Source organism: Aquabacterium parvum, assembly GCF_001447195.1.
Lineage (GTDB): Bacteria > Pseudomonadota > Gammaproteobacteria > Burkholderiales > Burkholderiaceae_C > Aquabacterium > Aquabacterium parvum.
This window is the reverse complement of record NZ_LFRI01000341.1, coordinates 1-228,271: the sequence shown is the minus strand read 5'-3', so window position 1 is coordinate 228,271 and position 228,271 is coordinate 1. Positions and strand designations below refer to the sequence as shown.

At 66.3% G+C, this 228,271-nt stretch carries 192 protein-coding genes, 10 tRNA genes, 1 pseudogene and 1 riboswitch (1 of these 204 cut by a window edge); of the genes and pseudogenes, 121 read left to right on the top strand and 82 right to left on the bottom strand.

Translation table 11 applies throughout. From position 1 onward, the window contains the following. From ABG80_RS12495 to ABG80_RS12470, 6 genes are all read left to right on the top strand, one after another. Window positions 1-9, top strand: partial view of a DesA family fatty acid desaturase gene (locus tag ABG80_RS12495; protein ID WP_058087951.1) — the end only. Its footprint begins 1,209 nt before the window's first position; the window shows 9 of its 1,218 coding nt (coding positions 1,210-1,218); the start codon falls outside the window, past its left edge; the stop codon is at window positions 7-9. 190 nt (window positions 10-199) lie between these two features. Continuing rightward, window positions 200-2,509 (top strand): Hpt domain-containing protein, encoded by a 2,310-nt coding sequence (locus ABG80_RS12490; RefSeq protein ID WP_058087950.1) that lies wholly within the window; start codon window positions 200-202, stop codon window positions 2,507-2,509. Window positions 2,510-2,593: 84 nt separating this feature from the next. Then, the gene (locus tag ABG80_RS12485) at window positions 2,594-3,319 is read left to right on the top strand and encodes a methyl-accepting chemotaxis protein (protein WP_083506057.1); all 726 of its coding nucleotides are present in this window, start codon (window positions 2,594-2,596) and stop codon (window positions 3,317-3,319) included. Window positions 3,320-3,324: 5 nt separating this feature from the next. Further along, entirely contained in the window at window positions 3,325-3,879 is a 555-nt protein-coding gene (locus ABG80_RS12480; protein ID WP_058087949.1) for a hypothetical protein, read from the top strand. Between the two features lie 28 nt (window positions 3,880-3,907). After that, window positions 3,908-4,879: a chemotaxis protein CheX gene (locus ABG80_RS12475; RefSeq protein WP_058087948.1), complete on the top strand. Its 972-nt coding sequence runs from the start codon at window positions 3,908-3,910 to the stop codon at window positions 4,877-4,879. A gap of 30 nt (window positions 4,880-4,909) precedes the next feature. Beyond that, window positions 4,910-5,278, top strand: a complete 369-nt coding sequence (locus ABG80_RS12470; protein WP_058087947.1) for a response regulator — start codon at window positions 4,910-4,912, stop codon at window positions 5,276-5,278. A 29-nt stretch (window positions 5,279-5,307) separates the two neighbouring features. Here ABG80_RS12470 and fabI read toward each other — a convergent pair whose 3' ends face one another. From fabI to trxB, 4 genes are all read right to left on the bottom strand, one after another. Next, a complete protein-coding gene (gene fabI / locus ABG80_RS12465; protein ID WP_058087946.1) occupies window positions 5,308-6,090 on the bottom strand; it encodes an enoyl-ACP reductase FabI in 783 nt (260 codons plus the stop codon). Window positions 6,091-6,200: 110 nt separating this feature from the next. Next, window positions 6,201-6,371: a 50S ribosomal protein L33 gene (gene rpmG, locus ABG80_RS12460; RefSeq protein ID WP_058087945.1), complete on the bottom strand. Its 171-nt coding sequence runs from the start codon at window positions 6,369-6,371 to the stop codon at window positions 6,201-6,203. 14 nt (window positions 6,372-6,385) lie between these two features. Continuing rightward, a complete protein-coding gene (rpmB, locus tag ABG80_RS12455) occupies window positions 6,386-6,619 on the bottom strand; it encodes a 50S ribosomal protein L28 (protein WP_058087944.1) in 234 nt (77 codons plus the stop codon). Window positions 6,620-6,878: 259 nt separating this feature from the next. Then, entirely contained in the window at window positions 6,879-7,835 is a 957-nt protein-coding gene (gene trxB / locus ABG80_RS12450; RefSeq protein WP_058087943.1) for a thioredoxin-disulfide reductase, read from the bottom strand. A 288-nt stretch (window positions 7,836-8,123) separates the two neighbouring features. On the opposite strand from trxB, the gene ABG80_RS12445 reads away from it, so the two are divergent. The 3 genes from ABG80_RS12445 to lolA all read left to right on the top strand — a co-directional run bounded on the left by ABG80_RS12445 (window position 8,124) and on the right by lolA (window position 12,208). After that, entirely contained in the window at window positions 8,124-8,795 is a 672-nt protein-coding gene (locus tag ABG80_RS12445; RefSeq protein WP_058087942.1) for a Crp/Fnr family transcriptional regulator, read from the top strand. A 289-nt stretch (window positions 8,796-9,084) separates the two neighbouring features. Then, on the top strand, window positions 9,085-11,370 hold the full coding sequence (locus ABG80_RS12440) for a DNA translocase FtsK (RefSeq protein WP_235513855.1): 2,286 nt from the start codon (window positions 9,085-9,087) through the stop codon (window positions 11,368-11,370). Between the two features lie 151 nt (window positions 11,371-11,521). Next, window positions 11,522-12,208 (top strand): outer membrane lipoprotein chaperone LolA, encoded by a 687-nt coding sequence (gene lolA / locus ABG80_RS12435; protein ID WP_058087940.1) that lies wholly within the window; start codon window positions 11,522-11,524, stop codon window positions 12,206-12,208. A 129-nt stretch (window positions 12,209-12,337) separates the two neighbouring features. On the opposite strand, the gene ABG80_RS12430 is transcribed toward lolA, so the two are convergent. Both ABG80_RS12430 and ABG80_RS23800 read right to left on the bottom strand, forming a co-directional pair. After that, window positions 12,338-14,302, bottom strand: coding sequence for a DEAD/DEAH box helicase (locus ABG80_RS12430; RefSeq protein ID WP_083506092.1), 1,965 nt, complete (start codon window positions 14,300-14,302; stop codon window positions 12,338-12,340). A 412-nt stretch (window positions 14,303-14,714) separates the two neighbouring features. Continuing rightward, complete coding sequence (locus tag ABG80_RS23800) at window positions 14,715-14,849, bottom strand: hypothetical protein (RefSeq protein ID WP_268760973.1); 135 nt, start codon at window positions 14,847-14,849, stop codon at window positions 14,715-14,717. 171 nt (window positions 14,850-15,020) lie between these two features. Here ABG80_RS23800 and ABG80_RS12425 point away from each other — a divergent pair, with 171 nt between their 5' ends. Beyond that, window positions 15,021-16,433 (top strand): replication-associated recombination protein A, encoded by a 1,413-nt coding sequence (locus ABG80_RS12425; RefSeq protein ID WP_083506055.1) that lies wholly within the window; start codon window positions 15,021-15,023, stop codon window positions 16,431-16,433. Here the strand turns inward: ABG80_RS12425 and icmH are convergent, their stop codons facing one another. Genes icmH through tssJ form a run of 3 tightly spaced genes read right to left on the bottom strand, consistent with a single transcriptional unit; the run spans window position 16,434 to window position 19,368 of the window. Continuing rightward, complete coding sequence (gene icmH / locus ABG80_RS12420) at window positions 16,434-17,240, bottom strand: type IVB secretion system protein IcmH/DotU (RefSeq protein WP_058087938.1); 807 nt, start codon at window positions 17,238-17,240, stop codon at window positions 16,434-16,436. Between the two features lie 10 nt (window positions 17,241-17,250). After that, window positions 17,251-18,606: a type VI secretion system baseplate subunit TssK gene (gene tssK, locus ABG80_RS12415; RefSeq protein ID WP_058087937.1), complete on the bottom strand. Its 1,356-nt coding sequence runs from the start codon at window positions 18,604-18,606 to the stop codon at window positions 17,251-17,253. A 51-nt stretch (window positions 18,607-18,657) separates the two neighbouring features. After that, window positions 18,658-19,368, bottom strand: a complete 711-nt coding sequence (tssJ, locus tag ABG80_RS12410) for a type VI secretion system lipoprotein TssJ (RefSeq protein WP_058087936.1) — start codon at window positions 19,366-19,368, stop codon at window positions 18,658-18,660. Window positions 19,369-19,691: 323 nt separating this feature from the next. Between tssJ and ABG80_RS23795 the strand changes: the two genes are divergently transcribed. The 8 genes from ABG80_RS23795 (at window position 19,692) to tssH (ending at window position 29,470) form a co-directional block, all read left to right on the top strand. Next, complete coding sequence (locus ABG80_RS23795) at window positions 19,692-20,390, top strand: tetratricopeptide repeat protein (RefSeq protein WP_058087935.1); 699 nt, start codon at window positions 19,692-19,694, stop codon at window positions 20,388-20,390. A 23-nt stretch (window positions 20,391-20,413) separates the two neighbouring features. Next, window positions 20,414-20,932, top strand: a complete 519-nt coding sequence (gene tssB / locus ABG80_RS12400) for a type VI secretion system contractile sheath small subunit (RefSeq protein ID WP_058087934.1) — start codon at window positions 20,414-20,416, stop codon at window positions 20,930-20,932. 4 nt (window positions 20,933-20,936) lie between these two features. Continuing rightward, window positions 20,937-22,424 (top strand): type VI secretion system contractile sheath large subunit, encoded by a 1,488-nt coding sequence (gene tssC, locus ABG80_RS12395; protein WP_058087933.1) that lies wholly within the window; start codon window positions 20,937-20,939, stop codon window positions 22,422-22,424. Between the two features lie 73 nt (window positions 22,425-22,497). Further along, window positions 22,498-23,034 carry an Hcp family type VI secretion system effector gene (locus tag ABG80_RS12390; protein WP_058087932.1) on the top strand — a complete coding sequence of 179 codons (537 nt, stop codon included), beginning with the start codon at window positions 22,498-22,500 and terminating at the stop codon, window positions 23,032-23,034. An 80-nt stretch (window positions 23,035-23,114) separates the two neighbouring features. Beyond that, the gene (gene tssE / locus ABG80_RS12385; protein ID WP_058087931.1) at window positions 23,115-23,624 is read left to right on the top strand and encodes a type VI secretion system baseplate subunit TssE; all 510 of its coding nucleotides are present in this window, start codon (window positions 23,115-23,117) and stop codon (window positions 23,622-23,624) included. 18 nt (window positions 23,625-23,642) lie between these two features. Further along, window positions 23,643-25,619 (top strand): type VI secretion system baseplate subunit TssF, encoded by a 1,977-nt coding sequence (gene tssF, locus ABG80_RS12380; protein WP_058087930.1) that lies wholly within the window; start codon window positions 23,643-23,645, stop codon window positions 25,617-25,619. 8 nt (window positions 25,620-25,627) lie between these two features. Then, window positions 25,628-26,737 carry a type VI secretion system baseplate subunit TssG gene (tssG, locus tag ABG80_RS12375; RefSeq protein ID WP_083506053.1) on the top strand — a complete coding sequence of 370 codons (1,110 nt, stop codon included), beginning with the start codon at window positions 25,628-25,630 and terminating at the stop codon, window positions 26,735-26,737. Window positions 26,738-26,776: 39 nt separating this feature from the next. Continuing rightward, window positions 26,777-29,470: a type VI secretion system ATPase TssH gene (gene tssH / locus ABG80_RS12370; RefSeq protein WP_058087929.1), complete on the top strand. Its 2,694-nt coding sequence runs from the start codon at window positions 26,777-26,779 to the stop codon at window positions 29,468-29,470. A 26-nt stretch (window positions 29,471-29,496) separates the two neighbouring features. Here the strand turns inward: tssH and ABG80_RS12365 are convergent, their stop codons facing one another. Next, a complete protein-coding gene (locus ABG80_RS12365) occupies window positions 29,497-29,730 on the bottom strand; it encodes an oxidoreductase-like domain-containing protein (RefSeq protein ID WP_058087928.1) in 234 nt (77 codons plus the stop codon). A 205-nt stretch (window positions 29,731-29,935) separates the two neighbouring features. On the opposite strand from ABG80_RS12365, the gene ABG80_RS12360 reads away from it, so the two are divergent. The 4 genes from ABG80_RS12360 (at window position 29,936) to ABG80_RS12345 (ending at window position 34,122) form a co-directional block, all read left to right on the top strand. Next, entirely contained in the window at window positions 29,936-30,667 is a 732-nt protein-coding gene (locus tag ABG80_RS12360; RefSeq protein WP_058087927.1) for a hypothetical protein, read from the top strand. Window positions 30,668-30,677: 10 nt separating this feature from the next. Further along, entirely contained in the window at window positions 30,678-31,400 is a 723-nt protein-coding gene (locus ABG80_RS12355) for a hypothetical protein (RefSeq protein WP_058087926.1), read from the top strand. A 191-nt stretch (window positions 31,401-31,591) separates the two neighbouring features. Further along, window positions 31,592-32,884 (top strand): GGDEF domain-containing protein, encoded by a 1,293-nt coding sequence (locus ABG80_RS12350; RefSeq protein WP_152987611.1) that lies wholly within the window; start codon window positions 31,592-31,594, stop codon window positions 32,882-32,884. A 26-nt stretch (window positions 32,885-32,910) separates the two neighbouring features. Further along, window positions 32,911-34,122, top strand: a complete 1,212-nt coding sequence (locus ABG80_RS12345) for a GGDEF domain-containing protein (protein WP_152987610.1) — start codon at window positions 32,911-32,913, stop codon at window positions 34,120-34,122. Window positions 34,123-34,178: 56 nt separating this feature from the next. Here the strand turns inward: ABG80_RS12345 and ABG80_RS12340 are convergent, their stop codons facing one another. Next, window positions 34,179-34,739 carry a PadR family transcriptional regulator gene (locus ABG80_RS12340; RefSeq protein ID WP_058087923.1) on the bottom strand — a complete coding sequence of 187 codons (561 nt, stop codon included), beginning with the start codon at window positions 34,737-34,739 and terminating at the stop codon, window positions 34,179-34,181. 166 nt (window positions 34,740-34,905) lie between these two features. Here ABG80_RS12340 and ABG80_RS12335 point away from each other — a divergent pair, with 166 nt between their 5' ends. The 3 genes from ABG80_RS12335 to ABG80_RS12325 all read left to right on the top strand — a co-directional run bounded on the left by ABG80_RS12335 (window position 34,906) and on the right by ABG80_RS12325 (window position 38,368). After that, window positions 34,906-36,930, top strand: coding sequence for an NADPH-dependent 2,4-dienoyl-CoA reductase (locus ABG80_RS12335; RefSeq protein WP_058087922.1), 2,025 nt, complete (start codon window positions 34,906-34,908; stop codon window positions 36,928-36,930). Between the two features lie 113 nt (window positions 36,931-37,043). Further along, window positions 37,044-37,481, top strand: a complete 438-nt coding sequence (locus tag ABG80_RS12330; RefSeq protein WP_058087921.1) for a nuclear transport factor 2 family protein — start codon at window positions 37,044-37,046, stop codon at window positions 37,479-37,481. Window positions 37,482-37,537: 56 nt separating this feature from the next. Beyond that, complete coding sequence (locus ABG80_RS12325; RefSeq protein WP_058088175.1) at window positions 37,538-38,368, top strand: crotonase/enoyl-CoA hydratase family protein; 831 nt, start codon at window positions 37,538-37,540, stop codon at window positions 38,366-38,368. On the opposite strand, the gene ABG80_RS12320 is transcribed toward ABG80_RS12325, so the two are convergent. Beyond that, entirely contained in the window at window positions 38,358-39,434 is a 1,077-nt protein-coding gene (locus ABG80_RS12320) for an AraC family transcriptional regulator (protein ID WP_160322534.1), read from the bottom strand. The two genes, ABG80_RS12325 and ABG80_RS12320, sit on opposite strands and share 11 nt — an antisense overlap. A 103-nt stretch (window positions 39,435-39,537) precedes the next feature. On the opposite strand from ABG80_RS12320, the gene ABG80_RS12315 reads away from it, so the two are divergent. After that, complete coding sequence (locus ABG80_RS12315; protein ID WP_058087919.1) at window positions 39,538-41,010, top strand: cytochrome P450; 1,473 nt, start codon at window positions 39,538-39,540, stop codon at window positions 41,008-41,010. Here ABG80_RS12315 and ABG80_RS12310 read toward each other — a convergent pair. Continuing rightward, complete coding sequence (locus ABG80_RS12310) at window positions 40,979-41,866, bottom strand: NAD(P)-dependent oxidoreductase (RefSeq protein ID WP_058087918.1); 888 nt, start codon at window positions 41,864-41,866, stop codon at window positions 40,979-40,981. The genes ABG80_RS12315 and ABG80_RS12310 overlap by 32 nt on opposite strands. A gap of 243 nt (window positions 41,867-42,109) precedes the next feature. On the opposite strand from ABG80_RS12310, the gene ABG80_RS12305 reads away from it, so the two are divergent. Beyond that, window positions 42,110-43,105: a sensor domain-containing diguanylate cyclase gene (locus ABG80_RS12305; RefSeq protein WP_058088174.1), complete on the top strand. Its 996-nt coding sequence runs from the start codon at window positions 42,110-42,112 to the stop codon at window positions 43,103-43,105. A 368-nt stretch (window positions 43,106-43,473) separates the two neighbouring features. On the opposite strand, the gene ABG80_RS12300 is transcribed toward ABG80_RS12305, so the two are convergent. Together ABG80_RS12300 and ABG80_RS12295 are read right to left on the bottom strand one after the other, a co-directional pair. Then, complete coding sequence (locus tag ABG80_RS12300) at window positions 43,474-43,821, bottom strand: cell division protein ZapA (RefSeq protein ID WP_058087917.1); 348 nt, start codon at window positions 43,819-43,821, stop codon at window positions 43,474-43,476. Beyond that, window positions 43,818-44,066, bottom strand: a complete 249-nt coding sequence (locus tag ABG80_RS12295) for a cell division protein ZapB (RefSeq protein WP_058087916.1) — start codon at window positions 44,064-44,066, stop codon at window positions 43,818-43,820. Before ABG80_RS12295 ends, ABG80_RS12300 begins: the two co-directional genes overlap by 4 nt. A gap of 50 nt (window positions 44,067-44,116) precedes the next feature. After that, window positions 44,117-44,365, top strand: a riboswitch (cobalamin riboswitch). A 68-nt stretch (window positions 44,366-44,433) separates the two neighbouring features. Between ABG80_RS12295 and ABG80_RS12290 the strand changes: the two genes are divergently transcribed. From ABG80_RS12290 to ABG80_RS12250, 9 genes are read left to right on the top strand one after another with little or no spacing between them, the layout of a single operon-like run. After that, window positions 44,434-46,290 carry a TonB-dependent receptor domain-containing protein gene (locus ABG80_RS12290; protein WP_152987608.1) on the top strand — a complete coding sequence of 619 codons (1,857 nt, stop codon included), beginning with the start codon at window positions 44,434-44,436 and terminating at the stop codon, window positions 46,288-46,290. A gap of 8 nt (window positions 46,291-46,298) precedes the next feature. Then, a complete protein-coding gene (locus tag ABG80_RS12285) occupies window positions 46,299-46,871 on the top strand; it encodes a bifunctional adenosylcobinamide kinase/adenosylcobinamide-phosphate guanylyltransferase (RefSeq protein ID WP_058087914.1) in 573 nt (190 codons plus the stop codon). Beyond that, the gene (locus ABG80_RS12280) at window positions 46,868-47,782 is read left to right on the top strand and encodes an ABC transporter substrate-binding protein (protein WP_235513841.1); all 915 of its coding nucleotides are present in this window, start codon (window positions 46,868-46,870) and stop codon (window positions 47,780-47,782) included. Before ABG80_RS12285 ends, ABG80_RS12280 begins: the two co-directional genes overlap by 4 nt. Continuing rightward, window positions 47,779-48,738 carry a FecCD family ABC transporter permease gene (locus tag ABG80_RS12275; RefSeq protein WP_058087913.1) on the top strand — a complete coding sequence of 320 codons (960 nt, stop codon included), beginning with the start codon at window positions 47,779-47,781 and terminating at the stop codon, window positions 48,736-48,738. The genes ABG80_RS12280 and ABG80_RS12275 overlap by 4 nt, the downstream gene beginning before the upstream one ends. Then, on the top strand, window positions 48,735-49,514 hold the full coding sequence (locus tag ABG80_RS12270; RefSeq protein WP_152987607.1) for an ABC transporter ATP-binding protein: 780 nt from the start codon (window positions 48,735-48,737) through the stop codon (window positions 49,512-49,514). The genes ABG80_RS12275 and ABG80_RS12270 overlap by 4 nt, the downstream gene beginning before the upstream one ends. Before the next feature lie 43 nt (window positions 49,515-49,557). Next, window positions 49,558-50,127, top strand: a complete 570-nt coding sequence (cobO, locus tag ABG80_RS12265; RefSeq protein WP_058087912.1) for a cob(I)yrinic acid a,c-diamide adenosyltransferase — start codon at window positions 49,558-49,560, stop codon at window positions 50,125-50,127. Between the two features lie 3 nt (window positions 50,128-50,130). Continuing rightward, on the top strand, window positions 50,131-51,186 hold the full coding sequence (cobT, locus tag ABG80_RS12260; RefSeq protein WP_058087911.1) for a nicotinate-nucleotide--dimethylbenzimidazole phosphoribosyltransferase: 1,056 nt from the start codon (window positions 50,131-50,133) through the stop codon (window positions 51,184-51,186). Between the two features lie 7 nt (window positions 51,187-51,193). Further along, window positions 51,194-52,108, top strand: a complete 915-nt coding sequence (locus tag ABG80_RS12255) for an adenosylcobinamide-GDP ribazoletransferase (protein WP_200964310.1) — start codon at window positions 51,194-51,196, stop codon at window positions 52,106-52,108. A 25-nt stretch (window positions 52,109-52,133) separates the two neighbouring features. Then, complete coding sequence (locus tag ABG80_RS12250; RefSeq protein WP_235513854.1) at window positions 52,134-52,691, top strand: histidine phosphatase family protein; 558 nt, start codon at window positions 52,134-52,136, stop codon at window positions 52,689-52,691. On the opposite strand, the gene clsB is transcribed toward ABG80_RS12250, so the two are convergent. The 10 genes from clsB to ABG80_RS12200 form a co-directional block, all read right to left on the bottom strand. Next, window positions 52,685-54,013: a cardiolipin synthase ClsB gene (clsB, locus tag ABG80_RS12245; RefSeq protein ID WP_083506050.1), complete on the bottom strand. Its 1,329-nt coding sequence runs from the start codon at window positions 54,011-54,013 to the stop codon at window positions 52,685-52,687. The genes ABG80_RS12250 and clsB overlap by 7 nt on opposite strands. 3 nt (window positions 54,014-54,016) lie before the next feature. After that, window positions 54,017-54,826 carry an endonuclease/exonuclease/phosphatase family protein gene (locus ABG80_RS12240; protein WP_058087910.1) on the bottom strand — a complete coding sequence of 270 codons (810 nt, stop codon included), beginning with the start codon at window positions 54,824-54,826 and terminating at the stop codon, window positions 54,017-54,019. Window positions 54,827-54,912: 86 nt separating this feature from the next. Beyond that, a complete protein-coding gene (gene nudB, locus ABG80_RS12235) occupies window positions 54,913-55,389 on the bottom strand; it encodes a dihydroneopterin triphosphate diphosphatase (RefSeq protein ID WP_058087909.1) in 477 nt (158 codons plus the stop codon). Then, the gene (locus tag ABG80_RS12230; protein WP_407638753.1) at window positions 55,386-56,210 is read right to left on the bottom strand and encodes a CsgG/HfaB family protein; all 825 of its coding nucleotides are present in this window, start codon (window positions 56,208-56,210) and stop codon (window positions 55,386-55,388) included. The genes nudB and ABG80_RS12230 overlap by 4 nt, the downstream gene beginning before the upstream one ends. A gap of 217 nt (window positions 56,211-56,427) precedes the next feature. Beyond that, window positions 56,428-58,239: an aspartate--tRNA ligase gene (gene aspS / locus ABG80_RS12225; RefSeq protein ID WP_058087908.1), complete on the bottom strand. Its 1,812-nt coding sequence runs from the start codon at window positions 58,237-58,239 to the stop codon at window positions 56,428-56,430. Between the two features lie 88 nt (window positions 58,240-58,327). Further along, on the bottom strand, window positions 58,328-59,005 hold the full coding sequence (locus ABG80_RS12220) for a DUF502 domain-containing protein (protein WP_058088167.1): 678 nt from the start codon (window positions 59,003-59,005) through the stop codon (window positions 58,328-58,330). 14 nt (window positions 59,006-59,019) lie between these two features. Beyond that, window positions 59,020-59,355 carry an FmdB family zinc ribbon protein gene (locus ABG80_RS12215; RefSeq protein ID WP_058087907.1) on the bottom strand — a complete coding sequence of 112 codons (336 nt, stop codon included), beginning with the start codon at window positions 59,353-59,355 and terminating at the stop codon, window positions 59,020-59,022. A 116-nt stretch (window positions 59,356-59,471) separates the two neighbouring features. Beyond that, complete coding sequence (locus tag ABG80_RS12210) at window positions 59,472-60,920, bottom strand: sodium:solute symporter family protein (RefSeq protein WP_058087906.1); 1,449 nt, start codon at window positions 60,918-60,920, stop codon at window positions 59,472-59,474. A gap of 126 nt (window positions 60,921-61,046) precedes the next feature. After that, a complete protein-coding gene (gene ubiB / locus ABG80_RS12205) occupies window positions 61,047-62,609 on the bottom strand; it encodes a ubiquinone biosynthesis regulatory protein kinase UbiB (protein ID WP_058087905.1) in 1,563 nt (520 codons plus the stop codon). Between the two features lie 17 nt (window positions 62,610-62,626). Further along, entirely contained in the window at window positions 62,627-63,190 is a 564-nt protein-coding gene (locus ABG80_RS12200; RefSeq protein ID WP_152987606.1) for a hypothetical protein, read from the bottom strand. Between the two features lie 233 nt (window positions 63,191-63,423). On the opposite strand from ABG80_RS12200, the gene ABG80_RS12195 reads away from it, so the two are divergent. The 4 genes from ABG80_RS12195 to ABG80_RS12180 are packed head-to-tail and all read left to right on the top strand — an operon-like array spanning window position 63,424 to window position 68,627. After that, window positions 63,424-64,818, top strand: a complete 1,395-nt coding sequence (locus ABG80_RS12195; RefSeq protein WP_058087903.1) for an undecaprenyl-phosphate glucose phosphotransferase — start codon at window positions 63,424-63,426, stop codon at window positions 64,816-64,818. A 24-nt stretch (window positions 64,819-64,842) separates the two neighbouring features. Beyond that, the gene (locus ABG80_RS12190) at window positions 64,843-66,108 is read left to right on the top strand and encodes a hypothetical protein (protein WP_152987605.1); all 1,266 of its coding nucleotides are present in this window, start codon (window positions 64,843-64,845) and stop codon (window positions 66,106-66,108) included. A gap of 18 nt (window positions 66,109-66,126) precedes the next feature. Next, window positions 66,127-67,158, top strand: coding sequence for a UDP-glucose 4-epimerase GalE (gene galE, locus ABG80_RS12185; RefSeq protein WP_058087901.1), 1,032 nt, complete (start codon window positions 66,127-66,129; stop codon window positions 67,156-67,158). A gap of 5 nt (window positions 67,159-67,163) precedes the next feature. Continuing rightward, entirely contained in the window at window positions 67,164-68,627 is a 1,464-nt protein-coding gene (locus ABG80_RS12180) for a mannose-1-phosphate guanylyltransferase/mannose-6-phosphate isomerase (RefSeq protein ID WP_235513840.1), read from the top strand. 116 nt (window positions 68,628-68,743) lie between these two features. On the opposite strand, the gene gph is transcribed toward ABG80_RS12180, so the two are convergent. The 3 genes from gph to ABG80_RS12165 form a co-directional block, all read right to left on the bottom strand. Then, window positions 68,744-69,427, bottom strand: coding sequence for a phosphoglycolate phosphatase (gene gph, locus ABG80_RS12175; RefSeq protein ID WP_058087900.1), 684 nt, complete (start codon window positions 69,425-69,427; stop codon window positions 68,744-68,746). Window positions 69,428-69,429: 2 nt separating this feature from the next. Beyond that, window positions 69,430-70,137, bottom strand: coding sequence for a bifunctional 2-polyprenyl-6-hydroxyphenol methylase/3-demethylubiquinol 3-O-methyltransferase UbiG (gene ubiG / locus ABG80_RS12170; RefSeq protein WP_058088165.1), 708 nt, complete (start codon window positions 70,135-70,137; stop codon window positions 69,430-69,432). Between the two features lie 91 nt (window positions 70,138-70,228). Continuing rightward, window positions 70,229-72,253: a sigma-54-dependent Fis family transcriptional regulator gene (locus ABG80_RS12165; protein ID WP_058087899.1), complete on the bottom strand. Its 2,025-nt coding sequence runs from the start codon at window positions 72,251-72,253 to the stop codon at window positions 70,229-70,231. A 307-nt stretch (window positions 72,254-72,560) separates the two neighbouring features. Here ABG80_RS12165 and adh point away from each other — a divergent pair, with 307 nt between their 5' ends. The 3 genes from adh to ABG80_RS12150 all read left to right on the top strand — a co-directional run bounded on the left by adh (window position 72,561) and on the right by ABG80_RS12150 (window position 74,951). Next, entirely contained in the window at window positions 72,561-74,081 is a 1,521-nt protein-coding gene (gene adh / locus ABG80_RS12160; RefSeq protein ID WP_058087898.1) for an aldehyde dehydrogenase, read from the top strand. Next, a complete protein-coding gene (locus tag ABG80_RS12155; protein WP_058087897.1) occupies window positions 74,081-74,458 on the top strand; it encodes a DUF779 domain-containing protein in 378 nt (125 codons plus the stop codon). The genes adh and ABG80_RS12155 overlap by 1 nt, the downstream gene beginning before the upstream one ends. A gap of 133 nt (window positions 74,459-74,591) precedes the next feature. Next, a complete protein-coding gene (locus tag ABG80_RS12150; RefSeq protein ID WP_058087896.1) occupies window positions 74,592-74,951 on the top strand; it encodes an ArsC family reductase in 360 nt (119 codons plus the stop codon). 76 nt (window positions 74,952-75,027) lie between these two features. Here ABG80_RS12150 and ABG80_RS12145 read toward each other — a convergent pair whose 3' ends face one another. From ABG80_RS12145 to acnA, 3 genes are all read right to left on the bottom strand, one after another. Further along, window positions 75,028-75,969 (bottom strand): esterase/lipase family protein, encoded by a 942-nt coding sequence (locus tag ABG80_RS12145; RefSeq protein WP_058087895.1) that lies wholly within the window; start codon window positions 75,967-75,969, stop codon window positions 75,028-75,030. 113 nt (window positions 75,970-76,082) lie between these two features. Further along, window positions 76,083-77,249, bottom strand: coding sequence for a DNA alkylation repair protein (locus tag ABG80_RS12140; protein WP_058087894.1), 1,167 nt, complete (start codon window positions 77,247-77,249; stop codon window positions 76,083-76,085). A 65-nt stretch (window positions 77,250-77,314) separates the two neighbouring features. Continuing rightward, window positions 77,315-80,050 (bottom strand): aconitate hydratase AcnA, encoded by a 2,736-nt coding sequence (acnA, locus tag ABG80_RS12135; RefSeq protein ID WP_058087893.1) that lies wholly within the window; start codon window positions 80,048-80,050, stop codon window positions 77,315-77,317. A 136-nt stretch (window positions 80,051-80,186) separates the two neighbouring features. Here acnA and ABG80_RS12130 point away from each other — a divergent pair, with 136 nt between their 5' ends. Both ABG80_RS12130 and ABG80_RS12125 read left to right on the top strand, forming a co-directional pair. Then, the gene (locus tag ABG80_RS12130) at window positions 80,187-81,230 is read left to right on the top strand and encodes a bile acid:sodium symporter family protein (RefSeq protein WP_058087892.1); all 1,044 of its coding nucleotides are present in this window, start codon (window positions 80,187-80,189) and stop codon (window positions 81,228-81,230) included. Window positions 81,231-81,245: 15 nt separating this feature from the next. Then, window positions 81,246-81,917 (top strand): RluA family pseudouridine synthase, encoded by a 672-nt coding sequence (locus ABG80_RS12125; RefSeq protein WP_058087891.1) that lies wholly within the window; start codon window positions 81,246-81,248, stop codon window positions 81,915-81,917. Between the two features lie 21 nt (window positions 81,918-81,938). On the opposite strand, the gene ABG80_RS12120 is transcribed toward ABG80_RS12125, so the two are convergent. Beyond that, a complete protein-coding gene (locus tag ABG80_RS12120; protein WP_058087890.1) occupies window positions 81,939-85,349 on the bottom strand; it encodes a response regulator in 3,411 nt (1,136 codons plus the stop codon). Window positions 85,350-85,578: 229 nt separating this feature from the next. On the opposite strand from ABG80_RS12120, the gene ABG80_RS12115 reads away from it, so the two are divergent. From ABG80_RS12115 to ABG80_RS12105, 3 genes are all read left to right on the top strand, one after another. Further along, window positions 85,579-86,700, top strand: coding sequence for a beta-ketoacyl-ACP synthase III (locus ABG80_RS12115; RefSeq protein WP_058087889.1), 1,122 nt, complete (start codon window positions 85,579-85,581; stop codon window positions 86,698-86,700). A 119-nt stretch (window positions 86,701-86,819) separates the two neighbouring features. Beyond that, on the top strand, window positions 86,820-88,280 hold the full coding sequence (gene sbcB / locus ABG80_RS12110) for an exodeoxyribonuclease I (protein ID WP_058087888.1): 1,461 nt from the start codon (window positions 86,820-86,822) through the stop codon (window positions 88,278-88,280). A 70-nt stretch (window positions 88,281-88,350) separates the two neighbouring features. Beyond that, window positions 88,351-88,860, top strand: a complete 510-nt coding sequence (locus ABG80_RS12105) for a YgjP-like metallopeptidase domain-containing protein (RefSeq protein WP_058088164.1) — start codon at window positions 88,351-88,353, stop codon at window positions 88,858-88,860. Here the strand turns inward: ABG80_RS12105 and ABG80_RS12100 are convergent. From ABG80_RS12100 to ABG80_RS12065, 8 genes are all read right to left on the bottom strand, one after another. Further along, window positions 88,846-91,203: a penicillin-binding protein 1A gene (locus ABG80_RS12100; protein WP_235513839.1), complete on the bottom strand. Its 2,358-nt coding sequence runs from the start codon at window positions 91,201-91,203 to the stop codon at window positions 88,846-88,848. The genes ABG80_RS12105 and ABG80_RS12100 overlap by 15 nt on opposite strands. 124 nt (window positions 91,204-91,327) lie before the next feature. After that, a complete protein-coding gene (locus ABG80_RS12095) occupies window positions 91,328-91,804 on the bottom strand; it encodes a DUF2269 family protein (protein ID WP_058087887.1) in 477 nt (158 codons plus the stop codon). Next, entirely contained in the window at window positions 91,801-92,175 is a 375-nt protein-coding gene (locus ABG80_RS12090) for a DoxX-like family protein (RefSeq protein WP_058087886.1), read from the bottom strand. Before ABG80_RS12090 ends, ABG80_RS12095 begins: the two co-directional genes overlap by 4 nt. Continuing rightward, entirely contained in the window at window positions 92,172-93,059 is an 888-nt protein-coding gene (locus ABG80_RS12085; RefSeq protein ID WP_058087885.1) for an NAD-dependent epimerase/dehydratase family protein, read from the bottom strand. The genes ABG80_RS12090 and ABG80_RS12085 overlap by 4 nt, the downstream gene beginning before the upstream one ends. Then, window positions 93,056-93,541, bottom strand: a complete 486-nt coding sequence (locus ABG80_RS12080; protein WP_058087884.1) for a thiol-disulfide oxidoreductase DCC family protein — start codon at window positions 93,539-93,541, stop codon at window positions 93,056-93,058. The genes ABG80_RS12085 and ABG80_RS12080 overlap by 4 nt, the downstream gene beginning before the upstream one ends. Before the next feature lie 61 nt (window positions 93,542-93,602). Next, the gene (locus ABG80_RS12075) at window positions 93,603-94,130 is read right to left on the bottom strand and encodes a GbsR/MarR family transcriptional regulator (RefSeq protein ID WP_058087883.1); all 528 of its coding nucleotides are present in this window, start codon (window positions 94,128-94,130) and stop codon (window positions 93,603-93,605) included. Between the two features lie 84 nt (window positions 94,131-94,214). Beyond that, complete coding sequence (locus ABG80_RS12070; protein WP_058087882.1) at window positions 94,215-94,778, bottom strand: hypothetical protein; 564 nt, start codon at window positions 94,776-94,778, stop codon at window positions 94,215-94,217. A gap of 84 nt (window positions 94,779-94,862) precedes the next feature. Beyond that, window positions 94,863-95,534 carry a TetR/AcrR family transcriptional regulator gene (locus tag ABG80_RS12065; protein ID WP_058087881.1) on the bottom strand — a complete coding sequence of 224 codons (672 nt, stop codon included), beginning with the start codon at window positions 95,532-95,534 and terminating at the stop codon, window positions 94,863-94,865. Between the two features lie 228 nt (window positions 95,535-95,762). Here ABG80_RS12065 and ABG80_RS12060 point away from each other — a divergent pair, with 228 nt between their 5' ends. Beyond that, window positions 95,763-96,365, top strand: a complete 603-nt coding sequence (locus ABG80_RS12060) for a 2-hydroxychromene-2-carboxylate isomerase (RefSeq protein ID WP_058087880.1) — start codon at window positions 95,763-95,765, stop codon at window positions 96,363-96,365. A 59-nt stretch (window positions 96,366-96,424) separates the two neighbouring features. Beyond that, entirely contained in the window at window positions 96,425-96,736 is a 312-nt protein-coding gene (locus ABG80_RS12055; protein ID WP_083506090.1) for a YkgJ family cysteine cluster protein, read from the top strand. A 126-nt stretch (window positions 96,737-96,862) separates the two neighbouring features. Here ABG80_RS12055 and acnB read toward each other — a convergent pair whose 3' ends face one another. From acnB to prpB, 8 genes are all read right to left on the bottom strand, one after another. Then, complete coding sequence (gene acnB / locus ABG80_RS12050) at window positions 96,863-99,457, bottom strand: bifunctional aconitate hydratase 2/2-methylisocitrate dehydratase (protein ID WP_058088162.1); 2,595 nt, start codon at window positions 99,455-99,457, stop codon at window positions 96,863-96,865. A 204-nt stretch (window positions 99,458-99,661) separates the two neighbouring features. Then, on the bottom strand, window positions 99,662-100,207 hold the full coding sequence (locus ABG80_RS12045) for a hypothetical protein (RefSeq protein WP_058087878.1): 546 nt from the start codon (window positions 100,205-100,207) through the stop codon (window positions 99,662-99,664). Window positions 100,208-100,372: 165 nt separating this feature from the next. After that, window positions 100,373-101,560: a 2-methylaconitate cis-trans isomerase PrpF gene (gene prpF, locus ABG80_RS12040; protein WP_058087877.1), complete on the bottom strand. Its 1,188-nt coding sequence runs from the start codon at window positions 101,558-101,560 to the stop codon at window positions 100,373-100,375. An 88-nt stretch (window positions 101,561-101,648) separates the two neighbouring features. Next, entirely contained in the window at window positions 101,649-103,211 is a 1,563-nt protein-coding gene (locus tag ABG80_RS12035; protein WP_058087876.1) for a GDYXXLXY domain-containing protein, read from the bottom strand. Next, window positions 103,208-104,101, bottom strand: a complete 894-nt coding sequence (locus ABG80_RS12030; RefSeq protein ID WP_058087875.1) for a DUF2157 domain-containing protein — start codon at window positions 104,099-104,101, stop codon at window positions 103,208-103,210. The genes ABG80_RS12035 and ABG80_RS12030 overlap by 4 nt, the downstream gene beginning before the upstream one ends. A gap of 144 nt (window positions 104,102-104,245) precedes the next feature. Then, the gene (gene acnD / locus ABG80_RS12025) at window positions 104,246-106,873 is read right to left on the bottom strand and encodes a Fe/S-dependent 2-methylisocitrate dehydratase AcnD (RefSeq protein ID WP_058087874.1); all 2,628 of its coding nucleotides are present in this window, start codon (window positions 106,871-106,873) and stop codon (window positions 104,246-104,248) included. Between the two features lie 118 nt (window positions 106,874-106,991). Further along, complete coding sequence (gene prpC / locus ABG80_RS12020) at window positions 106,992-108,158, bottom strand: bifunctional 2-methylcitrate synthase/citrate synthase (protein WP_058087873.1); 1,167 nt, start codon at window positions 108,156-108,158, stop codon at window positions 106,992-106,994. A 40-nt stretch (window positions 108,159-108,198) separates the two neighbouring features. Then, complete coding sequence (prpB, locus tag ABG80_RS12015; protein WP_058087872.1) at window positions 108,199-109,083, bottom strand: methylisocitrate lyase; 885 nt, start codon at window positions 109,081-109,083, stop codon at window positions 108,199-108,201. 258 nt (window positions 109,084-109,341) lie between these two features. On the opposite strand from prpB, the gene prpR reads away from it, so the two are divergent. Next, window positions 109,342-111,384 (top strand): propionate catabolism operon regulatory protein PrpR, encoded by a 2,043-nt coding sequence (gene prpR / locus ABG80_RS12010; RefSeq protein ID WP_083506047.1) that lies wholly within the window; start codon window positions 109,342-109,344, stop codon window positions 111,382-111,384. Window positions 111,385-111,421: 37 nt separating this feature from the next. Here the strand turns inward: prpR and ABG80_RS12005 are convergent, their stop codons facing one another. Continuing rightward, a complete protein-coding gene (locus ABG80_RS12005; protein ID WP_058087871.1) occupies window positions 111,422-112,081 on the bottom strand; it encodes a PEP-CTERM sorting domain-containing protein in 660 nt (219 codons plus the stop codon). 210 nt (window positions 112,082-112,291) lie between these two features. Here ABG80_RS12005 and ABG80_RS12000 point away from each other — a divergent pair, with 210 nt between their 5' ends. Then, entirely contained in the window at window positions 112,292-114,211 is a 1,920-nt protein-coding gene (locus ABG80_RS12000) for a B12-binding domain-containing radical SAM protein (protein WP_058088160.1), read from the top strand. 36 nt (window positions 114,212-114,247) lie between these two features. On the opposite strand, the gene ABG80_RS11995 is transcribed toward ABG80_RS12000, so the two are convergent. Then, window positions 114,248-115,267 (bottom strand): HpcH/HpaI aldolase/citrate lyase family protein, encoded by a 1,020-nt coding sequence (locus ABG80_RS11995; RefSeq protein ID WP_058087870.1) that lies wholly within the window; start codon window positions 115,265-115,267, stop codon window positions 114,248-114,250. Window positions 115,268-115,497: 230 nt separating this feature from the next. Here ABG80_RS11995 and ABG80_RS11990 point away from each other — a divergent pair, with 230 nt between their 5' ends. Continuing rightward, complete coding sequence (locus ABG80_RS11990) at window positions 115,498-117,042, top strand: methyl-accepting chemotaxis protein (RefSeq protein ID WP_058087869.1); 1,545 nt, start codon at window positions 115,498-115,500, stop codon at window positions 117,040-117,042. A gap of 125 nt (window positions 117,043-117,167) precedes the next feature. Here ABG80_RS11990 and ABG80_RS11985 read toward each other — a convergent pair whose 3' ends face one another. Continuing rightward, complete coding sequence (locus tag ABG80_RS11985; RefSeq protein ID WP_058087868.1) at window positions 117,168-118,154, bottom strand: malate dehydrogenase; 987 nt, start codon at window positions 118,152-118,154, stop codon at window positions 117,168-117,170. A 264-nt stretch (window positions 118,155-118,418) separates the two neighbouring features. On the opposite strand from ABG80_RS11985, the gene ABG80_RS11980 reads away from it, so the two are divergent. The 7 genes from ABG80_RS11980 (at window position 118,419) to gltA (ending at window position 124,501) form a co-directional block, all read left to right on the top strand. After that, window positions 118,419-119,225, top strand: a complete 807-nt coding sequence (locus ABG80_RS11980) for a GntR family transcriptional regulator (RefSeq protein WP_058087867.1) — start codon at window positions 118,419-118,421, stop codon at window positions 119,223-119,225. A 143-nt stretch (window positions 119,226-119,368) separates the two neighbouring features. After that, the gene (sdhC, locus tag ABG80_RS11975) at window positions 119,369-119,788 is read left to right on the top strand and encodes a succinate dehydrogenase, cytochrome b556 subunit (RefSeq protein ID WP_058087866.1); all 420 of its coding nucleotides are present in this window, start codon (window positions 119,369-119,371) and stop codon (window positions 119,786-119,788) included. A 53-nt stretch (window positions 119,789-119,841) separates the two neighbouring features. Beyond that, window positions 119,842-120,207, top strand: coding sequence for a succinate dehydrogenase, hydrophobic membrane anchor protein (gene sdhD, locus ABG80_RS11970; RefSeq protein WP_058087865.1), 366 nt, complete (start codon window positions 119,842-119,844; stop codon window positions 120,205-120,207). 3 nt (window positions 120,208-120,210) lie between these two features. Next, entirely contained in the window at window positions 120,211-121,989 is a 1,779-nt protein-coding gene (gene sdhA / locus ABG80_RS11965; RefSeq protein ID WP_058087864.1) for a succinate dehydrogenase flavoprotein subunit, read from the top strand. Between the two features lie 31 nt (window positions 121,990-122,020). Continuing rightward, window positions 122,021-122,731 (top strand): succinate dehydrogenase iron-sulfur subunit, encoded by a 711-nt coding sequence (locus tag ABG80_RS11960; RefSeq protein ID WP_058087863.1) that lies wholly within the window; start codon window positions 122,021-122,023, stop codon window positions 122,729-122,731. Window positions 122,732-122,758: 27 nt separating this feature from the next. Beyond that, the gene (locus ABG80_RS11955) at window positions 122,759-123,052 is read left to right on the top strand and encodes a succinate dehydrogenase assembly factor 2 (RefSeq protein ID WP_083506046.1); all 294 of its coding nucleotides are present in this window, start codon (window positions 122,759-122,761) and stop codon (window positions 123,050-123,052) included. 138 nt (window positions 123,053-123,190) lie between these two features. Further along, window positions 123,191-124,501, top strand: coding sequence for a citrate synthase (gene gltA, locus ABG80_RS11950; RefSeq protein ID WP_058087862.1), 1,311 nt, complete (start codon window positions 123,191-123,193; stop codon window positions 124,499-124,501). Window positions 124,502-124,586: 85 nt separating this feature from the next. Here gltA and ABG80_RS11945 read toward each other — a convergent pair whose 3' ends face one another. Further along, window positions 124,587-125,261, bottom strand: a complete 675-nt coding sequence (locus ABG80_RS11945; RefSeq protein ID WP_058087861.1) for a PEP-CTERM sorting domain-containing protein — start codon at window positions 125,259-125,261, stop codon at window positions 124,587-124,589. A 274-nt stretch (window positions 125,262-125,535) separates the two neighbouring features. On the opposite strand from ABG80_RS11945, the gene leuC reads away from it, so the two are divergent. The 28 genes from leuC (at window position 125,536) to ABG80_RS11805 (ending at window position 152,566) form a co-directional block, all read left to right on the top strand. Next, window positions 125,536-126,945 carry a 3-isopropylmalate dehydratase large subunit gene (leuC, locus tag ABG80_RS11940; protein ID WP_058088158.1) on the top strand — a complete coding sequence of 470 codons (1,410 nt, stop codon included), beginning with the start codon at window positions 125,536-125,538 and terminating at the stop codon, window positions 126,943-126,945. Between the two features lie 64 nt (window positions 126,946-127,009). Continuing rightward, the gene (locus ABG80_RS11935; RefSeq protein ID WP_058087860.1) at window positions 127,010-127,138 is read left to right on the top strand and encodes an entericidin A/B family lipoprotein; all 129 of its coding nucleotides are present in this window, start codon (window positions 127,010-127,012) and stop codon (window positions 127,136-127,138) included. A gap of 10 nt (window positions 127,139-127,148) precedes the next feature. Next, window positions 127,149-127,796, top strand: a complete 648-nt coding sequence (leuD, locus tag ABG80_RS11930) for a 3-isopropylmalate dehydratase small subunit (protein ID WP_058087859.1) — start codon at window positions 127,149-127,151, stop codon at window positions 127,794-127,796. Window positions 127,797-127,829: 33 nt separating this feature from the next. Further along, on the top strand, window positions 127,830-128,906 hold the full coding sequence (gene leuB, locus ABG80_RS11925; RefSeq protein WP_058088157.1) for a 3-isopropylmalate dehydrogenase: 1,077 nt from the start codon (window positions 127,830-127,832) through the stop codon (window positions 128,904-128,906). Window positions 128,907-128,952: 46 nt separating this feature from the next. Beyond that, a complete protein-coding gene (asd, locus tag ABG80_RS11920; RefSeq protein WP_058087858.1) occupies window positions 128,953-130,086 on the top strand; it encodes an aspartate-semialdehyde dehydrogenase in 1,134 nt (377 codons plus the stop codon). Window positions 130,087-130,502: 416 nt separating this feature from the next. Next, a complete protein-coding gene (locus tag ABG80_RS11915) occupies window positions 130,503-133,229 on the top strand; it encodes a FimV/HubP family polar landmark protein (protein WP_321166055.1) in 2,727 nt (908 codons plus the stop codon). Window positions 133,230-133,299: 70 nt separating this feature from the next. Next, a complete protein-coding gene (gene truA / locus ABG80_RS11910) occupies window positions 133,300-134,106 on the top strand; it encodes a tRNA pseudouridine(38-40) synthase TruA (RefSeq protein WP_058088156.1) in 807 nt (268 codons plus the stop codon). A gap of 141 nt (window positions 134,107-134,247) precedes the next feature. Continuing rightward, window positions 134,248-134,928 carry a phosphoribosylanthranilate isomerase gene (locus ABG80_RS11905; RefSeq protein WP_058087856.1) on the top strand — a complete coding sequence of 227 codons (681 nt, stop codon included), beginning with the start codon at window positions 134,248-134,250 and terminating at the stop codon, window positions 134,926-134,928. Window positions 134,929-134,955: 27 nt separating this feature from the next. After that, complete coding sequence (gene trpB, locus ABG80_RS11900; RefSeq protein ID WP_058087855.1) at window positions 134,956-136,200, top strand: tryptophan synthase subunit beta; 1,245 nt, start codon at window positions 134,956-134,958, stop codon at window positions 136,198-136,200. Window positions 136,201-136,220: 20 nt separating this feature from the next. Next, window positions 136,221-137,039 (top strand): tryptophan synthase subunit alpha, encoded by an 819-nt coding sequence (trpA, locus tag ABG80_RS11895; RefSeq protein WP_058088155.1) that lies wholly within the window; start codon window positions 136,221-136,223, stop codon window positions 137,037-137,039. A 2-nt stretch (window positions 137,040-137,041) separates the two neighbouring features. After that, on the top strand, window positions 137,042-137,917 hold the full coding sequence (gene accD / locus ABG80_RS11890) for an acetyl-CoA carboxylase, carboxyltransferase subunit beta (RefSeq protein WP_058088154.1): 876 nt from the start codon (window positions 137,042-137,044) through the stop codon (window positions 137,915-137,917). 159 nt (window positions 137,918-138,076) lie between these two features. Continuing rightward, a complete protein-coding gene (gene folC, locus ABG80_RS11885; RefSeq protein WP_058087854.1) occupies window positions 138,077-139,432 on the top strand; it encodes a bifunctional tetrahydrofolate synthase/dihydrofolate synthase in 1,356 nt (451 codons plus the stop codon). Between the two features lie 33 nt (window positions 139,433-139,465). Then, entirely contained in the window at window positions 139,466-140,314 is an 849-nt protein-coding gene (locus ABG80_RS11880; protein ID WP_058087853.1) for an SPOR domain-containing protein, read from the top strand. Window positions 140,315-140,336: 22 nt separating this feature from the next. After that, window positions 140,337-140,882 (top strand): CvpA family protein, encoded by a 546-nt coding sequence (locus ABG80_RS11875; protein WP_235513838.1) that lies wholly within the window; start codon window positions 140,337-140,339, stop codon window positions 140,880-140,882. A gap of 64 nt (window positions 140,883-140,946) precedes the next feature. Continuing rightward, complete coding sequence (purF, locus tag ABG80_RS11870) at window positions 140,947-142,476, top strand: amidophosphoribosyltransferase (protein WP_058087852.1); 1,530 nt, start codon at window positions 140,947-140,949, stop codon at window positions 142,474-142,476. A gap of 57 nt (window positions 142,477-142,533) precedes the next feature. Further along, the gene (locus tag ABG80_RS11865) at window positions 142,534-143,832 is read left to right on the top strand and encodes an O-succinylhomoserine sulfhydrylase (RefSeq protein ID WP_058087851.1); all 1,299 of its coding nucleotides are present in this window, start codon (window positions 142,534-142,536) and stop codon (window positions 143,830-143,832) included. Window positions 143,833-143,861: 29 nt separating this feature from the next. Beyond that, on the top strand, window positions 143,862-145,328 hold the full coding sequence (gltX, locus tag ABG80_RS11860) for a glutamate--tRNA ligase (protein WP_058087850.1): 1,467 nt from the start codon (window positions 143,862-143,864) through the stop codon (window positions 145,326-145,328). Window positions 145,329-145,454: 126 nt separating this feature from the next. Further along, window positions 145,455-145,530: transfer RNA gene (locus ABG80_RS11855), tRNA-Ala, on the top strand. 77 nt (window positions 145,531-145,607) lie between these two features. Next, a tRNA-Glu gene (locus ABG80_RS11850) sits at window positions 145,608-145,683 on the top strand. 49 nt (window positions 145,684-145,732) lie between these two features. Further along, window positions 145,733-145,809: transfer RNA gene (locus ABG80_RS11845), tRNA-Asp, on the top strand. Between the two features lie 85 nt (window positions 145,810-145,894). Continuing rightward, window positions 145,895-145,970: transfer RNA gene (locus tag ABG80_RS11840), tRNA-Ala, on the top strand. A gap of 60 nt (window positions 145,971-146,030) precedes the next feature. Next, window positions 146,031-146,106 (top strand) — tRNA-Glu (locus ABG80_RS11835). Window positions 146,107-146,158: 52 nt separating this feature from the next. Next, window positions 146,159-146,235, top strand: a tRNA-Asp gene (locus ABG80_RS11830). A 230-nt stretch (window positions 146,236-146,465) separates the two neighbouring features. Next, window positions 146,466-147,854 (top strand): phosphomannomutase/phosphoglucomutase, encoded by a 1,389-nt coding sequence (locus ABG80_RS11825; RefSeq protein WP_058087849.1) that lies wholly within the window; start codon window positions 146,466-146,468, stop codon window positions 147,852-147,854. A gap of 20 nt (window positions 147,855-147,874) precedes the next feature. Continuing rightward, on the top strand, window positions 147,875-149,230 hold the full coding sequence (locus tag ABG80_RS11820) for a 3-deoxy-D-manno-octulosonic acid transferase (RefSeq protein ID WP_235513837.1): 1,356 nt from the start codon (window positions 147,875-147,877) through the stop codon (window positions 149,228-149,230). A gap of 111 nt (window positions 149,231-149,341) precedes the next feature. After that, a complete protein-coding gene (locus tag ABG80_RS11815) occupies window positions 149,342-149,899 on the top strand; it encodes an FxDxF family PEP-CTERM protein (RefSeq protein ID WP_058087848.1) in 558 nt (185 codons plus the stop codon). A gap of 130 nt (window positions 149,900-150,029) precedes the next feature. Beyond that, complete coding sequence (locus ABG80_RS11810; RefSeq protein WP_058087847.1) at window positions 150,030-150,944, top strand: EpsD family peptidyl-prolyl cis-trans isomerase; 915 nt, start codon at window positions 150,030-150,032, stop codon at window positions 150,942-150,944. Between the two features lie 11 nt (window positions 150,945-150,955). After that, complete coding sequence (locus tag ABG80_RS11805; protein ID WP_058087846.1) at window positions 150,956-152,566, top strand: exosortase C-terminal domain/associated protein EpsI; 1,611 nt, start codon at window positions 150,956-150,958, stop codon at window positions 152,564-152,566. A 59-nt stretch (window positions 152,567-152,625) separates the two neighbouring features. On the opposite strand, the gene ABG80_RS11800 is transcribed toward ABG80_RS11805, so the two are convergent. From ABG80_RS11800 to ABG80_RS11780, 5 genes are all read right to left on the bottom strand, one after another. Continuing rightward, entirely contained in the window at window positions 152,626-152,910 is a 285-nt protein-coding gene (locus ABG80_RS11800) for a GNAT family N-acetyltransferase (RefSeq protein ID WP_058087845.1), read from the bottom strand. 46 nt (window positions 152,911-152,956) lie between these two features. Then, window positions 152,957-153,532, bottom strand: a complete 576-nt coding sequence (locus tag ABG80_RS11795; protein WP_058087844.1) for a chromate transporter — start codon at window positions 153,530-153,532, stop codon at window positions 152,957-152,959. Then, complete coding sequence (locus ABG80_RS11790) at window positions 153,529-154,206, bottom strand: chromate transporter (protein WP_235513836.1); 678 nt, start codon at window positions 154,204-154,206, stop codon at window positions 153,529-153,531. Before ABG80_RS11790 ends, ABG80_RS11795 begins: the two co-directional genes overlap by 4 nt. A gap of 14 nt (window positions 154,207-154,220) precedes the next feature. Beyond that, the gene (locus ABG80_RS11785; protein ID WP_160322533.1) at window positions 154,221-155,069 is read right to left on the bottom strand and encodes an acyl-CoA thioesterase; all 849 of its coding nucleotides are present in this window, start codon (window positions 155,067-155,069) and stop codon (window positions 154,221-154,223) included. Window positions 155,070-155,175: 106 nt separating this feature from the next. Further along, the gene (locus ABG80_RS11780; protein WP_058087842.1) at window positions 155,176-158,361 is read right to left on the bottom strand and encodes an EAL domain-containing protein; all 3,186 of its coding nucleotides are present in this window, start codon (window positions 158,359-158,361) and stop codon (window positions 155,176-155,178) included. Window positions 158,362-158,549: 188 nt separating this feature from the next. Here ABG80_RS11780 and ABG80_RS11775 point away from each other — a divergent pair, with 188 nt between their 5' ends. The 4 genes from ABG80_RS11775 (at window position 158,550) to ABG80_RS11760 (ending at window position 164,491) form a co-directional block, all read left to right on the top strand. Beyond that, a complete protein-coding gene (locus tag ABG80_RS11775) occupies window positions 158,550-159,497 on the top strand; it encodes an alpha/beta fold hydrolase (RefSeq protein WP_058087841.1) in 948 nt (315 codons plus the stop codon). Between the two features lie 129 nt (window positions 159,498-159,626). After that, window positions 159,627-160,731 (top strand): peptide chain release factor 2 gene (prfB, locus tag ABG80_RS11770; RefSeq protein WP_152987604.1). Its coding sequence is split into 2 segments (ribosomal slippage): window positions 159,627-159,707 and window positions 159,709-160,731, totalling 1,104 coding nucleotides; the frame shifts between segments, so codons are not numbered across the junction. A gap of 38 nt (window positions 160,732-160,769) precedes the next feature. Then, a complete protein-coding gene (pepN, locus tag ABG80_RS11765; RefSeq protein ID WP_058087839.1) occupies window positions 160,770-163,442 on the top strand; it encodes an aminopeptidase N in 2,673 nt (890 codons plus the stop codon). A 41-nt stretch (window positions 163,443-163,483) separates the two neighbouring features. Further along, window positions 163,484-164,491 (top strand): class 1 fructose-bisphosphatase, encoded by a 1,008-nt coding sequence (locus ABG80_RS11760; RefSeq protein WP_058087838.1) that lies wholly within the window; start codon window positions 163,484-163,486, stop codon window positions 164,489-164,491. 98 nt (window positions 164,492-164,589) lie between these two features. Here the strand turns inward: ABG80_RS11760 and ABG80_RS11755 are convergent, their stop codons facing one another. Further along, the gene (locus tag ABG80_RS11755) at window positions 164,590-165,330 is read right to left on the bottom strand and encodes a DUF6748 domain-containing protein (protein WP_058087837.1); all 741 of its coding nucleotides are present in this window, start codon (window positions 165,328-165,330) and stop codon (window positions 164,590-164,592) included. 229 nt (window positions 165,331-165,559) lie between these two features. On the opposite strand from ABG80_RS11755, the gene ABG80_RS11750 reads away from it, so the two are divergent. Continuing rightward, window positions 165,560-165,635, top strand: a tRNA-Thr gene (locus ABG80_RS11750). A gap of 52 nt (window positions 165,636-165,687) precedes the next feature. Here the strand turns inward: ABG80_RS11750 and ABG80_RS11745 are convergent. From ABG80_RS11745 to ABG80_RS11730, 4 genes are all read right to left on the bottom strand, one after another. After that, complete coding sequence (locus ABG80_RS11745) at window positions 165,688-166,530, bottom strand: hypothetical protein (protein ID WP_058087836.1); 843 nt, start codon at window positions 166,528-166,530, stop codon at window positions 165,688-165,690. A gap of 7 nt (window positions 166,531-166,537) precedes the next feature. Next, window positions 166,538-167,071: an NUDIX domain-containing protein gene (locus ABG80_RS11740; protein WP_083506089.1), complete on the bottom strand. Its 534-nt coding sequence runs from the start codon at window positions 167,069-167,071 to the stop codon at window positions 166,538-166,540. Window positions 167,072-167,216: 145 nt separating this feature from the next. Then, the gene (locus tag ABG80_RS11735) at window positions 167,217-167,759 is read right to left on the bottom strand and encodes a hypothetical protein (RefSeq protein WP_058087834.1); all 543 of its coding nucleotides are present in this window, start codon (window positions 167,757-167,759) and stop codon (window positions 167,217-167,219) included. A 106-nt stretch (window positions 167,760-167,865) separates the two neighbouring features. After that, complete coding sequence (locus ABG80_RS11730; RefSeq protein WP_058088151.1) at window positions 167,866-168,759, bottom strand: alpha/beta hydrolase; 894 nt, start codon at window positions 168,757-168,759, stop codon at window positions 167,866-167,868. A 94-nt stretch (window positions 168,760-168,853) separates the two neighbouring features. Between ABG80_RS11730 and ABG80_RS11725 the strand changes: the two genes are divergently transcribed. The 3 genes from ABG80_RS11725 to ABG80_RS11715 are packed head-to-tail and all read left to right on the top strand — an operon-like array spanning window position 168,854 to window position 173,877. Then, on the top strand, window positions 168,854-169,585 hold the full coding sequence (locus ABG80_RS11725; protein WP_058087833.1) for a CerR family C-terminal domain-containing protein: 732 nt from the start codon (window positions 168,854-168,856) through the stop codon (window positions 169,583-169,585). A 27-nt stretch (window positions 169,586-169,612) separates the two neighbouring features. After that, window positions 169,613-170,800 (top strand): efflux RND transporter periplasmic adaptor subunit, encoded by a 1,188-nt coding sequence (locus ABG80_RS11720; RefSeq protein ID WP_235513835.1) that lies wholly within the window; start codon window positions 169,613-169,615, stop codon window positions 170,798-170,800. Then, window positions 170,797-173,877, top strand: coding sequence for an efflux RND transporter permease subunit (locus ABG80_RS11715; RefSeq protein ID WP_058087831.1), 3,081 nt, complete (start codon window positions 170,797-170,799; stop codon window positions 173,875-173,877). Before ABG80_RS11720 ends, ABG80_RS11715 begins: the two co-directional genes overlap by 4 nt. A gap of 97 nt (window positions 173,878-173,974) precedes the next feature. Here ABG80_RS11715 and ABG80_RS11710 read toward each other — a convergent pair whose 3' ends face one another. Further along, window positions 173,975-175,159, bottom strand: coding sequence for an acetyl-CoA C-acyltransferase family protein (locus ABG80_RS11710; protein WP_058087830.1), 1,185 nt, complete (start codon window positions 175,157-175,159; stop codon window positions 173,975-173,977). A 159-nt stretch (window positions 175,160-175,318) separates the two neighbouring features. On the opposite strand from ABG80_RS11710, the gene pgl reads away from it, so the two are divergent. Then, window positions 175,319-176,071, top strand: a complete 753-nt coding sequence (gene pgl / locus ABG80_RS11705) for a 6-phosphogluconolactonase (RefSeq protein ID WP_083506088.1) — start codon at window positions 175,319-175,321, stop codon at window positions 176,069-176,071. A 3-nt stretch (window positions 176,072-176,074) separates the two neighbouring features. Here the strand turns inward: pgl and ABG80_RS11700 are convergent, their stop codons facing one another. From ABG80_RS11700 to ABG80_RS11690, 3 genes are all read right to left on the bottom strand, one after another. Next, window positions 176,075-176,530, bottom strand: coding sequence for an acyl-CoA thioesterase (locus tag ABG80_RS11700; protein ID WP_058087829.1), 456 nt, complete (start codon window positions 176,528-176,530; stop codon window positions 176,075-176,077). A 150-nt stretch (window positions 176,531-176,680) separates the two neighbouring features. Next, complete coding sequence (locus ABG80_RS11695) at window positions 176,681-177,796, bottom strand: fatty acid desaturase family protein (protein WP_058087828.1); 1,116 nt, start codon at window positions 177,794-177,796, stop codon at window positions 176,681-176,683. 22 nt (window positions 177,797-177,818) lie between these two features. Further along, window positions 177,819-178,943: a ferredoxin reductase gene (locus ABG80_RS11690; protein WP_200964309.1), complete on the bottom strand. Its 1,125-nt coding sequence runs from the start codon at window positions 178,941-178,943 to the stop codon at window positions 177,819-177,821. Window positions 178,944-179,106: 163 nt separating this feature from the next. On the opposite strand from ABG80_RS11690, the gene fabR reads away from it, so the two are divergent. Both fabR and ABG80_RS11680 read left to right on the top strand, forming a co-directional pair. Further along, window positions 179,107-179,817, top strand: a complete 711-nt coding sequence (gene fabR / locus ABG80_RS11685; protein WP_083506041.1) for an HTH-type transcriptional repressor FabR — start codon at window positions 179,107-179,109, stop codon at window positions 179,815-179,817. A gap of 134 nt (window positions 179,818-179,951) precedes the next feature. Further along, on the top strand, window positions 179,952-180,704 hold the full coding sequence (locus ABG80_RS11680) for an META domain-containing protein (RefSeq protein WP_160322532.1): 753 nt from the start codon (window positions 179,952-179,954) through the stop codon (window positions 180,702-180,704). Between the two features lie 150 nt (window positions 180,705-180,854). On the opposite strand, the gene ABG80_RS11675 is transcribed toward ABG80_RS11680, so the two are convergent. Continuing rightward, window positions 180,855-181,082 carry a helix-turn-helix domain-containing protein gene (locus ABG80_RS11675; protein ID WP_058087825.1) on the bottom strand — a complete coding sequence of 76 codons (228 nt, stop codon included), beginning with the start codon at window positions 181,080-181,082 and terminating at the stop codon, window positions 180,855-180,857. A 92-nt stretch (window positions 181,083-181,174) separates the two neighbouring features. Here ABG80_RS11675 and ABG80_RS11670 point away from each other — a divergent pair, with 92 nt between their 5' ends. From ABG80_RS11670 to ABG80_RS11640, 7 genes are all read left to right on the top strand, one after another. Beyond that, a complete protein-coding gene (locus ABG80_RS11670; RefSeq protein ID WP_058087824.1) occupies window positions 181,175-181,903 on the top strand; it encodes a hypothetical protein in 729 nt (242 codons plus the stop codon). A 96-nt stretch (window positions 181,904-181,999) separates the two neighbouring features. Beyond that, window positions 182,000-185,518: a transglutaminase family protein gene (locus tag ABG80_RS11665; RefSeq protein WP_058087823.1), complete on the top strand. Its 3,519-nt coding sequence runs from the start codon at window positions 182,000-182,002 to the stop codon at window positions 185,516-185,518. A gap of 63 nt (window positions 185,519-185,581) precedes the next feature. Next, a complete protein-coding gene (locus ABG80_RS11660) occupies window positions 185,582-188,134 on the top strand; it encodes a circularly permuted type 2 ATP-grasp protein (RefSeq protein ID WP_235513834.1) in 2,553 nt (850 codons plus the stop codon). Further along, window positions 188,131-189,078, top strand: coding sequence for a transglutaminase family protein (locus ABG80_RS11655; RefSeq protein WP_058087821.1), 948 nt, complete (start codon window positions 188,131-188,133; stop codon window positions 189,076-189,078). The genes ABG80_RS11660 and ABG80_RS11655 overlap by 4 nt, the downstream gene beginning before the upstream one ends. A gap of 127 nt (window positions 189,079-189,205) precedes the next feature. Beyond that, the gene (locus tag ABG80_RS11650; RefSeq protein ID WP_058087820.1) at window positions 189,206-189,790 is read left to right on the top strand and encodes a hypothetical protein; all 585 of its coding nucleotides are present in this window, start codon (window positions 189,206-189,208) and stop codon (window positions 189,788-189,790) included. A 324-nt stretch (window positions 189,791-190,114) separates the two neighbouring features. Further along, window positions 190,115-191,560, top strand: a complete 1,446-nt coding sequence (locus tag ABG80_RS11645; protein ID WP_058087819.1) for a circularly permuted type 2 ATP-grasp protein — start codon at window positions 190,115-190,117, stop codon at window positions 191,558-191,560. Between the two features lie 115 nt (window positions 191,561-191,675). Next, window positions 191,676-192,632, top strand: coding sequence for an alpha-E domain-containing protein (locus tag ABG80_RS11640; protein WP_058088148.1), 957 nt, complete (start codon window positions 191,676-191,678; stop codon window positions 192,630-192,632). Window positions 192,633-192,671: 39 nt separating this feature from the next. Here the strand turns inward: ABG80_RS11640 and ABG80_RS11635 are convergent, their stop codons facing one another. The 3 genes from ABG80_RS11635 to argA form a co-directional block, all read right to left on the bottom strand. Continuing rightward, window positions 192,672-193,610: a polysaccharide deacetylase family protein gene (locus ABG80_RS11635; protein WP_152987603.1), complete on the bottom strand. Its 939-nt coding sequence runs from the start codon at window positions 193,608-193,610 to the stop codon at window positions 192,672-192,674. Window positions 193,611-193,831: 221 nt separating this feature from the next. Beyond that, window positions 193,832-194,104, bottom strand: coding sequence for an oxidative damage protection protein (locus ABG80_RS11630; protein ID WP_058087817.1), 273 nt, complete (start codon window positions 194,102-194,104; stop codon window positions 193,832-193,834). Window positions 194,105-194,158: 54 nt separating this feature from the next. Beyond that, window positions 194,159-195,544, bottom strand: a complete 1,386-nt coding sequence (argA, locus tag ABG80_RS11625; RefSeq protein ID WP_058087816.1) for an amino-acid N-acetyltransferase — start codon at window positions 195,542-195,544, stop codon at window positions 194,159-194,161. A 296-nt stretch (window positions 195,545-195,840) separates the two neighbouring features. Here argA and ABG80_RS11620 point away from each other — a divergent pair, with 296 nt between their 5' ends. After that, window positions 195,841-196,359, top strand: coding sequence for a hypothetical protein (locus ABG80_RS11620; protein WP_058087815.1), 519 nt, complete (start codon window positions 195,841-195,843; stop codon window positions 196,357-196,359). 35 nt (window positions 196,360-196,394) lie between these two features. On the opposite strand, the gene ABG80_RS11615 is transcribed toward ABG80_RS11620, so the two are convergent. Then, the gene (locus tag ABG80_RS11615; RefSeq protein WP_058087814.1) at window positions 196,395-197,879 is read right to left on the bottom strand and encodes an amidase; all 1,485 of its coding nucleotides are present in this window, start codon (window positions 197,877-197,879) and stop codon (window positions 196,395-196,397) included. A gap of 96 nt (window positions 197,880-197,975) precedes the next feature. Between ABG80_RS11615 and hrpA the strand changes: the two genes are divergently transcribed. After that, complete coding sequence (hrpA, locus tag ABG80_RS11610; protein WP_058087813.1) at window positions 197,976-202,007, top strand: ATP-dependent RNA helicase HrpA; 4,032 nt, start codon at window positions 197,976-197,978, stop codon at window positions 202,005-202,007. 37 nt (window positions 202,008-202,044) lie between these two features. Here the strand turns inward: hrpA and ABG80_RS11605 are convergent, their stop codons facing one another. Beyond that, a complete protein-coding gene (locus ABG80_RS11605; protein WP_058087812.1) occupies window positions 202,045-203,229 on the bottom strand; it encodes a hypothetical protein in 1,185 nt (394 codons plus the stop codon). 101 nt (window positions 203,230-203,330) lie between these two features. Between ABG80_RS11605 and ABG80_RS11600 the strand changes: the two genes are divergently transcribed. Further along, a tRNA-Pro gene (locus ABG80_RS11600) sits at window positions 203,331-203,407 on the top strand. A 202-nt stretch (window positions 203,408-203,609) separates the two neighbouring features. Here the strand turns inward: ABG80_RS11600 and ABG80_RS11595 are convergent. The 3 genes and pseudogenes from ABG80_RS11595 to ABG80_RS11585 all read right to left on the bottom strand — a co-directional run. Beyond that, window positions 203,610-204,218, bottom strand: a pseudogene (locus tag ABG80_RS11595) (alpha/beta fold hydrolase); the annotation flags it as partial. Between the two features lie 196 nt (window positions 204,219-204,414). Beyond that, the gene (gene cueR / locus ABG80_RS11590) at window positions 204,415-204,834 is read right to left on the bottom strand and encodes a Cu(I)-responsive transcriptional regulator (protein WP_058087810.1); all 420 of its coding nucleotides are present in this window, start codon (window positions 204,832-204,834) and stop codon (window positions 204,415-204,417) included. Further along, entirely contained in the window at window positions 204,834-205,040 is a 207-nt protein-coding gene (locus tag ABG80_RS11585) for a heavy-metal-associated domain-containing protein (protein ID WP_058087809.1), read from the bottom strand. Before ABG80_RS11585 ends, cueR begins: the two co-directional genes overlap by 1 nt. Before the next feature lie 213 nt (window positions 205,041-205,253). On the opposite strand from ABG80_RS11585, the gene ABG80_RS11580 reads away from it, so the two are divergent. The 3 genes from ABG80_RS11580 to ABG80_RS11570 all read left to right on the top strand — a co-directional run bounded on the left by ABG80_RS11580 (window position 205,254) and on the right by ABG80_RS11570 (window position 208,457). Then, window positions 205,254-207,632 (top strand): heavy metal translocating P-type ATPase, encoded by a 2,379-nt coding sequence (locus ABG80_RS11580; RefSeq protein WP_058087808.1) that lies wholly within the window; start codon window positions 205,254-205,256, stop codon window positions 207,630-207,632. 15 nt (window positions 207,633-207,647) lie between these two features. Then, window positions 207,648-207,724 (top strand) — tRNA-Arg (locus tag ABG80_RS11575). A gap of 28 nt (window positions 207,725-207,752) precedes the next feature. Next, window positions 207,753-208,457, top strand: a complete 705-nt coding sequence (locus ABG80_RS11570) for a hypothetical protein (protein WP_058087807.1) — start codon at window positions 207,753-207,755, stop codon at window positions 208,455-208,457. On the opposite strand, the gene ABG80_RS11565 is transcribed toward ABG80_RS11570, so the two are convergent. Next, complete coding sequence (locus ABG80_RS11565; protein ID WP_058087806.1) at window positions 208,458-209,228, bottom strand: oxepin-CoA hydrolase, alternative type; 771 nt, start codon at window positions 209,226-209,228, stop codon at window positions 208,458-208,460. Between the two features lie 205 nt (window positions 209,229-209,433). On the opposite strand from ABG80_RS11565, the gene ABG80_RS11560 reads away from it, so the two are divergent. Further along, window positions 209,434-211,173 carry a type IV pilus assembly protein FimV gene (locus ABG80_RS11560; protein WP_058087805.1) on the top strand — a complete coding sequence of 580 codons (1,740 nt, stop codon included), beginning with the start codon at window positions 209,434-209,436 and terminating at the stop codon, window positions 211,171-211,173. A gap of 15 nt (window positions 211,174-211,188) precedes the next feature. Here the strand turns inward: ABG80_RS11560 and ABG80_RS11555 are convergent, their stop codons facing one another. The 4 genes from ABG80_RS11555 to lptF are packed head-to-tail and all read right to left on the bottom strand — an operon-like array spanning window position 211,189 to window position 214,923. Further along, window positions 211,189-212,166 (bottom strand): CysB family HTH-type transcriptional regulator, encoded by a 978-nt coding sequence (locus ABG80_RS11555; protein WP_058087804.1) that lies wholly within the window; start codon window positions 212,164-212,166, stop codon window positions 211,189-211,191. A 26-nt stretch (window positions 212,167-212,192) separates the two neighbouring features. Further along, complete coding sequence (locus ABG80_RS11550; RefSeq protein WP_058087803.1) at window positions 212,193-212,618, bottom strand: sirohydrochlorin chelatase; 426 nt, start codon at window positions 212,616-212,618, stop codon at window positions 212,193-212,195. Between the two features lie 20 nt (window positions 212,619-212,638). Next, window positions 212,639-213,805: an LPS export ABC transporter permease LptG gene (gene lptG / locus ABG80_RS11545; RefSeq protein ID WP_058087802.1), complete on the bottom strand. Its 1,167-nt coding sequence runs from the start codon at window positions 213,803-213,805 to the stop codon at window positions 212,639-212,641. Beyond that, complete coding sequence (lptF, locus tag ABG80_RS11540) at window positions 213,802-214,923, bottom strand: LPS export ABC transporter permease LptF (RefSeq protein ID WP_058087801.1); 1,122 nt, start codon at window positions 214,921-214,923, stop codon at window positions 213,802-213,804. The genes lptG and lptF overlap by 4 nt, the downstream gene beginning before the upstream one ends. A gap of 41 nt (window positions 214,924-214,964) precedes the next feature. On the opposite strand from lptF, the gene ABG80_RS11535 reads away from it, so the two are divergent. The 6 genes from ABG80_RS11535 (at window position 214,965) to ABG80_RS11510 (ending at window position 220,351) form a co-directional block, all read left to right on the top strand. Continuing rightward, complete coding sequence (locus tag ABG80_RS11535) at window positions 214,965-216,584, top strand: leucyl aminopeptidase (RefSeq protein ID WP_058088147.1); 1,620 nt, start codon at window positions 214,965-214,967, stop codon at window positions 216,582-216,584. Between the two features lie 33 nt (window positions 216,585-216,617). Then, on the top strand, window positions 216,618-217,058 hold the full coding sequence (locus tag ABG80_RS11530; RefSeq protein WP_058087800.1) for a DNA polymerase III subunit chi: 441 nt from the start codon (window positions 216,618-216,620) through the stop codon (window positions 217,056-217,058). Next, on the top strand, window positions 217,058-217,582 hold the full coding sequence (locus tag ABG80_RS11525; RefSeq protein WP_058087799.1) for a hypothetical protein: 525 nt from the start codon (window positions 217,058-217,060) through the stop codon (window positions 217,580-217,582). The genes ABG80_RS11530 and ABG80_RS11525 overlap by 1 nt, the downstream gene beginning before the upstream one ends. A gap of 55 nt (window positions 217,583-217,637) precedes the next feature. Next, complete coding sequence (locus ABG80_RS11520; protein WP_058087798.1) at window positions 217,638-218,783, top strand: branched-chain amino acid ABC transporter substrate-binding protein; 1,146 nt, start codon at window positions 217,638-217,640, stop codon at window positions 218,781-218,783. Between the two features lie 30 nt (window positions 218,784-218,813). Beyond that, a tRNA-Ser gene (locus ABG80_RS11515) sits at window positions 218,814-218,904 on the top strand. A gap of 127 nt (window positions 218,905-219,031) precedes the next feature. Continuing rightward, window positions 219,032-220,351, top strand: coding sequence for an alkaline phosphatase PhoX (locus ABG80_RS11510; protein ID WP_083506084.1), 1,320 nt, complete (start codon window positions 219,032-219,034; stop codon window positions 220,349-220,351). 69 nt (window positions 220,352-220,420) lie between these two features. Here ABG80_RS11510 and ABG80_RS11505 read toward each other — a convergent pair whose 3' ends face one another. Continuing rightward, on the bottom strand, window positions 220,421-222,277 hold the full coding sequence (locus ABG80_RS11505) for a TolC family outer membrane protein (RefSeq protein WP_083506036.1): 1,857 nt from the start codon (window positions 222,275-222,277) through the stop codon (window positions 220,421-220,423). Between the two features lie 189 nt (window positions 222,278-222,466). On the opposite strand from ABG80_RS11505, the gene ABG80_RS11500 reads away from it, so the two are divergent. Next, window positions 222,467-223,165 (top strand): transglutaminase-like cysteine peptidase, encoded by a 699-nt coding sequence (locus ABG80_RS11500; protein ID WP_235513833.1) that lies wholly within the window; start codon window positions 222,467-222,469, stop codon window positions 223,163-223,165. A 24-nt stretch (window positions 223,166-223,189) separates the two neighbouring features. Continuing rightward, window positions 223,190-225,109 carry a bifunctional diguanylate cyclase/phosphodiesterase gene (locus tag ABG80_RS11495; protein ID WP_058087796.1) on the top strand — a complete coding sequence of 640 codons (1,920 nt, stop codon included), beginning with the start codon at window positions 223,190-223,192 and terminating at the stop codon, window positions 225,107-225,109. 144 nt (window positions 225,110-225,253) lie between these two features. Here ABG80_RS11495 and ABG80_RS11490 read toward each other — a convergent pair. After that, the coding region (locus ABG80_RS11490; protein ID WP_152987601.1) for a tandem-95 repeat protein at window positions 225,254-228,271 on the bottom strand (3,018 nt) is incomplete at its 5' end.

Sequence of the window (228,271 nt, the reverse complement as noted above, 5' to 3'; positions counted from 1 at the left end):
GCCACCTGAGTCCGCCCCTTTTCGAGCTTCACGGTCACCGCCCGAGCCACCCGGTTCGGGCGGTTTTTTTTTTCACCTGTTTGGCTGATGGGGCATTTCGTGCAAAAGCCACGTTTCCCTGGCGCTGATCCGTTTCATTTTTTCGCGCAGCTTCCGTAATCTGAACTGACCCTTCGGTAATCAGGACACGGAGCCGCCAGTGCACACCGATACGCTAGACAACAAGACCCCCGCCGCCAACGATGGCCACGCCGACGCGCAAGCAGGCACCGGCCAGGACAGCAACCCCATGCGCAAGATCATCATGATCGTGGGGGTGGCGATCCTGGTGTTCCTGGGGGTGACCACGCTGTCGGTCCAGAAATCGTTCCGAAGCAGCGACCAGCTCACCAGCATCAAGGACCTGTACTTCCCGGTGCTGCAAAAAATCGAGGCCAACATCGTTCGCCTCGACAAGATGGAAGAGTTGTTCATGCGCGCGGTCATGATCGGCGAGACCGATCCGCTCGACGAGGCCGAAGGCTTCTACCAGCAGGCTGACCAGGCGTTGGTCGAGGTCGCCGAGCTCTACCCCGCGCGCAAGGCCGATGTGGAGAACCTGCGCAAGGAGTTCAAGGACTACAACACCCTGGCGAGCTCGACGGCCAAGGCCTTCCTGGACAAGGCCGACATCGACATGCCGACGCAGACCAAGAAGATGGGCGAAGCGCTCAAGCACCTGCGCATGTCCACACAGGTGTTCCGCGACTCCAGCTACGACAACTTCGTCAGCACCCTGGCCGACTCGCAGCAAACCGTCAAGGTCAACCTGTACATGGGCGTGGCCCTGGGTGTGATGAACCTGGCCTTCATGGCAGTGCTGGTCTTCTTTATCCGCAACAACCTGCAGATGATGGCCGTGATCGCAGAGCAGAACGCCAGCCTGGAGCGCCGCGTGGCCGAGCGCACCGCCCAGTTGCGCCAGAAAACCAACGACATCCAGGCCATGCTCGAGAACATGCCCCAGGGCGTGATGACGGTGATGCCCGGTGGTGTGATCCACCCCGAGTACTCCGCCTACATGGAGGCCATCTTCGAGACCCAGGACATCGCCGGTGCCAACGTGATGGAGCTGGTTTTCAGCCAGACCAACCTGGGCTCCAACGACCTGTCCCAGGTGGATGCCGCCGTCGGCTCGTGCATCGGCGAAGACATGATGAACTACGAGTTCAACTCGCACCTGCTGGTCACCGAGTTCGAAAAGACCATGCCCAATGGCGCTGTCAAGAGCCTGGAGCTGAGCTGGTCGCCGATCGCCGATGAGAGCGACACGGTCGAAAAACTCATGCTGTGCGTGCGCGATGTCACCGAACTCAAGCGACTGGCCAGCGAGGCGGGTGCGCAAAAGCGCGAGCTGGAAATCATCGGTGAGATCCTGGCGGTCACGCAGGAGAAGTTCCAGGAGTTCATCGAAGGCTCGCGCAAGTTCGTCGAAGAAAACGAGCAGCTCATCCGCCAGGCTCAGGGCAAGGACGCCGACACCATCGGCCTTCTGTTCCGCAACATGCACACCATCAAGGGCAATGCGCGCACCTACGGCCTGCAGCACATGACCAACACCGTGCACGAGACCGAGCAGGCCTACGACGAGCTGCGCAAGGACCCCGAAAAGGAATGGGACGCCCAAGCCCTGCTGGCACAGTTGGCCCAGGTGGGTGCCCTCGTCGAGGAATACCACAAGATCAACGACCACAAGCTGGGTCGCAAGGGACCAGGCCGCCGCGGCAGCGTGGAGCGCTTCCTGATGGTCGAGAAGGACCAGGTCTCCCATGCCATCGAGCTGCTGCGCAAGGCACACCAGGCCGACGCACAGGAGGTGCGCGCCACCCTGGAGAAGGTCAGCCACACCCTGCAGCTCATCGGCACCGAGAAGGTAGAGCACGTGCTCGCCGGCATCGTCGAGTCGCTGCCCTCGCTGGCGCGCGAGCTGGGCAAGGAGCCGCCCAAGGTGGCCATCCAGGACCACGGCATCATGGTTCGCAACCAGGTCACCGGTCTGCTCAAGAACGTGTTCACCCACCTGCTGCGCAACTCCATGGACCATGGCCTGGAGACCGCAGAGACCCGGGTTGCTGCCGGCAAGGCACCTGTTGGTCAGATCTCTCTGGAGTTGGCGGTTCAGGATGGCCAGATGCAGATGCGCCTGCACGATGATGGCCGAGGCCTGGCCGTCGCCAAGATCCGCGCCAAGGCCATCGAGAACGGCGTGCTGGATCCAGCCTCCAACGCGAGCCCAGAAGAGGTGGCCAACCTCATCTTCGCCTCTGGTTTCTCCACCGCCGAGCAGGTCACCGAAGTCTCCGGTCGTGGTGTGGGCATGGACGCCGTGCGTGGCTTCCTGCAGCGCGAGGGTGGTGACGTGGTCATCCGCTTCCGCGGGGGCCAGGACGGCGACGAATGGCGCCCCTTCGAACTGCTGATCTCCCTGCCCGACAAGCATGCTGCCACCGTGCAGCCTCTGGCGGCCTGACGGCGACGCGGTGCTTCAGGAAGCTGTTGCACCCGTCGATAAGACCTCAGGCATCAACATTCAGAAGAAAGAACGAGGCGTGACATGTGGTTGGATCTGGGCATTTCCGCGGTGAGCCTGATCGTTGGCGGCGGTGTGGCCACCTGGTGGTGGCAGCGACGCCAGTCTGCGATCGGCCCCTGCATTCCCGTGGCCGATGTGCAGGCGCGCGAGCAACTGCTGCAGGCCGAGATCAACAACCTGCGAGCCGAGCATGAGCGCCATCAACAGGCGCTCGAGAGCACGCAGGTCAGCTCCCAGCAGGAGCTTGGCCAGCTGCGTGCCAGCCTGGAAGACCAGTTGCACGACGTCAGGTCCGGTGCCGCCGACTCCCGCGAGCGCACCCTGGCCGCGTCCAACCAGTTGGCGGAGTCCATTGAGAAGCTGCTGGGCCTGATCAAGACCTTCGAGCGCTGGCACGAAGACATGAGCGTGCTGCTCACCCACAACCGCGAGATGCACGAGCGCAACGACGAGTTCGCAGCCATCGTGCGTCAGGTGGTGATCGTGGCGCTCAACGCCTCCATCGAGGCCGCGCGCGCGGGTGACATGGGCAAGGGCTTCGCCGTGGTGGCCAACGAGGTGCGCACCCTGGCCAATCGCGCGGAGGCCCTGTCCAAGGACTACCGCAACAACCTCTACAAGAACGACCTGATCACCACCACCACCTTTCAGGACATGCAGGCGGGCGGAAAGATGATCATCGGGGCAGTCACCGAGCTGCAGTTGATCAACAACAAGACCCGTGGCCTCCTCGCCGAGGTCGCCTGACAGCCATGATCAGTCCATCCGCCCGCGAAGCGTTCGAGTTCTTCGCCAAGCAGGCCATCAAAGGCGCGCTGCCGGCATCGCCCGAGGACACGTGCGAGGTCTCGGTGCTGGAGGATGTTTCCCGCATCCAGGGGCAGCGCATCGTCATCCTCACGGTGTCGTCCTACCTGTTCAGGGCGATGACGCTGGTGTACTTCACGCTCGATGCCAAGCTCAAGCAGCACCTGGCGGCCATCAACCGCCGGCCTGTGGACGAGCTCAGCGAAGAAGAGTTCCTGGACGTGTTGGGCGAGGTGGGCAACATCCTTTGCGGCGCGATCAACCGCGACCTGGCCCAGCACTTCCCTTACCTGGGCATGTCCACGCCCAATTTCCTCGATCGCCATTGCATTGACTTCATCGACGAGCTGGGCGCCGGCTTTGTGCGCCACTTCGAGATCGTGGTCAATGACTCCATGAAGCTGTATGCCACCTTGGCTGTCAGTGAATTCGCGGACATCGATTTCCGGGCCGACACCACCGTGGTTGAGGAAAGCCACGGCGAGCTCGAGATGTTCTGACCCCACCCCACCTTGACAGGAATCCCCCATGGTTGAACAAGCTGAACTCATCAGCAAGGTCCTTGTCCTCGATGACGACGACGACGCGCAGCAAAAGATCAGGCAGTTTTGTGATGAGAACAAGCTGGTGTGCGTCAAAGCGACGGCCGCCAACGTGCTCTCGGTGCTCAAGACCAACGTCGACTTGGGGGCCATCTTTCTGTCGGAGACCTACCGAGTGGAAGGCGACAGTGCGCTGGACTTTGCCGAAGAGATCCACGCCGTTCGCCCCGAGCTGCCCATCTTCCTGCGGCGCGAGGCCTTCTCGCACCTGGACGACCTGAGCGAGCGTCAGCAGCGGCTGTTTGCTGCCGCCTACACCTTGACGGACATCGCTCAGCTCAAGGATGTGATCGCGGCAACGATCTTCAGCCTGATGTATCCCAACGCCCTGGTGCGTGGCATCACCGAGATCACGAAGACGGCCCTGGAAAGCCAGTTCAAGAACGTCGAGGTGCTCACCGAGGCGCCTTACATCGTGCGCGATCGCATCATCTACGGCGAGTTGTTCACCCTCATCCCCCTGGAGAGCAACTGGTGCCGTGGCTACATGATGTTCCAGACCGAAGGCGAGCCTGTGGTTCGCCTGGTTGAAGGCGGGCGCACGCACATCGTTCCAGGTGACCACATCGACTTCCGTGACATCAACCACGTCATGGGCGAAGTGACCAACCTCGTGTGGGGCATGTTCAAGAACCGCTACATCTCCTTCGACCCGATCGATGGCCGCCAGTCTCAGGTGCCCATCATCGTCAACCACGCCCACCGCTACATCTCCTTCGGCTCCGAGGACCCCCAGCTGTGCTTCAAGTACCTGCTGGTCGATCCGGACGAGAAGATGCCGCCGCTGGTGCTGTACCAACGCTTCGTCTTCAACCTCAGCTGGACCCCGGAAAAATTCAAGGAAAACGAGGCAGTTGCCGAAGACCTCTTCGAATCCGGAGAGCTCGAACTCTTCTGATGGCTCTGACAAACCCAAAGGTGAACCAACATGGCACAAGTGCTCGTCGTCGATGACTCCGCAACCGTTCGCAACGAAGTCAGTGACTTCCTCAAGGCCAATGGCCTGGACGTGATCACGGCCGTTGATGGCCGGGATGGCCTGACCAAGCTCAAGGGCGACCCCCGCGTCAAGCTGGTGGTCAGCGACGTCAACATGCCCAACATGGACGGCCTGACCATGGCCGAGAAAATCCGTGGTGAGCTGGGCAATGCGGCGGTCAACATCGTGATGCTGACCACCGAGAACACCCCGATCATGAAAGAGCGGGGCAAGGCCGCCGGTGTGAAAGGCTGGATCGTCAAGCCCTTCAAGGGCGACGCCGTGTTGGCCACATTCAAGAAGCTGGCCACCGGCTGATGGACCGGTCGATGGCTGGCTGAACGGCCTCAGGCCATGATGTTCAGCCCGCCATCGATGTAATGCGTCGAGCCGGTGAGGTGTCGGGCCAGGGGACTGGCCAGGTGGGCGCACGTCATGCCCACATCCAAGGTGTCCACCGGCTGCCCCAGCGGGGCTTCGGCCACCGCGTGGGCCAGCAGCACGTCGAACTCCTTGAGCCCCGACGCCGCGCGCGTCGCAATGGGCCCCGGCGAGATGGCGTGCACCCGGATGCCGCGCGGCCCCAGTTCGTGGGCCAGGTAGCGGCAGGCTGACTCCAGCGCAGCCTTGACCGGTCCCATCAGGTTGTAGTTCGGCACCACCTTGTTCGCGCCGTGGTAGCTCATGGCGAACATCGTGCCGCCGTCGCGCATCAGCGGCACCGCACGTCGGGCCAGGCGCAGGAACGAGTGACACGAGATGTCCATGGCCTGCGCGAATCCGGCGGCCGAGCTGGTGAGCAGACCGCCTTGCAGATCGGCCTTCGGGGCGAAGGCGATGGAATGCACCAGCAGATCCAGCTTGCCCCAGCGCTGAGCGATGGCCTCGAAGACCGCGTCAAGCTGGGCCTCGTCGGTCACGTCCAGGGGCATCACGATGTCCGCGCCCACCGATTCGGCCACCGGCAGCACGTGCGTGCGGGCTTTCTCGTTCTGGTAGGTGATCGCGAGGTCGGCGCCGCATTGGCGAAACGCCCTGGCGCAACCGGTGGCGATCGAGGCTTCGTTGGCGACGCCGACCACCAGGGCCTTCTGGCCAAGCAGCAGCGACGAGGGCAGGGTGGGGTCCATGGGGCCTCCGTGTGTTCGAGGCTTCCCATGGTGCATGAAAAAAACCCGCCTGGCTGGATGCCCGGGCGGGTTTTTTGCGGGAGTGCCAGCCACCAGGGGCTGGCGCTGAATCACTTCAGCTTCACTTCCTTGTAGGCGACGTGCTTGCGCGCCTTGGGGTCGAACTTCATGAATTCCAGCTTTTCGGGCGTGGTCTTCTTGTTCTTGCTGGTCGTGTAGAAGTGGCCGGTGCCCGCAGTGGATTCCAGCTTGATCTTTTCGCGTCCGCCTTTTGCAGCCATGGTGTTCTCCTAGATTACAGTTCGCCGCGAGCGCGCAGGTCCGACAGGACCTGGTCGATGCCGACTTTGTCGATCAGGCGCAGAGCGGCGGTGCTGATGCGCAGGCGCACCCAGCGGTTCTCGCTCTCGACCCAGAAACGGCGGTACTGCAGGTTGGGCAGGAAACGACGCTTGGTCTTGTTGTTGGCGTGGGAAACATTGTTCCCGGACATCGGGCCCTTGCCCGTGACTTGACAGACGCGTGCCATGACGCTTCTCCGTTCGCTTGGTATGCACCACCGAGGTGATGCTGATGTTGCGGTGGCCAGTGTGCAGAGCAGGGGTTCGGTCTGTTGGGCCGGACCCTGGTTCACACCCTTCCGAAACGGGCCTGGTGCATCGACGAGATCGACGCCTCAAGCCATGGCTTCGGGACGAATTTTGCAAAAACCAAGATTATAGACAGATTCCGGCCGTTTGGCAAAGTCTGCGTGATCTCTGGTTCCGCGGGGCGCCGCCCCAAGGGGGTCAGCCGGCGTTTTGCTCCAGGAAGCGCTGGGCGTCGAGGGCGGCCATGCAGCCCGTGCCAGCGCTGGTGATGGCCTGGCGGTAGACGTGGTCCTGCACGTCGCCGGCGGCGAACACGCCCGGCACGCTGGTCATCGTGGCAAAGCCTTCGTGGCCGCCGCGGGTGATGATGTAGCCGTCCTTCATCTCCAGCTGGCCCTTGAAGATGTCGGTGTTGGGCGAGTGGCCGATGGCGATGAAACAGCCCTTGAGCTCGATGTCCTTGGTGCTGCCGTCGGTGGTGTTCTTCAGGCGCACACCCGTCACGCCGCTCTGGTCGCCCAGCACCTCGTCAAGCACGTTGAAGAGGTGCAGCTCGATCTTGCCGGCGGCGACCTTTTCCTGGACCTTGTCGATCATGATGGCTTCGGCGCGGAACTTGTCGCGGCGGTGAATCAGGTGCACCTTGCTGGCGATGTTCGACAGGTACAGCGCTTCTTCGACGGCGGTGTTGCCGCCGCCGACCACGCAGACCACCTGGTCGCGATAGAAAAAGCCGTCGCAGGTGGCGCAGCCGCTCACGCCGCGGCCCATGAAGGCTTCTTCAGAGGGCAGTCCCAGGTACTTGGCCGAGGCGCCGGTGGCGATCACCAGCGTGTCGGCGGTGTAGGTGCCGGCGTCGCCCTTGAGCGTGAAGGGGCGCTTGGACAGGTCGACTTCGTTGATGTGGTCGAACACCATGCTGGTCTTGAAGCGCTCGGCATGCTCCATGAAGCGCTGCATCAGCTCCGGGCCTTGCACGCCGTGCACATCGGCTGGCCAGTTGTCCACCTCGGTCGTGGTCATCAGCTGGCCGCCTTGGGCCATGCCGGTCACCAGGGTGGGCTGCAGGTTGGCGCGGGCGGCGTAGATGGCGGCCGTGTAGCCGGCGGGGCCGGAACCGAGGACGAGGACTTTGCTGTGGTTGTTGGTGCTCATGACGGGCTTTCGTGCGCTTTCAGGGCTCTGTCTGGGTGTTCAGGTGCGGATTCTCGCCCAGCCGGGTGGGACGGGCGCGAACTGTGCGGGATTCACGGCGCTGTTCGGTGCATGCCTCTTGGGCGGACCTCCATAAAGTGCTAAAAAATCCCGCGCCGCTGCCGAAAATTGTAGGGACAGGTTGTTTGTCACACCGTTGCAGGTGGCATTTGTCCACCTGATCACACCCGACACACTCGCATCAGATGGGGCCACAGCCCCTTCTCACAACCCGCTGAAGGAGCCGCCATGGCCATGTTGTCCAACCTCGACCTGATCCGTCGCGTGCCGCTGTTTTCGATGCTCACGCAGGCCCAGGCCGAAGCCATCGCCGAAGGAGTGGTCAAGCGCCGCTACCGCCGCGGCGAGCTGATCGTCGAACGCGGTCGCAAAACCAACGCCCTGTTCATCCTGCTGACCGGGCGTGCCCGCGTCGTGGCGTCTGATGAGCGTGGCCGCGAAGTCATCCTGGCCGTGCTCGAAGCAGGCGACTACCTGGGCGAGATGAGCCTGATCGACAACGAGCCCCATTCCGCCACCGTCCGCGCCGAGGTGCAGACCGATGTGCTGGTGCTGGGCCGTGCCGAATTCGCCCGCTGCCTGCCCGAAAACTCCTCGCTGTCGTACGCCATCCTGCGTGGCCTGGTTCAGCGCCTGCGCAACGCCGACCGCCAGATCGAATCGCTGGCCCTGCTGGATGTGTACGGCCGCGTGGCCCGCGCCCTGCTCGACATGGCCGACGAGGACGCCGGCGAGAAGATCATCCGCGGCAAGGTGTCGCGCCAGGACCTGGCCAAGCACGTGGGCGCGTCCCGCGAGATGGTCTCCCGGGTGATGAAGGACCTCGAGGAGCGGGGCCTGATCGAAACCCAGGACTCTGGCAGCGTGGTCCTCAAGGACCGGCTGGCCGCGACGGCCTGACCTTTTACCTGCTGTCAGTCGGTCGCCGGCTGCGGCGACCCCGGCAGTCTGCCAACGCCTCCCTCGTGGAGGCGTTGGCATGTCGGCAGGGCAAGGTGAGCTTTTGCCCCAAAATGGGCGCATGACATTTCCCCTGGGTTCCCTGCAGTCAGATGCCCCTGCCACCCCCCGTCCGTCAGGGCGGGGCGAGGCGCCTCCTGGTGGCCGCGTTGGCTCTCGCCTTTCCCGACCGGCGGTGCCGGAGCCGGTCGATGTGCCGGTGGCGCCAGAGCACACCTTGCGCTTCCAGATGGCTTTGTTGTTTGGCGGTGTGGTCTGGTTGTTGACCTTGCTGGCCCTGATCAGCCACCACCGGCTGGATGCCGCTTTCACCACCTCGGGCCAGCACCAGGAGGTGCGCAATTGGGTGGGCGCGCTGGGGGCTCATGCTTCTGATCTGGCCTACCTGCTGTTCGGCTTGTCGGCTTGGTGGTTGCTGGTGATCGGCGCCCGGGCCTGGCTGGGGGCCCTGGCCCGCTGGCTGCGTCGTGACGACGCCCTGGCCAGCGGAGGGTCCGAGCCTGCTGTGCCTGCCTGGCGGATCTGGCTGGGCCTGGTGATGCTGATGTCGGCGAGTTGCTCGCTGGAGTGGTCGCGCCTGTACAAGCAGGAAGCAGCCTTGGCTGGCGAGCACGCCGGCGGGGTGCTGGGCTACACGCTGGGCAAGCTGAGCACCACCTGGCTGGGATTCAATGGCTCGGGCGTGTTCTGGATCGCCGTGCTGGTGGCGGGGCTGTCGCTGGCGCTGCGCTTTTCCTGGCTGGACCTCGCCGAGCGCATCGGCGAGCGCGTCGATGCCCTGCGCGAGCGCCGCGAGGCCAAGCGCGAGGTCGAGCAAGACCTGCGCATCGGCGAGCAGGCCACCATCGAGCGCGAGCGCGTGTTCGAAGAGGTGCGCCACGATCTGCCCCTCGAGCCCATCCCACTGATCATCGAGCAGCCTGTGGTCGAGGTGCCCAAGTCCACGCGCGTGGTCAAGGAAAAGCAAAAGCCGCTGTTCGCCGACATGGGCGACAACAAGTTGCCGCAGATCGACCTGCTGGACGCCGCCCCGGGTCGCATGGAAACCGTGACGGCCGAGTCCCTGGAGATGACCTCTCGCATGATCGAGAAGAAGCTCAAGGACTTCGGCGTCGAGGTGCGCGTGGTCGCTGCCTCGCCGGGCCCGGTCATCACGCGCTACGAAATCGAGCCGGCCACCGGTGTGAAGGGCTCGCAGATCGTCAACCTGGCCAAGGACCTGGCGCGTTCGCTGTCGTTGGTGTCCATCCGCGTGGTCGAGACCATCCCGGGCAAGAACCTGATGGCGCTGGAGTTGCCCAACGCCAAGCGCCAGATGATCCGCCTGACCGAGATCCTGGGCTCTCAGGTCTACCACGATGCGCAGTCGATGCTGACCATCGGCCTGGGCAAGGACATCGTCGGCGCGCCCGTGGTGGCCGACCTGGCCAAGATGCCGCACTGCCTGGTGGCCGGCACCACCGGCTCGGGTAAATCGGTGGGCATCAACGCCACCATCCTGTCCTTGCTCTACAAGGCCGAGGCGCGCGACGTGCGCCTCATCCTGATCGACCCGAAGATGCTTGAAATGAGCGTCTACGAAGGCATCCCGCACCTGCTGTGCCCGGTCGTGACCGACATGAAGCTGGCCGGCAACGCGCTGAACTGGGCGGTGGGCGAGATGGAGCGCCGCTACAAGCTCATGAGCAAGATGGGCGTGCGCAACCTGGCGGGCTACAACAAGAAGATGGACGAGGCCAAGGCGCGTGGCGAGCTGGTGCCCAACCCCTTCAGCCTCACGCCTGATTCGCCCGAGCCGCTCGAGCGCCTGCCACACGTCGTCATCGTGATCGACGAACTCGCCGACCTGATGATGGTGGTGGGCAAGAAGATCGAAGAGCTGATCGCGCGCCTGGCGCAAAAAGCCCGTGCCGCCGGCATCCACCTGATTCTGGCGACGCAGCGGCCTTCGGTCGATGTCATCACCGGCCTGATCAAGGCGAACATCCCGACGCGCATTTCTTTCCAGGTCTCCAGCAAGATCGACAGCCGCACCATCCTCGATCAGATGGGCGCCGAGGCGCTGCTGGGGCAGGGCGACATGCTCTACATGGCCTCGGGCACCGGCCTGCCGATGCGCGTGCACGGCGCCTTCGTGTCCGACGAAGAAGTGCACCGCGTGGTCGAGTACCTCAAGACGCAGGGCGAGCCCAACTACATCGAAGGCATCCTCGAAGGCGGCAGCCTTTCAGATGAAGGCAGCAACCTCGACGGCTCGCCCATGGGCGGCGGCGATGGCGAGCAGGACCCGATGTACGACAACGCCGTGGCCGTGGTGCTGCAGCACCGCAAGGCCTCGATCTCGCTGGTGCAGCGCCACCTGCGAATCGGCTACAACCGCGCCGCGCGCCTGCTCGAGCAGATGGAGAAGTCCGGCCTGGTCTCCAGCATGGCGACCAACGGCAACCGCGAGCTCATCGTGCCGCAGCGCGGTGGCGATGGCGGTGCCACGTCGGCGCCCTGGGACGAGAGCTGAGCTAGCTTGTCTCAGTCGAGGGCTTGGCCCCTTTGCTTGGCCCCTTTGCTTGGCAGCGCCAGGCGACGTGAAACAATCGCCTCACCACCTTGAGAACAGACCGCATCCGATGCCGATGACCCAGACCAACGGATCCATTTTTCTGCCCCGGATGAGCGCCACCTCGCGCACCGCGGCCGTGGCAGTCTGCCTTTCGATCGCGTGCGTGGCGACCGCCAGGGCTGACGCCGTGGCGTCGCTGCGCGCTTTCGTCAAAGACGTGCAGAGCGGGCAGGGCAGTTTCGTGCAGACCGTCACCTCACCGGACGGCAAGCGCACACGCAAGTCCGAAGGCACGTTGGCTTTTCAGCGCCCTGACCGATTCCGGTTTGTCTACACGAAGCCGACCGAGCAGGTCATCGTGGGCGATGGCAAGAAGGTCTGGCTCTATGACGCAGACCTCAACCAGGTCACGGTTCGGCCCATGACGCAGGCTGTGGGCGCAACCCCTGCAGCCTTGCTGGCAGGTGGCGCCCTCGAGAGGGACTTTGTCCTCAGCAATGTGGCGACCATCGACGTGCCTGCGTCATCATCGGGTGCGGCGTCCGCGACCCCGACGGCTCAACAGGCAACGTCTGGTCTGAAATGGGTGGAGGCCCGTCCTCGCAACAAGGATGGGCAGTTCCAGTCGGTGCGTGTGGGGTTCCGGCAGGGTCAACTGGCCGAGCTGGAGATCCTCGACAGCTTCGGGCAGCGTTCGCGCCTGACGTTCACACAGCTCGATTCGCGCGCCAAGCTGGCGGCAGATCGCTTCCAGTTCACGCCGCCCAAAGGGGCGGATGTGCTGGAGCAGCCCTGACGATTGCGCTGGCGCAGCCCGTCAGGGCGCTGATTCAGAGGGGGTGATCGATGGGGCGCTGCGAACCGAGGCCGTGCGCACCATCGTGGGCGGTTTCAGTGTGTTCGCCGAAACCGCCGTGGCTGAGGATCAGCCTTCGCGCTTGCCGAAGCCAGGGCGCTTGCCGCCAGCGGGCTTGAAGCCGCCTTTGTTGCCGAAGGGCTTGTCGCCAAAAGGCTTGTCACCAAACGAGCGCTCGCCGAACGACTTTTCGCCAAAGGGCTTGCCACCGAAGGCCTTGCCACCCTTGCCGCCAAACGGCTTGTCACCGAAAGGCTTGTCACCGAACGACTTGCCGGCCGGCTTGTCGAAGGACTTTTTCTCGAAGGGACGGTCGCCGCCGAAGCTGCGCTCACCTTGCGGGCGGTCGCCAAACTGGCGGTCGCCGAAAGGCTTGTTGCCAAACGGCTTGCCGCCGAAAGGCTTGTCACCAAAGGGCTTGTGGCCGAAGTTGCCGCGGTCGTCGAAGCGCTTGCGCTCGCCGCCACCGAAGCCACCACGGTCGCCGCGGTCGTCACGCGGCGCAAAACCACGGTCTTCGGACGGGCCATTGAAGCGTTGGTCCGGACGTGGCTGGAAGCCACGGTCTTCGCGGGGTGCGAAACCACGGTCTTCACGTGGGGCAAAGCCACGCTCGCCACCGCGGTCGTTGCGATCGCCCCAGCCGCCTTCGCGCTTGCCACCGAAGCGGTCGCCACCACCGAAGCCGCCGCCAAAACCACCGCCACGGCGGCCATGGCCGGGCATCGGCTTGTCATGGCGCGGGCCCCGGTCGTTGAACAGCTTGGTTTGCGGCTCCATGCCTTCGATCACCGATTCGGCGATGCGATGGGTGGTGAAGCGCTCGATGCGGCGCAGCATGCCGATGTCGCGGCGCTCGACCAGGGTCACGGCCAGGCCCGAACGACCTGCGCGACCGGTGCGACCAATGCGGTGCACGTAGTCCTCTGCCTTCATGGGCATGCCGTAGTTGATCACGTGGGTGATGGTCGGCACGTCGATGCCGCGAGCGGCCACGTCGGTGGCGACCAGCACGCGCAGCTGGCGCATGCGCAGGCCTTGCAGCACGCGGTTGCGACGGCCTTGCGGCATGCCGCCGTGCAGGGCGGCCACGGCGTGACCCATGTCGGCCAGGCGGTCGGCCAGGATGTCGGCATCGCGCTGCGTGCTGGTGAAGATCACGGCCTGGTCAACGGCCTTGTCGGCCAGCAGGTGGTCCAGCAGCTTGTTCTTGTGCACCAGCGAGTCGGCCATGTGCAGGCGCTGCTCGATGTTGTCGTGGCTGTCCGTGTGCGAGGCCACTTCGATGCTCAAGGCATCGCGGGTCAGGCGCTGAGCCAGCTGGCCGACGTGACCGGCGAAGGTGGCCGAGAACATCAGGGTCTGGCGCTCGGCTGGGGTGGCGTCGGCAATGGCTTCGATGTCATCGATGAAGCCCATGTCCAGCATGCGGTCGGCTTCGTCGAGCACCAGCACTTCGAGGTTGGACAGCACGGCAGCGCCGGTGTTGAGGTGGTCCAGCAGGCGGCCGGGTGTGGCGATCAGCACGTCCAGCGGGCCTTTGAGGGCCTTGAGCTGGTAGCCATAAGGCACGCCGCCCACGATGGTGGCCACGCGCAGGCCTTGCATGTGCTTGCCGTAGGTGGATGCGGCCTTGGCAACCTGCATGGCGAGTTCGCGGGTGGGGGCGAGCACCAGCACGCGGGGGCCGTGCGTCTTGCCCTTGCCGCCCTGGTTGTCGCGGCGCTTGCTGTCGCCGCGGGCGGCGACGATGCGCTCCAGCGCGGGCAGCATGAAGGCGGCCGTCTTGCCGGAGCCGGTGGACGAGGCCACGCGCAGGTCGGCACCGTTCATGGCGGCCGGGATGGCCTTGATCTGAACGCCGGTGGGCTGGGTGTAGCCGGAGTCGGCCAGGGCCTTGCACAGCTCGGGGCTCAGGCCCAGCTCTGCGAAGTTGGGGCCGGTGGGTTCGGCAGCGGTTTCCTGGGTGATTTCGTTGGCCTCGTTGCCATGCGGCAGTTCGGCATCGATGAGGTCACGAGAAGCGTCGGTCATGTTGACATCCAAAGAGAGAGCAGCCCCGCGTCCGCGCAGTTGGCGCGGCAACAACAGGGCCTGCCTGCCGGGCGCAAATGCGCGGCAGGACATGGTGAGTCGCTGGGAACGTGTCCGGACTGCGTGGCGGCCGACGGTCTTGCCGTGGGGCCGGGGTCACGTTGAGTCGGTCAAAGCGACGGCATCGCCGCCAACCGAAACTCAAGACACGACAGGGGCGCTCTGGTGTGTCCTTGCGGATGAGAGAGCGCCGTCCTCGCTTCAGTTGACTGTGTTGCGCTGTGGGCGCAAGCCAACTGGCTTGAAAGAGGTCAGAGGGGATGAACGAACTGCCGAGCCAAGAAAAAATCAGGTCCCGGCTGTTGTTCCGGGCTCCTCGGGTTTCCCCGGTATCGGCAAGTCGCGGATCTTCTTACATCAAGGCCGATTTGTCAAGCGTCGCCGCAGAGCGCGCCATGGACAGCTCGATGGTCTGATGGCGGCCACGCAAGGCCAGGTCGATGGCGACGGGAACGGCCACCAGGGCCAGCAGGGTCAATGTCAACATGGGGCACCTCAGCATTGCTCGTTGTGGGTTCAGGTCCTGCCGACCTGAACGAGCGCCGGGAATGCCGAGCATGCGCCTGACGCACCCGGTCCAAATCGGTGTTTACCTTCATCAAACCGTCACATCTCTGCCTTTTGCCTGCGCTCGTGGTCACGCGCGACAATTGCGCTCATGCAAGACTCTTTGTCTCTGGACTTTCCCGAACCAACGCCGTCCTCGGTGGCTGAGAGCGCATTGGCGGGGCGTGGCCAGGCCTCCCCCCATGCCCCGCTGGCTGAGCGCCTGCGTCCTCGCTCGCTGGCCGACGTGATCGGGCAGGACCACCTGCTTGGCGAGGGGCAGCCCCTGCGGGTTGCCTTCGAGTCGGGTCAGCCTCACTCCATGATCCTCTGGGGCCCACCAGGTGTTGGCAAGACCACCTTGGCCCGGTTGATGGCGGGCACGGTCGAGGCCCAGTTCATCGCGATTTCGGCGGTGCTCGGAGGTGTCAAGGACATCCGCGAGGCGGTCGAGCAGGCTCAGGCCGCACTGCGAAGCGGGCGGCGAACCATCGTTTTTGTCGACGAGGTGCACCGATTCAACAAAGCTCAGCAAGATGCTTTCTTGCCGCATGTCGAGTCGGGGTTGTTCACCTTCATCGGTGCCACGACCGAGAACCCGTCTTTCGAGGTCAACGCCGCGCTGCTGTCCCGCGCCACCGTGCACGTGTTGCGCGCCATGGACCACGAAGCCATGGCGCAGCTGCTGGAGAAGGGGCGCGAGGCGCTGTCGGGTCCTTCGTTGACCGCAGCCGCGCGCGATCGCCTCATTGCTTACGCAGATGGTGACGCACGTCGCGTGCTCAACACCTATGAAGCCTTGTGCGGCATGCTCAAGGGGCGAGACGTGCTGGACGAGCCGGAACTGGAGCGAGCCCTGGGCGAACAGCTGCGTCGCTACGACAAGGGGGGGGATCAGTTCTACGACACCATCTCGGCGCTGCACAAATCGGTGCGGGGTTCGGACCCCGATGCAGCGCTGTACTGGTTCGTGCGCATGGTTGACGGTGGGGTGGACCCACGCTACATCGCTCGGCGCCTGGTGCGCATGGCCAGCGAAGACATTGGCCTGGCGGATCCGCGAGCCCTGCGCATGGCGTTGGATGCTTCGGAAACCTATGAGCGACTGGGCTCGCCCGAAGGTGAACTGACGCTGGCCCAATGCGTGATTTACCTGGCCGTTGCGCCCAAGAGCAACGCCGCCTACGTGGCCTACAAGGCGGTGCGTGCCTGGGTCAAGCAAGACACCACGCGGCCGGTGCCCATGCACCTGCGCAATGCCCCCACCAAGCTGATGAAGCAACTCGGCCATGGCGATGGATACCGCTACGCTCACGACGAGCCTGAGGCGGTGGCGGCAGGTGAGCGCTACTTCCCGGATGGCATGTCGCCGCAGGCTTTCTACCAGCCCGTGCCGCGTGGCCTGGAGATCAAAATCGGTGAGCGGGTCAGGCACCTGCGCCAGCTCGCCGGTGACGCACGCGCACCGGACGTTGCCAGCGAGCCGGGAGGCCCCGACGCACCGGGCCTGCCAGACGCAGACTGATCAGGGCAGGGTGATGGTGATGTGCGCCGACTGCGGGGCCAGTTGCACGATGTGATGGTGGGCGCCCAAGGTTGCCTGGGTGTGTTCCGAGAGCTGCCAGCGCAAGCCGATGAAAGCCAGGGCAGCCATCAGGCCGAACAGCGAGGCGATGGCCCAGAGAGGCACCTGGTGACGCAGTTGGTGTCGCACGCGATCGGGCGCGGCCCAATGGGGAGCGAACCCTGCCGAGTTGCCGCGCATGCGAGCGATCTCGTCACCCAGCCTGGCGGTCAGGTAGCCCAGCTTTTCGCTGCCTTCGATCAGGTACTTGCCTTGGAAGCCCAGCAGCAGGCACATCTGGTAGACCTCCATCACCTGCAGGCGTGCCGCGCCTTGCTGGCGCATGTCGTCCAGCTTGAGGAAGAACTGCTCACCCGCCAGTTGGTCGCCAAAGAACTGCACCTGCAGGGGCAAGCGTTGCCAACTTTCACGCACCTTGAACGAGGACATCAGCACGGCCTCATCCACCGTGGCGCAGAAAGCGTACTTGCAGGCGTAGATGTCTTCAGCAGAGGCGCCGAGTTTGCCCGCGCCCCGCTCGAACTGGGTCAGGAACTGCTTGATACGATCGCGGAAGAGCTCGGCGTCCGTCGGTGCGTGTTTGCCCTTGAGCAAAAACAGCAGGTAGAAGCCGTCGTACATCAGGTCGAGCAGGCGCGAGGACGCGGTCGCCGCCGAGGACTGCGCGCTGGCTGCACCCTGATTTGGCGTGCCTTGCGGCGGCTGGCTGCTGCCGAACAAGCTGGGCGGATGAACGGATGCACTCATGGGAAGGGGCTCAGGCGTTGATCGCCACCAGCTCCAGGGTCAGGTCCTGGATGCCAGTCGGCGTGTAGAGGGTCAGCGACTGGGCCTGCAGCATGCGCTCGTACAGCGCGCCACGAGGCTCCAGCGAAAAATAGTAGTTGCCAGGACGAACCGGCACCGCGGCGGGCACCTGTGGCACGTGGGTCAGGCGCACGCCGGGCATGGCCGACAGCACGAGCTTGTCCACGTCGTCCGGTGCGCCCACCTTGAAGCGCTGGGGCACGATCTCCACCAGCTCTGCCGGGGGCATCGATGCGCTGACACCCAGGTAGAACTGGGTGCCGGGGGTGATTTGCTCGGAATCCAGGCGGCCACGGTGAAAAGACGGTGCGGCCTCGTGCAGGGAGATGGCGAAACTGCGCGTGGAGATCACCGTTTCGAGCAACTCGCGGATGACTTGATCGAGTTTGACAAAGGCCTGGCCGGGCTGAGCGTGGTCGTAGGTTGGCAGGTCGGCCAGGGTGAAGCTGCGTGAGAACGTCATCAAGGAGCCCGCCAGCTCCAAGAGCCGCTCGAACAGGCGCTCGGGGTGAAAGCCCGGGTTGCGGGCGAGGTGGGTCAGGCCCGCGAGCGCGGTGCTGGCCGTGTGAAGCAGCCAGAACGAGGCGATGTCACCCGATCTGAACTCGATGACGTGTTTGCTGGGCTCGCGGTGCATGCCGTACAGGGCGTCGACCTTGGCTTGCAGCGCGTCCATGAGCCTGCGCAGGTGCAGGGTCAACATGGGCGATGCCTGGATGTGCAGCGAAGGTGGCATGAAGCGACCGTCGAGCTCGAAGCTGCCGGCGGACGTTCGACGCAGTCGCACCAGCGGCAGGCTCACCAGGTGGTCGCGAGCGCTGGTGTCCGGCAGCAACTTGGTCGAGCGACGCAGCGTCATCAACTCGGCGCTGACCGCGTCGGTGTAGCGGTCGGCGACTTGAACCGGTGCACGGTGGTAGCGAACGGCCGTGTCAGCTTCTTGCTGGGTGGCGGCCATGTTGCTGCCTTGGCTGCGCAGCGCTGCTGTGGCCAGGTGAAACGTCACGGTGCTGCCGTCCTGGGCCGATGGCAGCGAGCCCAGCACCACTGGGGGAGGCAATTCGTCCTCGGAGGGAGCATGGATCATGTCGCCGTCGGGCATCACAACCTGCAACTCCAGGACGCGCAGCACGCCCGTTTGCAGTGCATCCAAGTCGAGCTTGAGGTGGCGCACACCCCAGGCATGCGGGTGCAGGGAGCGGCTGGCCTGCGTCAGGCGCCACTCGTGGTAGGCGTCTTGCTGCTGGAAGTGTTGCGGCCTCAGGAACAGGCCTTCTCCCCACAGGACTTTGGGTGACTGGATCAAGTGCTTACCTCCGGAAATGGCATGTGTTGGCGGCAGGTTGGCTGGACGGCGTCATGCACCGGGGCACGCGACCGATGCAGACCGCACACGCTCGCTTGACACGCCAACGGCTTGGCCTGTGTGCACGGTCATGGCGCAGGCGTGCAAGCCCACTTCAATGCCTGTGATCTCGGCCTGGTTGGCTGGGAAGGCGTATCTCCAGCGGCCTGCCGCCGGTTGGCGATAAAGGGCCACGATGCCAACGTGAGCGATGTCGCGTGGCAGCTTGTCCGTGGCTTCGTGACGTTGCCCTGGCACCAGTTGCACTTCGCGCACGGACACCAGGTCGTCGCCCAGGCGCTCCTTTTCGAGAGCCGGGTCACCGAACGTGTCGGCTGGCGCCTGCAAGAAACTGTCGGGTGCTCGAAGTCGGTAGACGCGGACCAGCAATGACAGGGACTGTCCGTCTGGCAAGGTGTTGAGCGATGGGCTGGCGTGCAGGCGCCACGTGATGCGGCGGTCGGGCAGGGCGCTGTCCGGCACCTCGGGCTTTTTCAAGCCGGTCAACTCAAGTGCCTTGTCGCCCGCTTTCTCGAGCCAGCTGCTCACGCCTGACGCCTCGGTGGCCGATGGCGGCAAGCGCCCGGGCGCAGTGCCGCAAGCACCGAGCGATAGCAACAAGCAGGCCATGCAGACGCTGCGTGCGGTGGTGCTCAGAGCCAGTCGCTCATCGCGGCGAACCCCTGATCGGCATTGACGATGCTTGCGCTGCAGGTGGCGCATGGGGTCCTTCCCTTTTGATCCCTTGGATGTGTGCGGTCGATGTTGGCGCCGCTTTTGGGCGTGCAGTGTACGGATCAGGAAAGGTGTTCTGTGCCGCATCCCCCCAGCAGAGGGGAGGTGGACATGAAACCAGTTGAAAGAGTCTGTAAATCACCCCCGAAAGAGGGCTGGAGGCCTCCGCGAATTCGGCTCTAATCCGCCGCAATGACGGCCGATCGCCCCGATGGCACGGCGTCACAACACAGATCCAAACAGGGAGCATCAGATTGAGCAGGACGGGCCAAGGCCGTCGGCTTAGCGCCGCGGTTTTCATGGGTGTCAGTGTGGCTTTTTTGGCCACCTTGCAGGGTTGTGCCAGCGTGGGTTCGAAGGACCCTCAGGTCGAGAAGCGACTGGTTCAGGAGAAGCTGGACGAAAGCCTCAGCGCGGCCGACAAGGCCCAGAAGCAGGGTCAAACCGACCAGGCGCTGCAACTGCTGGACGAGGCCACTCGAATTGACCCGGCCGCCAAGCAACCCTGGTTGCGCAAGGCGCAGATCCACTTCGAGGCCCGGCAGTACGGTCCTGCCATCACGCAGGCGCACGAGGCCTTGCAACGCGACGTGAACGACCTCACCGCTCAGAGCATCCTGGCGGTCAGCGGCTTGCGCGTGAGTGCTTCGGCGCTGGATCAGCTTCGCAAAGCCAACGAGGTCACCGGCTCCACGCGCAGCGAGGCCGAAAGCGTGGCGCGCGTCATTCACCAAGCATTGGGTGAGCCCATCTTGCTGGCACCCACGGCTTCAGGGCCTGCCGCCTCGGCCGAGCCTGCCCCTCGGCGCAGCGGCCGGAGTGCTCCTCGGCCTCCGGTGAGCCCTGCTGCGCGCCCAACGAATGGCGCAGCGCCTGCAGTGGCACCCGCGCTGGCAGCGCCGGCAAAGGCGCCGGCAACGCAAGCTCCCACTGTTTCCAAGCCCGCTCCGGCGGCCCGTCCCGCGCCGGCGCCAGCCGGTCGGAACAACCCCTTTGGGGCACTGCAGTAAATCCACCTTCAAGGAGTCCGGCCATGGCCAAGAAAGACAGCGTTCAACAGCGACTCGGTCGCGTGCGTCCACCGCGTGTGCAACTCACTTACGACGTCGAGGTGGGTGATGCCATCGAGCAAAAGGAAATCCCTTTTGTGGTCGGCGTGATGGGTGACTTCACCGGCCAAGCTGATCCGGACAAGCCTTTGCCCAAGCTCAAGGACCGTGCCTTTGTCCAGGTGGACATGGACAACTTCGACGAGGTCATGGCCGGCATGTCGCCACGTGCCAGCTTCCGCGTGCCCAACAAGCTCGCGGGTGAAGGCGAGTTCGGTGTCAACCTGCAGTTCAACAGCATGGATGACTTCCGCCCCGAGTCGGTGGTCCAACAGGTTGACCCGCTTCGCAAACTGCTCGAAGCCCGCACCAAGCTCTCCGACCTGCGCAACAAGCTGGCTGGCAATGAAAAGCTCGAAGACGCGCTGGCCGAGGTCCTGAGCAACACCGAGCAACGTCAGCGCATCGAAGCCGAGGCCGCCCAAGGCCAGGACAAGGAGTGACCCCATGAGCGCCCAACTGCAACCCCAAGGCCAGCCGCAAGCCGCCTCCACCGAAGGCCTCGGCCTGCTCGATGACATCGTCGCTCGCAGCAAGGTCGCCAAGACCGATGTCGAGCACGCCCGTGCCAAGGACATCATTGGCGAGCTGGTGCGCGAGGTCATGGCCGGCACGGTCACCATCTCCGACAACCTGTCGGCCAGCATTGACGCCCGCATCGCCGAGATCGATCGCCTCATCTCGACGCAGCTCAGCGCCGTGATGCACGCGCCTGAGTTCCAGAAGCTCGAATCGACCTGGACGGGCTTGCAGTACCTGTGCAAGCAAACATCGACCGGCGAGCGCCTGAAGATCAAGCTGCTCAATGCCACCAAGAAGGACATGGTCAAGGACTTCAAGACCGCCATCGACTTCGACCAATCGGCGTTGTTCAAGAAGGTCTACGAAGAAGAGTTCGGCACCTTCGGCGGCGCACCCTTTGGTGCCCTCATCGGTGACTACGAAATCGGCCGTGGTGCCGAAGACATGTACTTCGTCGAACAGATGTCGCATGTGGCGGCCGCCGCCCATGCGCCCTTCATCTCTTCGGCCTCGTCTGAACTGTTCGGGCTTGAATCGTTCACCGAGTTGGGCCGCCCCCGCGACCTGGCCAAGGTGTTCGACACGGTTGACTATGCCAAGTGGAAGTCTTTCCGTGAGTCGGAAGACTCGCGTTATGTCGGCTTGACCGTGCCCCGTTTCCTGGGCCGTCTGCCCTATGACCCGAAGGAAGGCACCAGCACCGAAGGCTTCAACTTTGTCGAAGAGGTGGATGGCAGCGATCACAGCCGCTACCTGTGGGTCAACACGGCCTACGCCATGGGTGCTCGCCTGACCGATGCCTTCGAGCATTACGGCTGGTGCGCTGCCATCCGTGGTGTCGAAGGTGGCGGCCTGGTCGAGGACCTGCCGACCCACACCTTCAAGACCGACGACGGTGAGCTGGCCCTGAAGTGCCCGACCGAAGTGGCCATCACCGATCGCCGTGAGAAGGAGCTCAGCGACCTGGGCTTCATCCCCCTGGTCCATTGCAAGAACACCGACTACGCCGCCTTCTTTGGCGCGCAGTCCGCCCAGAAGGCGCGCAAGTACGACAGCGATGCTGCGAATGCCAACGCCACGCTGTCTGCTCAACTCCAGTACATGTTCGCGGTCTGCCGCATCGCGCACTACATGAAGGCCATGATGCGCGACAAGGTCGGCAGCTTTGCCAACACCCTGGACGTCGAGCGCTACCTGCACAACTGGCTGATGCAGTACGTGGTGGACGCGCAGGATGCCTCCCAGGAGATCCGCGCACAAAAACCCCTGCGTGAAGCCAGTGTCGAAGTCAGCGAAGTCCCTGGTCGTCCGGGTTCGTACCGCGCCGTTGCTTTCGTGCGGCCGCATTACCAACTTGACGAACTGTCGGTTTCGCTGCGGCTGGTCGCCGAGCTGCCGGAAGGCTCGAAGTGACCGGTTTCACCATGCCGTCTCGCGCGTCAATCTGACGCAGTGAGCCGGTTCATCAACTCAGGAGTGAGAAAAAATGAAAGACATCTACGTCAAGTTCGGCAAGCCTCTGAACGGCAAGGAAATCAAGGGCGAGTCCCGCGATGCCGGCGCCGGCACGCAGCACGCCGCGCCCTGGTTCGAAGCGATCAGCTGGAACCACGTCATTCGCCAACCCAAGTCGGCCACGGCTTCGACCGCTGGCGGCCACACCGCAGAGCGTTGCGAGCATGGCGAAATGATCTTCACCAAGGACCTGGACCTGGTCAGCCCCCAACTGTGGGAAGCTTGCTCGGCCGGTACCCTGTACGACGACGTGGAAATCCACTTCATGCGCGCCAACGGCACGAATGACCGCGTCCTGTACCTCAAGATCAAGCTCAAGAAGGTGCTGATCTCGCAAGTGCTGCCCCAGGTCGAATCCGAAGGCCTGCCGACCGAATCGTTCGGCCTGCGCTACTCCGCCGTCGAGTGGACCTACACCCAGCAAACCATGGACGGCAAGTCCAAGCCGGGTCAAGTCGCTGCCTGGAGCCTGGCCACCAACAAGGCTGCCTTCGACGCTCCGAACTGATGAGCGAACGCCGGCATCCTCAACGGATGCCTGCATCAGGCGGGGCCGAGCGCCCCGCCTTTTCTTGAGACCTGTGCACCATGTCCAGCGCGCTTCGCATTCGCCGCGGGCTCTTTGACCGCCTGCTGGCCACCGACCCGGAGGCTCCCGAAGGCCTGATCCAGACCTGTTCGGTTGAGCAGTTGCGTGACACCGTTGCGCGCGACCTGGAGCGCCTGCTCAATGCCCGATCCGCGTTGCTGTCGACCGACCCCCAGTGGCCGGCCCTGGGCCCCCAAGCCCGTGCGTCGGTGATGTGTTTTGGTGTGCCCGATTTCGCTGGCCGCGTTCTCGCCAGTTCAGAGGACCAGCGTTTCATCGCCGTCGGTCTGGCCAAGGCCATCGAAGCCCATGAGCCCCGCCTCAGGCAGGTCGCGGTCGACTTCCGGCAGGACGATGCCCCCGGCCGTGCCCTCCAGTTCACCATCCGCGCCACCCTGGTGGTGCGCCCGGCTCGCGAGAGCGTCAGCTTCGACGCGGTGCTGATGCCTTCGATGTCTCGCTACCAGGTCACGCAGGCGCGTTTTGCCTCAGCGGGCCAGCGCCTCTGAGTCGAAACCAGGCAGTTCATGGACGACCTCCTTCCCCATTACGAACGTGAGTTGGCCTTCCTGCGCACGCGCGCCGGTGACTTCGCGAAGCAGTACCCCAAGATCGCAGGGCGCCTTCAGCTCAGTGGCGACGTGGGCGATGACCCCCATGTCGAGCGACTCATCGAGGCATTCGCCTTCTTGTCGGCGCGCATCCACAAACGCCTGGATGACGATTTCCCGCTGTTCACCGAGGCCTTGCTGGAGGTCCTGTATCCGCATTACCTGAGGCCTTTCCCGTCCTGCGCCATCGCACGATTCGACCTGGGTGCGCAGGCGACGCAAATGAGCAAGGCCGTCTCTGTGCCACGCGGCACGAGCCTGAGCAGCCGCCCCGTCAAAGGCGTGACCTGCCGCTTTCGCACCACGGCCGATGTGCAGCTCTTGCCCCTGGAGGTCACGGAGGTCAGCCACCGCCACACGGTGCAGGCCCCGACGGGCACCAGCGTGCCACCAGGGGTCACGTCGGTGTTGTCCATCACCCTGCTCAAACGCTCGCCCCAGGTGAGCTGGGGGACGCTGCTCTGCAGGCCCTGGCGGGTGCACCTGGACGGCGAATCGTCCCAAGTCAGTGTCTTGCGCGAGGCCCTGTGTCGGCGCACGCGGGCCGTGCGATTTGCCTGGCAGCCTCACCAACCCTGGCAAGCACCTGCGTTGTCGACAGCCCTTCCACAGCCGGCGGGTTTCGGTGACGACGAAGCCTTGATCGATTGGGACGAGCGCGCACACCCGGCCTACCGACTGCTGGCGGAGTACTTTGGTTTTGCCGACAAGTTCAATTTCGTCGACATGCCGGCGCTGTGCTCGCCGCGCGGCGTGTCCGGGGTGAGTCACGCTGAGCCGGGGTGCGCGGCCGGCCACGCCCAGGCCCAGGCTCAGGGCATCGATTCTTTGGCTGGCGCAGGCGTTGACGCGGAGCCAGCTCAACTGGTGTGTCACCTGCTGATGGACGGTTTGCGCGCCGATTCCGACGAGGCCAGGCTGCTGGAAACGGTCAACGCGTCCAACATCGTTCTTGGCGCAGTGCCGGTGATCAACCTGTTTCCGCATGCGGCCGACCCGATACGGGTCACGCACAGGCAGGCCGAGTACCCCGTGGTCGTGGACGGGCGTCGCGCTCACGGACACGAGGTTCATTCCTTGCTGCGCGTGCATCGCGTCCGTCAAACGGCGCGCGGCGAGGTCATCGACGAGGTCCGTCCCTTCTTTTCGCTGCAGCACGACGAGCTGCTTGATGCGCTCGATGCGCAAGCTGACGATGTGGCGCAGCCGCACTGCCTGGCCTACTGGCAGATGCGCCGCGACGAGGACCTGGCCGAGCGCAGCCCGGGGCACGAGGTGTCCATCAGTTTTGTCGATGCGAGCCAGAACCCGATGACGCCTGCGGTGGACACCCTGTCGCTCGACGTGATGGCCACCAACCGCGATTTGCCGCACCTGTTGGCGCCCGGCACGGTGGGTGGCGACCTGTTCATGGAAGGTGGCGGCCCGGCGCGCAGCATCACCCTGTTGCGCAAACCCACGCGCAGCCATCGCATCGAGCGTGGCAAGGGCATGTTGTGGCGCCTGGTTTCTCAGCTCTCGCTGAACCACCTGTCCTTGACGGCGGGGGGCATTGACGCCTTGCGCGAGTTGCTGCGCCTCTACGACCTGCCGCACAGCGCCAGCAACCGCCGCCAGATCGATGGCCTGGTTGGCATCGAATTCCAGGCCGACACCGCCTGGATACCGGGCGAGCCGTTTGCCACATTCGTGCGTGGCACGTTGGTGAAGCTGACGGTTGACGAGGACAGTTTTGTGGGCAGCGGTTTGGGCCTGTTCGCCAGCGTCATGGATCGCTTCTTCGGCCTGTACGTGCATGTCAACAGCTACGCGAAGTTGCAGGTGCTGTCCGCACGCTCGGGCGAGGTGTTGCTGACCTGCGCGCCTCGGCACGGTGACCGACAGTTGCTGTGAATTGCGCCATGACTCGCGCCACGCACTCCTCCCGCGCCGCATCGCCGGCCGTGCCGGCCGCACGGTTCAGCGCCCCGATCGATTTGCTCATCGGTGAACCCCATGGCTTTGGCTTCTTTCAGGCCATCCGCCTGCTGGATCGTTGGCTTGGCGATGGGCAGGCTCCGGGCGCGGGGCTGCAGAAGCTGCAGTTTCGCAACTCGGTTTCGCTGAGCTTTCCAGCCAGCGAGATCGAGTCCATGCACGTGAGCTGGCGAGATCCTCAGGCGGTGCATTTGCCTGCCAACGTGGACAAGGTTGACCTGACGCCAGCCTGCATGGGCCTGCTGGGTGTCACGGGAGCCTTGCCACTGTTCTACACGGAGTGGTTGGGGCAGGTGGAGTTGCGGGGGCGTGACCCATCCGCGAGGGCGTTCCTGGACGTGTTCAGTCACCGTTCGGTGGTGTTGTTCTACCAGGCCTGGCGCAAGCACCGCCTGGCGCTTCAATACGAGGTCGACCGGCAGCGTGCGTTCTTGCCCCAGGTGTTGGCCCTGGCCGGCATCGGGCTCAAAGGCTTGCGACAGCGGCTGGAGCCGCAACGCGGCGGTGTTTCCGATGAAGGCCTGGCTTACTTTGCGGGCGCGCTGCAGCAACGCACGCTGCCCGCTCCACAGTTGCAGCGGCTGTTGCAGCGCTACCTTGGCGTGGCGGTAGAGGTTGAGCCCTTCGTGGGGCGCTGGTATCGCATCCCGGATGAGGGGCGAACCCACTTGGGCCTGGGGCTGGCGCACGGTGGCGGCTTGCTCGGGCGCAGCGCCGTGGTGGGCGAGCGCGTCTGGCAGCGCAACCTCCGTGTGCGCCTGACCCTGGGGCCACTGGACCATGCCAGGTTCCGGCGATTTTTGCCCGGTGGGCCCGGCGAGCGGGCCTTGCGTCATTGGCTGGGGCTGCTCCTGGGGCCGTCGCTGGAGTTCGAGGTGCGCTTGTGTTTGCGCCAGGACGACGTGCAGCCCATTTCCCTTTGCGCCGATCGGGCCGACAGCCTGGGGCGCCTGGGTTGGGACACATTCCTGATGAGCCGACCTGCGCATGCCGATCGCGACGACGTTCGCTACGACATCCAGGCAGCAGCCTGACCCCTGTTACCCCATCACATCACAAAAAAAGGCGAGACCATGTCACATCCCCTCGAACTGCTGATCACCAAGCTCAACGACTCGACCCGGCGTGCCGCCGAGCAAGCGGTGGTGCTGTGCAAGCAGCGCGGCCACCACGAGGTGGACATCGAGCACCTGATGCTGGCGCTGTTGGCCCAGCCGGCCAATGACCTGCTGTTGCTGTGCCGCCATGCCGATGTGTCCGTCGATGGCCTGGTGCACGACCTGGAGGCCGAGCTGTCACGCTTCGCCTCGGGCAGCAACCGCCCGCCGGTGTTCTCGGTGCACGTGCCGGTGCTGCTGGAGCAGGCCTGGCTGGTGGCCTCGCTGTCGGCCCCGTCGGCACGCATCCGCAGCGCGCACCTGCTGCTGGCTTGGCTGACCGAGCCCACTCTGTCGCAACTGGCTGTGCGCAGCTCGCGGCGCTTGGCGCAGTTCAACCTGACCGAGCTCAAGCATCGCCTGGCCGAGCTGACAGCTGACTCGCCCGAAGCACCGGTGGCCGCCTCCGCATCAGCCAGCGCCGACGGCGCATCGCCAGCTGACCTGGGTGCCGATGCAGCCCAGGGCCCGGGCCGCACCCCGGCGCTGGATCAGTTCACCACCAACCTCACCGAGCGCGCCCGTCAAGGCCAGCTCGACCCGGTCATCGGTCGGGACACCGAGATCCGCCAGGCCATCGACATCCTGCTGCGCCGCCGACAGAACAACCCCATCCTCACCGGCGAGGCGGGGGTGGGCAAGACGGCCGTGGTCGAAGGCCTGGCCTTGCGCGTGGCCTCGGGCGACGTGCCACCGGCCCTGCAGGGCGTGGCCATCCATGTGCTCGACATGGGGTTGCTGCAGGCAGGGGCGTCGGTCAAGGGCGAGTTCGAGAACCGCCTGAAAAACGTCATCGATGAGGTGCGCAAGAGCCCGCACCCCATCATTTTGTTCATCGACGAGGCGCACACGCTGATCGGTGCCGGTGGCCAGGCAGGCGGTGGTGACGCGGCCAACCTGCTCAAGCCCGCGCTGGCTCGTGGCGAGCTGCGCACCATCGCCGCGACCACCTGGAGCGAGTACAAGCAGTACGTCGAGAAGGACGCGGCCCTGGCGCGGCGTTTCCAGGTCATCAAGGTCGAGGAGCCGAGCGAGGACATCGCTGTAGCGATGCTGCGTGGCATGGCCCCGTTGATGGAAAAGCACTTCGGCGTGCGCCTGCTGGATGAGGCCATCACCGAGGCGGTGCGCCTGTCCTCGCGCTACATCAGTGGTCGCCAACTGCCGGACAAGGCGGTGAGCGTGCTCGACACGGCCTGCGCGCGCGTGGCCCTGGGCCAGAGCGCCACGCCCGCCCGCATCGAAGACACGCGCCGCCGCGTCGAGCAGATCGATGCCGAGGTGGCCGCGCTGCAGCGCGAGGTGGCGGCCCGCATCGAAGGCTCGCCGCAGCGCGGGGTGCGCCTGGATGAGCTGGGCATGGCTCGCCTGGACCTGCAGCACCAGTTGCAAGCCGACGAAGCCCGCTGGTCGCAGGAGCAGCAAGCGGTGCAGGCCATTCTGGCGCTGCGCCGAAAGGGGGAGCAGCAGGCCGGCGGCCTGAGCGAGGACGAAGCTGCCGAACTGAGCCAGCTGCAGGCCGACCTGCGTGCGCTTCAGGGTGAGGCCCCACTGGTGCCAGTGCAGGTCGATGGCCACGTGGTGGCCGACATCGTCAGCGGCTGGACGGGCATTCCGCTGGGCAAGATGGTGCTCAATGAGATCGAGACGGTGCGCCAGCTGCACACCACGCTGCAAGAGCGAGTCATCGGTCAGGACCACGCCCTGGGTGCCATCGCGCAGCGCGTGCGCACCGCCCGAGCAGGCCTGGAAGATCCGAACAAGCCGCGCGGTGTGTTCCTGTTCGTGGGCCCCAGCGGCGTCGGCAAGACCGAAACCGCGCTGGCCCTGGCCGACATCCTCTACGGTGGTGAGCGCAACCTCATCACCATCAACATGAGCGAGTACCAGGAGGCCCACAGCGTCAGCGGCCTCAAGGGCTCGCCCCCGGGCTACGTGGGTTACGGCCAGGGCGGCGTGCTGACCGAGGCCGTGCGCCGCAAGCCCTACAGCGTGGTGCTGCTCGACGAGGTCGAGAAAGCTCACCCGGACGTGCTGGAGATGTTCTTCCAGGTCTTCGACAAGGGCCGCATGGACGATGCCGAAGGCCGCGAAATCGATTTCCGCCAGACGCTCATCATCCTCACGTCCAACGCCGGCTCGCAGCAGATCATGCAGGCCTGCATGCAGCACGACGAGGAGGCCGGTGGCGTGGTGATGAAGTCACCCGAGGCGATGCCCGCCGCCGATGACCTGGCCGAGGGCCTGCGCCCCGTGCTCTACAAGACCTTCAAGCCGGCCTTCATCGGGCGCACCAAGGTGGTTCCGTACTACCCGCTGCACGACAACGTGCTGGCTGAGGTCATCCGCCTCAAGCTCGAACGCATCGCTGCGCGCGTGAAGGCGAATCACCAGGCTGACCTGACCTTCGATGAGTCGCTGATCGACACCGTGCTGGCACGCTGCACCGAGGTCGACACCGGCGCACGCGCGGTCGACCACATCCTCAACGGCAGCATGCTGCCCGAGGTGGCCGATGCGGTGCTGGCGGCGATGGCGGATGGGCGTGCGATCGAGCGCATCCGCGTGGGGGCGAACGAGCAAGGCGAGTTCACCTTCGAGGTGGCCTGATGCGCTTGGGCGATGAGCGTTGATCGTCAGCCCAGCTCGAGGATCAGGAGGGCCTCGTCGCGCCAGTAGGTGGCAGCGGCGTAAAAGCCTTCCCAGACGCAACCATTGCAGCCGCGGCCGCAGCAGGTCGTGGGTGCGGGAGGTGGCTCGCGAAGTGTCATGCTGCGGGCCTGGGCCTCGGCCTGCAGGGCCTGGAAAACCGCCTGGGCCGTGCTCAGTTCGTACAGGGGTTGCGTGAACAGGGGGGCGGGTGTGGCCATGGACGCGATCTTACCGTTCGTCGTCCCGGGTGAGTTCGCGCCAAGGCGGACCTGTCGCCATGGCATAGTCTGATGGCAGTCGTCGCCGTGCGCCGACCGTGCCCAGCTTCACGTGACCGAACCCAGCCCTTCTTCCCCATCCTCGGCGGTTGTTGCCGACTCGGCCTCCCATCCAGGGGGAGGGCTGGTCGAGCCTGCCCAACCCATGCTGGCCGTTTACGGCCATGTCGTGACCTGGCGTCACCTGGTCATCACGGCGGTGCTGCTGTTGTTGCTCATGGCCGTCCTGGCCGCCGGCGTGGCCTGGTGGGCCTGGCACAACCTGGCCGCGCGCGTGGTGCTGCGCGAGCAGCACGCCCTGGTGCGGCTGCCCGAAGAGCTGAGCGTGCAGGCTTCGATCAGCCGCAAAGTGGTGGTTCAGGTCGATCAGGTGCTGCCGGTTCGCGTGCCCATCCAGCAAGACATCAGCGTCCCGCTGCCTGACCCGATCCCGGTGCAGGTCAGCATCGACACCGTGGTGCCGGTGAACCTGTCGGTGCCAGTCAAGCACGTCTTCAAGCTCGACCAGGTCATCGAGGTGGACAGCACGGTGCGCACACGCGTGATGGGCATCTCGCTGAGCCTGCCGGTCAAGGGACAGGTGCCGGTTCGTGCCGACGTGCCCATCGACATCGTTGTGCCGGTCAAGCAGGACTTGCCGGTGGCCCTGACCACTCAGGCGCAGGTCCGCATCACCGAGCCCCTGCGCACGCGCATCGACACGGTGGTCGAGGCCAGGGTGCCCATCCGCGAGTCCTTGGCCCTGCCGATCAGCGAGCCGGTGAACGCGCGCCTGACCTTCCCGCAGAGGCAGGTCGAGGCGGGGCTGGACCTGATGTCGCTCACCGTGCCTTTCGAGTCGGTGTCGCTGGGCCTGCGCAGGCCTGCCAAGCCCTGAGCGCGAAGCGATGGCATCGACCCTGGCGCGTGGTGGCTGGCACCGACCGATCAGCCTGAAGTCCCTGCTGATCGTCGGCGGACTGGTGCTGCTGGTGTGGCTCGCGCTGATGCTGGGCGCGGTCTGGTTTGTCTACACCCAGCTCGATGCGCGCATGGACTTGCACGAGCAGCCGGTGACCTTGCAACTGCCCGCTGGTCTGCAGGCCCAGGCCAGCGTGCAGCGTCCTGTGAGCACCCGGATCGATTTGCGACCCCTGGTGAGCGTGCCCGTTCGCCAACGCTTGCGTGCCCAGATTGAGGATTCTTTGCTGACTCGCACAAGCCTTCAGACGCTGGTGCAGATCGACACCGTGGTGCAGGTCGATCAGGTGGTGCCTGTGCAGACCGAGTTGAGCATGCGGGTGCCCTTGTTCTCGTGGCTGCCCGCTTTCGATGTCAGCTTGCCCGTGACGCTGAACGTGCCATTCAAAGCCAGCGTGCCTGTGCGGGCGCAGGTGCCCGTGAGTTTGGACGCGCTGGTCAGTGGAGAGCTGAAGGCGCCTGTTGAGGTGCCTCTGGAGGCGGTCTTCCAGCTGCGTCCGCATGTGAAGGCAGACCTGCAGGCCCAACTCCACGGACAAATGGATTTCGTGGTGCGAGAAACCATGCCCGCCTTGCCTTTGACCATCGTGCGGGCGCGCCTGCTGGTGCCTTTTGACGTGCCCAGCATCCGCCAGCGGGAACGACCCTGAGCCGCAACCGGCAAGCCGTTGACGCGCTTGTGCCTTGCGTCACTTGCGCCTTGCGTGAAAAAGTGCAGGATGCTGGGGTGGGCTTGCCCCAGGGGCCGCGCAAACACTGGGGCGTTTTCTCATGGGCTGTCGCATGATCGCGTCCAGCCTGTGCCCGGTGTTGTGGGGCAGGGCCGCCGCAGGAGTCGGGTTTGTCGCAAGCAGGTGTCATTCAATCAGAGGGTGGTGTGACGGGGCAACAGCCTCCCGATCGCGCTGCGCTGGTCGAGCAGACCCTGGAGCGGGGTTTCCCGCTGATGGTCTTTCCGCCAGCGCTGGAAGCCTTCTTTCAGCAGGAGTGCGCAGCGGACAGGCTGCGACACGTGACCGCATCCGGTGTGGCGGCGGTGTTGTTGTTTGCCGGCATGCTGGTCAGCGACTGGTGGCTCACGCCGGAGACCCTGGGGCTTTCTGCCGCCCTGCGCCTGGGGGTGTTTGCCCCGGTGGTGCTGGCGGGGCTGTGGACCTTGCGCCTGATCAGGTCTGCTCAGTTGACCGAGTGGGGCATCGCCCTGGCCGGGATGCTGGCGATCTTGCTGACCGGGGTCATCCTTCTCCAGGCCGAGAGCCGATGGGCCCTCTCCAGGGTCGTCGAGCTCAACATCATCGTCGTCTACACCTGCACCTTGGCCCGGTTCTGGCCTGCGATGGCGATGGCCGGCTGGGTTGCGCTGGTCCAGGCCTTCCTGGTGTTCACGTTGCCGGACTTCACGGGTGTGGTCAACATCAACGCGACCTTGCTGGTGTTGGTGGTGATGTCTTTCACGCTGTTTGGCAACTACACGCTGGAGCGCCACGAGCGCTACGCCTTCCTGATGGCACAGCGAGAGCGCGCCCTTCAGGACGCGCTCGAGACCTCCCATGCGCAACTCGCTCACCTGGCCACCACCGATGCCCTGACCGATGTTGCCAACCGCCGTTCGGCCGAGTCGTTCCTGGCGCAGACCTGGGCGCATGCGCAAAAGCGTGACCTGTCGGTGGCGCTTGTTGCCATCGATGTGGACCATTTCAAACGCTACAACGACCACCACGGCCACCAGGCCGGGGACCGCTGCCTGCAGTCGGTGGCCCGGGCGCTGACCAGTTGCTCCCGCCGCGCTGGCGACCTGGTGGCGCGCATGGGCGGCGAGGAGTTCCTGCTGATCATGGTGGACGTGGACCAGCGCACGGCGATGTCGGTGGCCCAGCGGGTGCGCGATGTCGTGCGTGGCCTGGCCGTGCCGCATGGCGCCCCGGGTTGTGGCCCGGTGGTGACGGTCAGCGTGGGCGTGGCCACGGTCAGGCCTGCCCAGGAGGTCGGCCTGGCAGATACCCTGAAGCAGGCCGATGAGGCGCTTTACGCAGCCAAGGGCAGCGGCCGCAACCGCGTTTGCACCCGGCTGGCGGACGGTGAAATGCATTGCCTCGATGAGGCCGGCTTGCTGCCACAGGGGGTTGGATCGTGACGAGTCCTGTGCACCTCGGGTCTGTGTTGAGCGGACTTGGACTGAGCCGCTTTGGGCGTTTGCGGTTCGAGCCTGCCGAAGAGGCCCGTTTTGTTCAGGACAGCAAGGCTGCGCGTCAGACCCACTTCCTGATCAGTGGCATCTTTTCCCTGGTGGCCTTCAACCTGTTTTTGCTCTCGGACTGGATGATGGTGCCCGATCGCTTCGAGCTGGCCTTGCGCTTGCGTTTGGTGGTCTACACACCGGTTGCCTTGTTTTTCCTGGTGGTTTGCTGGCGGTTCCGTGAGTTCGTGCTGGGGCTGCCTGCCGCCGTCACCGAGTGGGTGGCGATGATCGGCGGTGTGTTCGCGGCCTTTTGCCTGGTGACGGTGCTGTTGCTCACCGACAGCCCTTACGCGGGCATGTACCGCTGCGGCTTGCTGCCCATCCTGGTTTTTGGCACCTTGGTGATGCGCTTTCGCTTTCAGCTGGCCGTGGTGTTTTGTGGCTGCATCATTGCCTTGCACCTGCTGACGGTTTGGGGGGCTCAGGGGGCTCCTTCGCCATACCCTGAGCTCGAAGTGCCCATGTTCCTGCTCTTGCTGATGGTCGCGTTCTACACCCTGGCGATGAACTTTCGCACCGAGGCCGAAGAGCGTTTGCGCTTTCAGCGCAAGGAGCGCGCGGCGGCTTTGCGGCGCGAACTCGAGGCCTCGCAAGCCAGGCTGGAGGCTTTGTCCCGCCAGGATGCGCTCACGGGCGTGCCCAACCGACGCCGCTTCGACGAGGTGGCCTGGCAATGCTGGCAGCGCCACCACCAAACGGGCGAGCAATTGGCCGTGATGCTGCTGGATGTCGACCACTTCAAGGCTTTCAACGACCACCATGGGCACCCCGCTGGCGATCAATGCCTGCGCCTGGTGGCCAAGGCCTTGCAGGACACGCTCGCGAGCGGCGACGGCACGCTGGCCCGATGGGGCGGCGAGGAGTTCATCGTGCTCTTGCCGCACACCGACGAGGTGGTCGCCCACCGGGTGGCCGATCGGTTGTTGCAGTCCGTGCGCGCGCTGCAGTTGCGCCACGAGGCCTCGCCCACGCGCGACGTCGTGACGATCAGCGCTGGCGTGTCTTTGGGGCGCCCAGCCATGGACGGGCGAGACCTGTCGACGATGGTGGCGCTCGCCGATCGGGCGCTCTACCAGGCCAAGCACGATGGGCGTGATCGCCTGGTGATGGACCACACGCCCTCGGGCGGCTGAGCGTCAGCTGACCTGGTTCTGCGGTGACATCGAGCGGGCGAGCCCCGCGTGCGCCGTCAACCGCCGACAGGGCGGACCACGGCATCTTCTTTCAGCACCGCCAAGGCTTCCTTGGACCAGGCCAGCCAGCCGGCCTCGTACATGATCCCGGTCTTGAGGATGAGGTGCTGAAGCCTGGCTTCGCGCGACAAGGGCTTGCCAGCCGGGAAGTCCCGGGCCTCGATGGCGCGGTAGGCCGCCAGCTTTTGGGCGTGCAACTGGCCCCGGCGCTCGATCTCGCCCTCCATGCCCAGCGGCCCGATGGCGGCGTCGGCACGCAGCCGGACCATGAGCTCATCGCGCATCTCGACGGGAGGGGCCGGCTCGCGCGCCCAGCGCTTGAGCTCCTCCAGGCCGGCTGGCTGGACCGTGTAGAGCTTCTTGCGGGTGCGTCCGCCGTCCGGGGCGGCCTCGGAGGCGATCCAGCCCGCCGTTTCCATGCGCGCCAGCTCGCGGTAGATCTGCTGGTGCGTGGCCCGCCAGAAGTAGCCGATGGACTTGTCAAAACGGCGGGCGAGGTCGTAGCCTGACGAGGCCTTCTCGGTCAGGGACGTCAGCAGTGCGTGGGCCAGGGACATGCAAACAGTTTAGACGCGACGCATCTAACCATGCAACCAGTTGCATAGCTGGTGCGATTGGTCTAAAGTTGCCCCGCATTCATGCAACTGGTTGCATAGCTGGCCCCATGCCGGCTGGCATCCCGACGTTTTCACCCACCGAAACAGACCGAGCGAGACCCCCACCATGAGCGCCTACCCGCACCTGCTTGCCCCCCTGGACCTGGGCTTCACCACCCTGAAGAACCGCGTGCTGATGGGCTCCATGCACGTTGGCCTGGAAGAGGCCAAGGACGGCTTCGAGCGCATGGCCGCCTTCTACGCCGAGCGCGCTCGCGGTGGCGTGGCCCTGATGGTGACCGGCGGCATCGCCCCCAACGACGACGGCCGTCCCTACCCCGGTGGCGCCCGCCTGGCCACGCTCGAAGAAGCCGAGCAGCACAAGGTGGTGACAAAAGCCGTGCACGACGCTGGCGGCAAGATCGCCCTGCAGATCCTGCACTTCGGCCGCTACGCCTACCACCCCGGCCTGGTCGGCCCCAGCCCCATCAAGGCCCCGATCGCCCCGATGGCCCCGCGTGAGCTGAGCACCGAAGAGGTCAAGCAAACCATCGCCGACTTCGCCAACTGCGCCAAGATGGCCCAGGTCGCCGGCTACGACGGCGTCGAGGTGATGGGCTCCGAGGGCTACCTGATCAACGAATTCATCGCTGCGCGCACCAACCTGCGCACCGATGAATACGGCGGCTCGTACGCCAACCGCATGCGTTTCCCGGTCGAGATCGTGCGCAAGGTGCGCGAGGCCGTGGGCCCGAACTTCATCGTCATCTACCGCCTGTCCATGCTGGACCTGGTCGATGGTGGCTCGTCGTTTGAAGAGGTGATCGAGCTGGCTCAGGCCATCGAGGCCGCCGGTGCGACCATCATCAACACCGGCATCGGCTGGCACGAAGCCCGCATCCCGACCATCGCCACCAGCGTGCCGCGTGCCGCTTTTGCCTGGGTCACCGAAAAGCTCAAGGGCAAGGTCAAGCTGCCGCTGATCACCACCAACCGCATCAACACGCCGGAAGTGGGCGAGCAGATCCTGGCTTCTGGCCAGGCCGACATGGTCTCGATGGCGCGCCCGCTGCTGGCCGACCCGGACTTCGTCAACAAGGCCGCCGCCGGCAAGGCCGACCAGATCAACACCTGCATCGGCTGCAACCAGGCCTGCCTGGACCACACCTTCAGCGGCAAGATCACCTCCTGCCTGGTCAACCCGCGTGCCTGCCACGAGACGATCCTGAAGATCGAGCCGGTGCAAGCTCAGAAGAAGCGCATCGCCGTCGTGGGCGCTGGCCCTGCCGGTCTGGCTTTCGCCACCACCGCCTCGCAGCGCGGCCACAGCGTGACCCTGTTCGACGCCGCCAGCGAGATCGGTGGCCAGTTCAACGTGGCCAAGCAAATCCCCGGCAAGGAAGAGTTCTACGAAACGCTGCGCTACTTCGGCAAGCAGATCGAGCTGACCGGGGTGCAGCTCAAGCTCAACACCCGCGTGGGCGTTGACGAGCTGGCCGCAGGTGGCTTCGACGAGGTCGTGCTGGCCACCGGCGTGAGCCCGCGCACGCCCGCCATCGAAGGCGTGGACCACCCCAAGGTGCTGAGCTACCTCGAAGTGCTGCGCGACAAGAAGCCCGTGGGCAAGCGCGTGGCCGTGATCGGCGCGGGTGGCATCGGCTTCGACGTCTCGGAGTTCCTGACGCACGAAGGCACCAGCCCCAGCATCGACGCCCAGAAGTTCTACGCCGAGTGGGGCATCGACACCAGCTACACCGAGCGCGGTGGCGTCAAGACCCCGCACCTCGACACCCCGCCGCGCCAGGTCTACCTGCTGCAGCGCAAGGCCAGCAAGGTCGGTGACGGCCTGGGCAAGACCACGGGCTGGATCCACCGCACCTCGCTGAAGAACCGCAACGTCGAGATGATCGCTGGCGCCACCTACCGCAAGATCGACGACCAGGGCCTGCACATCACCGTGGGCGCGCAGGAGATGGTGCTGCCGGTCGACAACGTGGTGCTGTGCGCGGGTCAGGAGCCGTTCCGTGAACTGCAGGCCGGCCTGGAGGCCAAGGGCTGCAAGGTGCACCTGATCGGTGGCGCCGACGTGGCCGCCGAGCTGGACGCCAAGCGCGCCATCAAGCAGGGCACCGAGCTGGCTGCGGCGCTCTGAGCGTCCTTGCGGCCTGGCCGCAATCGCTGTTTGCCACCGTCCAGAGGCCGTCCGGGAGACGACTGGGACGTGTGGCGGCAGCCTCCTTGAAACGCATCGAAGGAGCCCACCCGATGAGTGCCCAGATTCCCGCCACGCTCAAACCCGCCGTGCAGGCCTCGCTGCAAACGTGGCACGACATGGTCGCCGCGCGCGACCTGTCGAAGCTGCCCGGCATCCTGCACGACGACGCCTGCTTTCGCTCGCCCATGGCCTTCAAGCCCTACCAAAGCGCGGCCGCCGTCAACCTGATCCTGAGCACCGTGCTGACGGTGTTCCAGGACTTCACCTACCACCGCACCCTGGCCAGCGAAGACGGCCTGAACGTCGTGCTGGAGTTCAGCGCCAAGGTGGGCGACAAGTCGCTCAAGGGCATCGACATGATCGCCTTCGATGAACAGGGACGCATCGTCGACTTCGAAGTCATGGTGCGCCCCTTCAACGGCCTGCAGGCCCTGGGCGCCGAGATGGGCGCCCGCCTGGCCGCCTTCCTGCCGGCCTACAAGGGCTGAACCCCGTCGCATTGCACGCCAACACATCCCTCCCCCAAGGGCACACGGAGACCGCCATGTCCAACGCCACCCCCACGCTCGAAACCATCCGCTTGACCCTGGCCGACAAGGTGGCCACCGTCACGCTCAACCGGCCCGAGAAGGCCAACGCCATGAACTGGCAGGTGTGGCAGGACATCCGCTCGGCCATGCAGTGGGCCGACCGCACGCCCGAGGTGCGCGCCGTGGTGCTGCAAGGCGAAGGCAAGCACTTCACCTCCGGCATCGACCTGACGATGATGATGGGCCTGCAAGCCCAGATCAAGGACGACTGCGACGGCCGCATGCGCGAGAAACTGCGCGAGCTGATCCTCGAGCTGCAAGACACCCTGACCAGCCTGGAGCGCTGCCGCAAGCCGGTGCTGGCCGCCATCCACTCGGGTTGCGTTGGTGGCGGCGTGGACCTGATCAGCTGCGCCGACATGCGCTACTGCTCGGCCGACGCCTACTTCACCATCAAGGAAATCGACATCGGCATGGTGGCCGACGTCGGCACCCTGCAGCGCCTGCCCAAGATCATCGGCAGCCAGGGCCTGGTGCGCGAGCTGGCCTACACCGGTCGCAAGGTCGACGCCGAAGAGGCCCTGCGCATCGGGCTGGTCAACCGCGTGTACGAGTCGCGCGAGGCGCTGCATGCCGGCGTGCACGAGCTGGCCCTGCAGATCGCGGCCAAGTCGCCTCTGTCCATCCGTGGCACCAAGGAAATCCTCAACCACACGCGCGACCACAGCGTCGCCGATGGCCTGCAGTACATGGCCAGCTGGAACGCGGCCATGCTGATGTCGCAAGACCTGATGGCCGCCATGATGGCCTCGATGAGCAAGCAGACGCCGACGTTCAAGGACTGATGGCGTCGGGGCCCGGCTGCGTGTGTGGCGACAGCCCCTGGCGCACCACCAGCGGCGTGAGGCCTGTCCAGCGCCTGACGGCGCGGTGCATGGAGCTGGGCTCGGCGTAGGCGGCTCGCTGCGCGACCTCGCTGAGCGGCAAGTCGGTGTGCCGCAGCTCGTGCAGCACCTGGTCGCGCCGCACGCTTTCCACGAGCTCCGTGAAGCTCAGGGATTGATCGGCCAGCCTGCGCTGCAGCTGCCTGGGTGAAAAGCCCAGGTCGGCTTCGATCTCGGGCGCCACGTCTTCGAGCCTGGGCAGTTGCCCCGATTGCAGGCGGTGGGCGATGTGCTGGCGCAGCACGCTGGCCAGCCTGCTGCCGTCCTGCCCGAGCCTGGCCCACTGCTGGTTGGTGACCGCGCTCATCAAGCGGTGCAGCTGCGGGTCCGCGTGGGGGTTGGGCAGGTTCAACCAGGCCAGAGGCGCCTGCTCGCTGGCCACCGGTGCATCGAAATGCATCGGGCAGCCATACCAGGCCTGCAGCGGGCCGACGTCAGCCGGCGCAGGGCAGGGCAGCCAGACGCCGTCGAGCACCAGGTGCCGCCCTGACACCCAGCGCGCAAATGCCATGCGCGAGGCCATCGCGAACACCCACAGGGCCGTGTCCCTCGGCACTTCGCCCAAGGTGTCGAGCTGGCTGACCAGGCGGTCACCCTGGATGCGGTGCACCGCCCGCAGCTGCGTGCAGACCAGGCTTTGCAGGCGCTCGAACAGGGCCAGGCCGTTCTCGAACGCCTCGCAGCTGATCAGCGTGTAGCCCAGCGGACCCATGTTGGCCGGCCGCACCTGCTGGGCGATCCGCCACGGCGTTTGGGGGTCCTGGCACAACTCGGTGGCGAGGTTCAGGGCTTCGCTCAGGCGGGTGGCAGGCACCCACAACGGGGCTTCAGGCTCGGTGGTGGCCGACTCGGGCAGGCCAAGCGCTCGCAGCACCGGGCTGGCGTCCAGATCCCGGGCGCGCACGTGGTCGGCGACCAGGCGCGCGTAGCTGGCGGCAAAACCCAAGGGGACGGCATCGGCACTCACGGCTCGCATGGTAGTGCACCGCTCGGCTGGGGTGGCTCCTGAGGTCAATCGGATGGCGGCCGCTGCCAATGACGGTTCGCAGCGGACCAGGCACCATCTGCCCATGAGCACCGCTTCCCTCCAGCGTCCCGCCTTGCGTACCCTTCGCGACCTGCCTGGGCCCCGTCCATGGCCCTTGGTTGGCAACGTGTTCCAGGTCAACCTGCATCGCATGCACCAGAACCTGGCCGATTGGGCCAACGAGCACGGGCCCTTCTTCCGCGTGCAACTCGGTGGGTTCAAGATCCTGGTCGTCACCGACGCCGAGCTGATCGGTCAGCTCCTCAAGGACCGCCCCGACACCTTCCGCCGCCCCTCGCGCATGCAGGCCATCATGCGCGAGATGGGCATCCCCGATGGCGTGTTCATGGCCGAGGGCGAAACCTGGTCCCGGCAGCGCCGCATGGTGATGGCCAGCTTCGCGCCTCAGCAGGTCAGGGCGTACTTCCCGTCTTTGCTCAAGGTGGCCCACCGCTTGAGGCAACGCTGGCAGTTGGCTGCCCGCGAGCAGCAGCAGGGCGCGCCTGGCCTTGACCTCCAGGCCGAACTCATGCGCTTCACCGTGGACGCCATCGCGGGCCTGGCCTTTGGCACCGAGGTCGACACCCTGGGCTCGGACGACGACGTCATCCAGCGGCACCTCGACAAGATCTTCCCGGCGATCTGGCGCCGTGCGCACGCGGTCTTCCCATATTGGCAGCACGTCAGACTGCCCGCCGACCGCGCACTCGACGACAGCATGCGCGTGGTCAATGCCGCGATCCGCCGGTTCATCGACGAAGGCCGGGTGCGCCTGCAGGACCCATCGCGGCGTGCCTCGCCGCCCAACCTGCTGGAAGCCATGATCGTTGCCGCCGACGAGCCCGACAGCGGCATGACCGACGAAGACGTGGCCGGCAACGTGTTCACCATGCTGCTGGCTGGCGAAGACACCACCGCCACCAGCCTGTCGTGGATGCTTGACCTGCTGTGGCGTCACCCGACGGCGCTGGCGCGTGCGCGCGCTGAAGTCGATCGCGAATTGGGTGAGCTGGGCGACTGGGAGACCGACGACCTCGGTCGCCTGACTTGGCTCGAGGCGTGCATCCACGAAAGCATGCGCCTCAAGCCAGTGGGGCCGTTCAACGTCGTCGAGGCGCTCAAGGACACCGTGGTCGGCGATGTCGCCATCCGGGCTCGCACCCCCGTGCTGCTGCTCATGCGCCACGACACCCTGCGTGACGACATCTTTCCCCAGGCCGCCAGCTTCATGCCGGAGCGCTGGTTCACCGAGCACACCGAGCTGGCGCCGGCCAACGCCAAGCGGGTGTCCATGCCTTTTGGCAGCGGGCCTCGCATCTGCCCCGGACGCTTCCTGGCCTTGCTGGAGATCAAGCTTGCTGCGGCGATGATCCTCAAGCACTTCGACCTCGTCGGCATCGACACACCGGACGGCCTGCCGCCCGAAGAGCACATGGCCCTGACCATGGTGCCCGTGGGCCTGAGGTTGCGCTTGCAAGAACGCGTCAGCGCCCGTGAGGGCCTTGGCGCCGCTTGAGCTCGCAGTAAAGCCCCGACTGGTCGAGGTCGGCGAAGCCGTGATCGGCCGCCTGGGCGTATAACCCGGTCAGGGCGGCGGTGATGGGGGCGTCCATCTGCATGCCTGCGGCGGTGTGCATTGCATTGCGCAGGTCCTTGAGCTGGATGGACAGCGAGCCGCGCTTGGCGAAGTCGCCCTCGACCATGCGCTGGCCGTGCACCTCGAGGATGCGGCTTTCCGCGAAGCCTCCGCGCAAGGCTTCCCGCACTTTGGCTGGGTCGGCACCACCGCGTTCGGCCAGCAGCAGCGCCTCGGCCACCGCACCGATGGTGATGCCCACGATCATCTGATTGGCGAGCTTGGTCAATTGACCCGAGCCAGTGGGCCCCACGTGCACCGGCCGACCCAACACCGCCAGCACCTCGCGTGCGCGCTCGAACGCTTCCGCAGGGCCGCCGACCATGATCGCCAGCGTGCCGGCTTCGGCGCCCAGCGTGCCGCCCGACACGGGGGCATCCAGGGCGACGACGCCTGAAGCGCCCAGGCGGTCAGCGTGATCGCGGGCCTGCTCAGGCAGTATCGAGCCCATGTCGATGAACAAAGTGCCCGAGCGCATCGTGTGGATGGCTGAGCTCGGGCCCGCATCGAACAGCACCTCGCGCACCGCATCGCCGTCCTGCAACATGGCGATGACGATGTCGGCTTGGGCGACCGCCTCGGCTGGCGATGACGCCACCGTGGCGCCATCGGGCAACAGGGCGTCGGCCTTGGCTCGTGTTCGGTTCCAGGCGCTGAGGCGGTGGCCGGCGGCAAGCAGGCGGCGGGCCATGGGCTGGCCCATCAGGCCGCATCCGAGCAACGCGATGTGTGACATGCTGGCAAACTGTGGCGACCCCGGGGACGCCGCGGATGTGGGAAAGCGCGTATTGTCCCGCATGGCTGCTTCGTGGTTTCCTGCCAGCAATGTGTGACATATGTCCTGCATGGCAGGGAAATACAGGACCGATCCCTCGTTTGAAGGACAGTCACGCTGCGCAAATTCGGCGAACATTGACGCGGCAGTTCCTCCACGTCAGGGGCGCCTGGCGCTCAAGCCGATGACACAATTCCAATGACCATGGCCGAATCCCTCGCTCCAGGCTTGCTTGACGTTTCTGCGCTGCAAGGCGCCGTTCTGAATTCGCTCGACCATTTCTCTGTGGCCGTGACGGTCAAGGACCTGGCCAGCGGTCGCTACGAGCAAGCCAACGCATCTGCCGCCCGCATGCTGGGCCTGGAAGGCCGCGACCTGGTTGGCGCGCAAGACGCCGAGCTCTTCGATGCCACCCTCGTCATGGCCTTGCGTGCCGCCGAACAACAGGCCCGCGCCACGCCATCCGGCGTGATGGCCGAGCACAAGCTCGAGATCGGCGGCACCCGCCGCGATTTCCTGGCCTGGCGCCAGGTGGTGGGTCAGGCCGATGGTCAGGCTCGCATGGTCGCCATCTGGCAGGACGTCACCGATGCGCGCCGCCGCGAAGCCCAACTGCAAACCGCTCTGGCGCAACTCGAGCAACAGCAGAAAACCAACGAAACGCTCCGCCGCGACGTCGAAGGCAGTCAGGTGCGCGACGCGTTGTCCGGCCTCTATCACCGTGCCCACTTCGAAGAGCAGCTTTGCCGTGAGGCCGACCTCTCCAGCCGTGAGCAGCGCGAGTTCGCACTGGTTGCCATCGCCGTCGACAACCTCGACGAGATCCGGCAGAACCACGGCCTCGATGGCTGCGAGCGCGTCATCGAAGCCCTGGGGCGCCTGCTGCGTGCGGGCACCCGTGCGATGGACGCACCTTGCCGCCTGGGCGGCGACCGCTTTGTCGTGCTCTTGTCGGGCGTCGGCCTGGCGACCGCGCACTCGCGCATGGAGCAGCTGCGTCGCCAATGCGCGCAGCACATCGTGGCGCACAACGGCCAGCAGATCCCGTTCACGGTCAGCATGGGCGTGGCCAGCTTCCCGCACACCGCGGGGCTGGTCGATGAGCTCATGCGCAGCGCAGACCGCGCCTTGGCCAGCGCCCGCGACAAGGGCGGCAACCGCATCGTGTTGGCCAGCATCCAGTTCACGCCGGCCAACTGAGCGCGGCGGCGCAGGCCGCCAGGGCATGCCTGTCCACCCAACGATCGCCCAAAGAAATCGGCCAGACCCTTGCGGTGTCTGGCCGATGGAGACGAGGTCCGCCGAGAACTGGTTGCCGCATTCCTGAACCCAGGGGGATTCAGGTGGGCGAGGTCAGCAGCACTTCGGGTTCATCTGACGCGAGATGATCGCACCCGTGCGCAATGTTCCAAGCCCTGGCTCCAAGAGCATCGGTTCAAGGAAATAAAAACAACCACGAACCCGACGGACGAGCCCATTCTACGTGGACTCGCACCGATCAGGTCAAGCACTTGCCGCTGTTTTGCACGCTTGAATCGGTGCTGTTGTCACGATCGGCGGGGCGCAGATCAGATCAGGTGGCCGTCCTGGCCGAGCACCTGGTCGATGCGTGCGACGAGCTGATCCACGTACTCGGGCGAGGGCAGGGGGCCCAGAGGCGATGGCTCGTTCGTGGCCTCGGCCTCTCGGCTTGTCACCATGGGAGCGGGGGCAGCTGGGCGCTCGACCAGGATGTAGGCCAGGTTCAGCGCAGCCAGCACGGCGATGCGTTCGCGCGCTTTGAGCTTGCCGCTGTCTCGGATGGCGCACATCTCGCGGTCCACCTGCGAGACCGCTTCGCGCAGGCGCTCCTCACCGCCTTCCGGGCAGCCCAGGCGGTAACTCTGTCCCATGATCGAGACTTCGATTTGCTTCATTCTGGTCGGGTGTCGGTGGCGGTCTGATCGCCATCGGGGTGTTCGGTTTCGGCGACCGGCAGCGGCAGCTTGTCGAGCAGCGCATCGATGCGCGAGCGCGCTGCGGCCAGCCGCGCCTTCAGGGACTCGCGCTCTTGCGTGACGACGTGCACCTGTTGCGCCAGCAGCGCATTGGTGCGGCGCAGCTCCTCGTGGCGCAACAGCAGGCGCTCGATGCGATCGGTGAGTTCGTCGATGCGGGACATGGTGTGCCGAGGCGGGTGAAGGAGGGGCTCGCTGGCATTGTAGGCGCCCTTACAATTTGCCCGTTGGTGCTCGCGCCGGGGTTCTTGCTCGGCGCAGTTAAACGGGAAGCAAGCAGGGGGCGCGCCATCAGCGGCGTCCACCTGACTTGCGCTGCCCCCGCAACGGTCGGCGATCGAGCCCGAGCAACCCCCAGTTGCTCGCTCCGCCTGCGCTCCTCAGCCACTGGGCCCATGGGCCTGGGAAGGCCGCGCAGGTTGCATAGCCCAGCCCGGATACCGGCCAGCAAGGGGTGCGTGCGTTCGCGCGCGCCATGTCGCCCAGGGTCTGCGGGGAAGCTGGCCAGGGCCTTTGTCTTTGCCTTTTCCCGTGAAATCCATTCCTGTTGCGCGCTTGTCCCTGAGCGCCCTGTCTTGCCTTGTTCTGCTGGCCTGGTCGCCGTCCTCCCTGGCGGATGAGATCGTGCCAGAGGTCGTTGTCACCGCCACGCGCGCACCCGTTGACCGTGCCCGTGTCCTGGCCGATGTCTCGGTCATCACGCGTGAAGACATCGATCGCTCGGGGGCCATGGACCTGGCCGATTTGCTCGATCGTCAACCGGGGCTGACATTCAGCAACAACGGTGGCCCAGGCACCTACACCGACGTGTTCGTGCGGGGAGCCAACGCCCGCTTCACCGCTTTGCTGGTCGATGGTTTGCGCGTGGACTCTCAGAACTTGCAGGGCGGTGCGGTCTGGCAAGGCATCCCGTTGTCGCAGATCGATCGCATCGAGGTGGTGCGCGGCGCCGGCAGCGCCCTGTATGGCTCTGACGCCGTCGGCGGCGTGATCCAGGTGTTCACGCGCAAGCCGGTCGATGGCGTGGTGTCCTTGGCTGGTGGTTTGACTTTGGGCTCGCACGGCACTGTCAAGTCCGATGCCACGGTTTCCGGCCGCCAGTCCGGCTTTGACTATGGTTTGACCCTTGGGGCAGAGCGGGCCAATGGCCGTTCCGTGATCAACAACCCCAGCAGCCCGGATTGGCGCGTCGATCGTGACGGGTACGGGCAGTCTTCGGCTCAGGCTCGCCTGGGGTGGCAGTTGCTGGCTGGGCATCGGCTGGAAGCTTTGGCTGGGCGGCATCGCACGCGTGCCGACTTCGATGACCGCTACGCCAGCGCAGATCAGGACTCTGTTGCCACCACGGTGATCCGCACGTCGCAGGTTGCCTGGCTGGCCGATTGGGTGCCCGGGCTGAAGGCCCAGTATCGATTGGGCGAGAGCAGCACGGAGGTCCTGTCGGAGTCGAGTGGGTACCTGCGCGCCAAGACCCGCACCCGCACTGCCCTGGCGCAGCACGATTGGCAGCGTGGGCCGCATGGCGTGCAGGTGCTGCTTGAGAACCGGGTCGATCGCATGAGCGCGGCTTACGACGGCAGCTCCTCCTTCGAAGGCCCGGAGCCTCGGCGCGATCAGTTGGGGCTGGGACTGGGTTATGCCTGGGATCAGGACGGCTGGGTTTTTTCAGCGCGAGCTCGCCAGGATGACGACAGCGAATTCGGCGTGCACCACACGGGCACCGTGGCAGGCGGCTGGCGCTTTGCCCCGGGCTGGATGGCTCGTGTGAGTTACTCGGAGGGTTTCCGGGCGCCCACGCTGTACGAGCGCTTTGCCCAATACGACGGCAACCCGGATTTGAGGGCAGAAACATCGCATGGCAGCGAGGCCGCCATCAGCTGGCAACGAGGTGCCGATCTAGCATCGGTGACCGCCTATGACCAGCGCATCAACCAGCTCATCGAGTACTCGATGAGCCAGTTCCAGTACTTCAACGTGGGTCAGGCGCGCCTCAAGGGCTTGACCTTCGCTGCTCAAACGCGTTGGGCGGGCGCCAACTGGTCGGGGTCATGGGACTTGCAAGAGGCCCGCAACGAGCAGACGGGTGAACGCCTGATTCGTCGCCCGCGCTACCACGGCAACCTGTCGGCCGACACCGATCTGATGGGCTGGACCGTTGGTGCTCGCTCGAGATTCGTTGGCGGGCGCAGCGACATCGATGGCGATTCGCTGACCGTTCACAACGGGGGCTACGTGACCTGGGGAGTGTTCGCCTCGCGTCAGCTGGCACCGGGCTGGCAGCTGCTGACCCGCGTGGACAACGTGTTCAACAAGCGCTACGAGGTGGCTCGCGACTACGCGGTTCCTGGTGCGTTTGCCCAGGTGGCGTTGCGCTACCAGCCTCGCTGACACCTGCCATGTCGGCACCGCAACACCACCTCATCCTGGGCGGCCAGCGCAGCGGAAAGTCCCGTCATGCCGAGCGCCTGGCGCGTGCGTGGCTTGAAAAGGATGCTCGCCACGAGGTGGTGGTCGTGGCCACGGCCATGTCCAGCGATGACGAGATGCGCGAGCGCATCGAGCGGCATCGGCGTGACCGCGATGCGGCCTTTCGGGTTGTCGAGAGCCCTTTTCATCTCGGTCAGGCTGTTCGCGGCGAGGCGGCTCCTCATCGTTTGATCGTGGTCGATTGTTTGACCTTGTGGGTCAGCCAGGCGCTGATGCCAGACTGCCATGGCGAGCAGTCCGCTGCGTTGCCTCAGTGGCCGCACTTGCGCGAGGATTTGCTCGGCGCCATGCCCGGCCTGGCCTCACCGCTGGTGCTGGTGTCCAACGAGATCGGCGCAGGCGTGGTGCCGCTGGGAGCCGACGTTCGCCGAGTGGTCGATGAGTTGGGACGCCTGCATCAGGATGTTGCACAGCGCTGCGCTCGCTTGACCTGGATGGTGGCTGGCCAGCCCTTCACGCGCGACGTGGAGCGTTGGTCGTGAACGCGCTGTCCTGCGCCGGTCGAGTGCGCCGATGGAGGCGGGTCATCGCGTGCCTGGTGGGTTGGTCCATTTTTGGGGCTGCGCATGCCGCAAGCCATCGCCTGGCCATCGTGGACGATGGCGGCTCGGCCGTGAGCCTGCCTGCCCCGCCTGCTCGCATCGTTTCGCTGTTGCCTTCTTTGACCGAGGCGGTCTGTGTTCTTGGAGGCTGCGATCGCCTGATCGGCGTGGACCGTTGGTCCAACTGGCCTGATCAGGTCAAGAAGCTGCCGCAACTGGGCAGCCTGGACGAGGCCCCGCTCGAGCGCATCGTCGCGCTCAAGCCAGACCTGGTGCTGCTGGCGCCTTCGTCGCGCGTGGCGCCGCGCTTGCGGCAGTTGGGTTTGACGGTGGCCGAGCTCGATGCCCGCGACCTGCCGGGCGTGGAGGGGCTGCTTCACAAGGTGGCAGCTTTGTTGGGGCAACCTGAGGCCGCAACCCAGCGGTGGGCGGCCATGCAGCGAGAGCTGCAAGAGGCTGCTCGCTCGGTGCCTGCGCCCGCGCGAGGTCATGCGGTCTATGTCGAAATCAGCAGCGCCCCGCATGCGGCGGGCGAGTCCTCGTACATCGGGCAGATGCTGAGCCAGCAGGGTGCGCGGAACATCGTGCCGGCTTCGCTGGGGCCGTTCCCAAAGCTCAACCCGGAGTTCGTGGTGCGGGCCAGGCCAGCGCTGGTCATCGTGGGGGCCGGTGAGGTGGCGGCTTTGCGCCGTCGCCCTGGTTGGTCGGCGATCCCGGCCGTGCGAGATCAACGCATCTGTGCTTTGCAGCCGCTTGAGATGGATGCCTTGTCGCGCCCCGGACCTCGCCTGCCTGAGGCGGCCCGGGTGCTGGCCAATTGCCTGAACCGGGCCTGGAGCGTGAAGCCATGAAACCCGTCTGGTGGCTGGCGCTGGTGTTGATGGGGCTGTGTGGCCTGGGTGCGCTGGTGGGCGCCGATGGCTGGCGCTGGCCATCGGCCTTGTGGCGCGAGCCGGGCTTGCTTGAGCTGGCGATGGACATCCGCCTGCCGCGCTCGATCGGGGCTGCGGTGGTGGGCGCTTTGCTGGGTTTGTCGGGTGCCATCGCGCAGGGTTTGTTTCGCAACCCGCTGGCCGAGCCGCACCTGCTTGGCTCTGCCGCCGGTGCGGGGTTGTGCATGGCCGCGGCCATCGCGCTGGGTTGGGTGTCGGGCGAGGCCGGGGCTCGGCTGGGCCTGACAGGGCTGGCCTTTTTCGGTGCCATTGGCGGGGTGTTCCTCACGCTCACGCTGGCACGAGGGGCGGCGCAGACCTACCGCCTGCTGCTCGCGGGCGTGGTGGTGGGCGTGGTGCTGGGGGCGTTCACGCAGTGGATCATGCTTGGCTCGGCCGAGGCTTGGCGAGCGATGCAGGCCTTCATGCTGGGCAACACGGCCTTGCTGGGCTGGCCCGCTGTGTGGGCGATGGCTGGCGTGTGGCTGGTCGGGGTGCTGTTGGCGATGGGGCTTGCGCCGGTGCTGGATGCGCTGAGCCTGGGTGAAGACACCGCACGCAGCCTGGGTGTGCCTTTGGGTGGCTCGCGCGTGGCGCTCGTGGCGGTGCTGGCGGCCTGCACGGCGGCCGCCTCGGCACAGGCCGGTTTGATCGCTTTCATCGGCCTCGTGGCACCGCACCTGGTGCGGGGCTGGGATGGCGGGCGACACCGCGTGCGCCTGCTGGCGGCCAGCTTGATGGGTGGGGCGTTGTTGCTGTCGGCCGACCTGCTGTCTCGGGGCTTGTTGCCCCCTCAGGACGTGCCGGTGGGTGTGCTCACGGCGGTGCTGGGCGGGGGCTACCTGCTTTGGCGATTGCAGCGGAGTGCACCATGAGCCAGGGGCTGTTGTCTTTGCGTGCCGTCAGCGCCACCAGGGGGCATCGCACCGTGGTCGATCGGGTCGACCTGAGCCTCCATGCTGGCGAATGGGTGGCCCTGGTGGGCCCCAATGGCGCGGGCAAATCCACCTTGCTGCAGTTGGCGGCGGGGTTGCTGGTGCCGGCTGCGGGCGAAGTTTGGCTGGGTGAGCGCGCCCTGGCCGCCTGGCCCGACCGCGCGAGGGCGCGCCAACTGGCCTGGCTGGCGCAATCACCCGAGGCCGATGCCGACATGCTGGTGCGCGACGTCGTCGAGCTGGGCCGATTGGCGCACCGGGGCTGGCTGGGGTGGGGTGGCAAGGCCACAGTGACCGATCGGTCTGTGGTCGACGAGGCCATGGGTCATGCCGACGTTCGTGCGCTGGCTTCGCATCGGTTGGGGCGCTTGTCGGGCGGCGAGCGTCAGCGGGTGCACCTGGCCCGCGCCCTCGCGACCCAGGCCCCGGTGCTGTTGCTCGACGAGCCGCTGGCCCACCTGGACCCGCCCCATCAACGTCACCTTGCCCGGGTCATGCGGCAAGCGGCCAGGGCGGGGCATGCGCTGCTCAGCGTCATGCACGAGCTGCCCATCGCGCTGAGCGCGGACCGGCTCGCGGTGATGGGGGGCGGGCGCTTGTTGGCCTCGGGGCCTGCGTCCGACCCAGCGGTCCGCGCCGCCTTGTGCGAGGTGTTCGACCACGCCATCGAGCTGCTCGAAGTCGACGGGCGCTGGACCGCCTGGCCCCGGCTTTGACCTTCCTTTCACCTTGATTTGCGTCCAGCCGGACAATCCCACCATGGACATCCAGAACCCACCCACCGAAGCCCCCCAGCAACGCGAGAAGGCCGAGCGCCGAGGCCTGCTCATCGTCAACACCGGTGATGGCAAAGGCAAGAGCACGGCCGCCTTCGGCCTGGCCCTGCGCGCCCATGGCCGCGGCAAGCCGGTGCGCATCTTCCAGTTCATGAAGGTGCCCAGTGCGCGTTTTGGCGAGCACCGCGCCCTGGAGCAACTGGGCGTGCCCATCGAAGGCCTGGGCGATGGCTTCAGCTGGAAGAGCAAGGACCTGGAGCACTCGGCGCAACTCGCGCGCGATGGCTGGGCCCGTGCCCGCGCCGTGATCGAAGCGGGCGAGGCCTTCCTGGTGGTGCTCGATGAAATGACCTATCCGTTGATCTACGGCTGGGTGCCGCTGCAGGAGGTGGTCGATGCCTTGCGCTCGCGGCCCTCGCACGTGCACGTCGTGATCACCGGGCGAGATTGCCCGGCCGAGGTCATCGAGATCGCCGACACGGTCAGCGAGGTGCGCAAGGTCAAGCATGCCTACGAGGCAGGCATCCCGGCACAACGCGGCATCGAGGACTGAGGCATGGCAGAGCTCCGCTTGCCCGAGCTGGCCGATTTGCGCGATGGCGTGCTCGCCGCTCGCTTGCAGCGCCTCATCGACCACAAGACCAAGCCCTTGGGCTCGCTGGGTCGAATCGAGTCGCTGGCCGTGCAGATCGGGTTGACCTTGCGCAGCGAGCGCCCGGTGCTGGTTTCTCCCCAGGCGGTGGTGTTCGCGGGCGACCACGGCCTGGCGGCGCGCGGCGTGTCGGCCTTTCCGTCAGACGTGACCTGGCAGATGGTCGAGAACTTCCTGGCAGGAGGCGCAGCCATCAGCGTGCTCGCGCGCCAGCATGGCCTGGCGCTCACGGTGGTGGACGCGGGGGTTGCCAAGGAACTGGCGCCGCGCCCGATGCTGCAAAGCCGCAAGGTGGCCCTGGGTACAGCCGACTGCAGCCGGGGCCCGGCGATGACGGCGGCGCAATGTGCTCAGGCGATTGAACAAGGTGCCGAGGTCGTGCGCAGCCTGCCGGGCAACGCCGTGTTGTTCGGTGAGATGGGCATTGGCAACACGTCCATCGCCGCCTTGATCATGGCTCGCCTGACGGGCCTGCCCCTGGCGCAATGTGTGGGCCGGGGCACCGGGCTCGATGAGCCAGCCGTGCAACGCAAGCTCGCCATCCTGCAAGAGGCCCTGCTGGCCAACGCCGACGCGCACGAGCCCCTGGCTGTGTTGCGAGCCTTCGGTGGCTTCGAGGTGGCCATGATGTGTGGCGCCATGCTCGAAGCAGCGGCACAGGGCCGCGTCATCGTGGTCGATGGCTTCATCGCCACCAGCGCCTTGCTCGTGGCCCATGCGCTGCAGCCGCTGGTGCTGCAGCGCTGTGTGTTCTCGCACCAGTCCGACGAAAGTGGCCACGCCCGCATGCTGGCCCACCTGGGCGCCGAGCCCTTGATCAAGCTGGACCTGCGCCTGGGGGAGGGCTCGGGCGCGGCCCTCGCCTGGCCGCTGCTGGAGTCTGCCTGCCGCATCCTGCGCGAGATGGCGAGCTTCGAGTCGGCCGGTGTCAGCAGCGCTGGCACCGACCCGCAGGCCTGAGATCGACATGAGCCACGCGACACCACCACGCGGCCCGCTTGCAGCCCTGTCCTCGGCCCTGGTGCACGAGTTGCGCCTGTTCTGGCTGGCGCTGCAGTTCCTCACGCGCGTGCCGGTGCCGGCCTGGGTGGGCTGGCAGCCCGATTGGATGCCGGCGAGCATGCGCCACTTTCCTCTGGTCGGTGCGCTGGTGGGCTTGTTCGGTGCGGCGGTGCTGGCGCTGGCCTCTGCCTGGTGGCCGCCGAGCGTGGCCGTGGGCCTGAGCATGGCTGCCACCGTGTGGCTCACCGGCGGTTTTCACGAAGACGGCTGGGCCGACACCTGCGACGGCCTGGGCGGTGCTGTGAGCCGCGACAAGGCGCTGCTCATCATGAAGGACTCGCGCCTGGGCACCTATGGGGCGCTGGGCCTGATCCTTTTGCTGGGGCTCAAGGCCGCGGTGCTCGTCGAGTTGCTCACGCCCCGCGTGCACGAGCTCGACAGCGCCCGCACCAGCCAGATCCACCACGTGCTGCTGCTGTGGACGTCGATGGGCCTGATCTGGGCACATGCGCTCTCGCGCCTGGTGCCGGTCGTGCTGACCCGTTTGCTGCCCTATGCAGGCGATGCCGAACACGCCAAGGCCAAGCCCCTGGCGCTGGCCGTGGCCACACCGCACGTGTGGGCCACGGTGGCCAACACCGGGGTGGTGGCAGCGGCGATGGCCGTGTTCTTCGTGCTCGACGGCTGGCCTCTGCGCACCCTGGGTCAGGCTCTGGCCTGGGGCCTGCTGGGCGCCGCTTTGGTGTTGGCCTGGTGCCTGGTTTGGCTCAATCGTCGTTTGGGCGGCTTCACGGGCGACACCCTGGGCGCCAGCCAGCAACTCGCCGAGCTGGCCACCTTGCTGGCCTGGTTGCACGTGGTGCACCCTGTGGGCGGATGAGCCGGGTTGGCGTGGCTGCGTGAGCATGGTCGACATGCCGTTGGTTTTCACTGCCTGGCGCCACCCGCGCCCGATCGGCAACGAGGGGCGCTGCATCGGCCGCACCAACTTGCGCGTCGACCCGCGAAAGGCCCGGCGACTGGCGCGCCGCATCCATCGGCATGCGCTGCAGCACGGCCTGCCTCGCGTGGCTTGCACCTCGTCGCTCATGCGTTGCCATGCAGTAGGGCGTCACCTGCGCAGCCTGGGCTGGCGACACGTGGTTGATGACGCCTTGCTGGAGGCCGACTTCGGCACATGGGACGGAAAAGCCTGGGCACACATCGCACGCGATGACGTTGATGCCTGGGTCGCGGACTTCCTGCATCACCGCCCGGGCGGCGGCGAGAGCTTGCAGCAGGTGCTGCAACGGGCCGCAAGTTGGCATCCTCCCGAACCTGGTGTGAGCGTCGTCGGCCATGCTGGCTGGATGCTGGCGCGTCGCTGGTTGCAAACCCATGGACCAGGGCAGCCGCCCACTCAGGCATCGCAGTGGCCCAGGCCGCCGGCGCACGGGCAAGCCTGGTCGCTGATGGCTCAGTAGCGTCGCGTGGCGCCTGCCAGCCGCAGGTAGGTCCGCGCCAGCCAGCTGACCACGGCTCGCCGCGCTCGCGCCACCCAGCCAGGTTGGCTGTCGGAGGCGGGGGCGGGCACCTCGCGGCTGCGCGAGAAGTCCTCGTCCAGCGAGGTCGACAGGGTGCGCACGAAGGCCCGGTCCTTGATCACCAGGTTGCCTTCGAGGTTGAGCACCAGCGACAGCGGGTCGAGGTTGGACGAGCCCACCGTGGCCCATTCATCGTCCACCCTCAGCACCTTGGCGTGCAGGAAGGCGTCCTGGTACTCGAAGATGCGAACGCCGTGGCGCTGCAGCTCGTGGTAGAGCACCTGGGCCGCGACCCCGGCGATGCGGTAGTCAAGCTTGCCCTGCAGCAGCAGGCGCACCTGCACGCCCTTGGAGGCCGCGTGGCGCAGGGCCAGGCGGATGGCGCGGTGCGGGTAGAAGTAGGGCGTGACGATGTCGATGCGCTCGCGCGCCTGCCGAATGGCTTGCAGCGAGGCGAGCTCGATGGTGCGACGCTGGCGCAGGTTGTCGCGCATGACAAAAGCGCAGCGCGAGCCGTGCAACAGCTGCGCGGCTTGCTCGACGCGCCCTTGCTCGCGCGGAGACAGGCGCATGCGCGCCTGGTCGAGCAGTCGCTTGAAGCGGCGGAACTTCTGCAGGTCACTGGCTGCCTTGGGCAACTGAGGCAGCTCATCGCGCCAGTCCACACCGAACTGCGCACGCGTCCAGATGGCCCGCACCGCGTGCAACATGGGTGTGATGGCAGGGCCGCTCACGTCGACGGCGTAGTCCAGTCGAGGCTGCTGTGACCAGCCATGGTGCAGGTCGTGGCGGTCGTCGATCAGGTTGATGCCGCCAATGAAGGCCTGACTGCGATCGATGACCGCGATCTTCAGGTGCATGCGCCGCCATTGGCTGGTGTCGAACACGAGCGCACCCAGGCCCCGCGTGGGGCGGTAGGTGGCCAGCTTCACCCCGGCCAGCGTCAGGTCCTTCCACAGGCTGGCCGGTGCATCGCGAGAGCCCAGCCCATCGACCACCAGGTGCACCGAGACGCCGCGCCTGGCGGCCCGCATCAGGGCCTGCAGCACCCAGCTGCTTTGCCCCTGTGGCGAGACCATGTAGAACGCCATCCACACACTGTGCTGAGCAGCGTTGATGCGGTCGCGCAGCGCAGGAAAGAGCTGCTCTCCACCTTTGAGCAGGCGCACCTCGTTGCCGCCCGTGAACACAGGACGCCTCTGAACGTACCAGGCCAGGCCTTCGAGCGTGTCCAGGTCGGCATCGGCCGGCGACACCTGCATCGCTCAACCCAGCTCGAGTTCGACCACCAGGGGCAGGTGGTCCGACAGCCTGGCCCAGGTGCCACCGCGGGGCACCATCACCGAGGTGCAGCGCAGCCCGCGCGTGTAGACCCGGTCCAGCGACAGCACCGGCACGATCGACGGAAAAGTGGGCACGCGCGCCATGTCTGCGGTGCAAGCGCGAACCAGGCCGGCATCCGTGAAGACTGGGTCCAGCTTCTCGCTCCAGTCGTTGAAGTCACCCGCGATCACCACCGGCGCGTTCGCGGGCAGCGATTCGTGAACCAGGCGGGCCAGGCGCTCTGCCTGGCGCACGCGGCTGGCGTGGATCAGCCCCAGGTGCACCACCACCACGTGCACCTCGATGCCCCGCCACCGCACCGGCACGTGCAGCAGCCCGCGCTGCTCGAAGCGGTGGTCGGACACGTCGTGGTGCCCGATGTCTCCGATGGGCCAGCGCGCCAGCAGCGCGTTGCCATGTTCGCCACCGCGCGTGAAGGCGTTGGTGCGGTAGGCCACCTCGTAGCCTTCGGGGGCCAGGTAGTCGGCCTGCGGCTCGGCGGGCCAGGCCATCGGCCCGAACTGCGTTCGCGAAAACGTCCGCGCCTCTTGTTCGTTGAAGCGCCGGACCTCTTGCAGGCAGACGATGTCGGCGTCCATGGCCTCGACAGCCAGGCCCAGGTTGTGGATTTCCAGGCGCTTGGACGGACCCATGCCGCGCACGCCCTTGTGGATGTTGTAAGTCGCCACGCGCAGGCAGGAGGAGCCCTGGGTCGACGGCGGCAGCAGCGAAGACTGAAGCGGGTTGAGCACGGTCGTCAGCAGAGGTGCGGGGATTCAACCTTACCCGAAGTGGGGTGGTCCACGGCGCGCATCTGGGGGCGGGTTCCCCGTGGTTTTCATCGGTTCCGCAACTGCCGGGGCAGCATCAAGATGGCCTCCGCGTTGGAGGGCGAGAAGCAACGGTCGGCCGCCGCTTGCCAGGGCAGCCAGGCGTGCTGCGTGTGCTCGCGCGGCGCCAGCCTGATGGGGATCTCGCGCGGCACCTGCAGGCTGAAGACCCGCTCGGTGTTGTGTGTCACCCCCGGCGCGTAGCGGTGGCGCCAGACGGGGTAGATCTCGTAGATGTTCTCCAGCGCCCAGTCTCGCAAGGCCGAGGCGGGCACTTCGGGCGAGCCGACGGCGATGCCGGTTTCTTCGCCCACCTCGCGGATGGCGGTCAGCGCCCAGTCTTCGTCCAGGTGGTCTTTCGATCCGGTCACGCTCTGCCAGAAGCCAGGTTGTTTGGCTCGCTCGATGAGCAGCACCTCCAGCTCGGGTGAGTGGATCACCACCAGCACGGACTGCGGGATCTTGTGGGCGGGTTCCTGGCTCATTGAGGTCGGGTGTGGGTGGCCACAGGGGGGGGCAGTTGGCGAGCCTGCAAGGCCTGGACCTGGTTGACGAGCTTGTTGTGAGCGTCGTAGAAGGCCGCGGCGATCACCTTGCCTTCGTTGGTGTTGCTCCAGCCGATGCCGCCGAGCCCGCCTGCGCGACCTGCCACCAGGCCACCCAGGCCCAGGTCGGTGCTGCGCGCCGATCCGGTGGCCGCGGCCAGTTGCTCCGTGGTCTCGTTGTCGGTCAGCAGCAAGGCCACTTGCGCTTCCTTGAGCTTGACCTGCTCGAGCAGGCCCACCAGCCCGGCGATGTCGCGCAGCACCGGGATCGAGCCGACGATGCCAGCCAGGCCGCGGCCGGCGTCTTCTTCGCTGAAAGTCAGGCTGGGCGTGAGGGTGAACTGGGCTTCGTAGCCCTTGCCCTTGCTCACGGTGCTGTTGGAGCGGACGATGCCGGCTTCCTTGAGTTCGCTTTCCTGGATGGTGCTGCGCAGCCCGGCGGCGCGGTCCACCACGCGGAAACACCCGCTTTGCTGAGCGATCAGCTTGATCAGGGGAACGGGCGAGGGCGGCAGCTGGTAGCTGCTGCGCATCGTGTAGCCATCGGGGTTCTCGGCCAGGGCCAAGGTGGCCACGGGGGCCGCGCAGGTCACCAGCCCGCTGTCAGCGCCTTGTGCGCCTTTGGGGCCTGCCGAGCCCGTCACCACGGAGCTGCCCTGGCCCAGCTCGGTCGAAGCCTGAGGCGGTTTGGCGTCCTTGCAGGCGCTCAGCGCCAGCAGGCAAAGGGGCATCAGGCAGGTGGCAAAGCGGATGGTTGACATGGGGGGCTCCTGTGTGAATGTGTTGGGTCTGCTTGAGCACGCCACCGTGCGCGTGTGCGGCAGGTGCAAGGGTTCCAGTGGTCCGAGGTGACGACAAAGCGAAGCCGTAAAGTGCCGTTGCGGGCACCGCTGTGAGCACCGCTGCAGAGGGCCGTGCCACAAAGAAAAAGGGCCACCCTTGCACAGGATGGCCCCGAGAGTTTACCGAGCGGTCAGGTCAGGCGGCAGGGGCCTGGCCGGCTTGCGCGGCCTGTGCGTTGCGCAGGCGGATGTGCAGTTCGCGCAGCTGCTTTTCGTCCACGTTCGACGGGGCGCCGGTCAGCAGGCACTGCGCGCGCTGTGTCTTGGGGAAGGCAATCACGTCGCGGATGGACTCGGCCTTGGTCATCAGCGTGACCAGGCGGTCCAGGCCGAAGGCCAGGCCACCGTGCGGGGGGGCACCGTATTGCAGCGCATCCAGCAGGAAGCCGAACTTGACCTTGGCGTCCTCGTCGGTGATGTTCAGGGCCTTGAAGACCTTGGACTGCACCTCGGCGCGGTGGATGCGGATCGAGCCGCCGCCCAGCTCCCAGCCGTTGAGCACCATGTCGTAGGCCTTGGCAATGCACTTGCCCGGGTCCGTGTCCATGTAGTCCTCGTGACCGTCCTTCGGGGCGGTGAAGGGGTGGTGCACGGCGATCCAGCGCTCCGACTCGTCGTCGTACTCGAACATCGGGAAGTCGACCACCCACAGCGGGGCCCAGCGGTCTTCGAACAGGCCGGCCTTCTTGCCGAAGTCCGAGTGGCCGACCTTCAGGCGCAGCGCGCCGATGGCGTCGTTGACGACCTTTTCTTTGTCGGCACCGAAGAAGATCAGGTCGCCGTCCTTGGCACCCGTGCGCTCCAGGATCTTGGCGATCGCTGCGTCGTGCAGGTTCTTGACGATGGGCGACTGCAGGCCGTCACGGCCCTTCGCCACCTCGTTGACCTTGATCCAGGCCAGGCCCTTGGCGCCGTAGATCTTGACGAACTCGGTGTAGGCGTCGATCTCGCCGCGGCTCATGGTGCCGCCACCGGGCACGCACAGGGCCACCACGCGGCCGCCCTTGGTCGTGGCGGGCGTCGAGAAGACCTTGAAGTCCACGTCGGCCATCACGTCGGTCAGCTCGGTGAACTCCAGCTTGACGCGCAGGTCGGGCTTGTCCGAGCCAAAGCGGTGCATGGCGTCGGCGTACTTCATGACCGGGTAGGCGCCCAGGTCCACGTTCAACGCCTTCATGAAGACGTGACGGATCATGCCTTCGAACATGTCGCGGATTTCCTGCTCGGTCAGGAAGCTCGTTTCAATGTCGATCTGGGTGAATTCAGGCTGGCGGTCGGCACGCAGGTCTTCGTCGCGGAAGCACTTGGTGATCTGGTAGTAGCGATCGATGCCGGCCACCATCAGCAGCTGCTTGAACAACTGGGGCGACTGGGGCAGCGCGAAGAACTGGCCGTCGTGCACGCGTGAAGGCACCAGGTAGTCGCGGGCGCCTTCGGGCGTGGACTTGGTCAGCATCGGGGTCTCGATGTCGACGAAGCCGTTTTCGTCCAGGAACTTGCGCGCTTCCATCGCCACGCGGTAGCGCAGCATCAGGTTCTTCTGCATGTACGGGCGACGCAGGTCCAGCACGCGGTGCGTCAGGCGCGTCGTCTCCGACAGGTTCTCGTCGTCGATCTGGAACGGGGGCGTCACGGAAGCGTTCAGCACTTCCAGGGTGTGGCCCAGCACTTCGATCTTGCCGCTGGTCAGGCCTGCGTTCTCGGTGCCAGCGGGGCGGGCGCGCACGACGCCGGTGACCTTCAGGCAGAACTCGCCGCGCACGTCTTCGGCGATCTTGAACGAGTCGGCGCGATCGGGGTCGAACACGACCTGCACCAGGCCTTCGCGATCACGCAGGTCGATGAAGATCACGCCGCCGTGGTCGCGGCGACGGTGGGCCCAGCCCATCAGCGTCACGGTCTGGCCCATCAGCGCTTCGCTGACCAGACCACAGTAAGTGGTGCGCATTGTTGTTTGCTCCGAGAGGGGAGAAGGGAAAATCGGGTAGCGGTGTCCGCCGAGCGTCAGGCGAACACCGAGAACCCGTGATTGTCGTTCAGGATTGGGGTGCCGTCGGCGGGGGCGTGCCCTCAGCTGGCGAAGTGGGGGCGACAGGGGACACGTTGGGTGGCGCCACCACCCCCATGGAGATGATGTATTTCAGCGCCTCGTCCACCGACATCTTGAGCGGGTGAACCTCGGCGCGGGGCACCATCAGCATGAAACCGGAGGTCGGGTTGGGCGTCGTGGGCACGTAGAGCGTGACCATGTCGGCCGGCAAACGGGCCGCCACCTCGCCCGCAGGCTTGCCGGTCACGAATGCGATGGTCCAGGCGCCTTGCCTCGGGTACTGCACCAGAACCGCCTCCCGAAAAGCCTGCCCGCTGCTGGAGAACAGCGTGTCCGACACCTGCTTGACCGAGGTGTAGATGCTCTTGACGATGGGCGTGTTCGACAGCACCCGGTTGTACTGGTTCAGCAGCCACTGGCCGACCATGTTCGACACCGCCATGCCTGTGAGCAGCAGCGTGGCACCCACGACGATCACGCTCAGGCCGGGGACCTCGCGCAACTCCTGCAGGAAGGGGTGCAGGCTGACAGGCAGCACGGTGCGCGCAGCAGCCATGAACCAGCTGAAGACGCCATCGAGCGCGCCGACGACGTTCATCAGCACCCAGATCGTGATGGCCAGGGGCAGCCAGACGAGCAGGCCGGTGAGGATGTATTTTTTCACGCGAGGTGGGGCATTCAGTGGCAGGCGCAGGACGTGCCGCAACCGCCGGCCGCCGCAGCGCCGTCACCGCTGGATGACGCGCTGGCGTTGCCACCGTCGCTGGGGGCTGGCGCGCTGGCGGCCGCGCTGGCCGTGGCACCCGTTGCGGCGGCGCCAGTGCCGGCCGAGCCGCCACGGAAGTCGGTCGCGTACCAACCAGAGCCCTTGAGCTGGAAGCCGGCAGCGGTGACCTGCTTGCTGAAAGCTTCGGCGCCACAGGCTGGGCAGGTGGTCAAAGGGGCGTCGGACATCTTTTGCAGGACGTCCTTGGCGTGGCCGCAGGCGCCACAGCGGTAGGCATAAATTGGCATGGTGAAACCTCGGGTCAACCCTGTGCGGGATTGTAAATGGGGTGGCGCCACGCCACCTTCAAGGGGGTTCCGCGTCGAGGCATGAGGGGGATCTGGTGTGCGGTGCGCGGCATGTCTCAGGCGAGGCTGGCCTGGCGCGCCCGGTGATCGCCAACGAATTGGGGCATGAGCGAGCCCACGATCATGCCGCCCAGCGCCATGATCAGGCCGGCAAGCTGCCCCGGGAAGGCCTCACCCAGCGCGGCGTGGAAGGTGAACAGCGCCAACGTGCCAATGCCCAGCACGATCGACAAAATGGCGCCTTGCGTGGTGGCGCGCGACCAGTACAGCCCGAACAGCAGCGGCACGAATGCCCCGACCAGGGGAATCTGGTAGGCCGCCGAAACCAGGTCGTAGATGGCCGTGCCCTGCATCACGATGGCGTAGGTCAGCACCAGCGCCGTGAACACGAACAGCGTGATCCGCATGGACAGCAGCACCTGGCGGTCGCTCATGCCGGGGTGGATGTTTTTCAGGATGTTCTCGACGAAGCTGGTCGAGGGCGCCAAAAGCGTCGCAGACGAGGTCGATTTGATGGCCGAAACCAGCGCGCCGAAGAAGAAGATCTGCGCGATCAGGGGCATCTTGCTCAGGATGAGCGTGGGCAGCACCTTCTGCGGGTCGTTGGCCAGCATTTCCTTGGTTTCGGCCGGCATGATGATCAGCGCCGAGGCCACGATGAACATCGGCACGAAGGCAAACGCCAGGTAACTGAAGCCGCCGATGATGGCGCCCTTGCGCGCCGTGTCGCTGTCCTTGGCCGACATCACGCGCTGGAAGACGTCCTGCTGCGGGATCGAGCCGAACATCATGGTGATGGCCGCCGCGATGAACCAGACCCAGCCGTCAACCGTGTGCTCTGGCAGGATCTTGAACCAGTTCTGCTGTTCGGCCAGCGCGAAAACCTGGTCGGCGCCACCTGCCTGGTCAGCGGCCAGCCATGCGATGAAGGACAGGCCCACCACCAGCACCACCATCTGCACGAAGTCGGTCCAGGCCACGGCCAGCATGCCGCCCACCATCACGTAGACCAGCACCAGCGCCGTGCCGATGACCATGCCCAGCTCGGCGCTGATGGCGCCCCCGGAGAGCACCACGAACACCAGGCCCAGGGCGGTGATCTGGGCGGCCACCCAGCCCAGGTAGCTCAGGATGATGGCGATGGAGCAGAAAATCTCGACGCCCTTGCCGTAGCGGTGACGGTAGAAGTCACCGATGGTCAGCAGGCTCATTTTGTAGAGCCGGCTGGCAAAGAAGGCGCCCACCAGCACCAGGCACATCGAGGCCCCAAAGGGGTCCTCGATGACGGCGTTGAGCCCGCCTTCGACGAACTTGGCCGGGATGCCCATCACGGTTTCGGCGCCGAACCAGGTGGCGAAGGTGGTGGTGATGACCATGGCCAGCGGCAGGCTGCGCCCGGCAATGGCGAAGTCGGCGGTGCTCTTGATGCGCGTGCCCGCGTACATGCCCAGCGCCATGGTGGCGACCAGGTAGAGGATCACGAAAGCGAGCAGCGTGGTGTTCATGTTCGGCAGCACCTTTCCAACAATCAGGCCGAAGAACGCAAAAAATGACCCGGGGAGCGCAGAGTTGCGGGCTCACCCGGGCAGGGCATCAGGGGGCGGAGTTTAGTCGCTGGCGGGGCCTTCGCCTCACAGCACCCCGTGTTCGTGCAGGGCCAGCACGAGCCGTGCCACCAGCAACCCCAGGCCGAAACCGACACCCAGCCACACCATGGCAGACAGGATGCGGTTGGTGCGCCTTTGCTCCAGCAAGATGGCGTGCATGTCGCGGCGCAGGGCCTGATCGCCGTGCTCCAGCTGGTGGTGCAGCAGGCGCGGCAGCTCTGGCAGCAGCTTGGCGTAGCGGGGGGCCTCGCGTTTGAGGCGCGAGACCATGCCGCGCCAGCCCACCTGTTCGTGCATCCAGCGCTCCAGGAAGGGCTTGGCCGTGCTCCACAGGTCGAGGTCGGGGTCGAGTTCGCGCCCGAGGCCCTCGACGTTGAGCAGGGTCTTTTGCAGCAGCACCAGCTGTGGCTGGATCTCGACGTTGAAGCGCCGGGAAATCTGGAAAAGGCGCAGCAGCACCTGACCCAGGGAAATTTCTTTCAGTGGGCGGTCGAAATAGGGCTCGCAGACGGTGCGGATGGCACCTTCGAGCTCGTCCACGCGCGTGCTGGCCGGCACCCAGCCGCTCTCGATGTGCAGCTCGGCCACGCGCTTGTAGTCGCGGTGGAAAAAGGCGATGAAGTTTTGCGCCAGGTAATCTTTGTCAACTTCGGTGAGCGTGCCGATGATGCCGAAGTCCAGGGCGATGTAGCGCCCGAAGCTGCGCGCGTCCAGGCTGACCTGGATGTTGCCCGGGTGCATGTCGGCGTGGAAGAAACCGTCGCGGAACACCTGGGTGAAGAAGATGGTCACGCCGTCGCGGGCCAGCTTCTTGATGTCGACGCCGGCCTCGCGCAGGCGCGCCATCTGGCTGATCGGCACGCCCTTCATGCGCTCCATCACCATCACGGTGGGGGTGCAGAAGTCCCAGATCATCTCGGGCACCAGCACCAGGTCGAGCCCCTGCATGTTGCGGCGCAGCTGAGCGGCGTTGGCGGCTTCGCGGACCAGGTCGAGCTCGTCGTGCAGGTATTTGTCGAACTCGGCGACCACCTCGCGCGGCTTGAGGCGCTTGCCGTCGGACCACAGGCGCTCGACCCAGCCAGCCAGGGTGCGCATCAGGGCCAGGTCGTCGTCGATGATGTCGAGCATGCCCGGGCGCAACACCTTGACGGCCACTTCGCGGCCATCGTGCAGCACGGCGAAGTGCACCTGGGCGATGGAGGCGCTGGCGATCGGATCGGCGTCGAACTGGCGGAACACCGCCGACAGGGGCTTGCCCAGCGCCTTTTCAACCAGGCGAGCGGATTCGGCGCTGGAGAACGGGGGCACCCGGTCTTGCAGCTTGGCGAGCTCGTCGGCCACGTCGGGCGGCAGCAGGTCGCGCCGGGTGGACAGCATCTGGCCAAATTTGACGAAGATGGGGCCGAGCTTTTCAAGCGCCAGGCGCAGCCGCTCCCCGCGCGTGCCTTCGAGCCGCCGGCCCAGGCTCAGCAATTTGGCCAGGCGGTTCAGGCCTTTGTGGCGGATGCTGCCCAGCAGCAGGATGTCCAGCCCGTGTGTGAGTGAGATCAGGCCGATGTAGGCCGGGCGAAAGAGGCTGCGCATCGCTCAAACAGATGGCTTCAGCGGGGGGAGCCGTTGCCTGGGCGCCAACGCTGCAGGGCTTCACGGATGCCTTCCCCGACCTTGCGCAGCGCTTCCGCCGGGGTGTTGCCCAGGAAACGAGCGACGTCGTCCTGGATGTCCCAGCGCAGGTTTTTCATCATCCAGGAGGCCACTTCGGCCAGGTTGGCGTCGCCCTCGATGTTGACCTCGGGGCGCTCGCCACGGGTAGCGCGCTTGAGCAGGTCGATCGGGTCGCCAAGTTGAACCGTGAGCGTCAGGCCCTGCGGTGACGCGGGTGTGAGCGCAGAAGCGGGGGTGTTTTCCGCGACGGCTTCGAACAGCCCGGCCGGGGTGATCAGCAAGCGGATGGGCGGCAGCTTGGCTTCACCCTTGAGCACCTGGCCGAGGAAAGCGGGCAAGACGCCCGCGGTGCCTGTGGCCCAGCGGATGTCGATCACGCGACCCGCGTGAGGCTTGAGACGGGCCGACGCCTGGGGCTCGCTGGCGACCACGTGGTTGAGCAAGAGGACGAGGCGGGCCAGCACAGCTGGAGCCAGCCACTGAATCGGGGAAGGGAGCATGACGGGATTGTAGGGGGCGCCCGACACACCCCTGCATGCCAGGGGGGCGGGGGAAGTCGATGGGATTTCTGTCATCCATTTTGATCCACAATGCCCGATCAAGATGGTGCGGGCATGCCTGCGCCGTCGGCCTGTCCTGCACTGGCCGGGACGAGGTTGGTCGGGTGGCTGGTGGAGCGCCCGCTGCATGTCTCGCTCACCCGCTGGGTCCGGTCGTGCCTCCCGGGTTTTTCATGTTCAACAACCGCAACTACAACCGCACGTTCTTCAACGCGCCACAGTCGGTCACATCCTTCGTGGCGGCGTTCCTGGAGCCGTTCATCACGGTGCTGACGCTGGCTGGCGCCATGGCCTGGGCGGGTGAGCCCATGGGGCGTGCCGGCATGGCCCTGTGCCTGCTGGTTTTTGCGCTCACCTTTCCGGGGCGCAATCGCTTCATCGTCTCCAAACTCGAGGCGCTGATCGACATCCTGGGCTCCTGGGTGTCCATGCTCGCCATCCTGTGGCTGTGTGGCTACGCCACCAACAGCCTGATGTTTTTCGACTTCAACGCCATGATGGCCTGGGCGGCGGTGACCCCCATCGTCCAGTGGTTCGCGGTCCTGGCGGGCAAGGTGGTGCTGCGCCATCGTCGTTCCCAGCCGGGCGCTCGCCGACGCGCCATCGTGGTGGGCGCCGGGCCCCTGGGTGGCAAAATGGCGCGAGCCATCCAGAGCGGGTTCGATCAGAGCACCGAGTTCATCGGCTACTTCGACGACCGCATCGACAGCCGCGTCCTGCCGGAAGCGCGAAGCATGCGCCTGGGCGGTCTTCGCGACGTCGCCAATTACGTCTACGCCCATGGCGTGCACGAGGTCTACATCACCTTGCCGCTGGGCTCGCAACCCCGCCTTGTGGAGTTGATGGAGGCGCTGCAGGGAACGACGGCATCGCTGTACTTCGTGCCGGATGTGTTCGGCATCAGCATCATCCAGGGTCGCTTGCAGGACATGAACGGCGTGCCGGTTGTGGGCATTTGCGAGACGCCTTTCACGGGCACGAACGACCTCGTCAAGCGCGTCTCGGACGTCATCCTGGCCAGCATCATCCTGGTGCTGATCTCGCCCTTGTTGGCCGGCGTCGCGATCGGCGTGAAGCTCTCGTCGCCCGGGCCGGTGATTTTCAAGCAACGTCGCAACGGACTCGATGGCGAAGAAATCATCGTCTACAAGTTCCGCTCGATGCGCACCCAGGACAACGGCGCCGTGGTGCGTCAGGCCACCAAGGGCGATTCGCGGATCACCCCTTTTGGTGCCTTCATCCGCAAAACCTCGCTCGATGAATTGCCGCAGTTCATCAACGTGCTGCAAGGCCGCATGAGCATCGTGGGGCCGCGCCCCCATGCCGTGGCCCACAACGAAGAGTACCGGCGCCTGATCAAGGCCTACATGGTGCGCCACAAGGTGCGCCCGGGCATCACGGGCTGGGCCCAGGTGCACGGCTTCCGTGGAGAGACAGAAACCATTGACAAGATGCAGGCGCGGGTCGAGTACGACCTGGAGTACCTGCGCAATTGGTCGTTGGGCCTGGACATGCAGATCATCATCCGGACGATCCGGCTGATGCTGTTCGACCGCAACGCTTACTGAACAAGCTCATCGAAAGAGGTGATCGTGAAGGTGTCAGCCCTCATCCCCGCCCGCCGTTTCCCAGCCCTGTTGACCGCCGCTTCGGCTGCGCTCTGGATGGGCTGGTGCGGTTCGTGCTTGGCTCAGTCAGATGAAGATTTGCCGCTCTTCCTGACGACGTCCTTGACCCTGATGCATGACTCGAACCTCGCACGCACCCCTGAGCGGCAAAGCGACACCGTTCGGGCTGCGGCATTGGCGGCGGGGCTGAACAAGTCTTACGGGCGTCAGACCTATTTGTTGTACGGCCGTCTCACGAAGAACCAGTACAACCGTTTTGCGGAGTTGCTCGACAACGACGGCAAGAACCTGAACGGCACGGTCTCCTCGGAGTTCATGAGCAACTGGCTGGTCACGCTGGGTGGTCAATACGACGAGAACCTCAACTCCCTTCAGGACAACGCCATCGTAGGCAATACCGTTCAGAGCCAGGTTGTTCGCAACATCCGTCGCTACCGCGACACCAACTTGAGCGTTCAGTACGGCAAGTCCGGCCTGTGGTCTGTGGTGGGCAAACTGGACAAGAACGACCTGACCTATTCTGCGCAGCGTGATCAGAATGCCGATCAGACTTCGCAAAGCTTGCGGGTTTACTACAGCCCCAGTGACCTGCTGCGTTTTGGCGTCGGCCCTCGTTTCGTGAAAACCGAGTACCCCAATCGCACCACCAGCAAGACGGTCGAAGACAGCAACCTGGACTTCACGACCGATTGGCGGGTCAGCGGGCTGAGCTCGCTCAATGCCTTGCTGTCCCTGCGAGACACCAAGTACACCGATGCCAATGGGCAATCGACCAGCAAGGGCTCGACCACGGGCTCGCTGGGCTGGGTGTTCACGCCCCGTGGCTCCGTGAGCTATTCGGCCAACTTGAGCCGCCGCACCAGCTCGGACCGAGCGAACGGTGGCGCAGGCGGGCTGGCATCGATCACGACCGACTACATCACCAACTCGGTGGCGCTTGGTGCCAACTGGCAGGCGACAGCCAAGATCAAGGTGGGTGCCAACTACACCCGCAACATGTACGACAGCTCTCGCACGGTGAACTACAGCCCGGCTCAACTGGCTTTTCTCAACAGCGAAGACAGCACCGACAGCCACCGGGACACCTACTCCCTGGACGTGCAGTACCAGCTGATGCGCTCGGTTGAGCTGAGTTGCAACCTGGCCAAGTACAACCAGACGCGCGGCATCGGCCGCAACGAGTACGACGGCCACTCGACCAGCTGCTCGGCCAGCCTCACCCTGGATTGACATCTCTCAGCGACTGACATGCCTTGCATCCTTCTTACCGGAGCTTCCGGGTACATCGCGTCCCACATGTGGGTGGTGGCCCGCCAGGCTGGCTACCAGGTTGTGGGCGTCGACAGCCACGTCAACAGCTCGCCCCGGGTGTTGGATCGCCTGCGCACCCTGATCGGTGAAGAGCCCGTTTTCGTTCAAGGTGATGTGCGCGATGCCACCGTGATGGACCGTTGCTTCGACATCGGACGCGAGCGCTTCGGGGGCATCGAAGCGGTGGTTCATTTCGCGGCGCTCAAGGCCGTGGGCGAGTCGGTCGAGCGTCCGCTCGATTACTTCGAGAACAACCTGGGCGGCTTGCTGTCGGTGTGCCAGGCCATGAAACGCCATGGCGTCAACCAGTTGGTGTTCAGCTCGTCGGCAACGGTCTATGGCCAACCCGATCGCTTGCCCATCACAGAAGACTCGGCCTTGCGCTCGACCAACCCGTACGGGCAAACCAAGCTGGTGGGCGAAGAACTGCTGCGTGGCCTGGAGGCGTGCGACCCCAACTGGCGCATCGCTTACCTGCGCTATTTCAACCCGGTGGGCGCTCACGAAAGTGGCTTGATCGGCGAAGACCCCCGAGGCATCCCCAACAACCTCATGCCTTATGTGGCGCAGGTCGCGGTCGGCAAGCGTCCGCACCTCAATGTGTTCGGCAACGACTACGACACGCCGGATGGCACGGGGGTGCGCGACTACATCCATGTCATGGACCTGGCTGAAGGTCACGTCTCGGCACTGAAGTACCTGGCCGACAAGGGGCAATCGCTCACGGTCAACCTCGGCACGGGCCGGGGCTACAGCGTGCTGGAGCTCGCGCGAGCCTATGGCGAAGCCGCTGACCGCGAGGTGCCCGTGGTGTTCGCGCCGCGTCGCCCGGGCGACGTCGCGGCTTGTTATGCCGACCCCACTCTGGCCGAGCGCCTCATGGGCTGGAAGGCCAGCCGGGGCTTGAAAGAAATGTGCGTGGACTCCTGGAGATGGCAGTCCACCAATCCACAAGGTTTCGAAGGTTGAGGATCATGACCCAGTCCGCTTTGTCCGTCTTGCCGGTGATCATGGCCGGTGGCTCCGGCACCCGCCTGTGGCCGCTCTCGCGCGCCCTGTATCCCAAGCAGTTCCTCATCTTGTCGGGCAACCAGAGCCTGTTCCAGCAAGCCCACCTGCGCCTGCAGGCCTTGGCAGGCGAGGGTGTCGAGGTGGGCAGGCCCTGCATCGTCGGCAACGAGGAGCATCGCTTCCTGGTGCTCGATCAACTGCGTGAGGTCAAGGGTGAGCCGGCGTCCCTGTTGCTGGAGCCTGCGGGCCGCAACACCGCTCCGGCGGTGACCCTGGCGGCGTTGCAGGCCACGGCCGATGGCGCAGACCCGATCCTGGTGGTCACCCCGGCCGACCAGACGGTGGTTGATGCTGCGGCTTACACGGCGGCGCTGCGCAAGGCGGTTTCGGCTGCAGCCCTGGGCGACATCGTCATCCTGGGCATCACGCCGGACAAGCCCGAAACAGGCTTTGGCTACATCCGCACCTCGGGTGCCGATGCCCAAGGTGTCCGCGACGTGGCCGCCTTCGTTGAAAAACCCAACCTGGAAAAAGCGCAGGCCTACCTGGCTGACGGCGGCTACTTCTGGAACAGCGGCATGTTCGTGATGCGCGCTTCGCGATGGCTGGCCGCGCTCGGCCACTTCCGCCCGGACATCGCCGAGGCCACGAAAGCATCGTTTGCCGTTCGCACCACGGACGCGCAGTTCGTGCGCCCTGGCAAAGAAGAGTTCAAGGCAGTGCCTTCCGAGTCGGTGGACTATGCAGTGATGGAGCAGTGCCCGGCCAAGCCGGATGCCGGCTTCAAGGTGCGCATGGTGCCGCTGGATGCGGGCTGGTCTGACCTGGGCGCGTGGGACGCCGTCTGGCAGGTCAGCGAGCACGACGCCGCTGGCAACGCTTGCCAAGGCGACGCCCTGATCGAAGACAGCCGCAACACCCTGGTTCATGCCAACAGCCGCCTGGTGGCTGCCGTGGGCCTGGACAACGTGGTGGTGGTGGAGACGCCGGACGCCGTGCTGGTGGCCGATCGCAGTCGCAGCCAGGACGTCAAGAAGATCGTGGCCAGCCTGGACAAGGCTTCGCGCACCGAGGGCAGCCTGCACCGCCGTGTGCACCGCCCCTGGGGCTGGTACGACTCGATCGACATGGGGCCGCGCTTTCAGGTCAAGCGCATCATGGTCAAGCCCAAGGCTTCCTTGAGCCTGCAGATGCACCACCACCGTGCCGAGCACTGGATCGTGGTCAGCGGCACGGCCGAGGTCACCAATGGCGACCAGGTGCTGATGCTGAGTGAAAACCAGTCGACCTACATCCCGCTGGGCACGGTGCACCGCCTGGTGAACCCGGGTGCGATCCCGCTGGAGATCATCGAAGTGCAGTCGGGCAGTTACCTGGGGGAGGACGACATCGTTCGCTTCCAGGACAACTATGGCCGGTCAGCTTGATGTTGACGCGCTGACCTTTGGGGCTGCATGCCCGGAGGCAACAAAAATGGCCACCCTTGGGTGGCCATTTTGTTTGGCGGGGCAATGAGCCCCGGTGCTCCGCCTTTGGCGTTCGATCAAGCAAGCGTCAGCAACAAGTCCAGCGGGTGATCCGCGATCACATCCGCCCCCCAGCTGCCCACCTCGCCGTTGTGCCCGATGTAGCCCCAGTTGGCCGCTGCACTGGGCATGCCGGCGGCTTGCGCGGCCTGGATGTCACGCAGGTCATCGCCCACGTACAGCACGGAAGACGCTTCCACGCCCAGCTCCTGCGCAGCGGTGAGCAGCGGCAGGGGGTGTGGCTTCGGGTGGGCGGTGGTGTCGCCGCTGATGTTGGTGCCAGACCGCTCAAGCAGGCCCAATGCGCGCAGCACGGGCACGGTGAAACGGTGCGGCTTGTTGGTCACCACGCCCCACTTGAGGCCACGGGCCTCGATTTCATCGAGCATGGCGGACACGCCGTCGAACAAAGCGGTGGTCTCTGCCAGGCATTGGTCGTAGTGCGCCAGGAAGGCCGTGCGCAGGGCGTCGAACTCGGGGTGGCCGGGGTGGATGTCCAGGCCCACACCGATCAGGCCGCGTGCTCCCGCCGAGGCGTAGGGGCGCAGCATGTCCAGCGGCAGTGGTGCGAGCCCGCGGTCCAGACGCAAGCGGTTGAGTGCGCCACCCAGGTCGCCTGCCGTGTCGGCCAGGGTGCCGTCGAGGTCAAACAGGACGGCGGTGGCGGGGTGCGGCCAGGCGATGGAGCCGGTCAGTGCCATGCTCAGCCTTGCAGGGGCTTGCGGCAAGCCACCATGTAGTTGACGCTGGTGTCGCCCGAGAGCCAGTAGCGGCGGGTGATGGGGTTGTATTCCAGGCCCTTGAACTGCACCAGCTCCAGGCCGGCTTCGCGGATCCAGCGGGCCAGCTCGGCCGGGCGGATGAAGCGCGAGAATTCATGCGTGCCTTGGGGCAGCAGCTTGAGCACGTACTCGGCGCCCACGATGGCGAACAGGAAGGACTTGGGGTTGCGGTTGAGCGTCGAGAAGAACACCCAGCCGCCTGGGCGGGCCATGCCGGCGCAGGCACGGATGATGGACGACGGGTCGGGCACGTGCTCGAGCATCTCCATGCAGGTGACGACGTCGAAGGCGGCGGGTTGCTCGGCGGCCAGGTCTTCGGCGGCGATGCTGCGGTAGTCGAGGTTGGCGACGCCGCCTTCCATGGCGTGCAGCTGGGCCACCTTCAGGGGCTTGTCGGCCAGGTCCACGCCGAGCACGTTGGCACCACGGCGAGCCATGGATTCAGCCAGGATGCCACCACCGCAGCCCACGTCGACCACGTTCTTGCCCGAGATGGCCGCGAACTGGTCGATCCAGTCCAGGCGCAGGGGGTTGATCTGGTGCAGGGGACGGAATTCGCTCTCCGGATCCCACCACTTGTGGGCCAGGTCGGAAAACTTCGCGAGTTCTTGGGGGTCGGCGTTGATCATGGGCGACATGCTACCCAATGCCGGGCGGTTTGCGCGCGAGGTGGCTCAAGTCATGCCTGATTCAGCGGCAGGGCGTTTGCGCCGCAGGCGATCAGCCCAGGTCGTTGCGACCGGCTTTACGTTGCCAGCGGTAGAGGGTGTTGCGGCTGATGCCCAGGCGTCGCGCCGCCTCCGACATGTTGCCCTGCGTGGCCTCGATGACCTGGCGGATGGCCTGGCTGGACAGGCGACGAAGGTTGGTCTCGCCCGCGTTGGTGTCCGCTTGGACTGGTGGATTCGATGCCGCCCCGTGGGGTGGCTGTGGCGGCCTGGTGCCATCGGCAGCATGCAGCTCTTCGGCCATGTCCTCTGGCAGGTGAGACCAGTCGAGGTCCCTTGCATCGGAGGGCAGCAAGGCGCAGGCGGTTCGCAGCAGGGCGTGGAGCTGTCGCAGGTTGCCGGGCCAGGCGTGCTGGCGCAGGGCAGTGAGCAGGCCTGGGTGCACTCCCTCGATGGCCGGGCGACCCATTTCGCGAGCGATGCGGCTGAGCATCTCGTGCAGCAGTGCGTCGAAGTCCTGCCGCTCGCGCAACGGGGGCAGGGTCACGCTCAGGCCGTTGAGTCGGTAGTAGAGGTCCGCGCGGAAGGTGTTGCAGGCGATGGCGTCCTTGAGCCGTTGATGCGTGGCACTCACCAGCAGGAAGTCGACCGGCATGGCCTGACCGCCGCCCACAGGCACAACGGCCTTGTCCTGCAGCACGCGAAGCAGGCGAGCTTGCAGTGGCAGCGGCATGTCCCCGATTTCGTCGAGGAAGAGGGTGCCGCCGTGGGCCTCGCGGATGCGACCTGGTGAGCCCTCGCGGCGCGCGCCAGTGAAGGCGCCCCCGACGTAGCCGAAGAGTTCGGCCTCGATCAACTGCTCTGGCAGGGCGGCGCAGTTGACTGCCACGAAGGGCTTGCCTGCCCGGGGGCCTTCTTCGTGCAGGCGGCGTGCGAGCACCTCTTTGCCAGTGCCTGACTCGCCCTGGATCAGCAGCGCGATGCCTTGGGCCTGCACGCGCCGGGCGCGCGAGAAGGCGTCGGCAACGCGTGGGTCGAGGTCGGGTGGCGCGTCCCGCTTGGCGGGGTGCGTTGCTGTTGGCGTTTGCTCGCGGATCGGACGGGACGTGGTGCTGCTGCCTGGTGCGATGGGCGTTGGTGCCCGGGCCTGGATCACCACGCGCTCGGTGCTGTCCAGCCTCGCATGCAGGGCATGGCCGCCGTGTGAGCCCTGGAGCACCCGCACCCGCCCCGGCGGCCACAGACCCAGCCCGGTGCCCGTGAGCTGCTCCAGCGTGCAGGCACCGATTCGTTCTGCCGGCAAGGCCAGCCACTGTTGGGCCAGGGGGTTGGCGCCCACCACCCAGCCGTCCTCCGACAGCGCGACCAGGCCTTCTCCGACGCCACCCAGGCCCTCGGCGAGCGGGTGCAGGCGCAGGATGCGGTCGCCTGCGTGGCGGGCGTGGAAGAGCCGGTCTTCGATCATGCGCGCGGCCGATCGCACCAGCGCGAAGGTGTGCGGGTGGTGTCCTCGGTGGTCGCCTGAGATGTCGAGCACCCCGCTCAGCTGGCCGCGCGGGCCGAACACGGGGGCGGCAGAGCAGGTCAGGAAGCCGTTGCGCTCGAGGTAGTGCTCGGCGCCGTGGATGACGACGGCGCGGTTTTCCGCCAGGCAGGTGCCGATGGCGTTGGTGCCGCGGTCTCTCTCGTGCCACAGGGCACCGGGGCGCAGCGAGACGCGCTCGGCGCGACCGAGGAAGTCGGCGTCGCCCAGGCTGTGCAGGAGCAGGCCGCGCGCATTGGCCAGCACGACCAGGCTGCCAGAGTCGCGCATCTGGTCGAAGACGAAGTCCATCACCGGGCGCGCCTGGGCCAGGAATTCATGCTCTGCGGCCACCGCGCGGCGCAGTTCGCCGTCGCTGCACAGCGGGGGCTCGCCCAGGCCACCGAGGGGGCTGATGCCAGCGTGCTGGCTGCGCTGCCAGGAGCGTTGCAGGGCGTCGTCCACCAGGCCCAGGGGCAGGTCGCCGGTCTCGAGCAGGCAGCGGCGAGCCTGCTGCAGCTGGGGCGAGGTGACGGGCAGGTGGTTGGGTCGCATGGCGAGCGCAGTATCCACCGGGGGACGGTGTGCCACACCCGGGCTCACCCTGTGTCATTTCGGTACAGCGTGCAGCGTTGACGCAGCGCAGGCTGGTGTGGGGTGACAACGGGTTCTCCCTGGGCCCGTGGGCGGCATCCCAGCGCGTGAAAGCTGGGGGATCGGTGCGAACCCGGGATGGCACGCGCCCTGCGCTGGAAGAAGGGCGGCGGGGCCACAAGCCCCCGGGCAGGTTCGATCTCCCGCCTGCCCACCCGCACCTTTTCAGCATCCGCCCAGCACATCGCTCACTCACCAGGAGACCCGCATGCTCTACGCCGCCCCCGGTACCCCCGGCTCCCCCGTCACCTTCAAGTCGCGCTACGACAACTTCATCAACGGCAAGTGGGTCGCGCCCACCAAAGGGCAGTATTTCGACAACGTCACGCCGGTGACAGGCCGCGTGTTCTGCCAGGTGGCCCGATCGACGGAAGAGGACATCAACCTGGCGCTGGATGCGGCCCACGCTGCCGCGCCAGGATGGGCCAAGACGCCGGTGGCGCAGCGCGCGGCCGTGCTCAACAAGATCGCCGACCGCCTCGAAGCCAACCTGGAAATGCTGGCCGTGGCCGAGACCTGGGACAACGGCAAGCCGGTGCGCGAGACGCTGGCCGCCGACATCCCGCTGGCGATCGATCACTTCCGCTACTTCGCGGCCTGCGTGCGTTCGCAGGAGGGCTCGCTGGCCGAAATCGACGACCACACCGTGGCCTACCACTTCCGCGAGCCGCTGGGCGTGGTCGGCCAGATCATCCCGTGGAACTTCCCGATCCTGATGGCGGCCTGGAAGCTGGCGCCCGCGCTGGCCGCTGGCAACTGCGTGGTGCTCAAGCCCGCCGAGCAGACGCCCGTGGGCATCCTGGTGCTGGCCGAGCTGATCGCCGACATCCTGCCGCCGGGGGTGCTCAACATCGTCAACGGCTTCGGGCTGGAAGCGGGCAAGCCGCTGGCATCGAGCAAGCGCATCGCCAAGATCGCCTTCACGGGCGAGACCAGCACCGGTCGGCTGATCATGCAGTACGCCAGCCAGAACCTGATCCCTGTCACGCTGGAGCTGGGTGGCAAGAGCCCCAACATCTTCTTCGACGACGTGATGGCGCAGGACGACGAGTTCTTCGACAAGGCCCTGGAAGGCTTCACGCTGTTCGCGCTCAACCAGGGCGAGGTCTGCACCTGCCCCAGCCGCGCGCTGGTGCAGGAGTCCATCGCGGACCAATTCATGGAGCGCGTGGTCAAGCGCGTGCAGGCCATCAAGCAGGGCAACCCGCTGGACACCGAGACCATGATCGGTGCGCAGGCCTCGATGGAGCAGGTCGAGAAGATCCTGTCCTACATGGACATCGGCAAGCAGGAAGGCGCGCAATGCCTGGTGGGCGGTGGCCGCGCTGAGCTCAAGGGCGAGATCGGTGATGGCTTCTATGTGCAGCCCACCATCTTCCGCGGCCACAACAAGATGCGCATCTTCCAGGAAGAGATCTTCGGCCCCGTGGTGTCGATGACCACCTTCAAGGACGAGGCCGAGGCGCTGCAGTTGGCCAACGACACGCTGTACGGCCTGGGCGCCGGTGTGTGGAGTCGCGATGGTTCGCGCGCCTACCGCATGGGCCGGGGCATCCAGGCCGGTCGCGTGTGGACCAACTGCTATCACCTGTACCCCGCGCACGCGGCCTTCGGTGGCTACAAGCAGTCGGGCATCGGGCGTGAGACGCACAAGATGATGCTCGACCACTACCAGCAGACCAAGAACCTGCTGGTGAGCTACAACGCTCAGGCCCTGGGCTTCTTCTGATGGCTGCCCAGCGCGTGACGGCCACGCCCGAGGCGCTGGCCCTCATCGAGCGGCTCAGGGCCGAGCATGGCGAGCTGATGTTCCACCAGTCCGGAGGCTGCTGCGACGGCAGCTTGCCCATGTGTTTCGAGCGCGATGAGTTCATGGTCGGTCCGTCGGATGTGCGGCTGGGCGAGGTGGGGGGCTGCCCGTTCTACATGAGCGCTGCGCAGTTCGAGGTGTGGCAGCACACCCACCTGACGCTTGACGTCGCACTGGGCCGCGCCGGCATGTTCTCCCTGGAGGGCAGCAGCCGACTCCGATTCGTGATCCGCTCGCGGCCGTTCACCGAGCCAGAGCAGGCCAGCCTGCCGCCGGTGTTCGTGCTTCAGGTCTGAAGGTCTGAAGGTCTGAAGGTCTGAACACGACACAGCGAATCCATCGGATCCCATCCCCAGCGCGTGGCGCGGCCCACAAGGCTGTGCCACAGTTCAGGGCTCAAGGCACTCACCCGTTCCCGGAGCACTGAACATGTCCCTGCTGGTTTATGGCATCCCCAACTGCAACACCGTGAAGAAGGCGCGCACCTGGCTCGACGAGCAAGGCGCGCCTTTCGTTTTCCACGACTACAAGAAGCAGGGCGTGCCCGCCGACCGCCTGGACGACTGGATCAAGCAGGTGGGCTGGGAGGTGCTGGTCAACAAGCAAGGCACGACCTGGCGCCAGCTCGACGAGGCCACCAAGGCTGGCGTGAGCGATGCAGCCAGTGCCAAGGCCTTGATGCTCAAGCAGGCCAGCGTCATCAAGCGCCCGGTGATCGAGCAAGCTGGCCGGGTGCTGGCCGTGGGCTTTGACGAGAAAAAGGCCGCAGCGGTGGCGGCGGCCTTGTGATGGCGAACTGATCGCGCACGACGGTGCGCGCTGCCGGGGGCATGGCCGGTTCGAGGTCAGCCGCGCTCGCGTTGGTTCACACCCCGGCGAGCTTGAGCCGGGTGGCGTGCGTCAGGTAGAACTGCGCCGGGCTCGGGGCACCCTTGCCGATCAGCCCGAAGATGTGGTTCATCTCGTCGATGTGGTTCCAGGGGTAGTCGGCTCGGATGACCTTGCCCAGGCGCGCGGCGCACGAGACGATCGCGCCGTCAGAGGGCTCGGAGAGCTGCTGCATGGCCAGGTCGGAGATGTCCCAGGCGTTGGTTTTGACGCCGATGCCGCTGGCCGAGTAGTAGCGGATGCCGTTGACCACCGGAGCGCCTTCGCCGCAGTAGGTGGCGGGCAGGCCGGCCGGGAAGCGGATGGCGAAGTCGTCGAGCTCTTCTTTCAGCGTCAGCGCCGAAGCCTCTTGCGGCAGTTGCGGCTGGCCCGAGATCCAGGCCACGAAGGTGCCTGCGAACTCGATCCATGAGCCGTAAGAGCGGATGCCGTTGGCGATGTTGCTCTCGGCGTCTTGCTGGGCGGTCACGACCGTCGGGCTGGACATGGTGGTCACGCTGGCCACCATGTCGGGGGCCACGCCCGCCACGTAACGCGCGGTGGGGCCGCCCTGGCTGTGGCCGATCAGGTTGAACTTCTGGATGCTGTCCCTGGCGGCCCATTGCTTCATTTGCTGCAGCAGTTGCTCGCCGCGCACCGAGCTGGAGTTGACCTCGGAGACGGCGGCCACGTAGACCTTGGCACCGTTGCGGCGCAGCAGGGCAGGCACCTCGTAGAAGTAGTCGACACCGAAGATCTCTTTGAAGCCCATGAAGCCGTGCACCAGCACGATGGGGTGGCGCGTGGCGGCTTCCGTGGAGGCCGTGGCGGCTTGGGCGCTGGTGGCCAGCAGGGTGGCACCTGTGAAGGTGCAAGCCAGAGCGAGGGTGGCGGCGGCAGAGCGAGCGGCGGCCAGCAGGCGTTGGTGGGTGAGGCGCATGGTGGAGGACTCGAGTTGGAATGTTATGCACAATAACAATCAGCCCGAGGCGCTTCAATCCGGTGGAGACCCGCATGCGTGCAAGCGGCGGGTCAATCTCTGCCGACCTGACTTCAACGCGCCGGGAGCGCCTCTTTCAGCGTCAGCTCGATCCACCCCAAAGCCTGGCCATTGACCGACACGTCCAGCCCCTGCGTGCCGGGGTAGAGCGTGCGCGTGCTCACCGGTTTGAACGACAGCGACTGCGTCCAGCTGGCCTGCTCACCCTTGGCCAGCGTCAGGCGCTTGCCTTTGAACACCTTGGGGCGCAACTGGCCATCGGCCTTGCGCAGGTGCACGCGCACATCCACCTCCAGGGTTTGCGGCGCGGGGCCTGTGGCCGTGAGTGCGATCGTCAGCGGCAGCACCTCGCCGATGTGCACGGTGTGATGTGGCACAGACAGGCTCACCTCACCATGGAACTCGGTGCCCACGTCCCAGCAGTGCAGCATGGGGGTGTGCCCCTGCTTGATGAGGTGACGGCTGGCATGGCGCAGCAGGCGCGAGCGCGTGGGGTGGGTGTCGTCGCGGTGCTCTCGCACCCATTGCACGAGCAGCTCGGGGTGGTCCTTGCCGATGTCGTTGAGGTGGTTGGCCACGCTGCGGCGCACGTACTCGGCCGGGTCGTCCTGCAGGCGGTGCAGCAAAGGCAGGGTGGGCGACGGGTCGCGAACGAGGTCGTGCAGGCGCAGGCCCCACGGCAGGCGGGGGCGGCTGCCTTCGCTGACCAGTCTGCGCACGTGGGCACTGGGGTCATCCAACCATCGCTGCAGGGTGGCGAAGGCCAGCTCGGGGTGTGCCTGGATGATGGGGCGGATGGCGAACTCGGCGGTGAAGCGTTGGGTGATGGCGTGCAGCGCTTGCAGGGCGCGCTCGGGGTGCGGCAGCCCGCGTTGTGCGATGACCTCGCCGTAGGCCCACAGCGCCCAGCCCGCCACACCGGTCTCGTCGGTTTGGAGGTTGCCAAGTTCCTTGTCCGGGTCGTGCTCGAAGCGAGGCGCAGGCACGCGCTTGAGGCTGGCCTCGAGCAGCGCGGCGCAGCGCTCGAAGTCTTCCGGCAAGTGCGCCATGAGCGCTTGGGCCAGGTGCTGCGCTCGGGCTTTGAACTCGAGCGCTTGCAGGCCGGTGAGGGCTTGCGACTCGAAGCTGGCCTGGTCAAAGCGCCGGTGCACGCGGTGCAGGTGGTGGGAGACGGCCTGCACCGTGGCCGGGCCGATCAGGTTCTTGAAGGCCTCGGCCATCGGTGTTCCGTTTTGCTTGGGCCGCGCGCCGGGTGGCGCGCGGCCGGTTGGAGGGGGGGATGGGGTCAGGCTGCCAGCAGTTGGCGCAGCACGAAGGGCAGGATGCCGCCGTGTTGGTAGTAGCTGACCTCGATCGGCGTGTCGATGCGCAGCAGCACCGTCACCTTCTGCACGCTGCCATCGGCGCGATGGATGCTGAGCGTGGCGTCTGCCTGGGGCTTGAGCTCGGTGCCCAGGTCGATGCCGATGACCTCACTGCCCGTCAACCCCAGCGACTGCCAGCTGACGTCGCCCTTGAACTGCAGCGGCAGCACGCCCATGCCGACCAGGTTGGAGCGGTGGATGCGCTCGAAGCTGCGCGCCACCACCGCTTTGATGCCCAGCAGTTGCGTGCCCTTGGCCGCCCAGTCGCGGCTGGAGCCGGTTCCGTATTCCTCGCCGGCGAAGATCACGGTGGGCGTGCCTGCGGCGATGTACTGCATGGCCGCGTCGTAGATGAAGGCCTTGTGCCCGCCGGGTTGCACCAGCGTCAGGCCGCCTTCCTCTCGGCTGCCGTCGGGCAGGGCGGGCAGCATCAGGTTCTTGATGCGCACATTGGCGAAGGTGCCGCGCATCATCACCTCGTGGTTGCCCCGGCGTGAGCCGTAGCTGTTGAAGTCGCCCTTCTTGACGCCATGTGCCAGCAGGTACTGGCCTGCAGGCGATGCCTCCTTGATGGAGCCGGCCGGCGAGATGTGGTCGGTGGTGATCGAGTCACCAAACAGCGCCATGATGCGCGCACCCTGCACGCTGGAGGACACCGCTTTGGGCGCCACCTCGAAACCATCGAAGAACGGTGGTTTGGCGATGTAGGTGCTCTGCGGCCAGTTGTAGACCTGGCCTTTGATGCCCTGGGTTTTCTCCCAGAGCTTGCCCGGCTGGGTCTTGACCTTCTCGTAGTTGGCCTTGAAGGCCTTGCCATCCATCGCGAACTTCATCAGCTGGTGGACCTCGTCGCTGCTGGGCCAGATGTCACCCAGGTACACCGGCTTGCCTTTTTTGCCCAAGCCCACAGGCTGGGTCATGAGGTCGACCGTGACGTTGCCGGCGATGGCGTAGGCCACGACCAGCGGCGGCGAGGCCAGGAAGTTGGCCTTGAGGTTGGGGTGGATGCGCGCCTCGAAGTTGCGGTTGCCCGAGAGCACGGCCGCGCAGACCAGGTCGTTGTCGGTGATGACCTGGTTGAGCTCGGGGGCCAGGTCGCCCGCGTTGCCGATGCAGGTGGTGCAGCCGTAGGCCGCCACGTTGAAGCCGAGCTTTTCGAGGTAGGGCAAGAGGCCCGCCTTCTGCAGGTACTCGGTGACGATGCGCGAGCCGGGGGCCAGCGAGGTCTTGATGTGGGGGGCGACCTTCAGGCCGGCTTCAACCGCCTTCTTGGCCAGCAGGCCAGCCGCGAGCAGCACGCCGGGGTTGGACGTGTTGGTGCAGGAGGTGATGGCCGCGATGAGCACGTCGCCGTTGTGGACGTTCACGGCCTTGCCCGCGATGTCAACCGGGAAGGCCTTGTCCAGCTTGTCGGCCGGCTGGTTGAAGCCGTTCTCGGCCACGGGCTTGCTGAAGAGTTCTGCAAAGGTGCGGCTCAGGTGCGTGATCTCGATGCGGTCCTGCGGGCGCTTGGGGCCGGCCAGCGAGGGCACCACGCTGCCCAGGTCCAGGCTGATGACGCTGCTGTAGTCGATCTCGCCGCGCTTGGGCACACCATAGAGCTGCTGTGCCTTGAAGTAGCCTTCGAAGGCCTCGATCTCGGCCTTGCTGCGGCCCGTGCCCTTGAAGTAGTCGATGGTGCGGTCATCGACCGGAAAGAAGCCCATGGTGGCACCGTACTCGGGGGCCATGTTGGCGATGGTTGCTCGGTCCGGCAGGGGCAGCGACGCCGTGCCCTCGCCGAAGAACTCGACGAACTTGCCCACCACCTTGGCTTTGCGAAGCACTTCGGTGATCGTGAGCACCAGGTCGGTGGCGGTGACGCCTTCGCGCAGCCGGCCGGTGAGCTCGAAGCCGACCACATCGGGCGTCAGGAAGTAGACGGGCTGACCCAGCATGCCGGCTTCGGCCTCGATGCCGCCCACGCCCCAACCCACCACACCGATGCCGTTGATCATGGTGGTGTGGCTGTCGGTGCCGACCAGGGTGTCGGGGTAGGCCACGCCATCGCGTGTCTTGTGCACGCCGCGCGCGAGGTACTCCAGGTTGACCTGGTGGACGATGCCGAAGCCCGGGGGCACGACGCCAAAGGTGTCGAAGGCCTGCATGCCCCATTTCATGAACTCGTAGCGCTCGGCGTTGCGCTGGAACTCGAGCTTCATGTTGAGGTCCAGTGCCTTGTTGCTGCCGAAATGGTCGATCATCACCGAGTGGTCGACGACCAGGTCCACGGGCACCAGCGGTTCGATGCGCTTGGGGTCCTTGCCCAACTGTCCGGCCACGTTGCGCATGGCAGCCAGGTCGGCCAGCAGGGGCACACCCGTGAAGTCCTGCAGCACCACGCGGGCGACCACGAAGGGGATTTCTTCGGTCCGAGGGGCCTGGGGCTGCCAGCCCGCGAGCTCGGCCACGTGCGCGGGCGTGACCTTCTGGCCATCGCAGTTGCGCAGCACCGACTCCAGCACGATGCGCAGCGACACCGGCAGGCGGCTCACGCCCGGGTGGCGTCGGGCCAGCGCGGGCAGCGAGTGGAACTTCAGCGACTTGCCGGAGGCCGTCTTGAAGGTCTGGAGGGTGTCGGCGAAAGGGTGCGCGGCTTCGGACGCGGTGCGGGCCATGGGAACTCCTTTGCTGTGGGGGTGGAGGATTGGGTCATTTTGGCAGCAGCCCATGGCCCTGCGTGTGTCAGGCTCTTGGGTTTAAGCTTTGACCTTTGAGGGCCTTCAGGCCTGACCGATTTCCCTGGTTGTACCCATGCGTCGCTCCTTTGCCCCGTTCCTCGCACCCGCAGTCGATCCACGTCGGAGCCAGCGCGGCGGGGCCGATTGGTTTCTGCTCGGCATGGTGGCGGCGGTGGTGCTGGCGTCGCTGGTGCCGCAATGGGGCCGCAGCGAAGGCCCGCTGCACATGGGACGGGTCACCGACGTGGGCGTGTTCCTGCTGTTCTTCCTGCACGGCATGGGTCTGTCGACTGACAACCTCAAGGCCGGCGCCAGCCGCTGGAAGCTGCACGCGCTGGTGCAGGCCTGCACCTATGTTCTCTTTCCCCTGTGGTGGGCGCTGGGTGCGCTCACGCTGGGGCCGTGGGTCTCGCAAGACTTGCTGATGGGCTTTTTCTACCTGGCGGTGCTGCCGTCCACGGTGTCGTCTTCGGTGGCGATGACGGCCCTGGCACGCGGGCACGTGGCGGCGGCGGTGCTCAACGCCACCTTGTCGACTTTGTTGGGCGTGTTCCTCACGCCGCTGCTGGTGAGCCTGGTCATGGGGCATGACGGAGGTGGCCTGGACGTGGGCGCCACCATGCTCAAGGTCGCACAGATGCTGCTGTTGCCATTCGTGGTGGGACACTTGCTGCGCCCTTGGCTAGCACAGTGGTTCGCGCGCATCAAGCCCATCACCAATGTGTTCGACAAAGCCGTGATCGTGCTGTTGGTGTGGTCGGCGTTCAGCGACTCGGTGGCCGATGGCCTGTGGACGCGCCACGGGCCGCTCCTGCTGGCCGAGGCCGTGGTGGGCTCGGCCCTGTTCCTGTTCCCGATGCTGTGGTTCACCCGCCGGGTGGCGCGTGCGCTGGGGTTTTCTGTCGAGGACGAGATCGTGGCGGTTTTCTGCGGCTCCAAGAAGACGCTGGCGTCGGGCATGCCCATGGCCAAGCTGCTGTTTGGCGGCAGCGCGGCCATGGGTGTGCTGGTGCTGCCCATCATGCTCTACCACCAGCTGCAACTGTTCGTGTGTGCGGTGATGGCTCGCCGATACGCCGCTCGGGCAGGCGCCGCAGAGCCCAAGCGCGTGGCCTGAGCGGACGCACCAGCCATGTCCACCACCAACCCGGACGACGAGATCGACTACCTGCCGCCGGCCGACACGGGCCTGGACCTGGTTCACGCGGACGACGACATCGTGGTCGTGGTCAAACCCGCCGGCTTGTTGTCGGTGCCAGGCCGGGGCGCCGATCGGGCGGACTGCATGGCCTCACGGGTGCAGGCTCGTTTCGCCGATGCCCTGATCGTGCACCGGCTGGACATGGCCACATCGGGCTTGCTCGTGTTCGGTCGTGGTCCCGAAGTGCAGCGCCTGCTGAGCATCGCTTTTGCCGGGCGCGATGTGCACAAGCGTTACGAGGCGGTGGTGCATGGCCTGGTGCAGACCGAGCAAGGTGAGATCGACCTGCCGCTGATCACCGATTGGCCGCGTCGGCCCAGGCAGATGGTGTGCTTCGAGCGCGGCAAGCCCTCGCTCACGCGATATCGCGTCATCGAGCGCGATGCGGTGCACGGCAGCACCCGCGTCAGCCTGGAGCCGGTGACGGGGCGATCGCACCAGTTGCGCGTGCACCTGATGGCGAAGGGGCACCCCATCGTGGGCGACCCGCTTTACGGCCCTGAGCTGGGGGCCGCCCGACTGATGCTGCATGCGGCGGAGCTGGGCCTCAACCACCCTCGCTCCGGCGTCGCCCAGAATTGGGTGAGCCCGGTGCCCTTTTGACCGCGGTGTGCAGGGGCGGTATCAGGCCAGCGGTGGGCCCAGCCAGCGCCGCAGGGTCTTGAACATCTGCTCGATGTCCAGCGGCTTGGGCACGTGGTCGTTCATGCCCGCAGACAAGGCCTGCTCGCGGTCCGTGGCCAGCGCGCTGGCGGTCATCGCGATGATGGGCAGGGAGCGCCAGCGAGGATCCTGGCGGATGTGCTGGGTGGCACTGTAGCCGTCCATGCGGGGCATCTGACAGTCCATCAGCACGCCATCGGGGCGCTGTCCTCGCGCTTCCAGGTTGGCGAGGGTGTCGAGCGCGTCCTGGCCATCACGCGCCAGCGAAACCCGCACGCCTGCTCGCTCCAGCAGCTCCATGGCCAGCTCCTGGTTCAAGGGCTGGTCCTCCACGAGCAAGACATGCCTGCCCGCCAGCCCCGACGTGTCTGGCGGCATGGGCATCGCGATGCTCTCGGTGACCCGTTGCTGCAAGGGCCTGGTGACGCTGCGGCTTGCGCCCAGTGCCTCGGTCAGGCTGTTGAACAGCGTCGAAGGGGTGACCGGCTTGGTCAGCACCCCAGCCAGGGCGACGTCCCTCGCCGCCTCGAGTGCCGCCTGTCGATCGAAGGCGGTCACCAGCAGGATGCAGGGGTGCTCCTCGCGGGGGCGAGCCTGGATGCGCCGCGCCAGCGCGAGGCCGTCCATGCCTGGCATCTTCCAGTCCACCAGCAGCCAGTCGTGCGGCACCGGGCTGGCGTCGAGCCGGGCCAGGGCCTCTTCGCCGCTGGCGGCCACATCGGCTTGCAGGCCCATGGCGGTGACCATGTTGGACAACACCTCGCGGGCATCGGGGTGGTCGTCGACGATCAACGCCCGCCGGCCCATCCAGTTTTCCCGGGTGGGGGCCATCGGCTTTGGGCGTTCGCTGGCGCGCATCTGGGCGGTGAAGTGGAAGGTCGAGCCTTCGCCGATCTGGCTTTCCACCCAGATCCGCCCACCCATGCGTTCGATGAGCTGGTGGGTGATGGCCAGGCCCAGGCCTGTGCCGCCGTGGCGACGCGTCGTGGAAGCGTCGCCTTGCGTGAACGGCTGGAACAGCCTGTCCATCTGCTCTCGAGACAGGCCAATGCCGCTGTCTTTCACCCAGCCGTGCAGGCGCAGGTTGTCGCCCTCCAGGGGCTCGGCGGACAGCCCCAGGGTCACGCTGCCGCTGTCGGTGAACTTGACGGCGTTGGAGCCCAGGTTGAGCAGCACCTGACGCAAACGGGTCGGGTCGCCGATGAGCCGGCTGGGCAGGTCAGGGGGGGCGGTGAACAGCAGCTCGATTCCCTTGCCCTCGGCAGCCAGGCCCAGCACGTCCGCCACTTCGTTGAGCACGTCCTGAACGCTGAACTCGATGCTCTCGAGCTCCAGGTGGCCAGCCTCGATCTTGGAGAGGTCCAGCACGTCGTTGAGGATCTGCAGCAGGCCCGTGGCGGCGTGGTGCGCCTTGTTCACGTAGTGGCGCACCCGCTCCGGCGGGTTCTCTGCCAGGGCCAGGTGGGTCATGCCGATGACGGCGTTCATGGGCGTGCGGATCTCGTGGCTCATGTTGGCCAGGAAAGCCGATTTGGCGCTGGCTGCGGCCTGGGCGTCTTCGGTGGCCGCATTCAAGGCCGCTTGCGTTGCCTTGCGCTGGGTGATGTCTTCGACGATGACGAAAAACAGGTCGGGGTCTTCGTCGCACAAGCTCATCATGGTGACGTCGGCATCGAAGCGTGCTCCGTCCAGGCGGCGATGCGCCCATTCAAAGCGCACGGCGGCCTGGCTGTCTCGGCACGCCTGCATGTGCCCCTGGGCAAGCTGGGCCAGGGCTTCTTGTTCCCCCTCATCGGAGCCGCTGAGCGGTGGCTCCCAGGGCTTGAGCCCGGTCAGGTCTTGCGCGGCTTGCGCGTGAAACAGCTTCACAGTCGCCGGGTTGCAGCGCTCGATGCCCCGCCTGGCATGCAGGAAGAAATAGGCCAAGGGGGCATTGCGGTAGGCGAGCTCGAACCTCAGTTCCGCGCGGCGCCTCGCGCTCACATCCAGCCAGTAGCCGTCGTACGTGGCTCCGCCATCTGGCGTGTGTTCGACGGCGCTGTTGACGCTCAACCAGCGCGGCTGGCCGTCCAGCTTGATCTGCATTTCCTGGGGTTCCGTGGGGGGCCGCCCGTCGGTTTGACCACAAGCCAGCCAGGCATTCTGCGGTGCCTGCTCCCAGTCGTCGGCCAGCGCGCCGAAAAGCCGCCGGGCGCCGGTGCCGATGTGGACGAACTGCCCCTGCCCATTGGCCTCCACGCGGTAGCGGAACAGCCCCAGCGGCAGCGCCCGGGTCATGGCCAGGGTTTCGTTGCGGGCGCGCTCGAGCGCCGCATGGCGTTCGGCTCGGCGCCAGTACAGCCACAGCGCCCCCCAGCCCAGCATGGCGGCGATGAGCGTGTTCACCGCGCCAAAGACCAGGATGCGCTGCTCGCCCTGCAGGGGTGACATGACCCACAGGCGATAAGGGTGGTCAGGCAGGTTGACGCTTTGTGCGAGGTAGGGCTGGCCATCGATGAGCCACACGGGCAGTTGTTGCCCGCCGACCGAGATCTGTCCGTTCTGCCAGTCCAGTCGGCCGGGCATGCCCCGGTAGACGCCATCGACGTCCACGCCTCGCACCGCGGGGTCTGCGGCGTCCGGCATCAGGTGGATCAGGTCGTCTCCACGGTTGCCCGCCACGATCACGCCGTTGCGATCGACCACGGCCAGCAGGCGGCCGCCGTTGTCGTTCATCATGCGCTGCATGGAGGGCTGATCTGTCTTGAGGATCAGCACGCCAAGGGGGCGGCCATCGCGGCTGATGCGTGCCGAAAAATTGAAGCCCGGCTTGTGGCTGACGCTGCCCATCACGAACTGAAAGCCCGCGCCCAGCTCCATGGCCTGGATGAAGTACTCGCGGGTGCGGAAGCTCGCGCCCAGGGTGGACACCGGGTCTGCATGGGCGCTGTCGGCCACCGAAATGCCCTGGGTGTCTTGCAGGTAGGCCTGCCTGATCTGGAAGTCCTGCACCAGCTTCAACAGGTGCTCGCTCATGTCCCGCACGGCAGGCGAGGCCTTGAGTTGGGCCTGCAGCGCTGCGCGTCGCTCGGGGGCTGGGGCTTCTGTGGTGGGCACAGGCTGGGTGAGCAGGAAGTCGGCCAGCGATGGCTGTTGGGCCAGCGCCTGACCGAGTGCCGCCAGCGCTCGGAAATGGGTGTCGACGCTGTCTGAAAACGCCTGCAGACGCTGGCTTCCTTGATCCAGGACATCCTGTCGGTTGTCCTGCACCCGAGCCCAGGTCAGGGCTGCGGCCAGGGCCAGGCACATCAGCAACCAGCCCCCTGCGGCTCGCAACAGTCTGGCCTTGAGGCGGTCGAGTGAGCGCGGGGTGTCGCTGTGTTGGTCTGCCATCCCGTTTTCCGTCTGGTTTGTGGAGCGGGCCCCTGAGCTTGCGCGCTGGGGCCTCAGGCGGGTCTTGCGCCCGCCGTGTCGGCTCGATTGTGATCTGATTGTGCAACGCCGCATTGGGGGCTTGCCCCCGATCACGCGGAGCGGGCTGTGGACTGCCGCAGGTGCCCCGCAGGGGGAAAGGTGGCAAAATTCCGGTTTTCCTTCGAGCCAGACGTGCGAGAGAGAGCCCATGAGCGCAGTTGTCATCAGCGGAACCGGTCTGTACCAGCCGCCGCACACCATCACCAACGCCGAGCTGGTCGAGGCTTTCAACGCCTACGTTGACCGCTTCAACACCGAGAACGCTGCCGCCATCGAGGCGGGCACCGTGCAGCCTCTGGTGCACTCCAGTGCCGAGTTCATCGAGAAAGCCTCGGGCATCAAGCAGCGCTACGTGATGGAGAAGTCCGGCATCCTGGACCCGTCCCGCATGCACCCGCGCTTTCAGGAGCGCAGCGATGACCAGCTCTCCATGCTGGCCGAAATCGGCGTCGAAGCCGCCAAGAAGGCCCTGGCCGCCGCCGGCAAGACCGGCGCCGACGTGGACGGTGTGATCTGCGCCTGCTCCAACCTGCAGCGCGCCTACCCGGCCATCGCCATCGAAATCCAGGCCGCGCTGGGTGCAGGTGGCTACGCCTTCGACATGAACGTGGCTTGCTCGGCCGCCACCTTCGGCCTGGAGCAGGCGGTCAACGCCGTGCGTTCGGGCTCGGCCAAGTGCGTGCTGGTCATCAACCCCGAAATCACCTCTGGCCACCAGGAGTGGAAGGACCGCGACTGCCACTTCATCTTCGGTGACGTGGCCACGGCCACCGTCGTCGAGCGCGCCGACACGGCCACCTCGGCCGACCAGTGGGACGTGCTGGGCTCGCAACTGGCCACGCAGTTCTCCAACAACATCCGCAACAACTTCGGCTACCTCAACCGCAGCGAAGACAGCGACCCCAACGCCCGCGACAAGACCTTCCGCCAGGAAGGCCGCAAGGTGTTCAAGGAGGTGGTGCCCATCGCCGCCGCGCACATCGAAACCCAGCTGAGCGCGCTGAGCATCCAGCCCACCGACGTGCGTCGCTTCTGGCTGCACCAGGCCAACCTGTCGATGAACCAGCTCATCGTCAAGAAGCTCATCGGCGCGGAAGTCACGCCCGAGATCGCGCCGCTGATCCTGGACGAATACGCCAACACCTCGTCGGCCGGCTCGATCATCGCTTTCCATGCCCACCGCGCCGACCTCAAGTCGGGCGACCTGGGCGTGATCTGCTCGTTCGGCGCGGGCTACTCGGTCGGCTCGGTGGTGGTGCGCAAGCGCTGACGCTTTCACCCGATGCCGATGCGGGACAATGACCGCATCCCGACACGGCCCAGCGGGTGAACCGCCGGGCCGTTTTGTTTGAATCGACGCCACCCAGGCTTTTGCAGGCCCCGAGCGCCATGAGCGACTTCACCTTCTACTGGCACGACTACGAGACCTTCGGTCGCGTGCCGCGCCGCGACCGTCCCTCTCAGTTCGCCGGTGTGCGCACCGATGCCGACCTCAACGAGGTGGGTGAGCCGCTGATGCTGTTCTGCCAGCCCGCGCCCGACTACCTGCCCGACCCGGAGTCCTGCCTGCTCACCGGCATCCTGCCGCAGCAGTGCCTGGCCCAAGGCGTGCCCGAGCACACCTTTGCCGACGCCATCGAACGCGAGCTGGCCGCCCCCAACACCGTCGGCGTGGGCTACAACACCATCCGTTTCGACGACGAGGTCACCCGCCACCTGTTCTGGCGCAACCTGATCGACCCCTATGGGCGCGAATGGCAGAACGGCTGCGGCCGCTGGGACCTGCTCGACGTGGTGCGCTGCACCTGGGCCCTGCGCCCCGACGGCATCACCTGGCCCAAGCACGAAGACGGTCGCCCCTCCTTCAAGCTCGAGCACCTGACCGCCGCCAACGGCCTGGCCCACGAAGCCGCGCACGATGCGCTGTCCGACGTGCGGGCCACCGTGGCCCTGGCCCGCCTGATCAAGCAGCACCAGCCCAAGCTGTGGGACTTCTGCCTGAAGCTGCGCAAGAAGGACGCGGTGCTCGCCGAAGCTGGCCTGGACAAGCCCCGTGCCGGTTGGAAGCCTTTTGTGCACATCTCCGGCATGTACGGCCACGAGCGCGGCTGCATGGCCCTGGTGTGGCCGCTGGCCCAGCACCCCAGCAACAAGAACGAGATCCTGGTGTGGGACCTGGCCCACGACCCCGCCGAGCTGTTCGACCTGAGCGTGGCCGACATCCGCCTGCGCATGTTCACCAAGGCGGCCGACCTGCCCGAAGGCGTCACGCGCCTGCCGCTCAAGAGCATCCACATCAACAAGTCGCCCGTGGTGCTGGGCAACCTCAAGATCCTCACGCCCGAGTTGCGTGCCAAGTGGGGCATCGACGTCGAGCAGGCCTTGCAACGCGCCGAGCTGGCCGCAGCCCAAGGCAGCCGCATGGACGGCATCTGGGCCGAGGTGTTCTCGCGCCCCGAGCGCACGGCCGGTGCGGCCCCGGTGGACGTGGACGAAGACCTGTACGGTGGCTTCGTGGGCAACGACGACCGCCGCCTGCTGCAGCGCCTGCGCGGCCTCTCGCCCGAGGCCCTGGCCGACAAGCACCCGGCTTTTGCCGACGAGCGCCTGGAGGAGATCTTCTTTCGCTACCGCGCGCGCAACTTCCCCGACACGCTGAGCGATGAAGAGCAGGCCCGCTGGCACGAGCTTCGCAGCGCCCGCCTGCACGAAGGGCAGGGTGGCGGGCTCACCCTCGCGGCCTTCTTCGAGCGCATCGACCAGTTGATGGAAGAGTGCGGCGAGGACGACGAACGCGCACACGACATCCTGAGCGCGCTGTACGACCATGCCGAGCAGATCGCGCCCTGACAAGACCGTCGGGGCAGGTCAGCGTGGTGTGCAAGGCGCTGCCGTGCCGATCAACCCTTCGCTCAAAGCCCTGAGCTACCTCGGGGGCTACCCGCCCGCGCTCGTGCAGCAGGTGCAAGGCCTGATCGACGCCGGCAAGCTCGGCGAGGTGCTGCGCCAGCGCTACCCCGAGGTGCACGATGTGCGCACCGACAAGGCGCTGTACGACCACGTCATGGAGCGCAAGGCCCGCTACCTGCGCGGCGCCGACCCCATCAGCAAGGTGGCCTACGACAGCAAACTCCAGGTGATCCAGCACGCGCTGGGCACGCACACCCGCGTCTCACGCGTGCAGGGCGGGCAGCTCAAGGCCAAGCGCGAGATCCGCGTGGCCAGCCTGTTTCGCGAGGCGCCGCCTGAGTTCCTGGAAATGATCGTCGTGCACGAGCTGGCGCACCTCAAGGAGCGCGAGCACGACAAGGCCTTCTACAACCTGTGCACGCACATGGCACCGCACTACCACCAGTGGGAGTTCGACTGCCGCTTGTGGCTGACGGCGCGCAGCCTGGGCCGGTGGGCTCAGGCCTCAGCGCCCGAATAAGCGCTCCAGGAAGCCCTTGAGCCTGTCTTCGGTGCTCGGTGTTTCGCCGGGCTGCGGCGGGCTGGGAATCAGGCTCGGGTCGATGGGCGCATCGTCCACCCCCAGCTCTTCGATGAAGCCGCCCGACGCCCATTCGCTGTAGCGCCAGCCCGACTCCGTGCGCACCACGCCCTCGGGCACCGGCATATCGACCACCGGCTCTTTGGCCAGGGCCGTGCCCATGTACTGGATCCATGCCGGCAAAGCCAGCGACGAGCCCGAGGCTTGGCTGCCCAGGCTGCGCGGTGTGTCGTGGCCCAGCCAGACCACGGCCACCCGGCGCGGCTGAAAGCCCGCGAACCAAGCGTCGTACACGTCGTTGGTGGTGCCGGTTTTGCCGTACAGGTCGGGGCGGCGAAGCTGGGCTTGCGCCTTCGCGGCCGTGCCCGAGCGGGTGACCTCGTTGAGCAGCGTGCCGGTCAGGAAGGCATTGCGGGCCGGGATCACGCGGTCGCTTTCATCGAGCACCTTCGGGGTGGCCTCGAACACCACCTTGCCCGTGCCATCGGTGATCTGGCTGATCACCACCGGGTTGACCTTCAGGCCGCCGTTGGCGATGACCGCGTAGGCGCTGGCCAGCTGCATGGGCGTGGTCGAGCCGGCACCCAGGGCCAGCGTCAGGTTGTCGGGCTGTTTGTCGACGTCAAAGCCATAGCGACCTGTCCAAGTGCGAGCGGCCTGAGGGCCCATCAGCTGCACCAGGCGGATGCTGACCATGTTCTTGGACTTGGCCAGCGCCGTGTGCAGGGGCATGGGGCCCTCGAACTGTCCGTCCGCGTTCGAGGGGCTCCAGTTGCCCACCGTGAGCTGGGCGTCGTTGACCAGGGTTTCAGGCATCACGCCGTTCTCCAGCGCAGCCGCGTACAGGAAGGGCTTGTAGCTCGAGCCCGGCTGCCGCCAGCCCTGCGTGACGTGGTTGAACTGGTTGCGCTGGAAATCGAAGCCGCCGACCAGGGCCCGCACCGCGCCATCGCGAGGGTCCAGCGCCACCAGCGCCCCTTCGGCCTCGGGCCACTGCGTGATGACCCAATTGCTGCCTTGCTGCAGCGCGCGCACCACCGAGCCTCGGCGCAGCTTCAGCTTGTCGCTGGCCTTGGCGCTCAGACCGGGCTGCACCTGGCGCAGCCCCTTGCCACTGACCGGGATGACCTCGCCACCCGACAGCACCAGCGTGACCTGCTTGGGCGAGACCTGCGTGACCACGGCCACCTGCAGCATCTCGTCGTCGTTGTGGTCGGCCAGCACCTGAGAGACGGCCGGGTCGGTGTCAGCCAGCCCGCTCTCCAGGTCTTCGTGGCCTTCGGGCCCACGCCAGGCCAGGCCGAGCTCGCGGTCGATCAGGGTCTTGCGCAGGGCCTTCCAAGCAGCCTGTTGCTCGGCCGCGCGCAGCGTCGTCACCACCTTCATGCCGCTGGTGTAGGCCTGCTCGCCGTACTGCGCGTAGACCTGTGCGCGAGCCATTTCTGCCACGTACTCGGCGTGCACCTCCGCTTCACCGGGGTCGCGGGTGGAGGGCTTCTCGGCCTTGGCTGCTTCGTATTGCTCTGCGGTCAGCACGCCCTCGCTGCGCATGCGCGACAAGGCCACGAGCTGGCGTGCGCGGGCCCGCGAGGGGTTCTTGATCGGATTCACGTACGACGGGTTCTGCGGCAGCCCCGCCAGCATGGCGCACTGAGCAGGTGTCAGCGCGCTCAGCGGCTTGCCATAGTAGGTCTGTGCGGCCTCGGCAAACCCGTAGGAGCGCGCACCGAGGTAGATCTGATTCATGTAGAGCGTCAGGATCTGGTCCTTGCTCAGTTCGTGCTCGATCTTGAGCGACAGCAGCGCCTCATTGAGCTTGCGCGAGATCGTCTTCTCGCGGGTCAGGAAGAAGGTGCGCGCCACCTGCTGCGTGATGGTCGAGGCGCCTTGTGTGCGCCCACCGGTCAGGTTCGCCACCACCGCGCGCGCCACGCCGATCGGGTCGATGCCGTGGTGCTCGTAGAAGCGGCTGTCCTCGACGGCCAGCAGGCTGTCGCGCATCAACTTGGGGATCTTGTCGAACGGCACGAACTGGCGCCGCTCGCTGCCGAAGCCGCCGATCTCGACCCCGTCCGAGGTGTAGACGCGAAGGGGCTGTTTGGGTTGGTAGTTCGCCAGGCCGCTGGTGTCTGGCAACTGCGGGTAGAGCACCGCTGCCGTCAAGAGCAGGGCCAGCACGGCGATGGCGCCCGCGGCCAGGGCCATCAAGGCCGCAGTCAGGATGAAGCCGCCTTGGGGGCGGCGTGTCGGCGGGGGACTTTTCTGCGAGGGCAGCAGGGACATCGGGGCCGACGGGGGAGCCAGATCAGGCATGCACAGCGGGCAGGCGGGTCAGGCCCGGCCTGCGAGAGCCACAAAACGGCGATTATCTCGCTGCGGCGGGAGCGGTCACCCGAGGCCTGGTCGGTCAGGCCCACAGGGGCGGCTTGGCCACCATCAGGTAGTACACCGCCAGCATCGCCGTGAACGCGGGAATGCCCAGCCACGTCCACAGGCGTGCGTGGCGATGGTAGGCCTCGGGCAGTGGCTCGCCCTTTTGCCAGGCCTGCTCGGCCATGGCCGCCATCCGCAACTGCAACACGACCACGGGCAACCAGCACAGGCCAGCCAATGCATAGAGCGCCAGTGCGCACACGATCCAGGGGCTGTCCAGTTGCCAGCCGGCCATGTGTGCCAGCGCCAGCCCTGACAGCGGTTGCAGGATCACCGTGGGGGTCGTGAACCACCAGTCCGCCCGCACCACCAGCCGGCTCACCAGGGCCTGTGCCTCGACCGAGCCGGTGCGGTTGATGAAGAACATGTAGAAGGCCGAGCCGAAGCCTGTGCCGACCATCAACACACTGGACAAGATGTGGAACCACTTGAGGACAAGGTAGGCGGTCATGATGAAGCTCTCTGCAAGGCCCAAAGCAAGGCGATGATGGGCAGGTTCTTGGTGAGTGGCCCCAGCGGGTGCCACCACAGCGTCGGATCGATCCAGGTGGCCACAGCGGTCATGCCCAGCGTTGCGGTCAGCGCCACCGCCCAGACCACGCGGCCTGGGCGCAGCCACATGGCCAGGCCCAGCACCAGGTCCAGGGCGGCGCCACCCCATATCAGCCAGGGGTGCCAGCTCGGCGGCAAGCCCGGCTGTGCCGCCAGCAAGTTCGGCCCGATGGTGTTGGCCGTCCAGGCGCTGGCAAGGGCTGTGACGAGCCAGATCGCCGCGAGGACAGCGATCACCGGGCGCGTTGGCAAGGTGATCTGCGTGTTCATGGTGCGCAGGCCATCAGGTGGTCGGGGCTGGTTGCCGATCTCCCCAGCAACTGCTCGAAAGCCGCTGCGGTTGCGACATTGTCCTGAGCCAGCAGGCTCAGTGTCTCTGTGCACCATGGCGCCCAGGGCAGCTCGTCGCCCAGCCTCGCGCTCAACCGGGTCAGCAGGTCGGGCAGGGGCAGGACACGGGCGCGCCCATGGCCCATCTGCCGACGCAGGGTGGCAATGAAGTCCGCCAACGTCAGGGCCTCGGGCCCGACCACGTTCAGCACGCCTTGCACCACTGCGCCTTGGGGCGTCAGGAGGCGGGCCACACCCAAGGCCATCTCGCCGACGGCGATGGGCTGGACCCTTGCCCGGATGACGGGAGAAGGCAGGCACAGCAGTGGCGACCTGGCCAGCAGGGTGAACAGCCGGCTGCTGTCTCCACCTTCGCCAAAGACGATGCTCGGTCGCAGCACCACGCCATCGAGGCGGCCGTCCCTCACCCTGCTCAGCAGGGCGGATTCGGCGGCGAGCTTGCTGCGCGCGTACAGCGTCGGGTTGCCTTCGATGCCCAGGGCTGAGACGTGGACCACCCGCCTCACACCCTGCCTCGCGCAGGCCTCGAACAAGGCTTGCGGAACTTCTGCGTGGATGGCCTGCATGGGTTGACGGGGGCTGTCGCGCAGGACCCCCACGGCATTGACCACCGCGTCCACGTCCACCAGTGTCGTTCGCCAGGCCTCAGGCTGGCGCCACCGCAGGAAATCGACCCGGCGTTCACGGACTTGCCCATGGGCTGGCGCACGAACCCCGAGCAGCACATCGTGCCCAGCCTGTTGCAATGCGCTCGCCACGCGGGCACCGATGAAGCCCCGAGCGCCACACACCAGGACCCTCATGATGCGTCTCCTTGGGTCGAGGGTTGATCGTGGTGCTCAGGCAGTGGGCAGCCTGCGGCGCTGCAGTTCATGCGCGCGTGCGCTGCCTGTGCCGACCTGCGGATGGGGCCTTCGAGCACCGCCCGCACCAGCCAGCGCGGCACCCATTGGCGACGGCGGGCGAACCGGGGGTAGAGCCAAGCCAGGGCGGCGTTCATCACAGGCCACTGGGTGAAGGCGGTGACGTGCCCCAGCCCCACGGCGACATAAGCGGCGTGGATCGCGTCAACGCCCTGGCTCACGGCACCATCCGCCCACACGCCGTGCATGGCGGCCATCATCTGATCGCGATCGATGCCAGCGACCGGCGAGGCGAAGTCCCGGGCCGAGGCATCGACAAAGGCGAGCCTGCCATCTTCGTTGCGCAGCATCAGGTTGTGCATCTCGGCATGGCAGAGCGGGCAGCTGGCGTCGTAGTACAGCGTCAGGGGGTAGGCAGGCATGGCGTTCTCCTGTTCTGATGGAAATTTCTGAAATGACAGAAATATTGGGGCAAAAAAAGGGTCAACTTCCTCGGACGAACTTCTGCACGCTGGCGCCCATCTTCAGCACCTTCTCCAGGGTGGAGGGCGACAAGCGCAGCATCTCGTCTGACCAGGCGCCCAGCGCGGTCATGAAGCGCAGGGTCTCTTTGACGCGGTCCTGGGTGTCCGCGGCTTCGCTGGCGAATTGAGGTGACGCCACCAGTTGCTCCAGCAGGCGCGTGGTCGGGTCGAACTCTCGCTCCTTGCGCTCCTTGACGATGGTGGTGAACAAGGCCCAGACATCGTGCGAGGCGGATTCAAAGTAGTCGCGACGGTCCCCGAGCACATGTGTGGTGCGGACCAGTTGCCAACTTTGCAGTTCCTTGAGGCTGGTGCTCACGTTGGAGCGGGCCACGCCCAAGGTCTCGGCGATCTCTTCTGCGTGCAGGGGGCGGCCATGGAAAAACAGCAGCGCGTGGATCTGGGCCACGGTGCGATTGACACCCCAGGCAGAGCCCATCTCTCCCCAGTGGACGACGAATTGGCGGGCGGTGTCGGTGAGTTCCATGGCTGCAGTGTATGTTCAATCAGAAATTTCTGTCAACACAGAAATATTTGATCGCCGCAGCGCAACGAGGATGAGGTGTCGCGCTCAATCGCGTCGCTTCATCGACGCGCGCAACTCGTCCCTGCGAGCCTTCCAGGTCGCGCGCTGTTCGTTGTCTTTGTCGAGTCGGTCAAGCAGGGATTCGACGTGGTGCAGGGCGCGCTCCTGGTCGCCGCGTTCGCTGGCGCGCTCGATCAGCCAGACCAGTTCCTGCTCGTTGACCACGTTCTGCTTGAGCAGCTTGCTGTCGGTCACCGTGCCCACCAGTGCGCCCACCGAGGTGGCGATGGTGAACGCCAGGGCGGCGATGCCGCCCACGATGTAGAAGCCGCGCCTGCGCCGCGTGTCTGCCGTGAAGGCGGCTGCCAGCGCGAAGAACACCACCAAGGCGGCCAGGGCCGTCATGCTCAAGGTGAACCCGTCCCAGACCAGGGAGAGCTCCATGCCTTGCCAGTTGGTGGTGGCCAGGATGCCCCCCAGGAACGCGCCCAGCAGCAGCATCCAGATCGCTTGCCGGCCCTTGGCGTGGGTCGGGAAAATGTCGAAGATCTGCATGGCGAACCCGAGCAGGGAGGCCAAGCCGGTGATCAGGGTGAACGCGTCCATCATGGGCGGCAGTGTAGGGCGCGGGCACCCAGGCGGTGTCCTGTTGTCAGGCATTCACCCGTCTGGCCAGGCCGCGGGGCATGCAGATCAGGCCGCGCGCGGGGTTTCGCTCAGCTCGTTGACCCATTCGTTCAGGCCGCGCCACGCGTAGAGGTTGTAGGCCACCACCTCGTCCAGGGGGTGGGCGTAACCGCTGCGAGCCCACACGGTGCCGACCTGAACGGCCATGCCCAACAAGCCTCGTCCCATCAACTCCAGGTCAAAGTTGGGGTTCATGCGCGGGTACAGCCTTTGGGCCGTTGCGCGGATCAGCGGGATGTACTGGGCCAGCGCCTCCTGGGTGCCCTGTGCGTTGGGCAAGGCGGCTCCGCTGAAGCCGTCTAGCAGCAGCACGTGGGCGCGTCGGGCGTCCTCGCGCAAAAAGCTGTACAGGGCGCTCAGGCCTGCCTTGGCTTGGTCGAGCAAGCTGAGTGGGGCGTTGGACATCGCTGCCGCGACGTGGGCCACGAGCAGGTCTTTTTGCCAGCTGTCGACGGCCTCGTAGGCGTCCTTGGTGTTGCGGAACGACTCGTAGAAGTAGCGGTCGGTCAGGCGCGCTTGCGAGCAGATGTCGCGCATGGTGGTGTGGGCCACACCGCGCGTGGCAAAGCAGTCCAGCGCGGCTTCGAGCAGCTTGGCGCGGCGTTGCTCGCGGCGCGCTTGCGCGGTCTCGCCTCGGTAGGTTCGCGTGGGCGTGGCGACTTCGGCCTGGTTTCTCATCGTGTGTCGGGGCCTGCTGCTTTGCGGCAGCCTGGCAAACTGAAATCTTTTGTTTCCCGAATATCGCGCAACGATGATCGAATCGGAATAGGGTGTTGCGTGGGTTTGTTGCAGTCAGCCGGGCGGCCTGCTCTCGCAGGGGTGAGAAGAGGACACCGTCGCTTCCCAATGGGGCGTGACCTTCATGCTAGGCTGACGGCCCCACGGCCTTGTATCGAGCCAGAGCCCATGCCTGCTGCCATCGACTTCTATTTCGAGTTCTCTTCTCCCTACGGTTACTTCGCGGCCGAACGCATCGAGGCCCTGGCACAGCGCCATGGCCGCACGGTGGACTGGCACCCCTTGTTGCTGGGCGTGATCTTCAAGAGCACGGGCGTGTTGCCGCTGACACAGGTGCCGCTCAAGCGTGACTACGTCAAGCGCGACTGGGAGCGCATCTCGCGCCTGACGGGCATCCCGTTCAAGATGCCCTCTGTTTTCCCGATTGCTTCGCACCATGCCTCGCGCGCGGTGCTGTTCGTGGCGCGCAGCAACGAGCAGGCCGCCAAGGACCTGACCCTGGCGCTATACCGCGCCTGCTATGTCGAGGGGCAGAACATCGGTGAGGCCGATGTGGTGTGCGCCGTGGCCAAGGGCATTGGCCTTGATGCCGACGCGATCGCCGAGGGCATGGCCGACCCGGCCGTCAAGGACCAGCTCAAGCATGAGGTGGGTGCGGCCGAGGCGCGTGGCGTATTCGGCAGCCCCTTCGTCATCGTCGATGGCGAGCCCTTCTGGGGCTTCGACCGCTTCGACATGCTCGAAGCCTGGCTGGAGCGCGGTGGGTTCTGAGCCCAGGGCTGGTGGGTGCCGACTGCGCAACATGGCCAGGACCCTGGATGGTGGCGGCGATGACGCCTGACTGGGACTGTCAGGCCTGTGGTGCGTGCTGCGCGACGTTTCGCGTGTCCTTTTACTGGGCCGAAGCCGATGACGCGCCCGGCGGCACCGTGCCCGTGGGCCTGACCCAGCCTGTGAGCCCGACTTTGCGCTGCATGGTGGGCACAGGGGTCAAGCCCGTGCGCTGCGTGGCGCTGGAGGGCGAACTGGGTCGGCACGTGGCCTGCCGCATCCATCCGCTGCGTTCGTCGACCTGCCGGGAGGTGCAGGTGGGCGACGAGCAATGCCGCAAGGCGCGGGCACAGCACGGGCTGCAGACCTGATCTTGCCCCCGGCGCAGTCGCCCGGGGCGTCTCGCGCGAGCATGAAAAAACCCGCCAGGTTGCCCGGGCGGGTTTTTCGTCAAGGTGCCCAACCGTTGCCAGTCAGGCCCCAGGCGCTGAGCGAGCTCAGGCGGCCGTCACGCCCTTGGCGGTCTCCACGTACTCTTCAATCTGGTTGAAGTTCATGTACTTGTAGATCGAGTCGGCGTTGGCCGTGACCACGCCGGTTTCAGCCATGTACTCGGCTGGTGTGGGCAGGCGGCCCAGCTTCGATGCCACAGCAGCCAGTTCCGCAGAGCCCAGGAACACATTGGTGTTCTTGCCCAGGCGGTTCGGGAAGTTGCGGGTCGAGGTCGAGATGCAGGTCGAGCCTTCCTTGATCTGAGCCTGGTTGCCCATGCACAGCGAGCAGCCCGGCATTTCGGTGCGGGCACCGGCTTGGCCGAAGGTGTTGTAGAAGCCTTCCTTGGTCAGCTCGGCGGCGTCCATCTTGGTGGGCGGGGCCACCCACAGGCGAACCGGCAGGTCCTTCTTGCCTTCGAGCACCTTGCCAGCGGCACGGAAGTGGCCGATGTTGGTCATGCACGAACCGATGAAGGCTTCGTCGATCTTGGTGCCGGCGACTTCGGACAGGAACTTGGCGTCGTCCGGGTCGTTCGGGCAGCAGACGATCGGCTCCTTGATGTCGGCCAGGTCGATCTCGATGACGGCGGCGTACTCGGCGTCCTTGTCGGCTTCCAGCAGTTGCGGGTTGGCCAGCCAGGCTTCCTGGGCTTCGATGCGGCGCTGCAGGGTGCGGGCGTCGGCGTAACCGTTGGCGATCATGTTCTTCATCAGAACGATGTTCGACTTCAGGTACTCGGCAACCGGTTCCTTGTTCAGCTTGATGGTGCAACCGGCGGCAGAGCGCTCAGCGGAGGCGTCGGACAGCTCGAACGCTTGCTCGACCTTCAAGTCAGGCAGGCCTTCGATTTCCAGCACGCGGCCCGAGAAGATGTTCTTCTTGCCGGCCTTGGCCACGGTCAGCAGACCGGCCTTGATGGCGTACAGGGGGATGGCATGCACCAGGTCACGCAGGGTGACGCCAGGCTGCATCTTGCCCTTGAAGCGAACCAGCACGGATTCGGGCATGTCCAGGGGCATCACGCCCGTGGCAGCGCCGAAGGCGACCAGGCCCGAACCAGCGGGGAAGGAGATGCCGATCGGGAAGCGGGTGTGCGAGTCGCCACCGGTGCCGACGGTGTCGGGCAGCAGCAGGCGGTTCAGCCACGAGTGGATCACACCGTCGCCCGGACGCAGGGCCACGCCGCCGCGGTTGCTGATGAAGGCGGGCAGCTCGCGGTGCATCTTCACGTCCACGGGCTTGGGGTAAGCGGCCGTGTGGCAGAACGATTGCATGACCAGGTCAGCGGAGAAGCCCAGGCAAGCCAGGTCCTTCAGCTCGTCACGGGTCATCGGACCGGTGGTGTCTTGCGAACCCACGGTGGTCATCTTCGGCTCGCAGTAGGTGCCGGGGCGCACGCCTTGGCCTTCGGGCAGACCACAGGCGCGGCCGACCATCTTCTGGGCCAGGGTGAAGCCCTTGCCGCTGTCGGCCGGGGCCTGGGGCAGGCGGAAGGCGGTGGAAGCGGGCAGGCCCAGGAACTCACGGGCCTTGCCGGTCAGCGAGCGGCCGATGATCAGGTTGATGCGGCCGCCGGCTTGCACTTCGTCGAGCAGCACTTGCGACTTGAGTTCGAACTTGGCGGCTTCGGCGCCGTTCTTTTCGATCTTGCCGTCGTACGGGTAGATGTCGATCACGTCACCCATTTCGAAGTTGGACACGTCCACTTCGATGGGCAGCGAGCCGGAGTCTTCCTGCGTGTTGAAGAAGATGGGAGCGATCTTGCCGCCCAGGGTCACGCCGCCGAAGCGCTTGTTGGGCACGAAGGGGATGTCTTCGCCGGTGGCCCAGATCACGCTGTTGGTGGCCGACTTGCGCGAAGAACCGGTGCCGACCACGTCGCCGACGTAGGCGACCAGGTTGCCCTTCTTCTTGAGGTCTTCGATGAACTGCATCGGGCCGCGCTTGCCGTCTTCTTCGGGCTTGAAGGCCGCGTCGGGACGGGTGTTCTTGAGCATCGCCAGATAGTGCATCGGGATGTCAGGGCGGCTCCAGGCGTCCGGAGCGGGCGACAGGTCGTCGGTGTTGGTCTCGCCAGGCACCTTGAACACGGTCACGGTGATCTTCTTGGCGACGGGCGGGCGGCTGGTGAACCACTCGGCGTCGGCCCACGACTGCATCACGGCCTTGGCGTTGGCGTTGCCGGCCTTGCACAGCTCGGACACGTCATGGAACGCGTCGAACATCAGCAGGGTCTTCTTCAGGGCGTCAGCGGCCACACCGCCGACTTCGGCGTCGGACAGCAGGTCGATCAGGGGCTTGACGTTGTAGCCGCCCACCATGGTGCCCAGCAGCTCGGTGGCCTTGGCCTTGGAGATCAGCTTGACGGCGACATCACCGTGAGCCACGGCCGACAGGAAGGAAGCCTTGACCTTGGCAGCGTCGTCCACGCCGGGGGGAACGCGGTGGGTCAACAGGTCCAGCAGGAAGGCGTCTTCGCCAGCGGGCGGGTTCTTGATCAGCTCGATCAGCTCGGCCACTTGGGTGGCCGACAGGGCCAGAGGGGGGATGCCAAGGGCGGCGCGTTCGGCAACGTGTTGGCGATAGGCTTGCAACATGGTGTTCACCTGGTTGGGATGGGCAAAAAACGTGTCAGACACGTGGGTGGCGCACAAAAAATCACCGCGGTGGGGCGAATCAAGCGTTCCAACCACATGGAAATGCAATTTCCGTGCAGCCTGCTATTTTCGCCTACACCGCGGTGAATGTCACCACGACCGCATGAAATCAATGGACTTCATGCGACGAATGAGGGGGATTTTTCAGCGCGGGGCGTCGAAGATGGACGCGCGGGCTGGCTGGGCCCCCAGATCGGCCTCGGCCTTGCGCTGCACCTCGTGCACGCAGGCGTCCACCAGGCGCTTGCCGGTCCGGGTGTCGAGCACCATGGATTTGGTCAGGATCTGCACCAGCAGGGCCTGGCCGCGCACGTCTTCGAGGCGGGTGGCGCCGGTGGCCGACAGCACCGGCTTCATCAGCCACTTTTGTTTGCCCAGGGTCAGGTCGACGTAGCCAGGGTTGGCCTCGTTGTGACGCACCAAGATGTGCTGGCCGAACTCGCAGTTGTACGAGCCGGTGAGCACGCGCTCTTGCGCCGCCATTTGTTCGGGCGTGGCCGCAGCCAGCTGCAAGGGCTTTTCAACGGGCTGAGCCGCGCCTTTGATGACCGACTTGGAGGCTTTGACGGCGTTGGAGGCGTGGACCAGTTGGGGGGCAATGGCTGCAGCGGCCATGCCGATCACCAAGCCTGCGGACAAGGCCAGGGTGCGGGTGCGCTGGGTGCGGCGAGCGAGCTTGGATGCGTTCATGCTGTGAAAATCCGGGAGGCGCCAGGGGCGCCGGATCCTTCATCTTGCCACCGATCCATGGGGGTGTGGGGAAGAAAACACCCCGTGGATGTGTCAGTTCGTAGTGAAGATTTCGGCCCCTGAGCGCGCCGTGACGTGTTGCCCGGCTCGCTTGCGGTGTTCACCTCAGAACGCGTCACCGGGCACGCGCACCCAGCCTTCCATCAGGATGCGGGCGCTGCGGCTCATGATGGCTTTGGTGACGGTCCACTGGCCATTGACCTGTTTGGCCTGAGCGCCCACACGGAGGGTGCCCGAAGGGTGGCCGAAGCGCACCGCCTCACGCTCGCCGCCGCCGGCCGCCTGGTTGACCAGGGTGCCGGGGATGGCCGCTGCCGTGCCGATGGCCACCGCGCAGGTGCCCATCATGGCGTGGTGCAGCTTGCCCATCGAGAGGGCGCGCACCAGCAGGTCCACGTCGGCGGCTGCGATGGTTTTGCCGCTCGATGCCGTGTAGGTGGTGGGCGGTGCCACGAAGGCGATCTTGGGTGTGTGCTGGCGGGTGGCTGCTTCTTCGGGCGTCTTGATCAGGCCCATGCGCAGGGCGCCGGCCACGCGGATGGCTTCGAAGCGCTTGAGTGCTTCGGGGTCGGTGTTGATTTGTTCGCGCAGTTCGGTGCCGGTGTAGCCGATGTCCTTCGCGTTGACGAACACGGTGGGGATGCCCGCCGTGATCATGGTGGCCTTGAAAGTGCCCAGGCCCTGGACTTCCAGGTCATCGACCAGGTTGCCGGTGGGGAACATCGAGCCACCCTCGTCGCCGTCGTCCGACGGGTCCATGAACTCGAGCACGATCTCGGCGGCGGGGAAGGTCACGCCGTCGAGCTCGAAGTCACCGGTTTCCTGCACCTGACCGTTGGTCACGGGCACGTGGGCGATGATGGTTTTCTGGATGTTGGCCTGCCAGATGCGGACCACGGCCACGCCATTTTCAGGAATGCGGGCCGCATCGACCAGGCCGGCGTGGATGGCGAAGGCACCGGCGGCGGTGGAGAGGTTGCCGCAGTTGCCCGACCAGTCCACGAAGACCTTGTCGATGGAGACCTGGCCGTAGAGGTAGTCCACATCGTGGTCGGGCACGCTGGACTTGGACAGGATCACGCACTTGCTCGTGCTCGAGGTGGCACCCCCCATGCCGTCGATGTGCGCGGCGTAGGGGTCGGGGCTGCCGATGACCCGCATGAACAGCTTGTCGCGCGCTTCGCCTGGCTGCTGGCAGCTGGCAGGCAGGTCTTGAAGGCGGAAGAAGACGCCTTTGCTGGTGCCGCCACGGATGTAGGTGGCAGGGATCTTCACTTGTGCGGGGTGGGCCATGGTCACGGATGAGGTTCGAGAGGAGGAGGCGGCGTCTTCACGCCGGATTTTCGCTGGTTTGTTGGTCGGTGTGTCGGTGGCTGATGCTTCAAAGGGACTCCAGCTTCGGGCCCCTCAGGCCGACCAGCAAGGCCCGTCCACCGGGCTCGACGCGGAACTCGCCAAAGCGGGCGGCGGACCAGCGCTGGGCTTCGCCTTCCTTGAAGTGGAAGGCATCGGTCACGAGCAGCCAGTTGCCGTGTTGACGGCGCATGCGCATGATCAGTTCGTCAGGCTGAAGGGCCTCGCCTCGGTGCTGGCGCAAGGCGGTGGCGACGCCGCGTGGGTCGACCCTGAACACCAGGTACACGGGTGAGCGATCGGCCGACGCGGTGACGGGCACGCGGTCGGTGGCGAAGCGCAGGGCCATGTAATCCCCTTGCATCAGTGAGCGCGGGTCAACCGGGGCGAGCGCCACGTAGACCGGGCGCCCATCGCGGATGAGGGCCTCGTTTTGCCAGATCGCGATGTTGGCCACCAGCAGCATCGCCACCGAGCCCAGCGCCAAGGCCGCGCGGCGGTGACCACCCGCTGCGAGTGGGCTGGCAAGGGGAGCTGAATGGGCGGACGTGTTTGCGTGCTCCCCCGTTGCCTCGCTGCCGGCGGCGCGCTGGCCCCAGGCCGCGATCACGCCCAGCAGCACGCCGGCGCCGCACAGCACCAAGGCCTTGGTGGCCAGGGGCCAGGCGAGCTGGTGATAGAAGGCACCGAGTGTCCAGAGCGCCACGACGCCGGCCCAGGTGGCCATGCGCGGACGCCGGGTGGTCAGGCAGGCGGCGGCCACCAGCAGCACACCGCCCAGCGCGGGCATGAATGCAGCCAGCCCGCACGCCACTGCCGCTAGGCCGGCGCACCAGGCCTGACGCCAAGCTGACCGGTGCGAGGCCAGCCACCACATGGCTGCCAGGGCGACGGTGACCGACCCCAAGTCGAGGCCCCGCCAGGTCCACGAGGCCTGGAGGCTGAGTGACGCTGGAGCGCCATCGAGTTTGAGTGGCTCGTTCAGCACGAAAGTGGAGCCCGACCACCAGGCCAGGGCCAGCAGCGCGGAGGCGATCCAGCCGTTACCCAGGTCGGTGACCGCTTCGGCGATCGCTGGGTGTGTGCTGGCACGCTGGCGCAACCACCCCACAGAGCCCAGCCAGGTGGCGACCGCCAGGTGCGAGGTCAGCCATGGGCTCCACCACCCCCGGTCACCCCGCCACCATGCCTCTTGCGTGCAGGCCACCAGCATCAATGGGCAGGCCAGCGCGCCCAGCAGGTTGCGCACCCAGGCTTGTGGCACCGCAGGCCCCAGGCCCAAGGCAATCAGACCGAGGGTGGCGCTGGCAGGTTGCCAGCCCAGTGGGGCGCTCAGGCCCCAGCCCAGCAAGGTCAGGCCGGCGAGCAGGGTGGGCACGCCCAGGTTTTCGACGAACAGCGAACGTGCGGGCGCGCGCAGCAGCGCCAGGGCACCTGCCAGCATGAGCAACCCGGCGAGCAAGGCGCCTTCCTGCTCGCGCAGCAGGGGTTCCATCAACAAGACGGCCACCGCGAAGAAGGGGATCGCTGCCAGCCATGCACCGAGGGCGCTCAGCAGGACGACAGGCCAAGGGCGAGAGGGTGTGCTCATGCTGGTTCCCCGTGCTCGCGCGCGATGTGCATCACGCCCTTCACCGAGGCACCCAGCAAGCCCGCTGCCAGCAGGCCCAGGAGCAACCAGGCGCCCAAGGCATCCCCTCGTGTGCCTTCCAGCAACCAGCGCCCCAGTCCGCTCACGACACACACATTGAGCCCCAGGGTCAGGACGCTCAAGCCGTACAGGTCGAACCAGCGGGGGCGCGACAAGAGTCCCGCGCCCGCGCCCATCACCAGCAAGCCCAGGCCGTAGACCCGAACGCCGCCGTCGGCCAGCAAGTTGGCGACGGCATGGCTCGATACGCCGATGGTGAACAGGGTCAGGGCCAGTCGTTGGCTCCAGGCGCCGGTGCCCATCCACGGGCGCACAGGGGAGCTCAGGCCGATCGCGATGACGCCCGATGCGATCCAGGCCAGCACGTGGGTGGCTACGTCCTGGTCGCGGGCCAGCCAGGCGCTTTCGGTGTTCGCCGTCAGCCACAGCGACACGGCGGTCATGGCGACCATGGCCCAGGCCGACCAGGTGGCGTCGTGGCGGGTGCCCCAGGCCATGGGCAGCCCCAGGAGGGCCCACAGCGCGAAAAGCTGCCAGGGGTCTGCGCCGGTCTGGTAGGTCTGGCCGATGTGCGCGAGCAGCCCACCCGAGAGCAGAAAGAGCAACAAGGCGGATGCAGGGCGCCAAGCTGGACGCCACATGGCGACGACACCGGCAGCGAGCAGCGAGGCCTGCAGCAGCCCGAACTGCGTGGTGCGCGCCAGCGCGGCCCAGTTGGCGGCGAGCCAGAAAATGGCACCCAGGCCGCACAGCGTTGCCGCCAGGACAGCGGTGGCTCGCCGAAGCCACGCAGCCGATTCAATGCCGTCTCCGTGTGGGGTCTTGCTCATGGGTGCGTCGGCCTGGTCGCGTGGGCCGGGCCGGTCTCTCTGAAAGGCTGGAATGTGCGGAGGATCTTATCGCTGCGGGCTCGAACGAAAACCAAGGGGCACCAGGTTGCCCTGATGCCCCCTCTCGGAACGGACCGATCGAGATCAGGCCGCCTTGTTGGCTGCCAGGAAGTCCTGCGCGAAGCGCTGCAGCACGCCGCCGGCCTCGTACACCGACACCTCTTCGGCGGTGTCCAGGCGGCTGGTCACGGTCATCTTCACGGTCTCGCCGTTCTTGCGGTGGATCACCAGGGTCAGGTCGGCGCGCGGCTTGAGGTCGCCTTCCACGTCGAAGGTCTCGGTGCCGTCCAGGCCCAGGGTCAGGCGGGTGGTGCCCGGCTTGAACTCCAGGGGCAGCACGCCCATGCCGATCAGGTTGGTGCGGTGGATGCGCTCGAAGCCTTCGGCGACCACGGTTTCCACACCCGCCAGGCGCACACCCTTGGCGGCCCAGTCACGCGAGGAGCCCTGACCGTAGTCGGCGCCGGCGATGATGATCAGCGGCTGGCGGCGGTTGAGGTAGGTCTCCATGGCCTCCCACATGCGCATGACCTGGCCTTCGGGCTCCACGCGGGCCCACGAGCCCACCTTGATGCTGCCGTCTTCCTTGCGCACCATCTCGTTCTTGAGCGTGGGGTTGGCGAAGGTGGCGCGCATGGCGGTGAGGTGGTCGCCACGGTGGGTGGCGTAGGAGTTGAAGTCCTCTTCCGGCAGGCCCATCTTGTGCAGGTACTCACCGGCGGCCGAGTTCATCAGGATCGCGTTGGAAGGCGACAGGTGATCGGTGGTGATGTTGTCCGGCAGGATGGCCAGCGGGCGCATGGCCTTGAGCGTGCGCGGGTTGGCGGCCAGGGCGCCGACGCCTTCGGTGTCCCAGTAAGGCGGGCGGCGGATGTAGGTCGACATCGGGCGCCAGTCGTACTGCGGGCTGACCTTCTCGCCCTTGTCGGCCTGGATGGCGAACATGGGCTCGTACACGGCGCGGTACTGCTCGGGCTTCACAGCGGCCTTGACCACGGCGTCGATCTCTTCGTCAGACGGCCAGATGTCCTTCAGGCGGATTTCCTTGCCGTCCACAACCGTCAGCACGTCGTTTTCGATGTCGAAGCGCACGGTGCCGGCGATGGCGTAAGCCACGACCAGCGGGGGCGAGGCCAGGAAGGCCTGCTTGGCATACGGGTGGATGCGACCGTCGAAGTTGCGGTTGCCCGAGAGCACGGCGGTGGCGTAGAGGTCGCGGTCGACGATTTCCTTCTGGATGACCGGATCCAGCGCGCCTGACATGCCGTTGCAGGTGGTGCAGGCAAAGGCCACGATGCCGAAGCCGAGCTTTTCCAGGTCGCCCAGCAGGTTGGCTTCCTTGAGGTACAGCTCCACGGCCTTCGAGCCAGGGGCCAGAGAAGACTTGACCCAGGGCTTGCGCGTCAGGCCCAGCTTGTTGGCGTTGCGGGCCAGCAGGGCGGCCGCGATCACGTTGCGCGGGTTCGACGTGTTGGTGCACGAGGTGATGGCAGCGATGATCACGGCGCCGTCGGGCATGGTGCCTTCTTCAGCCTTGGGCATGGCCCATTGACCGGCGATGCCCTTGGAGGCGAGATCGCTCGTGGCCACGCGGGCGTGCGGGTTCGACGGGCCGGCCATGTTGCGCACCACGCTCGACAGGTCGAACTCGAGGTTGCGCTCGTACACGGCGTTCTTCAGTGAGTCGGACCACAGGCCGGCGGTCTTGGCGTAGGTCTCGACCAGCTTGACCTGCTCGGCGCTGCGGCCGGTCAGGGTCAGGTACTCCAGCGTCTGCTCGTCGATGCTGAACATGGCGGCGGTGGCGCCGTATTCGGGGGCCATGTTCGAGATGGTGGCGCGGTCGCCGATGGTCAGCTTCGACGCACCCTCGCCATGGAACTCAAGGTACGCGCCCACGACCTTGTTCTTGCGCAGGAACTCGGTCAGCGCCAGCACCACGTCGGTGGCGGTGATGCCCGGCTGACGTTGGCCGGTGAGCTTCACGCCCACGATTTCAGGCAGGCGCATCCACGAAGCCCGGCCCAGCATCACGTTCTCGGCTTCGAGGCCGCCCACGCCAATGGCGATCACGCCCAGCGCGTCCACGTGCGGGGTGTGCGAGTCGGTGCCGACGCAGGTGTCGGGGTAGGCCACACCGTTGTCCGAGTGGATCACGGGCGACATCTTCTCCAGGTTGATCTGGTGCATGATGCCGTTGCCCGCGGGAATCACGTCCACGTTGGCGAAGGCCTTCTTCGTCCACTCTATGAAGTGGAAGCGGTCTTCGTTGCGGCGCTCCTCGATGTCGCGGTTCTTCTGGAAGGCTTGGCTGTCGAACCCGCCGCACTCCACGGCCAGCGAGTGGTCCACGATCAGCTGCACGGGCACCACCGGGTTCACCTTGGCCGGATCTCCGCCTTCTTTTGCGATGGCGTCACGCAGGCCAGCCAGGTCGACCAGGGCGGTCTGGCCCAGGATGTCGTGGCAGGCCACGCGGGCCGGGAACCAGGGGAAGTCGAGGTCGCGCTTGCGCTCGACGATCTGCTTGAGGCAATCGGTGACGATGGCCGGGTCTGCCTTGCGCACGATGTTCTCGGCGTGCACGCGGGCGGTGTAGGGCAGGGTGGCCCAGGCGCCCGGCTGGATGGCTTCGACGGCGGCTTGCGTGTCGAAGTAATCGAGGGAGGTGCCGGGCAGCGGCTTGCGGAAATGGGTGTTGATGTGGCTCATGACCGTGTGGGGCGGAGATCGAGGCAGGTGGCGAAGCAGGCGGGGAGGCTGGGGGTTCAGCCCACCGGGCTGCAACGCTGGAAGTTGAAAGGGCGCCATCGGCGCCCTCGTTGCTGAATTACTTGCGGTCCTTCAGCGGCACGAACTTCTGGTCTTCCGGGCCGGTGTAGTTGGCCGAAGGACGGATGATCTTGCCGTCGATGCGCTGCTCGATCACGTGGGCCGACCAGCCCGATGTGCGGGCGATCACGAACAGCGGCGTGAACATGTCGGTGGGCACGCCCATCATGTGGTAGCTCACAGCCGAGAACCAGTCGAGGTTCGGGAACATCTTCTTGATTTCCCACATCACCGACTCGAGGCGTTCGGCGATGTCGTACATCTTGGTGTTGTTCTGTTCCTTGGACAGGTCTTGCGCCACCTTCTTGATGACCACGTTGCGCGGGTCGCTCACGGTGTAGACGGGGTGACCGAAGCCGATCACGACTTCCTTGCGTTCGACGCGGGCGCGGATGTCGGCCTCGGCTTCGTCCGGGTTGTCGTAGCGCTTCTGGATTTCGAAGGCCACTTCGTTGGCGCCGCCGTGCTTCGGGCCGCGCAGGGCACCGATGCCGCCGCACAGCGCCGAGTACATGTCGGAGCCCGTGCCGGCGACCACGCGCGACGTGAAGGTCGAGGCGTTGAACTCGTGCTCGGCGTACAGGATGAGCGAGGTGTGCATGGCGCGCACCCAGCTGTCACGCGGCTTCTCGCCGTGCAGCAGGTGCAGGAAGTGGCCGCCGATCGAGTCGTCGTCGGTTTCCACGTCGATGCGCTTGCCGTTGTAGGCGAAGTGGTACCAGTACAGCAGCATCGAGCCCAGGCAGGCCATCAGCTTGTCGGCGATGTCGCGGGCGCCGGGGTGGTTGTGGTCTTCCTTCTCGGGCTTGACGCAACCGAGCACCGACACGCCGGTGCGCATCACGTCCATCGGGTGGCTCGAAGGCGGCAGCTGCTCCAGCGCGACCTTGACGGCGTTGGGCAGGCCGCGCAGCGACTTCAGCTTGGCCTTGTAGCCAGCGAGTTCGGCCACGTTGGGCAGCTTGCCGTGCACCAGCAGGTGGGCGATTTCTTCGAATTCGCAGGTGGTGGCGACGTCGAGGATGTCGTAGCCGCGGTAAGCCAGGTCATTGCCAGTGCGGCCCACGGTGCACAGGGCGGTGTTGCCGGCGGCGGTGCCGGACAGGGCGACCGACTTCTTGGGCTTGAAACCGGGGGTGGTGGTGGTCTCAGGGGTGGCGCTCATGTTGCGTCTCTCCAATTGAAAGCAGTGGCGGATGAAAGGATCACTTCTTGGCGGCGAACAGCGCGTCGAGTTTGCCCTCGAACGCGTGGTAGCCGATGCGGTCGTACAGCTCTTCGCGGGTCTGCATGATGTCGACCACGTTGCGCTGGTGGCCGTCGCGTCGGATGGCAGTGTAGACAGCTTCGGCGGCCTTGTTCATGGCGCGGAAGGCGCTCAGCGGGTAGAGCACCATGCCCACGCCCGTGGGGCGCAGGTCGTCGACGCTGAACAGCGGGGTCTTGCCGAACTCGGTGATGTTGGCCAGCACGGGCACCTTCACGGCGTCGACGAACTTCTTGTAGGTCTCGAGGTCGTAAGCGGCCTCGGCGAAGATGCCGTCGGCGCCGGCTTCCACGCACTTGATCGCACGTTCGATGGCGGCGTCCACGCCGTGCACCTGGATGGCGTCGGTGCGGGCGATCAGGAAGAAGTCCTTGTCCGTCTTGGCGTCGGCGGCGGCCTTGACGCGGTCGACCATCTCTTCGGTGGTGACGATTTCCTTGCCGGGGCGGTGGCCGCAGCGCTTGGCGCCGACCTGGTCTTCGATGTGGCAGGCCGCGGCGCCGGCCTTGATCAGGCTCTTGACGGTGCGCTCGATGTTGAAGGCGCTGGGGCCGAAGCCGGTGTCGATGTCGACCAGCAGAGGCGTGTCACAGACGTCGGTGATGCGGCGCACGTCGATGAGCACGTCTTCCAGGCCGCTGATGCCCAGGTCGGGCAGGCCCAGCGAGCCCGCGGCCACACCGCCACCCGAGAGGTAGATGGCCTTGAAGCCCGCGCGTTGGGCCAGCAGCGCGTGGTTCGCGTTGATGGTGCCCATGACCTGCAGGGGCGCTTCTTCTTTGAGGGCCTGGCGGAAACGGGCGCCGGCGGACAGTTGAGCCATGTGGTTCTCCGTGGAGTGAAGGACGGTTCACACGGACAGCGCAACGCGTGTGCCAGGGCGATCATGGCGGGGAGTGTGCAACGTGCACTTGGGGTAAGTCCTTGATTTGATTGGTCGCGAGGGGAAGTGGTGCGCATGGGTGTCGGGTGCAGGCAGTGGCGCATGTTCCATTTGTGAAACGTTTTGCCTGAAACGTGAAACAATGTTGAAACGGAGCGCCGACCCGTCTGTTCGCAACAAGCTGCCCAGCCTCTGACCATGCCCGTTTCCTCAACTCCCGCTGACGGCCTGTCGGCCGCCGCGCCCCTCAGGCGAGCCACCCAGACCAGCGCCCCGCCGCGCATCGTTGCGGTGGGCTACCGACGCATCAACAAGATGCTGCAGGAGCTGGCGGCCGATGTGGCCGACCGGGCCAGCGTCGACGTGTTGGACGTGGGCTTCGAGCAGGCCGTGGCGCGCGTCAAGGACCTGCAGGCGCTGCAGCCCGTGGACGTGGTGGTGGCCGCCGGCTCGAACGGCGGTTACCTGCGCCAGCACCTGGACGTGCCGGTGGTGCTGGTCAAAGTGGGGGGCTTCGATTTGATGCAGGCCCTGTCGCAGGCCAGGCGACTGGCTGACCGCATCGGCCTGGTCACTTACGAGGGCATGGCGCCCGACCTCAGCCGCTTCGATCGCCTGTTCGATTTCGACGTGGCTCAGCGCAGCTACCGCACCGAAGACGAGGCCCGAGCCTGCGTGCGCGAGTTGCAGCAGGCCGGCGTGGGCGTGGTGGTGGGCAGCGGGGTGGCCGTGGACGTGGCCGAGCAGCTGGGCTTGCCCGGGCTATTTCTGTATTCGATGGATGCGGTGCGTGCGGCGCTGGAAGACGCGGTCGAGGTGGCGAGGGCGGCGCGCATCGAGCAGGCCAAGCGTGAGCGGCTCAACACCATCCTGGCCCAGGTCAGCGATGGCGTCATCGCCGTGGACCAGGGCGAGCGCATCCTGACGCTCAACCCGCGCATGGCTCAGTGGCTGGGCGTGGCGCCCACCGATTGGATCGGGCAGGTGCTCGGACGCGTCTGCCCGGAGCTGAGCCTGCAAAACACCTTGCGCCTGGGGCAGCCGGAGCTCGAGTCGATCGAGCGCGTCAAGGGCAAGGCGCTGATCGTCAGCCGACAGCCCATCCTCGAGCAAGGGGTGCTGACCGGCGCGGTGCTCACGGCGCAGGACCCCATCTCCATCCAGCGGGTTGACCGGCACATCCGCGCACGCATCCAGCCGCACCAGGCGGCCCGATCGCGCTACGAGCTGTCGGGCTTCGTCGGGCGCAGTGCCGCTGCCCAGCGCGTGCAGGCACTGGCCGAGCGCTGCGCGCAAAGCCCGGCCACCGTGCTGCTGCTGGGCGAGAGCGGCACAGGCAAGGAGCTGGTGGCTCAAGGCATTCACCGCGCCAGCGATCGCCGTGACATGCCCTTCGTCGCCGTCAACTGCGCAGCCATGAGCGAGGCGCTGCTCGAAAGCGAGCTGTTCGGGTACGAAGAAGGGGCCTTCACCGGTGCACGTCGGGGTGGCAAGGTCGGGCTGTTCGAGGCGGCACACCGGGGCACCATCTTCCTCGACGAGATCGGCGAGATGCCGCTGCCCTTGCAGACCCGTTTGCTGCGCGTCTTGCAAGAGCGAGAGGTGCTGCGCGTGGGGGCCACCGAGCCCGTGCCCGTTCAGCTGCGCGTGATCGCCGCCACGCACCGGGATCTCGCTGAGCGCGTGGCGCAAGGCACGTTCCGACTCGACCTCTACTACCGGCTCAACATCCTGCGGATCGAGGTGCCCGCCTTGCGCGAGCGCCTCGAAGACCTGCCCGAGATCGTGCAGGCCCTGCTGCAGCGCCAACTCCTTCGCCTGAGTGCCGCGGGCGCGCCCGCTCAGCGCTCGGTGTGGTTGCAGCGCGGGCAGGCGATGTCGCCCCTGCTCGCAGCCCTGTTGCAGCAGGCTCCGAGTCACCCGTGGCCGGGCAATGTGCGCGAGCTCGACAACGTGGTCGAGCGCTTGCTGGCTTGCGTGGCCGACGAGGACCTGCGTGGGTTGCAAACGCCGCAGCAGGCTCGGGACATGCTGCGCAGCCTGGCTCCCGAGCTGTTCGCCTCAGGGGGGGGGGCCCAGCCAATCGGCGCCATGGGCATGAGCATGGGCGCGGGCTCGATGCCGGGCGAGAGGTCTCGCATCGAAGCCGTGCTGGCTGCCTGCGCCGGCGACCGCGCGCAAGCCGCGCGTCAACTGGGCATCAGCCGCACGACTTTGTGGCGCAAACTCAAAGGGCCCTGAAGAGGGCCCTGGGTGAGGTGGTGCGCGAAGAGGGCGATCAGGCCTGGCGGCGACGCATCGCGCCCACGGCCGCCACGCCCATGGCCAGCAGCAGCCAGCTCGAGGGCTCGGGCACCGCCGGGGTCACGCCGCCAGTCGTCACCGAGATGCCGTCGATGCCCAGGTAGGCCTTGTCGGCGTGGGCCAGGCGGAAGGACAGCAGCTGAGATGCCGAAGTGGCCACGAATGTCAGCGACTGGGTGGCCCAGCTCGAAGACAGGCTCAGCGTCGCACCCTGACCGATGCTGGCGCCGTCGAGCATCACGCCGATCGCGTTGCTGCCCAGGTAGGAGTCGACCGAGTTGTTGACGCCGAAGTTGGCGGCCTTCCAGCTCACGGTGTAGGTCTGTCCGATGCTCAGACCGCTGAGGGTCTGGCCGAAACTCTCGAAGTAACTGCCGTTGGCGCCCAGGCCCACCCAGGTGCCGCCATCGGGCGAATCGGTGGGCGCAACGCCAAAGGAAAGCCAGCCCGACACCCCGACGTTGCTCGTCGGGTCCATCGTGTCGGGCGTGCCTGCCAGCACCGTCCAGCCGGTTGGCACATCCATGTTGGCGATGCTGCCGTTGAGTGAGCCGTTGACGACCAGCGACTCAGCGCGGGCGGTGAAGGCTGCGAGCAGCAGGACAGACAGGGTGGCGATTCGGATGGGTTTCATGGTGCGCTTGTTACAACATGTACAACGGTTTGGATCCTAGGCGTTCGGGTCGCTGAGCGGGGCGCCGTCACCCCCCGCCAACAGGGGGCGAATGCCGTCATTTCCGCCATGCACGTGATGGATTCACGCCGTGGGCAACACACCTTCATGAAGCGCCGCCCGAACCCTCGCTGGCACAATCTCGCCACCCCAGCCCCCAACCTCGCCTGCATGCCGCAAGAGTCGCCTCGCGTGCTGTCGCTCATCCCGCCGATGACGCAGCTCAACACGCCTTACCCGTCCACCGCCTACCTCACCGGGTTCCTGCGGTCGCAAGGCGTGCAGGCGCAGCAGGAAGACCTGGCGCTGGCGCTGGTGCTGCGTCTGCTCTCGCGCGAGGGCCTGTCTCGGGTCAGGGCCGTGGCCGACGCCATGCCGGCGAAGGCCCGCAGCGCCGCCGTGGCCTCGTTCATGGATCAGGCCGACGCCTACCTCGCCACCATCGAGCGCGTCATCTCCTTCCTGCAAGGCACGGACGCCACGCTGGCCCACCGCATCGCCGGCCGAGGCTACCTGCCTGAAGGCCCGCGCTTTGCCTCGCTGGAGGCTTACGCTGGCGCGCTGGCCGATGACGACGGAGGCGACCCACTGGCCTGGGCCTTTGGCGCCTTGGGGCTGCAGGACCGCGCACGGCACGTCGCCACGCTCTACCTCAACGACCTGGCCGACGTGCTGCGCGATGCCATCGATGCGCGCTTCGAGTTCGTGCGCTACGCCGAGCAGATCGCCATGAGCCAGCCCAGCTTCGAGCCGCTGGCGGCCGCGCTGGCTGCGCCGCCCAACCTGATCGACACCACGCTGACCGAGCTGACGCTCGACGCCATCGCTCGCCACCGACCCACGGTGGTGCTGCTGTCGGCGCCATTCCCCGGCAATGTGTACGCGGCCTTTCGCATCGCCCAGGCCATCAAGGCCCACCACCCCGGTGTCGTCACCGTGCTGGGCGGCGGCTTCGTCAACACCGAGCTGCGCGAGCTGGCCGAGGCCCGCGTCTTCGACTTCTTCGATTTCGTCACGCTCGACGCGGGTGAGCGCCCCTTGTTGGCTTTGCTGGAGCACGTGCAGGGCCGACGCAGCCGCGAGCGCCTGGTGCGCACCTTCGTTCGCACCGATGCCGGCGCCGTCAAGCTCATGCAATGGCAAGAGCCCGACGTGCCCTTCAACGACGTCGGCACACCCACCTGGGACGGTCTGCCACTGCACCGCTACCTGTCGCTGCTGGACATGCTCAACCCCATGAACCGGCTGTGGTCCGACGGGCGCTGGAACAAGCTCACCGTGGCGCATGGCTGCTACTGGAAGAAGTGCAGCTTCTGCGACGTCAGCTTGGACTACATCTCGCGCTACGAGGCGGCATCGGCCACCGTGCTGGTCGATCGCATCGAGGCCATCGTCGCCGAAACGGGGCAGACAGGCTTTCACTTCGTCGACGAGGCCGCGCCCCCGAAGGTGCTGCGCGCCTTGGCCGAAGAGCTGCTGCGCCGTGGTGTGCAGATCAGCTGGTGGGGCAACGTGCGCTTTGAAAAAACCTTCACACCCGAGTTGTGCCAGTTGCTCGCCGACAGCGGCTGCATCGCCATCTCGGGTGGCCTGGAGGTGGCGTCCGATCGCCTGCTGCAATTGATGAAGAAGGGCGTGTCCGTCGAACAGGTCGCGCGCGTGACGCGGGCCTTCGCCGACGCCGGCATCATGGTGCACGCCTACCTCATGTACGGCTTCCCGACGCAAACTGTGCAGGACACGGTCGACGCGCTGGAGTACGTGCGCCAGCTCTTCGAGCAGGGTTGCATCCATTCGGGCTTCTTTCACCGCTTTGCCTGCACGGTGCACTCCCCCGTGGGCCTGAACCCGGCCGAGTACGGCATCGAGCTCGTGCCTTTGCCCGAGGGCAGTTTTGCCCGCAACGACGTCGGCTTCACCGACCCGACGGGTGTGGACCACGACCGCCTCGGCCTGGCGCTCAAGAAGGCCATCTACAACTTCATGCACGGTTTCCTGCTGGAGCAGGACGTGCGCGCCTGGTTCGACGTGCGCGTGCCCCGCCCGACGGTGCCCAGGCACTTCATCGAGCGCGCACTGGCGCGGCACTGAACGAGGGCTGCCCCTCGGGCCAGCGCACTCGCTCGATCAAAGTCCGCCGAAGAAGCGTTCCTCCACCTCCACCGGCAGCGGCTGCCCGGTCACCCAGGCGCGCTCCAGCACATACCAGTGGTGACGGTAGCTCGCGCGGTCGTGCAGCACCCCGTGGTGAGAGATGGGCGCCCAGTGCTCGGCCTGGGCAGCCAGCAAAATTTCCACCGCGTCATCGACCTCCGCCACCACGGGTGTGAACGCATCCAGGATCACCGGGATCTGGGCCGGGTGGATGCTCCACATGCGCGTGTAGGCCAACTCGCGTGCGGCCTTGGTGGCCGCCTTGAGCAGCGCACGCGTGTCCTTGAACTCTGTGACCACGCCATGCGAGGGCGTGATGCGCGCCGCGTGACACGCAGCCGAGATCTCGACCTTGGCGCGCAGCACCAGCGGGTGTGCGAACTGGCCTTCGGCACCCATGGCCGATGCCGGGATCGCGCCGCGGTGCTCCGAGACGAAATCCATCAGCCCGAAGGACAGCGACTCGAAGCCCGGCAGCCGCGCGATGCTCGCGACCTCCTGCACCCCCCGGTGGGTTTCGATCAACCCATGGACGGGCAGCGCCCGCGTGACACCGTGGCGCTCGCGCGCCGACTGGATGGCGTGCAGCACGCGGCCGGCGTCCACCTCGCCGTCGATCTTGGGCACCATGATGTAGGCCAGTCGCTCGCCGGCCCGTCGCACCAGGGTGTCCACGTCCTCCTCGAAATGCCGGTGACGCAGGTCGTGCACCCGCACGCCCACCCGTCCATGCGCGTTCAAGGGGCTGTTGATCAGGCCGCAGACCAGGTCGAGCTGCTCGGCTTCACCGCCCACCGGCGCGCCGTCCTCCAGGTCCAGCGTCACGTCGAAGACCGCGCGCCCTGAGTCCTGTGCCATGTCGGCCTGCAGCCTCAGGCTTTTGAGCATGCGCTCCTCCACGCCCGCGTAGTGATCGCAGACGGGCAAGGCGGCCGGGTGCGGCTCGGTGCCGAAGAGGGCTTGGCGAGGGTGGATGGACGTCAGTGTGGACATGTGGGGTTGGCGCGGGTGAGGTCTGGCGGGTGTTCCAAGGGTGCATTGATCGGCTTGGCCGTGATGAAAGTCACGCCAGGCGCCATCGTGGTGCGTGATTGCCATCATGTGAAGCCGCCTGACTGCCGAAAGTTTACGCAGTTGCGTGTGGTCTTGGTTGACCGGATGCAACCCCGATCCGGATCAGGTTCGCCCTCGCCGGTCGGTGACACACGCGACAGGATGATCCGATGAGACTCAATGACTTGAAACTGGGCGCCCGCCTCGGCCTGGGTTTCGGCCTGGTGCTGCTGTTGGCGGCTTTGATTTCCCTGGTGGGATGGCTGCGGCTGGGCAGCACGTTGGACGGCATCGAGCTCACCCACGATGCGACCGAGCGCGCCAACAGCGCTCAGCGTTGGGAAGCCCTGACCCTGTTGAACGTCAACCGCACCCTGGCGATCGCCAAATCGGGCGGTCACGCCGACGTCAAAGCCCACTACGCGCCGCTCATCAAGGCCACCTCGGCCGAGATCAGCGAACTGCAAAAAGGACTGGAAGCGGCCATCAGCGACGACGCCGAGCGCGCCCAGTTCCAGGAAATCGCCGATCACCGCAAGGCCTACATCGCCTCCCGCGACAACATCTTCGGCTTGCTGGATCTTGACGATCCGGGCGCCAAGGAGGCGCTCAACGGGCAATTGATGCCCGCAGCCGAGCGCTACCTGGCAGCCATCCACGCGTTTCAGGTCCACCAGCGCGAGGACGCCGAAGCCACCAACCAGGCCATCACCGCCGCAGCGCAACAGGCACGCCTGATCCTGATGGTGCTGGGCGCGGCCTGCCTGGTCACCGGTGCGATCTTCGCCTGGCGCATCACCCGCTCCGTGACCCGTCCCCTGTCGGCGGCTGCGCAAGCCACCCGCATCATCGCCTCGGGAGACCTGACCCAGAAGGTCGAGGCCCATGGCCACGACGAGGTGGCCGACATGGTGGGCAGCCTGCACGAGATGCAGGAGTCGCTGCGCCGCATCGTCCATGAAATCCACGTCTGCACCGACGGCATTGCCACGGCCAGCAACGAAGTGGCCGCCGGCAGCATGGACCTGTCGGGCCGCACCGAGCAGGCCGCCTCCAGCCTGGAAGAAACCGCCTCCTCCATGGAGCAGATTTCCGGCACCATCCGCCAGACCGCCGACTCGGCCCGCATGGCCACGCAGTTGGCCCAAAGCGCCGTGAGCGCCGCCACGCAAGGTGGTCAGGTTGTCTCGCAAGTGATGACGACGATGCAGGCCATCACCGACAGCTCCAAGCGCATCGCAGACATCATCGCCGTCATCGATGGCATTGCCTTCCAGACCAACATCCTGGCCTTGAATGCCGCCGTGGAAGCCGCTCGCGCGGGCGAGCAAGGTCGTGGTTTTGCGGTGGTGGCAGGTGAGGTGCGTGCCTTGGCCCAGCGCGTGGCCGAAGCAGCCCGAGAGGTGCGCACGCTCATCAGCACCTCGGTCGAGCAGGTCTCGTCCGGCTCGGCCCTGGTCCAGGATGCGGGCACCTCGATGAGCGCCATCGTGGAGTCGGTTCAGCGCGTCAACGACATCATCGACGAGATCTCGACCGCCGCCTCCGAGCAGTCCGATGGCATCTCGCAGGTCAACCTCGCTGTCACCAACATGGACCAGATGACCCAGCAGAACGCGGCCTTGGTCGAAGAGTCGGCCGCTGCGGCCGAAAGCCTCAAGGACCAGTCCAGCCGGCTGACGCAAGTCATCTCCGTTTTGCGCATCGCTGGCTGAGCGTGCAGGGCAGGGGGCGCGAAGGCCCTGGCATGTGCCCATGAAAAAAGCCGACTGGCCAGGGGCCCGTCGGCTTTTGCTTTGCTGGCTGCGAAAGGGCCCGAGGCCCCTCGCGGATCAGCCCATCACAGCAGGTGCTTGACGCCGTCTTGCTCGCCTTGCAGCTCGGCCAGGGTCTTGTTGATGCACTCTTGCGAGAAAGCATCGATCTCCAGGCCTTCGACGATCTTGTACTCGCCGTTGTTGGTGATCACGGGGAAGCCGAACACGATGCCGGCGGGGATGCCGTACTCGCCGTTCGAAGGCACGCCCATGGTGACCCATTCGCCGTTCGAGCCCAGGGCCCAGTCACGGATGTGGTCGATGGCGGCGTTGGCTGCCGAAGCGGCCGACGACAGGCCGCGAGCGGCGATGATGGCGGCGCCACGCTTGCCCACGGTCGGCAGGAAGGTGTCGGCGTTCCAGACTTGATCGTTGATCAGGTCCTTGATCGACTTGCCGTTGGTGGTGGCGAAGCGGTAGTCGGCGTACATGGTGGGCGAGTGGTTGCCCCACACGGTCAGCTTCTTGATGTCGCCAACCTTGGTGCCGGTCTTGGCGGCCAGTTGCGAAGCGGCGCGGTTGTGGTCCAGGCGCAGCATGGCGGTGAAGTTCTTGGCCGGCAGGTCCGGGGCCGACTTCATGGCGATGTAGGCGTTGGTGTTGGCGGGGTTGCCGACGACCAGCACCTTCACGTTGCGCGAAGCGACAGCGTTCAGTGCCTTGCCTTGGGCCGTGAAGATCTGGGCGTTGGCGGCCAGCAGGTCGGCGCGCTCCATGCCCGGGCCGCGGGGACGTGCACCCACCAGCAGGGCGTAGTCGGTGTCCTTGAAGGCTTGCAGCGGGTCGCTGTGGGCTTCGATGCCGGCCAGCAGCGGGAAGGCGCAGTCTTCCAGTTCCATGATCACGCCCTTCAGGGCGTTCTGGGCCTTCTCATCGGGGATTTCCAGCAGTTGCAGGATGACAGGCTGATCCTTGCCCAGCATTTCGCCCGAGGCGATGCGGAACAGGAGGGCGTAACCGATTTGGCCAGCGGCGCCGGTGACGGCGACGCGAACGGGGGCTTTGCTCATGGCAACTCCGATGTGAGAGAAGGGGGTAAAAGGAAGACCGCAAGTGTAGCGTCGCGCGGCAGTCTAGGGACAAGCGCGAGCGGCGTCAATGATCTTCTGTCTTATATAAGACATCTTTCATTCGATCATGGACTTTGACTTGCAGATGTGGTGCAATGGCGCCCGTTCGAGCGAGCCTGACCCGGGCGCGGCTCGGCCAAGCTTGAGCTTGATCCACCCGATCACTCTGACACAACAAGACACGCTGTGGTGACCCCTCCGCCCATGACCGCCGCCTCGCAGACGCCGCCCGCCGGCTCGGGCGCACCTGTCTCGGCGACCCCCGCAGCCGCGAGCCCTGCGCTGAACGCCCCATCGTTCAGTCCGCTCTACCAGCAGATCAAAACCCTGATCCTGCGCAGCCTGCAAGGCGGCGAGTGGCGCCCCGGCGAGGCCATTCCCTCCGAAATCGACCTGGCCGCCCGCTTCAAGGTCAGCCAGGGCACCGTGCGCAAGGCCGTTGACGAACTCGCGGCCGAAAACCTGCTGGTGCGCCGCCAGGGCAAGGGCACGTTCGTGGCCACCCACGCCGAAGAGCAGGTCCAGTACCGCTTCCTGCGCCTGGCCTCCGAGCCTGCCACCGCAGCCCAAGGCTCCACCCACCGCGAATTCCTCGATTGCCGTCGCATGCCTGCGCCCGCAGACGTGGCCGCTGTGCTGCAACTGCGCCCCGACGATTCGGTGGTCGAGGTTCGCCGCGTGCTGCACTTCTCGGGTCAGCCCGTGGTGCTGGACGACATCTGGTTGCCTGCACCCCTCTTCAAAGGCCTGACCGCCGAGCGCCTGAGCGAGTACCGCGGCCCGATGTACGGCCTGTTTGAATCCGAATTCGGCGTGCGCATGATCCGCGCCGAAGAAAAAATCCGCGCCGTCTCGGCGGACGAGGGCGTGGCCGCCTTGCTGAAAGTGGCGCCCGGCACCCCGTTGCTGAGCGTCGAGCGCCTGGCCTTCACCTATGGTGACCAGCCGGTCGAGTTGCGCCGCGGCCTGTACCGAACCGACCGGCACTACTACCGCAACGAACTGAGTTAGTGCCTGATTCCCCAGTTTTCGCCGCTGCCGCGGCTTGTCTCAAAGATGTCGACGGCAGGGGTGAGATACCGGGCTTGGTGATTGCCCTAAAATCGCCGGCTTATTTCGACAGTTTTTTGACGCTCGGCAGGAGCCCACACAACATGGCAGACAACGCGAAAACCCCACGCCCCGTCTATCGGAACATCCACGTCACGGACATCGTCTCGTACCGCCTGCCTCCGGCCGGCATCGTGTCGATCCTGCACCGCATCAGCGGCGCCGTCATGTTCCTGCTGATGCCCTTCATCATCTGGATGTTCGACAACAGCGTCACCTCGGAAATCTCGTACGACGAGTTCACCTCGGTGTTCGCCGGCGACTTCGGCTGGTTCTTCAAGCTGATCGCCCTGGGTCTGATCTGGGCCTACCTGCACCACTTCGTCTCCGGCGTTCGCCACCTGATCATGGACGCCACCCACCGCGTCACCAAGGAGCAGGGCAAGTCGTCGGCCATCGTGACCCTGGTGCTGGGTTTCGGCCTGACCGCCGTGCTGGGCCTCAAGCTCTTCGGCCTGTTCTGACCGCTGACAGCCGCCCCACCGCCTGATCCCCGCCCTTCCTCAGGAAAACAACCATGTCCCAAAACTACGGTACCAAGCGCATCGTCACGGGTGCGCACTACGGCCTGCGTGACTGGCTTGCCCAGCGCGTCACCGCCGTGCTGATGGCCCTGTTCACCATCGCTTTGCTCGTCCAGGTCATCTTCTGCGTGGACACCCTCGACTACTACAGCTGGTCCGGCATCTTCGCCCAGCAGTGGATGAAGACCCTGACCTTCGTGGTCATCGTCTCGATGCTGTACCACACCTGGGTCGGCATCCGTGACATCTGGATGGACTACATCAAGCCCGTTGGCGTGCGCCTGTCCCTGCAGGTGTTCACCATCGTCTGGCTGGTCGGCTGCGCCGGCTGGGCCATCCAAGTGCTCTGGAGACTGTAAGAAATGACTGCCATCGCTAACTCCCTCCCCACCCGCAAGTTCGACGTCGTCATCGTCGGTGCCGGCGGCTCCGGCATGCGCGCTTCGCTGCAGCTTTCCCTGGCTGGCCTGAACGTCGCTGTCCTCTCCAAGGTCTTCCCGACCCGCTCGCACACCGTGGCTGCCCAAGGCGGCATCGGTGCCTCGCTGGGCAACATGTCCGAAGACAACTGGCACTATCACTTCTTCGACACCGTCAAGGGCTCCGACTGGCTCGGCGACCAGGACGCCATCGAATTCATGTGCCGCGAAGCCCCGAAGGTCGTGTACGAACTCGAACACTTCGGCATGCCCTTCGACCGCAACCCGGACGGCACCATCTACCAGCGTCCGTTCGGCGGCCACACCGCCAACTACGGCGAAAAGCCCGTGCAACGCGCGTGCGCTGCTGCTGACCGCACCGGCCACGCCCTGCTGCACACGCTGTACCAGCAAAACGTCAAGGCCCGCACCCAGTTCTTTGTGGAATGGATGGCCCTGGACATCATCCGCGACGCCGATGGTGATGCCGTGGGCGTGACCGCGCTGGAGATGGAAACCGGTGACGTGCACGTGCTGCACGCCAAGACCGTGCTGTTCGCCACCGGCGGCGCCGGCCGCATCTACCAGGCATCGACCAACGCCTTCATCAACACCGGCGACGGCCTGGGCATGGCCGCTCGCGCCGGCATCCCGCTGGAAGACATGGAGTTCTGGCAGTTCCACCCCACCGGCGTGGCCGGCGCGGGCGTGCTGCTGACCGAAGGCTGCCGTGGCGAAGGTGCGATCCTGCGCAACAGCAATGGCGAGCGCTTCATGGAGCGCTACGCCCCCACGCTGAAGGACCTGGCCCCGCGCGACTTCGTGTCCCGCTCGATGGACCAGGAAATCAAGGAGGGCCGTGGCTGTGGTCCCAACAAGGACTACGTCCTGCTGGACATGACCCACCTGGGCGCCGAGACCATCATGAAGCGCCTGCCCTCGGTGTTCGAGATCGGCCACAACTTCGCCAACGTCGACATCACCAAGGAGCCGATCCCCGTGGTGCCGACCATCCACTACCAGATGGGTGGCATCCCGACCAACGTCTACGGCCAGGTCGTGGTTCCCAAGAACGGCAAGCACAACGACATCATCAACGGCCTGTACGCCGTGGGTGAGTGCTCCTGCGTGTCGGTGCACGGCGCCAACCGCCTGGGCACCAACTCGCTGCTCGACCTGGTCGTGTTCGGTCGCGCCGCCGGCAACCACATCGTCGAGACCAACCTCAAGACGAAGAACCACAAGCCGCTGCCCAAGGACGCTGCCGACTACACCCTGTCGCGCCTGGCCCGCCTGGACTCGGCCAAGAACGGCGAGTACTCGCAAGACGTGGCCAACGAGATCCGCGCGACCATGCAGAAGCACGCCGGTGTGTTCCGCACCCAGAAGTCCATGGACGAAGGCGTTCAGCGCATCGCCGCCGTGCGCGAGCGCGTCAAGGCCATCGGCCTGAAGGACAACTCCAAGGTCTTCAACACCGCCCGCATCGAAGCGCTGGAAGTCGACAACCTGATCGAAGCCGCACAAGCCACCATGGTGGCCGCTGCCGCCCGTCCGGAGAGCCGTGGCGCGCACGCCCACGACGACTTCCCGAACCGCGACGACGCCAACTGGATGAAGCACTCGCTGTGGTACTCCGAAGGCAGCCGCCTGGACTACAAGCCCGTGAACCTGACGCCGCTGACCGTCGAGTCCGTGCCGCCCAAGGTCCGCACCTTCTGATTTCGTAGCGCCCCACACCTAGGAATCGAACATGAGCACTCAAAAGCGCACTTTCCAGATCTACCGCTACGACCCCGACAAGGACGCCAAGCCCTACATGCAGACCATCGAGATCGAACTCGACGGCAACGAACGCATGCTGCTGGACGCCCTGGTCAAGCTCAAGGCCGTGGACCCGACCCTGTCGTTCCGCCGCTCGTGCCGCGAAGGCGTGTGCGGTTCGGACGCCATGAACATCAACGGCAAGAACGGCCTGGCCTGCCTGACCAACATGCGCACCCTGCCGCAGACGGTCGTGCTCAAGCCTCTGCCCGGTCTGCCCGTGGTCCGCGACCTGATCGTGGACATGACGCAGTTCTTCAAGCAGTACAACTCGATCAAGCCTTACCTCGTCAACGACACGCCGCCGCCCGACAAGGAGCGTCTGCAGTCGCCTGAAGAGCGCGAAGAGCTCGACGGCCTGTACGAGTGCATCCTGTGCGCCAGCTGCTCGACCAGCTGCCCCAGCTTCTGGTGGAACCCCGACAAGTTCGTCGGTCCCGCCGGCCTGCTGCAGGCCTACCGCTTCATCGCCGACAGCCGCGACGAAGCCACGGCCGACCGCCTGGACAACCTGGAAGACCCGTACCGCCTGTTCCGTTGCCACACCATCATGAACTGCGTGGACGTGTGCCCCAAGGGCCTGAACCCCACGAAGGCCATCGGCAAGATCAAGGAACTGATGGTCAAGCGCGCCGTCTGATCCCCGTCCCCCAACCCGCTCCCGTCCATGACCGACATCACTTTGCCAGACGCCAACGCCACGCCCGACGAGGACGTGCTGCGGCGTCTTCGCTGGCGGTGTCGCCGTGGGCTGCTCGAGAACGACATCTTCATCGATCGGTTTTTCGAGCAGCACGGAGCGAGCCTGACCAATTCGCTGGTACAGGGCTTGCTTGAATTGATGGACCTGTCTGACAATGATTTGCTGGATTTGCTGCTGGCCCGCAAGGAGCCAGAGGGCGAGCTGGACAACGCCGAAGTCAGGCGCGTGCTGTCTCTGATGAGGGTGTCGCCGACCTGATGTTCTGTCGCTCGCGCCACCCGATCCGTGATGGTGCAGTGCAACTTCGGACCATAATGGCGACCTCGGGTTGTCACCAGTCTGGCCGCCCTCGACCCACAACGATTTTTCCCAAAAGACCGACCCCTAGGAGTGCTCATGACACCGTCCGACGTGAAAGCCACCCTGTCGTTTTCTGACGGCAGCCCCAGCATGGACTTGCCCATTTACAAGGGCTCCATCGGCCCGGATGTGATTGACATCCGCAAGCTGTACGCCCAGACCGGCAAGTTCACCTACGACCCTGGCTTCCTGTCGACCGCTTCGTGTAATTCGAAGATCACCTACATCGACGGTGACAAGGGCGAACTGCTGTACCGCGGCTACCCCATCGAGCAGCTGGCCACCAACTGCGACTTCCTGGAAACCTGCTACCTGCTGCTCAACGGCGAGCTGCCCAACGTGTCGCAGAAGGACGAGTTCGTCAACCGCGTGACCAACCACACGATGGTCAACGAGCAGATGCAGTTCTTCCTGCGCGGTTTCCGCCGAGACGCCCACCCGATGGCCGTCATGACCGGCCTGGTGGGCGCCCTGTCGGCCTTCTATCACGACAGCACCGACATCAACAACCCCGAGCACCGCAAGATCGCCGCGATCCGTCTGATCGCCAAGATGCCCACGCTCGTGGCCATGGCCTACAAGTACTCGATCGGCCAGCCGTTCATCTACCCGAAGAACGACCTGTCGTACACCGCGAACTTCATGCGCATGATGTTCGCCACCCCGTGCGAAGACTACAAGCCCAATGACGTGCTCGTGCGCGCCATGGACCGCATCTTCATCCTGCACGCCGACCACGAGCAGAACGCCTCGACCTCGACCGTGCGCCTGTGCGGCTCGTCGGGCACCAACCCCTTCGCCGCCATCGCCGCTGGCGTGGCCTGCCTGTGGGGCCCCGCTCACGGTGGCGCCAACGAAGCCGCCCTGAACATGTTGGAAGACATCCAGCGCAAGGGCGGTGTCGAGAAGATCGGTGAATTCATCGCCGAGGTGAAGGACAAGAACTCCGCCACCAAGCTGATGGGCTTCGGTCACCGCGTCTACAAGAACTACGACCCGCGCGCCAAGCTGATGCGCGAAACCTGCCACGAAGTGCTGACCGAACTGGGCCTGGAAAACGACCCGATGTTCAAGCTGGCCATGGCCCTCGAGAAGATCGCCCTGGAAGACGAATACTTCGTCGCCCGCAAGCTGTACCCGAACGTCGACTTCTACTCCGGCATCGTTCAGCGCGCCATCGGCATCCCTGTGCAGCTGTTCACCGCGATCTTCGCGCTGGCTCGCACCGTCGGCTGGATTGCCCAGCTCGACGAAATGATCGGCGACCCCGAGTACAAGATCGGCCGTCCGCGTCAGCTGTTCGTCGGCGCCGAGAAGCGCGACGTCAAGCCCATCGCTTCGCGCTGATCGGCCCGGGAGGGTTCGCCCTCCCGCGCACATGCCGTGCAGGCACCCGCAACCCGGCCATTGGCCGGGTTTTTTCATGGGTGCATCAGTCGCCCGTGCGGCCTGCGCGGCCATCGCGGCGCCGCGCGCCCCACACGGCGCAGGCGCCCGCCAGCAGCAGGGCCGTGCTGGCAGGTTCCGGCACGGCCGGCGTGAAGCGTTCCGCGTTGACCTGGACCGCGAAATCCGTGGCCACGCCGTGGTCTTCCAGCAGCAGTTGCAGGTGATGGGTTCCGGCGCTCAGGTCGCCGAGCGCCACCTCGTATTCCCCGAAGATGGCACCACCGGTGTTGCGGGCGCCGAACAAGTATTGGCCGTCGAGCCAGACCGAGATGCCGTTGTCCACCCCGAAACGCGCGCGAACCTGGCTGGCGCCGCCGGTCTCGATGGTGTAGACCAGGGCGACTTCGGTGCCAATCGCCCAGTTCTTCGGTGCCTGAGGCAGGACGCGCCAGTTGGCGTTGAGGTGCGTCGGGTCGCCAAGCCAATCGCCCAGTGCGGCCGACGCCGCGCTGAGGTCGGGCGCGGACGCAAAGCTCCGAGCGCTGTCATCCGAAACCGGGAACGGCCCCGTCTCGGCGCCATTGGTGCCGTGGAGGAGTCGCCCCACGCTGTCGTTGTAGGCGACCGGTGTGAACGCGTGGATGATGGTGGTTTCAGCTTGGGCGTGAGCGGCGAGCAGTGCCCATGCTGCGGCGCAGGCCGCAAGGCGGGTGTTCATGGTGTTTCCCTTGTTTGGATGGTGTGTATCCGCGCCCGAGGACGGGTGCGGTGTCGCATTTTGTTCAGCGCAGCGGCCGCCGACAAGGGCTCGGAGCTGAAGAGCCCCTGTTCGCGGGGCCGCTGGCGTGCGCCGCAGCGCGTGGTGCGAACGAGTCCGCGCCGACGCAAGGGGCGCGGCGGCTTCCAGCGGAGACATCTGCCTTAAAATGGCCGATTCCCCCACCAACACCGTGATTCGTTGCGGGCTTCGTGCCCGCGCGCGCAGCCGCACCATGGGACGCACCCTCTACGACAAGATCTGGGACGAGCACATCGTCCACACCGAAGAAGATGGCACCGCCGTGCTCTACATCGACCGCCACCTGGTGCACGAGGTCACCAGCCCCCAGGCCTTCGAAGGCCTGGACATCGCCGGTCGCAAGGTGTGGCGCCTGTCGGCGAACCTGGCGGTGAGTGACCACAACGTGCCCACCACCGACCGCCGCGACGGCATCAAGGACGCCGTCTCCAAGCTGCAGGTCGACACGCTGGACGCCAACTGCGACCGCTTCGGCATCACCCAGTTCAAGATGTCCGACAAGCGCCAGGGCATCGTGCACGTGATCGGCCCGGAGCAGGGGGCCACGCTGCCCGGCATGACCGTGGTCTGCGGTGACAGCCACACCTCCACGCACGGCGCCTTTGGTGCGCTGGCCCACGGCATCGGCACCTCCGAGGTCGAGCATGTGCTGGCCACGCAAACGCTGCTGGCCAAGAAGGCCAAGAACATGCTCATCAAGGTCGAAGGCACCCTCGGCAAAGGCTGCTCGGCCAAGGACATCGTGCTGGCCATCATCGGCAAGATCGGCACCGCCGGCGGCACTGGCTACACCATCGAGTTCGCTGGCAGCGCCATCCGCGCCCTGAGCATGGAAGGCCGCATGACGGTCTGCAACATGGCCATCGAAGGTGGCGCGCGCGCAGGTCTCGTGGCCGTGGACGACACCACCATCCAGTACGTGCAGAACCGCCCCTTCAGCCCAAAGGGTGTCGAGCTGGAGCAGGCCATCGCCTACTGGCGCACCCTGCATTCCGATGCCGACGCGAAGTGGGATGCCATCGTCGAGCTCGACGCTTCGCAGATCGAGCCGCAGGTCAGCTGGGGCACCTCGCCCGAGATGGTCATCGGCGTCAACGCCCACGTGCCCGATCCCGACAAGGAAAAAGACCCGGTCAAGCGCTCCGCCATGGAGCGCGCGCTGCAGTACATGGCGCTGGAGCCCAACAAGGCGGTCAGCGACATCCGCATCGACAAGGTCTTCATCGGCTCGTGCACCAACAGCCGCATCGAAGACATGCGCGCCGCGGCCGAGGTGGTCAAGCGCATCGGTGGGCGCATCGCCTCCAACGTGAAGCTGGCGCTGGTCGTGCCGGGCTCCGGTCTCGTCAAGGAGCAGGCCGAGCGCGAAGGCCTCGACCAGGTCTTCAAGGCTGCTGGCTTCGAGTGGCGCGAGCCCGGCTGCTCCATGTGCCTGGCCATGAACGCCGATCGACTCGAGCCCGGTGAGCGCTGTGCGTCCACCAGCAACCGCAACTTCGAAGGCCGTCAGGGCGCGGGTGGCCGCACCCACCTGGTGAGTCCGGCCATGGCTGCTGCGGCTGCCATGCAAGGCCACTTCGTCGATGTCCGCCGCATCGCGTGACGTCCCTTCATTCGGCCCCTAAGCGCCCCTTGCCTCGACACCCCCTCACACGGAGCTTCCCACCATGTCTCGCCTGATCACCCTGCTGACCCTGATCGCTGCCTTCTCTCTGGCTGGTTGCAACACCGTGCACGGCATTGGCAAGGACATCGAAAAGGCGGGCGAGACCATCTCGGGCGCCGCCTCCAAGTAAAGAACGCACCATGCAAGCCTTCCGCATTCACAAGGGCGTCGTGGCCCCCATGGACCGCGAGAACGTCGACACCGACGCCATCATCCCCAAGCAGTACCTCAAGTCGATCAAGCGCACGGGCTTCGGCCCCAACCTGTTCGACGAATGGCGCTACCTCGATGCCGGCGAGCCGGGTCAGGATCCGGCTTCTCGCAAGCCCAACCCCGACTTCGTGCTGAACCAGCCGCGCTACCAGGGCGCCTCCGTCCTGATCGCGCGCCAGAACTTCGGCTGCGGCTCCAGCCGCGAGCACGCCCCTTGGGCGCTCGATCAGTATGGCTTTCGCGCCATCATCGCGCCCAGCTTCGCCGACATCTTCTTCAACAACTGCTTCAAGAACGGCTTGCTGCCCATCGTGCTGAGCGAGCAGCAGGTTGATCAGCTGTTCAACGAAGTGTTTGCCTTCCCTGGCTACGAGCTGACCATCGACCTCGAGCGCCAGGTCGTCATCAAGGCCGACGGCACCGAGCTGCCTTTTGATGTGCAGCCCTTCCGCAAGTACTGCCTGCTCAACGGCTTCGACGACATCGGCCTGACCCTGCGCCACGCCGACAAGATCAAGGCCTACGAGGCCGAGCGCCTGGCGCAAAAGCCCTGGCTGAACAACCGCATCGTCTGATTCCCTAGAAGTTACGAGACAAGAACCATGGTCATGAAGATTGCTGTGCTGCCGGGTGACGGCATCGGTCCCGAGATCGTCACCGAGGCGGTCAAGGTGCTGAAGGTGCTGGACCTGCCTTTCCAGCTGGACGAAGCCAAGGTCGGCGGCGCCGCTTTCGACGCCCATGGCCACCCGCTGCCCGAGCACACGCTGAACCTGGCCATGGCGTCCGACGCCGTGCTGTTCGGCTCCGTCGGTGACTGGAAGTACGACAAGCTTGACCGCCCGCTGCGCCCCGAGCAGGCCATCCTCGGCCTGCGCAAGAACATGGGCCTGTTCGCCAACTTCCGCCCGGCCATCTGCTATCCGCAACTCACGCACGCCTCCAGCCTCAAGCCCGAGCTGGTCGCTGGCCTGGACATCCTCATCATCCGCGAGCTGACCGGTGACATCTACTTCGGCCAGCCGCGCGGCCGCCGCGAGTCGCCTGATGGCGAATTCAAGGGCGCGCCGGAAGCCTTCGACACGATGCGCTACTCGCGCCCCGAGATCGAGCGCATCGCCCACGTGGCCTTCCAGGCCGCCCGCAAGCGCAACAAGCGCGTGACCAGCGTCGACAAGGCCAACGTGCTGGAGACCTTCCAGTTCTGGAAGGACGTGGTCACCGAGGTGCACGCCCAGTACCCCGACATCGAGCTCGACCACATGTACGTGGACAACGCCGCGATGCAGCTGGTCAAGGCGCCCAAGAAGTTCGACGTGCTGTTCACCGGCAACATGTTCGGCGACATCCTCTCCGACGCCGCCGCCATGCTGACCGGCTCGATCGGCATGCTGCCCTCGGCCTCGCTGAACGCCAAGGGCCAGGGCCTGTACGAGCCCAGCCACGGCTCCGCGCCTGACATCGCCGGCAAGGGCGTGGCCAACCCTCTGGCCACCATCCTGAGCGCCGCCATGATGCTGCGTTTCAGCCTGAACCAGGAAGAGGCCGCCAGCCGCATCGAGCGCGCCGTGCAGTCCGTGCTGGAGCAGGGCCTGCGCACGCCCGACATCTACTCTGAGGGCACGAAGAAGGTCGGCACCGTCGAGATGGGCGAGGCGGTGGTGGCCGCGCTCAAGGCGCAGTGACACCTGAGCAGCCCCACATCAAACACGTTTACTGAGGACACACAACATGGCTACGACTCTGGTTGGTCTGGTGGGTTGGCGCGGCATGGTCGGCTCGGTCCTGATGGACCGCATGCAGGCCGAAGGCGACTTCGATCACTTCGAACCCCTGTTCTTCTCGACCTCGAACGCCGGCGGCGCCGCGCCTTCGATGGCCAAGAACGAAAAGGCGCTCAAGAGCGCCTACGACATCGACGAGCTCAAGCGCTGCGACATCATCGTCACGGCCCAGGGCGGTGACTACACGACCGAGGTCTACGGCAAGCTGCGCGAAGCCGGCTGGAAGGGCCACTGGATCGACGCGGCCTCCACGCTGCGCATGAAGGACAGCGCTGTCATCGTGCTCGACCCGGTCAACATGCCTGTCATCAAGAACTCGCTGGCCAAGGGTGGCAACGAGTGGATCGGCGGCAACTGCACCGTCAGCTGCATGCTGATCGGCGTGGGTGCGCTCTACAAGGCCGGTCTGGTCGAGTGGATGTCCACCCAGACCTATCAGGCCGCTTCGGGAGGTGGCGCCCAGCACATGCGCGAGCTGCTGACCCAGTTCGGCTCGCTCAACAGCGAGGTCAAGGCCTTGCTCGATGACCCCAAGAGCGCCATCCTCGAGATCGACCGCAAGATCATCGCCAAGCAGCGCTCGCTGACCGAGGCTGAGACCGCCAACTTCGGCGTCCCGCTGGGTGGCTCGCTGATCCCCTGGATCGACAAGGACCTGGGCAATGGTCAGTCCAAGGAAGAGTGGAAGGGCATGGCCGAGACCAACAAGATCCTCGGCCAGGGCGAGGGTTTTGGCTCGCCGGCGGTGCCCGTCGATGGCTTCTGCGTGCGCATCGGCGCCATGCGTTGCCACAGCCAGGCCCTGACCTTCAAGCTCAAGAAGGACGTGCCCCTGGCCGACCTTGAGGCCATGATCGCCGCCGACAACGAGTGGGTGAAGGTGGTGCCCAACACCCGTGAGGCCACCATCCGTGACCTGACCCCGGTGGCCACCACCGGCACGCTGACCATCCCGGTGGGCCGCATCCGCAAGCTGGCCATGGGTCCCGAGTACGTCGGCGCCTTCACCATCGGCGATCAGCTGCTGTGGGGCGCCGCCGAGCCGCTGCGCCGCATGCTGCGCATCCTGCTCGACAAGTGATGGATTTCCCTGGCGTTCGGGGCGCATTGCGTGGCAATTGCGCCCCGAATCCCGGGTAATTCCCGCCGCTCTTGCAACGTCTGGAAACAAACTGAGCAAATGGCCATGTGGCCGGCCGGCGACAATTTCGCAAGTCCGTTTCAACAGGACGGGTTTTCATCCTGGGCTGGCCCGATGTCAGCCAGAGCATGAGCTTGTCACCCTATCTGCTTGATGCTATTGTGTTTTGTGCCGCGTACCGTCTGCAGGTGCTGGCGTGATGCCCCTTTCGCGAAACAGGCCCTTTTCGGGCCTGCGGTCGCATGGGCCCGCCACGGGTCTTTCGACCCACGCATGACGAATTGGGAGACGCCTTGAAAGATCATTCCATGTCCGCAGGGCGTTTCGTCCTGAATCGGGTTGCTGTTGCTGCTGCCGTGTCCGTCCTCTCCGCATTGCCGACCGCTGGTTGGGCTTTGGGCTTGGGCAAGCTGAATGTTCAGTCCGCGCTGGGCGAGGGCCTGCGCGCTGAAATCGATGTCACCAGCCTGACGGCCGACGAGGGCGCGACCCTGCAAGTCAAGGTGGCCACGCCCGAGACCTACCGCGCAGCCGGTGTCGACTACAACGGTGTCCTGTCGAACACCTCCATCACCCTGCAGCGCCGCGCCGATGGCCGCCCATTCCTGCGCCTGAGCAGCGATCGTCCCGTTCAGGAGCCTTTCGTCGACGTGATCCTGGACCTGGCGTGGTCGTCTGGCCGTTTGGTGCGCGAATACACCCTGCTGTTTGACCCGCCGGCTGCCCGCACTTCGTCGGCCCCCGCTCCGGTGACGGCGCCCATCATGGAGGCTCCCGCCCCGACGCCAGCGCCTGCGCCACCTCGTGCCGCTGCGCCTTCGCCGGCACCTGCACCCGCTGCGGCCACCGCACCGGCGCCCGCGCCGGTTGAGAGCAAGCCCCGCAAGGCCGTCAAGCCTGCTGCTGCAGCCAGCCAGGCTGAGCCTGCGGCTCCCGCTCCCGCTCCTGCCCAGGCGCCTGCTGTGCGTCCGGCCGCTTCGACGGCTTCCCAGCCCTCGACCGCAGACGACGCGCGCACGGTTCGGGTGCGCGCTGGCGATTCGCTGTCTGCCATCGCGCAGCGCAACGCCACCGAGGGCGTGTCGCTGGATCAGATGCTGGTCGGCCTGTATCGCAGCAACCCGCAGGCCTTCCAGGGCAACAACATGAACCGCCTGAAGGCGGGCGTCGTGCTCAACGTGCCCTCGGCCGAAGAGGCCCAGAAGGTGCCGCAACCCGAAGCGCGCCGCATCATCCAGGCTCAAAGCGCCGACTTCTCGGCCTACCGTCAACGCCTGGCTGGCACGGTGGCTCCCACGCCGGTCGAGCAACCGGAACGCCAAGCCACTGGCAAGGTGGAAGCCGAGGTCAAGGACCGCAAGCAGTCGGCCGCTCCGGCGCCTGACAAGCTCACCCTCAGCAAGGGTGGCGTGAGCAGTGGCACCGCCGCCGAAGACCGTGTTGCCAAGGCCCGCGCCAAGGAAGACTCCAGCGCCCGCGTGGCCGAGTTGTCGAAGAACCTCGACGAGTTGCGCAAGCTGCGTGAGAAGGCGGCTCAGGCTTCGGCTCCCGCCCCAGGCAAGACCGCACCGGCTCCTGCTCCCGCGCCTGCCCCCGCGCCGGCGCCCGTTGCTGCCAAGGTGGTGCCTGCACCCGCACCCGCTCCGGCTTCTGCGCCCACACCTCCTGCCGTCCCCGCCCCGGCGCCTTCGAAGGCCGAGGCGGCTTCGGCCCCGATCGAGTTGCCGGCCAGCGCCGCATCGTCGGTCGATGGCTCTGTCACCATCGTGGCCGACGCCGCATCCGAGGTGGCTTCTGCCGCCTCGGCGGTCGTGCCGGCCGTGCCCGCTCCTGTGAGTGTGCCCACGCCGCCTCCTGCACCAGCCCCGCAAGAGCCTGGCTTCCTCGAGTCCATCAACCTGATGGCCGTGGCAGCAGGTGGCGCAGCGGTCGCCCTGCTGGCGGGTGGCTTGATGTTCCTGCGCTCGCGCCGCCGCGCTGAAACCGGTGAAACCTCCTTCCTGGAAAGCCGCCTGCAGCCAGACTCCTTCTTTGGCGCCAGCGGGGGCCAGCGCGTGGACACCCGAGACGCCACCGGCGGCCCCTCGTCCATGAGCTACTCGCTCAGCCAGCTCGACGCCATCGGTGACGTCGACCCGGTGGCCGAGGCCGATGTGTACTTGGCCTACGGCCGTGACCTGCAGGCCGAGGAAATCCTCAAGGAAGCCCTGCGCAGCACCCCGGAACGCCTGGCCATTCGCACCAAGCTGCTCGAGGTTTATGCCAAGCGCCGTGACACCAAGGGCTTCGAGCAACTCGCCGCGCAGCTCTACAGCCTGACGCAAGGTGAGGGCGAAGACTGGGCGCATGTTCAGGAACTCGGTTTGGGCATCGACCCAGAGAACCCGCTGTACCAGCCCGGCGGCCAGCCGGCAGAAGCGCCCTTGAGCGTTGAGCAGCCTGCGGATGGCCTGGGTGCCAGCACCATCCCTCACTCGGTGATGCCTGCGCCCAGCATCCTGGACAGCGTTGCTCCCGCCGTGCCGGAAAACCTGGCGGCTGTGGACGATGGCGTTGACCTGGACCTCGACATCTCTTCGCCGACGCCCCTGGACGAGGTGAAGGACTCCGTTGCTCCGCCGGTCACGGCCGCTGGCGACCTGCCTCCTCTGGAGTTGCCCGAGTTTGGCGCGGACCTGCCGGTTGCCCCGGCGCCTGCACCGGCACCGGCCGCTGCCGATGCCCCGCTGGAGTTCGGCGTTGACCTGCCGAGCCTGGAGCCAGTCCCGACGCAGCCCGCCGATTCCGAAGGCCTTGATTTCGGCATCGAGGTGCCTGCCGTTGCGGCTCCCGCACCTGCTTTCGATTTGGGAGACATCAGCCTGGACCTGGATGAGCCTGCCACCGCTGAACCGGCTGCCGAGCAGGATTCGATGGCGGACATGTCTGCCGATCCCATGGCTCGCAAGCTGGAGCTGGCCGACGAGTTCCGCCAGATCGGGGACGCCGATGGTGCCCGCGAGCTGCTGCAGGAAGTGGTCGAGCAGGCCCAGGACGCTGGCTTGAAGGCCCGTGCCCAGTCCATGCTGGACAGCCTGTCGTGATGTCCTGACCATGGCATCGCTGGATGAGGGCGGCGAAGGGGCAACCCTTGCCGCCCAACCCGAGAGGGCGATCCGACGGATCGCCTTCGGCGTTTCATACGTCGGCACCGCCTACAAAGGCTGGCAAAGCCAGCCGAGTGGTGGCACGGTGCAAGACGTGCTGGAGTCTGCTTTGAAGGCCTTTGCGGTGCGGCCGCTGAAGGTGCTCTGCGCAGGTCGAACGGACGCTGGGGTGCATGGCATCAACCAGGTCGTGCACCTCGACACCGACCTGCGCCGCGAACCCTTTTCCTGGGTCAGGGGCACCAACACCTTCCTGCCGCCCGACATTTCAGTGCAGTGGGCGGCTGAGGTGCCCGCGCACTTTCATGCTCGCAACAGCGCCATCGGGCGGCGATACGTCTACGTGCTGCTGGAGTCGGCTGTGCGGCCGGCGCTGGAGTCGGGCAGGGTGGGGTGGGTGTTCCGTCCCCTTGACCAAGCCGCGATGGAGCGCGCTGCGGACCATCTGCTGGGCGAGCACGACTTCAGCTCCTTTCGCTCCTCGATGTGCCAGTCGCCCACGCCGGTCAAGACGCTGCGGGAAATCCGCATCCGGCGGTGTGGTCCGCCTGGTGCGCCGACGGCCTACTGGCGCTTCGATTTCGAGGGGCAGGCCTTCCTGCATCACATGATCCGCAACATCATGGGTTGCCTGATCATGGTCGGTACGGGCGTGCAGCGGCCGGACTGGGTGCGGGACGTGCGCGAGGCCCGTGACCGCAAGGTGGCTGCGCCGACCTTCTCGCCCGATGGCCTGTATTTTCTGGGGCCGCGTTATGCCCCGGCTTTCGCCCTGCCCGAGCAGGTCCCGGGCATGGATTGGCTGCCTTCCTGAGTCAGCTGCTCCAGAGGTGCGTGGTTTGTGGGCTTTTGCCTGGCGAAAGTCGGGCCAAGGGGCTTCCCGGCTGAGAGGCGCGTTTTTTGAGACAATGTGGGCATCGACACCGCCACGGGACGCAGACGTTCCGGCTCCTGGATGTCCCCTCAGATTTCCCATCGCACGCGCATCAAGGTTTGCGGCCTCACCCGCGAGGCCGATGTCGACGCCGCGGTCGAAGCCGGCGCAGACGCGATTGGCTTCGTCCTCTACGACAAGAGCCCTCGGCACGTCAGCGCCGCCCGCGCAGGCGAGTTGGCGAGGCGTTTGCCGCCCTTTGTGACGCCCGTGGTGCTGCTCGTCAACGCCGATGCCGCTGAGGTGTCGCTGGCCATCCAGGCGGTGCCACAGGCTTTGCTGCAGTTCCACGGCGATGAGTTGCCCGCGCAATGCGTCGAGTCTGCTCGCCCGTTCATCCGGGCGGCCCGAATGGCCCCCGGTTTCGATTTGTTAAACTTCGCCCGGCAATTTGACGCCGCCCAGGCCTTGCTCGTGGATGCCCATGTGGACGGCTACGGTGGAGGCGGGCAGGTGTTCGATTGGTCCTTGCTGGCCGACTTGCCCGCGTCGCTGGCGCGCAACCTGATCCTTTCCGGCGGGCTGCACGCTGGCAACGTGGCCGAAGGCATCCGCCGCGTGCGCCCCTGGGCCGTGGACGTGAGTTCCGGCGTTGAGGCGGCCAAAGGCATCAAGGACGCCGCCAGGATGATCGATTTTTGCCAGGCGGTTCGCGACGCTGACCGAAGCTTGGTGGCCCCCCGTTTTGCGACGGCTGCATGACGTGCAGCCCTCACACCTTGACCAGACATGTTGACCTACAACCAGCCTGACGCCCGCGGGCACTTCGGACCCTACGGCGGTACTTTTGTCTCCGAGACGCTCATCCACGCGCTCGATCAGCTCAAGGATGCTTACGAGCATTACCGCCACGATGAGGCTTTCAAGGCAGAGTTCCGCCGCGAACTCGCGCACTTCGTGGGCCGTCCCAGCCCCGTTTACCACGCCGACCGCCTCAGCCGCGAAGTCGGTGGCGCCCAGATCCACTTCAAGCGCGAAGACTTGAACCACACGGGCGCGCACAAGGTCAACAACACCATCGGCCAGGCTTTGCTGGCCAAACGCATGGGCAAGCCCCGCGTGATCGCCGAGACAGGTGCCGGACAGCACGGCGTGGCCACGGCCACGATCTGTGCGCGCTACGGCATGGAATGTGTGGTCTACATGGGCGCCGAAGACGTCAAGCGCCAGTCGCCCAACGTCTACCGCATGCACCTGCTGGGCGCCAAGGTCGTGCCGGTCGAATCCGGCAGCAAGACCCTGAAAGATGCGCTCAACGAAGCCATGCGCGACTGGGTCACCAACGTCGAGAACACCTTCTACATCATCGGCACCGTGGCCGGCCCGCACCCGTACCCCGCCATGGTCCGTGACTTCCAGAGCGTGATTGGCGAGGAGTGCCTCAAGCAGATGCCCGAGCAGATCGGCCGCCAGCCGGATGCCGTGGTCGCCTGCGTGGGCGGTGGCTCCAACGCCATGGGCATTTTCTACCCCTACATCCCGCACGAGCAGGTGCGCCTGTTCGGTGTCGAAGCGGCGGGTGAAGGCTACGACAGCGGCAAGCACTCGATGTCGCTGCAAAAGGGCGTGCCGGGTGTGCTGCATGGCAACCGCACCTACCTGCTGCAAGACGAAAATGGGCAGATCACCGAGACGCATTCCGTCTCTGCTGGCCTGGACTACCCTGGCGTGGGTCCGGAGCACGCTTACCTCAAGGACATCGGTCGCGCGGAGTACGTCGGCATCACCGACAAGGAAGCGCTGGAAGCTTTCCACCGCCTGTGCCGCACCGAAGGCATCATCCCGGCGCTGGAGTCGAGCCACGCTGTTGCCCACGCGATGAAGCTGGCCGCCACCATGCGTCCCGATCAGCACGTGCTGGTCAACCTCTCCGGCCGTGGCGACAAGGACATCGGCACCGTGGCCGACCTGACTGGCGCCGAGTTCTATTGCCGCCCGTCCTGCCGCGGCCTGTCGGTGAAAGGGGGCGCATGATGAGCGCCGTGACCCACCCCATCACCCGGCTTGACCAGACCTTCGCCACGCTCAAGGAGCAGGGCCGCAAGGCGCTGATCCCCTACATCACCTGCGGCGATCCGTACCCGGCCAAGACGGTCGAGATCATGCTGGCCATGGCCGAAGCCGGGGCCGATGTGATCGAGCTCGGTGTGCCGTTCTCCGACCCGATGGCCGATGGCCCCGTCATCCAGAAGGCGGCCGAGCGCGCGCTGACCCACGGCATCTCGCTCAACCACGTGCTCGATGACGTGCGCGCGTTTCGCGCCAAGAACGCCACCACGCCGGTCGTGTTGATGGGCTACGCCAACCCCATCGAGAACCACGACCTGCGGCATGGTGCGGGCAGCTTCGTGCGCGACGCCAAAGCAGCAGGTGTTGACGGCGTGCTGGTGGTTGACTACCCGCCCGAAGAGTGCGAAGAGTTCGCCGCACGCCTGAAGGCCGCAGGCCTGGCGCCCATCTTCCTGCTGGCCCCCACTTCCACCGAGCAGCGCATGGCCGACGTCGGCCGCATCGCCGCCGGCTACGTGTACTACGTTTCGCTCAAGGGCGTGACGGGGGCGGGGCACCTCGATACCTCCGCCGTGGCCGACATGGTCCCGCTCATCAAGGCGCACGTCAGCGTGCCCGTGGGTGTGGGCTTCGGCATCCGGGACGCCGAGACGGCCAAGGCCGTCGCTGCGGTGTCCGATGCCGTCGTGATCGGCTCGCGCCTGGTGCAACTGCTGGAAACGCAGTCGCCCGAAACCGTGGCGGCAGCGGCCCGCGGCTTCATCGCCGAGATCCGCGCTGCACTCGATTCCCTGAAAGGATGACCATGAGCTGGCTCGAGAAACTCCTGCCCCCCAAGATCCAACCGACCGACCCGGCCGAACGCCGCTCGGTGCCGGAAGGCCTGTGGGTGAAGTGCCCCTCCTGCGAAACCGTCCTTTACAAGAACGACCTCGAGGCCAACGTCAACGTCTGCCCGAAGTGCGGTCACCACCACCGCATCGGGGCACGCGCCCGCCTGGACGCCTTCCTCGACGCCGAAGGGCGTTACGAGATCGGTCAGGAGGTGCTGCCGGTTGACGCCTTGAAGTTCAAGGACAACAAGAAGTACCCCGATCGCCTCAAGCAAGGCATGGAGGCCACTGGCGAGACCGATGCCCTGATCGTGCTGGGCGGCTCGGTGTGCAGCATCCCCGTGGTCGCGGCCTGCTTCGAGTTCGACTTCATGGGTGGCTCGATGGGCTCGGTGGTGGGCGAGCGCTTCGTGCGTGGCGTCGAAACCGCCGTCGATCAGAAGACCGCGTTCATCTCGTTCACCGCCACCGGTGGCGCCCGCATGCAGGAAGGCCTGCTGAGCCTGATGCAGATGGCCAAGACCAACGCGGCCCTGACGCGCCTGGCCAAGGCCAAGTTGCCCTACATCAGCGTGCTGACCGACCCGACCATGGGCGGCGTGTCGGCCTCCTTCGCTTTCATGGGCGACGTTGTCATCGCCGAGCCCAAGGCCCTGATCGGCTTCGCGGGCCCCCGCGTGATCGAGAACACCGTGCGCGAGGTGCTGCCCGAGGGCTTCCAGCGTTCGGAGTTCCTGATGCAAAAGGGCGCCATCGACATGATCATGGATCGCCGCGAGCTGCGTCGCAACATCGCGCGCCAGTTGGCCATCCTGATGCGTCAGCCAGCCGACGCCGTCGCTGGCTGAGGCCTTCCTCGCGCTGTTGGCGCGTTCAGAGCGGGCTGCGCTGAGCAGCCCGTTTTGCGTTTTGTCGGTGGTGATGGGTGACTCCTGGTCGCCCGTCGCCCACCTTGAGGACGCGAGGCGCGTCCCCACCTGTTGTCCTGCCCCACTTTGAACCCATCCATGTCTCCCAAGCCCCGCACCCTCGAAGACTGGCTGGCCCATTGCGAACGCCTGCACACCGTTGGCATCGACATGGGCCTGGAGCGCGTGGGCGGGGTCTGGCGCCGCGCGAGCGTCACGCTGGGAACGCCGCTTGGGCAGGAACCGGTTGATGGGGCCCCGGTGGTCTTCACCGTGGCGGGCACCAACGGCAAGGGCTCGACCTGCGCCATGCTGGAGCGCATCCTGATCTCGTCGGGTTTCCGTGTGGGGGTGTACGGCTCGCCGCACCTGGTGCACTTCGAGGAGCGCTGTCGCGTCAACGGCGAATTGGTCAAGGCCGATGAGCTGCTGCCGCATTTCGAGGCCATCGAGGCCGCGCGCGGCGACATCCCTCTGACCTACTTCGAGTTCACCACCTTGGCCATCCTGCGCCTGCTGGCCACGGCTGGGCTGGATGCTGTCATCCTGGAAGTTGGGCTGGGTGGCCGGCTCGATGCCGTGAACGTGGTTGACACCGATTGCGCCGTCATCACCAGCATCGACCTGGACCACATGGACTACCTGGGGCCCGATCGCGAGAGCATCGGCCGAGAGAAGGCCGGCATCATGCGCTCGGGCCGCCCGGCCGTGGTGTCCGACCCGCAGGCGCCCAACAGCGTCGTGCAGCACGCCGAAAGCCTGGGCGCCGACCTGTGGTTGTTCGGACGCGACCACAACTACGCGGGCGATCGCCAGCAGTGGTCCTGGGGCGGGCGCAACAAGCGCTTCAACGGCATGGCCTACCCATCGCTGCGGGGCGCCAACCAGTTGCTCAACGCCTCGGGTGTGCTCGCTGCGCTGGAGGCCACCCGCAACCGGCTGCCGGTGTCGGCGCAGGCCGTGCGCACGGGCCTGGCCACCGTCGAGCTGCCGGGGCGCTTCCAGATCATCCCGGGTCAGCCCACGCTGATCCTGGACGTGGCGCACAACCCGCACGCGGCGGCGCAGCTGGCGGTCAACCTCGACCAGATGGGGTTCTTTCCGCGCACGCATGCTGTTTGGGGTGCCATGGCCGACAAGGACCTGGCTGGCATGGTGCACAAGCTGCGCCCCCTGGTGGACGCCTGGTACTGCTGCGACCTGCCCACGGCCCGGGCAGCCACCGCCGAGCAATTGGTGCAAGCCATCGAGGCGGATGCCGCTGTGCGCCCCTCGGTGACGGCGCCCAAGGCGACCCTCAGCCGACACGCCGACCCCATGGCCGCGCTGCATGCCGCCCTGGCCGCAGCAGACCCCACGGATAGAATCTTGGTTTTCGGATCTTTCTACACGGTCGGGGGCGTCATCGATGCCGGTCTGCCACGTTTGAATGCGCCCCACATGCCTGGCGCCTGAGTCCCTTTGGTCGTTTTCACCTCGTCCTAGCGCATGCCTTTGCCTTCCTTCCTCGAGCGATTTCGCCGTGCCGCCAGCGGGACCACGCCGGCCGCTCGCGCGCCCTCGCCATCGGACGTCGAGGCCCTGCGCACCCGGGCGCGCCGTCGCCTGATCGGCATGGTGGTGTTGGTGGGCGCGGGCGTGCTGGGCTTGCCATGGCTGTTCGAGACGCAACCGAGACCGATGTCGCCCGATGTCCGCATCGTGCAGGCCGGGCCGCACGCCTCAGCCGATGCCGAGGCATCGGCCCGGTCCACCAGTGGCCGGGTGGCGCAGGCGCAGCCGCGAGAGGCTCGTGTGGTCAACATCACGCCGCCCGTCGACACGTCAGATGCGCCGGGTGCGTCGGGTGCAAACACGCAGTCGCCCGCCAAGGCTCAGGCGGATGCGCAACCCGATTCGCGTGAGGAGGGCCGCACCGATGACGGCGCGAAGGCAGCGCCCAAGGTCTCACCGGCTGAAATCCCCCGTCAGCCGGACAAGGCGGCCGCGAAGCCTGCCGACAAATCCGCTGCCAAGGTGCCGGATAAGGCCCCTGACAAGCCCGCGAAAACAGCCGTCAAGCCGCCTGAAAAAGCCGCTGACAAAAAGCCCGATCCCAAGGCAAGCGACGCCCGTTATGTCGTGCAGTTCGGAGCCTTTGCCGACGTCAACGCTGCCCGCGAGGCCCGCCAGAAGGCCGAGCGCATGGGCCTGAAGACCTACGCTCAGCAGGTGGACACCCCGCAAGGCAAACGCATCCGTGTGCGCCTGGGCCCCTTTGCCGACAAAGCCGAGGCCGACAAGGCCCTGGCCACCCTGCGCAAGGGCGGGCTCAACGGCAACGTCCTGACGCTCTGAAGCGGGAAAGGCGAGCTGCACCGTGGAGGGCATCACCCCCATCACCACCTTGTCGTCGGGCCCGGCCTGGACCTGGTTGGACATCGCCCTGCTGGCCGGTTTGCTGGGGTCGGTTGTGCTGGGCGCCTGGCGCGGCCTGGTGACCGAGTTGCTGGCCCTCATGGGCTGGGTCGTGGCCTGGTTGGCGGCTCGTTTCCTGGGCGCCGATGTCGCTCGCCACGTGCCTGTGGGCCAACCGGGCGACCAGCTCAACGTGCTGTCGGGCATGGTCCTGGCGTTTGTGGGGGCCTGGCTGGCCTGGGCGTTGCTGTCCTGGGGCATCTCGAAGCTCATCCAGGCTTCGGGTCTGGGCGGATCAGATCGTTTGCTGGGGGCTGTTTTCGGCCTGCTGAGGGGGCTGCTGGCGGCCCTTGCCGTGTACGTGCTCGTGAGCATGACGCCGGTGGCGCAAGCCGATTCGTGGCGCGCTTCACGGGGCGTGGCCTGGCTTGGCACCGTTCTGCAGGGGCTTCGCCCCATCCTGCCTCCCGAGGTGGTCCAATTCCTGCCGGCGCCCTCGATGCCTTGATGGCGGCGGACTGAGTTTTTTTGACATTTGATTTTCCGGATTCAGGTCCGGTGTGAGGTGAACCATGTGCGGCATCGTGGGTGTGATTTCGAAGACGCCCGTCAACCAGCTGATCTATGACGCGCTGCTGCTGCTGCAGCACCGTGGCCAGGACGCCGCCGGCATCGTGACCGCCGGCCCCGACGCGCACGGCCGCAAGTTCTTCATGCACAAGGCGCGCGGCATGGTCAAGGACGTCTTCCGCACCCGCAACATGCGTGCGCTGCCGGGCACCGTGGGCCTGGGCCAGGTGCGTTACCCGACCGCCGGCAACGCCTTCAACGAAGAAGAGGCCCAGCCCTTCTACGTCAACGCGCCTTTCGGCCTGGTGCTGGTGCACAACGGCAACCTGACCAACGCACACGATCTGCGCAAAGAGCTGTTCGACATCGACCGCCGCCACCTCAACACGGACAGTGACACCGAGGTGCTGCTCAATGTGTTCGCGCATGAGCTGGAGCTGGCGGGCCGCGACCTGCCGCTGACCCCGGCTGCCGTTTTCAAGGCCGTGCGAGCTGTCAACAAGCGCATCAAGGGCTCCTATGCCGTGATCTGCCTGATCGCAGGCTATGGCCTGGTGGCCTTCCGCGACCCCTTCGGCATCCGTCCGATGTGCTACGGTGAGGCCGACCTGCCCGAGGGCCGCGAGGTCATGGTCGCCAGCGAGTCGGTGGCGCTGGAAGGCACCAGCCACAAGTTCGTTCGCGACGTCGCCCCTGGCGAAGCCCTGTTCATCGACCTCGACGGCGTGGTGCACGCGGAGCAATGTGCCGAGAAGGCCGTGCTCAACCCCTGCATGTTCGAGTACGTCTACCTGGCTCGCCCCGACTCCACCATCGACGGCGTATCGGTCTACCAGGCTCGCCTGAACATGGGTGAGACCCTGGCCCAGCGCGTCATCTCGACCATGCCCCCGTCCGAGATCGACGTGGTCATCCCCATTCCCGAATCGAGCCGCCCCTCGGCCATGCAGCTGGCCCAGAAGCTCGGCAAGCCCTACCGCGAAGGCTTCGTCAAGAACCGCTACGTGGGCCGCACCTTCATCATGCCGGGGCAGGGCGCGCGCAAGAAGTCCGTGCGCCAGAAGCTCAACGCCATCGGCCTGGAGTTCAAGGGCCGCAACGTGCTGCTGGTCGATGACTCCATCGTGCGCGGCACCACCTCCAAGGAAATCGTGCAGATGGCCCGCGAGGCCGGCGCCAACAAGGTCTACCTGGCTTCGGCCGCGCCGCCGGTGCGCTTCCCCAATGTCTACGGCATCGACATGCCCACCAAGAGCGAACTCGTGGCCCATGGCCGCTCGCTCGAAGAGGTGCGTCAGATCATCGGCTGCGATGCCCTGATCTATCAGGATGTTGACGCCATGAAGAAGGTGGTTGGCCGCCTGAACCCCAAGATCCAGGGCTTCGAGGCCTCCTGCTTTGACGGCACCTACATCACGGGTGACGTCAGCGCCGAGGACTTCGCCGCCATCCAGTCGCAACGCCTGACGCAAAAGGGCGAAGAAGAAGCCATCAACTCACGCCTGGCCCTGCAAAGCCACAGCGACGAGTGAGGCAGAACCTTGATCAGAGCCCTGGCTTGCGCGCAGGCCGGGCTCAGAGGAGGCCGCATGGCCAAGTCCGATAACCAGACCGACGACAAGAAGCGCCTGCCCCGCAAGGACCTGCCGCCCGATGCCCGCATCGAGACGCTGTCCGTGCGCGAGGGCTTGCCGCCCACGCAATGGGGTGAGAACTCCGAAGCGCTGTTTTTGACCAGCAGCTTCAACCACCCCGACGCCGCCACGGCCGCTGCGCGCTTCGCCAACGAAGAAGAAGCGTTCGTCTACACGCGCTTCACCAACCCCACCACGATGATGTTCGAGCGCCGCCTGGCTGCGCTCGAAGGCACCGAGGCGGCCATCGCCACGTCCAGCGGCATGAGCGCCATCCTGCTGCTGGTCATGGGCCTGCTCAAGTCGGGCGACCACATCGTGTGCTCGCAAAGCGTGTTCGGCTCGACCATCACCTTGCTGCAGACCCAGTTCGGCAAGTTCGGCATCGAGACCACCTTCGTGTCCCAGACCGATGTGCAGGCCTGGCGCGCTGCCATGCGACCCAACACCAAGCTGCTGTTCGCCGAGACACCCAGCAACCCGTTGACCGAGGTCTGTGACATCGCCGCCCTGGCCGAGATCGCGCACGCCGCAGGCGCCTTGCTGGCCGTGGACAACTGCTTTTGCACACCCGCGCTGCAAAAGCCCGTCGACCTGGGTGCCGACCTCGTCATCCACTCCGGCACCAAGTACCTCGATGGCCAGGGCCGCGTGCTCGCCGGTGCCGTCTGCGGCCCCGACGCCATCATCAATGGCCCGCTGATGAGCACCTTGCGCGGCGCAGGCATGACGCTGGCGCCATTCAATGCCTGGGTCGTGCTCAAGGGCCTGGAGACGCTGTCCATCCGCATGGCCGCGCAAAGCGCCAATGCCTTGAAGCTGGCGCAATGGCTGGAGCAGCAGCCGCAGGTCGACCAGGTCTACTACCCCGGCCTGCCCAGCCACCCGCAACATGCGCTGGCCATGAAGCAGCAAAACGGTTGCGGTGGCGCGGTGGTGTCGTTCACCACCAAGCCCGCGCAGGGCGCCATCACCGTGCCGGCGCCCGCGGTGCTGAGCGATGACGCCAAGCGCCTGCGCCAGGCCGCCTTCCACGTGATCGACCACACCCGGCTGTGCTCCATCACCTCGAACCTGGGCGACACCAAGACCCTCATCACTCACCCGTCGAGCACCTCGCACGGTCGCCTCACCGAAGACCAGCGCCTGGCCGCCGGCATCACGCAGGGCATGATCCGCGTGGCCGTGGGCCTGGAGCACATCGATGACCTCAAGGCCGATCTGGCCCGTGGCCTCGACACCCTGAACGCCTGAACGGCGCCTGAAGATCACCTGATCCCCACATGTCCCAAGTCCGCACCCGCTTTGCCCCGTCGCCCACCGGCTTCATCCACCTGGGCAACATCCGCTCGGCCCTCTATCCCTGGGCCTTCGCGCGCGCCAACAAGGGCGTCTTCATCCTGCGCATCGAAGACACCGACGAGGAGCGTTCCTCGCAAGCCGCCGTCGACGTCATCCTCGAAGGCATGCAGTGGCTGGGCCTGAACCACGACGAAGGCCCGTTCTACCAGATGCAGCGCATGGACCGCTACAAAGAGGTCGTGCAGCAGATGTTCGACAAGGGCCTGATCTACCCCTGCTACATGAGCTCGGCCGAACTCGATGCCCTGCGTGAAAAGCAGATGGCCAACAAGGAAAAGCCCCGCTACGACGGCACCTGGCGCCCCGAGCCCGGCAAGACCCTGCCACCCGTGCCAGCAGGCGTCAAACCCGTGCTGCGCTTCAAGAACCCGCAAGGCGGCAGCGTCGTGTGGGAGGACAAGGTCAAGGGCCGCATCGAGATCAGCAACGACGAGCTCGATGACCTGGTGATCGCGCGCCCGGCGCCCGAGGGCAGCGACAGCATCGTCGGCACGCCCACCTACAACTTCTGCGTCGTGGTCGACGACATGGACATGGGCATCACCCACGTCATCCGCGGTGACGACCACGTCAACAACACCCCGCGCCAGATCAACATCCTGCGCGCATTGGGGCAAGAGCCGCCCGTCTACGCCCACCTGCCCACCGTGATGACCGAAACGGTGGACGAGCACGGCGAAAAGCACGTCTCCAAGATGTCCAAGCGCCACGGCGCCAAGGCCGTCACGCAGTACCGCGACGAAGGCTTCCTGGCCGACGCCATCGTCAACTACCTGGCCCGCCTGGGCTGGAGCCACGGTGACGACGAGATCTTCTCGCGCGCCCAGTTCATCGAGTGGTTCAACCTCGACCACCTGGGCCGCAGCGCCAGCCAGTTCGACGAAGCCAAGCTGCGCTGGGTGGCCCAGCAGCACATGAAGACCGCCGACGACGCGATGCTGGCTGGCCTGGTGCGCGAGCAGTTCGCTCGACGTGGCGTGAGCCTGCCGGCTGCCTTGGCCGAAGGGCAGGGCGGACAGGGTGATGACAGCCGCCTGGCCGCCATTTGCGCCCTGTTCAAGGACCGCTGCGCCACGACCGTGGAGCTCGCCGACTGGCTGAGCATGTACGTGGCCGACGTCACCCCGCCCGCACCAGAGCTGGCCGAGAAGCTGACCGATGCCGTCAAGCCCGCTGTCGCCGGCCTGGCCGCCCGCTTGGCCACCTGCGCCTGGGAGCCCGCGGCCATCGCGCAAGCCATGAAGGACACGCTCGCCGAGTTCGGCCTGAAGATGCCGCAATTGGCCATCCCGGTGCGCCTGCTGGTGTGCGGTCGTTCGCAGACGCCTTCGGTCGATGCTGTGCTGGCGTTGTTCGAGCGTGACGCAGTTCTGCAACGACTGCGTTGAGGTGCCCGCTACTTGTGCTGAGCGCAAAAACCGGTATATACTCGCGGTCTCGCTTGATACGACGCTTTGTTTGAAACAAAGCAGCCGGGCAAAGCCGAAAGAAGGCAACGCAAGACGCCATCTGACGGGGGTATAGCTCAGCTGGGAGAGCGCTTGCATGGCATGCAAGAGGTCAGCGGTTCGATCCCGCTTACCTCCACCAATCAACCTTCGGGTTGTTCGGTGACCAGGTTGCACTTGGGCCAAGCACAGCGTCTGTCAGGTTGGTGAAGGATCAAAGTCCCCTTCGTCTAGAGGCCTAGGACACCACCCTTTCACGGTGGCTACAGGGGTTCGAATCCCCTAGGGGACGCCAAGTTTGACGGCGCTTGGATTGAGCAATCAATCGAAGTCGTCACCGACGCGGAGTGGTAGTTCAGTCGGTTAGAATACCGGCCTGTCACGCCGGGGGTCGCGGGTTCGAGTCCCGTCCACTCCGCCAAGTATTTGATGGCGTTGCTGGTGACACAGCAACGTCGAAACGAGTCAGTCTCGGTGCCAGCGCGGCGCCCTGTGTGGTGACACAAGGGGGTATAGCTCAGCTGGGAGAGCGCTTGCATGGCATGCAAGAGGTCAGCGGTTCGATCCCGCTTACCTCCACCATCCAACCAGGCGTCGCCGGTATCGGGGTCGCTTCGTTTCACGACAATTCGATTTGACGGAGTCCCCTTCGTCTAGAGGCCTAGGACACCACCCTTTCACGGTGGCTACAGGGGTTCGAATCCCCTAGGGGACGCCACAAGTTTTGACGGCGCTTGGACTGAGCAATCAGTCGAAGTCGTCACCGACGCGGAGTGGTAGTTCAGTCGGTTAGAATACCGGCCTGTCACGCCGGGGGTCGCGGGTTCGAGTCCCGTCCACTCCGCCAAAATGCAAAGCCCTGATGGTTCTCCATCAGGGCTTTTTGCTTTGAGGCTCAGGCTGTGGGGCTCCTTGGCTTGCCTGGCCATCCGGGCCAACTGTCACACGCCCCCTGCATCCTCGGGGCGTCCAGCGCAGGTGGCCCCCGTCTTGCTCCCTACAATGCCGGCAACGGGAGGGGCGCCACACGATGCCGCTCGAAGCCAGTCACACCTCATCCAGATAAAAAGGATCACCATGCAAGTCGCCGCTTCCATCTTCAAGGCCTATGACATCCGAGGCATCGTCGGGCAGACCTTGAACGAAGCCGTGGCCGAACACCTGGGCCGTGCCTTTGGCACCGAGGCGCTCAAGCTCGGCGAAAAGGCCGTGGCCATCGGCCGCGATGGCAGGCTCTCCGGCCCTTCGCTCAGTGGCGCGCTCATCAAGGGACTGCGCAGCACCGGCATCAACGTCATCGACCTGGGCGCCGTCACCACGCCCATGCTGTACTACGTGGCCGCCACGCGCGCTGACCAGGGTTGCCACAGCGGCATCCAGGTCACGGGTAGCCACAACCCCAAGGACTACAACGGCTTCAAGATGGTGCTGGCTGGCCGCGCCATCTATGGCGACGACATCCAGGGCTTGCGCCAACGCATCGAGGCCGAAGACTATGCACAAGGCCAGGGCAGCCTGAGCACCCTTGATGTGCTGGGCGAGTACACGCAGCGCATCGTGGGCGATGCCAAGCTGGCGCGTCCGCTCAAGATCGTGGTCGATTCCGGCAACGGCATCCCGGGTGCTTCGGCGCCGGGCATCCTGCGCGCACTGGGTTGCGAGGTCACCGAGCTGTACTCCGAGGTCGATGGCGACTTCCCCAATCACCACCCCGATCCCTCCAAGCCCGAGAACCTGCAGGACCTCATCAAGGCTGTGAAAGAGCAGGGCGCCGACCTGGGCCTGGCCTTCGATGGCGACGGTGACCGCCTGGGCGTGGTCACCAAGGAAGGCAACAACATCTTCCCCGACCGCCAGATCATGCTGTTCGCGCGCGACGTGCTCAGCCGCGTGCCTGGCGGCAAGATCATCTTCGACGTCAAGTGCAGTCAGCAACTGGCCGTGGCCATCCGTGCCGCCGGTGGCGAGCCCCTGATGTACAAGACGGGCCATTCGCTCGTGAAGGCCAAACTCAAGGAAACGGGTGCGCCGTTTGCGGGCGAGATGAGCGGCCACATCTTCTTTGCCGAGCGCTGGTACGGCTTCGATGACGCGACCTACACGGCCGCACGCCTGCTCGAAATCCTCTCGAAGGTGCCAGACCCCAGCGCCGTGCTCAACGCGCTGCCCACCAGCCACAGCACGCCGGAGCTCAACGTTCCCTGTGCCGAAGGCGAGCACCACGCTGTCATCGAAAAGCTGCGCCAGACCGCCAAATTCGAAGGCGCCGAGCTCACGACAATCGACGGCCTTCGTGCTGACTACGAAGACGGTTTTGGTTTGGTGCGCGCCTCCAACACCACACCGGTGCTGGTGCTGCGCTTCGAGGGCCAGACGCCCGCCGCGCTGGAGCGCATCCAGGCGCACTTCATGGCTGCCATCCTGGCGGTCAAGCCCGACGCCCACGTGGGCGCGTCCGCACACTGAGCGCCCGGATCGCCCAGACCTTGAGCGTTTTGCCGACACCTTTGCCTACGCCTTTGTGGGCCTGGCTGGCCCGCCAGTTGTATTCGACCCTGCTGCGGCTGGGCACGCCTGCCTACCTGTGGCGGGTCTGGTCGCGCGGGCGGCAAGAGCCGGGCTACCGGCGCTGGTGGCAGCAGCGCCTGGGCTGGCAAAGCGGCCCGGCTTGGTCTCGCAGCGGCCAGGCCCCTGTGGTCTGGTTGCATGCGGTCTCCCTGGGTGAGACCCGGGCTGCCACGCCGCTCATCCAGGCGCTGCGAGCCAGCTTGCCCGGCATGCGCTTGCTGCTGACCCACACCACGGCCACCGGTCGCGACGCTGGGCAGCCATTGATGACGCCCGGCGATGCCCAGGCGTGGCTGCCTTTCGACACCCCTGGTGCGGTGCGGCGCTTCCTGGCGCATTACCAACCCCACGTTGGCGTGTTGATGGAAACCGAGGTCTGGCCGAACCTGATGCACGGCGCTCACTGCCTGGGCATCCCCATGGTGCTGGCCAATGCGCGCTTGAGCGACAAGAGCCTGCGCCAGGGCGAGCGCTTCGCTTCGTTGCTGAAACCGGCGGCCTCTGCCCTGAGCCTGACCCTGGCTCAGACCGAGGGCGACGCGGCCCGTTTGCGGCAGATGGGGGCCCATCCTGTGGAAGTGATGGGCAACGTCAAGTTCGACATGACCCCGCCTGCGGCATTGCTGGCACGGGGGCGCGCCTGGCGCGATGCCCTGGGGCGGCCCGTTGTGCTGGCGGCCAGCACCCGCGAGGGCGAAGAGGCTTTGCTGCTCTCTGCCTGGCGCAAGCTGCTTGATGAGATGCCGGCGAGTTCGGCGCCCAGGTTGATGATCGTGCCGCGTCACCCTCAGCGGTTTGACGAGGTGGCCGCTGCCATCGAAGCGATGGGGTGGCGGGTGTCGAGGCGCAGCGCATGGGGCCCGGCTGGCTGCGATGCCGTACCGGATGCCCATGCCTTGTCGGCCGATGTCTGGCTGGGTGACAGCATGGGAGAGATGCCCGCGTACTACGCCTGCGCCGACATCGGTCTGCTGGGCGGCAGTTTTGCCCCCCTGGGCGGGCAGAACCTCATCGAAGCAGCGGCCTGTGGTTGCCCCCTCGTTCTGGGCCCTTCGACCTTCAACTTTGCCGAGGCGGCAGAGCAGGGGTTGGCCGCTGGGGCGGCTTGGCGCGTGGCCAATTTTGACGAGGGGTGTCGGCGCGTGTGGCAAGCCTTGCAAGGCGGCGCTCTCCCTGCTTCGCGGGAGGCTGCTTTGACGTTTGCCGCCAGCCATCAGGGGGCAGCCGTCCGGATGGCCCTGGCGATCAAGCCATTCTTGCGTCAAGTGAAATAAAGGGTAAACGCGGATTGGTCGCTGTGCACGATGGCACGCAAACGGGGGATAACAAACGGAAACATTTCCCGATATCGTTCACCCATCAACAGTTCCTTCGGGAGAAGAACAATGAACGGTCTGCACAAGTTCCTCGGTGGCGTCGTCGCCTCCACCGTCCTGGCGGCTTCGGCTTTCGCCCAGGTCACCACCACCACGAACCTCGGCCAACTCTCGTCCACCCCGACGAACTTCGGCAACACGTTCAACAAGTCGCTGGACTTCAGCGACGTCTACACCTTCTCCATCGCCAGCAACGGCTCGGTGGGCGTTACCACGAACGACGCCAGCACGTTCCGCGCCTTCATCGACTTCCGCGATGTGGACATCACCAGCCTGATCCTCTACAAGGGCACGACCGCCAGCCCGGTCACCGTGCTGGACTACGACCTGTACGTCCCCCAGTACAACACCTTCACGTTCTCTGGCCTGACCGCCGGCACTTACTCGCTGGCCGTCAATGGTCACGTGACCCTGGGTGCAGGTTCGTGGGACACGGCTTCTTACGCCGGTCAGATCTCGACCACCGCTGTGGCCTCTCCCGCCCCTGAAGCTTCCGACGTCGCCATGACGCTGGTGGGCCTGGCTGGCGTGGGCCTGATGCTGCGTCGCCGCAAGCAACAAGCTTGATTCGGGTTAGATGATCGATGAAACGGGCCTTCGGGCCCGTTTTTCTTTGGCTCTTCGCATCGTGACGCCGAGCAACCGGATCCACCATGTGACAAGATGCCAAGCTGTCATGGCAACGAGGTGAAAGCACATGGTGCGATGGAGCAAGGGGCGGTTGGTGCTGGGCGCGAGCCTGGTGGCGATGCTGACGTTGGCGGGCTGCAACCGCGGCGGCGGCGCGGGAGGTGCGGTGGATTCGCAAATCGCGGCGCAGGTCAACCAAGGCGAGATTTCCGTTCACCAGGTTCAGGCCTTGCTGCGAGCCCAGCCTGGGGTCGCGGCGCAATGGGGCGAGAAGGCGGCCGACCGCGCCCTCGACGTGTTGATCGAGCAGGAACTGGCGGCCCAGGCCGCTGCCAAAGCTGGCCTCGACAAGCAGCCGCAGGTGATCCAGTCGCTGGCGCTGGCGCAGCGCGAGGTGTTGGCTCGGGCGTTCCAGGATCAGCTTGCTGAAAAGGCCCGCTTGCCTGACACGGCGGCGATCAACAACTACTACGACGAGCACCCTGAGCTGTTTGCTCAGCGCAAGGTGTATCAGCTGGAAGAAACCGTGGTCAGGCCAGGCTCGGCGAGCGAAGCCGATGCACTCGTGCGCGAGTTGCCGGCCCTGGCCAACCTGGAAGCGCTGAACCTGCACTTGACGGCCAAGGGCTTGCGAAAGGCCTCTCAACGGGTCACCGTGGCTGCAGAGAACGTGCCCATGGACTGGTTGCCCAAGCTGGCGCAGTTGCCCGTTGGGCGCTCTCTGGCCTCCACCCGTGGTGACGCGGTGGTGGTCTGGACGCTGATCGCCGCTGAAGAAGCTCAAATGCTGCTGGCCCAGGCCAAACCCGCCATCCAAGCTGCGTTGGTGCGCCAGGCGCGCCAGCAAGCCGTCCAGGAAGGCATGAAGAAGCTGCGCGATGAGGCGAAGATCGAGCGGAAAGCCACGTCGGCTGCTGCAGCGAGCGCTGGGACGGCCGCTTCGGGGGCCTCTGAGGCCGCTTCGCCCGTCCCTCAGCCTTGAGGGCTTGTGCCATGCAGTTGGGGCGTGCCGGGCTGCCGGTCCTGATCCTGGGGTGGTTGTGCCTGGCGGCCCCCACGCTCTGGGACTTCCTCTTTGGCGTGTGGTCCGGCTTCAGCCAGGGTCACGAGTTGCTGCTGCTCACGGTGGCCGGATGGCTCGTGTGGCGGCACCGCCATCCTGAAGATCGCCCCGCGCAGGGGCCCTGGCCAGCCTGGTTCTGGCTCGCCTGGGGGCTGGGTGTGCTGGCCTATGTCTTCGGGCGCTCGCAGGAATTCATCCGCATCGAGTTGCTGTCGGTGTGGTGGTTGGCGATGGTGTTGACCTGGCTGGCCAGGGGCTGGGCGGGTTTGCGCCGCACGTGGTTCGCTTGGCTGTTCTGCCTGTTCGCGATGCCTTTGCCTTTCGGGCTGGTGTTGATGCTGACCGCGCCTTTGAAAGAGGCGGTGTCGGCCCTGGCGGCGGGCATCCTCTCCGGTGTGGGCTACCCCATCGGGCGCAGCGGTGTGGTGCTGACCGTGGGGCAATATCAGCTGCTGGTGGCCGAGGCCTGCGCTGGCCTGCACTCGATGTTCATCCTCGAGGCCATGGGTTTGCTCTACAGCCACCTGGCCGGGCACACCTCGCGTTGGCGCACGATCTGGCTGGCGATCATGGCCGTGCCGGTGTCCTTCGTGGCCAACGTGCTCAGGGTGATGATCCTGGTGCTGGTCACCCATCACTTTGGTGACGCGGCGGGTCAGGGGTTCATCCACGATTTCGCGGGCATCGTGCTCTTTGCACTGGCCCTGGCCCTGATGGCCACCGTTGACTGGGTGCTGGGCTGGATCTGGCCAGACCTGCCTGCACGGCCCTCGGCGAACGTGGCCTCATCCCCCGGGGTGCTTGCATCAGGGGCGGTCGGTGGCGATCAGGCGGCTGGCGCCACGTCGGTCACCCGTTTGTGGTTGTTGGCGGCTTCGTTGTTGCTTGCGGCGGGGCTGGCCCAGTTGGGTAAACCTCAAGCCTCTCCTCAAGCCAATGCTCGCGCGCTGGTGCCCCTGGAGTCCTTGTTTCCGCAGCGCGTGGGCGAGTGGCAACCGGATCCGGTGTCGGTGGGCTTTGTTCGGCCAGCGTTCGAGCAGGCCAAGAAGTTCCAGATGTACGACCAGGTGCTCGAGCGCGTGTACGTGAACCCGGCTGGCGAGCGCGTCATGCTGTCCGTCGCCTATGGCCGCCAGCAGTCCGTGGGCTTGCAAATGCACCGACCGGAGGTTTGCTACAAGGCCGGAGGCTTCGAGGTGGGGCCCGTCAGCGCTGGGCAGGTCGACTTGCCCGGGCATGTCTTGCCGGTCAAGCGCCTGGTGGCAACCATGCCGGATCGGCAAGAGCCCATCACCTATTGGCGCTTGTTGGGCGATCAGCTTGTCACCGATGAGGTCCGCTTCAAGCTCGACCAGATCGCGGCAGGCATCAAAGGGCGGGGCATCGACGATGGCCTGCTCGTGCGGGTGTCGTCACTGGGGGCCGATGCCGAGGCGGCTTGGCGTCTGCAGGCTGCTTTCGTGCAGGCGCTGGATCAGGCCCAGGACGTAGATCAACGCCGTCGCACGACGGGTGCGCGCGCGGGTGCCCCGGGCTCCTGAGCCGATCGCAGCCGGGGGTGCGATGCCCGCGCTCTGTTGAGCCAAGTGGCCGATGGACTTCAGCGCAGGTCGTGCCACTCCGGGTGGCGCCGAAGGTACACGGCCACGTAGCTGCACACCGGATCCACTTTCAGCTGCTCTTGGCGCGCCCAGCGCAAGGCGTGCTGGACCAGTGCCGCAGCGATGCCTCGACCTTCGAGCGGTCTGGGAACGCCCGTGTGGGTGATGTGCATGCGCCCGGGGCTGAGCCGGTAGTCGAGCTCGCAACGCAAGCCCTCGACCGTGGCTTCGAATCGGCCTTGTTCAGGCTGGTGCTGGATGTCGATGTCGGGTGAGTTGGGCATGGCGTTGGGCAAGGTGCTCGGAGCAAGGTGCGTGGAAGAAGCGGCTTCAGACCCAGCCAAGGCCGCCCAGCAAGGCGCCAGCGCCCACCAGCCAGAACAACCGGATGCGGGTGCGCCAGACGACGATGGCGACGGCGACAGCGAGCAGCCAGGCTCGCAGGTGTTCGCCGGGATGGGGCATGAGCAGCCAGCCGGTGGCCAGCAGCAAACCGACGGTGACAGGCGTCATGCCGGCCTGGAAGGCGCGGACCCCCAGCCAGTCCCGGCGGGTGGCCACCCAGCGTGACACCGCCAGGGCCAATGTGGTGGAGGGGAGCATGATGCCCAGCATGCTTGCCAGCGCTCCACCCAGGCCCGCGCTGTGCCAGCCCATCAGGGCCACGAAAAGCACGTTGGGGCCGGGCGCGGCTTGCGCCAGGGCGATGGAGCCGGTGAAGTCGGCGTCGGTGAGCAGGTGGTCGCCCTCGACCAGGCGGCGGTGCATGTCGGGCACCAGGGTGATGGCCCCGCCGATCGACATCAGCGACAAGGCCAGGAAATGGCCGAACAGGGTCCACCAGGCGTCGTGCTGGCGCCAGGCCTGCTCGATGGCTTGCAGGAGGGGCTGTGTCCAGTCGCTCATGCGGGGTCCTTGGGGTCCTTGCCCCGATGTTCGCCGAGGGTGTCGCCGCGCCCGGTGGCATCTGGGCCGGCGGATCCAGGGTTGGCCCGGCGGCGCAGGATGAACCAGGTGGCCAGGCAGGTGATGCCGCCCAGGCCCAGCAAAACCCACAGCAGGGGCCAGCGCAACCAAACCATGCCAGCGAAGGCGATGGCGGCCAGCGCCGCGCAGGCCGGTGCACCCAGCTCGTGCTCGCGCAAGGGTGCTGACAGTTTGAGGACCGTTCCAATGATCTGGCCCGCGGCCACGGCTGCGATGCCGGTCAGAGCGCCACGGATCCAGCCGGCGGTCTGCGGGGCCTGGCTGGCGTGCCCCAGTCCCCAGGCCAGCATCAGCAACAGGGCCATGGGGGCAGCGATCATGCCGGCCAGGGCCACACAGGCGCCGCGCCAGCCGAAAAATCGGTCGCCGATCATCAGCGACAGGTTGCAGACATTGGGCCCAGGCAACACCTGTGCGGTGGCCAGCAGGTCGATGAATTCGCGCGGCGTCAGCCAGTCCCGGCGTTCACACAGCTCGCGCTGGGCCACGGCCAGCACCCCGCCGAAGCCCTGCAGGGCCAGCAAGGTGAAGGCCACGAACAGCTCGGTGAGCGAGGCCGGGCCCCGGCGGGTGGCGCCGTCGTGTGTGGCCACGGGCTCGGTCATGTTCAGCCGTACACCGCAACGACCTGGTAGCCCAGGGCGGCCATCTGCCCCTCGGGCGTCCACAGCGTGGTCTTTTCGTTGACGTAGCCTTCGCCGGTGGCCAGGGCCTCCTTGTCCATGCGCCAAAAGCCTGTGGCGTCGCCCACCGTCACGGGGCGCAGCTCCAGGGCCCAGGACACCGAAGACGCCGGGGCGAAGCCTCGCAGGCGGGCCAGCGCCGGAGTGGGGCCTGCGTCGGCCAGCATCACTGCTTGCAGCTCGCTGTCAACGCCTTCGACGGCGTTCAGTCGCGTGTAGACGCGGCTGTGCCATTCGTCGGAGCCGGTGAATGGCAAGCCGCCTTCTGCCTGACGGAACTCCAGGTGCTGCGTGAAAGCAGGGGTCAGGTTGGGCACGTAAGGCCACTGGAAGGCGCTGCCGATGTCCTTGGCCGCGGGCTGTTGCGTGGGGCGCAGCTCGGGCAGGCCCGACTCGCGGCCTGTGCCGAACACCCCCAGCAGCACGCCACCGGTTTGTTCGACGCCGTTGGCATCGGGCTGGGTCACGCGGGCCTGCACCTGGCGGATGTTCTTGCCCTGGCGCAGCAGGGTGACCTCGACGTCGAAGGCGCCAGGTGCCACCGGGCCGACGAAATTGGTCTGCAGGGCTCGCAGGGGCCAGTCGGCGCCGCACGCGTCGCGCATGGCCTGGACGACCAGCACCGACAGCAAGCCGCCGAAGGTGGTGCGGCCTTGCTGCCAGTCGGGGGTGACATGAAAGCGGATGCGGGGCGCCCGCGCATCCAGGCGCTGGCGGCTCGACAGCAGCTGTGACAGGGGGGTGATGACAGAAGCTGTGGTGGTGTCGCTCATGGTGCGCTCGGTGGCGAATGACTGCAGAGCAGGCATTATCGAACGATCGTGCTTTTTTTGCTGGCGAGCCTGCTGTGGGGGCTTTTTTGTCGCGCTGTTGCGCCGTTCAGCTGCGCGAAAGCATGGCCGCGATCTGCTCGGCCGGCACCGGTCGGCTGTAGAGGAAGCCTTGGGCCACGTCGCAGCCCAGGCTGCTCAGGAAGGCTTCCTGGTCGGGCATCTCCACGCCCTCGGCGACCACGTGCAGCTTCAGGCCGCGCGCCATCGAGATCATGGTGCTGACGAGCTGGCCGTCGCTGTCGTTGCTGGGCAGGTCCTGCACGAAACTGCGGTCGATCTTGAGCTGCTGCACAGGGAAGCGCTTGAGGTAGGCCAGCGATGAGTAGCCGGTGCCGAAGTCGTCGATGCTCAGGTGCACGCCCATGCTGTGCAGGCTTTGCAGGAACTGCTCGACACTCGCGCCGGACTCCATCAGGCCGCTTTCGGTGATCTCGATTTCCAGGCGCTCGGGCGGCAGGCCGGTGCGCGCCAGGATGGCCGTCAGGCGCTCGACCACGCGGCCCCGGCGGATTTCGGCTGGCGACAGGTTGATGGCCATGCGGCCGAAGTCCAGGCCCTGGTCGAGCCAGGCGCGGCCCTGGCGGCAGGCTTCTTCCATGACCCACTCGCTCAGGGCTTCGATCATGCCCGTCTCTTCCATGACCGGGATGAACTGGTTGGGGCCGAGCGGCGAGGCCTGGCCGTCATAGGCGGCGGGCGCCAGCCGCACCAGGGCCTCGACGGCCGTCACGCGGCGGTCGCGCAGGCGCACCATGGGCTGGTAGTGAAGGGTGAAGGCGCTTTCTTCTACGGCACGGCGCAGCAGCGTCTCCAGGCGCAGGCGCTCGGTGGCGTCGGTGGTGAACGACTGCGTGTAGAAGCTGAACGCGTTGCGACCGCGTCGCTTGGAGTCGTACATGGCCGCGTCGGCGTTGCGCACGAGCTCGGACTCGTCCTGGCCGTCGTCGGGGTACATGCTGATGCCGATGGAGGCGCGCACGTAGACCTGCTGGCCACCGTCGAGTGTGAAGGGCTGGCTCAGCGTTTCGAGGATGGCGGCGGCCACGAGGCCCGCCTGCTGTGGGTGGCGCAGGTGTTCGAGGATCAGCACGAACTCGTCGCCGGCCAGGCGGCCCAGGGTGTCTTCCTGGCGCACGCGCAGGCTCAGGCGCTGCGCCACCTGCTTGAGCAGGCTGTCGCCGGCGGCGTGGCCCAGGCCGTCGTTGACGGTCTTGAAGTTGTCCAAGTCGATGAAGATGACGCCCACCAGCGTGTGGTGGCGCTGCGCCAGGTTGATGGCGTGGGCCAGGCGCTGACGGATGAGCACGCGGTTGGGCAGCTCGGTCAGCGGGTCGTAGTGGGCCATGCGGGCCAGGCGTTCTTCGGTCTGTTTGAGCGGGGTGATGTCGGTGAACACGCCGACGAAGTGCGTGGGCTCGCCCTGGGTGCTGTGCACGGCGCTCAGCGAGAGCTGCGTCATGAAGGGCTCGCCGTCGCGGTGCTTGAACCAGATCTCGCCTTGCCAGTGGCCGCGGCGGATGATCTCGTCGCGAAAGCTCGCGAAGGTCTCGGCGGGCTGGTCGGTGAGCAGGAATTCGGGCGTGCGGCCGATGACTTCGTGCTCCTCGTAGCCGGTCAGGCTGGTGAAGGCGGGGTTGACCGACACGAGGCCCTCGTCGAGCGACATCACCATCATGCCGTCCTGGGTGCTTTCCAGCGCGGCGGCGTGCAGTCGAATGCGCTGCTCGGCCTGGTTGCGCAGGGCTTCGCGGTGCAGCATCGTCAGCGCGAAGGACAGGTCGGATGACAGGTCCTGGAAGAGCGCGAGCTCGTCGGGGTCGCTGTCGTCCACGCGCTTGCCCAGCAGGATCAGGTGGCCGATGAGGACCTGCTCCTGTCTCAGAGGCACGATCACGCAGCCAGGAGAGCCGGCCTGAACGGCTTCGTGAACCCAGGCCGGTGCGCTGGCGTGGGTGTCGAGCAAGGCGGTGCGGTAGGTCAGGCCTTCGCGCAGGCTGCGGGTGAGGTGGTCGTTGTCCGAGCTGGGAGGCAGCTCGAAGTCGAGTTGGGTGCGGCCGGGGCGCGGGTCACCGGACTCGGCGGTGCAGCGCAGCGAGCTCGGTTGCGCCGGGTCGTCGAACAGCGCCACCCAGGCCTTGCGAAACTGGCCGTGCTGCACCGCCACGTCGCACACGTGGGTCAGCAAGGTGGGCAGCCCCTGGGAGCGCACCATGGCCTGGTTGACGTGGCTGAGGAAGTCGTACATGCGCGTCTTGCGGCGCAAGCGGCGTTCGGTCTGGCGGCGCGCGGTGGTGTCCCAGATCATCCAGACGACCTGGTCGGTCTCGCCCACCGGCGCGCAGCGGCTGTCGAAGTGCAGCAAGCTGCCGTTGACGGGCACCGAGAAAGACAGCGTTTGCGAGCGCCGCGTGCCCAGGCTCTGGCGCAGCACGCCCAGGAAGCGCTCGGCCATCTCCCAGGGGAAGAGGTCGTGCAGGCGGCGGCCGATGAGCTCGTCAACGGGGCGCCCCAGCAGCGGCAGGTTGTTGCCGTAGATGTCGAGGTAATGGCCTTGCGAGTCCATGCGGAACGCCAGGTCGGGCAGGGCCTCGGCGAAGGCGGTGAGCTGGGCCTCGCGCGTGCCCAGCTTGCGGATGGCTTGCTCGCGCTGGCGGTGAGCACGGGCCATGAGGGTCAGCAGCAGCAAGGTCAGGCCACCGACCAGGCCGACGTTGAGGCGGTCCAGGCGATGCTGGTCGCGCGTGGCCTGATCAAGCGCGACCTCCCACTGGGTGGTGGTGTGGTCCAGGGTCTGGTCGACCACCTGCAGGGCCGCGAGCAGGGCCTTGGGGTCGTGTGCCACGGACGCAGCGCGTTGAAGTGATTCGCGAGCGCGTTGCAGTGGCTGCTGCGTGATCTCCGGTGCCTGGTCCTGCAGGCCCACCAACACGGTTTCGGCGCGGTGCAGCGGTGCCGTCAGCGAGTCCACAGGGATGGCTGTCGCGCTGGAGAGCGTGTGCAACCAACGGGTGTGGCGAGCTTCCTGGCGGGCTTCGAGCAGTCGCGTGTCGAAGGCATGAGCCCGCTGCTGCAGGCGGTTCCAGCCCACATGCGACCAGGCGATCAGCCCCATGCTGATGGCCGCGATGGCAGCCACCGAGAACGCGAGCGGCCCGAAGCGCCCCAGAGCGGGCGTCGGGGGCAGGCCAGGGGCGCCGGAGGTGGGCTCGGTTGTTGGGATCACGGCGCTCACGGCAGGCGAAGCAGGTGACTACACGGGGTGTGGGCAGGGGCCGACCGGGTCAGTCGGAAAGACCCGACAGCTTAGGTGAAAAAGCCCCCGGATCGGCGATGATGCGTGGCGAGCTTCGGTGATGACGTGCGCGTCAACCACCGGGTTTCCCCGATGCGGTTTCACATCCGGCAAACACCCACCACCCCATGAGCGCTGTTGTCCCTTACGTCCCCCTCCACCCCGCGCGTTCCGAGTTCCGCCAGGTGCGCGGCCTGAGGCTGCACCTGTCCGTCTGGGGCGAGCTCGCCAAGGCCACGCCCGAGCAGCCATTGCTGGTGCTCATGCACGGCTGGATGGACACGGGCGCCTCGTTCCAGTTCATGGTGGACGCGCTGCGCCGCCAGCCCGGGTGGGCCGAGCGCCCGATCGTGGCGGTGGACTGGCGCGGATTCGGCCAGAGCGAATCAGGCCCGTCCGACTGTTACTTCTTTGCCGATTACCTGGGAGACCTCGACGAGTTGCTGCGCCAGCTCTCGCCCGACCACCCGGTGGACCTGCTCGGCCACAGCATGGGCGGCAACGTGGTCACCCTTTACGCGGGCGTGCGCTCCGAGCGCATCCGCAGCCTGGTCAACCTCGAAGGCTTCGGCATGCCGGCCACCACCCCGGACGAGGCCCCGCAGCGCTACATCAAGTGGCTCGACGAGATCCGCGAGCCAGTGCAGCTCAAGGCCTACGACAGCCTCGAAGCGGTGGCCAAGCGCCTGCAAGCCAACAACCCGCTGTTGCGCCCCGAGTTCGCGCTGTGGCTGGCCGGGTACTGGGCCCGGGCCGAGAACGGCCGCTGGGTGATCAACGCCGACGCGGCCCACAAGCGCCCGCAGCCCTTCCTCTACCGGGTGGAAGAGGTGCTGGCCTTCATGCGCAACATCCGCTGCCCGATGCTCTTCGTCGAGGGCGCGCAGACGCTGTACTTCATGTTCTTCAAGGGCAACTACAAGCGAGAGGATTTCCTCGAGCGCCTCAAAGTCGTGCCCGACTGCCGCATGGAAACCCTGGACCAGGCCGGCCACATGCTGCACCATGACCAGCCCGAAGAGCTGGCCTTGCACCTCGCTGGTTTCCTGGGCGCAGCCGACGCTGCCACAGCGTGAGAAAATGATGGATTGCCCGCCCTGGCCCCAGCCCGTGCGGACCACCCTTCGGCCGTTTTTCCGCTCGTTTGCGGCCCCGTTTTTGCTTCGGATGCGCCAGGTGCGCGTCCCAATGCCTGCAGGATTCACATGGACATCGAACACATCAACGCCCTGGGCACCCAGATCGCCGACCTGACTCAGCGCACCGCTGAGCTTCGGAGGTATCTTTGACTGGGATGAAAAGTCCCGCCGCCTCGCCGAAGTCAACGCCGAACTCGAAGACCCTGCCGTCTGGAACGACCCCAAGCGCGCCCAGGCCCTGGGCAAGGAAAAAAAGTCGCTGGAAGACGTCGTCGTCGTCATCGACAACCTGACGCGCAACCTCGCCGACAACGGCGAGCTGTACGAAATGTCGAAGGAAGAGGGCGACCAGGACGGCCTGCAGGCCATCTCCGATGACGTTCAGGCCCTGATGGCCGACGTCGAAGGCCTCGAGTTCCGCCGCATGTTCAGCAACCCGGCCGACCCGAGCAACTGCTTCATCGACATCCAGGCCGGCGCCGGCGGCACCGAAGCCTGCGACTGGGCCTCCATGCTGCTGCGCCAGTACCTGCGCTACTGCGAGCGCAAGGGTTTTTCGACCGAAGTCGAAGAAGAAACCCCGGGCGACACCGCCGGCATCAAGAGCGCGACCATCAAGGTGGAAGGCGACTACGCCTTCGGCTACCTGCGCACCGAAACCGGCGTGCACCGCCTGGTGCGCAAGTCGCCGTTCGACTCCTCCGGTGGCCGCCACACGTCGTTTGCCTCGATCTTCGTCTACCCGGAGATCGACGACTCCATCGAGATCGACATCAACCCGGCCGACGTGCGCACCGACACCTTCCGCGCCTCGGGCGCCGGCGGTCAGCACATCAACAAGACCGACTCGGCCGTGCGCCTGACGCACATCCCGACCGGCATCGTGGTGCAGTGCCAGGACGGCCGCTCGCAGCACAGCAACCGCGACGTGGCCTGGAAGCGCCTGCGCTCGCGCCTGTACGACTTCGAGATGCGCAAGCGCCAGGAAGCGCAGCAAAAGCTCGAAGACACCAAGACCGACGTGGGCTGGGGCCACCAGATCCGCTCCTACGTGCTGGACAACAGCCGCATCAAGGACCTGCGCACCAACGTCGAAATCTCTGCCACCCAGAAGGTGCTGGACGGCGACCTCGATGCCTTCATCGAAGCCAGCCTCAAGCAAGGCATCTGACCTGAACCTGAACCGACTCCCACACGAGAGGCCCACCCATGCGTGAAGGCAGCGCTCAGCTGATCCGCCGCGAAGACTACGCGGCACCGGCGTTCTGGATCAAGACGGTCGACCTGACCTTTGACCTGGACCCGGCCAAGACCCTGGTCATCAACAAGATGACCGTCGAGCCCAACCCCATGCAGCCGGGTGCGCCCCTGCGCCTGGATGGCGAGGACATCAACCTCACCCGCGTGCTGGTGGACGGCGAGCCCGTGTCCTTCCGCACCGAGGGTGGCCAGCTGGTGCTGGAGAACCTGCCCCAGCAGCCGTTCCACCTCGAAATCCGCACCACCTGCGCGCCCGAGAAGAACACGCAGCTCTCAGGTCTCTACACCAGCAGCGGCGGCTTCTTCACGCAGTGCGAGGCCCTGGGCTTTCGCCGCATCACCTACTTCCTGGATCGCCCTGACGTCATGGCCACCTTCAAGGTGACCCTCAAGGCCGACAAGCTCAAGTACCCGGTGCTGCTGTCCAACGGCAACCTGATCGACGAAGGTGTGCTGGAAGGCGGCAAGCACTTCGCCGTGTGGGTCGACCCGCACCCCAAGCCCTGCTACCTGTTTGCCCTGGTGGCCGCCGACCTGGTGCGCCGCGAGCAGCGCATCCGCACCCGCGCGGGCCGCGATCACCTGCTGCAGATCTTCGTGCGCGCCGGTGACCTCGACAAGACCGAGCACGCGATGAACTCGCTGATCGCGTCCATCGCCTGGGACGAAGCCCGCTTCGGCCTGAGCCTGGACCTCGAGCGCTTCATGATCGTGGCGGTCAGCGACTTCAACATGGGCGCCATGGAGAACAAGGGGTTGAACATCTTCAACACCAAGTTCGTGCTGGCCAACCCGGCCACCGCCACCGACGTCGACTTCGGCAACGTCGAAAGCGTCGTCGCCCACGAGTACTTCCACAACTGGACCGGCAACCGCGTGACCTGCCGCGACTGGTTCCAGCTCTCGCTCAAAGAAGGCCTGACCGTCTTCCGCGACCAGCAGTTCAGCCAGGACATGGCCGGCAGCCCCAGCGCCCGGGCCGTCAAGCGCATCGAAGACGTGCGCACCCTGCGCCAGTTGCAGTTCCCTGAAGACGCGGGCCCGATGGCTCACCCTGTGCGCCCGGACAGCTACCTGGCCATCGACAACTTCTACACGGCCACCGTGTACGAAAAGGGCTCCGAGGTCGTGCGCATGATGCACACGCTGGTGGGCCAGCAGGGCTTTGCCAAGGGCATGGCCCTGTACTTCGAGCGCCACGACGGCCAGGCCGTGACCTGTGACGACTTCGCCCAGGCCATCGCGGATGCCAACCCGGGCAGCGAGCTGGCCACGCGCCTGGACCAGTTCAAGCGCTGGTACAGCCAGGCTGGCACCCCCCGCGTGCAGGCCCACGGTGTGTACGACGCCGAGAACCGCATCTACACGCTCACCCTGAGCCAGAGCTGCGCGGCCACCATCGGGCAGCCCGAAAAACTGCCGTACGTCATCCCCGTGGCCATGGGCCTGACGGGCGTGGATGGCCGTCACATCAACCTGCACCTCGAAGGCCAGCTCGACCCGATCGGCCACGACACGGTGCTGGTGCTCTCCGAGCCCTCGCAGACTTTCACCTTCGTGCACGTGCCCGTCGAGCCGGTGCCATCGCTGCTGCGCGGCTTCTCGGCGCCTGTGGTGCTGGAGACCGAGCTGGGCGACGACGCGCTGTTCACCCTGCTCAGCCACGACCTGGACCCCTTCAATCGCTGGGAAGCCGCTCAGAAGCTCGCGCTGCGCCGCATCCTGCACGCGGTCAAGGGCTCGGGCCACGTCGAGCTGGACGCGCGTTTCGTCGACGCCATGCGCGGTGTGTTGCGCCACACCGAGCTGGACGCCGCATTCAAGGAGCTGGTGCTGACCCTGCCGAGCGAGGCCTATGTGGCCGAGCAGCTCGACGTGATCGACCCGCAGCGCATCCACGCGGTGCGCGAGGGCCTGAAGGTGCAACTCGCCCACGCCCTGCACGACGACTGGGTGGTGGCCTACGAGGCCAACTCCGAGTTGGGCGGCTACTCGCCCGACGCCGTGAGCGCTGGCCGCCGAGCCCTCGCCAACCTGGCCCTGGCCATGCTGACGCTCGACGGCGTGTCGCGCCACAACCCGATCTGGGTGGGCAAGGCTTTCCAGCGCTTCAAGGACGCCAACAACATGACCGACCGGCTGGGGGCGCTCTCGGCCCTGGTGGCGGCCCATGCCGAGCTGGCCGAAGACGCGCTCAAGCGCTTCCACGCCCTGTTCCGTGACGAGGCCCTGGTCATCGACAAGTGGTTCACGCTGCAGGCCATGGCCCCAGAGAAGGACGGCCAGGTCTTTGCCCGCGTCAAGCAGCTCATGCTGCACCCCGACTTCACGCTGCGCACGCCCAACCGCGCCCGCAGCCTGCTGATGGCGCTGTGCCAGAACAACCCTGCGGCCTTCCATCGCACGGATGCGGCCGGCTACGTGTTCTGGGCCGACCGCGTCATCGAGATCGACGCCATCAACCCGCAACTGGCCGCCCGCCTGGCCCGCGCCCTCGACCACTGGCGACGCCTGGCCGAGCCTTACCGCACGGCCGCCGAAGAAGCGCTCAAGCGCGTGGCCGCCCGCGGCGAGTTGTCCGACGACGTGCGCGAGATCATCACGCGCGCGCTGCAGGACTGAATCGAGCCCGCAACCTTTTTCATTTCACCCGAGACACCACCATGTCCACCAAACGCATCAGCCTCACGCAGTACCTGATCGAGCAGCAGCGCGGCGAAGCCCAGATCCCGGCGCAGCTGCGCCTGCTCATCGAAGTCGTCGCTCGCGCCTGCAAGCGCATCGCCATCAACGTCAACAAGGGCGCCTTGGGTGACGTGCTGGGCACCGCCGGCAGCGAGAACGTGCAGGGCGAAGTCCAGAAGAAGCTCGACGTGATCGCCAACGAGGTGCTCATCGAAGCCAACGAATGGGGCGGTCACCTTGCCGGCATGGCGTCCGAAGAAATGGACGACATGCTCGCCGTACCCAACCGCTACCCGCAGGGCGAATACCTGCTGCTGTTCGATCCCCTCGATGGCTCCAGCAACATCGACATCAACGTCAGCATCGGCACCATCTTCTCAGTGCTCAAGCACCAGGGCGGCGAGGTCACCAACGAGAGCTTTCTGCAGCCCGGCACCGCCCAGGTGTGCGCTGGCTACTGCGTGTACGGCCCGCAAACCACGCTGGTGCTGACCGTTGGCCAGGGCGTTGTCATGTTCACGCTCGACCGCGAGCAGGGCTCGTGGGTGATGACGGAAGACAACATCCGCATCCCCGAGGACACCAAGGAGTTCGCCATCAACATGTCGAACATGCGCCACTGGGCCGCCCCGGTCAAGCGCTACATCGACGAGTGCCTGGCCGGCAAGGAAGGCCCGCGCGGCAAGGACTTCAACATGCGCTGGGTGGCCGCCATGGTGGCCGACGTGCACCGCATCATGACCCGCGGCGGCATCTTCATGTACCCCTGGGACAAGCGCGAGCCGAACAAGCCCGGCAAGCTGCGCCTGATGTACGAAGCCAATCCCATGAGCTTCCTGGTCGAGCAGGCCGGTGGCGTGGCCACCAATGGCACGCAGCGCATCATGGAGATCCAGCCCAAGCAGCTGCACGAGCGCGTGAGCGTGATGCTGGGCTCGAAGAACGAGGTCGACATCGTGACCTCGTACCACCGCGAAGCGCAGTGAGCCTGCCCGCGCCTGCGGCCTGATCGCAGCGCCGTGACATGAACGACGAAGCCCGCCAATTGGCGGGCTTTTTCATGGGGACTTGACCGAGGCGGGGCTCAGGGCTTGGCAGGCAGGTAGAACTCGCTGGTCACGAGCTTGTGGGCGTAGACGTTGGCGCCTGTGGGGCTGAAGCCTGGGAAGCGCACCACGGCACCGGCCGCGAGGATGGGGCCATTCTCCAGGGCTTGCCAGGCCGCCTGCACGGCCGTGTCGGGAGCGCGGGCCGTGCTGAAGTCGACGGTGTCGATGCTGCGCTCGGTGCTGGTGCGGTTCAGGGTTTGCAAACCGAACGCAGGGCAGGGGGCCTGGATGCACACGATGCCGTTGTTCTTCAAGCTGAAGAAGGTGCCCAGCGGACGCTTGTTGCTGCCCTGTGCTTGCCAGGCCTCGCTCACGCGCAGCACCTCGCCGGTGTAGAGGCCGCGAGGTTGCGGTTCGATGGCGCCTTTGACCAGGGCCTTGCCCTGGCTGAATGAGGCTTCGAAGGTGGCTCGTTGCTCGTCGCTCCAGCCCAGGGCGCGGGTGTCGAGCTCGACCGCGTGGCATTCCTTGGCCAGCTTGCCGTCGGCGCAGCGCGTGACGGGGCTGTTGACCGCCTTGACGAAGTAACCACCGCAGACGGGGTAGGCGCACTTGCGGGCGTCGACGCGTGTGACGATGAGGTAAGGCTCGGACTTCGCGTCGATGGCGGTGGAGGGTGTGCCCGGGTCGGTGCCCGGGACGGGGGTGCTTTGGGCGTGAGACAGGGCGCTCAGGGCCATGGCGACGGTGGCCACCAAGGTGCGGACGTGGTTCATGGGTTCTCCTCCAGCGTGGGTTGTTGGCGTCCGGAGGTTATGCCGGGATGCGCCGGTTTGGTGCGGCCAAGGCGTCTCTGGCGAGTGAGAGGCGTCTCAGGGTGTAATCGGGTGGATGCACGCCTGACCCGTGACCCGTCACCACGATCACGCGGGTGCTGTTTGAACGAGGCCGAAACCGGGTATGATTGCGGGCTGTGCAGCAAGCCGTGAGGTTTGTGTCACGTGTGCCGGTGTAGCTCAGTCGGTAGAGCAGCTCATTCGTAATGAGAAGGTCGAGGGTTCGATTCCTTTCTCCGGCACCAACCCCATCCAGAAGCCTCGGTTTTTCCGAGGCTTCGTTGCTTGTGAGACCCGTCAACTGGAGCCGTGCCTTGGCTGACCCAGCTCCACGATCTCCACATCCCCCCTGAACATCGGCGCGCACAAGATCTTGTAGCCATCAGCATCGAACCCCGCTGCCACCTGTTGCAGGCTCCGGGCCTCCTCCAGGCTGTCGGCCCGCCCCAGGAAGCACCAGTTCTTGACCACCAGGTGGTCGCAGGCACCAGGTCGCCTCTCGACCAGGGCCACGGCGCCTGGGTAGGGCCAGCAGCGCAGTTGCCACCGCCCCAGGGCGGCGCCCAGGCGTGCGTCGTGTTCGGCCTGGGTTTCGTGGCCCCGGCACAGCCCGGCGCATTTGCCGATCGCAGAGCGAAAGCATGGGCGACCTTTGACTGTGTGCTCCAGCCCGAGCGAGGCCAGGCAGAGTCGGTGCTCGTCGGCCAATTCGAGCAACAGGGCCTCGGCGCCGTGCTTGCTGGCGAAGGGGCCGTGCAGGGCTGCGGTGGTGGCGAAGTCCACGTCTCGGGCGTGCACCACCTCGGGCTTGCCCCCCGTCCAGCGCAAGGCGCAAAGCTGTCGGTTGCGACGCAGGCGCTGGTTCATCAGGGGTTGCCGTGCTTTGATGAGCTGGGCTTCGAGCAGCAGGGCGCCCACTTCGCCTGCGGTGGTGATGTGCTCGATGCGGTGGCTGTGTTTGACCCAGCGTGATTCCTGCGGGTTGCGCAGGTGCTGCTGCACCCGTGAGCGGATGTTGACGCTCTTGCCGATGTACAGCGGCAGGGGGCCGTCGCCCATGAAGAGGTAGACCCCAGGCACGGTCGGCAGCGTCGACGCGATGTCGAGCAGGGTTTGGGACACGGCAACGGACTCGCTCATGACCCGCTCAGGTCACCAGGCCGCCCGCCACGCGCTTGTCGCCCAGCACCCAGGCGGCGTACACGCGCACGTGGGCGTGCACGCCCTCGTCGAGCGCGGCCTGCGTCAGGGGCATCCACTGCCAGGATGTGTGCTGCTCTAGGTCGCCCCGGGGCAAGCTGAGCGAGGCCACCTCCTCGGGCGTGAGGGGCAGCCACAAGGCCAGGTTGACGTAGTGCGTGGACACATCGGGGTTGAACGCACTGTCGGGGTAGAAGTGGTCCCAGGCGCCCATCAGCGTGGCACGGTGCACTGTGGTTTCGGGCAGGCCCAGTTCTTCGGCGGCGATGCGGCGGCGGGCCGCTGCCAGTGGCTCGTTCTTGCGGATGCGACCGCCGGGGGTGAACCACCAGCCGCGCGCCGGGGCATTGCGGCGCAGGCCCAGCAGCAAACGGTTGCTTTCGTCGGTCAGCACCAGGTCGATGGACACCAGGGGCAGGGCCTCACAGGCCTGGGCGAACTGGGCGGCCGGCAGGAGGGTCGGGGGCTGGACAGGGGGCATGGCGGTGAGCCCTCGGATGGGCATCGTTGCGGTCGCGGCGAGCCGCCAAGTCTGCCAGCAGCTGTCGCCCTGGACGCGAGGTCGGGCTGTCCTTGCCCTCAAATGGTCCTGGAACCGGTGTCGTCAGGACCTCTGTGCTCAGGCCTCAGTTGCAGCGCACTTCGTCGCTGGAGATGTAGGCCGCCTGGTTGCCCTGGCGGGCGGCGGCGGTGGTGCAGCGCAGGAACTTGCCTTCGATCACGTTGTTCTCGGTGTGCGTGCAGCGCTCGGTCTGCATGCACTGACGGCCTTCCTGGGCGTCACGCAGGTCGGCTCGCCAATTCAGGCGGATGGCGTCCACGGCGCGCTCGGGGCCCTTGTCGGTGCAGCGGCCATCGGTGACCCATGCCTCGACGTGGTTGCGGCTGTAGGCCACGTAGAACTGGTTGTCCTGCCGCAGGTGCAGGCAAAAGGGCGTGCCACCGACGCCTGCCGAGGCCTCGTTGCTCAGCGTGACGCTGTCGATCTGGATTTCGCGCTGCTGGTGCAAGGGACGCAGGGTGCAGCCAGCAAGGCTCAAGCCTCCGATGCCAGCGAGCACCACCGCCGAGAGCAAGGCGGTGCGCAAGCGCTCGTGCCGCCGGACAGGGCCGGGAGCGGGCGGTTCCGAGTCAAGGCGATCGGGCAGGCATGCGTCGGGCAGCTTCATGGCTGAGATGGTGCGCCGAGACGCCCGACCGGCGCCAGCCGAACAACGGGAGGCAAGCGCCTCAATTCAAGCGATTGCCGTTGATCGCGAGCCCTGGGCCTGGGCCTCAGGCAGACACCGCGTCGAGGCGGGCGAGCAACTCGGTGGACACCCACCCGGCGGCCTCGGCGGGGCGCTCCTGCATGAAGCAATGGCCGCCTGGCACCTGCTGGGCGCTGACATGGTCATTGAGGTTCGTCCAGCGCGCGACCGACTCGCTCACGAATGGGAAAGTGTGCTCGGCGTGCAGCACGTGCACCGGCGTGCGCACCCTGGCCAGCAGCGACCAGAGCCGATCGGGCATGGAGCCGAAGATCTCGGCCTCGCGGCTGGGACGGCATTTCAGGCGCACGCCGCCTTCAGCGTCGACCAGGGCGTGGGTGAGGAAGGCTTCCATGGCCTCGTCGGCCCAGCCTTTGTAGGTGCCGCGGCCGGTGAGGTTGGCGCGGGCTTCATCGCGGCTGGCCCATTGATCGCGCCGGCCGCGCGCCTGCCTGGCCAGCGGGGTGTGCCGCATCACGCCGGTGAGCTCGGCCACCGAGGCACCCAGCAGCATGGGCGGCGTGAAGAGCACCGGGTCAAGCAGCACGGCGGCCCGAAAGAGCTTGGGGTGCTCGGCCACGATCAGGCTGGTGAGCACGCCACCGAAGCTGTGGCCTGCGGCGAACCAGGGCACGCCGGCAAACGCAGCTCCTTGTGCCTTCAGGGCCTCGACGGCCAGGTCGGCGCTGCGATTCCAGCCCACGAACTTGCCGCCATGGTCGCTGTCGCCGTGGCCTTGGGCGTCGGACAGCCACAGGTCAAAGTGCTGAGCCAGCTGCTGCAGCATGGGTTCGTAGGTGCGCCCACAAAAACCGTTGCCGTGCAGGAAGTGGAGCAAGGGGCGGCCGCTGGGGGCGCTGTGCCAGCCCCGCAAGGTGAAGCCGGCGCTGGTGGGGTGGGACCATGGTATCAACTGCATGGTCGGCATTCTGCCTTTTGACTGGTTTTCTTGTCAGATGGGGCTTTCGGACAGGGGTTTCGGCCAGGTGATTTCTGGTCTACGATGCGCCACCATGAAAATCAATCAAGCGCTTGATTTTGTTGCTGACACCCACGATGCCCAGGAGGGGCCCGTTGGCCAGGAGCGAGGTGCCCGCGCTCGCGAGCGCCTGCTGCACGAGGCCACACGCATCTTTGCCGAGAAGGGCTTTGCACGGGCCTCGACGCGCGAAATCTGCCAGGCCGCAGGGCAGAACGTGGCCGCCATCCACTACTACTTCGGCGACAAGGCCGGTCTGCACCGTGCGGCGCTGTTGCGCCCCATCGAGATGACCAACGAGGCCCTGGCGGGTTTCGACGACCCGGCCTTGACGCTGGAGCAGGCGCTGCGCCGGGTGATGGCGGGCTTTTTGTGCCTGCCCGAAGCCGGGGAGCCGCCTGACCTCGAGATGCGTTTGTTTTTGCGCGAGATGCTCGAGCCCAGCGGATCGCTGCAGGACATCGTGGTGCAGCACATCCAGCCCGTGCACCAGCGGATGGTGCGCATGCTGGCCCGCCACACCGGGGCCACCGAGCCCGATGACGACCTCCACCAGCTGGCCTTTGCGCTGTCGGCCATGGTGCACGACTACTGCATGTCGCGGCCCTTCATGGACGCCCTGGCACCCGGGCTGCTGCATGGCGAAGGCGCGACCGAGCGGGTGCTGGAGCGCCTGGTGGGCTTTGGACTGGCCCTGGTGAATCACGAACGTGCGCGGCGCGCGGGGCAAGGGGCCACCCTTTCCGCGACGCCGACCAAGGACTGAGCGAGAGAGCTAGAGAGCGAGAACTTCATGAACATGAACCTGACCTTCAAGCGCGGCGCCATCGTGGCCGCTGTCGTCGCCATCGGCGGCCTGGCCTGGTACCAGAGCTCGCGCGCGTCGGACAAGCAAGAGGCGACCACACCGAGCGCCGCCTCGGTGGCCGCTCAGGCCAAGGCTTCTGCTGCGCGCTCTGCCCGACCATCGTTGAGCGTGCAGGTGGTGCGCCCTGAGCAGGCCAATTGGCCGCTGGAGCTCAGCGCCAACGGCGCCATCGCTGCCTGGCAAGAGGCCGTGGTGGGGGCCGAGCTCTCGGGTCTGCGGCTTGACGCCGTGCTGGTCAACGTGGGCGATCGCGTTCGCCGAGGGCAGGTGCTGGCCACGCTGGCCAGCGAAGCGGTGCGCGCCGACATCCACAGCGCCCAGGCCAGCCTGCAGGAGGCCCAGGCCCTGGCGGCCGAGGCAAAGTCCAACGCCGACCGGGCCCGCAACCTGCGCGCGGCCGATGCCATCAGCGCGCAGGAGGCCCAGCGCTCACTGACCTCTGAGCAGACGGCGCTGGCGCGCGTCGAGTCGGCCAAGGCACAGCTCGCGGCCCAGGAGCTGCGCGGGCGCCAGACCCGGGTGATCGCCCCTGACGACGGTGTGATCTCGTCGCGCTCGGCCACCGTGGGCGCCGTGGTGCAACCCGGTGTCGAACTTTTCCGACTGATCCGCCAAAGCCGCCTGGAGTGGCGCGCCGAGCTGCCGTCGGCCGACTTGGCGCGCGTGCAGCCCGGCATGAAGGCCGTGGCCACACCGCCTGGTGGCCAGCCCGTCGAAGGCCGAGTGCGCATGGTCGCGCCCACGGTCGACGGAGCCACCCGCAACGGCATCGTCTACGTGGACTTGCCGACCTCGGCCGCCCAGGCGGGCGCGCGTGCGGGCATGTTCGCCGCGGGCAAGGTGGCCGTGGGCCAGGCCGGCGGCTTGACCGTGCCGCAGGCGGCGGTGCTGCTTCGCGATGGCTTTTCGTACGTGTTCGTGCTGGACGGCACGCCGCCTGGGCAGCAGGCCGCACAGGCCTCGGTGCGCCAGGTCAAGGTCAAGGTGGGGCGGCGCCAGGGTGGGCGCGTCGAGGTGATCGAAGGCCTCAAGGCTGATGTGCAGCTGGTCGCCGCTGGCGTGGCCTTCCTGGCCGATGGCGACACGGTGCGTGTCGTGGGAGATCGCTCATGAACGTTTCATCCTGGTCGATCAAGAACCCGATCCCCGCCGTCCTGCTCTTCATCTTGCTCACCATCGTGGGCCTGATGGGCTTTTCGGGGATGAAGATCCAGAACTTCCCCGACATCGACCTGCCCACGGTGACGGTGACGGCCTCGCTGCCGGGTGCCGCGCCCGCACAGCTGGAGACCGAGGTCGCGCGCAAGATCGAGAACTCGATCGCCACGCTGCAGGGCATCAAGCACATCTACACCAAGGTGCAGGACGGCACGGTCTTCGTGACCACGGAGTTCCGCCTGGAAAAGCCCACGCAGGAAGCGGTCGACGACATCCGCGATGCCGTCTCGCGCGTGCGAGCCGACCTGCCCGGTGACCTGCGCGACCCGGTCATCTCCAAGCTCAATGTGGCCGGCGCGCCCATCCTGACCTACACAGTGGCCTCCGACCGCATGGACGACGAGGCCCTGTCCTGGTTCGTCGATCACACGGTCACCAAGCGCCTGCTGGCGGTCAAGGGCGTGGGCTCGGTCTCGCGGGTGGGCGGCGTCACGCGCGAGGTGCGCGTCGAGCTCGACCCGGCGCGGCTGCTGGCGCTCAACGCCACGGCGGCCGACGTCTCGCGCCAGCTGCGCAACGTGCAGCAAGACGCCTCGGGGGGGCGCGTGGACCTGGGGGGCAGCGAGCAGTCGGTGCGCACCGTGGCCACCGTGCGCTCGGCCGAAGAGCTCGCCGCCATGGACATCACGCTGAGCGATGGCCGGCGCGTGCGACTCGATCAGCTGGCGCAGGTCAGCGACACCGTGGTCGAGCAGCGGCAAGGCGCCATGCTCGATGGCCGCAAGGTGGTGGCCTTCGAGATCTCGCGCGCGCTGGGCGCGGGCGAGGTGTCGGTGCAAGAGGGTGTGCTGGCCGTGCTCGAAGAACTGCGCGCCGAGCACCCTGACGTCAAACTGACCGAGGCCTTCAACTTTGTCGAGCCCGTGGTCGAGAACTACGACGGCTCGATGTACCTGCTCTACGAAGGCGCCATCCTGGCCATCATCGTGGTGTGGTTCTTCCTGCGCGACTGGCGCGCCACCGTGGTGGCTGCGGCCGCCTTGCCGTTGTCGGTCATCCCGGCCTTTGGCGTCATGCACCTGCTGGGCTTCAGCATCAACGTGGTGACGCTGCTGTCGCTGTCGCTGGTGGTGGGCATCCTGGTGGACGACGCCATCGTCGAGATCGAGAACATCATGCGCCACCTGGCCATGGGCAAGGGGCCGCTCGAAGCCGCCATGGAAGCCGCCGACGAGATCGGCCTGGCCGTGATCGCGACCACCTTCACGCTGATCGCGGTCTTTTTGCCCACGGCCTTCATGGATGGTGTGCCGGGCAAGTTCTTCGTGCAGTTCGGCTGGACGGCGGCCATCGCGGTGTTCTTCTCGCTGGTGGTGGCGCGCATGCTCACGCCCATGATGGCGGCCTACATGCTCAAGCCGCCCGAGAAGGAGCACCCGGAGCCCCGCTGGATGACGGTCTACCTGAGCTGGGCCCGTTGGTGCCTGAGCCACCGCTGGCAGACGATGCTGATGGTGCTGATCTTCACCGTGGGTTCGTTCTTCTTGCTGACGCGCCTGCCTTCGGGCTTCATCCCGCCCGATGACCTGTCGCAAACGCAGGTGATCATCGAGTTGCCGCCTGGCAGCACCTACCAGCAGACCTTCGCCCTGGCCGAGCAGGCCCGTGGCATCGTTGAAAAGCACCCGCACGTGAAGATGGTCTACACGGCCATCGGCGGTGGCGCATCGGGCTCCGACCCGTTTGCGCCCAGTGGCGCGGCCAACGTCACCAAGGCCACGCTGACGCTCAACATGACCCACCGCACCGAGCGCAAGGGCGTGAGCAAGCAGGACATCGAGTCCGAGCTGCGTGAGTCGCTGGTGGTCTTGCCGGGCGCACGCATCAAGGTGGGCTTCGGTGGCTCGGCCGAGAAGTACGTCTTCAAGCTCTCGGGTGAAGACGGCAACACGCTGATGCAACACGCGGCCCTGGTCGAGAAGGACTTGCGGACCATCCCGGGCATTGGCAGCGTGGTGTCCTCGCTGAGCCTGGTGCGGCCCGAACTGGTGGTGCGGCCCGACGCGACCCGTGCGGCCGACCTGGGCGTGAGCACCGCGGCGATCGCCGACACCTTGCGCGTGGCCACCCAGGGTGACTACGACCAGGCCCTGCCCAAGCTGAACCTGTCGCAAAGGCAGGTGCCGGTGGTGGTCAAGCTGCCGCCTGAGGCGCGCACCGACCTTGAGTTGTTGGCCCGTTTGCCGGTGCCGGGGGCTCGTGGCCCGGTGCCGCTGGGCAACGTGGCCGAGTTGTCGATCGACAGCGGCCCGGCGCAGATCGACCGGTTCGACCGCCAGCGCACCATCAACTTCGAGATCGAGCTCAACCAGATGCCCTTGGGCGAGGTCGAGAAAGCCGTGATGGGTCTGCCCACCTTGAAGCAGATGCCGCCAGGCGTGGGCATCCAGCCGGTGGGCGACGCCGAGGCCATGGCCGAGCTGTTCTCCAGCTTCGGGCTGGCCATGCTGACCGGCATCCTGTGCATCTACGTGGTGCTGGTGCTGTTGTTCAAGGGCTTCTTGCAGCCGGTGACCATCCTGGCCGCGCTGCTGCTGTCGGTGCCGGGCGCGATCTTCGCGCTGTGGGTCACGCACACAGCCGTGTCGATGCCCTCGATGATCGGCCTGATCATGCTCATGGGCATCGCCACCAAGAACTCCATCTTGCTGGTGGACTACGTGCTGATCGCGCGCAACCAGCACGGCCTGTCACGCTGGGAAGCGGTGGTCGACGCCTGCCGCAAGCGCGCGCGCCCCATCATCATGACCACCATCGCCATGGGCGCGGGCATGGTGCCCATTGCCTTGGGCGTGGGGGTGGATCCGAGCTTTCGCTCGCCCATGGCCATCGTCGTGATCGGTGGGCTCATCACGTCCACCTTCCTGAGCCTGCTGGTGATCCCGGTGGTGTTCACCTGGGTGGATGACCTGGTGAGCTGGAGCGCCCGCCTGGTGCGCCGGTCTCAGGCACGCGAGCTGCCCGCCGCGTGAGCGTGACTTGCCCGCGTCCTGAGCGTTTCAGACGGGGCGAGCGCCCAAAGAAAAGGCGCCCCGCGGGGCGCCTTGTTCATGCCGAAGCAGGCGTCGTTCAGACGCGCTCGATGATCATCGCGATGCCCTGGCCACCGCCAATGCACATCGTGATCAGCGCGTAGCGGCCGCCCGTGCGCTGCAGCTCGTAAATGGCCTTGGTCACCAGGATGGCGCCGGTCGCGCCCACGGGGTGACCCAGCGAGATGCCCGAACCGTTGGGGTTGGTCTTGTCGTTGGGGAAGCCCATTTCCTTGGACACGGCGCAGGCCTGTGCGGCGAAGGCTTCGTTGGCTTCGATCAGGTCGAGGTCGGAGACCTTCAGGCCGGCCTTTTCCAGGGCCAGCTTCGAGGCCGGCACGGGGCCGATGCCCATGTACTCGGGCTCGACGCCAGCGTGGGCATAGGACACCAGTCGGGCCAGCGGCTTCAGGCCCAGGGCCTTGGCCTTCTCGGCCGAGGCCATCACCACGGCGCCCGCGCCATCGTTGAGGGTCGAGGCGTTGCCGGCGGTGACGGTGCCTTCTTCCTTCTTGAAGGCGGGCTTCATCTTGCTCAGGGTGTCGACGCTGGTGTCACCCTTGACGCCTTCGTCGGTGTCGAACAGCACCACGCCCTTGCGCGTCTTGAGCTCGACCGGCACGATCTGCTCCTTGAACACGCCAGCGGCGATGGCCTTGGCGGCGCGCTCTTGCGACTGCACGGCGTAGGCGTCTTGCTGGTCACGCGAGATGTCGTAGCGCGCGGCCACGTTCTCGGCGGTGATGCCCATGTGGATGTGCATGCGCGGGTCGTGCAGGGCGCCGAGCATGAAGTCCAGCATCTTGACGTCGCCCATGCGCGCGCCCCAGCGGTTGGAGGTGACCAGGTAGGCGCCACGGCTCATCGATTCGGCACCGGCGCCGACGGCCACGTCGCAGTCACCCAGCAAGATGGCCTGGGCGGCCGACACGATGGCCTGCAGGCCCGAGCCGCACAGGCGGTTGACGTTGAAGGCGGGCGCCTCTTGCGGCACGCCGGCGTTCAGGGCCGAGACGCGGCTGATGTAGGCGTCTTGCGGGATGGTGGGGATGACGTGACCCAAGACCACGTGTCCGACGTCCTTGGGCTGCACGCCCGCGCGCTCCAGCGCGGTCTTGATGACCAGGGCGCCCAGGTCGGCCGGCGGGATGTCCTTCAGCGAGCCACCATAAGAGCCGATGGCGGTGCGGGCTGCGCCCACGAAGACGACTTCACGAGTCATGTTGGATTTCCTAAGGGGTGAAAAGGGTCAGACAACGACACTTTTGACAGTGCTTCTTGTCAGTTTAACAAGATCCGAACGGCGATCATCACACCGATCCTGTTGCGCTGCAACAATCTGGCCACCTATGATGCCCGGATGTCCGTGGCAGGTGCCCCCATGCAGTCCTCATCCCGCTCACGTCCCCTCCCGCGTCCCCAGCCGGTCTGGCACGAAGCCGCCGATGCCCACGTGCTGGCCGAGCTGCTGGCGGCCTGGGTGAGCGAGCGTTTGCGCGATGGGTTGGCGCACAGAGGTCAGGCCACCTTGGTGGTGTCGGGGGGCAGCACGCCCGTGCCTTTTTTCCATGCCTTGAGGGATGCGGACCTGGACTGGTCGCGTGTCACGGTGACCCTGGCGGATGAGCGCGCCGTGTCCGCCACGCACAGCGACAGCAATGCGCGCCTGGTGCGCACCCACCTCTTGCAGGGCCGGGCTGCCGCAGCCCAATGGCTGCCGTGTTTTGCCGCCACCCCCCAAGCTGATCAACTGGACGCCGCCTGTGATGCGTTGCAGGCGCGCCTGTCAGGGTTGAACTGGCCGGTGGACGTCGTGGTCTTGGGCATGGGTGCCGACGGGCACACCGCCTCGCTGTTCCCGGGGGCGGCCGAGTTGGTGCAGGCCCTGGCCGACGAGGGAGGGCGCCGTTGCCTGATCGCGGCGACGCCCGAAGCGCCCAACGTGCCGGTGCCGCGACTGTCCTGGACCCCGAGCGCCTTGCTCGACACGCGCCACCTCGCCATTCACACCACAGGCATCGTCAAGCGCGAGCTGTTGCAGCGCGCCTGCTCGTCTGACGATGTATGCGAGATGCCGATCCGCCTGGCGTTGTGGCAGGACCGCGTGCCCTGCCACCTGTTCCACGCTGACTGAGGGTCAGTGAACGGCGCCCTGGCGCGCGCGCAGCCTGGCCAGGAACGCTTCGGGCAGCGGAGACACCTTTTTGCCGCCATCCGGGGTGTCGCCCACGAACACCACACCGGTCTTGCCGCGCGCCACCTCCCGGCCGGTGGCCTTGTCCTGCAGGCGAAACACCAGGTCGAAACCGTATTTGTTGAAGTCGTCGGGGACCATGTCGACCTGCATGGTCTCGCCGTAGAAGGCCTCTGACTTGTACTGCGCCATCATGTCGCCGACCACGAGCGTCAGGCCCTCGATGCCGATCTCGCCCGGGTAGCCTAGCCAGCGAAAGAAACGCACGCGTGCCTCGGAGACCAGCGTCAGCAATTGGGCGTTGTCGAGGTGACCGCCCTGGTTGACATGGCTGATGTAGATGGGGATGTCGGTGGAGAAGATGAACTGCTCTGGCAGCTCGAACTGGAGGCGGGCCATGGTGTGCGCGAGGGGGACTGCGGAAGGGCTCGATGATAGGGTGGGGTGATGATCCGGGTGCGTCGCCACCCGCCACGGGCATCGCGAGAAATCAAAAGGCCCACAAGAAGCGGGCCTTTCGCTGAGCCATCTCGAAGCAGGGCGGTGAGCTCACCGAGCCTGCAAGCTCGGCGACATCGGTGCGGGCGAGCTCGGGAAGCTGTGGCGGATGATGCGCCAGATCACCTGGCTGAACTGGCCCACCATCGAGCCCGTGTTGTAGTGCACGCCGTATCGGCGGCAGATGTCGCGCACCACCGGTGCCATCTCGGCGTAGCGGTTGGCCGGCACATCGGGGAAGAGGTGGTGCTCGATCTGATGGCTCAGGTTGCCCGTCATGATGTGCAGCAGCTTGCCGCCCGACAGGTTCGATGAGCCCTGGATCTGGCGCAGGTACCACTGCGCGCGCGTCTCGTTTTTCACGATGCCCTTGGGGAAGGTCTGCACGTCGGCCGTGAAGTGACCGCAGAAGATCACCGTGTACGTCCACACGTTGCGGATGCCGTTGGCCAGCAGGTTGCCCAGGAACACCGACCAGAAGGCCGGGCCGGCCAGCAGCGGGAAGACCAGGTAATCCTTGATCAGCTGGCGACGCGACTTGCGCAGCGTCGGGGCGGCTTCCTGCGCGAGCTTGCGCCAGGTGATGCGGCCGATGAACACGCGCCCGATGCGCAGGTCCTGCACGGCCACGCCCCACTGGAACAGCAGCGCGAAGATCACCGCGTAAAGCGGCTGAAACAGCGCTGCCGGGTGCCACTTCTGCTCGGGGAACAGTCGCAGCACGTCGTAGCCGATGTCGTCGTCCATGCCGTGCACGTTGGTGTAGGTGTGGTGCTTGAAGTTGTGGGTCTTGCGCCAGTTGTCGCTGGTGCCGACGATGTCCCACTCGAAGGTTTTGCCTTGAAAGCGTGCATCGCCCATCCAGTCGAACTGGCCGTGGATCACGTTGTGCCCCAGCTCCATGTTGTCCAGGATCTTGGCGATGCCCAGGATCAGCCCGCCAGCCAGCACGGTGGGCACGATCCAGGCCTCGGGCATGAACAGGCAGGCCATCAGCACGCCACGGCCCAACACCTCGATCCAGCGCACAGCGGCGTAGATGCGGCGGATGTAGCGCGCGTCGCGTTCGCCCAGGTCGGCCACGGTGCGGGCGCGCAGGTCGTCGATCTCGGCGCCAAAGCGCGCCAGTTCTTCGGGGCTCGGTTCACGTCGGGTGAGGGTGCTCATGGTGTGACGGCTGGGGTGAGGTTCAAAGGTCGAGCGTGAGGTCGGTGCAGGCGCGACTGATGCACAGGCGCACAGCCATGTTGCTTTCGGACTGGGTGTCGCCCGACTGCATGTCTTGCGTGGTGCCCTCAACGCGCGGGCACACACAGGTGTGGCAGACACCCATGCGGCAGCCCGACGGCGGGTTCAGGCCTTCGGCTTCGAGTGCGTCGAGCAGGCTCAGGCCGGTGCTCAGTTGCAACTCGCGGCCGGTGCGCTGCAAGGTCACGCGCACCGTGCGGGCCTCGGTGGCGGTTGGCAGGGACACCGGGGCAGCTGGGGTGAAGCCCTCGGCGACGAAGGCCTGGCTGTGGCCTTGGCACAGCTCGCGCGCGGCCTCGATGAAGCCGCCTGGGCCGCAGGCAAAGACCTGCTGCCCGCCCAGGTCGGGCACCAGTTGCGCCAGTTGTTGCGCGCTGATGAGGCCATGCGCCTCCCCGGGCACGGCGGGCGCCTCGTGCGTGACGATGACCTGCAGGTGGAACTGCGCAAAGCGGGTGCTCAGCGCTCGGAGCTCTTGCAGGAAGCACAAATCGGCGTGCGCCTTGACCCAGTACAGCAGCGTCAGCTCAACCGGCATGTGTTGAGCGGCCAGCGCCCGCGTCAGGCCCATCAGCGGCGTGATGCCCGAGCCAGCAGCCAGGAAGAGCCAGCGCCCTTGCGGCTGTGCAGGCAGCGTCATCTCACCGAAGGCCGGGCCGATGCCGAGCACATCGCCCACGCGGGCTTGCTGCACCAGGTGGGTGCTCAGCGCACCGCCCTCCACGCGCTTGACGGTGATGGACATGCGCCCGGAGCGGGACGGCGTGTTGGTCAGGCTGTAGCTGCGCGTCACGCGCCGGCCGTTGACCTGCGCGCTGACGTTGACGTGCTGGCCCGCCACGAAACTGCCCACATGGCGGTTGGGCTTGAGCACCAGCGTGACCGTGTCACGCGCCTCGACGCGGCGCTCGACGATGGTCGCCAGCGGACGCGACCATGACCAGACCGGGTTCAGGTGCTGCACCCAGAAATCGAAGACCTCGGGCTCGACCACGGGCGCGATCAGGCGCTGCAGCCAGTTGGCGGTGGAGGGAAGGCCGATGGTGGCCGGGGCGGAAGCGCTCACGGTGGGTGGCTGACGCAAAGAGAAGATGCGGCAGTATACGTGCGAGAAGACGTTTGTCTATACACTTGTGCATTAAATTGGGAGAGGTATCATGCGAAGCTGTTTGACCCAACGCAACGCCCAGTCTGGCGCCGCACCTGAACTCGCCTGAAGACCCCGCCCGATGGACACCGTTGAAGCCTCTGCCGCCACCATCCTGGAATCGCCGGGCGCACCGGATGTCCCAGACGTGCGTGTGCGGGCAGCCTCTCCCGGGCGCAAGGCCGTCATCTCCCGAGAAGACATCATCGTGGCGGCCCTGCGCCTGGTCGGGCCGCACCGCAGCGTGTCGTCGCTGAGCCTGCGCGAGGTGGCCCGCGAGGCGGGCATCGCGCCCAACAGCTTTTATCGCCAGTTCCGGGACATGGACGAGCTGGCGGTGGCCCTGATCGATCTGGCCGGCAGCTCCTTGCGTCAGATCATCGGCGAGGCCCGCCAGCGCGCAGCCGTCGACCGCAGCGTGGTGCGGGGCTCGGTCGAGGCCTTCATGGAACAACTGCAGCGCGACGACAAGCTGCTCCACATCCTCCTGCGCGAGGGCTCGGTGGGCTCAGACGCGTTCAAGCAGGCGGTGGATCGCCAGCTCAGCTATTTCGAAGAGGAGCTGCGCCACGACCTGGTGCGCCTGGCCCAGGCCAATGGCACGGGCCTGTTCGAGGCCGGCCTGACCGCCAAAGCCATCACCCGCCTGGTCTTCACCATGGGCTCGACGGCCATGGACCTGCCGCGCAGCGAACAAGGTCGCCTCACCGAAGAGCTGATTCTGATGGTGCGCATGATCGTGGCGGGCACCCAGACGCTGGCTGCCATGACGCCGGAGCAGGTGGCGCGTTGACGCCGGCTGGGGACGCCATGCCCAGGGCCCCCAAGCCCTGCCTTAGGATCAACGCCAGCCCTGTTGCCTCAAGGAGTGCCCTCATGTCGCGTTCGCCCACGCACCGTCTCCGCTGTCCCCCCTGGCCATCTCTGTTGAACCGTGCAGGCCTGGGCTTGCTCGCGGGCGCATCGGCCACGCTGTTCGCGGCCTGCGCAACCGCCCCAGGGGGGGCGAATGGGGCTGGCGGCGTGGCCGCCGCGAAACCTCCGGTGGTGGCCGCTCGCGCCTTGGGCCCGGCGGTCCTCATGCGCTGCGGCAAACAGGATGTCACCGTGCGCGCCAACGCCGAGCAAGCCGAGCTCACGGTGGGCAGCAAGCGCTACCTGCTGCAGGCTCAGCGCAGCGCTTCGGGGGCGCGTTACGCGTCGTCTGCCTACCCGGGCACGAGCTACTGGTCCAAGGGCGACATCGGCATGTTGACGATCGACGGTCAGGCCTACCCGGCGTGCGACACCATCCCTGCTGGCGATGCAGCCGACGTGCGTCAGGGCGCGGCGGGAGCTGGCAGCGTCCCGCCAAGGGACCTCACCGTGCGGGAGTGGGTGGTCGAGCGCATCGATGGGCGCGGCGTGGTCGACAACAGCCGCACCACGATCACCTTGTCGCCCTCTGGCCAGCTTGCCGGCCGCGCGGGTTGCAACCGCTACACGGGCAGCTACCGCCTGCAGGGGGCTGCCATGGAGGTCAGCGGGGTCGCCACCACCCGCATGATCTGCGTTCCCGCCTTGATGGACCAGGAGGCGCGCTTTTTGGCGTTGCTGGGACAGGTCACGTCGTTTCAGCTCCAGCGGGATGGTGGCCTGGAGCTTCGCACGCAGGATCAGCGTCGCATCCTGGCCCGTTGACAAATAAAAAAGCGATCTCCCGGTCTGCCAACAAAACAGCCCGGACGAACAGGGCAAGGGAGGGACCTTTGTCCAATCCGGTTGTGACGCTGCTCCGGGGAGAACCCAGGGCTGGCAGGCCGCTCCGGGAGATCGCAAAACCTGCTCGGTTCACCGTCGCAGCCCCCACCAGTCCACGTGGGGGTTGAGCTCCTCGCAAGAGACGGCACGCTTGACGATGCGCTCGATGGCGGGACAGTACTCAGCCGGCACCACCTTGGCCTGAGTCAGCCAGTAGTGCACGTGCGCCTGGGTGACGCCGCCGCCGATCTCGCGAGCCAAACGGCTTTGCGAGCCCACGATCTCGATGGCCCGGGCCAGTGCTTCTCGGTGGGGCATGTTTTCTCTCTGCTTTGATTTGTAGTTGCATTTGTACATCAGCGCAAAAATTATGGCAATGCATTCCACAAAGATCTTTGTAGCATCGCCGCATGAAAAATGGAGAGTGGGAAAGCTACGCAGGTCGACTGGGATGGGCCATGCGGCGCGCGGGGCGCACAAACCAGAGCGAACTGGCTCGGGCCGTCGGGGTCAAACCCCAGGCCATCCAGTACCTGTGCGACCTCGACGCCGGCGCGCAGGGCAGCTCGCACACACCCTCCTTGGCCAAGGAGTTGGGCGTTCGAGCTGACTGGCTTGCCAGGGGCGACGGTCCACCGCTGGAAAAGGCAGTGCCCGTGGCGGCCGAGTCGGTTCACGGAGGCGATGGCGAGCCCCATGTGCGGGTGCCGGTTCATGGCGTGGTTCACCTGCGCGAGGACGGCAGACAGGTTTCTCAACGTGTGGGCTCACCCAAGACGCAGCCCACAGAAGGCGGCACGCTCGGTCTGCCCTGGATGGCCGAGCACTGCCATGCCATGCGTGTGCAGGGCCAAGGGCTGGCGCCCTATGCCCAGGATGGGTATTTTCTGGTGGTGTCTGCGCATGCGCCTTTGCAGCCCGAGGACTTCGTGCTGGTCACCTTGCGAAAGGGCGGGGTGCGCTTGTGTCGGCTGCTGCTCGATCGGGTCGACTCCATGGTGGTTTCTCCATGGCAAGGTGGCCCGGCCGAGGTCCTCTTGCCCAAAGATGTGGTGAGCGTTGCCTTGGTGGTGTGCGCCGTGTCCCCTCGGTGGTGGCAGGCCGATGGCGCGGCGGCAGAGAGACCGGTCACAGGTTGATGCAAGCAACGGTGGCGCAGGGCGCTTGGTCCGCAACTTGCTCCTGTCACATTCAGCGCAGCCAATCCATGGCTGCTTGCTCTGCCGGAGATCCACGTGTCCATCCACGTCGCCCTGAACCACGTCACCCACTACCGCTATGACCGGTTGGTGAACTTGTCGCCCCAGGTCGTGCGCCTGCGCCCGGCGCCGCACAGCCGCACCCGCGTCCTGTCGTACTCGCTGAAGGTCGAGCCGGTGATGCATTTCATCAACTGGCAGCAAGACGCCTTCTCCAATCACCTGGCTCGGCTTGTCTTTCCCGAGCGCACGCGCGAGTTCAAGGTCACCATCGACCTGGTCGCCGAGATGGCGGTCTACAACCCCTTCGACTTCTTCCTCGAGCCACACGCCGAGAACTACCCCTTCCAGTACGACGAGGCCAGCGCCCATGACCTGGCGCCCTACCTGGTCAAGGGCGAGCTCACCCCGGCCTTCAAGGCCTTTGTCGACAGCATCGACCGCAAAGAGGTGCGCACCATCGACTTCCTGGTGGGGCTCAACCAGCGCCTGCAAAGCGACATCAGCTACACCATCCGCATGGAGCCGGGCGTGCAGACGCCCGAAGAGACGCTGACCAAAAAGTCGGGCTCCTGCCGGGACACAGGCTGGCTGCTGGTGCAGGCCTTGCGCCACATGGGCCTGGCCGCGCGCTTTGTCTCGGGCTACCTCATCCAGCTCAAAGCCGACGTGGCCGCGCTCGACGGCCCCTCGGGGACCGAAGTTGACTTCACCGATCTGCACGCCTGGTGCGAGGTCTACCTGCCCGGTGCAGGCTGGATCGGTCTCGACCCGACCTCGGGCCTGCTGGCCGGCGAAGGCCACATCCCCGTGGCCTGCACCCCCGAGCCTTCCGGGGCCGCGCCCATCTCCGGCGCCGTCGACGAATGCGAGGTCGAGTTCGACCACCGGATGTCGATCACGCGCATCTTCGAGTCACCCCGCGTGACCAAGCCCTACACCGACGCGCAGTGGTCCGAGATCGATGCCCTGGGCCAGGCCGTGGATGCGCAACTGCAGTCGGGCGACGTCAGGCTGACGATGGGCGGCGAGCCCACCTTCGTCTCTGTCGATGACCGTGATGGCGCCGAGTGGAACACCGACGCCCTGGGTCCCACCAAGCGGGGCCTGGCCACCACCCTGGTCCACAAGCTGCGCGCCAAGTACGGCGAAGGCGGCTTCCTGCACTTCGGGCAAGGCAAGTGGTACCCGGGCGAGCAACTGCCGCGCTGGGCCCTGTCCATCTTCTGGCGAACCGACGGCCAGCCCTGCTGGCACGACCCCAGCCTGTTCGCCGACGAGCGCCAGGCCGAGCGCTACACCAGCAGTGACGCCAAGCGCTTCATCGAAACGCTCTCGAACAAGCTGGGCGTGGGCCCCACCCACATCCAGGCTGGTTTCGAAGACACCTGGTACTACCTGTGGCGCGAGCGCCGCCTGCCAGTCAACGTCGACCCCTTTGAGTCCAAGCTTGACGACGAGCTCGAGCGCGTTCGCCTGCGCCGCGTTTACGACCAGGGCCTGACGCACACCGTGGGTTATGCCCTGCCTCTCAAGCGGGAGTGGGATCACGCCCCAGGCCTGAGCGGGCCGCGCTGGGTCACGGGCCCCTGGTTCTTCCGCGACGAGCGCATGTACCTCATCCCGGGTGACTCCTCGATGGGCTACCGCCTGCCACTCGACTCGCTGCCTTGGGTATCGCGTGAGCAGTACCCCTTCGCCCACCACCATGACCCGTTCGCGCCTCGCGCACCCTTGGCTGACGCGGCAACGCTGCGCGCGCAGTACGGCCCTCATGCGGTGGGCGGCGGTTTCGCGCAAGGCGGCGCCGTCTCCATCCAAGGGCAAGCTGTCGAGGGGTTGGGCGGCACCAGCGTCAACGGCGAATGGGGCGCGTTGTCGGCCAACCCGGTCGTCGCCGCCGCAGGCCCGGCCACGCCCTCGAATGCCGACCCATCCAAGCACCCCAACCGGTTCGAGTCGGCCCACTGGATCACGCGCACAGCCCTGTGCGTGGAAGCACGCAACCCCGACCGCGCCAGCGGCCCCAAGGTCGAGGCCGAAGGGCAGGGCGGGGGCGTGCTCTACGTGTTCATGCCGCCTTTGTCCAGCCTGGACGATTACCTCGATCTGCTGGCCGCTGTCGAGGCCACGGCCGCTGAAACCGGGCTGAAAATCGTGCTCGAAGGCTACCCGCCGCCACGTGATGCCCGCCTGAAGATGCTGCAGGTCACGCCCGACCCAGGTGTCATCGAGGTCAACATCCACCCCGCATCGGGTTGGGGCCAACTGGTCGATCACACCGAGTTCCTCTACCAGGCCGCACACGAAACCCGCCTGTCCACCGAGAAGTTCATGGTCGACGGTCGCCACACCGGCACCGGCGGTGGCAACCACTTCGTGCTCGGTGGGGCCACGCCTGGCGACAGCCCCTTCCTGCGCCGTCCCGACCTCATCCCCAGCCTGCTGACCTTCTGGCACAACCACCCCTCGCTGTCCTACCTGTTCTCGGGCCTGTTCATCGGGCCCACCAGCCAGGCGCCGCGCATCGACGAAGCGCGCATGGACCAGGTCTACGAAGCCGAGATCGGCATGAAGGAAATCGAGCGGCAGATGGCCATCTGGGGCCAGTGCCCTCCGTGGATCATCGACCGCACGCTGCGCAACCTGCTGATCGACGCCACCGGCAACACGCACCGCAGCGAGTTCTGCATCGACAAGCTGTACTCGCCCGACGGCCCCACCGGTCGCCTGGGCCTGCTGGAGTTGCGCGCCTTCGAGATGCCACCCCATTCGAAGATGAGCCTGGTGCAGCAGTTGCTGCTGCGCGCGCTGGTGGCCTGGTTCTGGAAAGAGCCGTACAAGGGCCATGGCGCCACCCGCCTGACGCGCTGGGGCACCGGTCTGCACGACCGCTTCATGCTGCCCAGCTTTGTCGAGCAAGACTTTGCCGACGTGCTGGCCGAGTTGCAGATGGCCGGCTTCGACTTCAAGCCCGAGTGGTTCGCGCCGCACTTCGAGTTCCGTTTCCCCTATGTCGGCGAGGTGCAGACCGCGGGTGTGCGCCTGACCCTGCGCGGCGCGCTGGAGCCCTGGCACGTGATGGGCGAGGAGGGCGCGCCGGGCGGCACCGTGCGCTACGTGGACTCGTCCATGGAGCGCCTGGAGGTGCGCGCCACCGGCCTGAACGGCAACCGCCACGTGGTCACGGTCAACGGCCGTGTGTTGCCGCTTCACCCGACCGGCCGCGTCGGCGAGTTCGTCGCAGGCGTGCGCTACCGCGCCTGGCAGCCCCCTTCGTGCCTGCACCCCACCATCGGCGCCGACGCCCCGCTCACCTTCGACCTGGTCGACACCTGGCTCAAGCGCTCGCTGGGCGGCTGTCAATACCATGTCGCGCACCCGGGCGGCCGCAATTACGACACCTTCCCCGTCAACTCTTACGAGGCCGAGAGCCGACGCCTGGCGCGCTTCTTCCGCATGGGACACACACCAGGCGCGATGGATGTGCGATCTCTTGCCGCAGGGCTGGAGCATCCGCTCACCCTTGATCTGCGCAAGACGCAGGGCGGTTGATACGATGTCGGGACTGTGACAGCCAACCTGCCCCTTTTTGACGATCCCAGCCTGGAGCCCAACGTGGCCCAGGCGATGCTGCACCGCGCCCGCCCGGTGGAGCCCGGCCACTTCGACGAGCTGCGCAACGACGAGGGCGATCTGCGCCCTTTGTGGCAGGACTTTGCCCGCCACCTGGGGGCGCCGCTGGAAGACCTGCAGCGGCGCCAGGACCTCATGGCGCGTCAGATCCTCGAAGATGGCATCACCTACAACGTCTACAACTCGCAGGGGGGGCCCAGCCGGCCCTGGTCGCTGGAGGTGCTGCCGCACATCATTGGTGCGCAGGAGTGGCGCAGCCTGGAGCAAGGTGTGGCCCAGCGCGCGCGCCTGCTCAACTGCATCCTGGCCGACACCTACGACGAGCAATCGCTGCTGAAGCAGGCGCTGCTGCCCTCGGCCCTGGTGCTGGGCCACCCCGGCTACCTGCGCGGCATGCAGGGCGTGACCCCGCCCGGTGGCATCTACCTGCACGTGCTGGCCTTCGACCTGGTTCGTGGTCCCGATGGCGCCTGGTGGGTGGTTTCGCACCGCACCCAGGCACCGTCCGGGCTGGGCTACGTGATGCAGAACCGGCTCATCGTTTCGCGCCAGTTCCCCGATGCCTACCGAGCCATGAACGTGCAGCACCTGGCCTCGGGCTACCGCCGCATGGTCGACACGCTCACCGAGCTGGCCGAGCCTTGCGCAGATGGCCAGGCGCCCCGACTGGCCTTGCTCACGCCAGGCCCCTACAACGAGACCTATTTCGAGCAGGCCTACCTGGCGCGTTACCTCGGCCTGCCCCTGGTGGAAGGCGGTGACCTGGTTGTTCGAGACGAGCGCCTCTTCCTCAAGACAGTGCAGGGGCTGGAGCCATTGCACGGTCTGCTGCGTCGCCTGGACGACGACTTCTGCGACCCGCTGGAGCTGCGCTCCGACTCCCACCTCGGCGTGCCAGGCCTGATGCAAGCGGTGCGCGCCGGCCACGTCGTGCTGGCCAATGCGCTGGGCACGGGCTTCCTTGAATCGCCCGCAGTGCATGGCTTTTTGCCAGCGCTGTCCAGGCACCTGCTGGGCGAGGAGCTCAGCCTGCCGTCGCTGCCCACCTGGTGGTGCGGCGAAGCCTCGGCCTGGGCCGACATCGCCCCCGATCTCGCCAGCCAGGTCATCCGCCCCAGCTACCCCTACGCCGGCACACCCGGCTTTGGCTCACCGCGCCTGCGCCAGAGTTTCGATGCGGTGCTGGGCCAGACCCTGTCGCAACCCGCCTTGAACAGCTGGCGAGAGCGCATCGACCACGACCCGGCCGCCTACACCGTCCAGGGCTTCGTGCCCTATGCACAGGCCCCGGTCTGGCAAGCGGGCCACATCGCCATGCGCGGGGCCTCTTTGCGCGTCTACGCGTTGTCGGATGGCAAGGGTGGCTGGCAGGTGCTGCCCGGTGGCATGACCCGCATCGCCACGCGCGATGCCGGCCCCGTGTCCATGCAATTGGGCGGCAGCTCGATGGACACCTGGGTGCTCACCGAGGACGCGGTCGACACCTTCTCGATGCTGCCCAGCGCTGTGCGCCCGGACGAGCTCGCGCAACGCCAGCGTCCCGTGGCCAGCCGCACTGGCGAGAACCTGTTCTGGATGGGCCGCTACACCGAGCGTGCCGAGCAGCAACTGCGCCTGGTGCAAGGCCTGCTGAGCTTGCAGACCAGCGAAGACGAAGCCGACGAGCACGTGTTGCAAGCGCTCTCTGACCTCGCAGCCCTGAACGGTCTGGTGCCACCCGGCGCGCCGGCTCTGCACAAAGCGCCTCGCGTGTTCGAGCGCGCCGTGCTCGATGCCCTGTCCGACGAACGCGCCACCCAGGGTGCCTTCAGCCTGGGCTACAACCTCGAGGCCCTGTCTCGCTCCTCCCAGTCACTGCGTGAGCGCCTGTCACCCGCGCATGCTCGGTTGCTGCGCAGCCTGGGGGAAGGTTTTCGCCAGGCCTTGATCCAGGACGTGCCCACTGGGCAGCACCCGGGCTTGCAACAGGCCGATGCGGCCCTGGAACAATTGGCCATGCAACTGGCTGCGGTCACTGGTGCGCAGACCGACCGCATGACCCGCGACGTCGGCTGGCGACTGTTGACGGTGGGCCGACTGATCGAGCGCCTGGTGGGTTACACCGCCTTCCTGCGCGCCTTTTGGGTCCACCGCGCCTTGTCGCAAGCACAAGGCTTCGACCAGCTGCTCGACATCTTCGACAGCGCCATCACCTTCCGTGCGCGCTTCCAGCGTCGGCTGGAGGTGCCTGCGTTGCTGGCCTTGCTCGTGCACGACGAAACCAACCCAAGAGCGCTGGCCTGCGTGCTGCGCCGTTTGCGCACAGAGTTGGGCAAGCTGCCCGATCGCACGGGCTTGCACGATGACCTGCTCGCGTTGCTGCCCCACCAGGGCGTTGGTGTCGAACTGGAGCTGCTCTGTGATCCGAAAGAGGGGCACGCCCGCGTGCTGGCCCTGTGCGACCGCCTGCTGGATGCCGGTTGGCGCCTCTCGGACGAGATCGCCCGCCAGTACTTCGTGCACGCCGAGCCCAACGACTCCATGGTGAGTGCATGAGCCTGCTTGAGCTGCCCGTGTCGACCCCCGAGGTCGGCAGCGCCCGGCTGTCGGTCGAGCACGAAACCCTCTACCACTACGACCACCCGGTGGAGCAATCGCAGCACATCGCCTGCTTGCGTCCCCTGTCCGATGGGGGGCAACGACTGCTCTCGTTCGACATGGTGGTCGAGCCCACGCCGGCCCAACACAGCGTCAGGCGAGACAGCCATGGCAACAGCCGTGCCTACTTTGCGATGCACGCGGCGCACGCCGAGTTGCGCGTGCTGGCGCGCAGCGAGGTCGAGGTGCGACACCGTTACCAGGCGCTGGCCCCTGATCAGGGGCCCACTTGCGGCGACGTGAAAGAGCGGCTGGCCTACTGCGCTCACGCACCCTTTGAAGCGGCCAGCGAATACCTCTACGCATCGCCGTTCGTGCCGCTCCACCCTGAGCTGCGTGCCTACGCCGGTGTGTCCTTGCGCGACGATCGTCCTTTGGCCGAATCGGTCATCGAGCTGATGCAGCGCATCCACCGCGACTTCACCTACGCGCCAGCGTCCACCGACATCTCCACCCCCATCCTGGAGGTGTTCGCGCGTCGCCGGGGCGTCTGCCAGGACTTCGCCCACCTCATGCTGGGCTGCCTGCGCGCCAGTGGGCTGGCCGCCCGCTATGTGAGCGGCTATCTCCTGACCTTGCCGCCGCCAGGGCAAGTGGCCCTGGTGGGCGCCGACGCTTCGCATGCCTGGCTCAGTGTCTGGGTGCCCGGGCTGGGGCTGCCTGGCTCGGATGACTGGCTGGACCTCGACCCGACGAACGATTGCGTGCCGGGTGTGCACCACGTTCGGGTGGCCCACGGCCGCGATTTCGGCGATGTCACCCCGCTGCGAGGTGTCATCCGAGGCGGCGGGCGCCACACCCTGGATGTGCACGTGACCACCCGGTTGCAGCGTGCCTCCTGAGCTGATTTGGCGGTTTTTCTCCCCCTTTGTCAGTTTGGCGAGCCCAAGGCACCCGACTTGGGGATGTGTGACGTGACGCACTGAATTACATATAGACTTTCCGCATACCAAAATCATGAGGACGAATGTGAACGCCTTTCACAAACTCATCTTGCTTGCTGCCTGGTTGGGCATGCATGCGGTCGCTCACGCTCAGGCCGATCTGGGCCCAGGTTCGCGTTCCATTGGCGCTGGCAACCTCCGTGGCGGGCTGTCCTACGCCCAGGAGCCGGGCTCCTTCTACCGAGACCAAGGCTTCTTCATCGGCTGGGGCAACAGCCCCGTCTCGCCCTCCGACCGGTTCACCGACATCGTCGGGCAGGTCGGTTCGGTCTGGCAGTCGTCGTCGGGCCTGACGCCCTACCTCTTCACCGCGGTCGAGTTGTATTCGGCGGGCAGCAGTGGTCCCGTGTACACCTACTCGTTCGACCCGGGCAGCGCGCGCTTGAATTTCACCTTCTCGCACTTGCTCGAGGGTGCGTACACGCTTCGCTTCATCGGCCATTCCGTGGACAACCCGGACGGCTTCTGGCCCGTCAATGAGTGGGCCTATTCGTTCAGCGCCGTGGCTTCGCCGGCACCTGAAGCCTCGCAGCTTGCCTTGTCCGCAATGGGCCTGGCGGCTGCCGTCCTGTGGAGCCGCCGTCGACAGCCGGGCCGCGCTCAAGCTTGACGAGTTCGCCCCTGGCGATCCGGCACAAGGCACCTCACGGTGCCTTTTTTTTGGGCAGCCTGGCTGGCGTCACCCGGCTACCTGTGGCGCGCGCATCACACATTGGCCCCTCGTGGGTGAACATGTTGGTGCGTAACACCGTGGGCGCATCCACTTTGACCCGATGGCTTGCACCAGTCTCAGTCGGTGGTGCACCATGGTGCGGCATCCAGGGCAACGTGGCTGGCCTGTGGGGTTCTGTCTTGGTGCAAGTTTTGCGGGCTGGCACGGTTAGTGCATTGGCTTGCTCACCGCTGTTTCTGAAAGCCCCAAGAGGGTCACCCGATGCGATTCTTCGACGAGATGCACGCCAGCAGCGCCGGCGCCGACAAGCAGGTGCGCGACCATTACCAGACCTACGAACGCTGGCTTGGCCGTCAGCCGCAGGAGCTGATGTCCTCCCGGCGCGACGAAGCCGAGATGATCTTCCGCCGCGTGGGCATCACCTTCGCGGTTTACGGTGACAAGGACGAGGATGGTTCGGGCACCGAACGCCTCATTCCCTTCGACCTGATCCCTCGCATCATCCCCAGCCACGAGTGGAAGGAGATGGAAAAGGGCCTCAAGCAACGCGTCACCGCGCTCAACCGATTCCTGGACGACATCTACCACGACCAGGAAATCCTCAAGGCTGGCGTCATCCCCTCGGAGCCGGTGCTCAACAACGCCCAGTTCCGCAAGGAAATGATGGGCGTGAACGTGCCCGGCGGCATCTACTCCATCATCTCGGGCATCGACATCGTGCGAGCCTGCAACCCCGATGGCAGCGGCACCTACTACGTGCTGGAAGACAACCTGCGGGTACCTTCCGGCGTGAGCTACATGCTCGAGAACCGCAAAATGATGATGCGGCTCTTCCCCGAGCTGTTCGCCGAGCACCGCATCGCGCCCGTGGCGCATTACCCCGACCTGCTGCTCGACACGCTGCGAGCGCTGGCGCCCGCCTCGGTCAACGAGCCCACGGCGGTGGTGCTCACCCCCGGCATGTACAACTCGGCCTATTTCGAGCATGCCTTCCTGGCTCAGCAAATGGGGATCGAGCTGGTCGAGGGCAAGGATCTCTTCGTCAAGGACGACTTCGTCTACATGCGCACCACGCGCGGCCCGCAGCGCGTGGACGTCATCTACCGGCGTGTGGACGACGACTTCATGGACCCGGAGGTCTTCCGCAAGGATTCGACCTTGGGCGTCGCGGGGCTCTTGCGCGCCTACCGCGCCGGCAACGTGACCCTGGCCAACGCCTTCGGCACCGGCATTGCCGACGACAAGTCGATCTACCCCTACGTGCCCAAGATGATCGAGTTCTACCTCGGTGAAAAGCCCATCTTGCAGAACGTGCCCACCTACATCTGCCGCGACAAGGCCGACCTGCAGTACACGCTCGACCACCTGGCTGAGCTGGTCGTCAAGGAGGTGCACGGCGCCGGCGGCTACGGCATGCTGGTCGGGCCGGCTTCCACCAAGGCCCAGATCGAGGACTTCCGCAAGGCTTTGCTGGCCAACCCGAGCAACTACATTGCTCAGCCCACGCTGTCGCTGTCGACCTGCCCGACGTTCGTGGAAAGCGGCATCGCGCCACGTCACATCGACCTGCGCCCCTTCGTGCTCTCCGGCAAGACCGTGCAGATGGTGCCCGGTGGCCTGACACGCGTGGCCCTCAAAGAAGGCTCGCTGGTGGTCAACAGCTCGCAAGGCGGTGGCACCAAGGACACCTGGGTTCTGGAAAGCTGAAGGAGGCCTGGCCATGCTCAACGAACGCATCGAAGACCACCTGCCCACGCAACTGATCGAGACCGAAACCGGGGCCTTGCGAGCAGCAAGCGCCTCGCACCTGGAGACCAAGCCCATGCTGTCGCGCACCGCCGACCACCTCTTCTGGATGGCCCGTTACATGGAGCGAGCCGAAAACACCGCGCGCCTGCTCGACGTCAACTACCAGACCTCCCTGTTGCCGCAGTCGAGCGAGTCGGCCCTGCAAGGCTGGCAGGGTCTGCTCAGCATCAGCGAGCTGATGCAGGAGTACCGGAACAAGCACGACGAGGTCAATGCGCTTGATGTCATGACCTTCATGGTCACCGACGCTGGCAACCCGTCGAGCATCCTCAATTGCTTGCGTGCTGCCCGTGAAAATGCCCGCGCGGTGCGTGGGGCCCTGACCACCGAGGTCTGGGAGACCATGAACCAGACTTGGCTCGAGTTCAATCGCCTCATCAAGGCCGGGGCCCTGGCCAAGGACCCGGCCGAGCTGTTCGAGTGGGTGAAGTTCCGCTCGCACCTCTCGCGCGGCGTGACGCTGGGCACCATGCTGCAGGACGAGTCCTTCCACTTCCAGCGCATCGGCACCTTCCTGGAACGCGCCGACAACACGGCCCGCCTGCTCGACGTGAAATTCCACGCGCGCAACACCGAGTTCTTCGGATCTGGCGCTGGCAACGAGGGCAAGGAGGTCGACTTCTACCACTGGTCGGCCGTGCTGCGTTCGGTCTCGGCCTTCGAGGTCTACCGCAAGGTCTACCGCAACGTCATCCGCCCCGAGAAGGTGGCCGAGTTGCTGATCCTGCGCGCCGAGATGCCGCGCTCGCTCGTCTATTGCATGGACGAGGTGGTGAGCAACCTGCGCGCCGTGGCCAACGACCACAGCCACGAGACCCTGCGCCGCGCGGGTCGCCTGCGCGCCGACCTGCAGTTCAGCCGCATCGACGAGATCGTGGCCACCGGCCTGCACGCCTACCTCACGCAGTTCCTCGACCGCGTGGGCGATTTGGGCTACGGCATCAGCCGCGACTTCCTCATGCCGGCTTGAGGTTTGTCGCAGGGCGGCCTCTCGGGCCTCGCAGGGGCATCAAACCGAGTAGGCCGTCATCCGAAGCATGCGCAGGATCACGCCAATTGGCGTGGTCTCGTTGAGCACGAAGCGGGGCAGCTCCAGGATGTTGGCCTGGCGGGTGCCCACGGCAGAGTGGGTCGATACTGCGTTGCGGTAGCCCAGTTCGCGCACCAACTCGACATGGCTGGCGTCGTAGTCGATGCCAGGCTTGCCGTTGGGGTAGGCGAACGAGACCAATGGCTTGTTGACCAGGCTCGACAGGGTTTGGCGGTTGGCAACGATTTCCTCTCGCGCCGCCTCCGGGCTCAGCTTTGAGAGGATGACGTGGTGCGCCGTGTGCCCGCCAATGCCCATGCCGCTGCGTGACATCGCGCGCACTTGATCGTCGGTCATCATGAGCGAGCGCGGTGCGTTCGCGCCGAGCGTGTCAAGCAGCCGTTCGGACAGTTGCTGGCGTTGCAAGGGCGGCAGGTACTTCATGGCGCCCATGAGGTGCTGGACGGCGGCCACGCGCGAAGCCATGTCGCTGATGGGCAGGCGCTCAAGCCCGTCGATGCCCAGGTCCAGGATGCCGGTGGGGGCGTGCCGGATGGTCTCGATCAGCACGTCATGGAAGATCATCCCGCCATTGAGGTAGCTGCTGGCGACGTAGAACGTGGCTGTGAGCCCATGGCGCTGCAGCAGGGGCAGGGCCAGGTCATGGTTGTCGCGGTAGCCGTCGTCGAAGGTGATGCAGACCGCGCGAGCAGGCAGCTTCCCTGCGGCCAACATCTCTGCGGCCTCGTCCAGGGGCAGCACTTTGAAAAACTGGCGCAGCGTGCGGAACTGGGTGTCCATCACCCGTGCCAGGTGAATCTCACCTTGCAGCGGGTCCGGGCGATCGAGCACCCGGTGGTACATGAGGATGGGCAGCGCCGCCTGGGGGCCGCCCGCCAGTTTGCTCGGAGAAAACACGTTTGCGGCCACCTTCTCCCGGCGTCAGGGCCAGATGGCAAGTGCCAACGGAGCTCCGATTTGTTCGGGGCTTGGCTCGAGGGCGCAGGCCCCAGGGGCGCTGGCGTTTGCGTCTGTCATCAACAACGGGGCTCCCAAGCTATTTTGCATAAGGTTACACCGAACCGGTGGGGTCAACGGCCGACGCCATGCGGCTTTTGTTCCCGCCGGGCTGCATCCCCTCAAGCCGAGGGGGGAACGTAGCCTTGCACCTGCTCGGCACCGGCCCCAAAGAAAAACTGCTCCATCTGGCGGGCCAGGTACTGGCGGGCGCGGGCATCGGCCAGGTTCAGGCGGTTTTCGTTGACCAGCATGGTCTGGTGCTTCATCCACAGCTGCCAGGCTTCCTTGCTGACTTCGTTGTAGATGCGCTTGCCCAGCTCGCCAGGGTAGGGAGCGAAGTCCATGCCTTCGCCTTCCTTCTTGAGGTACGAACATTGGATGGTGCGTGCCATGTGGGGGCCTTTGCTTTCTGGTCTGGTCTGATGAATCGGGTGAAGGGGCGGCGTTTATTTCAGGTGCTTGACGAGCACCTGTGAGCGGCGGTCCCATTTGTAGGACCGCTTGCGCGCCTCGGGCAGCCAGTCCGGGTCAACCGGCGCGAAGCCGCGCTTGTTGAACCAGTGCATGGTGCGTGTGGTGAGCACGAACAGCGTCTGCAGGCCCATGGCCCGTGCGCGTTGCTCGATGCGTTTGAGGATGCGTTCGCCGTCACCCTGGCCTTGAACGCTGGGTGAGATGGTCAGTGCGGCCATCTCGGCGGTGCCGGCTTCGGGGTAGGGGTAGAGCGCCGCGCAACCGAAGATGACGCCGTCGTGCTCGATCACGGTGTACTGCGCCACGTCGCGCTCGATCTCGGTGCGGCTGCGCTTGACGAGCGTGCCGTCCTGCTCGAACGGCTCGATCAGTTGCAGGATGCCGCCGACGTCATCGGGCGTGGCCTCGCGCAGGCTTTCCAGCTTTTCGTCGACGATCATGGTGCCCACGCCATCGTGCGTGAACACCTCCATCAGCAGCGCGCCATCGACCTTGAAGGGGATGATGTGCACGCGCTCGACCCCGCCTTCGCTGGCCTTGACCGCGTGCTGCAGGTAGAAGGCCGTGTCGGTGGGCTCGGTTGGGTTGGGCAGCGCCGCCAGCAGGCGTTTGGCTTCCGCCAGCGCCAGCTCCTGATCGATCTCGGCGTCAGGGTCGTTGTGGTGTCGCGCCTCGAGTGCATCAGCCTGCACCGGATCTTGCACGATGGCCTGCAGGATGCCGCGCACTTCGGTCACGAAGATGAGCTTGTCTGCCTGCAGGGCGATGGCCGCACAGGTGGCCACGTCTTCCATGCTCAGGTTGAAGGCCTCGCCGGTGTGCGAAAAGCCAAAGGGCGAGAGCATGACCAGCGAGCCCGTGTCGATGGCACGGCGAATGGCCATGGCGTCGATCTTGCGCACCAGGCCGGTGTGCTTGAAGTCCACGCCGTCGACGATGCCGACGGGGCGGGCGGTGATGAAGTTGCCTGAAATCAGGCTGATGGCCGCACCCGCCATCGGGGTGTTGGGCAGACCCAGCGAGAAGGCGGCCTCGATTTCATAGCGCAACTGCCCGGCGGCTTCCTGGGCGCAGTCCAGGGCCACTTCGTCGGTGATGCGCATGCCGTGACTGAAGCGGGACTCCTGGCCCTTGGCGCGCAACTGCTCTTCAAGCTGCGGGCGAAAACCGTGTGCCAACACGACCTTGATGCCCATGGCGTGCATGAGCGCCAGGTCTTGCACGAAGCTGGCCAGCTTGCCGGCGGCGATCAGCTCACCGGAGAGGCCGACCACGAAGGTCTTGCCCCGGTGGGCGTGGATGTGCGGCGCCACCGAGCGAAACCAGGGCACAAACAGGTGGGGAAAGACAAGGTCCATGGCGGGCGGGAGCAGGCGAACGCTCGCGGGGCGCTTGAGCGTGACAGGTCCAATGTTAGCGGTTTCGGGGAATGGCCCGATGGGCAGGGCGTGATTGTCATGGAAGTGTCAAAATAACGGGTTTCCCGCATTGCTGCCCAGAGGTGTTGCTGTGTCCGATAAAACCCATGTTGTGCTGACTTGGCTGGTTGCCCTGCTGGGCGTCGCGGCCACGGCAGCGGGCTTGATCTGGCCTGATCTGGCCTGATCTGGGCAATTGGTTTGCCACCGAAAATGGGCCGGTCGAGACCACGTCGGTGTTCGTCTGGCTTGTTGCGGGCGCCTGCCTGTTGATCCTGCAGCGTCCGGCGCCTGGCGTGGCTTTGGCCTTGGCCGTGGTTTGCGCGAACCTGGCGGTGCGCGAGCAAGGCATCCCGCCGGAGGTCGTTCCCAGTGGCAAGGCCTTGATGCAGCTGTCGCATTACCTGGACCCATCGGTGCACTGGTCGCGCCGCCTGGCCGAGGCCATCGCGGTGGGAGGCAGCGTGGTGGCGGGGTTGGTCGCTGGCTGGCACCTGTTTCGGTTCATGTGCTTGCGTCAGGGCTGGCGCAACCCCGTCGGCCGCTTGTTGATGGGCTCTTTCCTGGCCTTGGCCGTGTCGCAAGTGATGGACCACTGGCTGGGCGAAGACGTTCTGTACGAAGAAATCCTGGAGTGCGTGGGCGCTATGCTGGCTTTGGTGGCGGTGCAGGCTTTGCACCAGCGGCACCTTGAGGCCAAGTGCCATGACGCCGCTGTCAATGTGGTGCCTGAGCCCTGCTCGCGCAGTTTTTGACGAGCCCGCACCGTTCATCGGATTGGGCTCGATGATCAAAGCGCCGGCCTGCGCTGGAACCAGGGCTCGGCCGCTTCCAGTTGGAATGCGAGTTGCAGCAGCTTGAATTCCGAGTCGAGCGCCCCGGTGAACTGAACACCCAGTGGCAGGCCCTCCGGTGTCCAGTGCAGTGGCACCGACATGGCTGGGCGACCCGTGATGTTGGCCAGCTGCGTGTAAGGCGTCCAGGCCAGGTTCTGGATGGTGACCTGCTTGAACTGCGGGGTGTGGCGCAAGAGGCCAGACAGCTTCAGGCCCGATACCAACTCGTTGATGAGCTGCAAGCTGCGCGGCGTGGCCATTTCTCCGATGCGGATGGGCGGGGCACTGAGTGTCGGGCTCAGCCAGAAATCGAAGCGCTGATGAAAGCGCGCCAGGGCGTGCACGTGATCGTTCCATCTGCCCTGGCTGCGCACCAGCTCGGGCCCGCCCACGCTGCGGCCCACGGAGGCCATGGCGCGGGTGTCGGGCTCGAAGTCGCTGGGGCTGGCCCCATGGCGTTCGATGATGTCGTCGACGATGGCGGCTTGGCAGGCGAACCAGCTCAGCAGGAAGTCTTGTGACAGTTGCACCCCGTCGATGGCGGGTGCGGCTTCTTCAACGTGGTGGCCCAGCGATTCGAGCAGGCGAGCAGCCTGTTCCACCGCCTTGCGCGCCTCGGGGTGTACCTCGGTGCCCAGCGGAGAGGCCGAAGAGAAACCGATGCGCAGCGGGCGCAGGGGCTCGCTGGCGGCTTCCAGGTAGGGGCGCGGCGGCGCGGCCATGAAGTAGGGGGCATGGGGCTCGGGGCCTTGCAGCACGTCCAGCGATGCGGCCGTGTCACGCACGCTGCGCGAGACCACACCCTGCACCGCTGCGCCGTTCATGCCTTCGCCGAACAGCGGGCCCATCGGGATGCGGCCTCGGCCCACTTTCAGTCCGAACAGGCCGCAGCAAGCAGCCGGGATGCGGATGGAGCCACCGCCGTCGTTGGCACCAGCCATGGGCACCACGCCTGCCGCGACAGCCGAGGCCGAGCCGCCCGATGATCCCCCCGGCGTGCGTGAAAGGTCCCAAGGGTTGCGGGTGGGGCCGCCGGCGAGCGGCTCGGTGACGTTGCGCGCGCCGAATTCGGGGGTGTTGGTCTGGCCAATGAAAATCAAACCGGCTTCGCGCCAGCGGCGCGCCACGTCGGAGTCGACCTCGGCCTTGACGTTCTGCATCGAGCGACTGCCGCTGCCCATGGGCCAGCCGGCCACCTCCTGGAACAGGTCTTTGAGCAGGAAGGGCACGCCGGCAAAGGGGCGGGCCGGGTCCACGGGCTGCTGCAGCTGGCGGCGGTGCTCTTCGTCCATGCGGCGCACCAGCGCGTTCAGTTTCGGCTGGACCGCATCGACCCGCGAGAGCGCCGCTGCCACCAGCTCGGAGGGTTGGACCTCGCCACGGCGGACCAGTTCGGCCAGGCCCAGGGCGTCGTGCTGCACGTACTCTTCGAACTTCATGAGGGGTGTCTCGGGTCTGCGGGAAAGGCATGAGCGTGCCGCGTGCCTGTCATGTCGGCACCCCGTGCTTTCCCCAGCCGACCTGTCAAGCCGATAATGGCGGACTTTGCCTGTCTGCCCCCCAAGCGTGCTGCCACCGTGAGCCAAGCCACCCTGAACTTTCCTGAATCCTTGCCCGTCAGCGGCAAGCGCCACGAGATCGAAGCCGCCCTGCGTGAGCACCAGGTGGTCATCGTCTGTGGCGAAACCGGTTCGGGCAAGACCACGCAGTTGCCCAAGATCGCCATGGCCCTGGGCCGGGGCGGGTGGGGGCAGCCGCGCGAACACGGCAAGCGGCCCAAGCTGATTGGCCACACCCAGCCGCGCCGCATCGCGGCTTCGAGCGTGGCCAAGCGCATCGCCGAAGAGCTGAACACGCCGCTGGGCGATGTGGTGGGCTACAAGATCCGCTTCCAGGATCGGCTGCAGCCCGGGGCATCGGTCAAGCTGATGACCGATGGCATCTTGCTGGCCGAAACGCAGGGCGACCCGGACCTCAAGGCCTACGACACGATCATCATCGACGAGGCCCACGAGCGCAGCTTGAACATCGACTTCCTGCTGGGCTACCTGCGGCAGTTGCTGCCGCGCCGGCCTGATCTGAAGATCATCGTCACTTCGGCGACCATCGATGCAGACCGGTTCGCCAAGCATTTCGAGTCCGCCAAGGGGCCAGCGCCGATCATCCTGGTCTCGGGCCGGCTGTACCCGGTCGAGCAGCGCTTTCGGCCGTTTGAAGAAAGCCGCGAGTACGGTCTGAACGAAGCCATCGCTGACGGGGTGGACGAGCTGTGGCGCGAGGGCTCGGGCGACATCCTCGTCTTCCTGCCCGGTGAGCGCGAGATCCGCGAAGCGGCCGACCACCTGCGCAAGCACCTGGCGAATGGCCGCATCGTGGCGGAGGTGCTGCCCCTGTTCGCGCGCCTGTCGCAGCAGGAACAGGACCGCGTGTTCCAGACAGGCAATGGCCGCCGCATCGTGCTGGCCACCAACGTGGCCGAAACCTCGCTGACGGTGCCTGGCATCCGCTACGTGATCGACAGCGGCAGCGCGCGCGTCAAGCGCTACTCGTTCCGCAACAAGGTCGAGCAACTGCAGGTCGAGCCCATCAGCCAGGCGGCGGCCAACCAGCGCGCAGGCCGTTGCGGCCGGGTGGCCAATGGCATCTGCATCCGCCTGTACGACGAGAAAGACTTCAACGCGCGGCCCCGCTTCACCGACCCGGAGATCCTGCGCTCGTCGCTGGCCGGCGTGATCTTGCGGATGAAGTCGCTGCACCTGGGGCACGTGGAGGACTTCCCCTTCATCGAGCCTCCACTGCGCAAGGCGATTGCCGACGGCTACCAGTTGCTCAATGAGCTGGGCGCGGTCGACGACGACAACGAGATCACGCCGCTGGGCCAGACGCTGGCCAAGCTGCCGCTGGACCCGCGCGTGGGCCGCATGATTTTGGAGGCCAAGGACCGCCAGGCCCTGGCCGAGGTGCTGGTGATCGCCGCGTCTTTGAGCGTGCAGGACGTGCGCGACCGGCCCATCGACCAGCAACAGCAGGCCGACACCAAGCACAAGCAGTTCGACGACGAGAAGTCGGAGTTCATGGGCACGCTCAAGCTGTGGAAGTGGCTGGACGAGTCGCGCGGCGGGCACGGGCACCACGCACCCGGTGAGCCGGAAAAGCACAAGCTCAGCCACCGCAAGCACGAGGCCCTGCTGCGCGAGAACTTCATCAACCCGCGCCGCGTGCGCGAGTGGAAGGACGTGCACACCCAGCTGCACACCGTGGTGGCCGAGCACAACTGGCGCCTCAACGGCTCACCGGCCACCTACGAGCAGGTGCACCTGTCGCTGCTGTCGGGCCTGCTGGGCAACGTGGGCTGCAAGTCGGACGACGAGGAGTGGTACCTCGGCGCGCGCGGCATCAAGTTCTGGAAGCACCCCGGCGCCAACCTGAGCAAGAAGCCGGGGCGCTGGATCCTGGCAGCCGAGCTGGTCGAGACCACCAAGCTCTATGGGCGTGGCGTGGCCAACATCGATGTCCCATGGCTGGTGTCCATGGGTGGCCACCTGCTGAAAAAACAGCTGCTGGAGCCGCATTGGGAAAAGAAGGCCGCCGAGGTGGTGGCGCTCGAGCGCGCCACACTCTACGGCCTGGTCGTTTACAACAACAAGCGCGTCAACTTCGGCCTGGTCAACGAGCGCGAGGCCCGCGAGATCTTCATCCGCGAGGCCCTGGTCAACGACGAGTGGGAGACGCGCCTGCCTTTCCTTGCGCACAACCGCAAGCTCATCAACCAGGTCGAGCAGCTGGAGCACAAGTCGCGCCGCCAGGACGTGCTGGTGGACGACGAGCTGATCTACGCCTTCTACGACGCGCAGGTGCCGCCCGATGTGATGAGCGGCGCCAGCTTCGAGAAGTGGTATCGCCACGCCAGCCGTGAGAACCCCAAGCTGTTGCACCTCAGCCGCGAAGAGCTGATGCGCCACGAGGCCGCAGGCATCACCAGCGCGGCCTTCCCGAAGTACGTGCGCATGGGTGGCGTGGATTGCGCCGCCACCTACCTGCACGAGCCTGGTGACGCCCGCGACGGCGTGACGGTGACCGTGCCCATCTATGCGCTCAACCAGGTGCAGGAAGAGCGTGGCGAATGGCTGGTGCCCGGCATGCTCAAGGACAAGGTGCTGGCCCTGGTCAAGAGCCTGCACCAGAAGCCCCGTGCGCGCCTGGTGCCGCTGCCCGAGTTCGCCGAAGCCTTCGTGCAGTCGGCCGCGTTCGGGCAGGGCGGCTTGATGGATGCGCTGCTCAAGGCGGTGCGCGACAAGACCCAGCTCGACGTCAAGCGCGCCGACTTCAAGCTCGACATGCTCTCGCCTCACCTGTTCATGAACCACCGTGTGGTCGACGAACACGGGCGTCAGTTGGGCATGGGCCGCAACCTGCCCGCGCTCAAGGCCGAGCTGGGCTCGCTGGCGCGCGGTGCTTTTCAGGCGCTGGCGGCGCTCAAGGCACAGGAGGTGGTGTCGGGCGCCGAGGGTGTCCTGGCCGAGCAAGGCGGGCGCTTGTCGCCTGATGAAGGTGCTTCAGCCCCAGGAGCCGCAAGGCGCGATGCCGGCAAGGGGAATGCGCTGCCAGGCCGCCAGGCCTCGGGCGATGCGACTGGTGCCCAATCGACACCGGGCCGCTCGCAGGGCGCCCCTGGAGGTCCATCTGCAGGCAATTCGGGCGCTGCCCGCTCCCAAGCCAGCACGCCGCTCACCGATTGGACCTTTGGTGAGCTGCCCGAGCTGATGGAGATCCAGCGCGGCGGTCACACCCTGATCGGCTTCCCCGCTTTGGTGGACAAGGCCACGCACGTCGAGATCGACATCTTCGATGAACCCGATGTGGCTGCGGCCAAGCACCGCGTCGGCCTGCGCCGGCTGGTCGCTTTGCAGATCCGGGAGCCGCTGAAGTACCTGGAAAAGAACATCCCCGACCTGCAGAAGATGGCGATGGCCTACATGAGCCTGGGCAGCGCCGACGAGCTGCGCGACCAGATCATCGATGTGGCCCTCGACCGTGCCTACCTGAACGAGCCGCTGCCATCCGACGCAGCCAGCTTCAAGGCCCGCGTGGAAGAAGGTCGCACGCGCTTGAACCTCATCGCCCAGGAAGTGGCCCGCCTGGCTGGCACCGTGCTCACCGAGTACGCAGCTGCCACGCGCAAACTCAAGGACGCCAAGCCCCCGAAGGACGTGGCCGACGACGTGGCCGCGCAGCTGCAGCGCCTCATGCCCAAGCGTTTTGTCAGCGCGACCCCTTACGCGCAGCTGCAGCACTTCCCGCGTTACCTCAAGGGCATCACTTTGCGGCTGGACAAGCTCAAAGGAGACCCGGCGCGCGACGCGCAGCGCATGACCGAGTTGCGCCCGCTGGACCAGCGCCTGGTGCGCCGCCTGGCCGAACTCAAAGGCACGCACGATGCGCGCACCGATGAGTTCCGCTGGCTGTTGGAGGAGTTGCGCATCAGCCTGTTCGCGCAGGAGCTGCGCACGCCTCAGCCGGTCAGCGTCAAGCGGCTGGAGAAGGTCTGGGCTCAGATCGGCAGTTGAGCTGCGCACCATGAGCCAGCTGCCTGACCTGGCGCTTTCAACGCCCCGTGATCGCCTGCACCATCTGCTCGATCACGCGCATCTGCAGGCCATTGCGCGTCAGGTGGCGCGTGCGCTCTGCGCCATCGAGGTAGCCCCACCAGTCCCAGCAACCGTTGGGGTTGGGTTGGTACCAGGCGGTGTCGACCACCTTGTTGATGGCGCCGCTGCTGCAGCTCTCCGAAACCGGTGTGGCGCCCTGGTCGATGGCCGGGAACAGGACGATCTGCTTGTGCGCCTCCGCCCAGTTCACATAGCCGGCCGTCAGCGCGAATTCGCGAACCTGCTGCTTGCAGCCGTGAAAGGCGATGTGCAGCCCGCAGCGAGCGCCTGCCTGCTGGCATGACGGCGGCACGTGCACATAGCCGGTCGTGGCCAGGTCCAATCGCTGTCGGCGTTCGCTGCGCGTGGGGTAGAAGAAAAACGCCAGCGCATCTGGTGCGATGTACTCGCCAGAGCGGGTCACCGCGGCAATGAACGGGCGCTGATCGAAGGGCTGGATATCGGCGGCACTCACCTCGTCGCGCCGTTGTGTCGCGTCCTGTTGGACCTCGGGAAGGAGGGCCTTGAACAGGTCTCTCGCGTTGTCTTCCTGCCCGCACTGGCGCACGTAGCTGCGGTCTTTGGGTGAGGCCTCGCATCGGTCGGTGCCGCCAGGCGAGACGATGCCGTGGCCTGCGTGGTTGCTGCCGTCGGCTTTGTTGCCCGTGTCCACCACTGGGGGTGTGCCCACGAACGAGGCCAGGAAGCTCGCACTGGCCTGACCCGTGCCGGCGACCACCGTGGCATCCAGCGGGCTGTGAAAGACGAAGCCGCGCGACAAGGTTTTGGGCCGGCCATTGACCAGCGGGTCGATGGCGCCGCTGCGTGCCAGATCCTGCGCCATGGGCAGGGCGCTTGGCAGGGGCTGGCGGCCGCACATGCAGTCGTTGATGGCCGTGCTCACGAAGCCCCGAGCGCAGCCCCAGCTCGGGCCAGCGATGGCGGCCACCCCTTTGACGCTCGCCGAATGTGCCACGGCGTACTGCAACGCCATCGCTGCGCCCGAGGAAATGCCTGAAACCGTGACCTGATCGATCAGCGCGCCCCTTGGCAGTGGGCGCGACGGTTGAGCCTGGCCCGTGTGGCTTGCTGCGAGCAGCGTGCACAGCAAAGCAAGCCGGCGCAGGTTGATGGTGCGCATGCCAAATTCCTCCCGCATGATCCTGTCGTTGCGAAAATCAATGTTCTTGCAACGCTCGTGTGCCGACCATCCCTAGCATGCGGCTACAATGCTGTCTTGTTCGGGGCGTAGCGCAGCCTGGTAGCGCATCTGCTTTGGGAGCAGAGGGTCGTGAGTTCGAATCCCACCGCCCCGACCAATTCATCTTGAGGAAAGCGCCTTCCTGGCTTTGGCCGGCAGGCGCCTTTTTTCTTGGTCGTTGCGGCGCAAAGCCACGCTGAGACCCCTCAAGCAGCCATGCCCTGACCGCGCCCCACCTGCGCCTGCAGGAACGGCACCAACGCCTGGGCCACACCTTGCGGGTCATCTGCGAACGGGAAATGCCCGCTCTCGGGCAGCACCACCACTTTGGCACCCGGGAAAGTCTCCTGCTGCTGATGCGCGTATCGCACGGGCAGGTAGGGGTCTGCCGCCCCCCAGATCACCAGCGTGGGCGGTTTGATCGGCAACAGCAGCTTCTCCAGCATCCGGCTGCGGCCATCGAGGTCGCCTGTGGCGCGGTAAAGCTTGAGGATGGCACGCTTGGTGCCCCAGTCCATGTCCTGGTACATGCGACGCGTGAAGGCCAGCGGCAGGCCCTTGGGGCAACCGTGCTGGATGGCCCATCGGAAGCCTGCTTCGTTGGTCAGCAGCTGCTGCAGCTCACCGAGGATGGGGGTGCGCCAGATGCGCGCCATGTAATGCCAGCGGTAGCCCTTGAGCACACCCGTGTTGATGAGCGTGAGGCTGGCCACGCCAAGCGGGTTCATGGCGGCCCACATCAGGCCCCAGGGGCCACCGAAGTCGTGCAACACCAGGTGAGCGCGCACCACGCCCAGTTGCTTGAGCGCCTCGGTCAGGAACGCCGTGCCGCCTTCGACCGAATACGGGTAGTTCGCCGGCTTGTCGGCCTGGCCGAAGCCCGGCATGTCGAGCGCGATCACGCGGGCCACGGGCGATGTCACCTGCATCAGCTCGCGCCAGTCTTCGCCGGAGCCGGGGTTGCCATGCACGAACACCACGGCTTCGGTGGCCTTCAGGTCAGCGCCGCCTTGCAGCACGCGGGTTCTGATGCCGCAGGCGCTCAGGGTCGAGGTCTGCAGGGGCCAGCCTGGCTGTGTCGGAAGGGGCATGTCGTCCTCGTTGTGGTGTGAAGCCTGAGCGACATCATGCACAGCTTCGGCCCAGGTCGTCCAGGATCGGGCAGGCTGGGCGATCGTTGCCGTGGCATTCAGACGCCAGCCTCACCAGCGTGCGTTTCATGGACTCCATTTCATCGATGCGTTGCTGCAGGGCTTCGATGTGGCTGAGCGCGAGCTTCTTGACGGTGGCACTGGCGCGGCGGCGATTGCGCCAGAGGTCCAGCAGCTGCGCGATGTCGGCCATGCCGAAGCCCAGGTCGCGCGCGCGCCGGATGAAATGCAGCGTGTGCAGGGCATCCTCGTCGTAGAGGCGGTAGCCGCTGTCGGTTCGTGGAGCAGGTGGCAGCAACCCCAGCCCCTCGTAATGCCGGATCATTTTTGGCGACACGCCGGTCTGCCTTGCGGCATCTCCAATGTGCAGCAAGCTGCCACGCGATGCGCCCATCAGGACAGCACCTCGTAGCCTTCATCCGTGATGGCCTGAACGAGTGTCTCGTGGGGCAGGGTGGTGCGCGCCTGCACTCGGCCGCTGGCCAGGTCCACCTGCACCTCGGCCTGAGGGTCTTGTTCCTGGATGGCGCGGGTCACGCCTTTGACGCAATGCTGGCAGCTCATGCCTTTGACCTGAAGTTCGTGTTGAACGGTGTTCATGTGATGGAGCCTTTCTGTGTTGCACCCGATGTGATGTGCCTGTCGGGCCAGGACGGGTGAGCTCAGGATAAACCTTGACACGGTGTCAAGGTCAAGGTCCAGGAGACAAACAGGCCATGTTCGCGGCTTGGTGAACGACTGCTTGACCTTGACATGGTGTCAAGGTCGAGACTGGCATCATCGCGTTCGAAACGCCTTTTGGCCTGCTGCCCCATGCTCACACCCGAATCCAGCTCAGCGACCCGACCTGCCGCCACCAGCGCACGCACCCAACTGGCCGTGCGCGGCATGACCTGTGCCGCCTGCGTCGGACGTGTCGAGCGCGCCTTGCGCAAGGTGTCCGGGGTGGCCGATGCGCAGGTCAACTTTGCCACCGAGACCGCATCCGTGAGCTGGGCCAGTGAGGTCGCTTCAGCCGAGGGCCTGACCGCTTTGCTGGCTGCGGTCGAGCGTGCGGGTTACCTGGCCCAGTGGCTGGCTCCCGACGAGGCCCCTCCTGAGCCGGTCGAGTCCGCCTGGTCGGTTTGGGGGCCGGTCGCCCTGGGAGCGCTGGCCAGCTTGCCGCTGATGCTGCCCATGCTGTGGGGTAACCATCATTTCTGGCCCGCATGGGTGCAGTTCGCCCTGGCCACGCCGGTGCAGTTCATCCTTGGCGCGCGCTTCTTCAAGGCGGGCTGGGCGGCGCTCAAGGCCGGCAGCGGCAACATGGACCAACTCGTGGCCCTGGGGACCCTGGCGGCCTGGGGACTGTCGGTGTGGCTTTGGTGGCGGCACGATGGGCACGGTGGCGGGCATGCCCCGGCGCTTTACTTCGAGTCATCTGCGGTGGTGATCACCCTGGTGCTGCTGGGCAAGGCGCTGGAGGCGCGGGCTCGCCGCCAGACCACCCAGGCCATTCGCGCTTTGCAAGCCCTCAGGCCAGAGACGGTTTGTCGCGTGGGGCCTGAAGGCGAGGTCGAGGTCCCTCTGGCACAGGTGCTGGTGGACGACGTGCTGGTGATCAGACCCGGAGAGCGCGTGCCGACCGACGGGGTGGTCACCGAAGGTCACAGCCACGTCGATGAATCATTGCTGACGGGTGAGCCGCTGCCGCAGTCCCGAGGGCCGGGAGAGCGACTCAGCGGCGGTGCCATCAACGCGGAAGGTCGGCTGGTGATGAAGGTCACGGCCGTGGGGGGGCAGACCATGCTGTCGGCCATCATTCGCCGCGTGGTCGAGGCTCAGGCAGGCAAAGCGCCCATCCAGCGCCTGGTCGATCGGGTGTCGGCGGTGTTCGTGCCGGTGGTGGCGTTCATCGCCGTGATGGCCGGCGCCTGGGCTTGGTGGAGTGGGTTGGGCGGAGAGGTGGCGCTGATCCGGGCGGTGTCGGTGCTGGTCATCGCGTGTCCGTGTGCGCTGGGCCTGGCCACGCCGGCAGCGATCATGGCGGGCACGGGTGTGGCGGCGCGCCATGGCGTGCTCATTCAGGACCCGCAGGCCCTGGAGACCACCCACCGCGTGCAGGTCGTGGCCTTTGACAAGACGGGTACGCTCACGGTTGGCCAGCCGCGCGTGGTGGCATGGGAAGTGGCCTCTGCAAGTGGCACAACTGCGCTGGCACGCGATCAGGCCTTGGCCGTGGCGGCCGCCCTGCAAAGCGGCAGTGAGCATCCCTTGGCACGCGCGGTGTTACAGGCCGCGGCCGGCCTGTCGGGCATTCCTCGCATGGGCCAACTCACCGCTCACGCGGGGCGGGGGATCGAAGGCACCCTGGCGGCTCCATCGGCAGCGGGAGCTCGCCCAGCGCCGCTCGCATCAGGTCAGGAGCGAGTTGCCACCCCCATGGGGCAAGCCAGCGACACGCCCGATGACGCCTGGCGGCTGGGCAGCCAGCGCTGGGTGAGTGAGCTCATCCCGGGTGGTGTCGACCCCGATTTGCAGGCGTTGGCCGCCACATGGGCCCGCCAGGGGCGAACCGTGTCCTGGCTCATGCGCAGGGCTGGCGATGGCTGGCAGGCCATGGCTGCCTTCAGCTTCGGTGATGAGCCCAAGCCCGAGGCCCGCGAGGCCGTGGCCCGCTTGCAGGCCATGGGCGTGCGCACGGTGATGATCTCGGGCGACAACCGTGGTGCGGCCGAGGCTGTGGCGACCGCGCTGGGCATCAGCGAGGTCATCGCCGAGGTGTTGCCTGGCGACAAGGCCGATCACGTCCATCGCTTGCAACAAGGCGAGGGCGGCAAGCGGCGCATCGTCGCCATGGTGGGCGATGGCATCAACGACGCGCCCGCACTGGCCGCCGCCGACGTGGGCATGGCCATGGCCAACCCGCAAGGCGGCACGGACGTTGCCATGCAGGCCGCTGGCGTGACCCTGATGCGCGGCGATCCGCGCCTGGTGGCCTCGGCCATCGAGGTCTCGCGACGCACCACCACCAAGATCTGGCAGAACCTGGTGTGGGCCTTTGGCTACAACGTCATCGGCATCCCGCTGGCGGCCATGGGCGAGCTCAGCCCCATGGTGGCGGGTGCGGCCATGGCCATGAGCAGCGTCAGCGTGGTGCTCAACGCCCTGTGGCTGTCGCGCTGGCGGCCCCGAAATGGGGCGATGGCGTAAACTCGACGGTCACGACTGCCTGTAGCTCAACTGGATAGAGCAGCTGCCTTCTAAGCAGCAGGTCGGGGGTTCGAGTCCCTCCAGGCAGGCCAGGTATCGCCGATACTGCATGCACGCCTCATGCTGAGCGAGGCACGTCAGGAAGGGCAAGAAATCCGCATGTTCGACGCGATCAAGCGCATGATCGGCTCCACCTCGGCAGGGGACGCCACAGACGAGGGGCAGGTGCTTTCGGCCTGGGCAAAGGCCGAAGGGCACACGTTCAAGCGTGTCAAGGCCAAGACCGGCACGGGCTTCGTCGTCGAAGCGCCGGAGGGCTGGCGTGTGGAGTGGGGTGCCTCTCAGCGCAGCTACATCGCTGGCAAGGAGCTTCGCTTTCGTTGCGACACAGGCGTGGCTTCCGACGTTCAACTGATCATGCTCAGCCGGGCCTTGTCGCTGGTGCTGGAGACCGATGTTTTCAGCCGGTTCACCAACGCCATGCAGACCCAGATCGACAACACCCTGCCCGACGAGATGCGCTGGCTGGCCATGCACCCGCGCGTGCCCTTGAACGATCACGCGGCCCTGGCGCGTCGCCTGGTGGTGTTCAGCAATGCCGAAGCCGTGGCCCGCCGCTGGCTGGACGATTCGGTGCTGTTGCCCCTCGAAGAGGCGGCCGGCAACTGGTGGACGGACACCCTGGTGATGGTGCTGACCATCAACCGTGGCATGCTGACCTTGCGCATGTCCGGAGACAAGCTGCAGCCCCTGCAGCTCAAGCTGGTCGGCGAGCTCTACCGTGTGCTGGCCATGCGTTTGAAGGCCGTGGCCCTGGGCGACTGATCAACCCCGGTTGCGCCGCTGCAGGAAGGCTTCGATGGCTTGGCCTGCTTCAGGCTGGCTGAGGTTGGCCAGGAAGCGCTGCTTTTCTGCTTCGAGGTGCGCGCGCAGTGGCTGGTCGGCCTCGTTGACCAGTTCCTTGAGGCTGGCGAGCACGGTTTGAGGCCTCTCGGCCAGTCGGGCAGCCAGGGTCAGGGCGGTCTCCAGCGACTGGCCGTTGGTGCAGACGGTGTGCACCAGTCCGGCTTCGTGCCAGTCGTGAGCGGATTGGCTGTCGCCCAGCCAGAGCAAGGCCAGCGCACGTTGCCGACCCAGCGCGCGGCGCAGGTGCCAGCTGGCCCCGCCGTCCGACGAGAGGCCAACTTGGCTGTAAGCCATCACGAAGCGTGCGTTGTCTGCTGCCACCAGCAGGTCGCAGGCCAGTGCCAGCGACACCCCACCGCCAGCGGCCACGCCCTCGACGGCTGCAATCACGGGCTTTGGAAAGCTGTGCAGCGCTTCAATCCACTGATGGAAAGCGTCGAGGTTGCGTTCCTGCGCGGCCATGTCATGCACACGTTGGTGGGCCAGCCGCTGCAGGTCTCCACCGCCACAAAAATGCCCGTTGGCGCCGGTGAGCACCACCGCGCGCACATCCGGATGGGTTTCGGCCATGTTCAGGGTTTCCACGCCCGCAGCGTAAACCTGGGGTGACAAGGCGTTGCGGGTGGCGGGGCCATGCAGGCGCAGCACGAGGGTGTTGCCGTGGCGCTCGGTCTGGAGTTCGGTGGTCATGCGGGGGTTTGGCGCGGGCGAGACAAAGGCGTCAATTCGGAGGATGGACGCCACGGCCTGCGTGCTAGAGTCATCTCGAACCCCCATCATGCACCGAATGAACTCATCTAGACGGCTCCTGACTGCAGTCTTGACGCTGACCGTTGGTTGGGCATGGTCGTCTTCCGCTTGGTCCCTGGGGTTGGGCCGACCTGAGAGTCAGGCTGTGCTGGGCGACACCTTGCGTGTCGTCGTGCCCTTGCGCCTGGAAGTCGGCGAGTCCGTCGCGCAAGAGTGCGTGTCCGCCGAGGTGTTCTTTGGTGATGACCGTGTTGCCCCGGGTGCGGTGTCGGTGGCGTTGGAGCCGGCTGAAACCGTGACCGCCGGCATGGGCGCGCGCCTGGTGTTGCGCACCACTGCCTTGATCAATGAGCCGGTGGTCCACGTCCAGTTGAGCGCTGGCTGTCAGGCTCGCATCACGCGCAAGTTCGTGGCCTTGGCCGATCCGCCTGGCCTGCGTTCGGCCCAGGTCAGCCCCGTTGCAGAACCGATGGCTGGCGACGCCGAGGTGATCAAATCCCCCGTGGCCGAAGGCCAGCCCAGGTCGACTTCGCCTGCGCGCAAGGCTGCCCGAGTCGCCTTGAACGCTGATGCGGGTGTGGGCGCACAGCGCTCGCCCGCGGTTTCGCCACGCCGGGCTCAGCGCGCTCAACCCGCAGCAGAGTCCCCGCGCCTGGCGCTCGACCCGGTTGACGCGGACGCCTTGGTTCAGCCCAGCCTGCGCTCGTCCGGGCAGATGGCATCCCCGATCGAAGGCGAACAAGCCGGTGCCGACGTGCAGGCCCGTCGCGAGGCTGCGACCGCGCTGTGGCGTGCGCTCAACGCCACGCCCGAGGCCATGTTGCGACAACAGCGGCACGTCGAAGAACTTGAGCAGCGTTTGCAGGGCCTGCAGCGTGCCGGCGAGCAGACCCAGCAAAGCGTGGCTGCGCTGCAGGCGCGCATGCAGGCGCTTGAAAAGAAGCCTGTGAGGTCGAGCTGGAGTTGGCCTGCCGTGCTGGCTCTTTTGGCTGGGGCAGGTCTGGCTGCATGGCTCTTGCACGGCTGGGGCGTTCGCCGTGGGCTCCAGCAGGCGGCCGCCTGGTGGAGCCCAGAGACCGGACAGCCTCCTCTCAACCTGCCTGAAAGCGAAGACACGCACAGCAGGCCACACCTGGACGACGTCGAGGACAAGAGCGACGACCTGCTGGGGCCGATCCCTGAGCCGCAGGAGGATGAGCGACTGCCATCGCCCCCCGCTGCGAGCCATCGATTCCCAGCGTCACCGGTGTTCGACGCGCCGGCGCCTCGGCCGCCTTTGATGTCGCCGGAGCCCCTCAAGGCCGTGTCCGTTGAGGAGCTGATCGACCTGGAGCAGCAAGCCGAGTTCTTCATCGTGCTGGGGCAGGACGAAGCCGCCATCGAGCTGCTGGAAGCTCACCTGGGCGGCCACACACAGGAGATCCCGTGGCCCTTCCTCAAACTCTTGGAGATCTACCGTCGCCTGGGTCGCCGAGACGATTACGAGCGAGTCCAGGAGCGTTTCAACGCCCACTTCAACGGCCGGGCTCCGACCTGGGCCTCCGACATGGAGCAGGGGCGCAGCCTTGTGGACTACCCCGGCGTGGTCGAGCGTCTGCAGGCACTTTGGGGTGAACCCACGCGTTCGATGGACGTGCTCGAGATGTCCCTGGTGCACCTGGGCCCCGAGGCCGATGCATTCGACCTGCCTGCCTACCGCGAGCTGCTGTTCCTTTACGCCGTGGCGCGTGACCTGTCAGACCGCGCCGAGCGCAGGCGACCCTCCTCGACCGAAATCGCGCCGCTGACGGCCACCCAGCCCGTGCGCTCGACCAACCTGGATGTGCCGGCGGTGGAGCCGCTGTCGGTTGACCTCGACCTCGACCGGCTGGACGACAAGTCCTGAGCGACGCGTGCCCGATCAGAGCCCGTGGTCCTGGCTCATCTCGGAGGCCGGGCCCGTGGGCGACTGCATCGCCTGCAGGATGAGTGCGCGGCTCAGGCGGTCTGAAATCAACTCGGCAAAAGCCAGCACGAACTGCCGCAGGTAAGCGCCGCGCTTGAAGGCCAGCCGGGCCATGTTGGGCCCGAACAGGTGGCCCACCGGGCGCCAGACCAGGTCGCTGCCAGGCGCCGACATGGTCGGGTCGTCCTTGACCGCCATCTCTGCCACCAGCCCGATGCCCAGGCCCAGGCGCGTGTAGGTCTTGATGACGTCGGCGTCGATGGCTTCGAGCACGACGTTGGGCGTCAGCCCCCGCTGCAGGAAGGCCTGGTCGATGCGCTTGCGGCCCGTGAACGATGGGTGGTAGGAGATCAATGGCTCGGCTGCCAATTGCTCCAGCGTCAGGCGAGGCACCGAGGCCAGCGGGTGCGAAGGCGGCATGACCACGACGTGCTGCCACTCGTAGCACGGCAAGGTGACCAGGTCCGGGAAGTCACTGAGCGATTCCGTGGCCAGTCCGATGTCGGCGACCTCGTCGAGCACCATGCGCGCCACTTGCTCGGGCGTGCCCTGGTGCAGGCTCACGGCCACCTTCGGGTACTTGCGGCGCAACTGGGCCACCGGCTCGGGCAGCACGTAGCGCGCCTGCGTGTGCGTGGTCGCGATCGACAGCGTGCCGGCGTCCTGCATGGCGTATTCCTCGCCGATGCGCTTGAGGTTGCCCAGCTCGCGCAGGATCACGTCAACGGACTTGAGAACCTCCAGCCCCGGCTCGGTGATGCGTTTGAGCCGTTTGCCATGGCGCACGAAGATGTCCACGCCCAGCTCTTCCTCGAGCTCCATGATGGCTTTGGAGATGCCCGGCTGCGAGGTGTGCAGGGCCTTGGCTGTTTCGGTGAGGTTGAGGTTGCGGCGTGCGGCCTCGTGGACGAAGCGGAACTGGTGCAGGTTCATGCGGGCTCCGGTGGGTGCTCTTGGCTTCAGCCCTGAGGCGGTCTTGGCGAGGCGGACCCTGCGAGGGCCCAGGCGGCATCGGCCATGCCCTGGATGAGGATGTCGGTTTCACCCACGGCAGGACACAGGTGCCAGCTCACCTGTGGGTGGCGCTCAGCCAGCTCAGCCATGAGTCTGGGCAGGTCCTTGCGGACGTGGCCGCCAGCACCGAGGAACAGGGGCACCACCGAGACGTCTGTGCAGCCGCGTGCGGCCAGGTCATCGCCCGCTGCGGCGATGTCGGGCGTCATGAATTCCAGGAACGCCAGCGTCACCTCTGGCGGCATGTTGTTCGACTGGCTGGACGAGGCTGGTGCGCGTGCACGCAGCCGCTGAGCCACGGCTTCGAAGGGCAGGGCCCAGTTCGGGTCACGCGCCCCGTGGGCGAACAGCAAGATGCCAGTGCGGGACATGGGGGCGGGTTCCGTTGAGGTCATTGTCGGCGCACCAGCCAGGCGAACACGCTCATGGACAGCAGCGTGTAGAGCAGGCTGGGCGCCATCGCGGCCAGCCAGGGCTGCCAGTTCTGCAACTGGCCCAGGTGGCTGGCGATGTGGTTGACGAGGACGAAGCTGATGCCCAGCATGATGCCGCCGAAGATCTTCAGGCTCATGCCGCCGCTGCGCGCGTGCAGGTAGGCGAAAGGCAGGGCCAGTGCGATCATCACGAAGCAGACGAAGGGGTAGACCGATTTTTTCCAGAACTGCATTTCGTAGCGCTGGGCGGCCTGGGCGTTGAGGTCAAGGTGGCGGGTGTAGCGCCACAGCGCCAGCACCGACATGCTCTCCGGCGGCAGCACCGATGCCGTCACCACCACGGGGGTCAGGCTGCTGGCCCATTCCATGTGGTCCTGCTTGCGCTCGTCGATCACCTTGGTGCCGGCCAGGGCCGCTTCTTGTGTGAGCCGCTCGTGCGACAGCCAGCGCGTGTCGACCACGTCCGTGAGTTGCCAGACCGAGCCATCGTCCACGCCCGGCGCCGGGTTGGGGGTCACGCGGGCCGAGTTGGCCGAAAGCCGACGCTTGAGTTGACCGTTGGCGTCGAACTCGAAGATGCGCACCTGGCCGAACTCGCCCTCGCTGATGGCGCTGCCCACGTTGACGGTGAAGGTGTGCGTGCCTTGGCCTGGCACCTCGCGCTTTTCACGCAGCCAGGTGCCGGCGCGGCCCAGCGTGACCTGCTGATCGGTGCTGAAGGCTGCGCGTTGGCGCGTGAGTTGCTGCTCGGCCATGGGCACCAGCCAGTTGCCGATGGCAGCCACCAACAAGGCGGCCATCAACCCCAACATGGCCAGCAGCCTCAAGGCGCGGGCCGGACTCAGGCCGCCGGTGCGCAAGATGGTGAACTCCGAGGTCTGCGCCATGCGCGCCAGCGCCAGGATGCCGCCGATCAGCACGGCGATGGGCATCAGGTCATGCACGTGTCGCACCAGCATCAGCAGGCAGGTGATCACGGCGTCCAGCAGGGTGTAGCCGTTTTGCCCGATGTCTTCCGAGGCCTCGACGAAGTCGATGAAAAAGGCCAGGCCGGAGAAGGCCAGTGCCACCAGCATCGTGCGCCAGGCCACCGCACGGAAAATGAGTCGGCGAACGGTTTTCATGCCTTGACCTCGCCTGAGCTCGCAGAAGCCGGTCGGGGTGTCGCTTGGCCCCGTCGCATCGACCAGCCGCCATCGCGCCACCCAATCACCGCCAGGCTCAACAGCGTGAGCGTGCCGTGCACCATCAGCAGCGCCGTGACGGCGTCCATGCGTTGGCGGGCCACCCAGTTCTGGCTCAGGCTGAGCAGGTTGAAATAGACCACGAAGACCAGCAGGGCGTAGACCAGGTTCCAGTTGCTGTTGCGGCGTGTGTTGCCTGCCGCCAGACTCAAGCCGGCCAGCACCATGTTGAAGGCCGCCCAGATCAGGCCCACGCGCCAGACCATCTCGCCCTGCGCCTTGGGGTGGCTGAGCAGGGCCAGCGCGGGGGTGGACATCGAGCGCAGGTCGGGGCTCACGTCGGGCGGGGTGATTTTCTCGCCCACGCGGATGCGGGCGGTTTCGAAGCGGGACAAGGCTTTTTCGCCCGTGGCGAGGTCGGTCTGGGTGCGCTCACCCTGGTTGAGCACCAGGAAGCGTTGCCCGTCCACCACCTCGATCTGGCCCTGGCGAGCGGTGACCACCGACTCCTGATCGCCGTCCGTGGTCACCATGAAGACGTTGCGCCCAGAGGTCAGTCCGTCGCTGTGGCTGTCGATGAAAAACACGCGTTTGCCATCGGCCGAGACCTGGAACTGGCCCGGTGCCACCCGGGCCATGTCGGAGCGCTGCTCGTAGCGCACCTTGAGGATTTGCGTCTGGCTTTGTGCCCAGGGGCGCGCCACCAGCGAGGCCGCAGCCACCAGCAGCAGCACCGGCCAGGCCATGCGCAACAGCGGCTTGAGGAAATGGAACTGCCGCGCGCCGCTGGCTTGCCAGACCACCATTTCGCTGTCGCGCCAGATGCGGCTGAGCGTGGCCACCACCGACACGAACAGCGCCAGCGCCAGCACGATGGGCAACTGCCCGATGATGGTGTAGCTCAGCACCAGGCCCACGTCGGTGGGCGCGAGGTTGCCTTTGGTGGCCTGGCTGAGGATGCGGATGAGCACCATGGTCAGCAACACGGTCAGCAGCACGACCAGCGTGCCACTGAAGCTGCGCCAGAGCTCTCGGCGGATGGAGGAATCGAATAACATCGGATGGATCGATCAACCCGCGCATTATGGACTTGCACCGCATGGACTACCGTTCTTCCGTCGCCCAGGGTTCGGCCCTCTCCCAAGTCAACGCCGATGCGCTGCTGCTGGTGCTCACGCCCGAGCACAGCCAGGCGGCCGATCCGGTGCTCGACGCCCTGATCCAGGACGCCGTCAAGGCCGATGACCTGGCGCTCAAGGCCGGTCGCGCCTTGTACCTGCACCGCCCGCGTGGCGTGCAGGCCGCCCGCCTGGTGCTGACGGTGGCAGCCGACGCCAAGGCCAAATCGTTCAAGTCCGCCGTGGCCAAGGGCCTGGCGTTGCTCAAGGACGGCGGATCGGGCCATGTGGCCATCGCTGCAGCCGAGGGCCTGACGCTCGATGCCGACCACGCCCGATGTGCCGCGCTGACCGTGGCCGATGCCACCTACGTTTTCCGCCTGACCAAACCCAGTGCCCCCAAGGCCGGCGCGCTGAAAAAAGTCACCCTGCTGAGCCCGGCCGAGCAGGCCGCCGCCGTCAAGGCAGGCATCCAGCAAGGCCAGGGCATTGCCGAGGGCGTGACCCTGGCGCGCGAGCTGGGCAACCGCCCGGCCAACCACTGCACCCCCTCCGACCTGGCCACCGAGGCCCGCCGCCTGGCCAAGGCCAGCAAGCTGATCAAGGCCGAGGTGATGGAGCGCCCGGCGCTCGAAAAGCTGGGCATGGGCTCGTTCCTGTCGGTCACCAATGGCTCGGCCCAACCGCCCAATTTCATCGTGCTGCGCTACCAGGGTGCGGCCGCCAGCCAGGCCCCCATCGTGTTGGTGGGCAAGGGCATCACGTTCGACACCGGTGGCATCTCGCTCAAGCCCGGCGCGGGCATGGACGAGATGAAGTTCGACATGGGCGGTGCGGCCAGCGTGCTGGGCACCTTCCAGAGCCTGGCATTGCTGGCCCCCAAGGTCAACGTGGTCGGCCTGATCCCCACCTGCGAGAACATGCCCAGCGGCACGGCCACCAAGCCAGGCGACGTGGTCACCAGCATGTCGGGCCAGACCATCGAGATCCTCAACACCGACGCCGAGGGCCGCCTGATCCTTTGCGATGCACTGACCTACGCCGAGCGCTTCAAGCCGGCGGTGGTGGTCGACATCGCCACGCTGACCGGCGCCTGCGTGATCGCCCTGGGCCACCTGCACAGCGGTCTGTTCTCCAAGGACGATGAGCTCGCCGACGCGCTGCTGAAGGCGGGTCAGTCGGCGCAAGACACCGCCTGGCGCATGCCCCTGGACGACGAGTACGGCGAAGGCCTCAAGAGCAACTTTGCCGACCTGGCCAACGTGGGTGGCCGCGAAGGTGGCTCGATCACGGCGGCCTGGTTCCTCGGCAAGTTCACCCAGGCGTATCGCTGGGCCCACCTCGACATCGCCGGCACGGCTTGGAAGTCCGGTGGCGCCAAGGGAGGCACGGGCCGCCCGGTGGGCCTGCTGACCCAGTTCCTGCTGGATCAGGCTGCCGCAGGCAAGGACGCCCTGGCGCCGCGTTCGACCAAGCACGAGAAGGCGGCCAAGGCAGCGAAAACCGTGAAGGCCGTGGCGCCTGCGAAGGTGAACAAGCCTGCCGGCAAGGTTGCCGCCAAACCTGCCGCAAAGCCCGCTTCCAAAGCGGCCAAGGCCTGATCGGCCGAGCGACGACGATGCCAGGGCAGTTCCATGCGCAGGGTTGAGTTTCACCACGGCATCGGCAACAAGCTGGCCTACGCCTGTCGCTTGCTTCGCAAGGCGCACCGGGCTGGGGCCAAGGTCGCTGTGACCGGCGACCTTGCCACGCTGCAGGCCCTCGACCGCGAGCTCTGGACCTTCGACGACCAGGAGTTCCTGCCCCACGTGCTGGCGGCTGGCACACCTTTGCCCGAGCGCCTGAATGCCACCCCCATCTGGCTCTCGCCCGATGTGTCCTCGGCGCCGGGTGAGCGCAGCATCCTGGTCAACGTCGGGCGTGATCTGCCCGACGGCATGGATCGCTTCGAGCGCGTGTTCGACCTGGTCTCCTGCGAGCCCGACGACCGCCAGGAAGGTCGCCAGCGCTGGAAGGCCTATGCTGCCAAGGGCTGGGATGTCCAGCCCCACGAAGTCAAGGACGAGGCACGCTGATGAACGGCATTTCCCGCCCGCATCCCGCGCAGGTGCCCACCCTGACGGAAATCATCGATGTGCAGGGGCAGGCGAGCGCCCAGCCGTCGGTCAACCCGCCAGCCAGCGCCCCACCTGCGGTGGCCCCCGCGAAGCCTTGGACCGCGGCCTCCCCGGTCGCCAGCGCCAGGCCGCCGGTGCCGCTCGACGCCTTGCCGGTGCTGGGTGAGGTGGTGACTTCCTCCGCTGCTGAGCCGCTGCCGCAGGCGCAGCCACGGCCAACGACCCAACCGGCGTCGGCCCCGCCCCCGCCGGATGCACCTACCGCGGTCTCCGAGGCACAACTGGCGCACCGCGTGTTGTCCGATGTGCAAAAGCAGATCGACAGCATGCTGGAGTTCCGCTTGAAAGAGGCGATGGCGCCTTTGCTCGCCCGTCACACCGAAGCCATCGCACGCGACCTGCGCGATGAGCTCAACCGAACCCTCAAGGATGTGGTGGCACGCTCCGTGGCTCAGGAGCTGGCCAAGCTCCGCCAACGCTGATGGCCGCTGCATCCCGCGCACCGATCCAACCCAACAAACCGTCAACGAGGTCCTGATGAAATTGCGTCCGATCCCGTCTTCTCTGCTGGCTGTCGCCGGCCTCATCCTTGCCGGCCTGCCACTCTCGCAGGCCCAGGCGCAGACCGTGGTGCGCATTGGCCACGTCGGCCCGGTGTCGGGCCCGCAGGCCCACTACGGGCGTGACAACGAAAACGGCGCTCGCATGGCCGTGGCCGAGCTGAACTCGCAAGGCCTCAGCATCGGCGGCAAGAAGGTCAAGTTCGAGCTGGTTGCCGAAGACGACGCTGCCGACCCCAAGCAGGGCACCGCAGCCGCGCAAAAGTTGTGCGACGCCAAGGTCAACGGCGTGGTCGGGCACCTGAACTCGGGCACCACCATCCCGGCGTCCAAGGTCTACAACCAGTGCGGCCTGCCCATGATCTCGCCCTCGGCCACCAACCCCGAGCTGACGCAACTGGGCTACAAAAACGTCTTCCGCCTGCTGGCAAACGACAACGAGCTGGGTGCTGGCCTGGCCCGCCATGCGCAGCAGGTGCTCAAGCTCAAGAAGGTCGCGATCATCGATGACCGCACGGCCTACGGTAAAGGCGTGGCCGAGGTGTTCGCGCGAACCGCGCAGCAGCTGGGCATGGAAGTGGTCAGCCAGCAATACACCAACGACAAGGCCGTGGACTTCATGTCCATCCTCACCGCCATCAAGAACAAGAAGCCTGACGGCATCTTCTTCGGTGGCATGGACCCGCAGGCTGGCCCCATGCTGCGCCAGATGCAGCAGTTGGGCCTGACCAAGGCCTACCTGTTCGGTGGCGACGGCATCTGCACCGACCAGCTGGTCAAGCTCTCCAGCGGTGCTCGCACGCTGGGCAACGTGGTGTGCGCCGTGGGTGGCGCTTCGCTGGACAAGCTGCCTCAGGGCAAGGCCTGGCGCGACAAGTACGAAGCCATGTTCCCCAAGCAGTACCAGGTCTACTCGCCCTACACCTATGACGCCACCATGGTGCTGGTGGACGCCATGAAGCGCGCCAACTCCACCGACCCGAAGGTCTACGGCCCCAAGATCGCCGAGGCGGCTTACGCGGGCGTGACGGCCAAGGTGTCGTTCGAGCCCAACGGCGAACTCAAGAACCCGGCCATGACGCTCTACACCTACAAGGATGGCAAGAAGGTCTCGGTCAACTGACGAAACCTGGGCTATACTTGCGGGCTTCACGGAGAGGTGGATGAGCGGTTTAAGTCGCACGCCTGGAAAGCGTGTGTGGGTTAATAGCCCACCGCGGGTTCGAATCCCGCCCTCTCCGCCAAGATGACAGAAAACGAGAAACCCGATTGGTGAAAACCGGTCGGGTTTTTTCATGGGCGCCGTCACCAGTGGGTACGATGCTGGAGACGGCCCGCCCGGTTGCTTGGGCGGCCTCGGGAGTCTTCACCATGCCTTCGTCGCGTCCTGAAACCGCTTTGCCCACTGAACCTGCAGCACGTCGCGAATTCCTGCGCAAGCTGTTCTGGTCTGCTGGCGGGCTGGCAGCTTCGGGCCTGTCGTGGCCCGGACTGCCACAGGCTGCAGCAGGTTCTGGAAAGCCCCCAACTGAGCGTGCCGCCCCGTCCGCACCAGGTTTCGACTTCTCGACCCTGGGGCCTTTGCGCGAGCCCGATGCCCTGGGCCTGGCCATGCCCACGGGGTTCTCTGCCCGCATCGTGGCGGTGTCCGGTGAGCGTCCGACACCAGGCGCCTCCATCTGGCACACCTACCCGGACGGCGGCGCCACCTTCGCCGCGCCAGATGGCGGCTGGGTCTACGCGAACAACAGCGAGGTGCCTGCAGGCGCAGGCGGCGTGAGCGCCTTGCGCTTTGACCGCCATGGCCAAGTCGTGGGGGCGCAGCGCATCCTCGACGGCACGAGCACCAACTGCGCAGGTGGTGCGACCCCCTGGGGCACCTGGCTGTCGGCAGAGGAGACCAGCCTGGGGCGCGTCTGGGAATGCCTGCCGTTCGGCTCAGCCTCGCAGGCCCAGGTCAGGCCGGCGCTTGGCACCTTCAAGCACGAGGCGGTGGCCGTGGACCCTTTGCACCGCACCTTGTACCTGACCGAGGACGAAGGGCAGGGGCGCTTTTACCGCTTTGTGTGCAGCGAGTCGGACTGGCCTGCTTCCGCCACCAGGCCGGCATTGAAGTCGGGGCGCTTGCAGGTGCTGCAGATCGACGGGGTGCCGGCCAACCAACTGCCGCCCGATGAGATGAATTTGGCGCAACCCCGCCACGTGAGCTGGGTGGACGTGAGCAGCCCGAGCCTGCCCCAAGGCATCGTGCGCAGCGTGCTGGGCAGCAGGGCGCCGGGAACCGTTTTCCGCGGTGGCGAAGGCCTGTGGTACTTCAACGGCATCGTCTACTTCTCGACCAAGGGCGACAACCGCATCTGGGCCTTCGAGCCCGCCACACAGCGCTTGCAGGTCATCTACGACTTCGCCACCGCGAGCGCGGCCGACCGCGTGCTCTCGGGTGTCGACAACCTGACCGTCAGTCGCCGTGGTGACGTGCTGGTGGCCGAAGACGGCGGCAACATGGAGTTGTGCGTGATCCTGCCCGATCGCAGCGTGAAGGTGCTGTTGCGCCTGCATGGCCAGGACGAGTCCGAGATCACCGGGCCGGCTTTCTCGCCCGATGGGTCGCGGCTTTACTTCAACTCGCAGCGCGGTGGCCGGCACGGCGCTGGTTCGGGCATCACCTACGAGGTCAGGTTGCCCGCTTGAGGCGCACGTCGGCTGGTCATGAAAAAGGGCACCCGAGGGTGCCCTTCGTTTTGCCTGCAAGGCAAGGCGTCAACGGTTGCTCTCCTTGACGATGACCCAACGGCCTTCCTGCATGCGCCAGGTCAGGGTCTTGGGGCCCTTGTCCTTGTAGTTGCTCGAGGTGTAGGCCTGCTCGAAGCTGGTCACCACGTCGCTGCCTTGCGGGCTGGCCTTGATCGAGTCGATCTTCAGCGAGATCGGGCCGGGCTTGCCGACCAACTTGCGGCGGTTGGCTTCCCATTGGGCGCGGGTGCCCTTGGCGGTGAAGTCCTTGCTGTAGAAGCCCAGGTAGGTTTCGATGTCCTTGGCAGACCAGGCGGCGGCCCAGTCGGTCAGGCGCTGTGCCACGGTCTGCACGGCTTCGGCGTTGGCGACGACGGGCTTGGGCTCTTCGGCTGCTGGCTTGATGGCCGTGACACCCACCTGCGTGCCCAGCTTGCGTGCGCGAGCGTCGAGTTCGTCGCGCGTGGTCGAGGCGGCAGCCACCGAGGTCACGGGGCAGCGCTGGGCTGCGTCGTCGGAGGCTTGCCAGTCTTTGACGAGGTCGCCCTGGTTGTCGTCGCTGGGGCGCAGGCCCAGGGTGGACAGCAGGGTGTTGCGCGCGGCGTGCGTGCGCACCTGAGCCAGCAGCAGGTCGTGCTCGGCGTTGGCGTAGGCGCGCTTGGCGGTGTAGAGCTCGTTCTCGGCGTTGAGCAGGTCCAGCAGGCTGCGCTGGCCGATGTCGAACTGCTGGCGGTAGGCGTCGCGGGCCTTCTCGATGGCCAGCACGTTGCGGTCGAGCGCGGCCAGCTGGGTGCGGGCGCGGGCGATGTCGTTGTAGGCGATGCCGATGGTCTGGCGCACGTCGCGGCAGGCCTTGTCACGCTGGTCGGCGGCCTGGTTGATCAGGTCGGCGAACTGCTTGGTTCGGGCCTGGTCGGAGCCGCCGTTGTAGAGGTTCCAGTTCAGCAGGATCTGGGCCGAGGTGGCGCTCTTGCGGTCGATCAGGCCGTCGAAGTTGTTGCCCAGGCCGCTGCGCAGGCGAGCTTCGACACGTGGCTGGAAGGGGCTGTCCTTGGTTTTGGCTTCGGACTCGACGGCGCGCAGGTTCTCGACGGCGGCGCTGACGCTGGCGTTGCGGGCCAGGGCCTGGCTGATGACCTGGGTGTTGTCGCCGGCCAGGCTGCCATCGATGCGGGGCAGGGCGGCCAGGCCGTTGGCCGGTGCTTCGCCAACGACGCGCAGGTAGCGCGAGGCGACGTCGTGCAGGTTGGCGTTTTCGGTGGTCAGGTTGGAGTCGGCCAGGGCCAGGCGGGCGTTGGCTTGCTCGGTGTCGACGCCGCGGCCGACGCCGGCCTTGAACTTGGACTGCAGCTGGTCGAACACGTATTTGTGCTGCACGTAGTTGTCTTCGGCCAGGCCCACGAGCTTGCGAAAGCGCAGTACGTCGATGTAGGCGCGAGCGGCTTCGAGGGCAGTGTCTTCGCTGGCTGCCAGGAACTCGAAGTAGCGGACCTTGCGGGCGTGGCCCAGGCGGTCGACCTCGTTGGCGGTGAATCGGCCGTCCCAGAGCACCTGGTTGGCGGTCAGGGCCAGGCCGCTGCGGCTGAAGCTGCGCGATTCGGGGTTGCGCTGGTCGACCTTGTCGCGGTCGCGGCCGATGTCGGCAGACAGGTCAACCGTGGGCAGGTAACCACCCTTGGCCACGTCCACCTCCTTGGAGGCCGCGCGCAAGGCGTTCAGGCGGGCGGTCACGTCGGGGTTGGAGTCGATGGCCTTCTGGACCGCCCCAGCCAGGCCGGTGGCGGCAGCTGTGGGTTGGGCCTGGGCCAGGGCTGCCTGGGCGGTGAATGTCAGGGCGGCCAGGGCCAGGGCATGAAGTCCGGACTTCAGGGCTTTGTTCGTCACGCTGAACCTCGTCGTGTGGGGCGTTGGCAGGGCAGCAAGCCCTGTAACGGAGGGTTAATCGGCTGATTTTGGCATCAATGAAGGGGCTTCCGTCTTCTGAAAACGCCTGTGTTCACGGGGGAGTGGCGCCGATGTCGCAATCTGGGATTTCCCGGTCAAGTCCGGGCGGGCCTTCGCCGATAAGCTGAGGTGGTCCAAGAAGCCCGATTTCTCGCTTTCAGCTCGCCTGCTCGCCTGGCCGCCTGGTCGGGGTGGTGGCTGCGTGCCGCCGCCCTCTTGGCGGTGCTGGGTTGGGGGCTGAGTCCGGCCTGGGATGCGCCCCGCGTCATGCAGGCGGCCCAGCGCCAGGGAGGCAACACGCCGCAACGTGCCCAGGTGCTGGTGCAACTCATCGGCGAGGTCGCCGCCCAGGACGAAGAAAGTCGCCTGCGGGCGGTCAACGGTTTTTTCAACCGTTCGGTGCAGTACCGCGACGACCGTGAAATCTGGGGACAGGTCGATTACTGGGCCTCGCCCCTGGAATCCTTGGCGCGAGGGCAGGCCGACTGCGAGGATTACGCCATCGCCAAGTATTTCTCCTTGCTTGCCTCGGGCGTGCCAGGTGTGAAGATGCGACTGGTTTACGTGCGGGCGCAGCTGGCCGGCAGCATCCAGGCGCACATGGTGCTGGCTTATTACCCGCAGCCCGACGCCGAGCCCCTGATCCTGGACAACCTGATCACGGACATCCGCCCAGCTTCGAGGCGCCCGGATCTGGCCCCTGTTTTCAGCTTCAACGCGGAAGGTTTGTGGCAAGGTGTGACGGGAGCCAGTGCGGGAGACCCCGTGGCCCGGCTGTCTCGTTGGCGCGAGGTGCTGGCCAAGGCGAAAGCCGAGGGGTGGTGGTGACGCCGCCACGAAAGAGATGACAACATGTCCTTGATTCGACAAATCTGGTTGCTGTTGCTGACGACGCTGTTGATGGCTTTCATCGGCAGCTTCGTGGTCTGGATGGTTTCGTCCCGGGGTTACCTGGAGACGCAGCTGCGCCTGAAGAATGCCGACAACGCCCAGTCTTTGGCCCTGAACCTGTCGCAACAGCGCGGCGATCGCACCGGCATGGAGTTGACCGTGGCGGCCATGTTCGACACGGGCTTTTATCAGCGCATCACGCTCAAGGACGCGGCGGGGCGCGAGCTGTTTGACCACCAGGCTGACCCGGCGGCCGCGCGCGAGCAGGCGCCGGCCTGGTTTGTGCGCCTGGTGCCGGTGGAATCTGTGGCCGGCATTGCGCAGGTATCGGATGGCTGGCGTGCGGTGGGATCGGTTGAGGTGGTCAGTCACTCGGCGTTTGCCCATGCGCAGCTTTGGCAGGGCTCGCTCAAGACCGCTGGCTGGCTGGCTGCGCTCGGTGCGCTGTCTTGTCTGGTGGCCACCTTCGGGGTCAATGGCATCCGCCGGCCGCTGGAGGCCACGGTGAGCCAGGCCCAGGCCCTGATGGAGCGCCGGTTTGTCACGGTCGAAGAGCCTCGCGTGCCTGAGCTGGCTCGCTTGAGCCAGGCCATGAACGCGGTGGTGATGCGGCTCAAGTCGGTGTTCGACGAGCAGTCGCAACAAGTCGAGCAGCTGCGTCAGCAGGCCCATTGCGATCCGCTGACAGGCTTGTCCCAGCGGCGGCATTTCATGGCCCAGTTGAGCGCGGCCCTCACTCGCGAGGAAGGCTCCGGCCTGGGCGTCATCCACCTGGTGCGGGTGATCGACCTGGCTGGCGTCAACCGTTTGCTTGGCCACCGCCAGACGGACGTGCTGTTGCAAAGGCTGGCGGAGGTGTTGCGCGAAGTCTCCGTTGGGGTGTCTGGTGCGGCCATCGGGCGGCTCAATGGCGGCGACTTCGCCATTTGTCTGGTGGGTGGCGAGGTGCCTCTGCCTGAGCCCCAGCATTACGCCGATGCCTTGCGCAGGGCCTTTTCCGAGCAGGGCGTGGCCGCGACGGTGGTGATCGGCGGCACGCCATGGCGCCGCGGGGATGCCTTGCAGGCCGTGCTGGCTTCTGCCGACTCGGCGCTGGCCCTGGCGGAGAGCCGAGGTGCTTTCTCGGTTGAAATGGCTGACAGCCATGGCGCCGAAGCGGTGGTGCTGGGTGAGGACGAATGGCGCCGTCGCATCGACGAGGCGCTCAGGCAAGGGCGGGTGCAACTGGTCAAGTACCCGGTGGTGGACCGCCAGCTCAGGCTGGTGCACCACGAGTGCCCGATGCGCTTGCAACTCGAGCCGGGCGGCGCTTTCGAGTCGGCCGCCAATTGGCTCCCGATGGCGATGCGCACGGGCTTGATCTCGCGCATCGATGAGGTGGCTGTGGCCCAGGCGCTGGACCAGATCCTCGACGACCTGCAGCCGCGCGGCGTGAACCTGTCACCTGCCTCGCTGATGGACAGCGGATTTGTGCCGAGGTTGCGTGCGCGCATCTCCGCGCGGCCGCAAGCGGCGCGTCTGTTGTGGCTGGAGGTGGCCGAGATCGCGGCGGTGGAGCGTTTCGAGCTGGTGCGCGAGCTGTGCAAGCAGCTGCGTCCGCTGGGCGTGCGCATCGGCCTGGAGCACGCGGGCGAGCGCCTGACGCGCATCGATTCTCTGTTCGAGGCCGGGCTGGACTACGTCAAGCTGGATGCGTCGGTGGTGCAGGGCGTGGCCACCGAGCCGGCTCGCGCGGCCTTTGTGTCGGGCACCGTCAACATGCTGCATGGCCTGGGCCTGCAGGTGTATGCGGAAGGCGTGAGCGATCCGGCCGATTTGCTGGCGCTGCGCCAGGGTGGCATGGACGGTGTCACGGGGCCAGCGGTGCGCATGCCGACCTGACGGGCGGTGATCCAGGGCGGCCTGCCTTGCCGCGCTAGTTGGCCTGGCCGTCGCGCAAACAAAAAAACACCGCCATGAAGGCGGTGTTTTGCTTTGGGCTGCTGGCGGGCCGCGTGGCTTGCACCGGGGCCGAAGCCCCTTGGCTCAACCCTGGTCCACCAGCAGCTTGCCCCGCTGCATCAGCTCGTTGATGATCTGGTGATCGCTGGCCTGGGCATCGAGGCCCAGCGAGGCACGCAGGTCGACGTTGGACAGCGTGATGCGCTGATCTTCGGCGCCCGAGTCACTGGCCGTGTCGGTGAACGCGCCGGTGGTGCTGATGCGGATGTGGGTGCTGCCCGGTGTGGAGGTGGTGTCGAAGTCCAGGTACTGCAGCAGGTTGTCGTGGGTCTCGCCTTGCAGCAAGTCGCGCAGGTCCAGCACGTCGCCGTTGTTCGAGGCTGCGGCCGTGTTGAAGTCGGTGATGACATCGACAGCAGGTTGCCCCTTGGCGCCGGCGTCGCCCAGGTGCCAGGCGAACACGTCGGAGCCATCGCCGCCAGTGAGGCGGTCGTCGCCTTTGCCGCCCAACAGGATGTCCTGGCCGCCGCCGCCCGAGAGGGTGTCGTTGCCGGCCATGCCATCGATGTGGTCGTTGCCGGTGGTGCCGGTGAGTGTGTTGGCGCTGTTGGTGCCTTCGATGTGGTTGTAGCCGTCCATCGCGATGTTCAGCTCGCCGGTGACGCGGTCACCATCGCCGTCGACCAGCGTGTAGGTGACCTTCTGGGTGCGTGTTTCGCCCGGATCGAGCTGGTCGCGTGTGGCGCGGTTGACCTCGAAGGTGTAGCTGCCATCGGACTTGCCCACGAAGGTGCCGTAGGGGCTGCTCACGGTGTCCCAGATCACCTGGCTGATGCCGTCGGCGCTGACGTCCGATGTGTCGAGCTTGCCTTGCACGGTGGGCAAGGCGTCGGCCGACACGATGCTGCCGTAGATGCCAAAGGTGTTGGAGGCTTGCTCGTTGGTGTAGATGGTGTTGACGAGTTGGCCGCTGGCGTCCTGGAAGCCGAGCAGGTTGATCTTGTACTGCGTGCCGTCCACCGTGACCGTGGCGGTCTGCGATTGCAGGGTGATGATGTCGGCCGATGCGGCGGCGTCGTTGGAGTTGGCGGTCTCGGTGTGGGTGAGCTTGGTCTTGAAGGTCACCGTGGTCGCGACGCCATTGATGTTGACCACCAGGGACATGTTGATGTCGGTGCCCGTCAGGGTCGACGAGTTGCTGTAGATGCCGTAGTTGCTGTGGGTGAAGTCGGCCAGCTTGAAGACCTGGCTGGCTTCGACCACGGTGCCGCTGGATGAGGACAGCGTGCTGTTGTCGACCAGGTCGTAGCCCGATTGCTGGCCGGTGGTCACACCAGAGCCCCAGCGCAGGCGGTCGATGCCGGCGTCGGCGTCGGTGTTGGTGCGGCTGACGGTGCTTGTGCCGTTCGCGTAGGTGTCGTTGGCGAAGCTGACCTGCAGGCCCTGCACTCGGATGACGTCATGCTGGACCGCGACGTGCTCGGTGCTGGTGGTGGTGTTCGGCACGTCGTCGAGCACGTTGACGTTCAGCGAGGTCGATGCGGTGCTGGTGCCGTCGCCCACCTTGACGCCGAACGACAGGGTGGAGGTGTTGGCGCCGCTCGCGGTGGGGTGGTCGATCGATTGCGACAGGGTCACCTTGTACTGGCCCTGGTCGTCGATGGCGACACGGACCACTTCCTTGCCGCCGGCAGAGCCGACCAGGGGCGAGCCTGCACTGCCACCGCTCCAGGTGATCGCAACGCCTTTGGATGTCCAGTTGCCTGCGGGGGCGCTGAGCTGGATGTCGAAGCGCGTGGAGTCGACGTCGGAGATGGCCAGCTTGCCCGTGGTGCTGGTGCCGGCGGTGGCCGAAATCAGGTTGGCTTCGTCGATGGAGGCGGAGCCTGCTGCGCTGATGATGGGGGCGTCGTTGACCGGCGTGACGCCGATGTTGACGGTGGAGGTGGCGGTACCACCCTTGCCGTCGGAAACGGTGACGGTGAACGAATCAGAGCCGTTGTAGTCCTTGGACGGGGTGTAAGTCCAGGTGCCGTCGGCGTTGACGACAACGGTGCCGTGAGCTGGGTTGCTGCCCTTGGCGAAGGTCAGCGCATCGCCGTCAGCATCCTTGGCCTTGACAGTGCCGGACACAGGGGTGTCCTCAGGCGTGGTGGCCTTGTAGTTGCCGGTGACGGGGTCGTAGTTGGGGTTGCTCGGATCGTCGAACTTGGGTGGGTCGTTGACCGGCGTGACACCGATGTTGACGGTGGAGGTGGCGGTGCCACCCTTGCCGTCACTGACGGTGATGGTGAACGAATCAGAGCCGTTGTAGTCCTTGGACGGGGTGTAAGTCCAGGTGCCGTCGGCGTTGACGACAACGGTGCCGTGAGCTGGATTGCTGCCCTTGGCGAAGGTCAGCGCATCGCCGTCAGCATCCTTGGCCTTGACAGCGCCGGACACAGGGGTGTCCTCAGGCGTGGTGGCCTTGTAGTTGCCGGTGACCGGGTCGTAGTTGGGGTTCGACGGATCGTCGAACTTGGGTGGATCGTTGACCGGTGTGACACCGATGTTGACGGTGGAGGTGGCGGTGCCACCCTTGCCATCACTGACGGTGATGGTGAACGAGTCCGAGCCGTTGTAGTCCTTGGACGGGGTGTAAGTCCAGGTGCCGTCGGCGTTGACGACAACGGTGCCGTGAGCTGGGTTGCTGCCCTTGGCGAAGGTCAGCGCATCGCCGTCAGCATCCTTGGCCTTGACAGTGCCGGACACAGGGGTGTCTTCAGGCGTGGTGGCCTTGTAGTTGCCGGTGACCGGGTCGTAGTTCGGGTTGCTCGGGTCGTCGAACTTCGGGGGGTCGTTGACCGGTGTGACACCGATAAAAACCGTGGAGGTGGCGGTGCCGCCCTTGCCGTCGGAAACGGTGATGGTGAACGAGTCCGAGCCGTTGTAGTCCTTGGACGGGGTGTAAGTCCAGGTGCCGTCGGCGTTGACGACAACGGTGCCGTGAGCTGGGTTGCTGCCCTTGGCGAAGGTCAGCGCATCGCCGTCAGCATCCTTGGCCTTGACAGTGCCGGACACAGGGGTGTCCTCAGGCGTGGTGGCCTTGTAGTTGCCGGTGAC

What these genes read in the sequence shown, in the direction of transcription:
- rpmB (WP_058087944.1), bottom strand. Translation starts at nt 6,619, where the DNA reads ATGGCACGCGTCTGTCAAGTCACGGGCAAGGGCCCGATGTCCGGGAAC.
- ABG80_RS12030 (WP_058087875.1), bottom strand. Translation starts at nt 104,101, where the DNA reads ATGAGCAAGACCCCACACGGAGACGGCATTGAATCGGCTGCGTGGCTT.
- ABG80_RS12470 (WP_058087947.1), top strand. Translation starts at nt 4,910, where the DNA reads ATGGCACAAGTGCTCGTCGTCGATGACTCCGCAACCGTTCGCAACGAA.
- ABG80_RS12145 (WP_058087895.1), bottom strand. Translation starts at nt 75,969, where the DNA reads ATGCGCCTCACCCACCAACGCCTGCTGGCCGCCGCTCGCTCTGCCGCC.
- ABG80_RS11585 (WP_058087809.1), bottom strand. Translation starts at nt 205,040, where the DNA reads ATGAACACCGTTCAACACGAACTTCAGGTCAAAGGCATGAGCTGCCAG.
- ABG80_RS12215 (WP_058087907.1), bottom strand. Translation starts at nt 59,355, where the DNA reads ATGCCAATTTATGCCTACCGCTGTGGCGCCTGCGGCCACGCCAAGGAC.
- ABG80_RS12125 (WP_058087891.1), top strand. Translation starts at nt 81,246, where the DNA reads ATGTCCACCACCAACCCGGACGACGAGATCGACTACCTGCCGCCGGCC.
- adh (WP_058087898.1), top strand. Translation starts at nt 72,561, where the DNA reads ATGCTCTACGCCGCCCCCGGTACCCCCGGCTCCCCCGTCACCTTCAAG.
- folC (WP_058087854.1), top strand. Translation starts at nt 138,077, where the DNA reads ATGTCTCCCAAGCCCCGCACCCTCGAAGACTGGCTGGCCCATTGCGAA.
- ABG80_RS12115 (WP_058087889.1), top strand. Translation starts at nt 85,579, where the DNA reads ATGAGCGCAGTTGTCATCAGCGGAACCGGTCTGTACCAGCCGCCGCAC.
- ABG80_RS11735 (WP_058087834.1), bottom strand. Translation starts at nt 167,759, where the DNA reads ATGAAGCTGCCCGACGCATGCCTGCCCGATCGCCTTGACTCGGAACCG.
- ABG80_RS12425 (WP_083506055.1), top strand. Translation starts at nt 15,021, where the DNA reads ATGCAAGACTCTTTGTCTCTGGACTTTCCCGAACCAACGCCGTCCTCG.
- ABG80_RS11955 (WP_083506046.1), top strand. Translation starts at nt 122,759, where the DNA reads ATGACCGACATCACTTTGCCAGACGCCAACGCCACGCCCGACGAGGAC.
- cueR (WP_058087810.1), bottom strand. Translation starts at nt 204,834, where the DNA reads ATGGGCGCATCGCGTGGCAGCTTGCTGCACATTGGAGATGCCGCAAGG.
- leuD (WP_058087859.1), top strand. Translation starts at nt 127,149, where the DNA reads ATGCAAGCCTTCCGCATTCACAAGGGCGTCGTGGCCCCCATGGACCGC.
- ABG80_RS12445 (WP_058087942.1), top strand. Translation starts at nt 8,124, where the DNA reads ATGGCCATGTTGTCCAACCTCGACCTGATCCGTCGCGTGCCGCTGTTT.
- ABG80_RS12485 (WP_083506057.1), top strand. Translation starts at nt 2,594, where the DNA reads ATGTGGTTGGATCTGGGCATTTCCGCGGTGAGCCTGATCGTTGGCGGC.
- trxB (WP_058087943.1), bottom strand. Translation starts at nt 7,835, where the DNA reads ATGAGCACCAACAACCACAGCAAAGTCCTCGTCCTCGGTTCCGGCCCC.
- ABG80_RS12285 (WP_058087914.1), top strand. Translation starts at nt 46,299, where the DNA reads ATGTCGGCACCGCAACACCACCTCATCCTGGGCGGCCAGCGCAGCGGA.
- ABG80_RS11535 (WP_058088147.1), top strand. Translation starts at nt 214,965, where the DNA reads ATGGACTACCGTTCTTCCGTCGCCCAGGGTTCGGCCCTCTCCCAAGTC.
- ABG80_RS12140 (WP_058087894.1), bottom strand. Translation starts at nt 77,249, where the DNA reads ATGGCCGAGGCCTTCAAGAACCTGATCGGCCCGGCCACGGTGCAGGCC.
- ABG80_RS12165 (WP_058087899.1), bottom strand. Translation starts at nt 72,253, where the DNA reads ATGCGACCCAACCACCTGCCCGTCACCTCGCCCCAGCTGCAGCAGGCT.
- ABG80_RS12045 (WP_058087878.1), bottom strand. Translation starts at nt 100,207, where the DNA reads ATGAACGCATCCAAGCTCGCTCGCCGCACCCAGCGCACCCGCACCCTG.
- ABG80_RS12090 (WP_058087886.1), bottom strand. Translation starts at nt 92,175, where the DNA reads ATGAACACGCAGATCACCTTGCCAACGCGCCCGGTGATCGCTGTCCTC.
- ABG80_RS12230 (WP_407638753.1), bottom strand. Translation starts at nt 56,210, where the DNA reads ATGTCAACCATCCGCTTTGCCACCTGCCTGATGCCCCTTTGCCTGCTG.
- ABG80_RS12335 (WP_058087922.1), top strand. Translation starts at nt 34,906, where the DNA reads ATGAGCGCCTACCCGCACCTGCTTGCCCCCCTGGACCTGGGCTTCACC.
- ABG80_RS11700 (WP_058087829.1), bottom strand. Translation starts at nt 176,530, where the DNA reads ATGGCCCGCCTCCAGTTCGAGCTGCCAGAGCAGTTCATCTTCTCCACC.
- ABG80_RS12360 (WP_058087927.1), top strand. Translation starts at nt 29,936, where the DNA reads ATGCTGGCCGTTTACGGCCATGTCGTGACCTGGCGTCACCTGGTCATC.
- ABG80_RS11960 (WP_058087863.1), top strand. Translation starts at nt 122,021, where the DNA reads ATGAGCACTCAAAAGCGCACTTTCCAGATCTACCGCTACGACCCCGAC.
- ABG80_RS11555 (WP_058087804.1), bottom strand. Translation starts at nt 212,166, where the DNA reads ATGAACCTGCACCAGTTCCGCTTCGTCCACGAGGCCGCACGCCGCAAC.
- ABG80_RS11945 (WP_058087861.1), bottom strand. Translation starts at nt 125,261, where the DNA reads ATGAACACCCGCCTTGCGGCCTGCGCCGCAGCATGGGCACTGCTCGCC.
- lptG (WP_058087802.1), bottom strand. Translation starts at nt 213,805, where the DNA reads ATGAAAACCGTTCGCCGACTCATTTTCCGTGCGGTGGCCTGGCGCACG.
- ABG80_RS12340 (WP_058087923.1), bottom strand. Translation starts at nt 34,739, where the DNA reads ATGTCCCTGGCCCACGCACTGCTGACGTCCCTGACCGAGAAGGCCTCG.
- ABG80_RS11640 (WP_058088148.1), top strand. Translation starts at nt 191,676, where the DNA reads ATGCTGTCGCGCACCGCCGACCACCTCTTCTGGATGGCCCGTTACATG.
- ABG80_RS11815 (WP_058087848.1), top strand. Translation starts at nt 149,342, where the DNA reads ATGAACGGTCTGCACAAGTTCCTCGGTGGCGTCGTCGCCTCCACCGTC.
- ABG80_RS12210 (WP_058087906.1), bottom strand. Translation starts at nt 60,920, where the DNA reads ATGAACACCACGCTGCTCGCTTTCGTGATCCTCTACCTGGTCGCCACC.
- ABG80_RS11605 (WP_058087812.1), bottom strand. Translation starts at nt 203,229, where the DNA reads ATGCGCACCATCAACCTGCGCCGGCTTGCTTTGCTGTGCACGCTGCTC.
- ABG80_RS11720 (WP_235513835.1), top strand. Translation starts at nt 169,613, where the DNA reads ATGAACATGAACCTGACCTTCAAGCGCGGCGCCATCGTGGCCGCTGTC.
- asd (WP_058087858.1), top strand. Translation starts at nt 128,953, where the DNA reads ATGGCTACGACTCTGGTTGGTCTGGTGGGTTGGCGCGGCATGGTCGGC.
- sdhC (WP_058087866.1), top strand. Translation starts at nt 119,369, where the DNA reads ATGGCAGACAACGCGAAAACCCCACGCCCCGTCTATCGGAACATCCAC.
- tssJ (WP_058087936.1), bottom strand. Translation starts at nt 19,368, where the DNA reads ATGCGCCACCTGCAGCGCAAGCATCGTCAATGCCGATCAGGGGTTCGC.
- ABG80_RS12200 (WP_152987606.1), bottom strand. Translation starts at nt 63,190, where the DNA reads ATGCTCCCTTCCCCGATTCAGTGGCTGGCTCCAGCTGTGCTGGCCCGC.
- ABG80_RS12295 (WP_058087916.1), bottom strand. Translation starts at nt 44,066, where the DNA reads ATGTCCCGCATCGACGAACTCACCGATCGCATCGAGCGCCTGCTGTTG.
- ABG80_RS12120 (WP_058087890.1), bottom strand. Translation starts at nt 85,349, where the DNA reads ATGGCAGACCAACACAGCGACACCCCGCGCTCACTCGACCGCCTCAAG.
- gltX (WP_058087850.1), top strand. Translation starts at nt 143,862, where the DNA reads ATGTCCCAAGTCCGCACCCGCTTTGCCCCGTCGCCCACCGGCTTCATC.
- ABG80_RS12330 (WP_058087921.1), top strand. Translation starts at nt 37,044, where the DNA reads ATGAGTGCCCAGATTCCCGCCACGCTCAAACCCGCCGTGCAGGCCTCG.
- ABG80_RS11520 (WP_058087798.1), top strand. Translation starts at nt 217,638, where the DNA reads ATGAAATTGCGTCCGATCCCGTCTTCTCTGCTGGCTGTCGCCGGCCTC.
- ABG80_RS12300 (WP_058087917.1), bottom strand. Translation starts at nt 43,821, where the DNA reads ATGAAGCAAATCGAAGTCTCGATCATGGGACAGAGTTACCGCCTGGGC.
- ABG80_RS11985 (WP_058087868.1), bottom strand. Translation starts at nt 118,154, where the DNA reads ATGAGCAAAGCCCCCGTTCGCGTCGCCGTCACCGGCGCCGCTGGCCAA.
- ABG80_RS12035 (WP_058087876.1), bottom strand. Translation starts at nt 103,211, where the DNA reads ATGAGCACACCCTCTCGCCCTTGGCCTGTCGTCCTGCTGAGCGCCCTC.
- ABG80_RS12095 (WP_058087887.1), bottom strand. Translation starts at nt 91,804, where the DNA reads ATGACCGCCTACCTTGTCCTCAAGTGGTTCCACATCTTGTCCAGTGTG.
- ABG80_RS11630 (WP_058087817.1), bottom strand. Translation starts at nt 194,104, where the DNA reads ATGGCACGCACCATCCAATGTTCGTACCTCAAGAAGGAAGGCGAAGGC.
- ABG80_RS12305 (WP_058088174.1), top strand. Translation starts at nt 42,110, where the DNA reads ATGGCCGAATCCCTCGCTCCAGGCTTGCTTGACGTTTCTGCGCTGCAA.
- tssH (WP_058087929.1), top strand. Translation starts at nt 26,777, where the DNA reads ATGTCACATCCCCTCGAACTGCTGATCACCAAGCTCAACGACTCGACC.
- sdhD (WP_058087865.1), top strand. Translation starts at nt 119,842, where the DNA reads ATGTCCCAAAACTACGGTACCAAGCGCATCGTCACGGGTGCGCACTAC.
- rpmG (WP_058087945.1), bottom strand. Translation starts at nt 6,371, where the DNA reads ATGGCTGCAAAAGGCGGACGCGAAAAGATCAAGCTGGAATCCACTGCG.
- cobO (WP_058087912.1), top strand. Translation starts at nt 49,558, where the DNA reads ATGGACATCCAGAACCCACCCACCGAAGCCCCCCAGCAACGCGAGAAG.
- ABG80_RS11675 (WP_058087825.1), bottom strand. Translation starts at nt 181,082, where the DNA reads ATGCCCCACCGAGAAGCACTGGCCCGGGCCATCGAGATCGTGGGCTCG.
- ABG80_RS23800 (WP_268760973.1), bottom strand. Translation starts at nt 14,849, where the DNA reads ATGTTGACATTGACCCTGCTGGCCCTGGTGGCCGTTCCCGTCGCCATC.
- ABG80_RS11530 (WP_058087800.1), top strand. Translation starts at nt 216,618, where the DNA reads ATGCGCAGGGTTGAGTTTCACCACGGCATCGGCAACAAGCTGGCCTAC.
- ABG80_RS12440 (WP_235513855.1), top strand. Translation starts at nt 9,085, where the DNA reads ATGGCTTTGTTGTTTGGCGGTGTGGTCTGGTTGTTGACCTTGCTGGCC.
- cobT (WP_058087911.1), top strand. Translation starts at nt 50,131, where the DNA reads ATGGCAGAGCTCCGCTTGCCCGAGCTGGCCGATTTGCGCGATGGCGTG.
- aspS (WP_058087908.1), bottom strand. Translation starts at nt 58,239, where the DNA reads ATGCGCACCACTTACTGTGGTCTGGTCAGCGAAGCGCTGATGGGCCAG.
- gltA (WP_058087862.1), top strand. Translation starts at nt 123,191, where the DNA reads ATGACACCGTCCGACGTGAAAGCCACCCTGTCGTTTTCTGACGGCAGC.
- prpC (WP_058087873.1), bottom strand. Translation starts at nt 108,158, where the DNA reads ATGAGCGCCACCCCTGAGACCACCACCACCCCCGGTTTCAAGCCCAAG.
- ABG80_RS12085 (WP_058087885.1), bottom strand. Translation starts at nt 93,059, where the DNA reads ATGAGGGTCCTGGTGTGTGGCGCTCGGGGCTTCATCGGTGCCCGCGTG.
- ABG80_RS11995 (WP_058087870.1), bottom strand. Translation starts at nt 115,267, where the DNA reads ATGTCCACACTGACGTCCATCCACCCTCGCCAAGCCCTCTTCGGCACC.
- acnB (WP_058088162.1), bottom strand. Translation starts at nt 99,457, where the DNA reads ATGTTGCAAGCCTATCGCCAACACGTTGCCGAACGCGCCGCCCTTGGC.
- pepN (WP_058087839.1), top strand. Translation starts at nt 160,770, where the DNA reads ATGCGTGAAGGCAGCGCTCAGCTGATCCGCCGCGAAGACTACGCGGCA.
- ABG80_RS11980 (WP_058087867.1), top strand. Translation starts at nt 118,419, where the DNA reads ATGACCGCCGCCTCGCAGACGCCGCCCGCCGGCTCGGGCGCACCTGTC.
- ABG80_RS12000 (WP_058088160.1), top strand. Translation starts at nt 112,292, where the DNA reads ATGCCGCAAGAGTCGCCTCGCGTGCTGTCGCTCATCCCGCCGATGACG.
- ABG80_RS12315 (WP_058087919.1), top strand. Translation starts at nt 39,538, where the DNA reads ATGAGCACCGCTTCCCTCCAGCGTCCCGCCTTGCGTACCCTTCGCGAC.
- ABG80_RS12195 (WP_058087903.1), top strand. Translation starts at nt 63,424, where the DNA reads ATGTTCAACAACCGCAACTACAACCGCACGTTCTTCAACGCGCCACAG.
- ABG80_RS12270 (WP_152987607.1), top strand. Translation starts at nt 48,735, where the DNA reads ATGAGCCAGGGGCTGTTGTCTTTGCGTGCCGTCAGCGCCACCAGGGGG.
- leuB (WP_058088157.1), top strand. Translation starts at nt 127,830, where the DNA reads ATGAAGATTGCTGTGCTGCCGGGTGACGGCATCGGTCCCGAGATCGTC.
- hrpA (WP_058087813.1), top strand. Translation starts at nt 197,976, where the DNA reads ATGGCGGACTTTGCCTGTCTGCCCCCCAAGCGTGCTGCCACCGTGAGC.
- ABG80_RS11655 (WP_058087821.1), top strand. Translation starts at nt 188,131, where the DNA reads ATGAGCCTGCTTGAGCTGCCCGTGTCGACCCCCGAGGTCGGCAGCGCC.
- ABG80_RS11570 (WP_058087807.1), top strand. Translation starts at nt 207,753, where the DNA reads ATGCTGAGCGAGGCACGTCAGGAAGGGCAAGAAATCCGCATGTTCGAC.
- clsB (WP_083506050.1), bottom strand. Translation starts at nt 54,013, where the DNA reads ATGCAGGTGTCGCCGGCCGATGCCGACCTGGACACGCTCGAAGGCCTG.
- ABG80_RS11880 (WP_058087853.1), top strand. Translation starts at nt 139,466, where the DNA reads ATGCCTTTGCCTTCCTTCCTCGAGCGATTTCGCCGTGCCGCCAGCGGG.
- ABG80_RS11725 (WP_058087833.1), top strand. Translation starts at nt 168,854, where the DNA reads ATGAAAATCAATCAAGCGCTTGATTTTGTTGCTGACACCCACGATGCC.
- ABG80_RS11755 (WP_058087837.1), bottom strand. Translation starts at nt 165,330, where the DNA reads ATGAACCACGTCCGCACCTTGGTGGCCACCGTCGCCATGGCCCTGAGC.
- ABG80_RS12150 (WP_058087896.1), top strand. Translation starts at nt 74,592, where the DNA reads ATGTCCCTGCTGGTTTATGGCATCCCCAACTGCAACACCGTGAAGAAG.
- trpB (WP_058087855.1), top strand. Translation starts at nt 134,956, where the DNA reads ATGTTGACCTACAACCAGCCTGACGCCCGCGGGCACTTCGGACCCTAC.
- ABG80_RS12310 (WP_058087918.1), bottom strand. Translation starts at nt 41,866, where the DNA reads ATGTCACACATCGCGTTGCTCGGATGCGGCCTGATGGGCCAGCCCATG.
- fabR (WP_083506041.1), top strand. Translation starts at nt 179,107, where the DNA reads ATGGACACCGTTGAAGCCTCTGCCGCCACCATCCTGGAATCGCCGGGC.
- lolA (WP_058087940.1), top strand. Translation starts at nt 11,522, where the DNA reads ATGAGCGCCACCTCGCGCACCGCGGCCGTGGCAGTCTGCCTTTCGATC.
- ABG80_RS12055 (WP_083506090.1), top strand. Translation starts at nt 96,425, where the DNA reads ATGACGCCTGACTGGGACTGTCAGGCCTGTGGTGCGTGCTGCGCGACG.
- ABG80_RS11785 (WP_160322533.1), bottom strand. Translation starts at nt 155,069, where the DNA reads ATGAGCGACACCACCACAGCTTCTGTCATCACCCCCCTGTCACAGCTG.
- tssE (WP_058087931.1), top strand. Translation starts at nt 23,115, where the DNA reads ATGTCCAGCGCGCTTCGCATTCGCCGCGGGCTCTTTGACCGCCTGCTG.
- ABG80_RS11745 (WP_058087836.1), bottom strand. Translation starts at nt 166,530, where the DNA reads ATGAGCGAGTCCGTTGCCGTGTCCCAAACCCTGCTCGACATCGCGTCG.
- ABG80_RS12070 (WP_058087882.1), bottom strand. Translation starts at nt 94,778, where the DNA reads ATGATGGACGCGTTCACCCTGATCACCGGCTTGGCCTCCCTGCTCGGG.
- ABG80_RS11805 (WP_058087846.1), top strand. Translation starts at nt 150,956, where the DNA reads ATGCAGTTGGGGCGTGCCGGGCTGCCGGTCCTGATCCTGGGGTGGTTG.
- argA (WP_058087816.1), bottom strand. Translation starts at nt 195,544, where the DNA reads ATGGACCTTGTCTTTCCCCACCTGTTTGTGCCCTGGTTTCGCTCGGTG.
- purF (WP_058087852.1), top strand. Translation starts at nt 140,947, where the DNA reads ATGTGCGGCATCGTGGGTGTGATTTCGAAGACGCCCGTCAACCAGCTG.
- tssC (WP_058087933.1), top strand. Translation starts at nt 20,937, where the DNA reads ATGAGCGCCCAACTGCAACCCCAAGGCCAGCCGCAAGCCGCCTCCACC.
- fabI (WP_058087946.1), bottom strand. Translation starts at nt 6,090, where the DNA reads ATGGACCCCACCCTGCCCTCGTCGCTGCTGCTTGGCCAGAAGGCCCTG.
- ubiB (WP_058087905.1), bottom strand. Translation starts at nt 62,609, where the DNA reads ATGCGCAGCCTCTTTCGCCCGGCCTACATCGGCCTGATCTCACTCACA.
- ABG80_RS11580 (WP_058087808.1), top strand. Translation starts at nt 205,254, where the DNA reads ATGCTCACACCCGAATCCAGCTCAGCGACCCGACCTGCCGCCACCAGC.
- acnD (WP_058087874.1), bottom strand. Translation starts at nt 106,873, where the DNA reads ATGAGCCACATCAACACCCATTTCCGCAAGCCGCTGCCCGGCACCTCC.
- ABG80_RS12075 (WP_058087883.1), bottom strand. Translation starts at nt 94,130, where the DNA reads ATGGAACTCACCGACACCGCCCGCCAATTCGTCGTCCACTGGGGAGAG.
- ABG80_RS12365 (WP_058087928.1), bottom strand. Translation starts at nt 29,730, where the DNA reads ATGGCCACACCCGCCCCCCTGTTCACGCAACCCCTGTACGAACTGAGC.
- ABG80_RS11935 (WP_058087860.1), top strand. Translation starts at nt 127,010, where the DNA reads ATGTCTCGCCTGATCACCCTGCTGACCCTGATCGCTGCCTTCTCTCTG.
- ABG80_RS11550 (WP_058087803.1), bottom strand. Translation starts at nt 212,618, where the DNA reads ATGTCCCGCACTGGCATCTTGCTGTTCGCCCACGGGGCGCGTGACCCG.
- ABG80_RS11645 (WP_058087819.1), top strand. Translation starts at nt 190,115, where the DNA reads ATGCGATTCTTCGACGAGATGCACGCCAGCAGCGCCGGCGCCGACAAG.
- tssF (WP_058087930.1), top strand. Translation starts at nt 23,643, where the DNA reads ATGGACGACCTCCTTCCCCATTACGAACGTGAGTTGGCCTTCCTGCGC.
- ABG80_RS11730 (WP_058088151.1), bottom strand. Translation starts at nt 168,759, where the DNA reads ATGCAGTTGATACCATGGTCCCACCCCACCAGCGCCGGCTTCACCTTG.
- ABG80_RS11905 (WP_058087856.1), top strand. Translation starts at nt 134,248, where the DNA reads ATGTCCCCTCAGATTTCCCATCGCACGCGCATCAAGGTTTGCGGCCTC.
- ABG80_RS11510 (WP_083506084.1), top strand. Translation starts at nt 219,032, where the DNA reads ATGCCTTCGTCGCGTCCTGAAACCGCTTTGCCCACTGAACCTGCAGCA.
- ABG80_RS12275 (WP_058087913.1), top strand. Translation starts at nt 47,779, where the DNA reads ATGAAACCCGTCTGGTGGCTGGCGCTGGTGTTGATGGGGCTGTGTGGC.
- ABG80_RS11715 (WP_058087831.1), top strand. Translation starts at nt 170,797, where the DNA reads ATGAACGTTTCATCCTGGTCGATCAAGAACCCGATCCCCGCCGTCCTG.
- sdhA (WP_058087864.1), top strand. Translation starts at nt 120,211, where the DNA reads ATGACTGCCATCGCTAACTCCCTCCCCACCCGCAAGTTCGACGTCGTC.
- ABG80_RS11760 (WP_058087838.1), top strand. Translation starts at nt 163,484, where the DNA reads ATGTCCACCAAACGCATCAGCCTCACGCAGTACCTGATCGAGCAGCAG.
- tssG (WP_083506053.1), top strand. Translation starts at nt 25,628, where the DNA reads ATGACTCGCGCCACGCACTCCTCCCGCGCCGCATCGCCGGCCGTGCCG.
- ABG80_RS12430 (WP_083506092.1), bottom strand. Translation starts at nt 14,302, where the DNA reads ATGACCGACGCTTCTCGTGACCTCATCGATGCCGAACTGCCGCATGGC.
- ABG80_RS12355 (WP_058087926.1), top strand. Translation starts at nt 30,678, where the DNA reads ATGGCATCGACCCTGGCGCGTGGTGGCTGGCACCGACCGATCAGCCTG.
- ABG80_RS11615 (WP_058087814.1), bottom strand. Translation starts at nt 197,879, where the DNA reads ATGAAGTTCGAAGAGTACGTGCAGCACGACGCCCTGGGCCTGGCCGAA.
- accD (WP_058088154.1), top strand. Translation starts at nt 137,042, where the DNA reads ATGAGCTGGCTCGAGAAACTCCTGCCCCCCAAGATCCAACCGACCGAC.
- ABG80_RS11990 (WP_058087869.1), top strand. Translation starts at nt 115,498, where the DNA reads ATGAGACTCAATGACTTGAAACTGGGCGCCCGCCTCGGCCTGGGTTTC.
- ABG80_RS11810 (WP_058087847.1), top strand. Translation starts at nt 150,030, where the DNA reads ATGGTGCGATGGAGCAAGGGGCGGTTGGTGCTGGGCGCGAGCCTGGTG.
- sbcB (WP_058087888.1), top strand. Translation starts at nt 86,820, where the DNA reads ATGAGCGACTTCACCTTCTACTGGCACGACTACGAGACCTTCGGTCGC.
- lptF (WP_058087801.1), bottom strand. Translation starts at nt 214,923, where the DNA reads ATGTTATTCGATTCCTCCATCCGCCGAGAGCTCTGGCGCAGCTTCAGT.
- acnA (WP_058087893.1), bottom strand. Translation starts at nt 80,050, where the DNA reads ATGGCCCGCACCGCGTCCGAAGCCGCGCACCCTTTCGCCGACACCCTC.
- ABG80_RS11495 (WP_058087796.1), top strand. Translation starts at nt 223,190, where the DNA reads ATGTCCTTGATTCGACAAATCTGGTTGCTGTTGCTGACGACGCTGTTG.
- ABG80_RS11565 (WP_058087806.1), bottom strand. Translation starts at nt 209,228, where the DNA reads ATGACCACCGAACTCCAGACCGAGCGCCACGGCAACACCCTCGTGCTG.
- ABG80_RS12155 (WP_058087897.1), top strand. Translation starts at nt 74,081, where the DNA reads ATGGCTGCCCAGCGCGTGACGGCCACGCCCGAGGCGCTGGCCCTCATC.
- pgl (WP_083506088.1), top strand. Translation starts at nt 175,319, where the DNA reads ATGCAGTCCTCATCCCGCTCACGTCCCCTCCCGCGTCCCCAGCCGGTC.
- ABG80_RS11795 (WP_058087844.1), bottom strand. Translation starts at nt 153,532, where the DNA reads ATGAGCGACTGGACACAGCCCCTCCTGCAAGCCATCGAGCAGGCCTGG.
- ABG80_RS12480 (WP_058087949.1), top strand. Translation starts at nt 3,325, where the DNA reads ATGATCAGTCCATCCGCCCGCGAAGCGTTCGAGTTCTTCGCCAAGCAG.
- ABG80_RS12130 (WP_058087892.1), top strand. Translation starts at nt 80,187, where the DNA reads ATGCGTCGCTCCTTTGCCCCGTTCCTCGCACCCGCAGTCGATCCACGT.
- ubiG (WP_058088165.1), bottom strand. Translation starts at nt 70,137, where the DNA reads ATGATCAACGCCGACCCCCAAGAACTCGCGAAGTTTTCCGACCTGGCC.
- ABG80_RS11775 (WP_058087841.1), top strand. Translation starts at nt 158,550, where the DNA reads ATGAGCGCTGTTGTCCCTTACGTCCCCCTCCACCCCGCGCGTTCCGAG.
- ABG80_RS11670 (WP_058087824.1), top strand. Translation starts at nt 181,175, where the DNA reads ATGAAAAATGGAGAGTGGGAAAGCTACGCAGGTCGACTGGGATGGGCC.
- gph (WP_058087900.1), bottom strand. Translation starts at nt 69,427, where the DNA reads ATGGCACTGACCGGCTCCATCGCCTGGCCGCACCCCGCCACCGCCGTC.
- ABG80_RS12390 (WP_058087932.1), top strand. Translation starts at nt 22,498, where the DNA reads ATGAAAGACATCTACGTCAAGTTCGGCAAGCCTCTGAACGGCAAGGAA.
- ABG80_RS11865 (WP_058087851.1), top strand. Translation starts at nt 142,534, where the DNA reads ATGGCCAAGTCCGATAACCAGACCGACGACAAGAAGCGCCTGCCCCGC.
- prpF (WP_058087877.1), bottom strand. Translation starts at nt 101,560, where the DNA reads ATGGCCCACCCCGCACAAGTGAAGATCCCTGCCACCTACATCCGTGGC.
- nudB (WP_058087909.1), bottom strand. Translation starts at nt 55,389, where the DNA reads ATGAGCCAGGAACCCGCCCACAAGATCCCGCAGTCCGTGCTGGTGGTG.
- ABG80_RS12060 (WP_058087880.1), top strand. Translation starts at nt 95,763, where the DNA reads ATGCCTGCTGCCATCGACTTCTATTTCGAGTTCTCTTCTCCCTACGGT.
- ABG80_RS11525 (WP_058087799.1), top strand. Translation starts at nt 217,058, where the DNA reads ATGAACGGCATTTCCCGCCCGCATCCCGCGCAGGTGCCCACCCTGACG.
- tssB (WP_058087934.1), top strand. Translation starts at nt 20,414, where the DNA reads ATGGCCAAGAAAGACAGCGTTCAACAGCGACTCGGTCGCGTGCGTCCA.
- ABG80_RS12080 (WP_058087884.1), bottom strand. Translation starts at nt 93,541, where the DNA reads ATGCCTGCCTACCCCCTGACGCTGTACTACGACGCCAGCTGCCCGCTC.
- ABG80_RS12065 (WP_058087881.1), bottom strand. Translation starts at nt 95,534, where the DNA reads ATGAGAAACCAGGCCGAAGTCGCCACGCCCACGCGAACCTACCGAGGC.
- ABG80_RS12100 (WP_235513839.1), bottom strand. Translation starts at nt 91,203, where the DNA reads ATGTCCCTGCTGCCCTCGCAGAAAAGTCCCCCGCCGACACGCCGCCCC.
- ABG80_RS11825 (WP_058087849.1), top strand. Translation starts at nt 146,466, where the DNA reads ATGCAAGTCGCCGCTTCCATCTTCAAGGCCTATGACATCCGAGGCATC.
- prpR (WP_083506047.1), top strand. Translation starts at nt 109,342, where the DNA reads ATGCCCGTTTCCTCAACTCCCGCTGACGGCCTGTCGGCCGCCGCGCCC.
- ABG80_RS11740 (WP_083506089.1), bottom strand. Translation starts at nt 167,071, where the DNA reads ATGCCCCCTGTCCAGCCCCCGACCCTCCTGCCGGCCGCCCAGTTCGCC.
- ABG80_RS11800 (WP_058087845.1), bottom strand. Translation starts at nt 152,910, where the DNA reads ATGCCCAACTCACCCGACATCGACATCCAGCACCAGCCTGAACAAGGC.
- ABG80_RS12180 (WP_235513840.1), top strand. Translation starts at nt 67,164, where the DNA reads ATGACCCAGTCCGCTTTGTCCGTCTTGCCGGTGATCATGGCCGGTGGC.
- galE (WP_058087901.1), top strand. Translation starts at nt 66,127, where the DNA reads ATGCCTTGCATCCTTCTTACCGGAGCTTCCGGGTACATCGCGTCCCAC.
- ABG80_RS12255 (WP_200964310.1), top strand. Translation starts at nt 51,194, where the DNA reads ATGAGCCACGCGACACCACCACGCGGCCCGCTTGCAGCCCTGTCCTCG.
- ABG80_RS11695 (WP_058087828.1), bottom strand. Translation starts at nt 177,796, where the DNA reads ATGAGCACCCTCACCCGACGTGAACCGAGCCCCGAAGAACTGGCGCGC.
- ABG80_RS12250 (WP_235513854.1), top strand. Translation starts at nt 52,134, where the DNA reads ATGGTCGACATGCCGTTGGTTTTCACTGCCTGGCGCCACCCGCGCCCG.
- leuC (WP_058088158.1), top strand. Translation starts at nt 125,536, where the DNA reads ATGGGACGCACCCTCTACGACAAGATCTGGGACGAGCACATCGTCCAC.
- ABG80_RS12325 (WP_058088175.1), top strand. Translation starts at nt 37,538, where the DNA reads ATGTCCAACGCCACCCCCACGCTCGAAACCATCCGCTTGACCCTGGCC.
- ABG80_RS11710 (WP_058087830.1), bottom strand. Translation starts at nt 175,159, where the DNA reads ATGACTCGTGAAGTCGTCTTCGTGGGCGCAGCCCGCACCGCCATCGGC.
- icmH (WP_058087938.1), bottom strand. Translation starts at nt 17,240, where the DNA reads ATGAGTGCATCCGTTCATCCGCCCAGCTTGTTCGGCAGCAGCCAGCCG.
- prpB (WP_058087872.1), bottom strand. Translation starts at nt 109,083, where the DNA reads ATGGCTCAACTGTCCGCCGGCGCCCGTTTCCGCCAGGCCCTCAAAGAA.
- ABG80_RS12005 (WP_058087871.1), bottom strand. Translation starts at nt 112,081, where the DNA reads ATGAAACCCATCCGAATCGCCACCCTGTCTGTCCTGCTGCTCGCAGCC.
- ABG80_RS12475 (WP_058087948.1), top strand. Translation starts at nt 3,908, where the DNA reads ATGGTTGAACAAGCTGAACTCATCAGCAAGGTCCTTGTCCTCGATGAC.